The organism is Achromobacter sp. ISS7, assembly GCF_056523125.1.
In genome coordinates this window covers 2588259-2818237 of record NZ_JAWRZD010000001.1, presented here as the reverse complement: position 1 = coordinate 2818237, position 229979 = coordinate 2588259, and the positions used below count along the sequence as shown (strand labels likewise).

Genomic DNA, 229979 nt, shown 5'->3' with positions numbered 1-229979 from the left:
CGCTGGCCAGCAGCGTGTCGGGGAAGGCGTAATACAGGCAATCCTGCGCCCAGGCCGGCATGAAGGCCTCGATGTCGCGGGCGTTGTAGGCGTCCAGTTGCCGCTGCACCACGTCGGCGGGGCCGGCGGCGGGCGTGTCGCGCGCTGCGGCCTGCTGGCGGATGCGCGCTTCGGTGTCGGCATCGAGCAGCCGGCGGATCTCCCGGAACAGGGGCAGGGCGTCGGTGTGCTTGCGGCCGTAGTCCAGGTTGAACGCATAGTCGAAATCCGGGGCATTGGCGCCCTGGTTATGTTGCAGCAGCGTCTCCAGCTTGTCCATCGCCTTGACGGCGCGGGCCTCGGGCGAGCCGGCGTTTTCGTAGTCGTCCCACAGCGCCAGCAGCCGCGAGCGCGCCGCGGCGTCCAGCGGGGCGGCCAGTTGCAGCAGGTCGAGCCGTTCCTGGGCGCCCTTGTCGGTGCCGGTGGCCTGTTGCGTCGCCGGGATGTCGCCATGGATGGCCTCGCCCAGGTCGTGTACCACGCACAGCCGCAGGATGCGGGCGAAATCCAGGTCCGCCAGGCCTTCTTCGAGCATCATCGCCATCAGGCACAGGCGCCAGGTGTGTTCGGCCGTGCTTTCCTGGCGTCCGCCCGAGCTGCGGGCGCTGCGCAGGACGTCTTTCAGCTTTTCGGCTTGCCGCAGGAATTCGAGCCGGCCTTGCAGGGTGTCGGTGTCCATGAATCAGGTTGTCGTAAGTCTGTTCTCAATACGCTCGCGGGTATTGCTTCCTGCCAACGAGTGTATCTTGTGACTGTCACGATGACGCCGCCTGCTTGCGCCGGCACCCCGCACTATGACCGGGCGACGATCGCTTTCCACTGGCTGACGGTGATCCTGGTCGTCGGCCTGTTCGCCCTGGCCGAGATCTGGGGCTTCCTGCCGCGCGGCACGCCGACGCGGCGCCTGCTGCAATCGGTGCACATTTCCTTCGGGCTGCTGTTCGCGGCGGTCTTCGTGCTGCGCGTGGTCTGGCGCCTGAGCCGCGGCCGTCGCCTGCCGCCGGCCTCGAGCGGCTGGCTGCGGCTGGCGGGCTCGGGCATGCACGGGCTGCTGTACCTGCTGCTGGCGGCGCAGATCGTGCTGGGCTTCCTGTTCCGCTGGGCGCAAGGCGAGCCGTTCGCGTTCTTCGGCCTGTTCGACATCCCCACGCTGGTCAGCATCGACCACGAGCAACGGCGCTTTTTCGGCGGGCTGCACAACACGGTGGCCTGGAGCATCATCGTGCTGGCCTGTATCCACGCGGTGGCGGCGCTGGTCCACCACTACGTCCTGCGCGACGGCGTGCTGCGCCGCATGACTTCCAGCCGCTGAGGCGGCGCAAAAAAGCGGGTGGCGGGGGCCGGATCCGGGTTGGGCAGGTTGTACATTACGCACTATTACCCGCTTCACCTTTACAGGATCGCTCCCCCATGACCGCCCCGGAAGTCGTCATCTCGCCCTCGATCACCTGCGCCAACGACCAGCCCTTCGTGCTGTTCGGCGGGATCAACGTGCTGGAATCCAAGGATCTCGCGCTGCGCGCCTGCGAGGAATACCAGCGCGTGACCACCAAGCTGGGCATCCCCTACGTGTTCAAGGCGTCGTTCGACAAGGCCAACCGCTCGTCGATCCATTCCTACCGCGGTCCGGGCCTGGAAGAGGGCATGAAGATCTTCGAGGCGGTCAAGCAGAACTTCGGCGTGCCGGTGATCACCGACGTGCACGAACCCTGGCAGGCGGCCCCCGTGGCCGAAGTGGCCGACATCCTGCAACTGCCGGCGTTCCTGGCCCGCCAGACCGACCTGGTGGTGGCGCTGGCCAAGACCGGCCGGGTCGTCAACATCAAGAAACCGCAGTTCCTCAGCCCCACCCAGGTGCTCAACATCGTCGACAAGTTCACCGAGGCGGGCAACCAGCAGATCATCCTGTGCGACCGTGGCACCAGCTTCGGCTACGACAACCTGGTGGTGGACATGCTGGGCTTCGGCGTCATGAAAAAGGTTTCCGGCAACCGGCCGGTGATCTTCGACGTCACCCACGCGTTGCAGCAGCGCTCGGCCCTGGATGCGGCCTCGGGCGGCCGCCGCGAGCAGGTGGCGGAACTGGCGCGGGCCGGCATGGGCGTGGGGCTGGCGGGCCTGTTCCTGGAGGCCCACCCGGACCCCAGGAACGCCAAGTGCGACGGCCCCAGCGCCTTGCCGCTGGACAAGCTGGAGCCGTTCCTGACCCAGCTCAAGCAGCTGGACGATCTGGTGAAATCCTTTGCGCCCATCGACATCGAACCCTGATGCCGCCTGTCATCGCGGATCAGTGAAGTTGTTATACGATCCGGGCCACCAACTTTTGGGAGGCCTGGATGTCGTTTTACGCAATCGTCGCCGTTCGTAAAGAAGCCGTCAGCGGTCACGTGGCCTACGTGCGCTGGGGGCTGGCCGAGCGCGGCGTGCCCGGCTGGGTCAGCGACCCCGTGACGGCGGCGGCCTCCGAGGTGATCGAGGCCATCAAGGCCGGCGCCGAGGTCGAGACCATGATCAGCGTCGACGGCCTGTCCGTGGCCTCGCGGCCGGTGCGGGTGCTGACCGACGATGACGGGCGCGAGCACCTGGCCTCGGTGCCGATGCCCAGTTCCACCCTGCACACCGTCTTCGACCTGCCGGAATTCTAGGGACGGTAAGCCCGTACCACGCCGGCTGGTAATTTTTCCACCCCCCGGTCCCCCCGATCCCGCGCCCGGCCCGGCGGGCATGGCGCTTGCTGCCGTCAATGCCGTCATACCGCCGCGACCCGCGCGGCCGCGGCGAGGCTTCAGGGGGGAACCAGCATGATGGACCATAACGAAATGATGGCCCGCATGATCAGCAAGCCCGTGGCGCCCGGCAAGCCCGAAGGTTGGGATGGCATCCTGTCCGCCTACGCGGACTGCCTGATGCGGGTGCAGGGCCAGTTGACCGAGGACGACATGGGGCGCTTTCTGGAAGTGGGCGCGCGGGTGTTCCGCACCTGCTGCCAGGAGGAAGCCCGGCAACGCTGGACCGCCGAGCAACTGGCGGCCTATCACCGCAAGCCGCGGGTGGAGCTGTGAAGGGCCGCGGCCGGCCGCGCTAGAGGCACTGGCGCAGCGCGAACTTGCGGCCAAAGGCGCGTATTTCGTCGCCGTCGATCGAGGCGGCGACGTCCCAGTGGTCGCCGCGCGTGATCAGCACGGACTGCGACGACAGGGCGTGGCGCAACGCGAACATCCAGAACGCGGCCTCCGAGCCGACCGGCGCCAGGTCGTGCGGACCGATGCGCAGCCGGGCGGGCCTGGGCGTGGCGCCCAGGGTCCAACGCAGCGCGACGCCCAGGAAGGCGAAGCGAGCCATCACCGATGACGGTTGCACGCAAAGCACTCGGATCTTGGGTTGCATGGTCACTGGACCTCCACAAGGGTGACCCAGCGTAGCAAAGAAGATTTCATCCTTCCATACTGCATTTGGATTACCGGCGGATTGCGTCCGGGGCGGTAGGCGTCAGTCCGCGGGCAGGCGGGTGAAGAGATTGGTGACGATCATCTGGTCGGGACGCTTGGCGCCCGGCTTGGCCGGCGGCATCAGCCTGTCCATTTCCTTGCGATCCTGCACGCGGGTGAGCGTCAGGTGGTCGCCCTGGATCTTCACGTAGCGGATGGAGGCCTCGCCGATCTCGTATTCGCTGGTGGATTGCTCCAGCGTCTGCTCGATGCGCTTGGCGTCGAGCCAGCGGTAGGTGCCGCTGGAAAGCGCGCCCGGGCCCTGCATCGACCAGGTGCCGTCGCTGCGGAATTCGGCCACGCCGGCGCCGCCGGACGGCTGCGGTGGCAGCGCTTGGCCGTCGACGGTGCGCAGCATGGTCTGGTGCCGCCACTTGCCGACGAGGGCTTGCGCGGCGGCTTGCTGCGCCGGCGGTTGGGCGGGCGCCGCGGCGGGCAATAGCGCGGTGCCGCCGAGCAGGGCGGCCAGGGCGTAAAGGCGCAGGAGCTTCATTTTGGTGGGGCGAGGGATCCGGGTTGCGGGGGCAGGGGCCGGTCTCCACGGGCGGCCCATCAAACGCAGTGTCGCATTATGCGCGACGACGGCGTTTGCCGCGAGTGCCGATCCCGCTCGCCGGTGGTCGCGGTCAGCGCCGGCGCAGGCCCGCCAGCAGCAGGTCCAGCGCCTGCAGTGCCTGCGCCAGCCGCGCCTGGCTGTCGTCCGCGGCGATCCAGAGGGCGCTGTCGGCCAGTCCGCCGTGCAGCATCCGCGCCAGCGCGTCGGGTTGGGCCGGGCCGATGACGCCTTGCGCCATCAGGGCCTGCAGCAGCGCGCCCAGCGACGCGGTGCACTGTTCCTGCGCGGCGGCGCCCTGGCCCAGCACCGCGCGCGCGTCCTGCAGCACGATGCGGCGGATCTCGGGCTCGGCCGCCATCGCCAGATAGGCCCGGCAGCGTTCGCGCAGGGCGGTCCAGGCATCGGGGGCGTCGCGCGAAATGGCCTGCAGCCGCGCCTCCATCTAGCCGTCGATCTGCGCCGCGACCGCCGCCAGCAAGCCCTGCTTGTCACCGAAATGGTGATACAACGCTCCTCGGGTCAGCCCGGCGGCGGCGGTCAGGTCGTCCATCGACGTGCCCGCATAGCCGGCTCGGCGGAACGACTCGCGTGCCGTCGCCAGCAGTTTTCCGCGGGTTTCTTCAATCATCTCGGCGCGCGATCGCGACATGGCTGGCTCCAGTGGCATACGAGGCGTATGTTAATTGACATACTTGACATACGCTAGGTATGTGAATACCATCTTGCATACGCTACGTATGTCAATCTGTCCGGCGGCGCCCATCGCCGGCTACAACATCCCCAGAGGTTCCGGGTGTCGAATCCCTATCGCGAATTGTTCCAGGCGCCCGGCGGCGCCGGTTTTGTCGCCGCCTGCGCCGTGGCGCGGCTGGCCCTGCCCATGATCGGCATCGGCATCATCACCATGCTGTCCCAGGTGCGCGGCGCCTACACCCTGGCCGGCGCGGTAGCGGCCACCTTCGCGCTGGCCACCGCCTTGCTGGCGCCGCGCATTTCGCGCCTGGTGGACCGCCATGGCCAGGGGCGCATCCTGCCGCTGGCGGCCGGCGCCTGCGTGGCCGGGCTGGCGGGCCTGGCCGCCTGCGTGCGCTTGCAGGCGCCCGACTGGACGCTGTTCGTGTTCGCGGCGCTGGCGGGCAGCCTGCCGAGCATGCCGGCCATGGCGCGGGCCCGCTGGACCGAGATCTACCGCGACCGGCCGCAATTGCGCACCGCCTACGCCCTCGAGTCGGTGTTCGACGAACTAAGCTTCATCATTGGCCCGCCGCTGGCGGTGGGCCTGTGCGTGATCCTGTTCCCCGAGGCCGGCCCGCTCGGCGCGGCGCTGTTGCTGGGCCTGGGCGTGACCGCCTTCGTGCTGCAACGGGCCACCGCGCCGGCGGTGCAGCCGCGCGAGGCGGGCCGCGAGTCCTCGGTGCTGGGCGTGCCGCTGATGCGCCAGCTGACCGCCATGATGGCCGCCATGGGCGTCATCGTCGGCACCATCGACGTCATGAGCGTGGCCTTCGCCCGCCAGCAGGGCCTGCCCGCCGGCGCCAGCGTGGTGCTGTCGGCCTATGCCCTGGGATCGTGCGTGGCCGGCCTGGCGTTCGGCGTGCTGAAATTCCAGATGCCGCTGGCGCGCATGCTGGCCATCGCCGCCAGCGTGACCGCCTTCACCACCTTGCCGCTGCTGTGGGTCGGCGATCTGCTGACGCTGTCGCTGGGCGTGCTGCTGGCCGGCCTGTCGTTCGCGCCGACCATGATCATCGCCATGGCGATGGTGGAAGGCAGCGTGCCGGGCCGCCGTCTCACCGAAGGCCTGACCTGGCTGGTGACGGGCCTGGGGGCGGGCGTCGCGGCGGGCGCCGCGCTGGCGGGGTGGATCGTCGATCGCCATGGCGTGGGCGCGGGCTTCTGGACCGCGGCGGGCGCGGGAGCGGTGGTGCTGCTGGTCGCGGTCTACGCGGCGCGTGGCGCCCGGCCCGCCACCGCCGCCGCCTGAGCGCGGCCGGGGCGGACATCCAAGGCATCTAGAATGCCGGCAACGCCGCGCCGCGGGGCGGGGCGTCCACAAGGAGAACAAACATGTCCCGAACCGTCGTCAATCCCGATACCGTCTTCAACACCGTGCAATATGGCTTCAGCCAGGCCGTCATCGTCACGGGCCAGCGCCGCATGCTGCTGTCCGGCCAGGTCGGCGTCGACGCCCGCGAGCGCACCGTCGGCCCCGGCCTGCGCGAGCAGACCGACGCCGCGCTGGACAACATCGGGCGCGTGCTGGCCGCGGCGGGCGGCACACTGGCGCAGGTGATCATGCTGCGCATCTACATCTGCGAGACGGCGCGCGAGGATCAGGAAGCGATCGCGCAGGCGCTGCGCGACCGCTTCCCGGTCGATCCGCCGCCGTCGTCCTGGATCATCGTCAGCGGCTTGTCGCTGCCCGAATGGCTGGTCGAGATCGAGGCCGAGGCCATGCTGGACTGATCCGGCGGGGCCGCGGCCGGCGCGCGCCTCAGGCGGTCGCCTTGTCGCGCCACGGCGTGGCCGCGAACGCCTCGCGCAGGTGGGCGAGGAAGCCGGCGGTGCGCGCCGGCAGCTCCTGGCGCGATTTCACCAGCGCCACCACATTGGCCTCGGGCAGGGTCCAGCCCGGCAGCAGCGGCACCAGGGCGCGCGTTTTCACATGCTCGGCCACATCCCATTCCGACCGGGCCACGATGCCGTGGCCGGCCAGGGCCCAGGCCACCGCGGCGGCGCCGGCGTTGCTGGACAGCACCGGCGCGATGCGCACCCCCACCGCCGGTCCGCGCCCGCGCTTGAAGCGCCACAGGGTCACGTCCTCCTCGTTCTCACGCAGGGCGATGCAGTCGTGTTCGCGCAGATCCTCGGGCTTGGCGGGCGCGCCGTGGCGCGCCAGGTAGGCGGGCGAGGCGCACAGGATGCGCCGGTTCGGCGCCAGCGGATAGGCCACCAGGGTCGAATCGCGCAGCTCGCCGATGTGGATCATCACGTCCCAGTCGTCGCTGGCCAGGCGCGGCGGCCCGTCCGACAGGATCAGGCTGGCGGTCACGTTCTCGCTTTCCTTGCGAAAGCCGGCCACCAGCCCGGCGACGTAGCGCTGGCCGAAGCCCAGCGGCGCCACCACGCGCAGGTGGCCGGCCACCACGCCGCGCCGGCCGACCAGTTCATCGGCCAGGTCGTTCAATTCGCCGCAGATCTGGCTGGCCCGCAGCGCCAGCAGCCGGCCCTCGTCGGTCAGCGCGGTGCCGCGTCCCGAGCGGTTGACCAGCCGCACCCCCAGGCGCTTTTCCAGCGCATGCAGGCGTTGCGTCACGGCGGGCGGCGTCACGTCCAGCGCGCGCGCCGCCTGCGCCAGCGAGCTGGTGGCCGCCAGGCTCAGGAAGAAACGCAGGTCGTCCGTCGTGATCATTCAGAAACGCCTTAATGATTGATTAAGTCCTTATTAAACACGCAAGCCGCGTGGCGCGCCATACTGCGGGCATGCGGTCGCGTCCCGGGCGGCGCCCGCCTCCGTTTCCATTTTTCCGCCCCTCCTGTTCCGTCGATACCGCCATGACCACTGCCTCCGCCATCCTCGATACGCTGGAAACGCCCTGCCTGCTGCTGGACGAGACCCGCATGACGCGCAATATCGAGCGCCTGAACGGCCTGATGGCCGGCCACGGCGTGCAATTGCGTCCGCATCTGAAGACGCCCAAGTCGATCGAGGTGGCGCGCCGCGTCATGACGCGGCCCGAGGGGCCCGCGGCGGTGTCGACGCTGCAGGAAGCCGAGCAGTTCGCCGCCGCCGGCGTGACCGACCTGCTGTACGCCGTGGGCGTGGCGCCGGCCAAGCTCGGCCGCGTGCTGGCGCTGCGCCGCCAGGGCATCGACCTGACCGTGGTGGTCGACAGCATCGACGCCGCCGAAGCGCTGGCGGCGCGCGCCCGGGAAGAGGGCGCCGCCATTCCCGCCTTGATCGAGATCGATTGCGACGGCCATCGCGCCGGCGTGCAGCCGGGCCACACCGACCAGTTGCTGGCGATCGCGCGGGCCCTGCATGCCGTCGACAGCCTGCGCGGCGTCATGACCCACGCCGGTGAATCCTACGGCTGCCGCAGCGTGCAGGCCATCGCCGACATGGCGGAGCAGGAACGCGCGGCCGCGGTCGGTTGCGCCCAGGCCATCCGCGCGGCGGGCCTGCCGTGTCCGGTGGTGAGCGTGGGCTCGACGCCCACCGCGCATTTCGCCCGCAACCTGGAAGGCGTGACGGAAGTGCGCGCCGGCGTCTACGTGTTCTTCGACCTGGTCATGGCGGGACTCGGCGTCTGCGAGGTGGACGACATCGCCGCCACCGTGCTGACCACCGTGATCGGCCACCAGCCCGACAAGGGCTGGATCCTGGTGGACGCGGGCTGGATGGCCATGTCGCGCGACCGCGGCACGGCCAAGCAGCCGGTGGACCAGCTGTACGGGCTGGTGTGCGATGCCGACGGCAAGGTCTATCCCGACCTGCTGCTGGCCAAGACCAACCAGGAGCAGGGCATTATCAAGCTGCGCGCCGGCAGCGGCGCCGCCTTGCCGGAACTGCCGCTGGGCACCAAACTGCGGATCGTGCCGAACCACGCCTGCGCCACCTGCGCCCAGCACGACGCCTACGCGGTCGTGCGCGACGGCGACCGCCGTGTCGTGGCGCAATGGCAGCGCTTTCGCGGCTGGTAAGTCCGGCCGCCCCGCATAAGGAATCGAGATGGACCTGATCCACACCCCCCACGCCACGCCGCCGGCGGGCCATTATTCGCAGGCCGTGCGCGCCAACGGCTTCGTGTTCGTTTCCGGGCAACTGGGCTTTCTGCCCGCCGCCAGCCCGGGCGAACGGCCGCAACTGGCGCTGGGCGTCGCCGCGCAGACCGAGGCCGCGCTGCGCAGCATGGCCGCCATCCTGCAGGCCGCCGGCGCGTCGATGGCGTCGGTGGTCAACGTCACGGTCTACATTCCCGACGTCGGCCTCTGGAACGAGGTGAACAGCGTCTACGAGCGCAGCTTCGGCGACCACAAACCGGCCCGCGCGATCGTGCCGACGCGTGAATTGCACTATGGCGCGCTGGTGGAAATCAGCGCCGTCGCGGTGGTTCCCCAGGGCTGAGCCACGCACCGGAGGCAGCCCGGTCCGCCCGCCTGCCGCCATCCTCGGGGACGGATGGGGCGCCCGGCCACCTATAATGCGGGCGCCGCAACATCCCAGGGGAGTCCGTCCGCATGCAGTACGAATACCTGTTCTGGTCCATGGCCGCCATGGTGGCGGTGGCATTGGTGGGTGGGTCGCTCTGCGGCCGCCTGCGCTCACCCGGCCGGGTGCTGGCGGGCGTGGCCGTGCTGGCCGCGGCGGTCTGCGCCAGCGTGGTGGTGCTGTCGCGGTCGGCCGGTTTCGGCGACCAGGCGGCGATGCTGGCGATCGCCGCGTTCATGTTCAGTCTGGTGATCGGCGCCGCCGCCGCGCTGCTGACGCGGCGTATCCTGCGGCGCCATTGAGCGCCGCGGCAGCCGGATCGCCCAGGGGATCCGACCTGCGCGGCAGGCGAGGGCGGCGCGTGGCCGCCATCTCAGCGGTGGGCCCGGCTGGCGGGCCGCGAACCGCTCATTCCTCGTCGTCGAAGTCCTCGTCCTCTTCGTCTTCCTCGTCCTGTTCCAGGGCGTCGTAGCCCTTCCAGGTGATGCGCCAGCGCGTGTCGCCGGCCGTCGCCGTCGTTTCGCTGATCTGCTTGACCAGGCCGGCGTCGGCCAGCAGGTCCAGGTGGTGCGCAATCAGCTGCAGGCCTTGTTCCTGCGCGTGGGGCGCCAGGGCGGCCTCCTTGATGTCATGGGTGCTCAGGTTGGGGCCCGCCGCGTCGCGCAGGGCTCCCAGGATCGTGACGACCAGATCGAAATCGCGTTGCATGATGTCCGCCGTATGGGGTTGGGGTGGAACAGCCCACAATAGCAGAGTTCCGTGGCGACGACGCGACAGCCGGCCGGGTCGGGTTACAGTGCGGGATTACCGATTACAGATAGGCTGTATCAATGAAGAAACCCGCCGAGCGCGATTGCCTCGCCCTGATCCCTGGCTACACCGGCCAGGCCGCCAAGCTGTTCCTGACGCGCACCGAGGAAGGCGCCATTGCCGGCGTCACCGTGTTCGATCTGCTGGGGCACGTCAAGCAAGAGGGCGATGCCCAGGCCGCCGCCGACTGGGTGGCCAACTGGCTCGCGCAAGAAGCCGACAACCGCAAGGCGCGCCGCACGCAGCTGCTGGCCCAGATGTTCCTGTGCAAGCTGGTGGGCGACGAGAAGGCCGTGTTCCTGGACGCCCAGAAGCCGCTGCTGGCCGCGCTGGCCGCGGCCGGGGTGCGCAGCCGTAGCGTGGCCGCCACGTCCGGCGCCGCCCGTCGCTCGCTGGGACCGGCTGTCAGGAAGCCTTAGCATAAGGCTGTTATAGTCGCGCCTGGGCGTGTACGCATCCGTGCGAGCGCGCCCAGGCGGGCCTGGCCCGCAAGTCAAGGAAGAGTGATCATGGAAATACTGAGTCGGCATGTTGCCGACGTGGCGGGCGGCGTTGAGCTGCACACAACGCTGGATGGCGAGAGCATCAGCGTCTATGTCGTGACCGATGTGGACGATCTCAATGCGATTGCCGACATCGTCCCCCCCGAAAAAGTCGAAGCCGGCGCGGACATACACGCCGCCAGTGTCGACAATGTTGATAATGCGCAAGAACAAATCGACCAAGTCCTGGAAAATATGAATCCCGGCGACGTGGCGGTTTTCCTTTGCTCGGGCCCCGACGCTTTCGGCGCGGCGCTCGACCTGTTGGGTTTACCTATCGACGAGTAAGCCTGACGGCAAACCAAAGTGCCCGTCCAAACGGCGTATGCATCCAATACGCTCTTTGGCGGCATTTATATAAGCCTTGATTGTTTTTTTATGATGCGTGGGTGTTTACACCTATGCAGGACTTCTTTTTCCCTATGAAAACGTGCAAATTCTGTTCGCAGTTTCTCTTTGTTGCATTATTGGCACGTATTTTTTAGGATTATGTTGACTTGTGAGGGGAACATAACGATAGTGTCGGCACACGATCACAAGCGTTGCGATTTTCGTTCAGTGCCGTGCCTTTTCCGGCTCAGCGTTATTGTTCTACTGTCCCCTCCTTGATTGATTCGTGACCTCCGGGCATTTGCCCATTATCTCTAGGAAATACAGTATGGAAACCGGCGTCGTTAAGTGGTTCAACTCGGAAAAAGGCTATGGCTTCATCACCCCGGAAGCGGGTGGTAAGGACCTGTTCGCTCACTTCTCCGAAATTCAGGGCTCGGGCTTCAAGTCTCTGGAAGAGAACCAGCGCGTCAGCTTTGTGACGGCCAATGGCCCCAAGGGCCCGCAAGCCACGAAGATCCAGGTCCTGTAAGGTTCTGGCTTTTCGGAAAAGCCCCTTCGGGGGCTTTTTTGCATCTGGGCTCCCCGTGGGGAGCCCTTTTCGTTGGCGGCGCCCGCAAGGCCCCTGGCGCGCGCCACGAGGCCATCCCGCGCCCGTACCTGGCCGCACGCGGTATCCTTGCCCCTGTCTCCCGCCGCACCGCCTGGCCGGACCCGCCATCGATTGAGGACGATCTCCATGACCCACCCTGTCCAAGCCCCCGTATCCCTGACGCCGCAGGACGTCGTCGCGTTCTGGCGCGACGCCGGGCCGCAGCAATGGTTCAACAAGGACGCGGCCTTCGACGAGCGCTTCCGCCAGCATTGCGGCGCCGCCCACATGGCCGCCGCCGCGCGCCAGCTGGACGCCTGGCTGGACGAGCCGGACGGCGCGCTGGCATTGATGATCCTGCTGGACCAGTACCCCCGCAACGCCTACCGCGGCACCGCCCACATGTTCGCCACCGACCCGCTGGCGCTGCTGTTCGCCGAACGCGCCATCGCCGCCGGCCACGACCTGGCCGTCGACCCGGCGCTGCGCCAGTTCTTCTACATGCCCTTCGAGCACGCCGAGACCGTGGCCGCGCAGAACCGCGCGGTCGCGCTGATGGAGCCGCTGGGCGCCGACTCGGTGCGCTGGGCCGTCCTGCATCGCGACATCATCAAGCGCTTCGGCCGCTTTCCCCATCGCAACGCCGCGCTGGGCCGCCAGACCACCCAGCCCGAGCAGGAGTTCCTGGCCTCCGGCGGCTTCGCCGGCTGAGCCGCGGGGCATGGCCGTTCGACGTGAGCGTATCGGCTTGTATCGATGCATGGCGAGTTGAAAGATCCCGCTGCGCCGGCCAGGATGCGGGCGCGGCGCGGGCGCCGGGATCGCCGCATATTTGACGTTTTTCGGGGTTCGCCAATACACTGGGTTCAGCGAGATTTTCAAGAGACGCGGTCTGCGTTTAACTTGTCGCGGTCAGTGGTGCTGCGGTTGCTTTCCTCTCCCATCCTTGATCATCTGGCGCCCCGCGAGCAATCGCTTCTTTAGGTTCGAGGAAATTCCATGGCAACCGGCATCGTCAAGTGGTTCAACGCCGAAAAAGGGTATGGCTTCATCATGCCCGACGACGGCAGCAAGGATCTGTTCGCCCACTACTCGGAAATCCGCAGCGAAGGCTACAAGTCGCTGCAGGAAAACCAGCGCGTCACGTTCGAGGTCGGTACCGGCCCCAAGGGTCCCAGCGCCAAGAACATCAAGGTGGCGGCCTGAGTACAGGTCCACGGCGGGCCGTATCCGGCCAGCCGTAATGAAAAAGCCCCGACACGCCAGTGCCGGGGCTTTTCTTTTCCCGCGCGGCGCGGGGCGGTTCAGTGCTTGGGGTGCGACGGCGTGGACAGCTTGTCGACCAGGGCGATGCCCAGCGCCGACAGGATGAACAGCGCGTGGATGATGGTCTGCCACATCACGCCCGCTTCCGAGAAGCGCGCGTTGGGCGTGCCCAGCGTGCCGGCCTCGATGAACGTGCGCAGCAGGTGGATCGACGAGATGCCGATGATGGCCATGGCCAGCTTGACCTTGAGGACGCTGGCATTGACGTGGCTGAGCCATTCCGGCTGGTCCGGATGGCCTTGCAGGCGCAGGCGCGAGACGAAGGTCTCGTAGCCGCCGACGATCACCATCACCAGCAGGTTCGAGATCATCACCACGTCGATCAGGCCCAGCACCAGCAGCATGATCTCCATTTCGCCGAAGCTGTTGGCGTGCGTCAGCAGATGCCAGAGCTCCTTCAGGAACAGCATGACGTAGACGCCCTGGGCGACGATCAGTCCCAGATAGAGCGGCAGTTGCAGCCAGCGCGAGCTGAAAATCAGGCTGGGCAGCAGGCCAAGACGGGGAGGGGTGTTGGGGGTCATGATGGGTGCGAGCCGTTATAGGGATACGGAAAAAGTGCGGCGGCAATTCTAACAACGCCGCGCCATCCTGGGATTTGTTTTTGATGACGGATTTATGGCGGGGCAGGGGTACTTACCACGGTAAGAAGTCTTTCGCATGCCTTTTATGTAAGAGAAATGCGCATTTGCGAAACTCTGTGGCGAAACGGTTTGAGAGCTTTGGCCGTATATAGAATTGCCGCCTCACTCGCACAGAGTCAGTCAAGAGGAGTTTTTTCCATGAAGATCCGCTACACCGTTGCCGCGCTGGCCGTCGCACTTGCCCCTTATTCCGCGTCGCATGCCCTCGATATCGGGGGACTGGTGGGCGCCGGCAGCAAGGTGGTGCAGGCCGCCACCCTGAGCGATGCCGAAATCAAGACCTTGTCGGACAAGGCTTGCGCGCAAAGCGATTCCCAGGAAAAGATTGCCGCCCCGGGCAGCAAGTACGACGTGCGCCTGCAGAAGATCGCCAAGCAGCTGGGCGGCACCGTCAACGGCCAGAAGGCCAGCTACAAGGTCTACATCACCAAGGACGTCAACGCCTGGGCCATGGCCAACGGCTGCATCCGCGTCTACAGCGGCCTGATGGACATGATGACCGACGACGAAGTGCTGGGCGTGGTCGGCCATGAAATCGGCCACGTGGCGCTGGGCCACAGCAAGAAGGCCATGCAGACCGCCTACACGGTCTCGGCCGCGCGCGACGCCGCCGGCGCCGCCGGTGGCGCCACGATCGCCGCCCTGAACTCGTCGCAGCTCGGCGACCTGACCGAGAAGTTCGTCAACGCGCAGTTCTCGCAGTCGCAGGAAAGCGCCGCCGACGACTACTCGTTCGACCAGCTGCAGGCCAAGAAGCTGAACACCCGCGGCCTGGTGACGGCGTTCCAGAAGCTGGCCGAGCTGGACGGCGGCAAGAGCGATATGATGAGCTCGCACCCGTCCTCCGCCAAGCGCGCGCAGCACATCGAGGATCGCATCGCCAAGGCCAAGTAAAGCGCCCTGGCGCGCCATTTGACGCCCTTTCCGGGCGGAAAACGGGGCGCGAGCATCCGGGCTTATCCGGGTGCTCGCGCCCCTTTGCGTCAGGGGTCCGGAAGTTTCCGGTAAAATGCCGCGTTTATCCGCCCGTCATCTCATATCTTTCGGAAAATAGGTCTTTTAATGCAGCCTGTGGTTGAAACCCTCTCCGGCCTCGAGCGCCGTGTTGATCTGGCCGTCTCGGTGGCCGACGTCGAAAAGGAAGTCCAGGCGCAATTGAAGCGCGTGGCTCGTACCGCCAAGGTTCCCGGCTTCCGTCCCGGCAAGGCGCCGCTCGCCATGCTCGAGCGCAGCCATGGCCCCGGCATTCGCTACGACGTGATCAACAGCCAGGTCGGCCGTGCATTCGAACAAGCCGTCGACGGCGCCAAGCTGCGCGTCGCTGGCGCCCCGAACCTGGAACCCAAGACGGAAGGCGTCGGCGAAGACACGCTGGCCTTCACCGCCACCTTCGAGGTCTACCCCGAAGTCGCCGTGCCGGATCTGTCGGCCCTGGCCGTGACCCGCTATGAAACCGCCGTCACCGACGCCGAAGTGCAGCAGACCCTGGACGTCCTGCGCAAGCAGCGCGCCACGTTCGAAGCCCGCGAAGGCCGCGCCTCGCAAGACGGCGACCGCGTCACGCTGGACTTCGCCGGCACCATCGACGGCGTGCCGTTCGAAGGCGGCAAGGCCGAAGACTTCCCGTTCGTGCTCGGCCAAGGCCGCATGCTGCCGGAATTCGAAGAAGCCGCCCGCGGCCTGAAGGCTGGCGAAAGCAAGGTCTTCCCGCTCAAGTTCCCCGATGACTACCAAGGCAAGGAAGTCGCCGGCAAGACCGCCGAATTCACCATCACCGTCAAGGAAGTGGCTGAAGGCGTGCTGCCCGAACTGAACGCCGAATTCGCCAAGTCGCTCGGCCAGGCCGAAGGCGACGTCGAAAAGCTCAAGGCCGACATCCGCAGCAACATCGAACGCGAAGTCAAGGTGCGCTCGCAAGGCCGCACCAAGTCCAGCGTGATGGACGCCCTGGTCGAGGCCGGCAAGTTCGACGTGCCGAAGTCGCTGATCGACAACGACGTGCAAGGCCGCATCGCCGCCGCTCGCGAAGAGCTCAAGCAGCGTGGCGTGCCCAACGCCGAGTCGGTGCCGATCCCCGCCGAAGCCTTCTCCACCGAATCCGAGCGCCGCGTGCGCCTGGGCCTGCTGGTGTCCGAACTGGTCAAGCAAGCCCAGCTGCAAGCCAAGCCGGAACAGGTTCGTGCCCGCATCGAGGAATTCGCGGAAAACTACGAACAACCCGCCCAGGTTGTCAGCTATTACCTGGCCGACCGCCAGCGTCGTGCTGAAATCGAGGCTATCGTGCTCGAAGACAACGTCGTCGCGCACGTTCTGGACAAGGCCAAGGTCACCGACGAAAAGGTGCCTTTCGATCAGTTGATGGGGATGGCGTAACACTATGCAGAGATTCACCGATTTCTATGCGGCAATGAATGGCGGGTCTTCGGTGACCCCCACCGGCCTGGGCTACATTCCCATGGTGATCGAGCAGTCGGGGCGCGGCGAACGCGCCTACGACATCTATTCGCGTCTGCTCCGCGAGCGGCTCATTTTCCTGGTGGGTCCGGTCAACGACGCGACGGCCAACCTGGTCGTGGCGCAGTTGCTGTTCCTGGAATCGGAGAATCCTGACAAGGACATTTCCCTGTACATCAACTCGCCTGGCGGGTCGGTGTACGCGGGCATGGCCATCTACGACACCATGCAGTTCATCAAGCCGGACGTGTCGACCCTGTGCACCGGCCTGGCGGCCAGCATGGGCGCCTTCCTGCTGGCGGCTGGCAAGAAGGGCAAGCGCTTCACCTTGCCCAACTCGCGCATCATGATCCACCAGCCCTCGGGCGGCGCCCAGGGCCAGGCCTCCGACATCCAGATCCAGGCTCGCGAGATCCTGGACCTGCGCGAGCGTCTCAATCGCATCCTGGCCGACAACACCGGCCAGTCGATCGAGCGCATCGCCCTGGACACGGAACGTGACAACTTCATGTCCGCCGAAGATGCGGTATCGTATGGACTGGTCGACAAGGTGATGACCTCCCGTTCGGAAGGCTGACTTCCCGGTTGAGTCCCACCCGCTGTTGCCATGTTTGAGTAAGCGCCGGGCCCTTCACCCGGTCCGGCGCTTCTTTACCTGAGATACGAATACATATGCCAGAAAAAAAGGGATCGGCAGACGCTAAAGTGCTGCATTGCTCGTTTTGCAATAAAAGCCAGCACGAAGTCCGCAAGCTGATCGCGGGTCCGTCCGTATTCATCTGCGATGAATGCATCGACCTGTGCAACGACATCATCCGCGAGGAAGCGCAGGCGACCGCGCGCGCGGCGATTCGTTCCGAGCTGCCCACTCCGGCTGAAATCAAGACGTTCCTCGACCAGTACGTGATCGGGCAGAGCTCGCCCAAGCGCATGCTGGCGGTGGCCGTCTACAACCACTACAAGCGCATCCGCCACGGCGAGATCAAGGGCGACGAAGTCGAGCTGTCCAAGAGCAACATCATGCTGATCGGCCCCACCGGGTCGGGCAAGACGCTGCTGGCGCAGACCCTCGCGCGCATGCTGAATGTGCCGTTCGTCATGGCCGACGCCACCACGCTGACCGAAGCCGGTTACGTCGGTGAGGACGTCGAGAACATCATTCAGAAGTTGCTGCAGAACTGCAACTACGAAGTCGAGAAGGCGCAGCGCGCCATCATCTACATCGATGAAATCGACAAGATTTCCCGCAAGTCCGACAACCCGTCCATCACCCGCGACGTGTCGGGCGAGGGCGTGCAGCAGGCGCTGCTCAAGCTGATCGAAGGCACGGTGGCCTCGGTGCCGCCGCAGGGCGGGCGCAAGCACCCCAACCAGGACTTCGTCCAGGTCGACACGACCAACATCCTGTTCATCGTCGGCGGCGCCTTCGACGGGCTGGAAAAGGTCATTCGCGACCGCACCGAAAAGTCCGGCATCGGCTTCTCGGCGGCCGTGCGCGCCAAGTCCGAGCGCGGCGTGGGCGAGCTGTTCTCCGAGGTCGAACCCGAAGACCTGATCAAGTTCGGACTGATCCCCGAACTGGTCGGCCGTCTGCCGGTGGTCGCCACGCTGGACGAGCTCGACGAGGCCGCCCTGGTGCAGATCCTCACCGAGCCCAAGAACGCCCTGCTCAAGCAATTCCAGAAGCTGTTCGCCATGGAAGGCGCCGAGCTGGACGTGCGCCCCGCCGCACTCAAGGCCATCGCCCGCAAGGCGCTCAAGCGCAAGACCGGCGCCCGTGGCCTGCGTTCCATCATCGAGCAGGCCCTGCTCGACACCATGTATGACCTGCCGTCGCAAGGCAACGTCAAGCGCGTGGTGCTCGACGAAGGCGCGATCGAAGGCGAGGGCAAGCCCTTGCTGATCTACGCCGACGAAGAGGGGACGGCCGAAAAGCCGGAGCGCGGGGAAGTCCGCGACGCTGCGGCCTGACGGATATTTCAAAAAAACCCGTTTCCGTAACGGGTTTTTTTGTCTCCGGCGCCTGATTGAACGCACACTGCCAGGGTGTGTCCAATAAAACGGGATACCGGCCGCCGATTTTTTTGCCGTTTTGTTTATCCGGCCGCCGGGACCTTGAATTTTCGGCTATTGTTCCCATAACAGACGTAACCGACGGGGCTGTCCGGGTATACCCGGTCATCCTGTCCCCGATACGCCGAGTCATACCGAGGAACCTCCTATGTCTGCCAGCCAGACCCTGCCTTCCGACCCGATCGACCTTCCCCTGCTGCCACTGCGCGACGTCGTGGTGTTCCCGCACATGGTCATCCCGCTGTTCGTCGGCCGACCGCGCTCCATCCGCGCGCTCGAGGTTGCGATGGAAGCGGGCAAGAGCATCATGCTTGTGGCCCAAAAATCCGCCGGCAAGGATGATCCCACTCCCGAAGACGTCTACGAGATCGGCTGCGTTGCCGGCATCCTGCAGATGCTCAAGTTGCCCGACGGCACCGTCAAGGTGCTGGTCGAAGGCACCCAGCGCGCCCGCATCAACAGCATCGAGGACGCCGATTCGCACTTCACCTGCCAGGTCACCCCGATCGAGCCGGACGCCGTCCAGGGCTCCGAGACCGAGGCCCTGCGCCGCGCGATCGTCGCCCAGTTCGAGCAATACGTAAAACTCAACAAGAAGATCCCCCCGGAGATCCTGACCTCGCTCGCCGGCATCGATGACGCCGGTCGCCTGGCCGACACGATCGCCGCGCATCTTCCGCTGAAACTCGAGCAGAAGCAGAAGATGCTCGAGATCGTCGGCACCTCCGAGCGCCTCGAAGGCCTGCTCACGCAGCTGGAAACCGAAATCGACATCCTCCAGGTCGAGAAGCGGATCCGCGGCCGCGTGAAGAAGCAGATGGAAAAGAGCCAGCGCGACTACTACCTGAATGAGCAGGTCAAGGCCATTCAGAAGGAGTTGGGCGAGGGCGAAGAGGGCGCCGACATCGAGGAGCTCGAAAAGAAGATCATCGCCGCGCACATGCCCAAGGAGGCACGCAAGAAGGCCGATGCCGAGCTCAAGAAGCTCAAGCTCATGTCGCCCATGTCGGCCGAAGCCACCGTGGTGCGCAACTACATCGATACGCTCATCAACCTCCCCTGGAGGAAGAAGAGCAAGATCAACAACTCCATCTCCAACGCCGAGACCGTGCTCGACAACGACCACTACGGCCTGGAGAAGGTGAAGGAACGCATCCTCGAATATCTCGCGGTGCAGCAGCGCGTCGACAAGGTCAAGGCGCCGATCCTGTGCCTGGTCGGTCCTCCGGGGGTCGGCAAGACCTCGCTGGGCCAGTCCATCGCCAAGGCCACGAACCGCAAGTTCGTGCGCATGGCCCTGGGCGGCGTGCGCGACGAAGCCGAGATCCGCGGCCACCGTCGTACGTACATCGGCTCGATGCCCGGCAAGATCGTCCAGAACATGTCGAAGGTCGGCGTGCGCAATCCCCTGTTCCTGCTCGATGAAATCGACAAGCTGGGCATGGATTTCCGCGGCGATCCCTCGTCGGCGCTGCTCGAAGTGCTGGACCCGGAACAGAACCACACGTTCCAGGACCACTACATCGAAGTCGACTTCGACCTGTCGGACGTCATGTTCGTGGCCACCAGCAACACGCTGAACATTCCGCCGGCCCTACTGGACCGGATGGAAGTGATCCGCCTGTCGGGCTACACCGAGGAAGAAAAGATCCACATCGCCCGCGACCATCTGCTGCCCAAGCTGATGAAGAACAACGGCGTCAAGGATACCGAGCTGACCGTCGATGACAGCGCGCTGCGCGACATCGTGCGCTACTACACCCGCGAAGCCGGTGTGCGCGCGCTCGAACGCGAAGTGGGCAAGATCTGCCGCAAGGTGATCAAGCAGTTGCTGACCCAGAGTGATCGCGCCAAGGCCGAAGGCAAGACCTTCGAACTCAAGCCGGTCAATGTCACGGGCGACAACCTCAGCGATTACCTCGGCGTGCGCCGCTACACCTTCGGCATGGCCGAAAAGGAAAACCAGATCGGTCAGGTGACCGGCTTGGCCTGGACGGAAGTCGGCGGCGACTTGCTCACGATCGAAGTGGCGGACATGCCCGGCAAGGGCGTGATCCAACGCACCGGCTCGCTCGGCGACGTGATGAAGGAATCGGTCGAGGCGGCCCGCACGGTGGTGCGCTCGCGGGCGCGTCGCCTGGGCTTTGCCGACAGCGTGTTCGAGAAGCACGACATGCACGTGCACGTGCCGGAAGGCGCGACGCCCAAGGACGGTCCGTCCGCCGGTATCGCGATCACCACGGCCATGGTGTCGGCCCTGTCGCGCATCCCGGTGCGCGCCGACGTCGCCATGACCGGCGAGATCACGCTGCGTGGCGAAGTCCTGCCGATCGGCGGCCTGAAGGAAAAGCTGCTGGCCGCCCACCGCGGTGGCATCAAGACGGTCTTGATCCCGGAAGAAAACGTCAAGGATTTGGCGGAGATCCCGGACAACGTCAAGAACCATCTCGAGATCGTGCCGGTCCGCTGGATCGACAAGGTGCTGGAACTGGCCCTGGAACGCCTGCCGGAGCCGCTGGCTGAAGACGAAGCGGTCAAGGAACCGCTGGTCGCCAAGCCGGCGGAACCGGGCTCGACGGATCCGGTGCTCAAGCACTGATGCCTGGCCCGAGGCGCCCCGCAAGGGGCGGCCTTCAAAAAGAAACCCCGCTTGCGCGGGGTTTCTTTTTTTGGCGCGGCGATCGAACCGGCGCCGGAACAAGCGGGGAAATCAGTGCAGCGTGTGCGGCCGGATCAGCCCGACCGCGATGCCTTCCAGCGCGAATTCCTGGTCGGCTTCGACCACGATGACATTGAAATCGGGGTTCTCGGGCAGCAGTTCGATGCGGCCGTTCTGGCGCTGCAGGCGCTTGACGGTGACGTCGTCGCCCAGCCGCGCCACCACGATCTGGCCATTGCGGGCCTCGGACGCCTTCTTGACGGCCAGCAGGTCGCCTTCGAGGATGCCGGCGTCGCGCATGCTCATGCCGCGTACCTTGAGCAGGTAGTCGGGGGTCTGCGCGAACAGGCTGGTATCGACGCCGATCTCGCGTTCGACGTGCTCGGCCGCCAGGATCGGGCTGCCAGCGGCCACCCGGCCCACCAGCGGCAGCAGCAGCTGCGCCAGGCCGGGCAGGGGCAGCGGCGCCTGGGTCTGGGCGGGCGAGGCGTCCTTCAGGCGGATGCCGCGCGAGGCGCCGGCGGTGAGCTCGATGGCGCCCTTGCGGGCCAGCGCCTTCAGATGGTCTTCGGCCGCGTTGGGCGAGCGGAATCCGAGGGCCTGGGCGATCTCGGCGCGGGTGGGCGGAAAGCCGGTGCGCGCGACGGTTTGCCGGATGAGGTCCAGGATTTGCTGTTGACGATCAGTGAGTTTGCTGGCCATGGCGATGATCCGTTGGTGAGTCGGACTGTACATATATACAGCGGCATTCTGGGGGACATAACGCAAAAAAGCAAGCGCGGATCGGGCGCGGCCACCAAGCGGGCAATAAAAACGGGACCCGAAGGTCCCGTTTGGGGTTGGCGCAGGCCGGCGGGGCGCTTTACAGCACCGCGGCGATGCCCTTGGCCACCTGGTCGATGTTGCCGCTGTTGAGCGCGGCGACGCAGATGCGGCCGCTGGAGACGGCGTAGACGCCATGCTCTTCGCGCAGGCGGTCGACCTGGGCCGAGGTCAGGCCGGAGTACGAGAACATGCCGCGCTGCTCCAGCACGAAGCTGAAGTCCTGCTTGCCGCCGTGTTCCTTGATCTTCTCGACCAGCTGCTTGCGCATCAGGCGGATGCGGTCGCGCATGGCGCCGAGTTCTTCTTCCCACATGGCGAACAGCTCGGGCGAGTTCAGCACCGTGGAGACGATCGTGCCGCCGTGGGTGGGCGGGTTGGAATAGTTGGTGCGGATGACGCGCTTGAGCTGGCTCAGCACGCGGACGGCTTCGTCCTTGCTGCCGGAGACGACGGTCAGGGCGCCGACGCGCTCGCCGTACAGCGAGAACGACTTCGAGAACGACGAGCTGATGAACATGGTCAGGTCGAGGTCGGCGAACAGGCGCACGACGGCGGCGTCCTCACGCAGGCCTTCGCCGAAGCCCTGGTAGGCGATGTCCAGGAACGGCACCAGCTTGTTTTCCTTGACGACCGCGGCGATCTGCTTCCATTGGTCGAAGGTCGGGTCGACGCCGGTCGGGTTGTGGCAGCAGGCGTGCAGCACGACCACGGTGTTGGCCGGCGCGGCCTTCAAGGCGGCCAGCATGCCGTCGAAGTTCAGGCCGCGGGTGGCGGCGTCGTAGTAGGCGTAGGTGCCGACTTCGAAACCGGCGCGTTCGAACAGCGCGCGGTGGTTTTCCCAGCTGGGATCGCTGATCAGGACCTTGGAGGTCGGCAGCAGCTGGCGCAGGAAGTCGGCGCCGATCTTGAGCGCGCCGGTGCCGCCCAGGGCCTGGGTGGTCAGGACGCGGCCGGCGGCGACCAGCGGGGAATCCTTGCCGATCAGCAGGGCTTGCGCGCCCTGGTTGTAGCCGGCGATGCCTTCGATCGGCAGGTAGCCGCGGGCGGCGGCGGCCTCGATGCGGGCGATTTCCGCCTTGCGCACGGCGCCCAGCAGGGGAATGCGACCCTGGTCGTCGTAGTACACGCCCACGCCCAGATTGACTTTACCGGGGCGGGTATCCGCGTTGTATTGTTCGTTCAGACCAAGAATGGGGTCGCGCGGCGCGAGTTCGACGGAATCGAAAAGGGTGCTCATGGGACTCTGCTGAGGGTGAGTGGACGCAGTCGGAAGTGCTGTGGATAATGGGGGGTTTACCCTGGGAACAGTCTAGCATGCCTAAGAGCGCAATAGACCCGAGCGCGGCGGGTGCCGCAGCCGTTGGCTCCGTCACCGACGGGGCGGCCGATACGGCCGCTGGCGCTGCCGTGGCGGCCCCAGGCGCGGGGTTCGTCGATTACCCCGACAGCCCGTTCCACCTGTATCAACCGTATCCGCCCGCCGGCGACCAGCCGGGCGCCATCGACGGGCTGATCCAGGGCGTGCAGGACGGCCTGATGTACCAGACCCTGCTGGGCGTGACCGGCTCGGGCAAGACCTACACCATGGCCAACGTCATCGCCCAGTTGGGACGGCCGGCGCTGGTGCTGGCGCCCAACAAGACGCTGGCGGCGCAGCTGTACGCGGAAATGCGCGAGTTCTTCCCCAAGAACGCGGTGGAATACTTCGTCTCGTACTACGACTATTACCAGCCCGAGGCCTACGTGCCGACGCGCGACCTGTTCATCGAAAAGGACTCGTCGATCAACGAGCACATCGAGCAGATGCGCCTGTCGGCCACCAAGAGCCTGCTGGAACGCCGCGACACCATCATCGTCGGCACGGTGTCGTGTATCTACGGTATCGGCAATCCGGGCGATTACCACGCGATGGTGCTGATCCTGCGCGCCGGCGACCAGATCTCGCGGCGCGAGATCCTGGCGCGGCTGGTGGCCATGCAGTACACCCGCAACGACGCCGAATTCACGCGCGGCGTGTTCCGCGTGCGCGGCGAGACCATCGACATCTTCCCGGCGGAAAGCGCCGAGCTGGCGCTGCGCCTGACGCTGTTCGATGACGAAATCGAAAGCCTCGAGCTGTTCGATCCGCTGACCGGCCGCATCCGCCAGAAGCTGCCGCGCTTCACCGTCTACCCCGGCTCGCACTACGTGACGCCGCGCGACACGGTGCTGCGCGCCATCGAGACCATCAAGGAAGAACTGCGCGAGCGCACCAAGCGCTTCATCGATGACGGGCACCTGGTCGAGGCCCAGCGCCTGGAGCAGCGCACCCGCTTCGACCTGGAAATGCTGCAGGAACTGGGTTTCTGCAAGGGCATCGAGAACTACTCGCGCCATCTGTCGGGCGCCGCGCCCGGCGAGCCGCCGCCCACGCTGATCGACTACCTGCCGGGCGACGCGCTGATGTTCATCGACGAGAGCCACGTCACCATCGGCCAGCTCAGCGCCATGTATCGCGGCGACCGCTCGCGCAAGGAAACCCTGGTGCAGTACGGTTTTCGCCTGCCGTCGGCGTTGGACAACCGGCCGCTCAAGCTCGAGGAGTTCGAGGCCCGCATGCGCCAGTGCGTGTTCGTTTCGGCCACGCCCGCGGCCTATGAAAAGGAACATGCCGACAACGTGGTCGAGCAGGTGGTGCGGCCCACCGGCCTGGTCGACCCGATCGTCGAGGTGCTGCCGGCCCGCACGCAGGTCGACGACCTGCTGGGGCAGATCAAGGTGCGCACGGACCTGGGCGAGCGCGTGCTGGTCACCACCCTGACCAAGCGCATGGCCGAGGACCTGACCGACTTCCTGACCGAACATGGGGTGCGGGTGCGCTATCTGCACTCCGACATCGACACGGTCGAGCGCGTGGAAATCATCCGCGACCTGCGCCTGGGCACGTTCGATGTGCTGGTGGGCATCAACCTGCTGCGCGAGGGCCTGGACATTCCGGAAGTGTCGCTGGTGGCCATCCTGGACGCCGACAAGGAAGGTTTCCTGCGTTCCGAGCGCAGCCTGATCCAGACCATCGGGCGCGCCGCGCGCAACCTGAACGGCCATGCCATCCTGTACGCCGACCGCATCACTGATTCGATGCAGCGCGCCATGGAGGAAACCAGCCGCCGCCGCGCCAAACAACTGCAATTCAACGCCGACCACGGCATCACCGCCCGCGGCGTGCAGAAGGCCGTGCGAGAGCTGATCGACGGCATCGTCGCCCCGGTGCAGCACGATGCGCTGGAAGCCGCGGTCCCGGCCGAATTGCTCAAGGACGAAAAGGCCCTGGCGCGCGAGATCAAGCGCCTGGAAAAGCTGATGATGGACCATGCCCGCAACCTCGAGTTCGAGCAGGCCGCCGCCGCCCGCGATGCCCTGACGGCGCTCAAGCAGCGGGTGCTGCTGGATGGCGCGGTATGAGGTTGGCGGGTATCTAAATGTATCTATACGCTGACAACGTGCTGAATATCGGGAAAAGTCATCATGTTGTCAGCGGACGTCCGAAATTTGCGCAAATGATCCATCCGGGGCCCTCCGGGAAGCTTCAAATGTAGTTGTTAACTATTTGATTTATTGGCGTTATTTAAGGCAGTGGGCTGGCTTGTAACGGATGGCGAAAACACAAAAAAAGCTTGCCTTATCTCGGGTTTTCCCGCACACTTACTCCCATGATGACCAAGGTACTTTTCGTTTGCATGGGCAATATCTGTCGCTCGCCGAGCGCAGAGGGCGTGTTTCGCCATTTGGTGAACGACGCGGGTTTGGGCGATGTGGTTCGCATCGACTCCGCGGGCACGCACGCGTTTCACATCGGCGAGGCGCCTGATGCCCGGGCGCAGGCCGCAGCGCGCAAGCGCGGCTACGAGATCACGCACTGCGAGGCCCGCCAGGTCACCGCGGAGGACTTCCGCGACTTCGACCTCATCCTCGCCATGGATTGGGACAACCTGTCCGCCATGCAGCAGCAGTGCCCCAAGGCGTACCAGCACAAGTTGATGCTGCTGATGCGCTTCGCCAACGAGTTCGAAGAAGCCACCGTGCCCGATCCGTACTACGGCGGCGCCGACGGTTTCGGCAAGGTGCTGGACTACCTCGAAGACGCCTGTCAGGGCGTGCTCGAACTGGTCCGTAAGCGCGCTACCCAATACCAGGCGGCGTGATGCCCCCTGTGCGCCGGCGCGCCCCGTAGGGCGGCTGGGCGATTGGCAGTGAAAAGAACCGCGCGACAGCGCGGTTTTTTCTAGCCGGGAGCCATACCAAATTACTCGGGAATTTGCTATACTTGAGCCAATTACTCGGGTATTGACCGCCGGATTCGCCGACGGCCATTGCCGAATCACAGGGAATTCACCATGCGGCTAACTACCAAAGGGCGTTTCGCCGTGACTGCCATGATCGATCTGGCTATGCGGCAGCATAGCGGCCCGGTCACTCTTGCGGCCATCAGCCAGCGTCAGAATATTTCGCTTTCCTATCTGGAACAGCTGTTCGGGAAACTGCGTCGCCACGAACTCGTGGACAGTGTGCGCGGCCCCGGCGGCGGTTACTCGCTCGCCCGCCTGGCGCGCAACGTGACCGTTGCCGACATCATCTTCGCCGTCGACGAACCGCTGGACGCCACCAGCTGCGGCGGCAAGCGGGACTGTACGAGCGGCAACGATGGCAAGCCCGGCAAGTGCATGACGCATGAGCTTTGGGCCACGTTGAATCGCAAGATGGTCGATTACCTGGATTCGGTGTCGCTGCAAGATCTGGTTGATCAGCAGCGCGTGCGCCAATTGCAGGAAGCCAACAATCAAGCGCAGGCTTGCGCGGTTCGCGTGAATCGGGTTGGAGGCACCAATAACGCCGCCAACGCCCCGACCACCACCGTCGCGGCCAATGCCACCGTATAAGCAGTAGGAGTTGTAGATATGACCACCCGCCCGATTTACCTGGACTACTCAGCCACGACCCCCGTCGACCCGCGCGTCGTCGAAAAGATGGTGCCCTGGCTGTACGAAAGCTTCGGCAACCCCGCGTCGCGCAGCCACTCGTTCGGTTGGGAAGCCGAAGACGCCGTCGAGCGTGCCCGCGAGGAAGTCGCCAAGCTGGTGAACGCCGATCCGCGTGAAATCGTCTGGACCTCCGGCGCCACCGAGTCGGACAACCTGGCCATCAAGGGCGCCGCCAACTTCTACGCCGAGCGCGGCAAGCACATCATCACCATCAAGACCGAGCACAAGGCCGTGCTCGACACCTGTCGTGAACTCGAGCGCCAGGGCTTTGAAGTGACCTACCTGGACGTCAAGGACAACGGCCTGATCGACCTGGACGTCTTCAAGGCAGCGCTGCGTCCCGACACCGTGCTGGTGTCGGTGATGATGGTGAACAACGAAATCGGCGTCATCCAGGACATCGAAGCCCTGGGTGAGATCTGCCGCGAGAAGGGCATCATCTTCCACGTCGACGCCGCGCAAGCCACCGGCAAGGTCGAGATCGACCTGCAGAAGCTGAAGGTCGACCTGATGGCGTTCTCGGCTCACAAGACTTACGGCCCCAAGGGCATCGGCGCGCTGTACGTGCGTCGCAAGCCGCGTGTGCGCATCGAAGCGCAGATGCACGGCGGTGGCCACGAGCGCGGTTTCCGCTCTGGCACGCTGGCCACGCACCAGATCGTCGGCATGGGCGAGGCCTTCCGCCTGGCCCGTGAAGAAATGGGCACCGAGAACGAGCGCATCCGCATGCTGCGTGATCGCCTCTGGGCCGGCCTGTCGCAGATCGAAGAGGTCTACCTCAACGGTGACATGGACCATCGCGTGCCGCACAACCTGAACGTCAGCTTCAACTATGTCGAAGGCGAGTCCCTGATCATGGCGATCAAGGAACTGGCCGTTTCGAGTGGCTCGGCCTGCACCTCGGCCAGCCTGGAACCTTCCTACGTGCTGCGGGCCCTGGGCCGCAACGACGAGCTGGCGCACAGCTCGATCCGCTTCACGCTGGGCCGTTTCACCACCGAGCAGGAAGTGGACTACACCATCGAACTGCTCAAGAGCCGCGTCGGCAAGCTGCGCGACATGTCGCCGCTGTGGGAAATGGCCAAGGAAGGCATCGATCTGAATACCGTGCAGTGGGCCGCGCACTAAGCGCCCGCGCCAAAGAATACGTGGAGAACTAACATGTCTTACAGCACCAAAGTCCTGGATCACTACGAAAACCCGCGCAACGTCGGTTCGTTCGACAAGTCGGACGACTCGGTGGGCACCGGCATGGTCGGCGCGCCGGCCTGTGGCGACGTCATGAAGCTGCAGATCAAGGTGAACGAAGCCGGCGTCATCGAAGACGCGCGCTTCAAGACCTACGGCTGTGGCTCGGCCATCGCCTCCAGTTCGCTCGTGACCGAATGGGTCAAGGGCAAGACGCTGGACGAAGCGATGAACATCCGCAACACGCAGATCGCCGAAGAACTGGCCCTGCCGCCCGTGAAGGTGCACTGCTCGATCCTGGCCGAAGACGCGATCAAGGCCGCCGTGCAGAACTACAAGGAAAAGCATTCGGTTCCGGCCGAAGCTGTTGCGAGCTGAACATGTCCGTTACCCTGACCCAACAGGCCGCCACCCACATCGGCCGCTATCTGCAAAAGCGCGGCAAGGGGATCGGCTTGCGCCTCGGCGTTAGGACGACGGGTTGTTCCGGCATGGCCTACAAGCTGGAGTACGTGGACGATGTGGCGCCCGAGGACCAGGTGTTCGAGAGCTTCGGCGTGAAGGTGTTCGTCGATCCCAAGAGCCTGGCCTACCTGGACGGCACCGAGCTCGACTACGCCCGCGAAGGCCTGAACGAAGGCTTCAAGTTCCGCAACCCCAATGAGAAGGCGACCTGCGGCTGCGGCGAGTCGTTCACGGTGTAAGTCTTGGCTGGAGACGACCACTTCAGCCTGTTCGGCTTGCCGTCACGCTTCGACCTGGATGCCCAGGCGCTGGAATCGGCGTGGCGCACCGTCGCCGCGCAGGTGCATCCCGACCGCTTTGCCACCGCCAGCCCCGCGGAACGCCGCGTGGCCATGCAGTGGGCGGCGCGCGCCAACGAGGCCTACCGCCAGTTGCGCGATCCGCTGTTGCGGGCGCGCTATCTGTGCGAGCAGGCTGGCGTGGATCTGCAGACCGAGAGCAACACGTCGATGGACACGGCTTTCCTGATGCAGCAGATGACCTGGCGCGAAATGATGGACGACGCGCGCGACGACGCCGGTGTCCTGGCGACGCTGCGGACCGAGCTGGAGGACGCCCGCCAGCAGATGCGCGCCGCGTTGACGCGCCTGCTGGACGAACAGCGCGACTACGCCGCCGCGGGTCTGAAGGTGCGGGAATGGATGTTCGTGGAGAAGCTGGCGCAAGAGCTGGCCCACGCCCATCCCGATTCCTAGCCAACGGGCCGGGCAAGGCCCGGCCGCGGGGCGACCCGGACTTCGCCGCCTACTGAGTAGAAAAAACAATCATGGCCTTATTGCAGATATCCGAGCCCGGTGAATCGCCCGCGCCGCACCAGCGCAAGCTGGCGGTGGGGATCGACCTGGGCACCACCAATTCCCTGGTTGCCGCGGTGCGCAGCAGCGTTGCCGAAGTCCTGCCCGATGCGCAGGGCCACGTGTTGCTGCCTTCGGCGGTGCGCTATTTCCCCGGCGGCAAGGTCACGACGGGCCGCGAACCCCTGGCGCAACAGGCCGAGGACCCGCTGAACACGGTGGTGTCGGTCAAGCGTTTCATGGGCCGTTCGCTGGAAGAGGCGCGGGCCTCGCGCGCGCCCTACGAATTCGTGGATGCGCCCGGCATGGTGCGCATCCGTACCGCGCAGGGCGACCTGAGCCCGGTGGAAGTGTCGGCGCAGATCCTGGCGGTGCTGCGCCAGCGCGCCGAGGACGTGCTGGGCGACGACCTGGTGGGCGCCGTCATCACGGTCCCGGCCTATTTCGACGACGCCCAGCGCCAGGCGACCCGCGACGCGGCGCGCCTGGCCGGCCTGAATGTGCTGCGCCTGTTGAACGAGCCGACCGCCGCGGCGATCGCCTACGGCCTGGATAACGCCGCGGAAGGCGTGTACGCCGTCTATGACCTGGGTGGCGGCACTTTCGATATTTCCATTCTGCGGTTGACGCAGGGCGTGTTCGAAGTGATCTCGACCGGCGGCGATACCGCGCTGGGCGGCGATGATTTCGATTCGCTCATCGTCGACCACGTGGTGGCGGCCGCGGGCGCCACCGAACTGACGCATGCCGACCGGCGTGGCCTGCTGATGGCGGCCCGCGCGGCGCGCGAAGCGCTGTCGGATGCGCAGGACGCCCATCTGGCGCTGACGCTGGCCAATGGCCAGGTGATCGATCACACGCTGACCCGCGCGCAGTTCGAGGCGCTGGCGCAGCCGCTGGTGCAGCGCACGCTGGACAGCGCGCGCCTGGCGCTGCGCGACGCCGCCCTCAAGCCGGCCGACGTGCGCGGCGTGGTGATGGTGGGCGGCGCCACGCGCATGCCGGTGGTGCGCGCCGCGGTCGGCGAGATGTTCGGCACCGAGCCGCTGACCGATCTGGATCCGGATCAGGTGGTGGCGCTGGGCGCCGCGTTGCAGGCCAATCTGCTGGCCGGCAACCGCGCGCCGGGCGAGGACTGGCTGCTGCTGGATGTGACGCCGCTGTCGCTCGGCCTGGAAACCATGGGCGGGCTGGTCGAGCGCGTGATTCCGCGCAACAGCACCATTCCGGTGGCGCGCGCGCAGGAATTCACGACGTTCAAGGATGGCCAGACGGCCATGAGCATCCACGTGCTGCAGGGCGAGCGCGACCTGGTGACGGATTGCCGTTCGCTGGCGCGTTTCGAACTGCGCGGCATTCCGCCGATGGTGGCGGGCGCCGCGCGCATCCGCGTGACGTTCCAGGTGGACGCCGACGGCCTGTTGAGCGTGACCGCGCGCGAGCAGAGCACGGGCGTGGAAGCGGCGGTGTCGGTCAAGCCTTCGTATGGCCTGAGCGATGACGAAGTCGCGCGCATGCTGGCCGACAGCGTGGCGCAGGCAGACAACGATGCCCGCGCCCGCATGCTGCGCGAGCAGCAGGTGGAAGCGCGCCAGCTGGTCGAATCGGTGCAGGCCGCGCTGGCGGTCGACGGCGACCTGCTGAATGCCGAGGAACGCCAACGGGTCGATGAATGCCTGCAGGCGGCCAGCCGCGCCCAGGAGGCGCAGGACGTGGACGCGGTGAAGGCCACGGTCGAGGCGCTGTCGGCCGCGACCGATGAATTCGCCGCGCGCCGCATGGACCGCAGCATCCGCGCCGCGCTGGCCGGCCGCAAACTTGACGAAATCGCCTGATAAGAAGCTATGCCGAAACTGACCGTATTGCCTCATCCCGACTACTGCCCCGAAGGCGCCGTGATCGAGGACGCGCCCAAGGGCGTGTCGATCTGCCGCGTGCTGCTGGACAACCACATCGACATCGAGCACGCCTGCGAACTGTCGTGCGCGTGTACGACCTGTCACGTGGTGGTCAAGCAGGGCTATGCTTCACTGGAAGACGCGACCGACGACGAAGAGGATCTGCTGGACAAGGCCTGGGGCCTGACGCCGACCTCGCGCCTGTCATGCCAGGCATTGGTGACGGACGCCGACCTGACGGTGGAGATTCCCAAGTACACCATCAACCACGCGAAAGAGGGCCATTGATGAAGTGGACCGATACTTACCAGATCGCCGAGGCGCTGGCCGATACGCATCCGGACGTCGACCCCAAGACGCTGCGCTTCACGCAGCTGCGCGAATGGGTGCTGGCCTTGCCCGGTTTCAATGATGATCCGGAACGCAGCGGCGAGAAGATCCTGGAGGCCATCCAGATGGCCTGGATCGACGAGGCCGACTGATCCGACCGCGAAACGCTCCCCCAGGGGAGCGTTTTTTTCATTGGGGCCGCGGACGCGGGGTATCATCAAGACTCTCTTCGTTGTCCTTGCTATCAGAGTCTACCGATGCCCGCTGCCCCACTGCGCTTTGGCCTGGCCGCCAACCGACTGCACCACGAATCGCCCGATGCCGCCTTGTTCACGTGGCTGCGGGCCTGTTCGTCCACCATCCGCGAATTGGGCGTGCAGCTGCATACCGTGGGCCGCACCCACGATGCCATCGTGCGCGAAGGCATGCTGCAAGGCTATTCCGGCCTGATCCGCTATCCGTATGGCCGCGAAGGCGGCCTGATGAAGCTGGTGGCGCGCGTGACCGAGGGCCGGGACGGGCAGGAGCCGTTCGACGGCGCGATCTACCTGATCGATCCCGTCGATCCGTCGTCGATCTTTCCCGAGGCGCTGGCGCTCAAGCGCCAGTGCATCACGCATGGCCGGCCGTTCATCTCGACGCTGGCCGGCGCCATCGAGTGGATGGAAGTCGAGCGCGTGCATGCGGGCCTGGCGCCGGACATGGCGGCGTCGCGGCTGTTCAATTACACCGGCCAGACGCTGGCGTTGATCGCGCACGATGCGCTCAAGGACGAGATGGTGGCGTTCGCCGCCGAGCACTTCGACGTGCTGTCGCAATTCGCCCGGCGCGTGGCCACCGGCACGACCGGCGGCCGCCTGAACGAACTGGCGTGGTCGCGCGGCTGGCCCAAGGACACGCCGTGGGTGCATCGCTACCTGAGCGGGCCGCTGGGCGGCGACGCGCAGATCGCGGAACTGGTGCTGGAGCACCAGTGCCAGCGCGTCATCTTCTTCGAAGATCCGCACGTGGCGCGCCAGCATGAAGCCGATATCCAGTTGCTGGAGCGCGCCGTGCGCGTGGTGACGGAGTCGGCCACGTGCGCGACGTCGCCGTCGGTGGCGCGGCGCTGGGCCAAGGCGGTGGAGCTGCGGGCCGGCCGCGGCTGAGCCGATTGCGAACCGAGAGGGCGCCCTAGGGGCGCCTTTTTTATTGTCGTTTTCCCCAATAAGCCGGAGGGCTTGCCCGGGGCAGCCTGTTGTAAACAGGGGAAGTCTTTCCTTTTGTAGTGAAAAGGAATGGTTTCAATAACGAGAAACATTAACATCTGGCTTCCAAAAATTCATCATGGGAAGCCACGTCGATGTTTGATCCTGCCATGTCCCGCCGCGCCAGCCTGGCGGCGGCCCTGAGCCTGTTGCCGGCCGCGCTGGTCGCGCAGTCGGCGCCCGTCGAACCGACCACCACGCTGCCGTCGGTCAAGGTGGAAGGCAGCGCCGAGACGGCGACCAGCCCGGTGCTGGGCTACGCCGCCACGCGTTCGGCCACGGCCACCAAGACGGACACGCCGCTGAACGAGACCGCGCAGTCGATCACCGTGGTGCCGCGCGACCAGATCGTGGACCAGGGCGCCACCAGCCTGCAGGATGCGCTCGGTTATGCGGCCGGCGTGCGCTCGGATGCCTACGGCCTGGATTCGCGCAGCGACAGCGTGCGGGTGCGCGGCACGGATGTCGATGTCTACCTGGACGGCATGCGCCAGGCGTTCGACTACTACACCAGCACGACCCGGCCCGATCCTTACATGCTGGAGCGCATCGAGGTGCTGCGCGGGCCGGCGGCAATGACGTACGGCCAGGGCAGCACGGGCGGCCTCATCAACATGGTCAGCAAGCGGCCGCTGGCGGAGACACAGCGCGAAGTCGGGATACAGCTGGGCAACCATGGGCGCAAGCAGGCGCAGATCGACCTGACCGGGCCTGTCACCGAGGACGGCCAGTGGCTGTACCGGCTGGTGGCGTTGCAGCGCGATGCCGATACCCAGGTGCGTCACGTGCCGGACGACCGGACGCTGGTGGCGCCGTCGCTGACGTGGCGTCCCAGCGCGGCCACGTCATTGACGCTGCAGGCGCTGTACCAGAAGGACAAGTCGGGTTCGACCGCGCAGTTCATGCCGTGGTCGGGCATGCGCACGCCGAATCCGAACGGCATGATTCCGACCTATCGCTTCATCGGCGAGCCGGACCATGACCGCTACGATTCCGAGCGCAGCAGCTTCGGCTGGCTGTTCGAGCACCAGTTCAACGACAAGTGGTCGTTCAGCCAGGGCTTCCGCCACGCCAACAACAAGGTGACGTACTTCACGCACTATGCGGATTCGTTCACGGTGCCTGGCGGCTGGGCGGAGGATCCGATCAACCAGCGCATCATCGGCCGTTACGCCGATGACACCATCACCAAGGTGCGCATGGATACGCTGGACCAGCACCTGACGGGCGAGGTGAGCACCGGCGCCGTGACGCACAAGCTGCTGCTGGGGCTGGACTGGTCGCGCTACCGGCGCGACCGCCAGAGCGGAAGCGGCACGGATACGATCGACGCGTATGCGCCGGTGTATGGCAATGGCTATATCCCCGAACTGACCGGCGAGCCGCGCTTCACGCAGCGACAGACGGGCCTCTACCTGCAAGACCAGATGAAGATCGGCCAGCACTGGATCGTGACGGCAGGCCTGCGGTACGACCGCGCGCGCAGCCAGCTCGAAGGCGGCGAGGTGGACAAGGCGCAGGCCACCACCAAGCGGTTCGGGCTGATGTACGCGGCCAGCAACGGCTGGTCGCCGTACGTCAGCTACAGCGAGTCGTTCACGCCGGTGGCCAGCACCACGCGCAACACGCCCGATGGCGCGGTGCCCGAGCTGTACAAGCCGCTGCGCGGCAAGCAGTGGGAGGCGGGCGTCAAGTACCAGTCCGCCGATGGCGGCCATCTGGCGACCGCGTCGGTGTATGACCTGCGGGAGAAAAACCGCCTGGTGCCGGATCCGACGGCGGCGTTGAACAACATCCAGACCGGCAAGACTCGCACGCGCGGGCTGGAACTGGAATGGCGCGGCCAGCTGACGTCGTCGTTCGACGTGATCGCGCACTACAACTACATCGACCTGGATCCGAAGCTGGAAGGCATTCCGCGCCACCAGGCCGCGGCGTGGGGCCGCTACCGTTTCGCGCTCGACAACCTGGACGGGCGCTTCACGGTGGGCGCGGGCACGCGCTGGATGGCGGCGTTCCGCGATGGCGACGGGCCCAAGCTGTCGCCGGTGTGGCTGTTGGACGCCATGATGGCGTATGAAACCAACCACTGGCGCTATGCCTTGAACGTCAACAATCTGACCGACAAGACCTATCTGGCCACGTGCCTGTCGCGCGGCGATTGCTGGTACGGCGCGCGCCGCAGCGCGATCGCCAGCGTCACCTACAAGTTCTGACGCGGGCGCCGCGCACGCGCTTTAGCGGCCCTGGAAGCGCGGCGCGCGTTTTTCGCGGAAGGCGCGCACGCCTTCGGCGAAATCCTCGCGCTGCGCGGTCGCCAGGAAGCAGGCGGTTTCGTCGGCCAGTTGCGTTTCCAGCGTCGCATGGGCGGCGTTGCGCAGCAGGTGCTTGGCGCCGGCGATGCCGTGCGGCGCGTGGCTGGCCAGTTGTTGCGCGTAGGCCTGCGTTTGCGCCGCGAGCTGGCCGGCGTCGGCCACGCGGTTGATGAGTCCCCAGGCGTGCGCGTCGGCGGCGCCGAAGGCGTCGTGGCGCAGCAGCAGGTCGAGCGCGCGGCGCGGGCCGAGCAGGCGGTTCAGGCCATGCGTCATGCCGGCGTCGGGCGTGGCGCCGAGCTTCAGGTAGGCCGTCATGAAGCGCGTCTCGGCATCGGCGATGGCCAGGTCGCAGGCCAGCACCAGCGACAGGCCGGCGCCCGCGGCGACGCCGTGGATCTGCGCCAGCCAGAGCTTGTCCATGCGGGCGACGTGCGCGATGAAATCGTTGAGCGGCGTGAACAGGTCGAGCAGTTTTCCGCGCACGGCGTTGACGTCGCCTTCGAACAGCGTGATGTCGCCGCCGGCGCAGAAGGCCTTGCCGGCGCCGCGCAGCAGCACCACGCGCAGGTCCGCGCGGGTATCGAGCCATTGGGCGGCGCGTTGCAGGTCGCGCGCCATGGCGACGTCGATGGCGTTGAGCGTGGCGGGCTGGTTCAGCGTCAGCGTGGCGATGCCGTCGGCGGCTTCCAGCAAGAGGGTTGGAAAGACGGGCAGGGGTGGGTTCATGGCTTGTCTCCGTTATCGGGTAAATACCAACTTTCGATCCAAAAACCACGATGCTATGGTCGGAACCAAGCGCTTGCTCGGTTGCCGTCCGCCACGCAAGCGTAACGCATAGAACGATTTTCCGGCGCTGTACAGCGTAGGTAAAGACAGGTTCGCCGCATCGCCTGCCTCGGGGCTACGCTGATTCACCGCCAATAGAAAAACAGCTTCGCGACAACAGCGAGGAGACAAAGGTGGATCAATCCGACAGCCCTCCGTTGCTGGAGGTGGATGGGGTCACGTTGGCGTTCGGCGGGGTCAAGGCGCTCACGGGCGTGGGCTTTCGCGTGGCGCCCGGATCCATCACCACGGTCATCGGCCCCAATGGCGCGGGCAAGACCTCGCTGTTCAACACCATCTCGGGCTTCTATCGGCCGGCTACGGGCTCCGTCCGCTTCATGGGCCGCGACATCACGCGCATGGCGGCGCCCGAGCGCGCCCGGCTGGGGCTGGCGCGCAGCTTCCAGAACATCGCGCTGTTTCGCGGCATGACGGTGCTGGACAACATCAAGCTGGGGCGCCATGCGCACCTGCGCACCAACGTGCTGGACGCGCTGCTGTACCTGGGGCGGGCGCGGCGCGAGGAGATGGCGCTGCGCGCCGACATCGAAGAACGCATCATCGACTTCCTGGAGATCGACCACATCCGTCACGCCCCGGTGGCGGCGCTGTCGTACGGGCTGCGCAAGCGGGTGGAACTGGCGCGGGCGCTGGCGATGCAGCCCAAGGTGCTGATGCTGGACGAGCCGGTGGCGGGCATGAACCGCGAGGAGACCGACGACATGGCGCGCTTCATCCTCGACGCGCGCGCCGAGTGGGGCGTGACGGTGCTGATGGTGGAGCACGACATGGGCATGGTGATGGACCTGTCGGACCACGTGGTGGTGCTGAACTTCGGCCAGGTGATCGCCGATGGCACGCCGGCCGTGGTGCAGGCCGATCCCGAGGTCATCAAGGCCTACCTGGGCGCGGGCGACGTCGGCGACCTGCGCCGGCGGCTGCGCGAGGCGGCCTGATGGACGGCCTGTTCTTCCTGGAGGTGACGCTGGCCGGGCTGGGCAGCGGCGGCCTGTATGCGCTGGCGGCGCTGGCGTTCGTGATCGTCTACAAGGCGACGCGGGTGGTGAACATCGCCATCGGCGAATTCCTGATGATGGGCGCCTATGTGTTCTACGCGTTTGCCGCCGGCATGGCCTGGCCGGTCTGGGCGGCGATCGCCGGGGCGGTGGCGGTGTCGGCCGTGCTTGGCGCGGTGGTCGAGCGCGTGACGATCCGGCCGATGCTGGGCGAATCGCCGATCTCGGTGTTCATGATCACCGTGGGATTGGCGTCGATCCTGGTGGGCGTGGTGGAGCTGATCTGGACCGCGGATCAGCGCCGGCTGCCGGAATTCATGCCGCGCGCGCCGGTGATGGTGGGCGAGGCGTTCGTCGCGCCCAAGGTGTTCTACGGCTTCTGGGTGGCGCTGGCGCTGGTGCTGCTGGTGCTGGCGGTGTTCCGCTACTGGCGCGGCGGCGTCGCCTTGCGCGCCACCGCGTCGGACCAGGGGGCGGCGTATGCGATGGGCATCAACGTGCCGCGCGTGTTCTCGCTGTCGTGGGCGGCGGCGGGCGCGATCGCGGCGGTGTCGGGGGTGATCGTGGGAGCGATCGGCGGCATCTCGTCGTCGATGGGCGTGTTCGGCCTGTCGGTGCTGGTGGTGGTGATCGTGGGCGGGCTGGACAGCGTGGCGGGGGCGCTCGTGGGGGGCATCTTCATCGGGCTGCTGGAGGCCTGGGCCGGCGCCTACCTGGGCGGCGAATACAAACTGCTGGCGACCTTCGTGGTGCTGGTGGCGGTGCTGATGATGCGGCCCTACGGGCTGTTCGGCACGCGTGAAATCGAGAGGCTGTAGCCATGCGCATCGCGACCGCGAAAGAGACCTACCGGGCCGACGAGGCGCTGTTCGATACAGCAACTCAGCGGCTGTGGCTGGCGCTGCTGGCGGCGTCGCTGGCGCTGTTCCCGTTCGTGGCCGACGCCTACTGGCTGTACCTGGCGTGCCTGGTGGCGATCAACGTGGCCAGCGCCACCGGCCTGAACATCCTGACCGGCTACACCGGGCTGGTGAGCCTGGGGCAGGCTGCGTTCATGGGGCTGGGCGCCTATACGGTGGCGGTGATGGAATTGCGGCTGGGCACGCCAGTGCTGCTGAATCTGCTGGGGGCCGGCGTGGTGGCGATGCTGGGCGGGCTGCTGGTGGGCATTCCTTCACTGCGGGTCAAGGGGCTGTACCTGGCGATCTCGACCATCGCGGCTTCGTTCATCGCGCACTTCGTGTTCGCGAATTGGGCCTTCACGGGCGGGACCGGCGGGTTGCAGGTGCCGCCGGCGCGGCTGCTGGGGATCGACCTGGATACGTCGTTCAAGATCTACTGGCTGATCGTGCCGTTGACGGCGCTGATGGTGCTGGGCGCGGCCAACCTGTTCCGCACCCGCATCGGCCGCGCGTTCATCGCGATCCGCGACCGCGACATTTCCGCCGAGGTGCTGGGCATCCACCTGCTGCGCTACAAGCTGCTGTCGTTCGGCCTGTCTTCGTTCTACGCCGGCGTGGCGGGCGGGCTGTGGGCGTATTTCTTCCGCGTGGTCACGCCGGAGAGCTTTCCGCTGATCATGTCGATCTTCTTCCTGGCCGCCATCATCGTGGGCGGCATGGGCTCGATCCTGGGTTCCATCCTGGGCGCCGTGTTCATGACCATGGTGCCCGAGCTGCTCAAGCTGGTGGTGGGCTGGCTGCCGGTGGGCGGCGACGCGTTGCGCCTGATTTCGCCGGTGCGCACCATCGTGTTCGGCCTGCTGATCGTGGGCTTTCTGATCTTCGAGCCGCATGGGCTCGCGGAAATCTGGCGCCGCGTGCGCCGCTATTTTCACCTCTGGCCTTTCCGCACCTAGACGGCGGCCATTCCCAAGAGAACCAGGAGACGAAACCATGAAGCGCATCCGGATAGGCAGCGGTTTATCGAAGTTGCTGGCGCCCTTGGGCGTGGCATTGGCGCTGGCCGCGGCGCCGGCGGCCCAGGCCGAGGAGGATCTGGTGCTGGGCGGCTCGATCCCGTTGAGCGGGGTGTTCGCGTTCGCCGGGCAGGGCATCCATGCCGGCATCACCGACTACGTCAAGATCGTCAACGACCAGGGCGGCGTCAAGGGCCGCAAGCTGCGCTACGTGCCGGAGGACACCGCCTACAAGGTGGACGCGTCGGTGGCGGCCTTCAAGAAGATCACCAGCCAGAACAAGGTCAATTTCTACTACGGCGATTCGACCGGGTTCTCCAAGACCATCAATGCCGAGCTGAACCGCTCGGGCAACATCCTGATGACCGGGGCCTCGTTCGCGACCGAGCTGAATGACCCGGCCAAGTATCCGGCGCAGTTCATGCTGGGGCCGGACTACACGGAGATGTTCGGCATCCTGCTGCGCTACATCGCCAAGGAAAAGCCGGGCGCCAAGGTGGCGTTCGTGTATTCGGACACCGAGTTCGGCCGTGACCCGATCGCCAGTTCGCGCGCGGTGGCGCAGAAGCTGGGCCTGACGGTGGCCACCGAGATCATGACGCCGCCGGGCAGCGTGGACGTGTCGACCGAGGTCATCAAGCTGCGCCGCGCCGATCCGGACTTCACTATCTTCCACGGCTACGTGCTGGCGCCGATTCCCGAGTTCGTCGGGCAGGGCAAGCGCATGGGCCTGAAGACGCGCTACATGGGCACGTTCTGGACCATGGACAACTCCACCGTGATGCAGATGGGCGAGGACGCCGAGGGCTTCATGGGCGTGATGCCGTACCGCTACTACTACGACGAGACGGCCGACGCGCCGATGCTCAAGAAGATCCGCGAGATGCGGCCGCAGTACCAGAGCACCGGCTACATGCAGGGCTTCCTGGCGGCGATGCTGTTCACCGAGGTCGCCAAGCGCACGCTGGAGGCGGGCAAGGAGCTGACCAGCGCCAACATGAAGGCCGCGCTGGAGGGCATCAAGGACTTCGACACCGGCGGGCTGATCGGCGTGCCGATCAGCATCAAGGGCAATTCGATTCCGGTGGGGCGCATCTACCGCGCCGATACCAAGCAGAAGCAGATGGTGCCGGCTTCCGACTGGATCGTGCTGCAGTGAGGCGCCCGTGAATCCCGGACACGCTGCGTCGCCGCCGACGGTGCTGGACATCAACAACATCGAGGTGGTCTACAACAAGGCGGTGCAGGTGCTGCGCGGCCTGTCGCTGTCGGTGCCGGCCGGCGCCATCGTGGCGCTGCTGGGCAGCAACGGCGCCGGCAAATCGACCACGCTGAAGGCGGTGTCGCGCCTGCTCGACCTGGAGGACGGCGAGCTGGCGCGCGGGCGCATCCTGTTCGATGGCGGCGACACCGCCGGCGCGAAGCCGCAGAACCTGGTGCGGGCCGGGCTGGCGCACGTGATGGAAGGGCGTCGCGTGTTCGAGGACCTGACGGTCGAGGAAAACCTGGTGGCCGCGACCTACGCGCTCAGCGGCAGGGCCGGCGCCAAGGTCGACTTCGACCTGGTGTATGGCTATTTTCCGCGGTTGCACGAACGCCGCCGCGGCCTGGCGGGCTATCTGTCGGGCGGCGAGCAGCAGATGCTGGCGATCGGGCGGGCGTTGATCGCGCAGCCCAAGCTGATGCTGCTGGACGAGCCGTCGCTGGGATTGTCGCCGATGCTGGTGGAAACCATTTTTTCGATCATCGCGCGCATCAACCGCGAGCAGGGGGTGTCGATGCTGCTGGTCGAGCAGAACGCGTCGGTGGCGTTGGCGGTGGCGCATTACGGCTACATCATGGAGACCGGCAAGGTGGTGATCGACGGCACGGCTGAAAAACTGGCGGCCGACCCCGACGTGCGCGAGTTCTATCTGGGCGTGGGCGGGTCGGGCGAGGCGCGCGGCTTTCGCGATATCAAGCACTACAAGCGCCGCAAGCGCTGGCTGTCATGAACGGGCCGCTCGATCCTGGCCGCGCGCCGCACGCCTGGCCGGCGCTGACGCTGCCGCAGATGCTGCGCGAGCAGGCGCGCCGCCAGCCCGAGGGCATCGCCGTGCGGCAGAAGGACTTCGGCATCTGGCAGCCGGTGTCGTGGGCGCAGTACTGGCGCCGGGCCTGCCGCGTGGGGCTGGGCCTGCAGGCGGCCGGCCTGTCGCGCGGCGGACGCGTCGCGATCGTGGCGGAGAACCGGCTGGAGTGGCTGTTGACGCTGCTGGGCGCGGGCGCCGTCGGCGGCGTGGCGGTCGGCGTCTATGCGACCAGCCCGGCCGAGGAAATGGGCTATGTGCTGGAGCACGCCGACGTCGAACTGGTGGTGTGCGAGGACCAGGAGCAGACCGACAAGGTGCTGCAGGTGGCGCATCGCCTGCCGCTGTTGCGGCGCATCGTGGTGATGGAGACCAAGGGCCTGCGCTCATACGCGCCGGCCGAGCGCGACCGCATCGTCGCCTTCGCGGAGCTGGAGGCCGAGGGCCAGCGGATGGAGGCCCAGGCGCTGCCGGCCTTGAACAGCGTGCTGGACGGACAGCGGCTGGATGACCTGGGCCTGATGATCTATACCTCGGGGTCCACCGGCAAGCCCAAGGGGGCGATGCTCAGCTACCGCAACATGCGCGGCGTGGCGCCGGGCATTGCCGAGCGCCTGGGCATGGACGCGGCCAGCGTGCACCTGTCGTACTTGCCGCTGTGCCACGTGGCCGAACAGATGCTGTCGACGTTCGTGCCCATCTACCTGGGCGCGCAGGTCAATTTCGGCGAATCGATCCGCACCGTGCAGGAAGACCTGCGCGAGGTGGCGCCGACCGTGTTCCTGGGCGTGCCGCGCATCTGGGAGAAGCTGCACGCGTCGATCTCGATCAAGATGCAGGAAGCCGGACGCCTGCAACGCTGGCTCTACCGGCGGGCCATGGCGGCCTGCGCGCCATTCGCGGAAAAGTCGGCGCGCCAGCGCAATGCGGGCGAACGGCTGACCTATGCGTTGTGGTACTGGCTGGTGCTGCGCGCCCTGCAGAATTTCATCGGCCTGCGGCGCGTGCGGGTGGCGATGACGGGGGCGGCGCCGATCGCGCCGGAAGTGGTGCGCTACTTCCGCAATCTTGGCGTGCCGCTGGTGGAGGTGTACGGCCTGACCGAGTCGACCGGCATGATCTTCGGCCAGCATCCTGACCGCGTGAAGGCGGGCACGGTGGGCGAGCCGATCCTGGGCGTCGAGTGGCGCCTGGGCGAGGCGGATGAATTGCAGGTGCGTGGCGAGATGGTGTTCGCGGGCTACTACAAGAACGAGGCCGCGACCGCCGACGCGGTGCGCGACGGCTGGCTGCACACGGGCGACGTGGCCGCGGTGCGGGACGGCCAGCTGCGCATCGTCGATCGCCTGAAGGACATCATGATCACGGCGGGCGGCAAGAACCTGACGCCGTCCGAGATCGAGAACGCGGTCAAGAGCAGCCCGTACGTGAAGGAATGCGTGGTCGTCGCGGACGGCCGGCGCTACGTGGCCGCGCTGATCCAGCTGGAATTCGAGACGGTGGGCAAGTGGGCCGAATCGCAGCGCATCGCCTTCACCCATTTCCGTTCGCTGGCCGAGTGCGGGCAGGTGCGGGAGCTGGTGGCCGGCGAGGTGGCGCGCGCCAACGCGGGGCTGGCGCCCGTGGCGCAGATCAAGCGCTTCCATCTGCTGACCAAGGAACTGGACCATGACGATGGCGAGGTGACCGCGACCATGAAGGTGCGGCGCGCCAGCATCTACCGCAGCTACGCGGACGAGATCGAACGGCTGTACGCCGAGGAGACGCCGGCATGAACGAAGCGGTGATCGTGGAAGCGGTGCGCACCCCGTTCGGGCGGCGCGGCGGCTGGTGGGCCGATACCCGGCCCGATGACTTGCTGGCCTTGACCATCCAGGGCGTGCTGGCCCGCGCCGGCCTGCCGCTGGGGCAGGTGGACGACGTGGTGGCGGGCTGCGTCAGCCAGGCGGGCGAGCAGGGGGCCAACATCGGCCGCCTGGCCGCGCTGCTGGCGGACCTGCCGCAAACGGTGCCGGGCATGGCCTTGAACCGCATGTGCGGCTCGAGCCAGCAGGCCGTGCATGTCGGGGCGCAGGCGATAGCCGCGGGCGATATGCGCTATGTGGTGGCGGGCGGCGTCGAGAGCATGAGCCGCGTGCCCATGTTCCTGGACGTGACGCTGGGGCAGCGCGAGTTCCGCGGCTTCGAGTCGCTGAACCCCGGACTGCTGCAACGCCATCCGTTGATCCACCAGATCGAGAGCGCGGAGCGTATCGCCGAACAGTGGCAGTTGAGCCGCGAAGAACTGGACGCGTGGTCGATGCAAAGCCACGCGCGCGCCTGGCAGGCGGCCAGCGCGGGCCGCCACGCCGAACTGCTGCCGGGGCCGGCCGGCACGCCGGCGCGCGACGAAGGCATTCGCGAGCGCGCCGATCCGGCCAAGATGGCGGCGCTGGCGCCGGCCCTGCGCGCGCCCGGGCAGGGCAATGTGACGGCGGCGCAGGCCAGCCAGCTGGCCGACGGCGCCGCCGCGGTACTGCTGGCGGATCGCGCGGTGGCGCTGGCCGACGGGCTGCGGCCGCAGGCGCGGTTCCGCGCCCGCGTGGCGATCGGCTCGGATCCGGTGTTGCAGCTGACCGGCATCATCCCCGCGACCGAACGCGCCCTGGCGCGCGCCGGCCTGCAACTGGCGGACATCGACTGGATCGAGATCAACGAGGCCTTCGCCAGCGTGGTGCTGGCCTGGCTGAAGACGGTGGGCGCGGATCCGTCGAAGGTCAATCCGTGGGGCGGCGCCATCGCCCATGGCCATCCGCTGGGCGCGACCGGCGCGGCGTTGATGGCCAAGATGCTGGCGGGGCTGCGCGCCACCGGCGGCCAGTTCGGCCTGCAGGTCATGTGCATCGGCCATGGCATGGCGACCGCGACGATCATCGAACGCCTATGAACCGGATCGACAGGGCAGGGCCGGACGCGACGCCTGGCGGGCATGAGGATGGCGCGGAATCGCTGCGCCGCGCCGAAGTGATCCTGACGGCGGCCCGCCTGTTCCGCAAGCATGGCTACGAGCGCACCACGGTGCGCGAGCTGGCGCGCGCCGTGGGCCTGCAGTCCGGCAGCCTGTTCCATCACTTTCGCAGCAAGGAGGAAATCCTGGTGGCGGTGATGAACAACGGCATCCAGGAAGTGCTGGATGCCGGCCGCCAGGCCCTGGCGTTGTACCAGGCGCCTGCCGACCGGCTGGCGGCGCTGTTCCGTGTGCACATGTGGAGCATGCTGCACGGCGCCGGCGGCGATGCGATGAACGCGCTGGTCTACGAGTGGCGCAGCCTGTCGGCGCCGAGCCAGGCCAGCGTCAAGGTGCTGAGCGACCGTTACGAGGCGATGTGGCAGGACGCGGTGGCGGCGGCGGTGGCCGCCGGCCTGCTGCGCGGCGATGCGCGCGTGATCAAGCGTTGCGTGCTGGGCGCGATGAACCTGACGGTGCAGTGGTACAAGCCCGACGGCCGGCTGCGGCCGGCGGCGTTCATCGATGAGATGCTGCGGGCCAGCCTGCCGGCGTTGCCGGAGGGGGCGGGACGCTGGCCGGTGGGCTGAATAAGGGACGGATTTTCACGCGGGGGGAGCCTCGCAATAGATGTGAATATGTTTGTTCATTTGTTAAAGACTCATAATTAATGTTAAAAGCCTGTTTCTCTTAGAAACATAATCCGGATCAATCCGGGAGGGATAGAGGAACATGCTGCGAGTCTTAACGGCTTCGGGCCTGGCTTTGCTTTTGGCGGGCTGTGCTGCGACGCATCAAAGCAAGGTAGGCCAGAGTACGGCGGATGCCAGCCAGGGACGGCTGCAGGACGCCATCATCAAGGTGGATGGACAGTTGCAGGGCGGCAAAGCGGATGACGTGCTGCTCAACCTGGAAAAGGGCGAGTTGCTGCGCATCGCCTCGAACTACGGCGATAGCATGGCCGCCTTCGAGATTGCCGACAACGCGGTCAAGCAGTGGGAAGAGCAGGCGCGCGGCCTGGTGACCGAAGCGGCAAGCCAGGTCGGGGCGATGCTGTTGGGCGACGGCACCCGCGACTACGAGGTTCAGGACTACGAGAAAGTCATGCTGACCACGGTCATGGCGCTGAACCGCCTGTCGCAGGGAGACCTGGACACCGCCCGCATCGACATCAAGCGCACGCACGAGCGCGAAGCCATCATCGCCGAATTCCGCGCCAAGCAGACCGAGGAGGCCGAGGCCAAGGCCAAGGAGAAGGGTGCCCAGGTCAAGACAGCCGAACTCCAGGGCTACCCGACCGAAACCCTCAACGATCCCGAAGTGCTGGGGCTGAAGAACGGCTACCAGAACGCCCTGAGCCATTACCTGTCGGGTTTCGTCTACGAGGCGTTGAACGAACCCAGCCTGGCGGCGCCGGGCTATCGCCAGGCGATCCAGCTGCGGCCGGGTAGCACGGTGCTGGAGGCGGGCCTGGAGGGCCTGGACCAGCGTCGCGGCCAGCAGCGCAAGAATGGCGCGACCGATGTGCTGTTCGTGATCGAGTCGGGCAACGCCCCGGCGCGGGAATCGAAGAAGTTCATGCTGCCGGTGCCGACGCCGCAGGGGCTGATCACGGTGGGCATGTCGTATCCCGTGATCAACGCCGTGTCCGATGCGCCCAGCGTGGAGCGGATTGCCGTGGGCGACACGATGCTGGATACCGGCCTGGTCGCCGATTTCAACGTCATGGCCCGCCGCGCCTTGAAGGACGATCTGCCGGGCATGCAGGCGCGCGCGACGGTGCGCATGATCGTCAAGGCGGGCGCGCAAGTGGTCCTGTACAAGGAAGGCGGCATGCTGGCAGGCCTGCTCGGCAGCGTCGCGGCGGCCGTGACCGAACCGCCGGCCGATGACCGCATGTGGCGCACGTTGCCTGGCCGTGTCTATGTGGCGCGCACGTTCCTGCCGCCGGGCGACTACAACGTTTCGCTGCCTGGCGTGCCCGGCGCGGCGCAGAAGATCTCGGTCGGCGGGCGCCACATGATCGTGCCGCTGCGCACGTTCGCGTCCGTGACCTATTTTGGCGAGCCTGGCCGCTTCGGCGACTTGGCCGCGCCCCAACCCGAGGACAAGCGCGGACCCGGCAAACGCCGTCCGGCGCCCAAGTCCGCCTCCTTGAACTGAACGCGCCTGGCGCGTAGCGGAAATTCCTATGAAGCAGTTTGCCCAATGCACGGCCGCGCTGGCGCTGGGGCTGGCCCTGGCGGGTCAGGCCATGGCGCAGGCCAATCCCGCGCCGCCCTATGCGGCCTCGCCCGGCATCGCCGCCAAACTCATGGTGCGCGATTCGGTGCGCGACCTGCGCGTCGAAAGCCTGCGGTCGCAGCGTCGCAACGATGTAATGGTGGTGCAGGCCGAGATCGTCAACACCAGCGGCCTGAACTCGCGCCTGTACTACCGCTTCCGCTGGTTCGACGCCGACGGCATGCAGGTCGGCGATGACGAGGCCTGGAAGCCGCTGACGTTCCTGAACCGGCAGAGCCTCATGGTCAAGGGTGTGGCCTATGGCCCGCAGGCGACCGATTTCCGCATCGAGATGAGCGCCGAGTCGCCCTGATGGCCGCTCGTCGCGCCTGATTTCCAGAAAAGTATCCACGGAGTTTGTATGCGTTCCAATCTGTTCCCCCGCCTGATGACCGGCATGGCCGTGTCCTCGGCCCTCCTGCTGGCCGGTTGCCAGACGACGCAACCCAAGGTCGATTCGTCCTCCGGCGTCAGCTACGGCGATGCCAAGGCGGTCGAGACGGTGAGCAACGAATTCGGTTCGACCGATCTGCAGATGATCGCCGAGAAGATGACCGGCTCGCTGTTGGAAAGCCCGGTGTTCAGCGGCCGGCCGACGGTGACGCTGGCGCCGGTGCGCAACAAGACCAGCGAATACATCGACACCAAGTCGATCATGAACACGATCCAGACCCAGCTGGTCAAGAGCGGCAAGGTGCGTTTCACGCGCAGCATGGACGAGATGCAGTCCGGCGTGGAGGAACTGCAGCGCCAGAACCAGAGCGGACTGTACAAGAACCAGGGCAAGGCCAAGATGGGCAACATGGTCGGCGCCAAGTACGCGCTGGAAGGGGAAATCTCGTCCATCGTCAAGCAGGCCAGCGGCGTCAAGGACGTCTACTACAAGATGACGCTCAAGCTGTACGACGTGCAGGAAGGCACCATCGAATGGCAGGAAGAGAAGGAAATCCGCAAGACCACGCGCCGTTGATTCCATCACCCATTCGAGGCATTCCGATGCTGAAAACCTATCGTTTGATGGCCGCGCTGGCGCTGTGCGTGGCGGCGCTGCCCGCCGCCCGCGCCGCCGAGCCCAAGATCGCGGTCACCGACCTGGCCTATGAAGAGCGGGTCCGCGAGTATTTCCGCGTGGTCTCCGCGTCCAGCAGGAGCAGCGTCAACGCCAGCGCCAGCGTGCAGGATGGCCCGCGCTCGTATTCCGAGCGGGGACGCGTGAGCGCCCGCTCGGAAAGCAGTTACCACGAGGAAGAGGGCACGTACTCGTACATCGAGTACGGCGAGCTGCGCAAGTACACCGCGGACCTGAAAGGCGCCATGCTCAAGGGCGGCGGCGTCAGGCTGGTGCAGGGCAAAGCCTACCAGGGCAAGCCGACCGAAAAGCTCTTCGACATCGTGGCGCGGATCCGGCAAGGCCAGTTCGCCGGCGCCGACTACGTGTTGTTCGGCACGGTCAGCGATGTCCAGTTCAACCAGAACGCCATGTCGTTTGGCGGTTCGGCCACCTCGGCCACGCTGGGCCTGGATATTGCCGTGGACTTCAGCCTCATCAACACGCGGACCTACGAGGTCAAGGCGGCATTCACGGCGCTGGGCTCGGGACAGGACGTGAAAGTGGTATCGCGGCCGGGCGACCGGGCCACGTTCAGCCGGCCGAAGGTGATCGCCGAGGCCTCCAAGAGCCTGGCGGAAGCGGCCTATGGCGAGCTGATGAGCCAGTTCGGCCTGCCCGGCCGGCACCTGCAGGGGACGACCGGCGCCAACCCGCCGCCGCCGGCCTCGCGCAACGAGCCGGTGGTGAACTACTGATCGGCACGGGGCGCCGGCGGCGCCCCTGGCGACATCAGGCCGGATCCGGCCAGTAATGGCTGTCCGGCAGCGCGCGCGCGCCGAAGATCGCCTGGCCGACCCGCACCAGGGTGGCGCCTTCCTCGATGGCGATCTCGAAGTCGCCGGACATGCCCATCGACAGTTCGTCCAGGTTGATGCCCGCGGGCGCTTCCTGGCGCAGGCGGTCGCGCAGGCCGCGCAGCAACACGAAGCACTGGCGCACGCGTTCGACCTCGCTGGAGAACAGCGCCAGCGTCATGAAGCCGCGCACGCGCAGCGCGGAATAAGCCGGCAGCGCCTGGATGAAGGCCGCCACGTCATCGGGCGCCAGGCCATACTTGCTGGGCTCGCCGGACGTGTTGACCTGCACGAACACGTCCAGCGCGCGGCCCTCGGCCTGCAGGCGCCGGTCCAGCGCCTCGGCCAGCCGCAGGCTGTCCAGCGCCTGGAATTCGCTGGCGAACTGCGCCACCAGCTTGGCCTTGTTGGTCTGCAGGTGGCCGATGACCGACCAGCGCAGATCGGCCAGGTCGGTGGTGTTCTCCCATTTGCGGTGCGCTTCCTGCACCTTGTTCTCGCCCAGCAGGCGGCAGCCGGCGGCATGGGCCAGCCGGATGCGGGATTCGTCCATGGTCTTGCTGACCGGCAGCAACCGCACGCTGGCCGGATCGCGTCCGGCGCGATGGCAGGCGGCCGCCATGCGGGCGTGGATCGTGGCCAGGTTGTGCTGGAAATCCTCGACGCTGAGGGCCTGCGGGTAGCGGCCGTGCTGGTCGTGCCGGGTCTGGGTGTCGCCGTCGGCCGGCGTGGCCGCGGCGCTGTCGGGGGAAGTCGTCATCATTTCACCAGTTGCTTGTGCGCGGAGTCGGAACGCGTCGATGCAGTGTAACGGGCCGCGCGCCAGGGCAGGCGGCCATTGAGCAGGGCGTGGGCCAGCAGGCCGATCACCAGGCCCCAGAAGGCGCCGCCGATGCCGAACAACTTGATGTTGGCGGCGGCGGCCAGGAAGGTGATGAGCGAGGCCTCGCGTGACTTGGCGTCGGCCAGCGCGCTGGCCAGGCTGCCGCCGATGGTGCCCAGCAGGGCCAGGCCCGCCAATGTGGTGATGAAGGCGGCCGGCAGCGCCATGAACACGGCGGCCAGCGTCACGCCGAAGATGCCGACCAGGATGTAGAAGACACCGGCGGCGATGCCGGCGATCCAGCGTTTGGACGGGTCGTCGTGGGCCTCGCGGCCGGTGCAGATGGCGGCGGTGATGGCGGCCAGGTTGAAGGCATGCGAGCCGAACGGCGCCATCAGCAGCGAACCCAGGCCGGTGATGGTGACGATGGGGTTGGCGCTGGTCTTGAAGCCGTCGTTGCGCAGCACCAGCATGCCGGGCATGTACTGGCCCGTCAGCGTGATCAGGAACAGCGGCAGCGCCACGCTCAGCAGGCCATTGAGCGAGAACGCGGGCGCGGTGAAGACCGGGGCGGCGAATTCCAGCCGCAGCCCCGACAGGTCGACCCGGTCCTGCGCCAGCAGCAGCGCCAGGCCGGATACCAGGATGCCGACCACGGCGTAGCGCGCCGTGTAGCGCTTGAGCGCGACGTAGGCCAGGATCAGCCAGCCCACCAGCAGCGGGTCCAGGCTCATGCCGCCGAAGGCGCCGATGCCGAACGGCAGCAGGATGCCCGCCAGCAGGCCGGCGGCCACGCCCGGGGGAATCAGGCGGATGGCCTTGTCGAAATAGCCGGACAACCCCAGCAGGACGAAGGCCGCGGCCGAGATCAGGTAGGCGCCGATGGCCTCGGCGTACGGCGTGGTGGCCAGGGCCGTGACCAGGAAGGCGGCGGCGGGCGTGGACCAGGCGGTGATGACCGGCTCGCGGCTGATCCCGCTCAGCAGGATGCCGGTGACGCCCACGCCGATCGATACCGACCAGACCCAGGAGGCGGTCAGCGCCGGGCTGAGGCCGGCGACCTTGGCGGCCTGGAACACCAGGATGAAGGTGCCGCCGTAGTTGACGATGACCGAGATCAGGCCGGCGACGATGGGATGGATGAGATCGCGCGAAAGCAGGGAGGAGGCGCTGGGGGAGGACATGGAAGGGGCGGTGGAACGCGGCAAGGGTTGAGTGGCAGCCCACTTTGTAGCGCTGTATTGGCCTGTCATGACCGTACACTTCGGATGCCAAGACCAGACCACTTTTTTCGTCCCGGCGTATCCGGCCGCGACTAGAATGGTCGGCTTTCATCGACGCTTTCATCGCCTTCGGGCAGGCCACATGAGCAAGACCTTCGCGCTTGAGACCTTGAAGATCCGCATGGGCGACGCCGACCTGGCGCCGCTCGACCTGCATCTGCGCATCCAGCGCGCCCTGCGCGCGCTGGTGCTGGACGGCGACCTGGACCCCGGCGTGAAACTGCCCGCCACGCGCGCGCTGGCGCAGTCGCTGGGCGTGGCCCGCGACACGGTCGAGAACGCCTACGTGCAGTTGCAGCGCGACGGCTTCATCGCGCGGCGCAAGGGCTCGGGCAGCTACGTGTCCGAGACGATCGGCACCGAACTGCGCGGCTCGGCGCGGCGCCGTCCCTCGCTTCGGGAGCGGCGACCCGAGGCACCACAACCGGCCGCGCCGGCGGCGGGCCTGAGCCGGCGCGGGCGCGCGATCTTCGACAGCGGCGGCGTGGCCGACCAGCAGACGATCCAGGCGTTCGCCACCGGCCTGCCCGAGACCCGCACCTTCCCGACCGCCGTGTGGGAACGGCTGCAGCGGCAGGTGATGAAGGACCACCGCGGCAATGTGCTGCTGCATGGCGATCCGCAAGGCGCCGAGCCCTTGCGCCGCGCGATCGCGACCTACCTGAACCTGGAGCGCGGCGCCAAGGTCCGCCCCGAGCAGATCGTGGTGCTGAGCAGCACGCGCCAGGCGCTGTTCCTGTGTGCGCAGTTGCTGGTGGACGCGGGCAAACCGATCCTGCTGGAGAACCCCGGCTACTTCGGCGCCCGCAAGGCGTTCGAATTCGCCGAGGCCCGGGTGGTGCCGATCGACGTCGACGCGCAGGGCATCCGCACCGACCTGCTGCGGGCCGACCGCAGCGGCGCCAGCTGCGTCTACGTGACGCCGTCGCACCAGTATCCGACGGGAGCGACGCTGTCGCTGGAGCGGCGGCTCGACCTGACCCGCTGGGCCGCCGAGAGCGGCAAGTGGATCATCGAGGACGACTACGACAGCGAATTCCACTACGACGGCCTGCCGACCGCCTGCGTGCAGGGGCTGGACCGGCACGGCCGCACGATCTACCTGGGCACCTTCAGCAAGACGCTCTATCCGGGCCTGCGGATGGGCTACATGGCCCTGCCCGACGAGCTGGTCGGCGCCTTCAGCCGCGCGCGCAGCATCGTCGACGGCCACACGCCGCAGATCCTGCAACTGACGCTGGCGCGCTTCATGGCCGACGGCCACTACAACGCCCACGTGCGGGCCATGCGCAAGCTGTACGCGGCGCGGCGCGAGGCCATGCTGGAGGCGGTTGGCAAGCACCTGGCGGGGGTGGCGCGCGCGCTGCGTCCCGAAGGCGGGTTGCAGGTGCCCTGCCTGCTGGAAGGGGGATGGTCGGAGGCCGACACCGTCCGCCGCGCCGCGCAGGCGGGCCTGGCGCTGCCCGGCCTGGCGCGGCTGTATGCGGGCACGCCCGCGCTGCAAGGTTGGCTGCTGGGCTATGCCTCGCTCAGCGAGCACGAGATCGACCTGGCCATGCGGCGCCTGGCGGCCGTGTTGAAAAAGAAGGGGTAGGGGCAGGAGAGTCGCGGACGGCGGCCGCGCGGGCGGCCCGTGGCGCGGGGTCAGCCCTTGCGCTTGAGGAAAGCGCCGACGCCGCAGGCGACGGCGATCGCCAGCAGGGCGCCGGCGATGGTCAGCAGGAAATCGGCTTCGCCGTGGTAGCCGCCGCCCGTCACGCCGCCGGCGACGCTGCCCATCCAGATCACCGCGGTGACCAGCGTGCCGGTCAGCGCCAGCGCGGTCGCCAGGCACAGCGCGATGAACAGCGGCGTGCGGCGCACGGGCGCGGGGCCCGTGGCGTAGCCGCCGCGGCCGCGGCGGGGTTGCATCACCATGAAGAACAGGGCGGCAACCACCGCGGCCAGCATCAGGATCTTGACGATCATGACGCCGCCTGCGTCTTAGTCTTCACGGCGCAGGTGCGGGAAGAGGATGACGTCGCGGATGCTGGGGCTGTCGGTCAGCAGCATGACCAGGCGGTCGATGCCGATGCCGCAGCCGCCCGTCGGGGGCATGCCGTATTCCAGCGCGCGGATGTAGTCGGCGTCGTAGTACATCGCTTCCTCGTCGCCGGCGTCCTTGGCCTCGACCTGCGAGCGGAAACGCTCGGCCTGGTCTTCGGGATCGTTCAGCTCGGAGAAGCCGTTGGCGATCTCGCGGCCCGTCATGAACAGCTCGAAGCGCTCGGTGATGCCTTCGCGGCTGTCGGAGGCGCGCGCCAGCGGCGACACTTCGACCGGGTAGTCGATGATGTAGGTGGGGTTCCACAGCTTGGCTTCGGCCGTTTCCTCGAACAGCGCCAGTTGCAGCGCGCCCAGGCCGGCGCGCGACAGCACCGGGCCGTCGGCGTCGGCGCCCAGCTTCTTGAGCTCGGCGCGCACGAAGACCGGGTCGTCCAGTTGCGCCTGGGTGTAGCCCGGGGCGTACTTGAGGATGGCTTCGCAGATGGTCAGGCGGTCGAACGGCTTGGACAGGTCCAGCTCGCGTTCCTGGTAGGTCAGCACGGCGCTGCCGGTGGCCGAGATGGCGGCCTGGCGGATCAGTTCCTCGGTGAAGTCCATCAGCCAGCGGTAGTCCGCGAAGGCCGCGTAGAACTCCATCATCGTGAATTCCGGATTGTGGCGCGGGCTCACGCCTTCATTGCGGAAGTTGCGGTTGACTTCGAACACGCGCTCGAAGCCGCCGACGATGAGGCGCTTGAGGTAGAGCTCGGGCGCGATGCGCAGGAACATTTCCATGTCCAGCGCGTTGTGGTGCGTGACGAAGGGCTTGGCCGCCGCGCCGCCCGGGATCGGGTGCAGCATGGGCGTTTCGACTTCGAGGAAGCCGGCGTTCAGCATGAACTGGCGGATGCTGCCCACGGCCTTGCTGCGCGCCTCGAAGGTGCGGCGCGTGGCGTCGGTCATGATGAGGTCGACGTAGCGCTGGCGGTAACGCAGTTCCTGGTCGGCCACGCCGTGGAACTTGTCCGGCAGCGGACGCAGCGACTTGGACAGCAGGCGCGCCGTGGCGGCGTGCACCGACAGTTCGCCCTTGTTGGTCTTGAAGACCGACCCTTCGATCGCGATGATGTCGCCGATGTCCCATTGCTTGAACGCGGCGTAGCTGTCTTCGCCCAGCGTGCCGCGGTCCAGGTAGATCTGGATGCGGCCGGTGCTGTCCTGCAGCGTGGCGAAGCTGGCCTTGCCCATGACGCGCTTGAGCATCATGCGGCCGGCGACCTTGACGGTGACGGGCGCGGCGGCCAGGGCTTCCTGCTCCTGGTCGTCGTACTTGTCGTGCAGGGCCGCGGCGCGGGCGTCGGGGACGAAATCGTTGGGATACGCGACCCCGGTCTCGCGCAGTTTGGCCAGCTTGGCGCGCCGTTCGGCGATCAAGCGGTTTTCATCCTGGGCGGGGGCCGGAGCGGTCGTGTGGTCGGTCATGGTCGGGGGATCAGTCGTAATTGCGGATGTCGTCGATTTCGGTGGTGCCGAAGTCGTCGCGATCCAGGTAGGCGAGGATGCGGGAGGCCACGTTGGCGGGCGCGGACAGCTTGCCGCTGGCGTGGAAGTCCTGGAACTTGGCCAGTGCCGGGAAGCTCTTGGGGTCGCTGGAACGGATGGCGGCCTGCATGTCGGTGTCGACGATGCCGGGCGCCAGCGAGACGACGCGCGCGCCGCCTTCGCCTTGTTCTTCTTTGACCACGCGCGAGTACATGTCGAGCGCGGCCTTGGTGGCGCAGTAGACGTCCCAGCCGGCATTGGGGTTGCGGCCGGCGCCGGACGAGATGTTGAGCACGCGGCGGTCGGCCTTGAGGTCTTCGACCGCGGCCAGGAAGCGCGCGGTCAGCAGCATCACGGCCGTCACGTTCAGGTTGAAGGCGGCGGCGATGGCCGGGCCGTCGATCAGCGCGTCGGTGCCGGACACGGGGTGCACGGTGCCGGCGTTGTTGATCAGCAGGTAGCGGCTGGCGTCGCGCGGCAGCGCGTCGCAGATGCGGCGCGCAGCCGCCTCGGCCGCGGCCAGGTCCGAGAGGTCCACGGACAGCTGTTCGAGCTGCACGTCCTGCGAGCGGGCGTAGGCGGCCAGCTCGGGGTCTTCGCGGCGCGCCAGGGTGATCAGGCGGGTGCCCGGTTTGGCCAGGCCGCGCGCCATGGCGGCGCCGATGCCGCGCGAAGCGCCGGTGAGAATTGCGATGGTGTCAGACATGCGTGAACCCTCGGGGTACGGTGGACGGAAGTGTCGCGGAACTTACACGCCTTGCTTGAGGCTGGCCTGGATGAAGGGATCCAGGTCGCCGTCCAGCACTTTCTGCGTGTTGGAGATTTCGACGTTGGTGCGCAGGTCCTTGATGCGGCTCTGGTCCAGCACGTACGAGCGGATCTGATGGCCCCAACCCACGTCGGTCTTGGAGTCTTCCAGCTTCTGCTGCTCGGCCATACGGTTGCGCATTTCCAGTTCGTACAGCTTGGACTTCAGCATCTGCATCGCTTCGGCGCGGTTGCGGTGCTGCGAGCGGTCGTTCTGGCACTGCACCACGATCCCGGTCGGGATGTGCGTCAGGCGCACGGCCGAGTCGGTCTTGTTGATGTGCTGGCCGCCCGCGCCCGAGGCGCGGTAGGTATCCACGCGCAGGTCGGCCGGGTTCACTTCGACTTCGAAGGAATCGTCGACCTCGGGGTAGACGAACACGCTGGCGAACGAGGTGTGGCGGCCGCCCGACGAGTCGAACGGGCTCTTGCGCACCAGGCGGTGCACGCCGGTTTCCGTGCGCAGGTAGCCGAAGGCGTGATCGCCCTCGATCTTGATGGTGGCCGACTTCAGGCCGGCGACTTCGCCCTCGGATTCTTCCAGGATCTCGGCCTTGAAGCCCTTGCGCTCGGCGTACTTGAGGTACTGGCGCAGCAGCATCGAGGCCCAGTCCTGCGCTTCCGTGCCGCCCGCGCCCGCCTGGATGTCCAGGAAGCAGTTCAGGGGATCGGCCGGGTTGGAGAACATGCGGCGGAATTCCAGGCTTTCCAGCTTTTCCTGGAAGGCGTTGGCGTCCAGTTCGATGGATTCCAGGGTGGCGTCGTCGTTGTCGGCGGCGGCCAGTTCGAACAGCTCGTTCGAGTCGGCCAGGCCCATGCCCAGGCCGGTGAGCGTTTCCACCACGTCCTCGAGGGCTTTCTTTTCACGGCCCAGGTCCTGGGCGTGCTTGGGGTCGTTCCAGACGGCCGGGTCTTCGAGCTCGGCGTTTACGACTTGCAGGCGTTCAGCTTTGGCATCGTAGTCAAAGATACCTCCGTAGAGCCTGTTCGCGCTCCGCGTAGTCGGCGAGGCGGGCTGCGAGCTGGTTCTGACGTTCGGCTTCCATGATGATTCCTGATGACTTTTGTGCGAAACCGGGCATTTTACCGTGTAAGACGCCGGCCCGTGGGGCCCGCCCGTATACAGGGGGACGGATTGGGGTGAAACGCCGTTCCGGCGGGGAGCCGTCCGGATCCGCCGGCCGGTCCTAGGGGTTTGCGCGCAGAGCGCATAGTTGTTCAGTCTTTTGTCAACTATGGGGTTCTAGGCTTGATCTGCCGGCCCATATGTCCCCGCCGCGGGACGCGGGACCGGCAAGCCGCCGGTAAACCGCCGGCCTGTCCCGTTAGAGGAGGAGACGTTGATGGAACACACTATGGCCCCCGGGGTCTCGCCGGCGATCCCGGCGGCTGAGGAGGACCGGATCTACCGCAAGGTGGGGTGGCGGCTGGTGCCGCTGTTGGTCGTCTGCTATGTCGTGGCCTACCTGGACCGCGTCAACGTGGGCTTCGCCAAGCTGCAGATGCTGCAGGAACTCCAGTTCAGCGAGACGGTGTACGGGTTGGGCGCGGGGATCTTCTTCATCGGCTACTTCCTGTTCGAAATCCCCAGCAACATCATCCTCCACAAAGTCGGCGCGCGCATCTGGATCGCGCGGATCATGATCACCTGGGGCATCATCTCGGCCTGCATGATGTTCGTGTCCAGCGTGCACATGTTCTATTTCCTGCGCTTCCTGCTGGGCGCGGCCGAGGCCGGGTTCTTCCCGGGCATCATCCTCTACCTGACCTACTGGTATCCGGCCGCCCGCCGCGGACGCATCACCACCTTCTTCATGACCGCGGTGCCGATGTCCGGCCTGATTGGCGGCCCGATCTCGGGCTGGATCATGAGCACCTTCCACGGCGACCACGGCCTGTCGGGCTGGCAATGGCTGTTCCTGCTCGAAGGCATTCCGTCGGTGATCATCGGCGTGCTGGTGCTGATCTACCTGGACGACCGCATCAACAAGGCCAAGTGGCTGACCGCCAATGAAAAAGCGGTGCTGATCCGCAATATCGCGGCCGAGGAACAGCACAAGGAAGACCCGCCGATCCGCGCCGCGCTGACGCGTCCGCGCGTGTGGGCGATGGCGCTGATCTACTTCTCGTTCGTGATGGGGTTGTACGGCGTGGGGTTCTGGATGCCGACGCTGATCAAGAGCACGGGCGTGCAGAGCCCGCTGGCGATCGGCCTGCTGACCGCGGTGCCGAACCTGTTCGCGGTGATCGGCATGATCCTGATCGCGCGCAACTCCGACCGCAACCGCGAACGCCGCTGGCACGTGGCCATCCCGGCGCTGTGCGGCGCGGTGGGGCTGCTTTTCTCGGCGATCTGGAGCGGCAACACGGTGCTGGCCATCCTGGCGCTGACGGTGGCCAACATCGGCATCTGCACGGTGCTGCCGCTGTTCTGGAGCCTGCCGACCGCGCTGCTGGGCGGCACGGCCGCCGCCGCCGGGATCGCGCTGATCAACTCGGTGGGCAACCTGGCGGGCTTCGTCAGCCCCTACCTGGTGGGCTGGCTCAAGGACATGACCGGCACCACCAACACCGGCCTGTACATGCTGTCGGCATGCCTGGTGGTCGGCGCGCTGGTGGCGCTGGCGCAGCCGGCCAAGCTGGTCAACAAGTAGGCGCCAACCAGGCGCGACGGCCCCGCTTGCCGGGGCCTGCAAGAGATACGGGCGCATCCTCGCGGATGCGCCCGTTTTCTTTTACGGCGCCAAGCGTCATTTGGTCTTGCTTCGCGGCGACAGCGAAACTTTCCGCCTGTTTTGTGCCGAAAATGCTGGGGCGTAATGCGTGAATGAATCATTCTCATTCACGTATGTTTTTCCGGCAATTTGCGGCTCGGCCTTGGTCATTCTGACCGCAGCGGCCGCGGAGTTCAAAACCATCATGACCGTTGCTTCCTCGCGCTCTGCTTTCCGTCTACCGACCCGGCTCACCCGAAGCCACACCCACTCCAGGCGTTTCATCCCCCGCAAGACCACCACCGCCCTCTACGTCGCCCTGGCTCTCTCGGGGCAGGCGGCCAGTGTGCATGCGGTAGAGGCGGCTGGGGAAGGGCCCGCGACCCTTGCCGGCACCCAGAGCATCCTGCTGAGCAAGGACAACACGCCGTTTGTTGTGCAGACGCAGCCGGCCGGGCTGGATGGCGACAACGGCAAGGCTGCCGGGGTTGATGCGCCCTATGCGGCCGCGACCGATGGCAAGACGGCGTATGTCTTCACAACGCAAGACGGTTCACTGCGCGACAGCAACGTGGTGCAAATAAATACTCCCACGTCCCTTGTCGGCGGCAAGGCGGGGGCCCCCGTCATCCAGGTTGGCGAAAATGGCGCCAACGGCGCGGATGCCATTCATGGCAGCAATCTCCGAATTATTGTCGGCGGCGGTTCAATCAAGGGCGGCGCGGGCGGCAATGGCGTGAATGGCCGCGGCGCCAATACCGTCGATGCCGAAGGAAATGTTTTGCCGGCGTCGAAGGGCGGCAATGGCGGCAATGGCGGCGCCGCCATTGTGGGCAGCGACCTGGACATCGTGTTTACCGATGCCAAACCCGCAGGATCAATCAGTGCTGGAACGCCCGGTTTTGGGCGGCAGGGCATTGGCAAAGCAGGAGGCGATGCCCAGGAAAGCGGGGTCCATGGCCGCTATGGGCAGGCTCTCCACTTTACCGGTGGCAATAACCTGCTCACGCTTGAGTCGGGATCCATCATCAACGGCAGCGTGCTGCTGGATGCGCCTGCCGGCTCCTCCAGCAGTGCGCTGCATATCGTGAATAATGCAGCAGAGTGGATTGATTTGAATGGAAGGTACTTCACAGGTTACGCCAGCATCAACCAAGGGCCGATGCTTTTTAGGCCGTCGGCCAGCACGTTTCCCGCCGATTTTTCGACTGAAGTGCAGGGTCGCATGCGCATGCCGCAACTCACCGTTGGCGAAGGCGCCACGCTGATGGTGTCGGGAAGGGGCCAGACCCGGATCGGCGACCTGGTCTTGAAGGATGGCAGCACCCTTTCCGTCATTGCCCGCAGTGCGCTTAACGGCGACGGCACGAAATCCAGCAATCCGGAAAGTTTCCGGCTTACGCTCAATAACAGCAAAGCCACTATCAGCAGAACCGGCACGACGTTCAACCTGGCCGGCATCACCGATGGCAGCGCGGCCGATCAGTTCCTGTTCGTTACCGAGAATCAACTCAACTCGGAAGTCTTCGTCGAGGGCGATTTCGCCAAGACTGCCGTCGGCGGCATTGTCGTCACCGACAAATCGCCCGTCGACTACCTGACGTTCGCATCCGCCATCGCCATGGGCGGGGAACGGACCCAAGAAGAGGTCGATGCTGATAAATTCGGCCTCAACTTGTCTGTGATAGCGGCCCACCCCATCGGCTACCAGGCCACCTACAAGCTCAGTTGGCTCGAAGACCCCGCCAAGGCGCACGGCACCTTCACGATTGCCGAAGGCGGCGACTTTACCTTGGGCGCGGTGCTGGCCGATGTGAGCGCGAACACCGACACCACCGCGCCGTGGGATGGCAAGAGCCTGACCAAAGCGGGGCCCGGCGTGTTGCAGTTGACGGCGGCAAACCTGTATACCGGCCCCACCACGATCAACGCGGGGGGGCTGAAGGCCGGGGTGGCGGACGCGTTTGCAAAAAGCAGCGCGCTGACGATTGCCGCGGATGCCACCTTGAACCTCGGCGGATTTTCCCAGGCCGTGAGCGCAGGCGGGGCCATCACCAACAACGGCACCATCCTGTTCAACAGCATGAATGCCGGCAAGGCCGGCTCGAACGCGGTGAGCCTGACAGGCAACCTGACCAACGCCGGCACGCTCGATCTCGACAACGGCGACAATGCCGTTGGCAAGACGCTGAAGGTCATCGGCGATTGGGTCGGCGGCACCAACAGCCTGATCAAACTGGCCGCCGTCCTCGGCAACGGCGACGACAGTGTCACCGACAAAGTCGACATCACGGGCGCCGCCAGGGGGTCCACCAAAGTCCAGGTGCGCAACATCAACGGCGCAGGGACGACGGGCACCACGAACGGTATCACCCTGATCACCGCTGGCGACGGTAGCGAAAATGGCGCCTTCACCCTGAACACCGACACCATCACCGCCAACGGCCTGGTCTATTCGCTTCTCAACAAGGCCGATTCGGCCAACCATAAAGTCTGGTATCTGAGCAGCGCCAAGAAGAATGATGGTGATGTGGCTCAGCCCGTCCCGCCTGCTGCTGACCCGCCAGCCGTCAACCCTCCTGCCGTTAATCCTCCTGCCGGTGACCCTGTCATTCCTCCCACGATCGAGGCAGGCACCACGCTGCCTTTCGATTTCTCAAGGGCGCTGACCGCCGAAGAGAAGGCGAAGTATGTCGTCAATGCGGAGGGAGACATGGTCTTCGCCGAGGGCGTGACCCTCGACATGACGATGGCCGGCGTCAGCGAGGCGGAGAAGAGCGACGTCGGGATCACCAGCGTCACCGGCGCCATCAAGGGCGATCTCCCCAAGGTCACCGTCAACGGCGCGGCGCAACCCGATTATGTGACGGCCAACGTGTCAAAATCGCAGGACGACAAGACACTGCAAGCCGGCTACAAGCTCAGCTGGAATGAAACGGCCGATAAAGCGCACGGCACCTTCACCGTTGCCGGCGGCAGCTTCGAGCTCGGCGCGGCGCTGGCCGATGTGGGTGCGAACACCAGCACCACCCTGCCGTGGGATGGTAAGACCCTGACCAAGGATGGCCCGGGTACGCTGGTATTGACAGCGGACAACAACTACACCGGCGACACGATCATCAACCAGGGCGAACTGAAAGCCGGTGCCGAAAATACGTTCGCCACCAGCGCCAATCTGACGATCGCCAACGGCGCCACGCTCAACCTGGGCGGATATGCCCAATCCGTGGGCGGCAACCAATCCGGCGCCATCACCAATCGCGGCCGCATCGTGTTCAACGACATGGGCGAGGGCAAGAAGGGTGCCAGCCCGATGAGCTTGGCTGGCAACGTCAGCAACGTCGGCACGCTCGAACTCGACACCGGCGACGGCACCGTTGGCAAAACCCTCCAGGTCCAGGGCGACTGGCTCGGTGAGGTCGGCAGTTTGATTTCCCTGACCGCCGTACTGGCGGGCGATGACAGCAACACCGACAAAGTCGACATCACTGGCGCAGCGACCGGCACGACCCGCGTCAAGGTCCGCAATGTCGGCGGCGCGGGGGGCGAAACCACTGCGGACGGCGGCATCACCCTCATCACCACCGGCAGCAGCGTGGCCAATGCCTTCGTGCTGGACGGCCCGGTCACCGCGGGCGGGTACGTCTACAAGCTCAGGCAGGGCCGAAAAGACGCAACCGGCAAGATCAACGAGGGCATCTGGGTTCTGAGCAGCCTGGCGGACACCCTCGTCTCGACGATTCCGTCAACAAAGCCGCTGACCATCACGGCTGGCAAGCCGCTTGGCGCCGACACCCTGAAGGACTACATCAACGAAGATGGCAACCTGAATATCGCCGCTGACGATCCCATCCAGTTGACCGACGCGAATCCGCCTGCCACCAGCGACGCGCTGGACACGCCCAAGGCCATCCTGACCTTGCCCGCCACCGGGCCGGCCGGTAACGCTACCAACGGCATCCATCTCAACGGCTCGCCCAAGGTCACCGTCTTCGATACGGCCGCGACCGAGATCGATTACCTGACGCCCAGCCTCAAGGTCGCGACGGGCGACGCCAAGAAACTGGAACTCAGCTACAAGCTCCGCTGGAATGAGGCCGATAAAAAGAAATCGGGTGGCAACTTCACCATCGCTGAAAACGGCACGTTCAGACTGGCGACGGCCCTGGCTGATGTGACGGGCGTTGACGCGATCACCAATGATTTCAAGTGGGACGGCAAAACCCTGACCAAAAAAGGCGCGGGCACGCTGGAGCTGGCTGCCGTCAGCACCTATACCGGCGCCACCACCGTCGAGGCGGGCACGCTCAAGACCGCGGTGGCCAATGCGATCGCCAATACCAGCAATGTGACCATCCGGCCGGGCGCCACGCTCAACCTGGGCGCGACCAACCAGAACTTCGCCGGGATCGAGAACCAGGGGACCATCGTATTCAACGATGTGAAACCCAACGGGACGCCGGTGTCCACCCCGGTCGTCCTGAAACTCGGCGCCGGCGGCGGGAGGGGCAAGTTCCTCAACGGCGGCACGCTCAATCTCAAGAACTGCGACACTTGCGCCACTCAGACCTTCACCATCGACGGCGATTGGGAAGGCAAGGATGCCAGCGCCGTGATTCTGGGCGCGGTGCTGGGCGATGACAGCAGCCCCGCCGACAAGCTCATCATCCAGGGCGTAGCTAGCGGCAAGACCTTGGTGACCGTCGAAAACGAAGGCGGCAAGGGCGGTCAGACCGTGGAAGGCATTACCCTCATCACCGCCGTCGGCGGCAGCGCCGGCACCGATACCTTCGCGCTTGCCAACGACGTGACCGCAGGGGGGTATGTCTATTCGCTTCACAGCAAGGAAAATGCCGATAAGAAAGCAAACGGCATCTGGTATCTGACCAGCGCGAAGCAGGCGACGCCGAGCTCCGACGACATCAGGAATCACAACGTCAGTCCCTTGTTTGGGGCCTATGCCAGCAACCTGCTGGCGGCGAACACGCTGTTCAACACCAGCTTGAGCGACCGCGAAAGCGGTGAGTCCGTCGACCCGGTCACCGGCGCGCGCGGCCGGGTCTGGGCGCGGGTCGCAGGGGGAACCACGCACGGCATGATGTTCGACGGCGAAAACCGCTTCAGCGCCGATCGCAGCCTGCTGCAATTGGGTAGTTCGATCATCGCTGGCAGCGTGAACGGCCAGGATGCGTGGCGCGTCGGCGTCATGGCGGGCCATGGGCAACAGCGCAGCAAGACCCGCAACGCCGCCACCGGCAACGCCCGCGGTCAAGTCGACGGCTATAGCGTTGGCGTGTATGGCACCTGGTACCAGGACGGCCAAAGCCATCGCGGCGCGTACGTCGATGGTTGGCTGCTTTACAACGACTTCGACAACAGCGCTCAAGGCAGCGGCCTCAAGGAGAAGTACAAGGCCGACGGCATGACCGCCTCGATCGAAGCCGGTTATGCCATCGACGTGACGTCCTTCACCAGCCACGGCGGCCGCGAACACCGCTTCAGCGTGCGGCCGCAAGCGCAAGTCCTGTACGGCGGCGTCAAAGCCAAGACTTTCGTGCAGCAAGATGCGGGCCCGACCACGGTCAAGGGCGAAGGCGATGGCAACATCCAGACCCGCCTCGGGGCGCGCTTGGCCATGGTCAGCAAACCGGCCGGCGCCAGCCTTGCCGGCCAAGTCGAGACCGCGCTCGAATTGAACTGGTTGCACAACACCAACAAGTACGGGGTCACGATGGGCGCCAATCGCAACTGGATTCTCGGCGCGGATAACGTCGGCGAAGTCAAGGTCGCGGTCTCGGGCAACCTGAGCGACAACCTCGCGCTGTCAGCCAATGTCACCCATCAACAGGGCGACCACCGCTACCGCGACACCCAGGGCGGCCTGAGCCTGAAGTATCAGTTCTAAGCCACCGGGGGCGCCCAGCCTGGGCGCACGGGCCGTCCCGCCCCATGTCGAACGGGCGGGACGGCCCTTTGCCTCAGGGCCCACAGCCAGCCCGCGCGGGCTGGCTGCATCACCCCGCGTGTTCGATCACCAACTGCACCGACACCATCCCGTTCCACACGTTCTGTTCCAGCCGGTAGGCCGCCTGGATATGTTCCGGCAGCGACTGGTCGTGGCCGAACCAGATGGCGTCGAAGCGCTGCTGGCCGCGTTCGAGCGACAGCTTCAGGTGCTTTTCGCCGACCAGGCGCTGGTTGCGCACCACGAATTCGTCCAGGAACAGCGGCGCGGCGAAACCCGCGCCCCAGACCTGCTGCTGCAGCAGGCCGGCGACCTCGGCGTTGGCGTAGCCGGATTCCAGCGACCCGTCGGTCTCGATGACGGGCTCGAAGCTGTCGCGGCCCGTCAGCTCGCGCACGGCGGCGTCGAAGGCGGGGGCGAAGGCCGGGAAGTCGTTGCGGCCCAGCGTCAGGCCGGCCGCCATGGCGTGGCCGCCGAACTTGCGGATCAGGTTGGGGTGACGCTTGGACACCAGGTCCAGCACGTCGCGCAGGTGCACGTCGGGAATCGAGCGGCCCGAGCCGCGGATCTCGTCGTCGCCGGCCGGCGCGAAGGCCAGGGTGGGGCGCCAGAATTTTTCCTTCAGGCGCGAGGCCACCAGGCCGACCACGCCCTGGTGCCAGCCCGGGTCGAACACGCAGACGGTGGCGCCGGGGGCGGCATCGGGCGCCTCCATGGCGGCCATCGCCTGTTCGCGCATCTCGGCCTCGATGGTGCGCCGTTCGCGGTTGATGTTGTCCAGTTCGCGCGCCATCTCCAGCGCCTGGGCTTCGTCGTCGGTGGTCAGGCAGGCGATGCCCAGGCTCATGTCGGCCAGGCGGCCGGCGGCGTTGATGCGCGGGCCCAGCGCGAAGCCCAGGTCGAAGCCGTTGGCGGCGCGCGGCTCGCGGCCGGCCACGGCGAACAGGGCGCGCAGGCCGGGTTGCAGGCGGCCGCTGCGCATGCGCTGCAGCCCCTGCGTCACCAGCAGGCGGTTGTTGGCGTCCAGCTTGACCACGTCGGCCACCGTGCCCAGCGCCACCAGGTCGGACAGCGCGTCCAGGCGCGGCCCGCCATCGGGCGCGTAGACGCCGCGGCGGCGCAGCTCGGCGCGCAGCGCCAGCATCATGTAGAAGATGACGCCCACGCCCGCCAGGTTCTTGGACGGGAAGCCGCAGCCCGGCTGGTTCGGGTTGACGATGGCCAGGGCGTCCGGCAGCGTGTCGCCGGGCAGGTGGTGGTCGGTGATGACCACGCCGATGCCGGCGGCATTGGCCGCGGCCACGCCGTCGACGCTGGCGATGCCGTTGTCCACGGTGATGATGATGTCGGGCTTGCCGGCGCGGTGGCGGCAGGCCAGCTCGACCACGGCGGGCGACAGGCCGTAGCCGGTCTCGAAGCGGTTCGGCACCAGGAAGTCGACGTCGGCGCCCATGGCCGACAGGGCGCGCAGGCCGACCGCGCAGGCGGTGGCGCCGTCGCAGTCGTAGTCGGCCACGATCAGCAGCTTCCTGCCGGCCTGGATGGCGTCGGCCAGCACGCCGGCGGCGTGGGCCGAATGCGTCAGGCCGGCCGGCGGCAACAGCGCGGGCCAGGCCAGCTTGGTCTGGTCGGGATGGGTGACGCCGCGGGCCGCCCACAGGCGCGCCAGCAGCGGGTGGATGCCCGAGGCTTCCAGGGCATGGCAGGCGGCGAGGTCGGCGCGGCGGACGGTTAAGCGGGGTGAGACCACCAGGCGCTCCAGTTTTTCTTGGGCGCGGGCAGCAAGCCGAGCAGGCCCCCGCGCGGTTTCAGGGTGAGGGTGGCGCTGCGGTCGTCGCCCAGCAGCAGCAGTTCGGCGGGCGCTTCCGGCAGGCCCTTGGGACCGGCCAGCGGCCGCAGGCGCTGGTCGAGCGCGGCCAGGGCGTCGAGCCAGGCGGCCCAGTCGCCGGCGCGTTGCGGTCCGTCCAGGTCGGTCATGACCTGTTCCTGGCCGGCCGGCCGCATGGCCCATGGAGTGCCGCCGCCATAGAGCCAGAGGGCGTTGACCGGCGGCAGGCCGCGCGCGGCGCGGGATTCATTGGCGGGGTGCTCATGCCACGACATCTGGATTTCATTGAGCAAGCGGCGCCATGGCCGGGTTTCGGCGTCCTGGCGCCACCAGTCGTTCAGGCGCTGGCCGGCCACCGCCAGCGGGCTGGCGGTCTGGGGCCGCAGGCCGTCCGGCAGGCGCAGGCGCCAGCGGGTAGCCGACAGCGCGTCGACCGCGAAGCCGGTGCCCTCGAACAGGGGGCGGGCGGTGTCCAGCAGCGCGGCGGTTTCCTCGTCGCGCAGTTCCATCAGGGCGGGGTCGAGCAACGTGGCCTGGTCGGTGCCCAGGGCCAGGTGGACCAGTTCGGCCAGCCAGACGGGGCCGTCCGCGGCCTGGCCGGGGGCCAGCAGCGGGCCCAGGCCTGCGCCCGGCAGCAGGCCGGCCTCGGGCGTGTAGCCCGCCTGGCGCAATTGCCAGGCTTCGAACGCGGTACAGCCCTGGACACGAATATCGTGGGCCTGGACCCGGGCGCTGCCGGCCTGCAGCCAGCGGTGCAGCGTGGGCGCGCGCTCGGGCAGCAGCTTGGCCAGTTCTGCGGCGACGGGAAGGGCGGGCAAGGCGCCCGGAATGACGATCAGCATGGCCGCGATTGTAGACGCTGGCGGGATGCCGACCCAGCCCGGGAACTAAGCCCGGCCCCGCTTGCCATAGCTTGTCATGGCTTGTCTTCCATTCCCGCATTCCGGGGACGGTTTTACGGCCGGTTAATGCCATAATGCGCTCGTGCTGAAAATACCCTACGAACTCTGGATCGGCGCCCGCTATGCCGGGTTGGCCCGGATCCGCCAGCGACGCGGCCGCCGCGATCGCTTCATCTCTTTCATCGCGGCCAGTTCCATGGCAGGCATCGCGCTGGGCGTCGCCGCCCTGATCGTGGTGCTGTCGGTCATGAACGGTTTCCAGAAAGAGGTCCGTGACCGCATGCTGTCGGTGCTGCCGCACATCGAGCTCTACATCCCAGGCGCCGCGCCCGAGCGGGTGCTCGAGCAGTGGCAGCAGTTCGCCGACGCCGCCAAGCGCAACCCCGAGGTCAAGGCCGGCGCGCCCTTCGTGGCGGCGCAGGGCATGCTGGTGCGGGGCCAGGCTCTGCGCGGCGTGCAGGTGCGCGGCATCGACCCGGCCACCGAGGGCAATGTCTCGGACCTGCCGCGGCAGATGGTGGCGGGCAAGCTGACCGACCTTAAACCCGGCGGTTTCGGCGTGGTGCTGGGCAACGAGCTGGCCGACGGCATGGGCGTGAAGGTGGGCGACACGCTGCTGATGCTGGCGCCGCAGGGCTCCATCAGCCCGGCCGGCTTCGCGCCGCGCATGCGCCAGTTCACCGTGGTCGGCGTGTTCTCGTCGGGCCACTATGAATACGATTCCTCGCTGGCCTTCGTCGACAACGACGACGCCGCCAAGGTCTTCCGCGACAGCGGCACCGCCGGCGTGCGCCTGCGCATCGCCGACATGCAGAAGGCGCCGGAAGTCGCGGCCGAGCTGCGCAACGTGCTGCCGCCGTACGTCATGGCGAGCGACTGGTCGCGCAACAACCGCACCTGGTTCGCCGCCGTGCAGACCGAAAAGCGCATGATGTTCCTGATCCTGGCGCTGATCGTGGCGGTGGCCGCGTTCAACCTGCTGTCGTCGCTGGTGATGGCGGTCAAGGACAAGCAGTCGGACATCGCCATCCTGCGCACGCTGGGCGCCGGGCCGGGCGAAGTGGCCCGCATCTTCCTGGTGCAGGGCGCGCTGATCGGCGTCATCGGCACGCTGCTGGGCGTGGCCGGCGGCATTCTCATCGCCTACAACGTCGATGTGATCGTGCCGTTCATCGAGCGCCTGCTGGGCGTGCACTTCCTGCCGCGCGAGATCTATTTCATCAGCGCCTTGCCGTCCGATCCGCAGATGGGCGACATCGTGACCATCGGCGTGACCTCCCTGGTGCTGTCGTTGCTGGCGACCTTGTACCCCAGCTGGCGCGCCTCGCGCCTGCAACCCGCACAGGTGCTGCGCCATGACTGATACCCTGACTCCGGCGCTGCAGGCCGACAAGCTGGTCAAGATCTACGACGAGGGCCCGGCCCGCATCGAGGTGCTGAGCAACGTCAGCCTGACGGTGGCGCGCGGCGAGATGGTCGCCATCGTCGGCGCGTCCGGCTCCGGCAAGAGCACGCTGCTGCACATCCTGGGCCTGCTGGACGTGCCCAGCAGCGGTTCGGTCTCCGTCGACGGCCAGCTGGCCGTCGGGCTGACCGAAGCGAAGAAGAGCCAGGTGCGCAACCGCAGCCTGGGCTTCGTCTATCAATTCCACCACCTGCTGCCGGAATTCTCGGCGCTGGACAACGTGGCGATGCCGCTGATCGTGCGGCGCGAGAACCGCGACAAGGCCCGCGAGGCGGCGCGCGAGGTGCTGGGCCTGGTCGGCCTGGCGGCGCGCGAAGGCCATTATCCGGGCCAGTTGTCGGGCGGCGAACGCCAACGCGTGGCGCTGGCGCGCGCGCTGGTGACGCGCCCGGTCTGCGTGCTGGCCGACGAGCCCACCGGCAACCTCGACCGCCACACCGCGCACAACATGTTCGAGCTGCTGACGCGGGTCAACCGCGAGTCGGGCACGGCATTCGCGATCGTCACCCATGATCCCGAGCTGGCGGCGCGCGCCGACCGCCAGTTGCTGATGGAAAACGGCAAGCTGGTCTCGGGCTGACGCCGACCGCCGCGGGTGGGGCGATAATGAGGCAAGAGACCCGGGCAAGGAGACCGCGCCCATGCTGATCGACACCCATTGCCATCTGGACGCCGCCGAGTTCGACGCCGACCGCCGCGAGGTGGCCGAGCACGCGCTTGACGCCGGCGTGCAGGCCATCGTCATTCCCGCCGTCGAGCGCGCCAACTTCAGTGTGGTGCGCGAGCTGGCGGGGCAGGTGGCCGGCGGCGCCTACGCGCTCGGCATCCATCCCCTCTACGTGCAACGCGCGGCCGATGCCGACCTGGACGCCCTGCGCGAGGCCATCCGGCAAGCGCTGGGCGATCCGCGCTTTGTCGCCATCGGCGAGATCGGCCTGGATTTCTTCGTGCCCGAGATCGCCTCGGGCGAGCCGCGCGCGCGGCAGGAACATTTCTACGCGGCCCAGCTGGCCATGGCGGCGGAATTCAAGCTGCCGGTGCTGCTGCACGTGCGCAAATCGCAGGACATCCTGTTGAAGTACCTGCGGCGCCACGACCGCATTGGCGGCATCGCGCACGCCTTCAACGGCAGCGCGCAGCAGGCCCAGGCCTTTGTCGAGCAGGGCTTCGCCCTGGGGCTGGGCGGCGCCATGACCTACGAGCGGGCCTTGCAGATCCGCCGCCATGCCACCGACGTCGACCTGCAGCACCTGGTGCTGGAGACCGACGCGCCGGACATCCCGCCGGCCTGGCTGCATCCGCCGCGGCGGCGCAACCGTCCCGGCGAGCTGGCCCGCATCGCCCAGGTGCTGGCGGACCTGCGCGGCCTGTCCGTGGCGCAGGTGGCGCAGGCCACCACGGCCAACGCCCTGCGGGTGTTGCCGCGGCTCTGTTCCGCGATCCTGGCCGACGCGGACTGAGCCGTCCCTGTTTGGCGCGGCGCGATACGGGGCGTTGCGGCTGCCTCAGGTCTGGGCGCGCGGCAGTTCGATGCGCACGCTCAGGCCGTTCGGCGCGGCGTTGCGCGCCGAGATCCGGCCCTTGTGCGCCGTGACCGCGGCGCGCGCGATGCTCAGGCCCAGGCCGGCGCCGCCTGGGGTGACGCCGGCGGCCGCCGCGCTCTGGTAGAACGGTTCGAACAGGTACGCCAATTCCTTCTCCGGCACGCCGGGGCCGCCGTCCTCGATTTCCAGGCAGGCCTCGGCGGCATCCGCCAGCAGGCGCACGCGCACGAGGCCGCCCTCGGGCGCGAAACGCAGGGCGTTGCGCAGCACGTTCTCGATGGCGCTGGCCAGGCTGTCGCGATCGGCGGTCACGGGCAGCGGCGCCGGACGCCGCCAGTCGATCGAGACGCGGCGATCGCCCGCCTCGAAACGGGCATCCTGCACCACGTCATCGACCACGTCCGCCAGGTCCAGCGTTTCGGTCGGCGAGGGCAGGGCGCCCATGCGCGCCAGCCGCAGGGTGCTGCCGACCAGGGCGTCCAGGCGCTCGCATTCGCGCTCCATGCGGTCCAGTTGCAGGTCCTGGCGTTCGTCCTTGCGGCGCGCCAGTTCGACGCCCAGCCGCAGGCGCGCCAGCGGCGAGCGCAGTTCATGGGCGATGTTGCGCAGCAGTTGTTCGCGGGTATCGACCAGCGCCTGCAGGCGGCCGGCCATGGCGTCGAAGTCGCGCGCCAAGAGGCCCACTTCGTCCTTGCGCAGCGACAGGACGGCGGGGCTGCGGGTTTCCAGCTTGCCGGCGGCCAGCGCGCGGGCCGCCCGCCGCAACTGGTCCAGCGGCGCCGCCACGTGACGCGTCAGCGCCCAGCAGAACGGCGCGGTGATGGCCAGGGCGAACAGCAGCAATCCGAGCGCGACCGGGGTCAGGCCCAGCATCTCCCAGTGCGACGAATCGAACGGCAGGAACAGCATCAGCAGATGGCTGCGGTCCGGCAGGATGAGCAGCTGCGGGTGCCACCAGGACACGCGCAGCGCGTCGGGATCGGCGGCCACGTCGATGGCGGTCAGCATGCTGGCATCGGGCGAGGCGCGAAAGGCGGCCAGCCAGTCGTCCAGCCGGGTCGGCAGGCGGCGTCCCAGGATCTCGCGGTCCTGCGTGTCGACGATGTAGATCTTGAGCGCCGAATAGCGCGCATCCATGGCCTCGAGCCAACGGCGCAGGCCGTCGGCGCCGTCGGTGCGCGCGATCTGCGTCGCGTCGCGGGTCAGGTTGCCGGGGTTCAGGCCGTCCAGCGAATCGACGCGATACCAGGCCACGGCCGCGGTCAGCATCATGCCGCAGACCGTGATGACAGCCATCGCGCCCCAGAAGGTCAGGAAGGCGCGCCAGAACAGGGAGCGGATCGGCAGCCAGGCCATCAGGCCGTGCCCGCCAGCACGTAGCCCAGCCCCCGCAGGTTGCGGATGGCGGGGGCGTCGCCGGCCTGGTCCAGCTGCAGTTTCTTGCGCAGGCTGCTGATGTGGGTGTCGATGCTGCGGTCGTAGCGGTCGGCGCTGCGGCCCAGCGCGTACAGGCTGATCTGGTCGCGCGCCACCACCTGGCCGGGCGCGCGCATCAGGATTTCCAGGATGCGCTGTTCGGCGCCGGTCAGCAGCACTTCCTGCGCGCCGAGGCGGGCGCGGCCGCTGGCGGCGTCGAGCGACAGCGCGCCCACGCTCAATTCGAGCGGGGCGGGTTGCGGTGTTTCCTCGAAACGGCGCAGCACCGCGCCAATGCGGGCCTTGAGTTCGCGTGGACTGAACGGCTTGGCCAGGTAGTCGTCGGCGCCCAGTTCAAGCCCCAGCACCCGGTCGGTTTCGCCGCCATGGGCGGTGAACATGATGACCGGGCGGCGCGAATGCTGGCGCAGGCGCCGTAACAGGTCGAGGCCGTTGCCGTCGGGCAGCATCAGGTCGAGCAGGACAAGATCAAAGCAACCCTGCATTGCCAAAGGCAAACCTTGAGCGCTGTTGTGCGCCAGCGTCAGCTCGATCTGGCCGGGTTCGAGGTATTCGCGCAGCATCAATGCCAGGTCGACGTCGTCGTCGATCAACAGGATGCGGCGCAGTGTCAAAGGGGGTGAGATGGACATGCGCTTGGGTTCTGTTGCTGCGGCAGCATAGCGGGTCGCCGGCGGCCGAAGTGTCAAGAAGTGCGAAGAAAGTAAAAGTTGCGGAAAGCGTGTTGCAGCCCCCGGACGGCCTCCATTCTAATATGAGAATGGTTTTCATTAAAAATTGAAGCGGAGGGCGCGGCGCGCGGGGCGCGGCGGCCATCCGGGACGGGAGAAGTTCAAATCATGCTCAGTAACGATCTGACCGTGCGTCGCGCACTGGGTCCGCGTACCCGCCTGGCCGTCGCCTTGTGCGGCGCCGGCCTCGCCCTGGGCCAGCCGGCCTGGGGGCAGGCGGCCGACACCAAGACGCTGGACACCGTGGTGGTCACGGCCAGCGGCTACGAGCAGCAGATCCAGGACGCGCCGGCCTCGATCAGCGTCATCACGCGCCAGGATCTCGAAAAGAAGTTCTACCGCGACGTCACCGACGCCCTGGTCGAAGTGCCGGGCGTGATCGTCACCGGCGGCGGCGACCGCCAGGACATCAGCCTGCGCGGCATGGGGCCGAAGTACACGCTGATCCTGATCGACGGCAAGCGCCAGAACTCGCGCGAAACCCGCACCAACTCCGACTCCAGCGGCGTCGAAGGCGGCTGGACGCCGCCGATCTCGGCCATCGAGCGCATCGAGGTGGTGCGCGGGCCGATGTCGTCGCTGTATGGGTCCGACGCCATGGGCGGGGTGATCAACATCATCACCCGCAAGGTGCCCAGCGAGTGGGGCGGCGAGATCCGCATGGACACCACCATCCAGGAAAGCAGCAAGTCCGGCGACATCTACCAGGGCAACTTCTACCTGGCCGGCCCGATCAAGAACGACCTGCTGGGCCTGCAGATCTACGGCCAGGCGACCCAGCGCGACGAAGACAAGATCTTCGACGGCTACCGCAAGCGCAACGCCACCAACATCACCGCCAAGCTGGCGCTTACGCCCAACCGCGACCACGACATCGTGCTGGAAGCCACTTCCAGCCGCCAGAAATACGAGAACACCCTGGGCAAGACCGTGGCCCCGCTGGCGCCGGGCGTGGCGTGCCCGCGCACCGGCTGCCCGGCCTCGTCGGAAACCGACTACCGCAGCAACAAGTGGGCCTTGTCGCATACCGGCCGCTGGGGCTGGGGCGTGTCCGACAGCTACGTGCAGCAGGAAGAGTTCGATAACCGCTCGCGCCAGATGAAGATCAAGAACCTGGACCTGCAGACCAGCTGGTCGCTGCCGCTGGGTTCGCACATGCTGACGCTGGGCGGCAGCTACCTGACGCAGCGCCTGACCGACCAGACCGGCAACCAGCTGGCCGGCGGCCCCAGCAAGGTGGAGCGCTACCAATGGGCGCTGTTCGCCGAGGATGAATGGCGCCTGGCCGAGAGCTTTGCCGTCACCGGCGGCCTGCGCATGGACCAGGACGAGAACTTCGGCAGCCATTTCAGCCCGCGCCTGTACGGCGTGTGGCACATGGCCGAGCGCTGGACCCTGAAGGGCGGCGTGTCCACCGGCTTCCGCGCGCCCGACCTGCGCCAGACGGTCGCGGGCTGGGGCCAGGTCAGCCGCGGCGGCAACATGTATGGCAACCCCAACCTGACGCCCGAGAAGTCGGTGACCGAGGAAATCGGCCTGCTGTATGACGACGGCGAAGGCTTCAACGCCGGCCTGACGCTGTTCAACAACGACTTCAAGGACAAGATCACCCGCGTTGCGTGCCCGCTGTCGCAGTGCACCGAAGGCCCCAACCAGTTCGGCGCCAATCCCACCACCTACATGAACGTGGACAAGGCGGTGTCGCGCGGCGTCGAGGCCAACCTGAAGCTGCCGCTGGGTCGCGACTGGTCGCTGACCAGCAGCTACACCTTCACCAAGTCGGAACAGAAGACCGGCCAGTACCAGGGCCAGCCGCTGAACCAGCTGCCCAAGCACCTGTTCACCACCACGGTCAACTGGCAGGCGTCCGACGCGCTCGAGGCCTGGGCCCGCGTCAACTACCGCGGCAAGGAAAGCCAGCCGATCACCGGCCCGTCCTCGTCGTCGCTGGTGGCGCCGTCCTACACCTTCGTCGACCTGGGCGGCTCCTACGCCGTCAACAAGAAGGTGTCGGTGTACGCCGGCATCTACAACCTGTTCGACAAAAAGGTCGGCTACGACGACTACGGCTACGTCGAAGACGGCCGCCGCTATTGGCTGGGCGTGGGCGTGAAGTTCTGAGCCCGCGTGCAACACCCGGGACGCGCCGCCGCCAGGCGGCGTTCCCGCAACCTGGAGAGACGAGCATGACGATGAAACAAACCCAAGCGGGACGCGCCGGCCGTTGGCTGGCTTGTGCCGCCGCCGCCCTGGCCCTGGGCACGGCCAGCGCGCTGAGCGCGGCCCAGACCGTGCCGGTCAAGCATGCGCGCGGCGAGACCGCCGTGCCGCAGAACCCCGCCAAGACCGTGGTGCTGGACCTGGCGGTGCTCGACACGCTGCACGCGCTGGGCGTGGACGTTACCGGCGTGCCGACGGCCGCCAAGCTGCCGCCGCAGCTGGCCCAGTACGCCGACAAGCGCTACCTGAAGGTGGGCAGCATGTTCGAGCCCAACTACGAAGTGATCCACGCGGCGCAGCCGCAGGTGATCTTCGTGGCCGGCCGCTCGGCGCCCAAGTACGACGAGCTCGCCAAGCTGGCGCCCACGGTGGACCTGACCGTCGACGCCAAGGACCTGGTGGGCAGCGTGGCGCGCAACACCGAGACGCTGGCCGCCCTCTACGGCAAGCAGGCCCAGGCCAAGGAAAAGCTGGATGCCCTGCGCGCCGCGATCGCCGCGCTGCACGGCAAGGCCGCCGGCGCGGGCACCGGCCTGATCGTGCTGACCACGGGCGGCAAGATGAGCGCCTACGGCCCCGGTTCGCGCTTCGGCGTCATCCATGACGCGTTCGGCATCGCGCCGGCCGCCAAGGACCTGAACGTGTCGAACCACGGCCAGGCGATCTCGTTCGAGTTCATCGCCCAGACCGATCCGGACTGGCTGTTCGTGATCGACCGCGATGCCGCCATCGGCCGCGAGGGCACGTCGGCCCAGCGCATGCTGGACAACGAGCTGATCCGCCCGACCAAGGCCTGGAAGCAGCAGCGCGTGGTCTACCTGAACGGCTACAACTGGTATCTGCTGGGCAGCGCGGGCCTGACCGCCATGCAGCAGAACGTGGACGACCTGGCGCGCGCGCTGTCGGCGGCCAAGTAACCGCATGGCACAGCGGATGGAACCGGAGTCGGCCGGGTGAAGCAGGGCGGCATGATCACCGGCTGGGCCGGGTTGGCGGCGTTGCTGCTGTTGTTGCTGTTGCTGTGCGTGGCCAGCGTCAGCCTGGGCGCGGGGACGTTCTCGTTCAGCGCCCTGGCCGGCGGGCCGGACGCCGAGCGCGCCTGGCGCCTGCTGCTGGTCAGCCGCGTGCCGCGCACGCTGGCCTTGCTGCTGGCCGGCATGGCGCTGGCGGTGGCCGGGCTCATCATGCAGATGCTGGTGCGCAACCGCTACGTCGAACCGACCACGGCCGGCACCGTCGAGTCGGCCACCCTGGGCATCCTGGTGGTGACGCTGCTGGCGCCGGACACGCCGGTGATCGGCAAGATGCTGACGGCCACCGGTTTCGCGCTGGCGGGCACGCTGCTGTTCCTGGCGCTGCTGCGGCGCGTGCCGCTGCGCACGCCCTTCATCGTGCCCTTGATCGGCTTGATCCTGGGCGGCGTGATCCACGCGGTCACCACCTTCGTCGCCTATCGCTACGACCTGCTGCAGTCGCTGCACGCCTGGACCACGGGCGATTTTTCCGGGGTGCTGCGCGGGCGCTACGAACTGCTGTGGATCGGTTTCGCGCTGGCCGCCGCCGCCTACCTGGCGGCGGACCGCTACACCGTGGCCGGCATGGGGCGGGAATTCGCCGCCAATCTCGGCCTGAACCACGCGCGCCTGACGCTGACCGGATTGCTGATCGTGTCGGCGATCTCCGCGGTGGTGGTGGTGACGGCCGGCGGCATTCCGTTCCTGGGCCTGATCGTGCCGAACGCCGTCAGCCTGATGCTGGGCGACAACATGCGCCGTTCGATTCCCTGGGTGGCGGTGCTGGGGGGCGTCTTCGTGCTGGCCTGTGACATCATCGGCCGCCTGGTGATCCACCCGTACGAGGTGCCGCTGGGCACGGTGGTGGGCGTGGTGGGCAGCATCCTGTTCCTGTGCCTGCTGCACAGCCGGAGGAACCGCCGTGGCTGATTCCGTCGTGTCGCGCGCCGCCACGGCCCGTTCGCCGCAGGCCTGGCGCCTGGCCCTGCTGGCCGCGCTGGCGCTGCTGTGCGTGGCCGGCTTCATGATGCTGGGCGCCAATGGCCAGTGGGACTTCGTGCTGCCGTTCCGTGGCGGCAAGCTGGCGGCGATGCTGCTGGTGGCGTACGCGGTGGCGGTGTCATCGGTGCTGTTCCAGACCGTCACCCACAACCGCATCCTGACGCCGGCCATCATGGGGTTTGATGCGCTTTACCTGCTGATCCAGTCGGTGGTGGTGTTCGGCTTCGGCCAGGCGGCAGGGGTGGTCAGCCATCCCGTGGCGGCCTTCGTGCTGGAGGTGTGCGCGATGACGGCGTTCGCTTGCCTGCTGTTCCGCTGGCTGTTCACCGACGCGGTGCGCAGCCTGCACCTGATGATGCTGGTCGGCATCATCTTCGGCCTGTTGTTCCGCAGCCTGTCCAGCTTTGTCGTGCGCCTGATCGACCCGAACGAGTTCCTGGTGCTGCAGGACCGGATGTTCGCCAATTTCAATTCGGTGCGCACCGGCCTGCTGCCGATCGCGCTGGCGGCGGTGGCGGTGGCCACGCTGCTGATCTGGCGCATGCGGCGCCGCTACGACGTGCTGGCGCTGGGGCGCGAGATCGCGCTGAACCTGGGCGTGGACTATCGCCGCACCTTGCTGCTGACGCTGGCCGCCATCGCCGTGCTGGTGTCGGTGTCCACCGCGCTGGTGGGGCCGGTGACGTTTTTCGGCCTGCTGGTCAGCAACCTGGCCTACCACGCGATGGGCTCGGACCGGCATCGCCACACCGTGCCGGCCGCGGTGCTGCTCAGCGTGATCTTCCTGGTGGGCGGCCAGACGCTGCTTGAACGGGTATTGCAGCTGAGCACCACGGTCAGCGTGGTCATCGAATTCGTGGGCGGAGTGATGTTCCTGGCCCTGATCTTGCGCAGGGGACGCCAATGATCGATATCCAACAAGTCAGCAAGCAGTATGGCGACAGCGTGGTCGTGGACCAGGTGTCGCTGGCGCTGCCCGCGGGCGGCGTGACCGCCATCATCGGCCCCAACGGCGCCGGCAAGTCGACCCTGCTGTCGATGATCAGCCGCCTGTTGCCGACGTCGGCCGGCCACATTCAGGTCGACGGCCTGGACGTGACGCGCAGCGACAGCCGCGAACTGGCGCGCCGGCTGGCCATCCTGCGGCAGGACAATCACCTGCCGCTGCGCCTGACGGTGCGCGACCTGGTGGCGTTCGGCCGCTATCCGCACACCGGCGGACGGCTGACGCTGGACGACAAGGCCCATATCGACCGCGCCATCGCCTACCTGGAACTGGAGCCGCTGGCCGACCGCTACCTGGACGAGATGTCCGGCGGCCAGCGCCAGCGCGCCTTCGTGGCGATGGTGCTGTGCCAGGACACGCGCTACCTGCTGCTGGACGAGCCGCTCAACAGCCTCGACATGAAGCACGCGGTGGCCATGATGGGCACCCTGCGGCGCGCGGCCGACGAACTGGGCAAGACCGTGGTGCTGGTGCTGCACGACATCAACTTCGCCTCGGCCTATGCCGATCGCATCGTGGCGATGAAGGCGGGCAGGGTGGCGCACCATGGCACTCCCGCCGAGTTGATCCGTCCGGAAGTCCTGGGCGCGCTGTACGAACTGCCGATCGACGTGCACGAGATCGGCGGCAAGCGCATCTGCGTGTACTACCGCTGACCCGCGGTCGATAAAAACAGGGGCGCATGGCCGCGGCGCAGGCCTGCCGAGGGGCGCGCACGCGTGGCACAAGGCGGCTGAAAAACATCTGAATTGGACGCGTGTCTCATTTATCGTGGCCGCAAGGCAACGTAATGATAAAAGCATTGCGAGTGATTCTCGTTGTCAAGAGAATGGCGAACCATTCCATTTCAAACGACTTCGACAAGACCCGCTGGCCATGCACGTCCTTCGCCCCCTCACCGCCGCCCTGTTCGTCGTGGCTCCCCTGGCCGCGCACGGCCAGGCCGCCGCGCCCACCGCCACCTTGCCCGCCGTCAGCGTCGTCGGCACCGACGACACCGCCCAGAGCTACAACCCGCCCGCGTCCACCAGCGCCACCAAGATCGACGCGCCGCTGCGCGACATTCCGCAGACGGTGAACGTGGTGCCGGCGCAGGTGCTGCGCGACCAGCACGCCATGTCGGTGCAGGACGCGCTCAAGAACGTGCCGGGCGTCAGCTTCTCGACCGGCGACGGCCAGCGCGACCAGGTGTCGATCCGCGGCTTCACCGCCATCGCCGACCAGTTCGTCGACGGCTTCCGCGACGACGCGCTGTACTACCGCGACCTGTCCAACGTCGAGCGCATCGACGTCATCAAGGGCCCGGCCGCGGTGCTGTATGGCCGCGGCTCGTCGGGCGGCCTGATCAACCGCGTCACCAAGAAGCCGGGCGAGGACATCTCGCAGGTCGGCCTGAGCTACGGCTCGTGGAACGACCGCCGGCTCGACCTGGACCTGGGCCGCGCCAATGAAAGCGGCTCCATGTCGTGGCGCCTGACCGGCGCGGTGGAGAAGGGCGACAGCTACCGCGACAAGCAGTTCATCGACCGCAAGGCGATCGCGCCGTCGGCCCAGTTCCGCCTTGGGGAGGACACCACCTTCCTGCTGCAGACCGAGTTCCTGGAAGACCGCCGCCTGACCGACTTCGGCATCCCGGCCTATCACGGCCGGCCGGTGGACGTGGACCCGTCCACCTACTATGGCGCCGAGAACGCGCGCGACACCGACTACACCCAGACCCGCGTGCAGTCCTATGCTGGCACGCTGACGCACCGCTTCAACGAGAACTGGTCGCTGCGCAACGCCACGCGCTACTACCACTACACGCTGAACCGCAACAACACCTTGCCCGGCACGGTCAACGAAGCGGCCCAGACCGTGTCGCTGACGCACGGCAACGTGCTGCGCGACGAACACGGCTGGACCAACCAGACCGAACTGATGCAGCGCGTGCAGTGGGGCTCGGTGCGCCACGACATCCTGTACGGCGTCGAAGTGGGGCAGCAGAACAAGGACCTGGTGAGCTATTCCAACGCCAACGTGGCGGTGGTCAACCTGTTCGATCCGCGCCTGCCGACGCTGCAGCGCCAGGCCGTGGGCGCGCCGGGTTCGGACAGCCTGGGCCGCTTCAGCACGCTCGGCCTGTACGTGCAGGACATGGTGTCGCTGGGCGAGCACTGGAAGGTGCTGGGCGGCGTGCGCCACGACCGTTTCGAGCAGAAGACCGAGGACCGCCGCAGCGGCCAGAACCTGCAGCGCACCGACTCCAACCTGAGCCCGCGCCTGGGCCTGGTGTTCCAGCCGGACAGCGTGCAGTCGTACTACGTGTCGTGGAGCCGTTCCTACCAGCCCTCGGGCGAGGCCTTCGCGCTGGCCGCCAACAACGTCGACCTGGCGCCGGAAAAGACCACCAACTACGAAGTCGGCGCCAAGTACGACTTCCTGGATGGCAAGCTCTCGACCACCGTGTCCGTGTTCCGCCTGGAGCGCACCGACATCAAGGTCACCAACCCGGTGACCAACACGCTGGTGCCGGTGGGCACGCAGCGCACCGACGGCGCCGAATGGACGCTGTCGGGCGACCTGTCCAACGGTTGGCGCGCGATGCTGGGCTACGCCTACTTGGATGCGCGCGTGACGCAGTCCGTCGCGGTGGATGCCGGCAAGAGCGTGGAAGGCAAGCGCGCCACGCTGACGCCGCGCCATGCCGGCAACGTCTGGATCACCAAGGACCTGGGCGATGGCTTCGGCGCTGGCGCCGGCCTGAACCTGGTGGGCGCGCGCTTCGCCAACCCGGGCAACACCGTCACGCTGCCGGGCTACCTGACGGCGGACGCGGCGGCATGGTGGCGCCAGGGGCCGTACTCGGTGCAGTTGAACGTGTACAACCTGTTCAACGCCGGCTATATCGTCTCGGCCCATGGCACCAGCCCCAACCTGAACATGCCGGGCGCGCCGCGCAACGCGATGCTGAGCCTGCAGTACCGCATGTAAAACCAGCGGTCCGCGCGCGCCGGCCAGGCGCGCGCGGCGCGGATCAGCGCAGCGGCGATTCGGCCGCCAGGCTGTCCGTTTCCAGCGCCGCCAGCGCGTCCAGGAAGCGCCACGCAAACGAACCGGGGCCCTCCGCCAGGGCGCCGGCGCGACGGCCGGCGATGCCGAAGCACGACAGCGCCGCCACCGCGGCCGTGTAGGCGTCATCGCGCGCCACCGCCGCGAAGGCGCCCACCACCGCCGTCAGCGCGCAGCCGGTGGCGGTGACCTGCGGCATCAGCGGCGACCCGCCGGTCACGCGCACTTCGCGCTGGCCGTCCGTCACGAAATCCACTTCCCCGGTCACGGCCACCACGGTGGCGCGCGCCCGCGCCAGCTCGCGCGCCGCCTGCTCGGCCTGCTGCACGGGATCGCGCGCGTCCACGCCCTTGCTGGCGCTCTGGCCGCCGGCCAGCGCGATGATCTCCGATGCATTGCCGCGGATCACCGCGGGCCGCAGGTCCAGCAGGCGCCGTACCGCGTCGCGCCGGAACGCCGTGGCATGGTGCGCCACCGGGTCCAGCACCCATGGCGTGCCGGCCCGGGTCGCGGCGGCGGCGGTCTGCAGCATGCTATCCAGCCATGGCGCCGAGAGCGTGCCGATGTTGATCACCACCGCGCCGCTGATGGCGGCGAACTCCGGGGCTTCTTCCACGGCATGCACCATCGCGGGCGAGGCGCCGATGGCCAGCAGCGTGTTGGCCGCGGTATTCATCGACACGAAATTGGTCAGGCACTGCACCAGCGGCGCGTCGCGGCGCACCGCCGCGTACAGGTCGCGCGACGCCAGCGCCAGGGCGGAGAGGGTGGGGTCGGAAGAGGCCATGCCGGTCGGTCCTTGCAAGGGGACAACGGGCGGGGCGGAGCGTCATGGCGCGGCAGCGGGGGCCGGCGGAATGCGCACCTTCCCTACGCCAGCATTGTCTGGATCAGGTTCAACGGGTCTGCGCGCCGCGCGCCGCGTGTCGGACGCGGCCGCCATCGGAATCTCAGCTTCTTGCCGAAGCTCCCCGGGTGGATGAAGCTATGTTCGGAGGCGCAAGGGGGGCTTGTCAAGCCGGACGGGCCGGCGCATCTGTCATCATGGCGGGCAATCGGATCGAGACGAGGAGGCGCGCGGCATGCAGACCCACGATGAGGCGTTGACCGAGCAGGACCTGTCCTGGTTGCGCCGTCATACGCGCTTTCACGGCGCGGAAACGGCCCTGGGGGCGGTGTTCTTCGCGCTGTTCCTGGCCATCACGGCGTTCCTGGCCGGGATCTGGCTGTGGGGGCCTTCGACCACGGCGCGTGATCCGGTGCTGGGCGTGATGATCCTGGTGCTTGCGGGCTTCACGCTGCATTTCGGCCGCCGCCTGCTGCGCGGCCCGGCGGTGCGGCGGCGCTGGCGGCGGGTGTTGCGCGGCGGCGTGCCGAAGCAGGTGGTCTCGGGCGTGCTCACCGGCCTGGCGCCCACCGCCGGCGGCGGCGTGCGGTACGGCATCGATGGGCGCACGCTGGAGGTGGCGCTGCCGTTCATGAACGGCTTCACGATGCCCGGGGATGGCGGCACGAGTCCCGAACGCTGCGCCGCCAGGCTGGATGCGCCGGTACGGCTGCACCTGCTGGCGCTGTGGCCGGGGCAGGCGCCGGTGCTGTTGCGCGCGGAATACGACGGCCCGGGCGAAGTGCAGAAAGCCTACGAGACCCTTAGCGATGCCGATCGGGGGTGGCTGCGGCAGGATGCGACCTTGATGCGCAATGTGTTGCTGGGCGCGGCGCTGGTGTCTCTGGCCGCCGGTTGGTTCGCTTGGCCGCTGTATGGCGTCGGCGTGTTGTTCCTGGCGGCGGCATGGTGGGCGGGGCGGCCGAGCCGGGCCCTGCGGCGCGCGAGCGTCAAGTACGGCGTGCGCGGCCGGGTGGACGAGGTCTTGACCTACAAGGCGCAGATGCCGGACTCGGCCTCCTGGACCCCGCTGTATGCCTATCGGCTGGGCGGCGAACTGTACAACCTCAGCCATGGCGGCGGGCCGGCGCAGCCCGGGGAGCGGGTCGCGTTCGAGTACCTGGACCGGGGCAAGGGCGGCCTGGAGCCACTGTTCTTTCACCGCGAAGGGGAGGCGCCCTCCGCGTTCGCGGACAGGCTCGTCACGGACAATTCCAAGGCCTGAACCGGAAGCGTCGCCACGGGGGCGGGGCGTGCGCGCCGGGAGGGGCGCTTGCCGATGCCTGTGTCTCGTCATTACAATAGAGAATGGTTATCATTCATTTGCCCGCAAGGGCGCGCGGCCATGTCCCCCACGACGCAGGATCGAATCGAATCGCTTTATGTGGATCACCACGGCTGGCTGCACGGTTGGCTGCGCCGTCAGCTCGGCAATTCGTTCGAGGCCGCGGACCTGGCGCATGACGTGTTCGTGCGCCTGCTGCGCCGGCCGGCCGTGGCCGACACGCGCGAGCCGCGGGCTTTCCTAAGCACCATCGCGCGTGGCCTGCTGGTCGACCACTGGCGCCGCCGCGAACTGGAGCGCGCCTGGCTCGAGGTGCTGGCCCGCACGCCGGAAGCGCAAGCGCCTTCCCCCGAAAGCCGCCTGCTCATCCTCGAGGCGCTGATCAAGATCGACCAGATGCTCGACACCCTCAAGCCCAAGGTGCGCCAGGCCTTCCTGTGGGCCCAGCTCGAGGGCCTGAGCTGCCCGCAGATCGCCGCGCGGCTCGATGTGTCGCTGGCCACCGCCGAGCGCTACGTCGCCAGCGGGCTGCGCCAGTGCTATCAATTCCGCTTCGAGCCGGCATGAGAGAGCCGGGCGCGGCCGCGCCGATCGCCGCCACCATCGTCGACCAGGCCATCGACTGGTCGGTCAAGCTCAACTTCAGCCAGGCGGACGCGCGCACGCGCGCGGCGTTCGAGCGCTGGCGCCGGGCCGCGCCCGAGCACGAAATGGCCTGGGCCCGCGTGCAGTCGCTGAACGCCGATTTCACCTCGGTCCCGCAGGGGCTGGCGCTGGATGCGTTGACGGCCCTGAACGGCACGCGCCGGCGCCAGCGCCGTGTGGTGCTCAAGAGCCTGCTGGTCGCCGGCGGCGTATTGGGCACGGGCTGGGCGACGCGCGAGCAGGTGCCCTGGCAGCGCCTGGTCGCCGATGTCAGCACCGGCCTGGGCGAGCGCCGGGCCCTGACGCTGGCCGATGGCACCTATCTGGTGCTGAACACCGACAGCGCCGTGAGCCTGCTGCTGGAGGGCCCCGAGCGCGTGGTGGTGCTGCATCGCGGCGAGATCTCGCTGAGCACGGGCAGCGACAGCGGGGCGCCGGCGCGGCGGCCGTTCCGGGTGCGCACGCCGTATGGCATGGTCGAGGCGCTGGGCACCCGCTTCGTCGTGCGCCTGGACGACGATGGCGCCCGGGTCAGCGTGCAGGAACACGCGGTGGCCCTGACGCCGGCCGACGGCGGCGACCGTGTCATCGTGCAGGCGGGCCAGCAGGGCTGGCTTGACCGCCGGCACGCGCAACCCCTGCCGCCGCCCGCCATGGAAAGCGCGGCCTGGGTCGAAGGCGCGATCGTCGGCAAGAACATGCGGCTGACCGACCTGCTGGCGGAACTGTCGCGCTACCGCCGCGGGCGCATCAGCTGTGCCCCCGAGGTGGCGGACCTGCGGGTATCGGGCACGTACCACATCGGTGATACCGACCGGGCGCTGGCCTTCCTGGCCCAGACCTTGCCGGTCCGGGTGCGTTACTGGACCCGCTACTGGGTGACGGTCGGCCCGGCCTGATGCCGGCATGCCGCGCCGGGGCATGGCTCAAGAGACGGCCGCGCGCAGAGGCCGAAAAAAGTTGCGGAAAAAATGAGGGGATTCGCGTTCTTGTCCGGCCTACAGGGAAAGACACCTTTCAACCTGGCCTTCAAGACTACGCAATGACACTCGCTCGTACCCCGAAGACGGCGCGCCCGGCGCCCGTTCCCACCGTGCTGCGCACGGCCCTGTCCGGCATCCTGTGCGGCGCCGCCCTGGCGGCCTGGCCGGGCGCCGCCGTGTGGGCGCAAACCGCGCCCGCGGTGCAGGAGGCCGAGCGCGGCTTCGCCATCGCCGCCGGCCCGCTGGACCAGGCGCTGAACCAGTTCGCGCGCGCCGCCGGGGTGAATGTGTCGTTCGATGCGTCCCAGGCCGAGCGCGCGCAGACGCAGGGCCTGAACGGCCGCTGGACCACCGCGGGCGGCCTGGCGGCGTTGCTGGCCGGCACCGGCTTCGAAGGCGTGCGCCAGCCCAGCGGCGGCTACGCGGTGCGGCGCGCCGCGCGCGGCGGCGCCGTCACGCTGGACGCGGTGACGGTGACCGGGCAGGAATACCGCAGCATGTCCGAAGGCACCGGTTCCTATACCGTGCCCTCGGTCATGATCGGCAAGGGCGACCAGCGTCTGCGCGACATCCCGCAGTCCGTCAGCGTCGTGACGCGCCAACGGCTGGACGAACAGAACCTGACGTCGGTCTACGACGCGCTGGAAAACACCACCGGCGTGACCTTGCAGCAGAGTCCGCAGGGCGGCAAGTACATCTATTCGCGCGGCTTCGAGGGCAGCGTCATCCAGTACGACGGCGTGCCGCTGGAACGCGGCTTCTATGGCCGCGCCAGCAATTACTCGGGCGGCACCGCCATGTATGACCGGGTCGAGGTGCTGCGCGGCGCCGCCGGCCTGCTGCAAGGCTCGGGCTCGCCCGGCGGCGCGGTGAACCTGGTGCGCAAGCGTCCGCTGGCGGAAGACCGCTTCATGGTCGAGACCAAGGCCGGCAGCTGGGACCGTTATGGCCTGCAGGTCGACGGCAGCGGCGCGCTCAATGCCGATGGCAGCCTGCGCGGCCGGGCGTTGATCGAACGCCAGGACAACCATTCGTTCATCGACCGCGTCCACCTGAAGAACACCACCTTCTACGGCACGATCGAATACGACTTCACGCCCTATACGCAGCTGAACCTGGGCTACAGCTACGAAGACCTGCGCGGCCGGCCGTCGATCTCCGGCCTGCCGCGCTACAGCGATGGCGAGGATATCGACTTCAAACGCTCCACCAGCTACGGCGCCGACTGGAACCGGCAGCAGACTTCGAACCAGGGCTTCTACGCCGACTTCACGCACGCCTTCAACGACGACTGGCGCTTCAAGGTCACGGGCGCCTACGTGCAGGAAAAACAGTACCTGAAGTACACCGCCTCCAGCCGCGCCGTGAATCCGGCCACGCAGATGGCCATGGTCAGCGTGGCCCGCACGGTCGCCGACCTGGACGCGTCGGGCATGGACGCCAACCTGACCGGCAAATTCCGCGCCTTCGGCCGCACCCACGAGGTGGTGGTGGGCGCCAACTACGCCCACACCAAGATCGACACGTCCTACTCGTATCTGACGAACTACGCCACCTTCAATGCCTTCCAGTTCAATCCGGGCCTGCCCGAGCCGACCACGGCCGCGCTGCGGGCGTCCACGGATGAAGTCCGTCTCGGCACCAGCCGCGAACTGGGCTTCTACGGCGCGACCCGCCTGCAGCTGACCGATCCGCTGAAGCTGGTGCTGGGCGGCCGCTTCAGCCGTTCGAACCGTATCTGGACCACCGATACCACCACGGCCGGCGTCCTGGCGAACGGCCAGACGGTGCAGGCCAACACCCACTTCACGCCCTACGCGGGGCTGATCCTCGACCTGTCGCCGCAGTGGACCACCTATGTGAGCTACACGGACATCTTCAAGCCGCAGAGCGAAGTCAACGCCGCGGGCCAGTCGCTCAAGCCCATCGTCGGCGAGAACTACGAGCTGGGCCTGAAGGGCGAGCTGCTGGACGGCCGCATCAATACGGCGTTCGCGATCTTCCGCATCGACCAGAGCAATCGCGCCCAGGTGGACTTCAGCTCCAGCCCGACCTGCGCCGACAACTACTACTGCTACACCGACGCGGGCAAGGTGCGTAGCCAGGGCTTCGACGCCGAGATCAACGGCGAAGTCACCCGCGGCTGGAACGTGTACGCCGGCTATACCTTCAACACCACCCGCTACCTGAAGGACGTCAGCAGCGAAGGGCAGGCGTTCGCCTGGCACACGCCCAAACACATCTTCCGGCTCTGGTCCACGTACCAGCTGCCGGGCGACCTGAGCGCCTTCACGGTGGGCGGCGGCGTCAACGTGCAGAGCGGCCAGTCGCGCCAGATCGGCGCGCTGACGGCCAAGGCCAGCGGCCGCGCGGTGTGGAACGCCTACGCCAAGTACCAGATCAACCGCAACTGGGCCGCCACGCTCAACCTCAACAACATCTTCGACAAGACCTACTACAGCGCCATCGGCAACATGGTGAACGGCGTGCACTACGGCGATCCCCGCAACGCCATGCTGACGCTGCGCGGCACGTTCTGATGCGCCAGGGCGGGTTGCGCCAGCGCATGGCCTGGCTGCACACCTGGTGCGGCCTGGTCTGCGCCTGGTTGCTGTGCCTGATCTTCCTGGCCGGCACGCTCAGCGTGTTCCGCGCGCCGATCTCGCACTGGATGGGCGCCGAGCCGGCCCTGCCAGAGGACGTGCGCGACATTGGCAGGCCCGCCGTGCTCGCGGCGGCCGGCCAATGGCTGGACGGGGAGGGCGCGGCCGCGCGCTTCTGGCGCATCGAACTGCCATCGGCCGACAATCGGGCAATGCGCGTGTTCTGGCGCGACGCGGCGGGCGTCACGCGCGAAGCGGCACTGGATCCGCGCAACGGCGCCATGCTGCCCCAGCCGTGGGGCCGCAAGACCGAAGGCGGCCGCCATTTCATGGTGCTGCACTACACGCTGTATGGCGGCAACTTCGGCTTCTGGCTGGTGGGCTGGCTGTCGGTGGGCATGCTGGTCGCCTTGCTGAGCGGCGTCATCGTGCACAAACGCATCTTCAAGGACTTCTTCACCTTCCGGCCGGGCCGGGGCGCGCGCGCCTGGCTGGACGGGCACAACGCCAGCGCGGTGCTGACGCTGCCGTTCCAGCTGATGATCGTCTATACGGGCCTGGCGATCTTCTACACCAGCTACATGCCCGGGCCGTTGCGCGTCCTGTACGGCGAGCAGGGCATGGCGCGGTGGCACGAGGAACTGGCGGCGGCCGGGCCGGGCGCCGCCGGCCGCCACGCCATGACGGACGCGCGGTTGGCGCCCGAGGTGCCGGGGCGCCTGCAACTGGGCGCGTTCCTGGCGGCCGCGGAAGTCGCGATGGACAGCCCCGCGCGCATGCTGATGGTCGAGCGCCCCGGACAGGCGACGGAAACGATCCGCGTGTTCGGCCGCGTCGACGAGGCCGCGTCGGTGCGGCGCTTCACGGGCCAGGCCGGTCGCGCCGCCTTTCGCGCGGCCAGCGGCGAGATGACCGAGCTGCGCCGGGCCGACGCCGCGCCTGGCGCCGACGTGGCGCATGGCGTGATGGAGCGGCTGCACCTGGCGACCTATGGCGGCTGGCCGCTGCGCTGGATGTACTTCCTGTTCGGCCTGGCGGGCACGGTGATGATCGCCACCGGGGCGGTGCTGTATGCCGTCAAGCGGCGCGCCCGGCACGACGGCGCGTTCGGCGCGGCCACGCCGGTCTTCCAGCGCGTGGTCGAGTCGCTCAACGTGGCGGCCATCGCCGGCGGCGCCGTGGCCTGTATCGCCTATTTCCATGGCAATCGCCTGATCCCGGCGGACTGGCCGGCGCGTGGGCAGTGGGAGATCCGGGTGTTCTTCCTGGCCTGGCTGGCGACCTTGCTGCATGCCCTGGTCCGGCCGCCGTCGCGCGCGTGGCGCGAACAGTTTGGCATGGCGGCGCTGCTGTGCCTGTCGCTGCCGCTCGTCAATGGCTTGACCACGGGGCAGTCGATCGCCACCTATGTGGCGGCGGGCGACGCGATCGCCGCGTCGGTGGAAGGGGTGATCCTGCTTGCCGGCCTGCTGTGCCTGTGGCTGGCCGGCAAGGTGGGGCAAGCCCGCTGGACGACGCCGCTGGCGGGCCGGACGCCGCCCGCGCCGCCCGGGTACCGCTGGTGCGTCCTGGCGCGCGTCGCGCTGGCCGTGCTGGGCGGCTACGCGCTGGCGACCCTGGCCGCGACGGCCATGGCGCAATGGCTGTCATCGCCGGGGCTGGCCGGCCGTCCGGTGGCCGTCGTGGCGGGCACGCTGTGCGCTTTCCTGTTCTACGCGCTGGCGGCGATGTGGGTGTTCGCCGCGCGGCGGGCGTGGCTGCATCTGTTGGCGGCGGTGATGCTGCTGGCGCCGTTGGCCTGGGCGGTTGGGGCATGAGCTTGCCCGGGTGAAAGGGTACGCAGCCGTTTCTGTCATCATGTCGAACACTCAAAAAAAAGAGACATGCATGACCGAATTGCGCCGTGCGCGTATGGTCCCGGAATTGCTGGTGACCGACCTGTCGAGAAGCCTGGCCTTCTGGATGGACCTGTGTGGATTCCAGATCGCCTACCAGCGCGAGGCCGAGGGCTTCGCCTACCTGGACCTGGACGGCGCGCAGTTCATGCTGGAGGAAGTGCGCGGCGACGGCTACTGGATAACGGGCTCGCTGGAGGCGCCCCGCGGGCGCGGCATAAATTTCGAGATCAAGGTGCCCTCTATCGACCCCTTGCTGGAGCGGCTGGCGGCTGCCCGCTGGCCTTTGTACCGGGACCCCGAAGCGCGTTGGTACCGCAGCGACGCTGTCGAAGTGGGCGTGCGCCAGTTCCTGGTGCAGGACCCCGACGGATACCTGTTGCGCTTCTCGGCCTGGGTGGGCGACCGGCCGGTCGGGGGCTGACGCGATTCCGACAGCGGGAAAAAGTCGTACATCAGGAAGTGACGGCCAGCCGTCACGCGGGTGCGCGCTTCAAATGCTTCCAGACCTTCGCCAGGATGCCCTGCAAGGCCGTGCGGTCCGCTTCGTCCAGGCAATCCACCAGCGACGCGCACATCGTCCAGAACGCCGGTAGCGCCCGGGCGAGCAGGTCGCGGCCGGCGTCGGTCAGGGTCAGTGAGATGCTGCGCCGGTCGTCCTGGTTGAGCGCCCGCGTCAGCAGCTCGCGTTTCTCCAGCCAGTCCAGCAGGCCCGTGACCGTCGAGCGCGTGACGCCGAAGTAGTCGGCGATGTACGACGGCGTCACGGCGCGGCTGTCGATCAGGCCGCGTTCGGCCAGGCCGAAGATCATCAGCACGTCCAGCTTGCTTTCCGATACGCCGAACGGCGCCAGCGACGCGTTGGCCCGGTGTTCCACGTCGTCGGCCAGCCACAACATCAACAGTCCCAGTCCGGCGGCGCCGGTATCCGTGCCGCGCGCGGCGGTTTGGGCCATCAACGTCAGGTGGGGCCGGGCGGCGGCGGCGGCGCCGTCGCGCATGGCCTGCGCCTGGCGTGTGGCGGCGTTGTCGGGGGCGGCAGGGGCGGTGGACAGGCCGCCGGCCGCGGTCTTGGCCGTCTTGGCGGCTTTCCCGGGTTGGGCGGTCGGAGCGGCGGACTTGCGTGCGGGCATGGGGAATCGGCGGGCTGGGGTGTCGGAAACGTTGCGGTGCGGGCAGGCCGGATTATACGTTCATCAAATAATACGATTTGCATATAGTACGTTTAACGTACTATATTTGCCGCGTCGGCGTTCACGCCATTTCCGCGGTCGGGGGCCTTGCCCGGCAGGCCGCGTTGACCTTTCAACAGGAGACTCCCATGCCCGTCAAAGTGCTCGAACTTCATCACGTCGGATTCGGCGTGAATCATGCCCAGGCCGACGCCATGCTCGATTTCTATCGCGACGTGCTGAGCCTGCCGCAGGACCCGGCGCGGTGGAAGATTCCGGGCATCTACGGTTCGTGGATCAACCTGCCCAATGGCACGCAATTGCACATCCTCGGCAGCGAAGGCCCGTCGCGCTACGCCAAGGGGCCGGGGCAGGATCCGGTGTCGAACCACATCGCGCTCGCGGTCGAGGACGTGCTGGCCGCCGAGCAGGAACTCATTGCCCGCGGCATCGCGTACTTCACGCTCGACAATGTCGCCTCGCCCAGCCTCAAGCAGCTGTTCCTGCGCGACCCGGCCGGCAACCTGGTGGAGCTGCATCAATCCAGCGCCCGGCGTCCTGGCGTGGACCAGCCGGCGCAGGATCCGGCCCGCGCCGGCAACGAGTAGGCCGTTTCCCGGAGAGCTTTCCCATGTATTTCGACATGCAGGCGCTCAGCGGCGAGCAGCGCAGCAAACTCATGCATTCCACCGTCCTGCCCCGGCCCATTGCCTGGGTCGGTTCGCGCGATGCGCGGGGCGCCCTGAACGTGGCGCCGTTTTCCTTTTTCAACGTGATGTCCGGCGATCCACCGATCCTGTGCTTCTGCGTCGGTTCGCGCGACGGCCGGCTCAAGGACACCGCGCGCAATATCGCCGCGCGCGGCGAGTTCGTGGTCAACCTGGTGTCGGCGGCGCAGGCGCGCCGCATGAACGTGACGGCCATCGACTTCGACGCCAGCATCGACGAGGCGATGGAGGCCGGCCTGCTGCTGGCGCCCGGCCGCAACGTCGACGTGCCGCGAATCCAGGACAGCCCGGCATCGATGGAATGCCGCGTGCGCCAGCTGGTCGACATCGATGCGCGCCGCACGCTGGTCATCGGCGACATCGTCGGCATGCACCTGATCGATGCGGCGGTGACCGATGCCGAACGCATGTTCATCGACCCGCTGCCGATGCAGTTGATCGGCCGGCTGCACAACCCGGGGTGGTATTGCGAGGTGACCCGCGCGTTCCAGATGGCGACGCCGTCGGTGGCGCAGTGGCGCCAGATGCAGCAGGACGGGTTGGCGCAGCAGTACCTGGAGGAACCGCTGCCGCCGGTCGCCGAGCGCTGAGGCGCGGCGGACATGGCGCGGGACCGCGCCGGGCGTTGCGGCAGGCGCCGCGCGGTCCTGGCCGCGCGCGGCGTTCCTGCGTACACTGGCGCCATGCTACGTATCGACCATCTCACCAAACGCTACGGCGATCATTCCGTATTCGAGGGACTGACGCACACGTTCGCGCCCGGCTGCGTGGCGCTGTGCGAAGAGGAAAGCACCGGCAAATCCAGCCTGCTCGGCATCATCGCGGGCGTGATCGCGCCGGATGGCGGCGAGGTCTGGATCGACGGCCATTCGCTGGCCGCGTCGCCGCTGCAGGCCCAGGCTCGCCTGGCCTACGTGCCCGACAACTGCCTGGCGCTGCCGCAGCAGACCGGGCGCGGGCTGCTCGAACAGGTCGCGGCGGAAAAGGGCGTGGCGCTGGATGACGCGGTGCTCGACCTGGCCGCCCGGCTGGGGCTGGAGCCGCACCTGGACAAGCGCTTCGAGCAGATGTCCACGGGCACGCGCCGCAAGGTCTACCTGACCGCGGCCGCCCTGGGCGATCCGGCCGTCGTCATCGCCGACGGCCCCAGCAACGGGCTCGATACGCCCGCGCGGCGCGCGCTGGCCGAGCTGTTCATGGCCTGGGGCAGGGACCGGGTGGTGCTGTTCGCCAGCCACGATCCCGAGCTGGTGCAGGCCTGCGGGGCGACCGTCGTCGACGTCGCCGCGCTGCGCTGATCTGTCGCGCGGGCCTACTTGCCGCCCGTGACGTCGATGAACGTGCCGGTGACGTACGAGGCCTCGGCGCCGGCCAGCCACAGGATGGCGCGCGCCACTTCCTCGGGCTGGCCGCCGCGGCCCATGGGCACGGTGTCCTTGATGCGGTCCACCCGTCCCGGCTCGCCGCCGCTGGCGTGCATCTCGGTGTAGATGTGGCCCGGGCGCACCACGTTCACGCGGATGCCCTCGCGCGCCACTTCCTTGGAAAAGCCGATCGTGAACGTTTCGAGCGCGCCCTTCGAGGCGGCGTAGTCCACGTATTCGTTGGGGCTGCCCAGCCGCGCCGCGCCCGATGACACGTTGATGATGGCGCCGCCCCGGCCATTGTGGCGCTGGGACATGCGCCGGGCCGCCTGCTGCGCGCACAGCATCGGGCCGATGGCATTGACCGCGAAGATCCGCTGCATCCGCTCGAACGTCAGGTCCTCGACCCGCGATTGCCGCGCGATGATGGCGGCGTTGTTGACCAGTACGTCCAGCCGGCCGAATTCCTCGTCGATGGCGCTGAACAGGCGCACGACCTGCTCCGGGTCCGCGCTGTCGGCGCGCACGGCCAGGCCGCGGCGTCCCTGAGCCTGCACGTCCGCGACCACCGCCTGGGCCGCCGCTTCGTTGGAGACATAGCTGATCGCCACGTCGTAGCCCTGCGCCGCGGCCAGCCGCGCGGTCGCGGCGCCGACGCCGCGGCTGCCGCCGGTGATCAGGATGACGGGGGCTTGGGATTCGGTGGCCATGAAGGGGGCTCCTGCTGTGAAGTTCGGGATCGGGAAAGTCGGGCGCGCCCGCGCCGCGTCGGTCACTATACTGCGCGTGAATCACCGCTTCCAATGCGTGGGTCCAGGCGGCGGCCGCAATTCCCGGATTCGCCGGCGGGGCAAGACGGCGCCGGGCGCGCGATGCCGATACACTGCAATCGCCTCGGTATGGCGCGGTGCCGATGGCGGTTGCGCAAGGCTTGCGCCGCCCGCGCCCGGTTTTCAAGGAGTGGATTCATGGCACGCATTTTCATCACCGGTTCGGTCGACGGCCTGGGCCTGGCGGCCGCGCGCGCGTTGCTGGCGGACGGACACATGGTGGTCGTGCACGGCCGCAACCGCGAGCGCCTGGGCGCCGCGCGGGAATTGTTGTCGCAGGGCGCGCTGGCGGTGGTGGGCGACCTGGCCGACCTGGCGCAGACGCGCGATCTGGCGGACCAGCTCAACGCCCTGGGACGGATGGACGCGGTCATCCACAACGCCGGCGTCTTCACCGGCCCCGCCATCCTGCCGGTCAATGTCATCGCGCCGTATGTGCTGACCGCGTTGATGGCACGGCCGCGTCGGCTGGTCTACCTGAGCAGTGAAATGCACGAGGACGGCCGGCCGGACCTGGGCGGCATGGCCTGGGACGGCAGCCGCGAGAGCGGCTCGTATTCCGACAGCAAGCTGTTCGTGACCGCGCTGATGGCGGCGGTGGCGCGACGCTGGCCCGACGTGATCAGCCATGCGGTCGATCCCGGTTGGGTGCCCACCAAGATGGGCGGGCCGGACGCGCCGGGCGATCTCAGCCTGGGACATGTGACCCAGGCCTGGCTGGCGACGACCGATGACCCGGCGGCGTCGCGCAGCGGCGGTTACTGGCATCACCAGGCGCGGCGCCAACCGCACCCCGCCACGCACGACGAGGCCTTCCAGGCGCGCCTGCTGCAGGCCTTGCACGACGCCACGGGCATCGCGCTGCCGTCGGGCCACGTCCACCCGCGATCGCGTAGGCCGTCTTAGCGCGCGTCGGCCGTGTCCGTGCCGCTCATGAACCAGCGCAGATAGGCGTTGTCGCGGCCGGCGCGGGCCAGTACGGGGGCGTCGCGCGACCAGCTTTCGCGGTCGCCGCGATACGCGGCCAGCGCGCTGCGATAGAACAGGTCCAGCACGGCGCGCTCGCCGGCGATGTCGGAGGCCCAGTCGGGAGGCGGCCCCGCCAGTGGCGGCGCGGTGCGCTGCGCCATCAGGGCGGGCAGCGTGCGGACGATCTCGCGCGGCCGGACCCAGGGGGCGTATTCGATGGCGGGCCTGTCGTCGGTCACCGGCGCGGCGCCGTCGGCGAAGCGCGCCAGTCCCTCGCGGTCGGTCACCCAGGTCGCCAGCAGCGCCGCGACCGAGGGCACGCCGACTTCCGCCAGGGCGTCGTGCAATGCCGGCGCCGCAAAGCGCCGCGCCATGCGCTCGGGTACCAGCGGCAGCGGATCGGGCGACCCCACCAGCAGCATTTCATGCAGCTCCGTGGTCCAGAGCGATGCATGCGGGAAAACCGCGATGAAGCTGGCCACCAGGGCGCGGGTGTCGTCCAGGTTCTGCGTCGGCAGGGGCAGCCACTGCGCCACGATGCCGTGCGGATTGAGCCGGCGCGCCGCCAGTTCGTAGAAGTCGCGGGAATACAGGTTGACCACGCCCGCGGCCGACGGCGGCGGCGGTTCCAGCGTGATCAGGTCGTAGGTGTCGGCGCTGGCCAGCAGCTCGCGCCGGCCGTCGCGCAACCGCACCTGCAGGCCGCTGTCGCGATAGGCGTCATAGGTGCCCTGGAAGTAGGGCGCGGCCTGCAGCACGCCGGGCAGCAGCTCGGCCACCACCCGGCGCTTCAGGCCGGGATAGCGTGACAGCGCGCCCGCCGTGATGCCGGTGCCGTAGCCGATGACGAGGGCGGATTCCGGCTCGCCGGCATGCACGATCAGCGGCAGCAGCGCCTGCAGCCGCATGTAGCGCAGCGATGGCATGGCGTCGCCCGAGTTCGACACGCCCTGGATGTAGAGACGGTGAAAGCGCTGCGCGCCCCGGCCATTCTCGACCACCGCCACGGTGCCGCCATGGCTTTCATGGTGGAACACCAGCGGTTTGCCGCGCGCGCCCGGCATGAGCCGAGCCAGGTGATCCTGCGGCAAGGCCCAGCCGACGATCAGCACGGCGACGCCGAGCGCGCCGGCCAGCGCCGGGGCCATGGGCGCGGCCGCGCGGCCGCGCCAGGTGGCGGCCACGCCCACGGCGCAGGCGGTCGCGGCCAGCAGCGTCAGGCTGCGGATCGTGCCCAGCCACGGCAGCAGCACGAAGGCGACCAGCGCGCTGCCGGCGATACCGCCCAGGGTGTTCGCCGCCAGGGCGAGCCCCGCGCCGCGGCTGCGGCGCTCGCCCGGCGCGACGATCTGCAGCACCGCCGGAAAGGCCGCGCCCAGCAGCAGCGTGGGCAACAGCACCACCGCGCCCGCGGCGACGGCGAAGCGCGCGCTCATGCCGGCCAGGCCGCTGTCGACGAGCCGGCGCATGCCGGCCTCGGCCAGGTCCTGGACCGGCGCCAGCCAGGCGCCCAGCAAGGCGGCCTGCGCCAGGGCGATCAGGCCCGCGCCGGCGATCAGCGCCGCGAACACGCGCCACGGGTCGCCGAAACGGTGGCCCCAGCGCGCATAGAGCGCCGCGCCCAGCGCCAGCCCGGCCAGGTAGACCGCCAGCACCACCGAAAACGCGAAGGCCCGCGTGCTCATGAACGGGATGATCATCTGCGACCACAGCACCTCGTAGCCCAGCGCCACGGCGCCGGCCACCGCATACAGGGCCACGGCCAGCCGGGCGCCGGACGACAGGCGCGGCGCGTCACGGACGGCGGGGGCGTCGGCGGCCCGGGCCGGCCGCCGGCCGCGCAGCGACCACGCGCCCCAGGCGGCGACCAGGTTCAGCGCCGCGGCGGCCAGGGCGGTGCCTTGCACGCCGAGCGCGGGAATCAGCAGGAAGGCGGGCAACAGCGCGCCGGCGATGGCGCCCGTGGTGTTGGCCGCGTACAGGGCGCCGCCGTCATGGCCGGCGCGGCCGGCGCCGACGGCGCGCAACAGGATGGGCAGGGTGCCGCCCATGAAGAAGGGCGCCAGCGCGACCACCGCGAACAGGGCGGCCCAGGCCAGCAGCGGCTGCTGCAGCTGCCAGCGGGCGAACAGGCCGGCGCTGTGCGCCAGCGCAACGGTGACCGCCAGCGCGGCCAGGCCGATCGCCAGTTCGACGAGGGCGTACAGGCGCCAGGGGTTGGCGTGCCGCTCGGCCAGGCTGCCCAGTCGCCAGCTGCCCGCCGCCAACCCCAGGAAGAAGGCGCTGACGGCCGTGGCGATGGCGTGGACCTCGACCCCGACGATCAGGGACAGCTGCTTGATCCACAGGATCTGGAATATCAACGAGGCCGCGCCCGACAGGCCGAGTAGCGCGCAGGCCGGCGCCAGGCTCGCGCCCGTGCCCGCCAGGGTGACGGCTTCCTTCGGTGACGCGCTTGCCACGCCTGCTTGTGCCATGCGGGACGCTCCATGGATTGAAAGGGCTGCCATGACATCATGCAGGTGGCGCCCGCCGCGGCGGGCGCCACCCGGCGCGTCACGAGCCGGACTTGCCTTGCTTCTTGGCGGCCTCTTCGAAGTGCTTCTCGATGGCCTTGTCCACCGCTTCCTGCACCTGGTCGACGCTGAAGCTCGCCGGCCGCTGGCTGGGCGGATACTCGATGAAGGTCTGCAGGAACTCCGACGCCTTGGCCGAGCCGATGAACGCCAGATAGGCATTCTTGGACAGCCAGTCGTTGTACTGGTCGGAGACGATGTCGGCGCGTTCGTACGGGTCCATGCGCAGGTTGAACACCTTCGGCACGCGCAGGCACACGAACGGGTCGCTCCAGACCGCGAAGCCGCCCGGCGCGCGCTGTTCGCAGAACACGACTTTCCAGTTCTCGAACCGCATGGCCACCAGCAGGCCATCGTCGTTGAAGTAATAGAAGTCGTCGCGCGCGCTCTTGTCCGACTTGCCGGTCAGGTAGTCGAGCTGGTTGTAGCCGTCCAGGTGGACCTTGTAGTTCTTCTGCGCGCCGCCGGGCGTCCAGCCCTTGAGCAGACGGTCCTTGACGTCGGCGTCACCCACCGCGGCCAGCAGGGTCGGGAACCAGTCCAGGCCCGACACGATGCCGGTCTTGGTGGTGCCCGGCTCGATCTTGCCCGGCCAGCGCACCATGGCCGGCACCCGGAACGCGCCCTCCCAGTTCGAGTCCTTTTCGTTGCGGAAGGGCGTGGTGGCGGCGTCGGGCCAGCTGAACTGGTTGGGCCCGTTGTCGGTGGTGTAGACCACGATGGTGTTGTCGGCGATGCCCAGGTCGTCGAGCTTCTTGAGCAGCTTGCCGACGTCCTGGTCATGCTCCCACATGCCATCGGCGTAGTCGTTGCCCGGCATGCCGCTCTTGCCCTTGTACTCGGGCCGGATGTGGGTGTAGATGTGCATGCGCGTGGTGTTCATCCAGACGAAGAACGGCTTGTCGTCCTTGGCGTGCTTGTCGATGTAGTCCAGCGCCGCGCCCACGGTCTCGTCGTCGATCGTTTCCATGCGCTTGGTGGTGAGGGCGCCGGTGTCCTGGATCTTGCCGTCGGCCGAGGCCTGGATCACGCCGCGCGGCTTGTAGGCCGCGATGATGGGATCCTTGGGATTCTGCGGCCAGTAGGGGCGTTCCGGCTCCTCTTCGGCGTTCAGGTGATAGAGGTTGCCGAAGAACACATCGAAGCCGTGCTTGGTCGGCAGGTACTCGTCGCGGTCGCCGAGGTGGTTCTTGCCGAATTGCGCGGTGTTGTAGCCATGCGACTTGAGCGCCTGCGCGATGGTGATGTCGCGATCCTGCAGGCCCACCGTGGCGCCCGGCACGCCGACCTTGGACAGGCCGGTGCGGCGTGGCGACTGGCCCGTGATGAAGCTCGACCGTCCGGCCGTGCAGCTGTTCTCCGCGTAGTAGTCCGTGAATATCGCGCCTTCCTTGGCGATGCGGTCGATGTTCGGCGTGGTGTAGCCGACCACGCCGCGGGTGTAGGCGCTGATGTTCGCCTGCCCGATGTCATCGCCGAAGATCACCAGGATGTTTGGCTTCTTCGCGGATGCGTCGCCCTGGGGCTTGGCCTGCCCCGCCGGAGTCTGCGCCGCTGTCTGTGACTGCGCGCCGCCCATGGCCACCAGGCTGCTGGCGGCCAACAGCGCGGCTCCCCACCATCGTCTTGCCTTCATGACTGTTCTCCTTGCCCGCTCGGGGCGCGTTGGTTCACCACAATCACTACTGGTCGAACGAATACACCTGCTTCCACTCCTGCTGCATGTCCACCACGGTCCACCCCTGGCGGCGAGCCTCGTCCAGCGCCTTGTCCAGGCGGCCGATCTTGGAATCCCGGTCATAGGCCCATTCGCGCCGGGCATCGGTGTGATGCACCAGCGCCGCCAGCCGCGGTCCGGGTCCGGCGGCGGTCCACTGCAGCATCTGCAGGTCGCCGTCCGAATTGCCGAAGGCCAGGATCGGCCGCTTGCCGATATGGCGCTGGATGGCCACGGGCTTGCCCGGGCCGTCATCGTTGAATTCAAGCTTGGCGGTGCGCCACAGGGTGGGCTTGCCGTCGCGCACGTCGTAGGTCGTCACGAAGGTCGTGCCGATCACCTGCTCGGGCGGGATGCCATAGGCCTTCTGCGCCCAGGCGCGCATGAATTCGACCTCGCCGCCCGACACGATGTAGGTCTTGAAGCCATTCGCCCGCAGGTAGTCGAGCAATTCGCGCATCGGCTTGTAGATCATGGCGGTGTAGGGCTGCTGGAAGCGCGGATGACGCGCCGTGCCGACCCAGTGCCTGACGCTGTCGCTGAAGGCTTCGGGCGTCATGTCGGCATGGGTGACGCCCACGATCTTGATCAGGCCTTCCATGCCGCTGGCGGCCAGGGCCGCGTGGTCGCCCGCGAGGGCCGCCTGGTAGGGCTGCTCGCGCCGCCATTGTGGGTGGCTGGGCGCCATCTCCTTGACCCGGTCGAGTGAGAACAGCAGTTCGAAGTACGCCGGCTGCTCGCTCCAGAGCGTGCCGTCGTTGTCGAAGACGGCGACGCGGTCGGCCTCGGCCACATAGCCCGTTGCGCCCGGTGTGGTCACGGTCCGCACGAATTCCACGATGGCGCGGCGCGAGGGGCCGTCGTTCCATGAAGGCAGCGCGGCGGCCTGGTTGGGGCGTTGGCCCGCGCAGGCCGACAGCAGGCCGATCGCCAGCACCCCGCACAACAGGCGCCAGCGGCGCCAGACCTGTATTCCCCAGTCGCTCATGCGTTGCTCCTCGCGGGCCCGCGGCCCGTTGCCGATGCGCCCTCCGGGCGCGGATTCAGGTGACGCGGCAGGGCGTGTGGCGCCGGCCGTATGGCGGCGGCGCGCCACGCGCGGCGCCAGGCGCGTGAAGCGGCCAGCCACTGCATGCGCGGCGCCGCGTCCTGGCGGGTCGGGCCGTAGGTGGCTTCGAGGAGGGTGGCGGCCGCGTCCCGTTGCGGCGTCGGCGCTGCGCGCAGCGCGCCCCGCAGGTCGGGCGCGCGGGCGGCAAGGCGCAGCCAGCGGTAGAACGCCGTCAGGCCGGTGGCGGGGGATCCGGACGCGCGCCGCCATTGCCGCCACGCATGGCGTTCGCCGGCGCGGTAGCGCGCCCGCGCCGCCCGGCAATGCGCGCGCGCCGCCGTCGCCATGCGTTGAATCGGCGTGCGGGCCAGCCAGGCGAGCAGCGCCAGCGCGAGCACGGCGGCCGCGGCATGGACCCAGGCCAGGGGAATCACCCAGCGCAGGCCCTGGCGCAGGTGCGCCAGGTCGTCGGCCAGCGAGAACGGCGGCGCGGCGGCGGGCCCGGCGCCGACCTGGAAGCCGCGGCCGGGCAATCGGACCTGCGTGGACCCGGCGCCCGGCGCATCCCACGACAGGGCGGGCAGGGTGGATTCGCCGGTCGCCAGGGGTTCGTAGTCGGCGCGGTCGATGCGCTGCCCGCCCAGGAAGCCGCCGCGGCCGTCGGTCAGCGTGGTCACTTCCGGTTCGTGCGGATAGCGCTTGAAGCCGGGCACGTCCCGCAGCGGGGCGGGCGCCAGCAGCATGGGCTGCATCCCCATGGCGCGCTGCGTGACCGAACGCGTGATGCGTCCGCCCACGACGACCGGATCGGGCGCGAGGCCGAATGCCTGGGACACCTCGGGCGGGGGCGCGGCCGTTGGCGCGCCCGTCGCGGCCGCCACCGCGAACGAGAGCGCCTGGCTGGCGCCGGCCGCGTCGCGCTGGCCCGGGCCGACCTTGGCGCTGACCCGCAGCGGCGGCACCGTGACGGCGCCGGCCGTGGTGGGACTGAGCAGGTAGGTATAGCGCAGGCCGCTGTAGGCCACGCCATCGATGGTCTGGTGCAGGATCGCGCCTTCGCCGGACGCAGGCGTCACCATCACGCCCGGCAGGGTCAGCGCGGGCAGCTGCGGCGGCTGGGTGAACCAGGTCGGCGTGAGCACGTCCAGCTGCAACGCCACCGTGGCGCCCGGCGTGATCGGGTCCGCCTCCTGGATGCTGGCGCGCACGCGCAGCTCCGGCGGCGCTTCCTGCGCCGCGGCGGGGCCGCCGGCCAGGGCCAGCGCGCACAGCAGGCAGGCGAGCCGGCCGGGCTTCATGGGGCGGCCTCGCGCAGGCTGTCTTCCACCGCGAATTTGCCGCGCAGGAACTGGGCCGGCGACAGCGTCAGGTTGCGCAGCCAAACGTCTTCGGAGACGGCCTGGGGCGCCGCGGCCGTCTTCATCGTGGCGTCCTTGGCGGCGCGGTCCTGGCGGCTCTGGTCGGGCGGCTCGGCCTGGTCGCCCTGGTCCTCCTGCGTCATGGCGGCCAGCAGCCGGCGCAGGATGTCGCGATTGAAGAGGGCCTCGGGCCAGCCCGGCCGTTGGGCCAGCGCCTGGTCGTAGGCCGCCAGGGCGGCGTCGTATTGATGCAGGCGGGTCTGGCAGTTGCCGACGTAGAAGTGCGCCTCGGGCGTGTCCAGGGCGGAGAAGGCCGTCAGCGCCGCGGCGTAGTCGCCGGCCGCATAGGCGGCCTGGCCCTTCCAGTAGGGGTCGACGAAATGCGTCGCCGCCGCCGCGTAGTCGCGGTGCTCGAAGGCGCGCCGGCCCTGCTGGTCCGGGGTGAGGAAGGCGTCGGCCCAGGCGCCGGCCTGGACCGTCGGCGGCGCGGTCCAGAGGGCGGCCGCCAGCAGGCAGGCCGACCACGTCACGCGCCAGTTCCGCCGCAGCGCCAGCAGCGCCAGCAAGGCGAGCGGCCAGCACAGCCAGTAGCCGGCGTCGCGCCAGTGCGGCTGCGCGGTGGCGGCGTCCTGCACCGCGCGGAAATGCTGCTGCGCATGCAGGCGGACCCAGTCCAGGTCGTCGGCCGTGCGCGTCAGGCTGCCCAGCGGCGCGTGCGCGGCCTGCGCCAGATCGCGCAGCGCGCCGGTGTCGAGTCCGTTGACGCCCACGGCCATGACCAGCACCTGCAGGTCCGGCGCGGCGCGGGCGGCCTTGCCCACCGCGTCCAGGGTGGCGGGGTCGGCGCCATCGGTCAGCAGCAGCACCGAGCCGCCGGCGCGCTCGGCGCGCAGCGCCTGCGCGGCCAGGGCGATCGCGCCGGCGGCGTCGCGGCCGCGCGCGGCCAGCAGGTCGGTGGCCAGCGCCTGCGCGAACAGGTCGAGCAGGGCGGCGTCGTCGGTGGGCGGCAGCACCAGGTGGCTGGTGCCGGCGTACGCCACCAGCCCGGTCTTGGCGCCCTTGCGCTGGGCGGCGATGTCGCGCATGGTGCGCTTGACCGCTTCCAGCCGGCTGGGCGGCACGTCCGCCGTGTCCATCGAGGCGGACAGGTCCACCGCCAGCACCAGCGGCGCCACGTTATCCAGGTAGGCGGGTTCGTCGCGCTGCCAGGTGGGCCCGGCCGCGGCAACCGAGCCCAGGGCCAGCAGCGCCGCCAGCACGTCGATGGGCCGGGGTCCGCGGCTGGCCGCCGATCGCAGCAGCAGGTAGGGCAGCAGCTGCGGCGCGATGCCGCTGTGCTGCGGCCGGGCGTGCAGGGCGCGCCAGCCGATCCACAACAGCGCCGCGGGCGCCAGGCCCAGCAGCCACAGCGGCCGCAGGAAATGGAAGGCGCTCAGGTCGAGGTCCATGCGCCGTCCTCTTTCGCCCGCGCGGCCGGCGCCGGCCGGCCATCCCGTCGCCACGCCAGCAGCGCCGCGACCCCATGCCCAAGCGCCAGCAGCAGCACCGCCAGGCCCACCGGCACCCAGAAGAAATCGCGCTTGGGCTGATGGCTCAGCGTCTCGACCTGGCGCGGCGTGATCTGGTCCAGGGTCGCGTAGACCTGTTGCAGGCTTTCGCGGTCATTGGCCTGGAAGAAACGCCCGCCGGTGGACTGCGCGATGTGTTCGAGCAGCGCGAAGTCGACCTTGTCGTCGCCGCGCGCTTGCGGGTCGCCCATGCCGATGGCGTGGACGCGGATGTGGTGGCGCGCGGCCAGGGCGGCGGCCCGCTGCGGCGGCACGGCGCTGCCGGTGTCGTTGCCGTCGGTCAGCAGGATCAGCACCTTGTCCGGCTCGTCCACCGCGTCGAGCATGCGGATGCCCAGGCCGATGGCATCGCCGATGGCGGTGTTGGGCCCGGCCATGCCGACCGCCGTGTGCCGCAGCAGCAGTTGCAGCGCGGCGTGGTCCAGCGTCAGCGGCGCCTGCGGATAGGCGGCCGTGCCGAACACGATCAGGCCCAGCCGGTCGTCGCCGCGCTTGGCGATGAAGTCCGCCACCACCGCCTGCACGGCGCTCCAGCGGCTGATCGGCTGGCCCCGCGCGTCGCGGAAGTCGGCGGTTTCCATGGACTGCGAAATATCGAGCGCCAGCAGCACGTCGCGCACGGGACGGCTGTGCGTGAGCGGCGGCTCGACCCATTGCGGCCGCGCCAGGGCCAGCGCCAGCAGCAGCCAGACCCCGACGCCGAGCCACAGCTGGCCGTTGCCGCCGGCCGCGTCGGGGCGCTGCGGCGAGCGGCCGGTGAGGGTGGCGATCTGCTCGAAGAACGGCATGCGCAGCGCGGCGCGGGCGGGCCGATAGGGCGGCAGCAGGCGCCAGGCGATCCAGGCCAGGGGCGCCAGCGCCAGCAGCCACGGATAGTCAAGCCGCCACATGGTGCCGCTCCATCCAGGTACGCGTTTCGCTCAGCAGCTGCCGCGTCTGCGCCGGCGCTAGGCCGCGCAGGCGGTCGTCGGGCGCATAGGCGATCAGCGCCAGCAGCCGCGCGCTGTCCGGCGCCAGGGCGACGCTGCCGGCCGCCAGCGCCCGCACCCAGGCGTCGCCGCTGAGCGCGCCCACGCCGCCGCGCTTGCCGCCCAACTGCGCCGCGATCGCGGTGCGCTTGATCAGCCCGGGCAGGGCGCGCAGGGCGGCGGGGGCGGCCTGCACGGCCAGGTCGAGCCGGCCCAGTTCAGCCAGCGCCTCGCGCCGGTAGCGATTGCGGCGCCGGTGGCGCAGCGCGGCAACGAGACCGCCGCCCAGCGCGGCCAGCACGATGAGGGCCAGCACCAGCCAGCCCCAGGTCTGCGGCCAATAGGGGACCGGCGCGGGCAGTGGCAGCTCGCGCAACTGGTCGAGGCCGGGGGCGCCATCGTTCATGTGCCCCCTCCCGGCGCCGGCACGCGCCCGAGTTCGCGGCGCAATTGCGTCAGTTCATCCGCGGCCGTGTCGATCGACAGCAGCGGCACCTGGCTGCGGCGCAACAGGTCCGCCACGTCGCGCAGGCGGCCGCTGAAGAAGTCAGCCAGCGGCCGGCGCTCGCGCTCGCGGCCGATGGCGACCTCGATCTGCAGTTCGCCTTGCGACACCACCAGCCGGCCGCGGCGCGGCAGGTCCTGCGCCATCGGGTCGTACACCAGCATCGCCAGCACGTCGTTGTGCGCGGCCAGTTGCCGCAGCAGGCGCAGCGTCTGCGCATCGGCGCCGACGAAGTCGCTGATGACGCACACCAGGCCATCGTGCGGCATCAGCGCCTGCGCGGCCCGCAGCGCCTGGTTGAGCGCGCCGTCGGCCGCGCGGGCGGCGCTGTCGGCCGACAACGCGCCGTTGGCGCGCGCCACGGCGGCCAGCATCGCGCGCACCCGGTCGCGGCTGCGCAGCGGCGCGATGGCGTCGCTGCCGTCGTCGCCGAAGACGATGCCGCCGACCCGGTCGCCGGCCCGGTAGACCGTCCACGCCGCCAGCGCCGCCAGCCGCGCGGCGACGGCGCACTTGAAGGCGCGCACCGAGCCGAAATACATGCTCATGCGCTGGTCCACCACGATCAGCGCGGGGCGGTCCCGCTCCTCGGTGTAGGAACGCACATAGGGCTTGCCATAGCGCAGCGAGGCGCGCGCATCCAGTTGCCGCAGGTCGTCGCCCGCCACATAGCGGCGCAGCTCCGAGAAATCCAGGCCGCGTCCGCGCAGCCGCGACGCATGCATGCCCGCCAGCACGCTGTGGGGTTTCTGGCGCGCGCCGAGCGACAGCCCGCGCACGGCCAGCTCCAGCCCGACCAGTTCGGACAGCGGCGGATGCACGGGATGCGGGGGCGCGCTCATGGACGGCTCTCTAAGCGGGCACGGCGACGGTGTCGAGCAGCCGGTCGATGGCGGCCTCGGGCGTCACCCCGTCGGCCACGGCGTCGTACGACAGGTGCAGGCGATGACGCAGCACGGGCCGGGCCACGGCGCGCACGTCGTCGGGCGTGCTGAAAGTGGCGCCGCAAAGCCAGGCGTGGGCGCGCGCGGCCCGGTCCAGGGCGATGGCCCCGCGCGGACTGGCGCCGATCTGGAGCCAGCGCCCCAGGTCCGCGTCGCAGTCGGCCGGATGGCGCGTGGCGTTGACCAGGTCGACGATGTATTCATCGACGGCGGGCGCGACCTGCACCGCCGCCACTTCCTCGCGACAGGAGAACAGCGTTTCCTGCGACAGGGGCGCCACCGCGCGCGGCGCGCTGCCGGAAGCGGCGGGCTGGCGCAGCAGCGCCAGCATCGCCACCTCGTCAGCGGCGGCGGGATAGTCGAGCCGGATCTTCATCAGGAAGCGGTCCATCTGCGCTTCGGGCAGGGGGTAGGTGCCTTCCTGCTCGATCGGATTCTGCGTGGCCACCACCATGAACAGCGCCGGCATCGGCCGGGTGGCGCCGCCCACCGTGACCTGCCTTTCCTCCATCGCCTCCAGCAGCGCCGACTGCACCTTGGCCGGCGCGCGGTTGATCTCGTCGGCCAGGATGATGTTGCCGAACAGCGGCCCCTGCTGGAACTGGATGCGATGGCCGCCCGCGCCATCGGCCTGCAGCACGTCCGCGCCGGTGATGTCCGAGGGCAGCAGGTCCGGCGTGAACTGGATGCGGCTCATGCGCGCATCCAGGTTGGACGCCAGCGCCCGCACCGTGCGGGTCTTGGCCAGGCCGGGCAGGCTTTCCAGCAGCAGGTGGCCGTCGGCCAGCAGCCCGACCACGATCATCCGGACAACCGCGTCCTGGCCCAGCACCTGTTGGTTGATGGCGCTTTCGAGCGCGAGAATGGCATCGCGTTGGCTCATGAAGACTAGCCCCTCCCCGAGTGGTGGCTTCGTTCATGCAGGCGCACGCCACGGACGGCGCGGCGGCGCGGCAGTTCGACTGCGTGTTATTTCAACGTTGCGCCAGCGTGCCCTGGCGGGCGCGCGCAACCTGCCATTGCTCCGGTGTCATCACCGTGCGAAAGCCCAGGTGCGACATGCCGTTCATGGGGTCGTTGCCGCGCCTGGCGCTGGCGCGATAGCTGATGCAATAGGTGTCGCTGCACAGGAACGATCCGCCGCGCACCACCCGCTTGGGCGCGCCCTGCGGCACGTTGCCGTCGTTGGGGTCGAAGCTGTCCTTCGGTCCGGCCGGATCGAGCGGCGGCTGGCGGTATTGCGACTGCGCCAGGAAGGCGTCGGCGCGATACCAGTCGGCGGTCCACTGCCACACATTGCCCGCCATGTCGTACAGGCCATAGCCATTGGCCGGGAAGCTCGCCACCGGGGTGGTGCCGACCTGCACCTTCTCGTCGGTCACGACCGGAAAGGGCTGGCGCTGCTGGGTATCCCAGATGTTCGCCATGGCCTGGCCGCGCGGATTGAGTTCGTCGCCCCAGATATACGTGGCCTGTTCCAGCCCGCCGCGGGCCGCGAATTCCCACTCCGCTTCGGTGGGAAGCCGCTTGCCGGCCCAGGCGGCGTAGGCCTGCGCGTCTTCGTAGGAAACCTGTACTACAGGATGGTCGTCCTTGCCGTCGATGGAGCTGGCGGGGCCCTGCGGATGGCGCCAGTTGGCGCCCGCCACGAAGCGCCACCAGCGGCTGTAGTCGCGCAGCGAGACTTCCTGTTCGGTGCCGGTGAAGACCATGGCGCCGGGGACCAGGGCGGCGTCGATGGGGCGAGGCGTGCCCGGCGGCAATTGCACCGCGAGGTCTTCCCAGCGGGGCTTGCGTTCGGCGGTGGTGACATAACCGGTGGCGTCGACGAAGCGGCGGAACTCCGCATTGGTGACGTCGTGGGCGTCCATCCAGAAACCCGTGAGGCGCACCCGGTGCGCCGGCCGCTCATTGGGCTGCGACATGCGATGGTCGTTGCCCATCAGGAATTCGCCGGCGGGGACCCAGGCCATGCCTTGGGGGCCGTTCTTGCCGTCGCCCATCCTGGCGCTGCCCTGCTGCGGGGAGGCGGGCGTGGAGGTGCTGGCGACGTAGCCGCCCAGCGCGGTGGCCGCGACGATGATGGACGCGACCGTCAAACCGATCTTCATTTGCTGTTTCACGTGACCTCTCCGAATTGCTGCCAAAACGGAACGCCAAGCCCGGGGTGGCGAGGCGGGACACTACAAAACTGCCTGATCGCACTGATTGGTGATTATTGAATAAATGCGAATATCGCATTTATGAGAATACAAAGCTAATACGATTAATCGCCGCCAACCTAGCGCATTATCGAAACAACATGTAATTAATCGCCTGCTGCAGCACGGAAAATTCAAACAAGGAAAAACCGGGCGTCCTTGTCGTGCGCGGAAGTTAATGCCCTGGCACGTGCGCCCGATATTCGCAAAAATGTTGATATCGACAAGCGGATCGGTTAATAAATCATTCACGCCAAACCATGGCGCGGCGGCCAGAAAATCCGGATTTTCTCCGACGCGCACGTCCTGGACGGCATTTGCAGCTTGTCATTGGCCACGGCCGCGTCATCTGCTGGTCACCGTGGGCCTGGCATCGAGTTGGGTTCAAGGCGCATGACTTCGCGGAAGGTGATGACATGGACTATTCCCTGATTCTGTCTGGCCTGGCGCTGGCGTTTTTCCTGCTGCTGTTGCTGGCGATGAATATCGGCAGGCGCCTTGGCCAGGGCGGTGACGAACGCAGCCGCTCCGGGTCGGCGGCCGTCGAGGCCTCGGTGTTCGCGCTGCTGGGCCTGCTGATCGCCTTCACGTTCTCGGGCGCGGCGCAGCGCATGGCCGAGCGGCGCAACATCCTGGTCCAGGAAGTCAACGCCATCGGCACGGCGTGGCTGCGGATCGACATGCTTGCCGCCCCGGCCCAACCCGCGCTGCGCGAGGCGTTCCGCCGTTATGTCGATGAGCGCATCAGCTACTACCAGCATGTGACGGACCTGGACGCGCGCGACGCCATCGCCGCCAGGGTATCGGTGTTGCAAAAGCAGATCTGGCAGGGCTCGATACGGGCCGCCAACGACAGCGTGCCGCCTTTCGCCGCGTCGTACATCAATGCGGTCAACGAGATGTTCGACGTGGCCACCACCCAGTCGGTCGCGCAGAAGGTGCATCCGCCCGTCATGGCCTACCTGTTCCTGGGCCTGCTGGCGCTGGTGAGTGCCGGGCTGGTGGGAATGAACCTGGCGGCCGCCAACCGTTCGGGGTGGATGCACCAGGTCGTCTACGCGCTGGTGATGACCTCGGCCCTGTACATCATCATCGACTTCGAATTCCCGCGGATCGGCACCATCCGCATCGACCAGAGCGACGCGCTGCTGCTGTCGCAGCGGCAGGCCATGGTGGACCCGTAGCGGACATCGGCGGTTTTGCGCGAGGAATCGGATCATGGCGACATCGACAGCGCGGTGGCGGCGATCGCAGTGGTGGCTGGCGGGGCTGCTGGCCTGCGGCGGGCCCGAGGTGGCGTCGGCGCAGGGCCTGCGCCTGGTGCATGACGACCTGCAGAAGCGCGCCAACGGCGTGCTGGCGCTGATGTCGTTTTCGATCGTGCCCGACATCACCACCAGCTCATTGAACATCGGCGGCGGCGGGGGCTCGACCGCGGGGTCGAACGAATTCTTCATGACCCAGCTGGGCGGGGGCGACACGATTTCCAAATCGGTGCCGATCTACCTGGAAGGCGTGCTGGCGGCCAGCCGCTACGACCCGACCTTCGTCGCCACGCAGGGCGCGCAGACGCGCCGCATTCCGACGCGCTGGAACAGCATCTCGGCCACCGGCGGCGTTGGCTGGGATTTCAAGCTGACCGAGGAACTCAAGTTGCGTCCGATTTTCAACTTCGCGCTGGGCAATGTCTCGAGCGACCTGCGCGCGGCCAGCTGGTACGTGGGCCGCCAGACCGGCCGCGACATCGATTTTCTCGACAAGGGCTCGCTCAACGCCTATGGCCTGGGCGGATCGCTGATGCTCGACTACGAGCACTACCGGCCGGGCTACGAAGTCGATGTGGAGCTGCGCTACTCCGATATCCGGTTGCAGAGCTTCGACAGCTCGGCCGCGGTCAAGGGCCGCGCCACCGCCCAGTCGGCCAATCTATGGGCCCGCTACCGCGCGCCCACCGGCCTCATGGCATTGCAGCGGCCGCTGCGCTATGTGCTGGAGCTGACCCACTCGGAGTTCCTGGGCGACCAGCGCGGCATTCTCGGCTTCGACCGCCTGACTTCGGTGGGCGCGGGCCTGGAACTGGATTCCAGCGCCTACAACGTCTTCATCACGCGCACCCGGCTGGTGGGCCGCTATGTGTTCGGCACTAATGTACGCGGCTTTTCCGTGGGGCTGGCGGTCAGCTTCTGACGCGGTACGCCACCGAGACCATGGCGCCCGCCACGAAGGTCAGCACGATGAACAGCGCCAGGTAGACCGCGACCCAGGCCAGCCCTTCGCGGGTGGCGTAGCCCAGGTACTCGAACAGTGTGTTGTGGGCCAGGCCGCCCGCGCTCACCAGCATGCCCAGTGCCAGCATCAGCGGCCAGCGCGGATAAACGGCCTCGCCGTGGATGCCGCGAAAGCCCGCAGCGCCCGTCACCGCGGCGCGCGGCAGGGCCGGCGCCAGCGTCGCCAGCGCGTACAGCACCGGCAGCCAGATCGCCAGCACCACGAGGATCAGCGCCGCGAAGAACAGGGCTGTCGGCGGCGCGTTCAGCACCATGTAGAGCACATAGGGCAGGTCGCCGGTGGCGCGCGCCAGCGCGGCGACGACGATCACCAGTCCGCCCAGCATCACCAGGTGCCAGGCTTGCGGCGTGCCGCCTTGCACCGGCGCGGCGCGGGCGCCTTCGCCTGCGATGACGCGGTGCCACGCGAACGTCATGCGCGAGAAGGCGATCAGGTTGACCAGCGCCAGCAGCAGGAACACGCCGCCCTGGATCCAGTACAGCGACGCTGCCAGGATGGCGAACGGCAGCGACAGCACGAACACGGCCAGCGACCATGGCGCGGCGGCCAGCATGGCGCGGCCATGGCGCCGCAAGGCGCTAGCCGTGGCGGCAATGAACGGAAGCGCCCCAAGCGTGTGCGACAAGTCATTCCTCGGTTCAGAAAGTAGGGGCCTCGTTTATACCGCGCGGGGTCGCCGCATACGTAAACGATTGAAAGCACAGCTCACAGATTGGGGAGCCGATGGACGTGATCTTGAACTCATCCTTGGCGGCGTTCGTGGCCGGATGACTACGCCGAGGTGTCCTTGCGGCACAGGCAGTAGATGAATTCCTGGGTCGTGCCGAACGGCGTGTGGTGCGCCTCGCGTTCCTGCCTGAGCAGCGTGAACGGCGCGCCGAATTCCGCGTGCAGGTCGGTCGGGCTGTAGCGCATGACCGGCAGGCCGCTGCATTTTTCCGGGCCATCCTCCGCGAAAGTGGCGACGATGACGTGGCCGCCCGGCTTGACGGCATGCAGCACGGCGCGCACGTAGGCGTCGCGTTCCTGGGGCGTGGTCAGGAAGTGAAAGACCGCCCGGTCGTGCCACACGTCATAGGCGTGGCGCTCGAAACGGGCCCGCGTGATGTCGTCCACCCGCCAGGCGACGCGGTTCGCGGCCTCGCCCAGCCGGGCCTGCGACGCGGCGAGCGCCGCGGCCGACAGGTCCAGCACCGTCAGGTTCGAGTAGCCGTCCGCCATCAGGTCGTCGACCAAGGTGGAGGCGCCGCCGCCCACATCGATGATGGCGGCATCTTGCGCGACGGCGGTGCTGCGGATCAGCGCCACCGACTGGGTGGCATGATCCTGGAACCAGCTCACGTCCGTCGATGTCTTGGTCGTGTAGACCTGTTCCCAATGTTTCCTGGATTGCATAGGCGCCTCGCTGCCGGGACGCATGCATCGGTCCCGTGATGAATGCCCAATATAGCCGGGATTGCCGCCGGCGGCCGACCGGCGTCCTGCGGTGCGGCCGTGCGCGGGCAAGGCAAGGGACTCGGGTATAGTCGGCTCACCTCGATTTCCGGGATCGCCTACCTCATGTCATCGTTCATCGTTCGTCCCCGCGTTCATTCCCTTGGCGCCCTGGCGCTGGCCTTGCTGTCGCTGATGGCTGCGCAGGCAAGTGCCAATCAGCGCACCGTCTACAAAGGCACGCTGCAAGGGGCCGGCGAGGTGGTGCTGGAACTGGACGACGCGGCCGGCGCCGATGGGGTCGTGAGCGGACGCTATTTCTATCCCAAGAGCGGCGTCGACATTCCCCTGCGCGGCACGGGCGACGTCCTGTATGAACCCAAGCCGCATCCGGCGCAGCCGCCCGCTTCGGACAAGGCCACCATCGACGCGGCCGACCGCGCGGCCAGCTGGCAGGGCACGCGCGACGCCAAGGGCTATCACGGGCAATGGACCGACACGCGCACGGGCAAGCAACGCCGTTTCGACCTGCAGCGGGTGGCCGGCTACGACACCGAGCAGCTCGAGCGCGATCGCAGCAAGGCGCGGGCCGAGCAGGTCGACCTGGGCGATATCGACCAGAAGGCCGCCATCGATGCCGCCCGCGCGCCCTACGAGACCTTGAAGCTGGCCGGCCATGCCCAACCCGTGGGCAAGGACATCGGCACGGGCGGGGTGGCCTATCGCATGTGGGTCGATCCGCGCACCCGGTTCGCCTATCCGCGCCTCACCCGCCATCCCGATCCGCAGGTCATGCAGCGCGTCAACCACTTGCTGGAACAGCGTCATTGGCGCAAGAGCCTGGGCGCGCTGGAATGCATGGCGTTCGCGTACACCAGCAAGAGCGAGGGCGGCGGCACGCTCGGCGGGTTTGACGATGAGGACATCCAGGTCACCTGGCTGTCGCGCGCGCTGATGACGGTGACCGAATCGGGCAGCCTGGATTGCGGCGGCGCGCACCCGGCCAATCACTTCGAGCCCTACACCTTCGATCTGCTGCGCGGCGAGTACCTGGACTGGAACCGGGTGTTCGACGCCTACGCGCCGGGCAAGCGCAGCTTCGGCAGAGAGCCGAGCGCGGCGCTGCAGGGGCTGGTGGACCAGGTGGTCAAGGCCGGCCCGCCCGAGAGCGATGTCGACAAGCGTCCCAATCTGGAAGACTGCGCCGACCTGTGGCCGCAGTACCTGGCGCTTGGGGCGCAGGCGCCGGGCGCGCTGAGCCTGTCGGTGTCCGGCGTGGGCCACGCCTCGGGCGCCTGCCTCGGCACCCACGCCAGCGTTCCGTTCCAGGCGCTGCGGCCGTATTTGAAACCGGGTGGCCAGGCGTATCTGGTGACTGACTGATCGGGGGCGGCACCGCCACAGTGGGCAGTTTGCACGCGCGGGCCGTTCAGCTTCCCGCTGCCATCCCGTGTTACCGGGAGGAGGGGGCCGCCCGCCTTTTTGCAAGCGTTGGGACTCAAACTGATAAATGGCGTGTCGCTGTTGACGGTCCAACGTTCGGCGTAAAGGATGTGTCCTCGCAGACGCGATGCCGATTTCGCGAACCAAAATGGTCGGTCTGGGTTAATGGCAATTGGCGCGTGACATTCCGCTTTACCGAGGCGGGTGCCGAGTTGGTCGATTATCGCGACTACCACTAGGAATCATCATGATGCATAACCCTCCGCATCCGGGCGAAGTGTTGCGGGAAGACGTTATTGCCCCGTTGGGGCTGTCGGTGACGGACGCCGCTGATCGGCTGGCCATGTCGCGAGTGGCCCTTTCCCGGGTACTCAACGGCAAGGCGGGTATCAGCCCGGACCTCGCTGTCCGATTGGAGCAGGCGGGAGCGGGCACCGCGCAGGCGTGGGTCGCGATGCAGGCGAACTACGATCTGTGGCAGGCATTGCAGCATGAGCAACCGCCAGTCAGGCCCTTGGCTTCCGCGCCGATATGAAGGCTCAGGGCATGGCAGCGTAAAAAAGGCGCGCGCCGTGCCAGGCGCCCATCAGGCACAGCAACAGGGCCGCGCAGGTGGCCACCATGACGACGCCCGGGTCCGGCGCGCTGGCGCACACGCCAAGCGAGGTGGACAGGCGAGCGCGGACTCGGGCATATAGCCAGCCGGCCAGCGCCACGACGAGCAGGCCCGCGCCGATCGCGGCGGGCTCCCCGTGCACGGCGCCGCCGCGCATCAACAGGAAGCTGTTTACCACCAGGCCCAGGCAGGTGCGCCGCCAGGCCAGCAGGGTCCGCTCGGGCTGCAGGCCCGGATCGCAGGGATAGCTCATCGGCTCGCGGCGCCAGGTCGGCAGGGCCTGAGGGTCACGCCCGTTCCAACACCAGCCAGCACACCCCCGCGCCGATGGCGAGCATGGCCAGGCACAGCAGCGCCAGCGCCGGGCTGTGCGGCAGGGCGGTGGCGTGGCGCATGGCGATTTCGTTGCCGCGCCAGCGCAGATAGGCGCTGGCGCAGGCCAGCACCGCCAGCAGGCACAGGCCCAGCGCGAGTCCCGTGCGCACGATCGGGCTGCCCGCCATGCCGGGTTGGTCGAGCAGCAGGCCGGCCGCCAGCAACGCCAGCGCCGAGCGGATCCACGCCAGGAAAGTGCGTTCGTTGGCCAGGGAATAACGGTAGTCGGGGTCGCTGCCGTGGTCGCGCCAGTGGGGACGTTGCATGGGATTGGGGACTCGAAAAGAGGAGTGATCGGTCGGCCTAGGGTTAGTCCTAGTGAGTCCGAGGATTGAATTTAAGAACTATATAGGACTATAGTTTTGACACGGCGCGGCGTCAATGCGGCGGATCTCGAAAAACAAGGGGCGAGACATGGCAACAGCAGCACCAGCGCAGAGGAATGTACGGGGGTGGGTCGTGACAGTGCTTCTGGCCCTGTTCATGGTCATCAATTTCATGGACAAGGCGATTCTCGGCATCGTGGCCGTGCCGCTGATGCAGGAGCTGAGCATCGAGCCGGCGCAGTTCGGCATGATCGCCAGCAGCTTCTTCCTGTTCTTTTCGGTGTCGGCGATCGGCTTCGGCTTTCTCGCCAACCGGGTGTCGTCCAAGGTCGTGCTGGTGGTGCTGGCCGGCATCTGGGGCGTGTCGCAAATGCCGCTGGCCTTCTTCGCCTCGGTGCCGCTGCTGTACTTCTCGCGCATCCTGCTGGGCATCGGCGAGGGGCCGGCGTATCCGCTGGCGCTGCACTCCTGTTACTCCTGGTTCGCCGACGACCAGCGCAACGTGCCGTCGTCGGTGATCTTCCAGGGCGTGACGGTCGGCCTGCTGATCTCCGGGCCGGTGCTCACCTACATCATGCTCAACCACAGCTGGCACGCGGCGTTCCTGCTGCTGGGCATCCTCAGCATCGTCTGGATGGTGCTGTGGCTGCTGTTCGGCGGCGACGGGCAGGTCCGCGACGCCGGCGCCAGCGCCGACGCATCCCAGGCGCGCGTGCCGTACTGGGTGCTGCTGACGGATCGCACCTTCCTGGCCAACATGCTGCTGTACTGGACCACGTACTGGATCTTTTCGGTGATGTTTACCTGGATCCCGGCCTACATGAGCAAGGCGCTGGGCTACTCCACGCAGGAAACCGGCTGGATGTTCATGATCTTCACCGGCATCAACATCCCGCTGGTGCTGGTCGGCTCGTGGCTGTCGCAGCGCATGCTCAAGCGTGGCATCGCCTCGATCTACGCCCGCGGCTGGCTCAGTTGCGCGTTCGTGCTGCTGGGCGGGGCCTGCATCCTGCTGTCCCTGTATGTGGCCGAACACCCCACGCTGCGCGTGCTGCTGCTGGCGCTGGGCTGCAACCTGCCGCAACTGACCTTCGTGCTGAGTTCGGCGATAGTCGCCGAGATTTCCTTCGATTCGCAGCGCTCGGCCGCGATGTCGATCAGCAGCGCGCTGGCGACCACCGGCGGCCTGGTGGCGCCGGCCTTGATGGGCCGTTTCATCGGCAGCGGCAACACCGTCGCGGCGGGCTATGAACAGGGCTTCCTGGTGTCCGCGGTGCTGGCGATCGGCGTGAGCCTCATCGGCGTGCTGTTCATCAACCCGCAGGCCAGCCGCCGGCGCATGCAGGCACGCATGATCGCCGCGCCCGGCGCCGTCGCCGGCGCCGCGCCGGGCAGCGCGCAGCGGCTGTCATGACGGATCTTCTTTCCTTTACCAGAACCATGATGAGTCACAAGCCATGAAGCAAACGAAACACGAGCGGGCCGCGGCGACCGCGAGCCTGCACGCGGCGGCCTATCCCCAAGCACTCGCCCTGTACGTGGGCGGACAGTGGCGCGATGCGCAGGGGCGCGAAACGCTGGCGGTGCGCAATCCCGCCAACGGCGCCGAGCTGGGCAGGTTGCCGGTGGCCACGGACGAGGACATCGACGACGCGCTGCGCCACGCCGACGGCGCGTTTGCCGCCTGGTCGCGTACCAGCGCCTGGGAGCGGGCGGCGATCCTGATGCGCGCCGCGCAACTGATCGACGAGCGCCGTGGCGAGCTGGCGCGGGTTTTGACGCTGGAGAACGGCAAGCCGCTGGCCGATGCGGACGGCGAGCTGGGCCGGGTGATCGAGGGCATCGTCTACTGCGCGGAAGAATGCAAGCGCGCCTACGGCCGGCAACTGCCGCCCCGCTCGGCGCTGCTGACGCAGACCACCGTCAAGCGCCCGATCGGGCCGGTGGCGGCCTTCGTGCCGTGGAATTTCCCGGCGTTCCTGGCTGCCCGCAAGGTGGCGGCGGCGCTGGCGGCGGGCTGCACCGTGGTGCTCAAGGCGCCCGAGGAAACCCCGGCCATCGGCATGCTGCTGGTGCGGGCGTTCCTGGACGCGGGCGTGCCGCCGGGCGCGATCGGCCTGCTGTATGGCAAGCCGGCGCAGATTTCCGAGCGCCTGATCGCCTCGCCCGTGATCCGCAAGGTCTCGTTCACCGGCTCGGTGCCGGTGGGGCGCTTGCTGGCCATGCTGGCCTCGCGCCATCTCAAGCCGTGCACCATGGAACTGGGCGGCCATGCGCCGGTGATCGTCTGCGACGACGTCGACGTGGCCCGCACCGCGCAGGCGTGCGTTGCCTTCAAGTACCGCAACAGCGGCCAGGTGTGCCTGTCGCCCAGCCGCTTCTTCGTGCAGGACAGTCTCTACGGGGCCTTCGTCGCGCACTTCGTCGAGTACGCCAGCCAGCTCCAGGTGGGCGACGGCCTGGCGGACGGGGTGCGCATGGGGCCGCTGAACAACGAGCGGCGCCTGGCCGCGGCGGCCGAACTGGTCGACGACGCGCGGCGGCGCGGCGCCCAGGTCAGGCTGGGCGGCGCGCGCCAGGCGGGCGCGGGCTATTTCTTCCCGCCGACGGTGCTGACCGACGTGCCCGCCAACGCCCGCATCCTGCGCGAGGAACCGTTCTGCCCGGTGGCGCCGATCCTGTCCTTCGGCGACCTGGACGCCGCCATCGCGCGCGCCAATGCCGTCGAGTACGGGCTGGCGGCCTACCTGTTCACCAATGACCTGCAACGCGCCGCCACCTTTGCCGAGGACATCGACGCGGCGTGGATCGGCATCAACAACTTCACGCCCTCGCTGGCCGACGCGCCGGTCGGCGGCGTCAAGGACAGCGGGCTGGGCTACGAAGGCGGGCCGGAAGGCCTGGATGCCTACCAGCAGATCCGCTTCATCAGCCAATCGAATCTGCGTGTTTGACCCATTCCAATCATCAGGAGACAAGACATGACGCAAGCCACGAGTTCCGTGCCCGCGACCCGCAGCGAACATCCGTTGCGGTTCTCCGGCTACCAGCAACGCAACCGGCCCGGCCCGGACCTGGAACTGACCAGCACCAACCCCGGCACGCCGATGGGCGAATACATGCGCCGCCACTGGCAGCCGGTGTGCCTGTCGCAGGAGCTGACGGACGTGCCCAAGGCCATCCGCATCATGGGCGAGGACCTGGTGGCGTTCCGCGACAAGAGCGGCGACGTCGGCGTCATGCATCGCCAGTGCGCGCACCGTGGCGCCTCGCTGGAGTTCGGCATCATCGCCGAGCACGGCATCCGTTGCTGTTACCACGGGTGGCACTACGGCGTGGATGGCACTTTGCTGGACGCGCCCTGCGAACCGGACGCCACGCGCCTGAAGGAGACCGTGTGCCAGGGCGCGTATCCCGCGTTCGAGCGCGATGGACTGGTCTTCGCCTACATGGGGCCGGGCCAGGCGCCGCCATTTCCGCAGTTCGATACCTACAGCCTGCCCGCCGACACCCGGCTGGTGGCGTTCTCGAACATCTACCCGTGCAACTGGCTGCAGGTCTACGAGAACATCATGGACCACATGCATACCGCCGTGCTGCACAACCACATGGTGGTCGAAGGCGTGGACGCGGCGACCTCGGCGGGCGTGTCGCTGGAAGGCTTCGGCGACATGCCGGTCATGCAATGGGAAGCGACGCGCGACGGCAATGGTTGCGTGTTCATCGCCTCGCGCCGCCTGCCCGGCGACAAGATCTGGGTGCGCATCACCGAAATGGTGTTCCCCAACTACCTGCAGATCGGCTCGTTGCTGCCGACCGCCGCGCGCGAACGCCACGGCACCGCCGGCTGCACCCGCTGGAACGTGCCGGTCGACGACGAGAACATGATCATCTTCGGCTATCGCCACTTCAACAGCGCCGTCGATCCGGATGGCCTGGGCAACGAAGCGGACTGCGGCGTCGACAAGATCGACTTCCTGGAAGGGCAGACCGGCAACCGCAGCTACGACGAGGGGCAGCGCGCGCCGGGCGACTGGGAGGCCATCGTCAGCCAGGGCCGGATCGCCGCGCACGGCGCCGAGCATCCGGGCGTCTCGGACGTGGGCGTGTACATGTGCCGCAAGCTGCTGCGCAACGCCGTGCAGGACAAGACCGCGCCCTACGCGCTCTACCAGCAGTTGCAGGAGCAGGGCCGGACGCTGCCGATCTATGCCCAGGATTCGGTGCTGGACATTGCCGAACTGGCCGACAAGCAGGCGGACCGCAAGCAGTTGGCCGCCGCCGGCAAGCAGGTGCTGGAGATCATGCGGTCGGCCGACGCGCTGCCGGCGGACCAGCGCGATGCGCACGTGCGCGTCCGGCTCGACGCCATCGACCGCGCGCGCCAGGCGGCCAGCGCCGGCTGAGGGAGGCGGAGAGAGCCATGCTGAAGCTGCGAGTCAGTGCGATCCGGTATGAGGCGCAAGGCATCTACGCCTTCGACCTGGTCGATCCGGGCGGCGCGCCGCTGCCCGCGTTCGAGGCCGGCGCGCACCTGGATATCCGTACCCCGGGTGGCGTCAACCGCCGCTATTCCCTGTGCAACGTGCCGGGCAGCACTGACCGCTATTGCATCGCCGTGCTGCGCGTGCCGGACAGCCGCGGCGGCTCGCGCGCCATGCACGAACAGGTGCGGCCCGGCGACCTGCTGGAGGTGGCGGGCGTGCACAACTACTTCCCGTTGCGGGAGGACGCCGGCCATTCGCTGCTGCTGGCCGGCGGCATTGGCATCACGCCGTTGCTGGCGATGGCCGAACGGCTGCACGCGCTGGGCCGGCCGTACACGCTGCACTACTGCACGCAGTCGCCCGAGCGCACCGCCTTCGCCAGCTATCTGGCCGGCGACAAGTGGCGCGGCCGCGTCTTCCTGCACCACGATGGCGGCAACCCCGCCAACGGCCTGGATCTCGGCCAGCTGCTGGCGCAGCGGGCGGAGGATGGCCAGCTGTATTTCTGCGGCCCGCCCGGCTTCATGCGGGCGGTGCAGGCCGCCTGCGCCCATTGGCCGACGCAGGCGGTGCATTCGGAGCATTTCGGCGCCGACCTGGCGCCGGCGCCGGCGTCCGCGGCGGACAGCGAGCCGGCCAGCCTGACGCTGCGCCGCAGCGACCGCTCGGTGCCGGTGGCGCCGGGGCAGACCATCCTGCAGGCCCTGCGCGGCGCCGGCGTGGCCTGCAATTCATCCTGCGAGGCCGGGCTGTGCGGCGAATGCCGGCTGCACTACCTGTCGGGCCTGATCGAACACAACGACTACCTGTTGAGCGACGAAGAACGCGCCGACAGCGTACTGATCTGCTGCGCGCGTGTCCGCGAGGGCGCCGTGGTACTGGACATCTGAGGGGAAGGGAACGTGGAGACCAGGGAGTTTGACTACATCGTCGTGGGCGCGGGCTCGGCCGGATGCGCCGTGGCCGCCAGGCTGGCGCAGGACCGCAAGACCACGGTACTGCTGCTGGAGGCCGGCCCGCGGGACCGCAACATGTGGATCCACATCCCCATCGGCTATGGCAAGACGATGTTCAACCCGCAACTGAACTGGCAATTCGAATCCGAGCCCGAACCCCATCTCGACAACCGCAGGATCTACATTCCGCGCGGCCGCACCCTGGGCGGGTCCAGCTCGATCAACGGCCTGGTCTACATCCGTGGCCAGAAAGAGGATTTCGAGCGCTGGCGCGCGCAAGGCAACGTCGGCTGGGGCTGGGACGATGTCCTGCCGTATTTCAAGCGCTCCGAGGCCAACGAGCGCGGCGCCGACGCCTGCCATGGCGGCGACGGGCCGCTGGCGGTATCCGATATCCGCGGCCGCCACCCGCTGATCGAGGCCATCATCGGCGGCGCCAACGAACTGGGCGTGCCGCGCACCGACGATTTCAACGGTCCGCGTCAGGAAGGCGCCGGCTATTTCCAGCTGACCACCCGCAATGGCCTGCGCTGCTCGGCCGCCAAGGCCTACCTGCGCTCGGGCATCGCCGGCGCCAATCTGTGCGTGCAATCCGATGCGCACGCCACCGGCCTGATCCTGGAAGGCCGCCGCGCCGCGGGGGTGTCGTACCTGCGCGCCGGCCAGGCCTGCCAGGCCCGCGCCCGGCGCGAGGTGGTGCTGAGCGCCGGCGCGATCCAGTCGCCGCAGTTGCTGATGCTGTCGGGCATCGGCGACGCCGACGCGCTGCGGGCGCTGGGCATCGCGCCGGTGCACCATCTGCCCGAAGTCGGCCGCAACCTGCAGGATCACCTGCAATCGCGGCTGATGTACCGCTGCACCCGGCCGATCACCACCAATGACGCCCTGCGGACCTGGTGGGGCACGGCCCGCATCGGCCTGCAATGGATCCTGCGCCGCGCCGGGCCGGTGGCGGCCGGCATCCAGCTGGGCGGCATGTTCGCGCGCACCAACGACGCCGAGCAGACCCCCAACGTGCAATTCCACTTCGGCACCATCAGCGCCGACATGACGGCCGGCCGGCCGCATGATTTCTCCGGTTTCACCCTGTCGGTCTGCCAGTTGCGGCCGACCAGCCGCGGCCGGCTCGACCTGGCCTCGCCCGATCCGCTGGCCGCGCCGCGCGCGCGCTTCAACTACCTGGACACCGAGTTCGACCGGCGCACCATGGTCGAAGGGGTGCGGATGGCGCGCCAGCTGGTGCGGACCCGTGCGCTGTCACCGTACGTTGCCGATGAATACCGGCCCGGTTTCAACGTCGAGTCGGACGACGAGGTCCTGCGTTTCATCCGCGGGTACGCCACCACCATCTTCCACCCCGTGGGCACCTGCCGCATGGGGGCCGACGCCGATTCCGTGGTCGATACCCGGCTGCGGGTCCGCGGGGTGGACCGGCTGCGCGTGGTCGACGCCTCGATCATGCCCCTGCTGCTTTCCGGCAATACCAACGCTGGTAGCATCGTGATCGGCGAGAAAGGCGCCGACATGATCATGCAAGACAGGGAGAAAATCTCATGAGTACCTTGGAACGTCGTCTGGAAATCTTCGAGACGTTGCATGCCCCCGATCCGACCCGCCGGCCCAAGTACCAGCGGCTGGTCGAGGTGCTGGTCGACGCGGTCCGGCGCGGGATCTGGCAGCCGGGCGACCAGCTGCCGGCCGAGGAGGAACTGGCGCAGCTGACGCCGTTCAGCCTCGGCACCGTGCAGCGGGCGTTGCGCGACCTGGTGGAGCAGGGCCTGGTGGTGCGCATGCACGGCCTGGGCAGCTTCATCGCCGAGGCGCCTCGCCAGATCGAGGATCCGTGGCATTGCCGCTTCCTGGACGACGATGGCTCGGTGCTGCCGACCTTCTCGCAAGTCATCCTGCGCACCCCCGTGACCGGCGCGGGTCCCTGGAACCAGTACCTGGGAACCGACGCCAACGTCATGCGGCTCGACCGCCTCATCATCATCAACGACGAGTTCCGTATCTCCAGCCGGTTCTATGCCGACCGGCAATTGCTCAAGCGCCTGTGGGACATGCCCATGGACAAGCTCAATGGCGCCAACTTCAAGAAAGTCATCATCCAGCAGTTCAAGCTGCCTATCACCAACATCACCCATCGGGTGAAGCTGGCCGATTTCGACACCGAGTCCTGCGAGCGCATCGGCGTGCCGCATCCCTACCGCGGCATCTACATGCAGGCCGTGGCGCGGTCCGGGCGCGGGCAATGCGTGTACTACCAGGAATTCTTCCTGGGCCCGACCTCGCGCGATCTCGCGTTCCCCGACGCCAATTTATCAAGCGGCTGACATCAGCCATTCAACCTAGTAGAGCCATGACCGTGAAACCGAAGAACCTGTTGATCATCATGTCCGACGAACACTCGCCCAAGGCCTTGGGCTGCTACGGCAGCGAGATCGTCAAGACCCCCCATCTCGATGCCCTGGCCGCGCGCGGCACGCTGTTCAGCTCGGCCTATTGCGCCAGCCCGGTGTGCATTCCCGCCCGGGCCTCGTTCGCGGTGGGCAAGTACATTCATCAGATCGGCTACTGGGACAATGCCGACGCCTACGATGGCGCGGTGCCCAGCTGGCATCATCGGTTGCGCGAACGCGATCACGACGTGGTTTCGATTGGCAAGCTCCATTTCCGCCAGCCCGGCGAGGACCACGGGTTCTCGGAAGAGATCATCCCCATGCACATCATCGAGGGCAAGGGCGATCTGATGGGCCTGGTCCGCAGCGAACTGCCGGTGCGCAAGGGCGCCTACAAGATGGCCCATTTCGCGGGGCCTGGCGAAAGTTCGTACACCTTCTACGACCGTGAGATCACGGCCCGCGCCCAGGTCTGGCTGCGCGAGGCGGCGCGGCGCGAATCGGACAAGCCGTGGGTGCTGTTCGTATCGCTGGTGGCGCCGCACTTCCCCCTGACCGCGCCGCCGGAACATTACTACCGCTATTTCAACCAGAACCTGCCGCTGCCCAAGCTGTACGACAGGCGCGAGCGGCCGGACCACCCCTATCTGGTCGACTACCGCAACAGCTTCAACTACGACGACTATTTCGAGGGCGACGCGGTCAAGCGCGCCGTCGCCGGCTACTACGGCCTGTGCTCGTTCCTGGACGAGAACATCGGCAAGATCCTCAACGCGCTGGAGGACGCCGGCCTGGCCGATGACACCCGCGTGATGTACACCTCCGACCATGGCGACAACCTGGGCGCGCGCGGCCTGTGGGGCAAGTCGACCATGTTCGAGGAAACCGCGGGCGTGCCGCTGATCATGGCGGGCGATGACATTCCGCAAGGGCGGGTGGTCGACGTGCCCGTCACGCATATCGACGCCTATCCCACGGTGCTGGACGCCGTCGGCAACACCGAACCGGCCTTGCGCGAAGGCTATCCCGGCCATTCGCTGTTCGAGATCGCGCGTGGCGAGACGCCGCGGCGCAACGTGCTGGTGGAATACCACGGCATGGGTTCGACCACGGGCGCCTTCATGATCCGCCATGGCAAGTACAAGTACATCGAGTACGCCGGCTATCCCGCGCAGTTGTTCGACCTGGAAGCCGACCCCGAAGAACTCCAGGACCTGGCCGCCGATCCGCGCCACGCCGATACGTTGCAGGCCTGCCGCCAGCAGCTGTATCTGATCTGTGATCCGCAGGCGGTCGACCGCCAGGCCAAGGCGCGCCAGCAGACGCTGCTGCGCGAGAACGGCGGCCGCGAAGCGGTGATCGCCCGCGGCGATCTCGGTTTCACGCCGGTGCCGGGTTCGGCCTTGGCGTTCGACTGACGCGGCGCGCCGGCCGCGCCCGCGCGGCCATCGAGGCCATCGCGGCGGGCGCGGCTGGCCTGGCGGCCGAGCGCCGGCCCGTGCCAGGCGCCTTCCCGTGCGCGCAGGCCCTGGCTTTCTCTTCCTTCGATTCGATTTGGGACGGCATATGCTCTTCGGGCCGATGTTGTGGTTCACCCTGGGCGGCGCGGCCGTCGCGGGCTTCGTGCAGGGGCTGTCGGGTTTCGCTTTCAGCATGGTGTCGATGGCGATCTGGGCCTGGGTGCTGGAGCCTCGCCTGGCCGCTGTGTTGACGGTGTTTGGCGCGCTCGTCGGCCAGGTGACCGGGGCTTTATCGGTGCGCCAGGCGTTCCCGTGGAAACGGTTGCTGCCGTTCCTGGCGGGCGGGGCGTTGGGCGTGCCGCTTGGCCTTGCCCTGTTGCCCTTGCTGGATCCCGCCATTTTCAAGCTCCTGCTGGGAATCGTGCTGGTCGCCTGGTGTTCTTTCATGTTGTTGTCGCGCCGGAAGATCGAGCAGGCCAATCGTGGCCGCGGATATGACCGCGTATGCGATGGCATCGCGGGCCTGTGTGGCGGAATATTGGGCAGCCTGGCGGGCCTCACGGGCATTGCGCCGGCCTTGTGGTGCACCCTGCGGCAGTATCCGCGCGACATGCAGCGCAATCTGGTCCAGGGATTCAACCTGTTGATCCTGTCGTTCACGATGACGTGCTACGTCGTCTCGTCCACCGTGTCGGTGGCCATGCTGCCCTGGTTCGGGGCGTTGCTGCCCGTCATCATGGTGTCGACCTGGCTGGGGGCGCGCCTGTATGCCCGCCTGTGCGACGAAACCTTCCGCCGCATTATCCTGATGCTGCTGACGCTATCGGGCGCGGCCTTGCTGGTTTCGGCCGCGCGCGGTTTCCTGTAGCACCGGCGCGTGGCGCCGGCCGACCTCGCCGTTCTGTTATCGTCGCCAGCGCAAGTGCGGGTGACGCCTGTCGCCGGCGGACGGTTTCGTCCGCAAGTCGTTCCCACAGTTTCTTTCCAAGGACCTGCATGAATCCTGATAACCAGCGCCTGCTCGACGAATTGCGCGGCATTGTCGGCACGGCCCATGTCTTGACCGATCCGCAGCATACCCAGCGGTTCCGTACGGGATTCCGTTTCGGCTTCGGATCGGCGATCGCGGTTGTGCGGCCGGGCAGCTTGCTGGAGCAATGGCGATTGGTCCAGGCCTGCGTGGCGCACGACAAGATCGTGATCATGCAGGCGGCCAATACCGGCTTGACCGGTGGGTCGACGCCGGACGGCAATGACTACGATCGGGAGATCGTGATCATCAGCACGTTGCGCATGAAGAAAATACAGCTGATCCGCGACGGGCAACAGGTGATCTGCTTTCCCGGCGCCACCCTGGACCAGCTGGAGAAAGCGCTCAAGCCGCTGGGACGCGAACCGCACTCGGTCATCGGGTCTTCGTGCATTGGCGCTTCGGTGTTCGGAGGGATCTGCAATAACTCCGGTGGATCGCTGGTTCAGCGCGGCCCCGCCTTTACCGAGATGGCCGTGTTCGCGCAATTGGGGCAGGATGGCAAACTATCCCTGGTCAACCACCTGGGCATCTCGCTGGGAGAGTCCCCCGAGGAGATCCTGCGGCGTCTGGATGACGGCACCTACCGGCCTGGCGACATCCACGATGGCGGGCGCGGCTCGGACGAGGATTATGCGCGGCACGTCCGCGACGTCGACGCCGATTCGCCCGCGCGCTTCAACGCGGACCCGAAACGGCTGTACGAGGCTTCGGGCAGTGCCGGCAAGCTGATTCTCTTTGCCGTGCGCCTGGACACGTTTGCGGCGGAGACGCAGACCGACGTTTTCTATATCGGGACCAATGATCCCGCGGAGCTGACGGATATTCGGCGCTATCTTCTGACGGCCCTGCCTGCATTGCCCATCGCGGGGGAATACATGCACCGGGATGCGTTCGATATCGCCGACGTCTACGGCAAGGACACTTTCCTGGCCATCCGCAAGCTGGGCACCGCAAGGCTTCCTTCCTTTTTCGCGTTGAAAGCACGGGTGGACGGTTTCTGCGCGAGATTCTCGTTCCTCCCCAGGAACATGAGCGACCGGCTGTTGCAGTTCTTCAGCGCACGCTGTGGCGATCACCTGCCGGCCCGCCTTCGCGACTTTCGCGCGCGGTATGAGCACTATCTGATGATCAAGGTGTCGAGAAAGCTGAAGGAGCCGCTTCAGGCTTTCCTGGACTCCTATTTCAACAAGGCCACCGGCGCCTATTTCCTGTGCTCCCCGGAAGAAGGCGCGGCCGCCTTCCTGCTGCGATTCGCGGCGGCCGGCGCCGCCGTGCGCTACCGCGCCATGCATCCGGACGCGGTGGAGGATATCGTCGCGCTGGATATTGCCCTGAAGCGCAATGACCGCGACTGGCTGGAAGTGCTACCCGAGGAGATGGAGACCGCCATGGTGGCCAAGCTCTATTACGGGCACTTTCTTTGCCATGTCTTCCACCAGGACTACATCGTGAGAAAGGGCGTGGACTGCCTGGACCTGGAGCACCGCATGTGGAAACTGCTGGACGCCCGTGGCGCGCAGTATCCGGCCGAACACAACGTCGGGCATCTGTACCAGGCCGGCCCAGAGCTGCGGAATTTCTATCGCGCCCTGGATCCCTGCAACCAGTTCAATCCCGGGGTCGGGCAACTCTCGAAGCGCAAGAACTGGGAGTGAGAAGCCGAAGCTTCTCGGTGGATCGCCGCGCGTGGTCAGGCCATCGCCGATGACGCCGCTGCCGCCTACGCTTCGCGGGACCTGAAGGTCAGGAAACGTCAGGCTGCGCCTGGGCCTTCAACCAGCGCTTGAAATCGTCCACGACGTCCCGGGCATCGGTGCGGGCATAGAGGCTGAAGCGGCCGCCCGTGTCCTGGAACCCGAGCGGCGCGGCCAGCCGGCCGGCCCGGATGTCGGCCTGCGCCAGCTCGCGCGGCGCGATGCCGATGCCCAGGCCCGCCACCGCGGCCTCGAGCATGTGGCCGAGCTGGTCGAACTGGCGCCGGGGCTGCTGCGCGCCGAGCGTCACGCCGCAGGCCTGGGCCCAATGTTCCCACGCGGCGGGGCGCGAGGCGGCGTGCAGCAAGGGCGAACCGAGCACGTCGGCCGCCCGCCGGATCCGGCCAGCCAGCGCTGGCGTGCAGACCGGCCCGATGCTCTCCTGGAACAGCGGCAGCGCCTCGATATCCGGCGACCGGTGTTCGTCGGCCACGATCAGCACGTCGACCACCCGCCGTTCCAGCAACGCGATGTCGGCCGCCGTCTGCAGCCGCACCTGGACGCCGGGATGGGCGCGTTCGAAATGCTCCAGCCGGGGAATGATCCAGTTGGACAGCAGGCTGGCCGGGGCGCCGATCACCACTTCGGTCGACGTCGAGCGGCCGAGCAATTCCGACAGGCGCTGCTCGAGCATGTCGAACGCCGGCAGGCAGACGCGTTGCAGCTCCTGGCCCGCCGCGGTCAGCCGCACGCCGTCCGAGTGGCGCTCGAACAGTTTGCCGCCAAGCCAGGTCTCGAGCTGCCGCACCTGCTGGCTGACCGCGCTGTGCGACACGCCCAGTTCCTGGGCCGCGAGCGAGAGGTTCAGGTGCCGGGCGGCGCTGTCGAAGACGCGCAACGAATTCATGGGGGGCAGGTTTCTCATGGCTTTGATATTAGAAAATCTGATACCGATGGGCAAGAAATCTATGATTTATCGGGATGATTTCACTGGATACCATGGGTGGCATCTTCTCCAGGGCCTGAAACCATGTCTTTTATCTCCCATCCTGAATACCCCGATGCCGCCGGGCAGTTCGGCCGCTATGGCGGCCGCTACATGCCCGAGACGCTGGCCCCGGCGCTCGACGCGCTGGAACACACCTATCGCGCCGTCCGCGAGGACGCCGGATTCTGGGCCGAGTACCGCGCCATGCTGGCCGACTATGTCGGACGTCCGAGTCCGTTGCTGTACGCCCGGGCCATCAGCGAGGAACTGGGCGGCGCTCGCCTCTTTCTCAAGCGCGAGGACCTGAACCACACCGGCGCCCACAAGATCAACAACTGCCTGGGCCAGGTGTTGCTGGCCCGGCGCATGGGCAAGCGCCGCATCATCGCCGAGACCGGCGCGGGCCAGCACGGGGTCGCCACCGCCACGGTGTGCGCCTTGTATGGCCTGGAATGCGTGGTCTACATGGGCGCCGTCGACGTGGCGCGCCAGGCCAGCAACGTGGCGCGCATGGAGATGCTGGGCGCCGAGGTCCGGCCGGTGCCGGAAGGCAGCGCCACCCTGAAAGACGCGATGAACGCCGCCATCCGCGACTGGATCGCGCATCCGGACGACACCTATTACCTGCTGGGGACCGGCGCCGGGCCCCATCCCTATCCCTGGCTGGTGCGTGAACTGCAGAAGGTCATCGGCGAGGAAACGCGCGCGCAGATCCTCGACAAGACCGGGCGGCTGCCCGACGCGATGATCGCCTGCGTGGGGGGCGGCTCCAATGCCATCGGCTTCTTCTATCCGTTCCTGAACGACGCCGGCGTGCGGCTGTTCGGCATCGAGGCGGGCGGCCGCGGCACCGACACCGCCGAGCACGCGGCCAGCATCGGCGAGGGCTCTCCCGGCGTCCTGCATGGCTGCCGCAGCTATTTCCTGCAGGACGCGGACGGCCAGATCCAGAACGCGCACTCGATCTCGGCCGGGCTGGACTATCCGGGCGTCGGGCCGGAACACGCGCTGCTGCACGACACCGGACGGGTGGTCTATGAATCGGTCACCGATGCCGAGGCGGTCGACGCGTTCCTGTGGCTGACGCGGCGCCAGGGCATCATCCCCGCGCTGGAGAGCTCGCATGCGCTGGCCTACGCCAGGAAACTCGCCCCGCTCATGGACCGCGAGCAGACACTGGTGGTCTGCCTGAGCGGACGCGGAGACAAGGACCTGCATTCGGTCCGGCAATTCACGGGAGAGGCCGCATGAGCCGTATCGAACAGACCCTGGCGGCGTTGCGCGCCGCCGGGCGGCCGGGACTGGCCGCCTATTTCACGGCGGGCGATCCGTCATACGACGCGTGCCTGGCCTTGCTCCGCGGCCTGCCCGCGGCGGGGTCGGACGTGATCGAACTGGGCATGCCGTTCAGCGATCCGATCGCCGACGGGCCGGTGCTGCAACTGGCCAACGCACGGGCGCTGAAGGCGGGGCAGACCCTGCGCCGCACGCTCGACCTGGTCGCCGCCTTCCGCGAGGAAGACGAGAAGACGCCGGTCGTGCTGATGGGCTATCTGAACCCATTGCTGCGCTACGAAGCGGCCAGCTTCATGGCCGACGCGGCCTGGGCCGGCGTCGACGGGCTGATCGTGGTGGACCTGTCGCCCGAGCACGCCGCCAGCCTCGAACGGCTGGCGCGGCGGCACGGCATCGCCCTCATCAAGATGACCGCGCCGACGACCACGCAAGAACGCCTGGACAGGGTGCTGGAAGGCGCCAGCGGGTTTGTGTACCACGTGATGCTGGCGGGGACGACCGGGGCGGCGCTGCCTTCGGACGCGATGATCGCCGCGGCGTTGGAACGGATCCGCGCCAGGACGCGGCTGCCGATCGCCGCGGGGTTCGGGGTGCGGACCGCCGCGCAGTTGAAGGCGGTGGGGCGTCATGCGGATCTGGTGGCGGTGGGGACCCGGCTGGTCGAGGTGCTGGCGGCGGGCGGGGTGGGGGCGGCGCTGGACGAGGTGCGGGTGTTGGGGGCGGCGGCTCGGGCGACGGCCTGATGGATTGACGGTTTGCCGAGGTAGGCAAATCCATTCACAGGCTGTTCTGCCGGCGATGCCGACCTCCTACGCTTATCCGTTTCTCGGGAGACGGATATCAAGGGGCGCATATTCTGCCTGGCGCTGGTGGCAGGCGCGGGCGCGGTGCAGGGATTGGCGGCGCTGCCGGGAGCGGGGTTCTACCTGTCCGCCGGCGTGGCGTGCGCGCTGTTGCCGCTGGCCGCCCGGCGTTGGCGCGGGCGAGTCGCGGGCCTGTTGGTCTGGCTGATCGCGGGGTTGTTGATCGGCGCGGCCAACGCCGCGATGCAGGCGCAATGGCGCCTGAACGACGCGTTGGCCGACGTACATCAGAACGCCGTGGCGCGGCTGGCGCTGCGCGTGGTGGAATTGCCTGACGATGACGGCGGCGGCGTGCGTTTCGTGGGCGAGCAGGTCGGACCGGTACGCCCCGGCATTCCCCGGCGCATCCTGGTGTCGTGGCTCGCCGCGCCCGGCGGACAGCCGGGGCTGCCGTCGGTGGTGCCCGGGCAGGTATGGCGCATGGCAATGGTGCTGCGCCGTCCCCATGCGCCGCTCAATCCTGATTTGCCAGACGGCGAGGCGCGCCTGTTCGCGCGCGGCTTGCGCGCCACGGGCACGGTGCGCGGCCAGCCGCGCCTGCTGGATGACCAGCCCTGGGCGTCGGCCGGCGTGGCCATCGAGCGGGCCCGGCACCGCGTGCGCGAAGGCATGCGGCGCGCGCTTGGCGGCCACCGCTACGCGCCGGTGCTGATCGCGCTGGCGATTGGCGACCAGGCCGGCGTGGCGCGGGACGACTGGCGCCTCTTCAATCGCAGCGGCATCACCCATTTGGTGTCCATCAGCGGCATGCACGTGACGTCGATCGCGGGCCTGGCCGCCTGGCTGCTGGCGGCGGCGTGGCGGCGCGCGCGCTGGCGCGGCACGGGCCTGGCCGAGCGGGTGCCGGCGCGCATCGCGGGCGGCGCGGCGGCGATGGTCGTGGGGCTGGCGTATTGCCTGCTGGCGGGGTGGGGCGTGCCATCACGGCGCACGTTCTTCATGTTGCTGGTGGTGCTGGCGGCGGGATGGTCGCGCCTGCGGATATCGGCGGGGCGGGTGCTGGCGTTCGCGGCGGCGGCGGTGGTGATGCTGGATCCCTGGGCGCCGATGGCGGCCGGCTTCTGGTTGTCGTTCGGCGCGGTGGCGATCCTGCTGCGCGTGGCGCAGGCGCCGCGCGACGCGGAGGCCGGGTGGCGCCAGCGCTGGGCCGCGGCGCTGGCGCAGGCCACGCGGTTGCAGCTGACGGTGACGCTGGGGTTGACGCCGCTGCTGGCGTTCCTGGTGCACCAGGTGTCGCTGGGGTCGCCGCTGGCCAATGCGGTGGCGATTCCGGCGGTGACGTTCCTGGTCACGCCGCTGGCATTGCTGTGTGCGATGCTGTCGGTGGCGTCCGCCACGGCCGGCCTGGCTGCCGTGGCGGGGCAGGCGGGAGCGTGGGTCTTCGACCTGGCGATGACGGTGGTGGCGTGGGTGGGCAATGCGGACTGGGCCAGCTTCACGGTGGCGGCGGCGCCCTGGCCGTGGTTGCTGTGGGCGCTGGCGGGCATGGTGTGGGCGCTGCAGGCGCCGGGCTGGCCGGCGCGGCGCCTGGGGTGGCTGTGCATGTTGCCGCTGCTGTGCTGGCGGCCGGAGCGGCCCGAGCCGGGCGACTGGCGCATGAGCGCGATGGATATCGGCCAGGGCAGCGCGATCCTGGTCGAGACCGCGACCCAGGCCTTGCTGTTCGATGCGGGGCCGCGTCATTTCGGTGGCGGGGATGCGGGCGAGCGGGTGATCGCGCCGCAGTTGCAGGCGCGCGGCATCGGCAAGCTGGACGTGCTGGTGCTGTCGCACGCGGACCTGGACCACGTGGGCGGCACGCGCTCGGTGCTGGCGGCGGTGCCGGTGGCGCGCAGTTATGCGTCGTTCGACGTGGCGGCCTGGTTGCGGCGTGACGCCAGGCTGTGGCCGGGGCAGCACGGGGCTGCGATGACGCAGGCCGCGTCGCGGGCGAGTCCGGCAGCCGGTGCACCGCCGAATGGCGCGTCCGGGGGCGGCGCCAGCGATGCCGCGCCCTCGCGGATGCTGCGCTGCGAGCGCGGTGACAGCTGGCGTGTCGATGGCGTGACCTTCACCTTTCTACACCCCGCGCCGGGCGCCGTCGTGCGCGGGGGCGATCGCAATGCCAACAGCTGCGTGCTGCGGGTCGAGGGCCGCGCCCATTCATTGCTGCTGACGGGCGACATCGGAGTGGCGCAGGAGCGCGAGCTGGCCGCGCTGGGCTTGCCGCCGACCGATATCGTCCTGGCGCCGCATCACGGGTCGGCGTGGTCATCCGGGCGTGAACTGGTGGCGGCGTCGCGGGCCGGGCACGCGATCGCGCAGTGCGGCTACCTGAACCGCTTCGGCCACCCCGCGCCGGCGGTCGAGCGGCGCTGGCTGCGCGCCGGCGCGGCCTTCTGGCGCAGCGACCGCGACGGGGCGGTGATGGCGCGGTCGCGTCCCGGCGGGCTGGACGTCTGGGCCCAGCGCGACCGGCAGCGGCGCTATTGGCATGGCCGCTGAGCCGGCGCGCCGCCGGGTTCAGGCGGCCTTGGCTGGCGCTTCGTGGACGCCGCACCACTGGGCGATGAAAAGCGCGATGGTCTTGGTGATCAGCCGCAGCGATTCGAGGTGGACGCGTTCGTCAAAGCCATGGATGTCGAGCGACTTCGGGCCATAGACCAGCGTGGGCATGTCGCCATAGATCACGAAGACGCGGGCGTCGAGATAGCCCGGGGTCGTGAAGCTTTCGAGGTCGCTCTTGAAGGCCTGCTGGTGGCATTGGCGCAGCGTGTTCTCGGCGTCGCTGCCTTCTTCCAGCACGTAGCCCTCGGCGTAGAAGCCGGTGTAGGTGACCTGGGGCGGAGTGCCGCCGAGCCGTGGATCGGCGACGGCGTCGCGCAGGCAGGCGTCGATCTGCGCGCGGGCCTCGTCCGCGGTGGTGCCGGGATAGATCGCCGCGCGCACGTCGAACTCGCACCAGGGCGGCACCGTCGAGGGCCAGTCGCCGCCCTCGATCTTGCCGATGTTGAAATTGATCGGATGGTCGAGGTGTTCGAAGTGGCGGTGGCAGTGGTGCTCCGCGTTCCACTTGGCTTCGATGCCGCGCAGCGCCTCGATGGCGGCGTAGGCGGCGTCGATGGCGTTGAAGCCGTTGGCCATCTCGCGGGTATGCGTGGGATGGCCCTGCACGCGGACCTTGAACCACAGCACGCCGACGTTGGCGCGCACCAGCATGTTCTCTTCCGGCTCCGGAATGATCACGGCGTCGGCCCGGTAGCCGCGCAGCAGCGCCGCCAGGGCGCCGTTGCCGGTGCATTCCTCTTCGACCACCGACTGGAAGTAGATCGGGGCGGCGGGTTCATAGCCGGCGGCGCGCACGGCGTCGTAGGCATACAGGTTGGCGGCCAGGCCGGCCTTCATGTCGGCGGCGCCGCGGCCATACATCCAGCCGTCGATGATCGCCGGATCCCATGGCGAGCGGGTCCACATGTCCACGGGGCCGGTGGGCACCACGTCGATATGCCCGTTCAGGATGAGCGAACGGCCCTGCTGCTGCGCGGGACGATAGGTGCCGACCACGTTGAAGGCATTCTCATACGAGACGGTCACCGGGCCGAAGCCGGGGTGGGATTCGATGTCCTTGACGTCGATCTTCCAGCGGTCCATCGCGAAGCCGCGCGCGCGCATCGCATCGTAGAGGAAGTCTTGCGCCGTATGCTCCTGTTCCCGCAACGAGGGGAAGCGCACGAGATCCTGGGTGAAGGCCAGCTGGGCATCGAAATGCGCGTCGACGGCCTGCAGGATCCGGCGGGTCTGTTCCTCGGAGAGCGCGGGCGGGGTGGTGGTCTGTGTCATCGGGTTTCCTGAAAGAAAGGGAAGCAGGGCGGGTTCAGGCCGCGGCGGCGGGCGCGACGTCCAGCGCGAGGCGGCGCTTGTGGCCGGCCAGCGCCCAGATCGACACCAGCGTGATCGCCGACAGCGTTGAATAGAAGATCGCCAGGGGCAGCCATTGGCCGGGGTAGTGGTAGGTCAGCCAGGTGCCGATCAGCGGCGTCATGCCGCCGGCGACCGCGCCGCACAACTGGTACGACAGCGAGATGCCGGAATAGCGCACGTGGGTGGGGAACGCCGAGCTGATGTAGCCGGCCATGGCGGAATAGATCGCGGCCATGAAGACCAGCACGATGGCGATGCCGCCGACGATGCTGTAGGGCGTGCCCTGCGACACGAGCATGAACATGGGATAGGGCGCCAACACCGAGCAGAAGGCGGCCGTGATGAGGACGCGGGTGGGGCCGACGGCGTCCGCCAGCCAGGCGGCCAGCGGCTGCACGAAGAACTGGATGATGGCGACCACGAACAGGCAATCCAGGATCAGCGTGCGGCTCAGGCCCATCGTCTGGGTGGTGTACGACAGCATGAAGGTGTTGGTGAAATAGATGCCGCCGATCGCCACGGTGCACACGCCCATGCACAGCAGCACGGTGCGCCAGGCGGTGCGCAGCACTTCCTTGGCCGGGATCTCGGCGCGCTCCTGGCGCTCGAGCACCTTGGCGAAATCGGGCGATTCGTTGACGCCGATCCGGATGAAGTAGCCGACCAGCAGCAGCACCGCGCTGATCAGGAAGGGCACGCGCCAGCCCCAGCTGACGAAATCGGCCTCGTCCAGCGTCGTCAGCAGCCGGAACGCAAGCAGCGACAGGATCAGGCCGGCCGGGCTGCCCAATTGCGCGAACGAGGCGGCGAAGGTGCGGCGGCGTTGCGAGGCGTGTTCGCCGGCCATCAAGACCGCGCCGCCCCACTCGCCGCCCACCGCCAGGCCCTGGGCCAGGCGCAGCAGCAGCAACAGCGCGGGCGCCCACAGGCCGGCCGTGGCGTAGCTGGGCAGCAGGCCGATGCCGACCGTGGCCAGGCCCATGATGACCAGGGTCGCCATCAGCGCGTTCTTGCGGCCGACGCGGTCGCCGAGATGGCCGAAGATGACGCCGCCGAGCGGCCGTGCCAGGAAACCGGCGGCGAACGTGCCAAACGACGCCATGGTGCTGACGAACGGATCGGCGGTGGGGAAGAACACCTTGCCGAACACCAGCGCGGCGGCCGTGGCGTAGATGTAGAAGTCGTACCACTCGATGGTGGTGCCGACGAATGCGGCGGTCGCGGCCCGGACGGGTTGGCGCGCCGCCGGCGCATGGGCGGGAGCGGTCATGGGTTTCCTCTTGGGGTGTTGTCGTTGTTCGAAGGCGTGTTTATCGCTCCCGCCTCGATATAACGTCAATTTATGGTTTTTAATTTTTGACTTAAGTAAAATTGATGTTTTGCCGATTCCTCGGACAGGCCCGCAATGAAGAACACCCACCCCGCCGACGTCCGCAGCAGCGACCGCCTCGACTGGAACCTGCTGCGAACCTTCCTGGTCATCGTGCAGGAGCGCAGCATCAGCGGCGCGGCCGCCAAGCTGCACCTGACGCAATCGGCGGTCAGCCAGGCGCTCAAGCGGCTGGAGGAACAGCTGGACCGGCGCCTGATCGAGCGGCACAACCAGGCCTTCACCGTCACCAATGCCGGCGAAGAGGTGTGCCGCGCCGCGGAGGCCATCTATGGCAACGTGGCGCAACTGCTGACCGACGTGTCGCAGACGGAGGTCGAGGCGACCGGCCGCATCCACCTGCTGGTGGCCAGCCGCATTCATTCCCAGGTCTATGACGATTTCTGGGCGGCGTTCCACGCGGCCTGTCCGCGCATCGACGTGCAGATGGATGTGCTGCCCAGCAGCGAGATCGTGACGCTGATGCAGCAGCGCGTGGGCACGGCGGGCATCGCGCTATGCCGGCAGATGCCCAAGCGGCTCGAGAACAAGGTGTTCCTGCACCAGCGCTACGCGCTGTTCTGCGGGCGCAACCATGCGCTGTTCGGCCGGCAGGATCTGCGCATCGAAGACCTGATGGGTGAGAACTTCGTCTCTTTCGCCAGCGATGCCCTGGGCGACAGCCTGTCGCCGTTGACGATCTTTCGCGACCAGCGCGGGTTTTCAGGGCGGGTGGTGGCGACGTCCACGCAGCATGACGAGGTCAAGCGCCTGCTCATCGCCGGCTTCGGCATCGGCTGCCTGCCCGAGCACAGCGTGCGGCGCGACCTTGCCGAGGGCCGGTTGTGGCGGCTGCCGCCCGGCGAGGGCGTGTGTTCGGTCGACCTGCACCTGTTGTGGCATCGGGACGTGCAACGCAGTCCGGCCGAAGCGGCCTTCCTGAAGCACTTTCGCGACTACATCGACGGGTTCACCATGGCCGAACGGCTGGTGCCCGGCAATCTGCCGCCGTCTTGACGCGCGCGGTCCGGCCCGCGCGTCAGCGGGGCTTGGCGGCGATGCCGTCGCGCACCTGGCGAAACATCGTCATGGCGGCGGGCATGGCATCGCGCAGGGTGGCGCAGGCCATGTGGACGCGGCCTTGCGGCAATACGATGTCGGCGTAGTAGTACAGCGTGTCCGGGCGGCCGGGGCCCGGCGCCGCGAGGTAGTCCAGGCCCTGCGCGCCGTCCAGGGTGAAGCGATCGTACAGCTCGATGGAACCACGCAACCGGCGTTGCCGGCGTTCGGCCGCGGCGACCTGGGTGCGCAGCGTCTGCGCGGCGGGCGGCTTGGCGCCGGCCGGCGTGGCCTGGAAGCCGATCCGGCACAGGTACTTGGCGTCCTGAGCCTTGGGCGGGAAGCCGTCGGGGCTGGAGATCTCGATCTGGGCGTCGTACCTGCCGCGGGTGGGCGCGGGGCCGACCCGCAGCGGCGAGGGCACGGTGACGCCGAAGCCGGTGGCGGCGTCGACATAGCGGCGCGGCGGGACGTTGGCGGGCGGCGCCATGTCGCTGGGGGCGGCCGTGTCGTCTTCCTGCTGGAAGCGCAGCGGCAGCATCAGCTCGGTCCGGTCCTTGGCCATGGTGGCGGGGAAGGCCGGCAGGGGGCCGGCGCGCCGCACCATCGCGATGGCGGCCTTGTCGACCGCGGCGTCGCCGGAGGACCGGTTCACCGCGATGTCATAGATGGCGCCGTTGCGCAGCACCGTGATCTTCAGCGACAGGCTGACGGAGCCGCCGAGGCGGTGCGCTTCGCGTGGGTAGTCCAGGCGGCTGATCATGCGGCGTTGCACGGCCTGGGTCCATTCGGCCTCGTTGGCGGGCACGGCGGCGACGGCGGGGGCTGCCGCACAGGCGAGGGCGAGGGTCAGGCCGCAAGCGATGGACCGCCAATGCATGGGGGGAGTCTCCGGATGAGGATGGGTCCGGCGCGGGCCGGATGACACGAGCGACGCGGCCGACGCGGACGCCGTCAGGGCGAGCATACCCGAGCGGCTGCCGCGCCGCGGGCGTGGCGCCCAGCCCGGGCGGCGTTCATCCGAACGCCGCGCGCACCGCGTCGAAGGCCGCCGCGACCATCGGTTCCTCGCGCCGCGCGGCCAGCGTGATGAAGGCCAGCTCCGCCTCGATCGACAACCCCGGCGCCAGCGCCAGCCCGTGCGCCTGCGATTCGCGCAGGGCGATGGAGTCGCGCGCCAGGGTCAGGCCGACGCCGGAGCGCACCAGGTCCAGCATCGAGGCTTCCTGGTCGACTTCGGCGACCGCGTTGGGGGTGACGCCCAGTTCGCTGAATTTCGCCGCGAGCAGGCGGTGGTGCACCGAGTCGGGCGGGGTCCAGATCCAGGGCAGGGCGGCGATCTCGTGCCAGCCGCGGCCGGCCAGTTGCGGGCCCCAGCCCTTGGGCGCCACCACGTAGTAGGAGAACGCCGCCAGCGGCAGGGCATGCAGCGCGGGCTGGCCGCTGGCCTGGTCGCGCGGGCCGAGGGAGAAACCGACGTCCAGCTCGCCGTTGCGCACCTGGCGGGCGACCGAGCCGGACATGCCGTGGCGCAGGGTGGGGCGGATCTTGGGGTAGTGCTGCACCAGGTAGCGCAGGGTGGCGCCCAGGCGCAGGAATTCGGGGTCGAGGATGGTGCCCAGGCGCAGTTCGCCCTGCACCGTGACGCGCAGGGCGCCGATGGCGCGCTCGAAGTCTTCCAGCGCGTCCAGCACCCGCTGCGCCGAGGGCAGCAGCGCGCGGCCATCGGCGTTGGGCGCCAGGCCCTGGGCGGTGCGGGTGAACAGCGGCAGGTCCAGCGCCTCCTGGAAGCTCTTGAGCTGCAGGCTGAGCGCCGGCTGCGTCAGGTGCAGATGCTCGGCCGCGCGCGTCAGGTTGCCGACGCGCGCCACGGCGGCGAAGGTGCGGATGTGCTTGAGGTCCATGACTCGTTTCCCGCGTAATGGGCGATACCCATTATTAAAGAGACTTATAAAGCGCTTTTCAACAATTCATTGGACAGGGCCGCCCGGCTGCGCGACAGTGGCACCGCCACTTGAGACTTAAAAGAAGAAGCGCGAATGGAGACATACGACTACATCATCGTGGGCGCGGGGTCGGCTGGCTGCGTGCTGGCCAACCGCCTGAGCCGCGACCCGGCGGTGCGCGTGCTGCTGCTGGAGGCGGGCGGACGCGACAACTACCACTGGATCCACATTCCGGTCGGCTACCTGTACTGCATCGGCAACCCCCGCACCGACTGGATGTACCGCACCGGCGCCGAACCGGGGCTGGGCGGACGGTCGCTGATCTATCCGCGCGGCCGGGTGCTGGGCGGGTGCTCGTCGATCAACGGCATGATCTACATGCGCGGCCAGCGCCAGGACTATGACGAATGGGCCGAGATCGCCGGCGACCCGTCGTGGCGCTGGGACCAGGTGCTGCCGGTGTTCAAGCGCAGCGAGGACCATTACCGCGGGGGCGACGAATGCCACGGCGCCGGGGGCGAATGGCGGGTGGAGGCGCAGCGGCTGCGCTGGGACATCCTCGACGCCTTTGCCGACGCGGCGGGGCAGGAAGGCATTCCGCGGGTGCAGGATTTCAACCGCGGCGACAACTTCGGCGTTGGTTACTTCGACGTGAACCAGCGCCGCGGCTGGCGCTGGAATACCGCCAAGGCCTTTTTGCGGCCGGTGCGCGAGCGGGCCAATCTGCGAGTGATGACGGGCGCGCATGCCGAGCGACTGCTGTTCGAGGGCACGCGCTGCGTCGGCGTGCAGGTGCGGCGCGAGGGCCAGTCCGTCAGCGTCCGCGCGGCGCGCGAGGTGGTGCTGGCGGCGGGCGCCGTCAATACGCCGCAGCTGCTGGAGCTGTCGGGGATCGGCGAGCCGGCGCGCCTGCGCGAAAGCGGCATCGCGCTGCATCACGCCTTGCCGGGCGTGGGCGAGAACCTGCAGGACCACCTGCAACTGCGCGTCATCCTGAAGGTGCGCGGCGTGAAGACGCTGAACCGCATCGCCTCGACCTGGTGGGGCAAGGCCGGCATCGGGCTGGAATACCTGCTCAACCGCAGCGGGCCGATGAGCATGGCGCCGTCGCAACTGGGGGCGTTCGCCAAGTCCGATCCGGGGCAGGAACGGGCCAACCTGGAATTCCATGTGCAGCCCTTGTCGCTGGGCGCGTTCGGCGAGCCGCTGCATGGTTTCGACGCGTTCACGGCCAGCGTCTGCAACCTGCGGCCGGTGTCGCGCGGCAGCGTGCACGCGCAGGGGGCGGACGGTGCGCTGCCGCCCGTGATCACGCCGAATTACCTGAAGGAAGATCAGGACCTGAAGGTGGCGGCCGACGCTATTCGCCTGGTGCGGCGCATCAGCGCGGCGCCGGCGCTGCAGCGCTACCAGCCCGAGGAGTGGCTGCCGGGGCCGGCCTACCAGAGCGAGGCCGAGCTGCGCGAGGCGGCTGGCAAGATCGGCACCACCATCTTCCATCCGGTCGGCACCTGCGCCATGGGCCGCCGCGCCGACGACGGCGCGGTGGTGGATGCGCGCCTGCGCGTGCATGGCCTGCAAGGCCTGCGCGTGGCCGACGCGTCGATCATGCCGACGATCACGTCGGGCAACACCAATTCGCCGACCATCATGATCGCCGAGCGGGCGGCGCAGATGATCCTGGAGGACGCGGCGCGCGTCGGCGCCGAGGCGCAGGCGGCCGAACTGGTGGCGTGATGGGGGCGCCCGCGCTGGGGCGGGCAAGCCTGCGCGCGCTTCACTCACCCTGCTGACCCGCATATCGGCCGCTGCTCCCGGGGACGGGGGCAGCGGCCGATATCCTCGTCAGCGCAGCGAGCGGTACATCTCCTGGCGCTGCGGATGCGTCAGGATCACCTGCCACAGCTGCCCTTCGCGCGAACGGAAGAAGCCGGCGCAACACATCAGGTAGTACTGCCACATGCGGTAGAAGCGCGTGCCGTAGCGTTCCTGCAGTTGCGGCCAGGCGCGTTGGAAGTTTTCCCACCAGGCCATCAGCGTGCGGTCGTAGTCGGCGCCGAAGTTGTGCCAGTCCTCGATGATGAAGCGGCCTTCCACCGAGGTGCTGATCTCGCGCGCCGAGGGCAGCTTGCCATTGGGGAAGACGTAGCGGTCGATCCAGGGGTCGGTGCTCTGGCTGGTCGAGGCGATGCCGATGGTGTGCAGCAGGAAGATGCCGCCGGGCGCCATCAGCCGCTGCACATTGGTGAAGTAGGTGTCGTAGTTCTTGGGGCCGACGTGCTCGAACATGCCGACCGACACCACCTTGTCGAAGCTGCCCTGCAGGTCGCGGTAGTCCTGCAGCAGCAGTTCCACCGGCAGGCCGCGCACGCGTTCCTGCGCCAGCGCCAGCTGCTCCTTGGAGACGGTGACGCCGGTGACCTTGACGCCGTAGCGCTCGGCCGCGAACTTGGCCAGCCCGCCCCAGCCGCAGCCGATGTCCAGCAGCGTCTCGCCGGGCTTGAGCTGCAGCTTGCGGCAGATCATGTCGAGCTTGGCCTCCTGCGCGGCTTCCAGCGTGTCGGCCTGTTCCCAGAAGGCGCAGGAATAGATCATGCGGCTGTCGAGCATGGCCTCGAACACGTCGTTGCCGGCGTCGTAGTGCTGTTCGCCGACCTCGAAGGCGCGGCTTTTGGATTGCAGGTTGAACAGCTTGTGACGCAGGTGCTCGGCGATCAGCTTGACGCGCGCCAGGCCGAGGGCGGCCGAGCCCATGTCGGCGCGCAGCAGGCGGGTGAAGAGTTCGTCGAGCTGCTCGCAATCCCATTCGCCGTCCATGTAGGACTCGCCCAACCCCAGCGACCAGCTGGCGAAGACGCGCTCGTACATGTGCTTGTCATGAACCTGGATGTCCCAGGGGCGCGAGCCGTTGATCTGGACGTCGGCGCGCGCCAGCACGTCCTGCAGGACCTTGGGCGGTTCGGGCGGCGCGGCGTCGGCGCGGGGGGGAGTTAGCTGAGTAGTCGGACTGCTTTGGTGCATAGTGACTCCATATCAATTCTGGACTGACTGATCTGGCAATGCTCGAAGCGCATAACTCTCGCCCGGACCGGCGGGTGAAATCCAATTTAATGATTGAATCAGGCCGATAGGCAATCTAATTTCAGCGGACCGTCAGGGCCGGGATACCTCGGCCGCTGACCCGGGACCCGCCAATCTTAACCAACGTATGCTGCTGCGCAAGGCCCAGGTGCATCCTGCCACCAACAGGCCCGTGGCGATGATAAAGACCATGGAAGTAATGGTGTCGTTGATGTCGAACGAATAATCGTAACGATGACCTGACCAATAACCCAGGAGGCTGTACAGCAGCACCGCGGCCAGCAGCATCAGCCAGGGTGTGCGCGGCAGCCGTTCCAGCCCCGGCCGCTGGCCGGTGAAGGCGTGGATGCTGCGCCGCAGCCACCATAGCGCGGCGAGCGCCGGCAGGGCCAGCGCGTAGCGGGAAATCAGGACCACTCCGAAGATGTCACCGCTGGCGGTCAGCGCCAGCAGCCAGGGCGGCACCAGCACCACCACCAGCAGCCAGGCCAGCACCAGTTGCGGGCGGCTGCCGCGGCCGGCGCGCCAGCCGACGACCAGGCCGATGAGCAGCACGCCGAACAGGGCGGCGATGAAGAGCAGGGCGGCGGCGACGTAGCCGCCGTTGAGCATGTATCCACCTGGCATGGTGCGTGGGGTTCCGGAAGCCGCGAGGCGACGCGCCATTCTAGGGCCAGTCAGCCGCCGCCGAAAGGCGTTGCGGGCGCGTCGCGCGGGGCGGGAACGCCGCTACACTGGTTGCCTGTTGTCGGCGGGCCGCGATCCGCCGTGTCGCGTCCGTTTCAAGGGGAGTCCCATGGCCACGCGCATTCATCTTTTCGGCGCATCCGGCTGCGGCGCCACCACGCTGGGCGCGGTGCTGGGCGAGCGCCTGGACGTGCCCCACCTGGAAGCCGACGACTACTACTGGGTGCCGACCGATCCGCCCTTCACCGACAAGTATCCCAAGGAGGAACGCTGGCGCCGCATCCGCGAACGGCTGCGGGGGCATGACGACTGGGTGCTCAGCGGCGGCTCGGTCTACAACTGGGGCGAAGGGCTGGTTCCCGAATTCACGCTGGTGGTGTTCCTGCGGCTGCCGGCGGCCGAACGCATGGCCCGGCTGCGGCGACGCGAGGCCGAGCGCTATGGGGCGGCGTTGGCGAGCGATGCCGCGGCGCAGGAGAAAAGCCGGCGCTTCCTGGAATGGGCGGCCGGCTACGACAGCGGCGTCGAGGGCACCCGCACGCCCGAGCGGCACCGGCAATGGATCCGCGAGCTGCACTGTCCGGTGCTGACGCTGGATACCCGCGCCAGCGTGGCGGACCTGGCCGACCAGGTGCTGGCCGCGTTGCCGGCGGACATGCCGGTATCCAGAAGCCAGGCCTGACCTTCAGCGGGCATCGAACGCTGGCCGGATCGTGGACGCGTCCGGCGGCGTCCTGGCGCCGGCGCGCGCTTCCGATAAGATACCGGCCATGCACGGCGCCGCCATCGCGGCCGCGCGCCGGTTTTTCGGAGCACAACGATGCTGGATGCGAGCCTGGAACCCCGTTTGGAATTCGTCACCTGCGCCAGCCCGGCGGGCTTGCACCGCATGGCTTACTGGGAATGGGGCGATCCGGCCAATGACCGGGTGCTGGTCTGCGTCCACGGCCTGACCCGCAGCGGGCGCGATTTCGATACGCTGGCCCGGCGCCTCGCGGGGCAGTTCCGCGTGGTCTGCCCGGACGTGGTCGGGCGCGGCCGCTCGGACTGGCTGGTCAACCCGGCGTTCTACACCGTGCCGCAGTACGTGTCCGACATGGCGACCCTGGTGGCGCGGCTGCGTCCGGCCACGCTGGCGTGGGTCGGCACCTCCATGGGCGGGCTGATCGGCCTGGGGCTGGCCGGCGCCGCCGCGTTCGCGCGGGCCATGCTGCCGCTGCGCTCGCATGCCGGCATGTTGCCGCCGCAGGACGGCCTGCGGCTGTCGAAGCTGGTGCTCAATGACGTCGGCCCGCGCCTGGAGACTGGCGCGCTGGCCCGCATCGGGCAGTACGTGGGCGAGCCCGGTGCGTTCGGTTCGTTCGCCGACGCGGTGGCGGCCATGCGCGCCAATTCCGAGACCTTCGGTCCGCACACGGATGCGCAGTGGGATCACCTGGCGCGCTTCGTCTATCCCGAGCAGGGCGGACAGTGGGTCAAGCACTACGACCTGGCGCTGGCGCAGCCGATGGCGCTGCAGACCGGCGACGAGCTGGCCGCCGGCGAGCAGATCCTGTGGCGCTCGTATGACGCGGTGGACTGCCCGATCCTGATCGTGCGCGGCGAGCAGTCGGACCTGCTGACGCGCACGACCGTCGATGAAATGCGCCAGCGCAATCCGCGCGCCCAGGTGTATGAAGTGGCCGGCGTCGGCCATGCGCCGACGCTGATGGCCGACGACCAGGTCAAGACGGTGGCGGACTTCCTGCTGGCGTGATGGGCGCCCGCGGCGTTTGCGGCGCCGCTCGTGGTGCCTGCCGGGTAGCCGCGCGCGGCGGCCCCTTCGCCACTGCATCCGCCATATTGGGGACGCCGCCGGCCGGCGGCGCTACCCAGGGGGACGGGGCTTCTCTACAATAGGCCTCATGAAACCGTCCGCTCTCAACATCGATCTGCATTGCCATTCCACCGTCTCGGACGGCGCCCTGGCGCCGCGCGACGTGGCGCAGCGCGCGCACGCCAACGGCGTCGATGTCTGGGCGCTGACTGACCATGACGAGGTTGGCGGCCTGGCCGAGGCCGCGGCCATGGCCGATGAGTTGGGCATGCGCTTTGCCACCGGCGTCGAGATCTCGGTGACCTGGGCGGGCCTGACGGTGCACATCGTCGGCCTGCGTTTCGATCCGTCCAACACGGCGCTGGTCGAAGGCCTGCGCAAGACGCGCTCGGGCCGCGCCGACCGCGCCCGCCGCATCGGCGAGCGCCTGGCCGAGATGGGCATGCCCGGCGCCTACGAAGGCGCGCTGCCGTTCGCCGGCAATCCGGAGTTGATCAGCCGCACGCACTTCGCGCGCTATCTTGTCGAGGCCGGTTACTGCCCCGACGTGCAGACTGTCTTCACCAAGCACCTGGGCGACGACCGGCCCGGCCACGTGCCGATGCAATGGGCCACGCTGGCCGAGGCGGTGGGCTGGATCCGCGGCGCCGGCGGCATCGCCGTCATCGCGCACCCGGGGCGCTACAAATACACGCCGCTGCAGTTCGCCGCGCTGTTCGACGAATTCCTGCAGCTGGGGGGTGTGGGCATCGAGGTCAATACCGGCAGCCACACCGTGGAAGAGGCGCGGCAATATGCCGACGTCGCGCGCCGCTATGGCTTCCTGGCCTCGCGTGGCTCCGACTTCCACAGCCCCAAGGAAAGCCGGATGGACCTGGGCCGCCTGCCGCCGCTGCCGTCCGATCTGAAGCCGGTCTGGCACGACTGGTTCTAGGCGCCGCGCCGCCTGGCTTGTGGCACGGCGCGTCCGTGCCGTCCCTTGAACTGACTGATTGCGCGCCCGAGGCGCCGCCGCCATGAACAAAGCATTTGTCAAAGAATCCGACAACGAGGACGACGACGACCTGCCGCAGGCGCAGGCGTTGCCGGCCGGCACCAAGAACTACATGACGCCGGAAGGCTATGAGCGCCTGCGCGGCGAGCTGACGCACCTGATGAACGTGGAACGGCCGTCGGTGGTGCAGGTGGTGTCGTGGGCGGCGTCCAATGGCGACCGTTCCGAGAATGGCGACTATCTCTACGGCAAGAAGCGCCTGCGCGAGATCGACCGCCGCATGCGCTTCCTGACCAAGCGGCTGGACATCGCCGAGGTGGTCGACCCAGCCGCCCAGCCCAACCGCGACCAGGTCTTCTTCGGCGCCACGGTGCTGTATTCCGACAAGGCGGGCGAGGACCACACCGTCACCATCGTCGGCGTGGACGAGGCCGAGCCGCTGGCCGGCAAGATCAGCTGGATCTCGCCGGTGGCGCGGGCGCTGATCAAGGCGCGGGAAGGCGACACGGTGGTGCTGCGCACGCCGGGCGGGGTCGAGGAACTGGATATCCTGGAAGTGCGCTACCCGGCGTAGCGCCGGGCGCGGCGCGGCGGGATTGCGTCGTTGCCGTTGCAGCCGCGCGCGGGTTACGCGACGCGGCTGTCGCGCGCCTGTCATGGCCGGGTCATGTCGACCGGGTAGCCTGCGGCCGGCGTTGCCCAAGGGGGCGGCGTGATGCTTTTGGCTCCCGATCCCTATGCCCGATTTCGCGCGATGAGATGCATCCCGGCACCGTTCAGTGTGCTGGCACTGGCAGGCGTGTGTCTGATGTGCCCGGAAGCGCCCGCCCTGGCGGCGGACGCGGCGCAGGCGCGGCCGGCCAGCGCGTCGGCCGACCGCCTGGCAGGCGAGCGGCATGATTACGCGCTGCCGGCGCAATCGCTGGGCGACAGCCTGGAGGCGATCGGGCATGCGGCCGGCGTCGCGGTGCTGACCGAGGAGCGCCACGCCCGCCGCCGCGCGCCGGCGCTGACCGGCCGCTACTCCGCGCTCGAAGCGTTGCAGGTGCTGCTGGCGGGCTCCGGCCTGCGCATCCGCCAGACCGATGGCGCCGCCATCGTGGTGTATGAGCCCGCCGCGTCCGCCGCCTCCGCCACGCCGGCCGCGCCCGTGGTCGCGGCCGGCGACATTCCCGGCGCCCGCAGCCGCGGCACGGATTTCAGCGCCTACGTCGGACGGGTGCAGAAGGCCTTGCTGCGCACCTTGTGCGGCAATGCCAGCGCGCGGCCCGGCGCCTATCGGCTGGCCCTGCAATTGCGCCTGGACGATGGCGGCCAGGTGACCCGCCTGCGGCTGCTCGACACCACCGGCAGCGCGCGGGTCGACGCCGCGGTGACGCGCGCGCTGCAGGGCATGGAAGTCGGCGCGGCGCCGCCCGCGGGCATGCCGCAGCCAGTGTCGGTGCTGTTGCTGCCCGGCGGCGCCAATTGTCCGGCCGCGGGCCGGCAGGCGGGGTGAGCGGCATGTCGATCCTGTCCTCGGCCTTGCTGCGCCTGCGCCTGATCGCCCGCTATGCGGAGCTGCGCCGCAGCCTGGAGCGCATCGTTGGCTCGCGCGACCAGGCCTCGGCCGCGTTGCACGAGACCTGGCTGCGGCTGGACACGGCCAAGCCGGCCGGCCCGGTGCTCAATCCCGACGCCTACCTGTTGCGCATGGCCGCGCGCATCGCCACCGACGACTGGCGCCGTAACCGCGAGCCATTGGGCGACGACGAGCGCGAGGCGCTGCTGCACGTGGCCGACGAGACCGCCGATCCGCAGCGCGTGGTGGCCGCGCGCCTGGACGTGCAGGCGCTGGAGGCGGCCATGCAGGAACTGCCGCCGCGCCAGCGCGCGATCCTGGCGGCGGCGCGGGTCGATGGCCTGCTCAATGCGGAGATCGCCGAGCGGTTCCAGATTTCGGTGGCGATGGTGAAGAAGGAACTGAGCGCCGCCATGCGCCATTGCCGCGCTCGCATGGCCGATAGCGACGCCGTGGCCAATGGCGAGCTTGTTGGCCGCCGCAAATTCTGACACGATGATCGGCGCCATGAATTCCCCCGACACTCCCGACCGCCTGCGGCGCGAAGCCGAGCAATGGTGGTTGCGCCTGCGCGACCGGGACGCCACGCGCGGCGATGCCGAGGCGTTCCGGCTATGGCGCGCCAGCAGCCCGGCGCATGCGCGCGCCTGGGACGAGGTGGCGCGCCTGTGGCGGGAGATGGGGCCGGTCCTGGAGCGGGCGGCCGCGCGTGATCCTGGCCTGGCGCATCCGCCGGCGCGGCGGGCCGCGCACCATCCCGGCCGTCGCGCCTTCTTCGGCACGGCGCTGGCCGCCGGCGGCGCGGCGCTGGCGGTCTGGCCGCCGCTGTCGCTGTGGCCGTCGCTGCTGGAGTTTTCGGCCGATTTCCGCACCGGCACCGCCGAGCAGCGCGAGCTGGCGCTGGCCGATGGCCTGCATGTGCAGATGAATACCCAGACGCGCATCAACCGGCGCGCGGCCGAGGGCGGCGGCGCGGTCATCGAGCTGGTGGCTGGCGAAGCGCAGGTGCAGGCGGGCGCGGGCGAGGCGGTGGCGGTCTACGCCGGCGCCGGCGTCACGCATGCGCGCCAGGCGCGCTTCAATCTGCGCTACACCGGGCCGCAGGTCTGCGTCACCTGCCTGGAAGGGCGGGTCGATGTCGAGCAGGATGGCCGCCGGCGCACCCTGGCGCAGGGGCAGCAGCTCAATTACGACCAGGCCGGCCTGCGCGACGTAGCGACCGCCGATCTCGGCGAGGTCGAGGGCTGGCGCAGCGGCTCGCTCAGCTTCTCGGGCCAGACGCTGGCCGAGGTGGTGGACGAGATCAACCGCTACCGTCCGGGCCGGGTGCTGCTGCGCAATGCCGAACTGGCGTCACGCCGCGTGCGCATGCGCTTCGCCATCAACGAGACCGACCTGGCGCTGCGCATGCTGCGCGACCTGTACGGCGCGCAACTGACCCGCCTGCCGGGCGGCATCGTGCTGCTGAGCTGACCCGCCGCGGCCGGCCCATGCCGCTGTTACAAAAAACCTTCCTGATTCCGGTAGCCATTCCCGATCCGATCCGCGTCATTGGGATATGGGCCGCCGTCACGCATCGCAGGGCGTGGACGGCAGGCCGCTTCCCAATTGGCTACTCGGATCAGGATTGCCCGTCATGACATCGCCTTCCCGCAAGTTCCCCTCGGCCCGTTCCGTCGCGGCCAACCCCTGGCGCGCACGGCTCAAGCCGGTGCCGGCGGCGCTGCTGCTGATGCTGGCTGCGGGAGGCGCCCAGGCCGCGCCCGCCGCGTTCAGCAGCGGCTGGTTCGCGGCCAAGGGAGCGGCGAGCCAGCAGACGCAGGCCACCGGCCGCGCGCCCGACGGCAGCATCGCGGGGGTGCCGACGGCGGCGCGACAACAGGCGCAGGCGCGCCAGCAATTGCAGCATTCGCTCAGCAACCTGAGCCGCACGGCGGCCGCCATCGCGGCCCAGCAGGCGGCACAGGCGGCCGCGCGCCAGGCCGCTGGCGGCGCGGCGCCGGATGGACTGGCCGAGGGCGGGCTGAAGGTCGATACGCAGGCGCTGACGCGCGGCTGGATCAACGCGCAGGCGCCGGTCGCCAGCGTGGCCGACGGACGCGCCACGGTGACCGTGACGCAAACCGCGGATCGCGCCATCCTCAACTGGGAAACGTTCAACGTCGGCCGCAACACCACGGTGGATTTCCGCCAGCAGGCCGATTGGGCGGTATTGAACCGCGTCAATGACCCGGCCGGGCGTCCCAGCCAGATCCAGGGGCAGATCAAGGCGGCGGGCACGGTGCTGCTGGTCAACCGCAACGGCGTGGTGTTCGACGGCGGCAGCCAGGTCAACGTGCGCAACCTGGTCGCGGCGGCGGGCAGGATCAGCGACGAGCAATTCCGCGAGCGCGGCCTGTATGGCGCGCAGGGCACGACGGCCAGTTTCACCGACGCGCTGGGCCAGGTCGAGGTGCGGCCGGGCGCGCGCATCGAGACGCACGCGCCCGGCAGCGTGACGCAGGGCGGCGGCTATGTGCTGCTGATGGGCAACGAGGTCCACAACGCCGGCGCCATCACCACGCCGCGCGGCCAGGCTCAACTGGCGGCGGGCGACAGCTTTGTCATCCGGCGCGGCGTCGGTACCCAGGACAACACCATCTCCACCACGCGCGGCAACGAAATCGCGCCGCGCCAGGGCGCGACCGGCGGCCTGGTGCGCAACACCGGGCTGATCACCGCGGCCGAGGGCGACGTGACGCTGGCCGGCCGCGACGTGCGCCAGGAAGGCGTGGCGCTGGCGACCACCACCACGCGAACGCGCGGCACTATCCACCTGCTCAATGGGGCGTCCGACAACCTGGGCAGTATCGTGCTGGGGGCGCAATCGGTGACCGCCGTGCTGATCGATGACGATGGCTCGACCGTGCTGGACAGCCAGCGCAGCGCCTTGATCAAGGAGTCGGCCGAACAGGACCTGCTGCGCCAGCGCGCCGCTTTTGGCGCATTCGACAACCTGTCGCGCCTGTCGGACCGGCGCGACCAGTCGCGCATCGAGATCGTCAGCGGTGGCGACATCCAGTTCCAGGGTGGCGCCCTGGCGCTGGCCACCGGCGGCCAGATCGCCGCCAGCGCGACGCGCCGCAGCTTCGTCGCCGACGGCGCCGAGCTGGACGTGGCGGGCCTGGTGGGCGCGCGCATTTCGATGGAATCGAACAGCATCAAGGTCAACGTTCAGGGCAACGAACTGCGCGACGCGCCCGGCAACCGCGACGCCGGCAAGCTGTTCAACGGCGACGTCTGGGTCGACCGCCGCATGTTGATCAAGGTGGCGGCCGGCGCCGGCGGCTACGAGGGCGAGCGCTGGTACACCGCCGGCGGCCTGCTGGAAGTGGGCGGCTACCTGGGCAACGTCGGCCACGGCATCGGCGAGTGGGCGGCGCAGGGCGGCACGGTCACGCTGGGCGGCAAGGAAGTGGTGGCGCAGGCGGGGTCGCGCGTGAACCTGGCGGGCGGCACGCTCGACGTGGCCGACGGCACGGTCAACCTGAGCTGGCTGCGCGGCGCCGACGGCCGCCTGTACGAGGCCTCCACGGCGCCGCTGGACGTGCTCTACACCGGCGTCTACAAGGGTTACGAGGACCGCCACCAGCGCTGGGGCGAGAACGCCACGCGTTATTTCGACAATCCGTTGCTGGCGCCGCGCACGCGCCGCGAGGCGGGCTACACGGTGGGCCGCGACGCCGGCCAACTGGTGCTGTCGGCGCCCACCGCGGTGCTGGAAAGCGAGATCGTGGCCACGGTGTACGACGGCGCGCGCCAGACCCGGGCGCGCGAGGCGGCGGCCGATGGCTATCAACAGAGCCATCTGTCGGTGGCGCGCGCGGGCACGCTGGCCTCGGGGCGTTATGGCGCATTGGGTCGCATCGAGGTCTACGCCACCGATGTGCGGCTGGGCCGTCATGGCGACATCACCCAAGGCATGGCGGCGGGCGATGCGCTCGATGCCGCGCGCATCGGCACGCTGTGGCTGGATGCGGCCACGCTGTCGGCGCGCGGCCTGGGCGGGTTGGACCTGGCCACGGCCGGCACGGTGACGGTGGCCGACGCGGTGACTCTGGCCGATGGCGGGCGGGTGGCATTGACCGGGGGCCGGATCGACGTGGGCGCCGCCCTTGCCGCGCGCGGCGGCGACATCGGCCTGAGCAATATTTTCGTGTCGGCGGATACAAGCGCCAAGCCGCGCGCCCTGTCCTCGGCGGGCGAGGCGGCGATCCTGCTGCGCGATGGCGCGGTGCTGGACGCCAGCGGCCGCTGGGTCGACCTGCGGCGCCAGGAGGGCGCGACGCCGCAACTGGGACGCCTGGACGGCGGCAGCGTGACGTTGGCGTCGCCCCACGCCATCACGTTGGCAAGCGGCGCGCTGATCGACGTGTCGTCCGGCGGCGCGCTGCTGCAGAAGGGCGCGACGCGCGGCGGCAAGGGCGGCGACGTGAGCCTGCGGGCGGGCACGCCGGACGTCGAGGGCGCCGCCAATGGCGTGCTGGTGATGGACGCGCAACTGCGCGGCTATGGCATGACGGGCGGCGGCACGCTGACGATCGAGCGCGATGGCGTGGTGCGGATCGGCGGCGCGCGCGAAGCGGCCATCGACGGCGCGCTGTGGCTGGATCCGTCGTTGTTGCGGACCGGCTTCGCCAGTTACGACATCAACGGTCGCGGCGGCGTGCGGGTCGCGCCGGGCGCGGTGCTGGACGTGGTGGCGCCCGTCTACCGCTACACGGCGCCCGGCGCCGACGCGGGCGCGACGCCCGAACTGTGGCTGCCGCCCGAGTACCAGGACGATCCGGTCAAGGCGCGCCTGACGCCGCGCGCCGGCGCGGACCTGACGCTGCGTTCGCAGCGCATCGAGGATGGCGCCGACATCGTCATCGGCGCCGGCGCGCGGGTGACGGTCGATCCGGGCCGCACGATCCGACTGCTGGGCGGCGGCAACAGCCGCATCACGGTGGACGGCACGCTGCGGGCGCGTGGCGGCCGCATCGAGGCCGACATCGTGGCGCCGGCGACCGACCGGCGCGACAGCCCCGCGTCCAAGACCCACAACCGCGCCATCTGGATCGGCGGCGGCGCGTTGCTGGACGTGTCCGGCCAGGCGGTGGGCGGGCTCGACGCACAGGGCCTGCGCTACGGCAATGCGCCGGCCGGCGGCAGCATCCTGCTGGGCGGCGCGCTGGATTGGGACGCCAGCGGCGCCGCCGCCAATGCGCAAGACATCGCCATCGTGATCCGGCCCGGCGCGTTGCTGGACGCCTCCGGTTCGCGCATCGCCATCGATGCCGTGCGCGGCAATGGCCTGGGCGCGCGCGAACTGGCCGGCGACGGCGGCCAGATCGTGATGAAGACCACCTACGGGCTGTTCCTGGACGGCGAGATGCGCGCCTTCGCGGGCGGCGCCGGCGCCGCTGGCGGGACGCTGGCGTTGGCGCTGGAGACGCCGACGTTCCCGCTCTCGGTCAGCGTCGACGACGCCGTGCGCGGCGCGCGCGAGTTGATCCTGTCGCAGGCGGCGCAGCCCAGCGGGCTGGCGGCGAACCTGTTGCCGGGCCAGGTCGATCCGGCGCTGCGCCATGGCGCGGCCCGCCTGTCCGTGCAGCAATTCGAGGCGGGCGGCTTCGGCAACCTGTCGTTGCTGGTCAATGGCATCCTGGGTTTCGACGGCGACGTGTCGCTGTCCGCGTCTCAGAGCCTGCGCTTCTATGCGGGCAGCTATGCGGTGACCGACCGCGCGCCGGCAGATGCCGCGGTGAACCTGGCGGCGCCGTACCTGCGGCTGGCGGGCGCGTCGCGCGCCCGGGGCGATGGCGTCACGCCCACGGTGACATGGCGCGACGGCGCGTCCGCGCGGCCGGGGATCGGCACCTTCACAGCGAGCGCCGACCTGATCGACGTGCGCGACCGCGTCGGCTTCGGCGCGCAGGGCGCGATACGCATGGCCGATGGTTCCGCGGTGCAGGTGGACCGGCGCGGCTTCGACCAGGTGCGGCTGGACAGCCGCGGCGACGTGCGGCTGCTGGGCGGCCAGGCGGGCCGCGGCCTGTCTGGCGATGCCACGACGGAACTGGGCACGTTGGGGGACCTGCGCATCACCAGCGCGCAGCTGTATCCGGCCACGGGCGCCAGCGCGACGATCTGGGGCGGTTACGCGCCGGGCCGGCGCCTGGAAATCCTGCGGCAAGCCGGCACGGATGCCGCGCCGCCGCTGTCGGTATTCGGCAAGCTCAGCCTGGGCGCGGACACCGTGATCCAGGCGGGCACCATCCGCGCGCCGATGGGTGGAATCGTGGTGGGCGAGGACGCGCGCAATGGTGACGCGTCCCGGGCTCGCTCGGTCGAACTGATGCCGGGCAGCCTGACGTCGGTCAGCGGCGCGGGCGTGATGGTGCCCTATGGCGGCACCGCGGACGGCCTGGCCTACACCTACGCGGGCAAGGCGCTGGAACTGCGCCAGCAGAACGCCGGCGGCATCGAGTTCGTCGGGCATACGCTCACGGGCTACCAGGGCGCGGTGCTGGACCTGAGCGGGGGCGGCGACCTGCGCGGCGCGGCCTTCGTCACCGGCCGCGGCGGTTCGGTGGACATCCTGCGCACGCCGCTGGTCAACGCCAACCCGCTATTGCGCAACAGTGCCGCCGGCAACCGCGTCTACGCCATCGTGCCGGGCTATGCCGGCCAGTATGCGCCGGTGGCGCCGGATAGCGCCGGCAACGAGCCGGAGGTGGGCCAGACGCTGACGCTGGCGCAGGATGCGGGCGGCCTGAAAGCCGGCGTCTACACCCTGATGCCGGCGGCCTACGCGCTGATGCCGGGCGCCTATCGCGTCGAACTGGGGCCCGAGACCCTGTTGCCCGGCGCGGCGCCGACGCCGCAGGGTTCGCTGGTGGCGTCCGGTTACCTGGGCGTGGCCAACACTGGCCTGCGCGCGGCGCTGCCGCGCCAGTTGCTGCTGACGCCGGGCGACCAGGTGCGCAAGCACTCCGGCTACAACGAGATGAGCCACGATGCCTTCGTCGCCGCCGATGCGCAGCGCCGCGGCGGCCTGCGCGGGCAGATCGCGGCGGACGCGCGCACACTGCGGCTGAGCTACCGGCGCAGCGTGGCGCAGGACGGCAAGCCGATGCTCGCCTTTGACGGCACGGCGAATTTCGCCGCCGCCCAGGGCGGCACGGACGGCACCCTGGAGGTCACTGGCAACTGGATCGAGTTGCTGGCCGATGGCGCCGGTCCGACGGCGGGCTACAGCGGAGCGTCGGTGTCGGCGTCCGCGTTGAACCGCTTCAATCCCGTCCGCATGCTGATCGGCGGCACGGTATCCGTTCGGCCGGGCGACAATTTCGCGACCTTCCAGTCCGCCACCAATGCCGTCGACCTGCGCGCCGGCGCCACGCTGAGCGCGGCCGAAGTGTTCCTGGTCAGCGGCGCCACCTGGGGCGGCATCACGGTGGAAGAGGGCGCCAGCATCTCCACCCTCGGCCGCGGCAAGCCGACCTACGATTCGAGTTCCGGCCTGGTGTACTCGGCCGGCACCACGAGCGTGCTGGGCGTGTCCAACGGCTGGGTCAACCTGTTGCCGGCCACCCCGAACGGCACCATGGGGCCGGGCTACATCAACGTCGGCGCTTGCGCCGGCGCGTGCACCGGCGCCACCACCACGCTGGCCGGCGAGGGCACGCTGCTGATCGCCACCGACAAGCCCTTCACCCTGGCCGACAACGCGCGCTATGGCGCCCGCAACCTGCTGCTGGCGATGTCGGCGCTGAACCTGGGCGACGAAGCGGCGCTGGCGCTGGCGGCGGCGCAGGGCGTCCTGCCCACCGGCCTGGCCATGAACCAGGGCGTGCTCGACCGGCTGTTGAAGGGTAATGCCGGCCCGGGGATTCCCGCGGTCGAGGCCCTGGTGCTGAATGCGCGCGAGTCGGTCAACGTGTTCGGTTCCGTCACGCTCGACACCACCGGTGGCAAGGGCGTGGGCCGGCTGGTGCTGGGCGCGCCCGCCATCTACGGCTACGGCGGCGCGGGCGATACGGCGGTGATCCGTTCGCGCGACCTGGTCTGGACCGGCATTTCGGCCCGGCCTTCCGACCTGACCGGCCAGTACGACCCCAGCACGCCGGGCGCGGCGATCGCGGATCGGCTGGGCGACGGCCGCCTGCAGCTGGCCGCCGAGCGCATCGTGTTCGGCTTCGGCCCGGAAAGCCAGCCGCTGAACTGGCTGTCGGCCGAACGCCTGGCGCTGGGCTTCGCCGGTGTCGACCTGCTGGCCAGCGACAGCGTCGGCGCCAACGGCCTTGGCACGCTCAAGGCCTATCACCGCCAGGGTGCGTATGAGGCAGGCAAGGGCTACCGCTACAGCGGCGGCGGCCTGAACATCGTGACGCCGCTGCTAACGGGCGACGCCGCCAGCACGCTCACGCTGACGACCGGCGGCGCGCTGACGCTGCGCCGTCCGGAGGGCGCGCCGGCCACGCCCGCCAGTCCGGGCGCGCTGGGCGCCAGGCTGGTGCTGGAGGGCGGTTCGGTGGACCTGGACGGCACCATCGCGCTGGCCTCGGGCAAGCTTACGGTCAAGGCGCGCGACGACATCCGCCTGGGCGCGCAATCGCGCCTGGACCTGTCGGGCCGCGAGGTCGGTTTCTACGACCAGCTGGGCTACACCTGGGGCGGCGACCTGGTGCTGGAGAGCGCCGCGGGCAACATCGAGCAGGCGGCCGGCTCGGTCATCGACCTGTCGGCGCGCAACCAGCGTGGCGGCACGCTGGCGGTGACGGCGCTGGGCGCCGCGGCCGGCGGGGTGGACCTGGCCGGTTCGATCCTGGGCGGCGCGTCGGGCCTGTACGACGCGGGCGGCACGTGGGTGCCGTACGACGGCGCCGAGATCACAGTGCGAGCGCAGACGCTGGCGGACTTCGCCGGCCTGAACACGCGCCTGACCCAGGGCCAGGTGTTCGGCGCGCGCCGCTTTCAGACCAAGCAGGGCGACCTGGTCGTGGGCGACGAGGTGCGCGCGCGACAGGTCAGCATCACCGTAGACGGCGGCAACCTGACCGTGGCCGGCCGCATCGACGCCAGCGGCTTGCAGCCGGGCGCGATCCGGCTGGCCGCCAACGGCGACCTGACCGTGCTCGGCGCGCTGGACACGCACGCCACCGGCCTGCGCCGCGACAGCTACGGCAAGATCATCGACAGCCCCAACCGCGCGCTGGTCTCGCTGACCTCGCGCAACGGCACGCTGACCCTGGGGCCGGCGGCCGCCATCGACCTGCGCGCCGGCACCGAGGCCGACGGCCATGACGGCGTCGCCCGCGGCACCCTCGACCTGAATGCGCGCCGGGTCGGCGGCGCCGGTCCGCGCGGCGATGGCGCGGGCGCCAATGACGTGGCCATCCTGGTGCAAGGCACGCCCCAAGTGCGCGGCGCCAGGATGGTCGCGGTCAATGCCTTCCGCGAATACGCCGACGCGCCGCTGGCGGACCTGCCCGACGTCTCCGGCAACAAGCCGCAGCTCATCACGCAGGACATGCTGATCCGCATCGACGGCGACAACCAGATGTTCATCAATGCCGCGCTGGGCAACGGCGCGCTGCGCGCGCGGCTGGCCGGCCTGGACGGCTACCGCCTGAGGCCGGGCGTGGACATCGTCAGCGATCCGCTGATCAACCCCGCCGGCAACCTGACGGTGGTGGGCGACCTGGACCTGTCGGGCTTTCGCTACGGGCCGGGCGCCGACCGCTTAGATGCCGCGCGCCGCGGCTTCGGTGAGCCGGGCGTGCTGAACATCCGGGCCGCCGGCGACCTGACCCTGCATGGCAGCATCAACGACGGTTTCGCGCCGCCGCCGACCACGCCGGACGATCAGGGCTGGTACCTGGTCGAATGGCGCACCAAGGCGGGCGACGGCAGCACGCCGTTCGGCAGCGACGTGGTGATTCCCATCGATGGCGTGTCGCTGGACAAGGGCACCCTCTTTCCCAAGCACGCCGTGCTGAACTACGACCTGCCCGCCGACGGCGTCGCCCTGCCCAAGGGCGTGACGCTGCCGGTCATGGTGGAACTGGCCGGCTCCTACGTGCTGCCCGCCGGCATGGTGCTGGCGGCGGACGTGTATTACCGGGACGGCTCGGTGGCCTGGCGCGCGGGCACGGTGCCCGGCGCCGACATTACGCTCGATCCGGGCATGAAACTGGGCGCGGGCACCGTGCTGCGCGGCGAGACGCAGGTGGCGGCGCTGACCTGGCCCAAGGGCGTGGCCCTGCCGGTGGCGATGACGGCCAGCGGCGTGCTGCCGCTGGCGCGCGGCGCCGTGATCCCGGCCTTGACCAAGGTCGAGCTGCCGGACGACAAGCCGATCGACCTGCGTCCCAGGACGGGCGAATTCCAGGGCGCCAACTGGGCCCTGGCGCCGATGCTGCCGCAGGGCACGACCAGCTGGAGCCTGCAATTGACCGCGGGCGCCGACCTGGGTTCGGCCGATCCGCGCGCCGTCGATCCGGCCTCGCGCGGGTCGCTGATGCTGGCCGATTCGCACGCCTCGGCGCGGCTGAAGGTCACGCCGGGCGGCGTCGGCATGGTGTACGCGCCCAATGACTACGGCTATCCGGAAGGCGAGCCGGTGGACCCGGAGTGGGTCAGCGATTGCGACGTCCTGCCGGGACTGTGCGTGATCGACCCGAAGCGGGTTTCGCTGGTGTGGGGGCCTGCCGCCTATGACATCATCGGCGAGGTGGAAGGCACGCCCGTCATGGAGGGCATGGAAGGCGTCTGCGATCTTGCCCCCGGCATGTGCAAGACCGAAATCGCGCCCATCAAGGACATCATCGCCTCGCAGTTGCTGGCGCCGATGTTCAGCGTGGTGCGCACCGGCGCGGCCGACCTGGGCGCGGCCGCGGCCGGCGACCTGCGCATGCAATCGCCGTACGGCTTCTACACGGCGGGCACGCCGTCCGCCGCGCTGCTGCGCGCCGACGGCACCGATCCGTACAACCAGCCGCGCGGCAAGCACGTCCAGGATCCCGCGGGCGGCATCGAAAGCGTATCGCTGCTGGGGCCGCAGCAGGGCGACTACGGCGCGGCCAACAGTGTCTATCGCGCCTGGTACCCGGAGCACGGCGGCAACCTGGATATCGCGGTGGGCGGCGGCATCAGCGGCGACCTGTGGACCGAATTCCGCGTGCCCGAGCGCGCCCAGACCGCCAGCGCCAGCGTCGGCAACTGGCTCTGGCGCCAGGGCTCGGACGCGCTGCCAGCGTCGTGGTGGATCAACTTCGGCGCCTACGCGGTGCCGCTCGGCGGCATCTCGGCCGACAATAAGGAACCGTACCTGGTGGGCTTCACCGGCTTCGGCACCCTGGGCGGCGGCAACCTCAGCATCCAGGCGGGCGGCGACGCCGGCGTCATCGCGACGCGGCCGGCCGACATCTACGGCGGCCGGCCGCCGCGCAGCCAGGGCCTGGTGGCCGCGGTGGGCAGCACCGGGCGCGTCGGCGCCGATGGCAGCCTGACGCTGACCGGCGGCGGCGACCTGAAGGTGCGCCTGGGCGGCGCCTGGAACCCCGATTTCGACGCCACCCAGCACGCCACGCAATACACCACCAATGCCCAGAAGCCGGACCTGGACGGCATGGTGACCAACCTGCGCGGCACGATCCAGATCGCGGCCAGCGCCATCGGCGGCGCCCGCCAGCTGTATCGCAAGAGCGCCCTTCAGCAGCCCGGCTTTGACGGCGACGCCATGGATGCGCGCCCGATCGACCCGTTCACGTCGACCCTGGCCGCGGCGAGCGGCGGCATCACTGTGGTGCCGGGCGACACCGGCGTCTACCTGGAGACGTTGGGCGACCTGGTCTTGTCGGGCGTGTCCGATGGCGGCCGCGTGCGCACGCTCAATACCTCGGTGCAGTCGCCGGGCAGCGCGCTGACCTCGGGCGGCGGGCAGAGCTGGTTCTCGCTGTGGACGCCAGCGACCGCCATCAACCTGGTGAGCGCGGGCGGCAATGCCACGCCTTCCACCGCGCTGACTTATATGACGGAAGGCTCGGCGTCCGTCATCAAGGGCGACGACGTGACCGTCTACCCGTCGATCCTGCGGGTGATGGCGGCCTCGGGCAGCATCTATTACGGACGTTCCATCAAGACCGGCGCTCCTGATACGGCTCCACGCGGCGGCCTGCTGTTGGCGCCGTCGGCCAGCGGCGAGCTGACCTTTCTGGCGCAGCAGTCGATCTATGGCGGGGGCTCGCCGGTGAGCATGTCGGGGGCGGACACGGCCCTGCCGACGCCGTTCCAACCCGCCTACGCCGGCTTCGACGCCAACGGCGGCTGGCAGCGCGGCAACCACAATATCGGCATCGACGCGTCGGCGCCGTTCGGCCCGGACGTGCCGGTCAGTCCCACGCCGAACTGGCATCCGCTGTTCGCGTTCGGTCCCGATACGCCGGGCGTCCGGCCGCTGCACGCGGAGGGCGCCGCGCCGGCGCGCTTCTACGCGGTGCGGGGCGACCTGGTCGGCCTGACCGCCGGCATGACGGCGGACTATGGCGCGCAATCGAACCGCACGATCCTGAATTGGCTGCGCGCGGCCACGCCGGTGCGGGCGCTGGCCGGACGCGACATCGTCGCCCTGGGCGGCACCTTCGTGCACAACGGCGCGTCCGACGTGTCGCTGCTGCGTGCCGGCCGCGACATCTGGTATGCCGACGTCAAGGTGGCGGGCCCCGGCCTGCTCGACGTGGTGGCGGGCCGCAACCTGCTGCAGGAAGACCGCGCCAGCATCGTCAGCGTCGGGCCGGCGCTGCGCGGCGACAGGCGGCCAGGCGCCAGCATTGCCATCACCGTGGGCGTCGGCGAGGCCGGGCCCGACTATGACGCCCTCGCCAGGCTGTACCTGGATCCGGCCAACCGCGCGCTGTCCGGCCAGCCCCTGTCAGGCCAGCCCGGCAAGGTGGTCCATACCTACGAGCGCGAGCTGGCGGACTGGCTGCGGTCGCAGGATGGCTTCAGCGGCAGCGACGAGGAGGTGCTGGCGCGCTTCGCGGCGATGCCGCTGGCGCTGCGCCTTGGCTTCCTGCGCTCGGTCTATTTCGCCGAATTGCGCGCCGGCGGCCGCGAGTACAACGACGCCCAGGGTCCGCGCCCGGGGTCCTATCTGCGGGGCCGCCAGGCCATCGCCGCGCTGTTCCCCGAGGGCGTGGCGCGCGAAGGCGGCATCGCCATGTCGGGCGCCTCGGGCGTGCGCACCGTGGCCGGCGGCTCGATCCAGCTGCTGGCGCCGGGCGGCCAGATCGTGGTCGGCGTGCCGGGCATCACGCCGCCGGGCAGCGCGGGCCTGATCACGCAGGGGCAGGGCGACATCCAGGTGTATTCACAGGGCAGCCTGCTGCTGGGCCTGTCGCGGGTGATGACCACCTTCGGCGGCGACATCCTGGCGTGGTCGGCCGAGGGCGACATCAACGCCGGCCGCGGCGCCAAGACCACGGTGGTCTATACGCCGCCGCGGCGCGAGTACGACCCGATGGGCAACGTCGTCATGGCGCCGCAGGTGCCGTCGTCAGGGGCCGGCATCGCCACGCTCAATCCGATTCCGGAAGTGCCGCGCGGCGATATCGACCTGATCGCGCCGCTGGGCACCATCGATCCGGGCGAGGCCGGCGTGCGCAGTTCGGGCAACGTCAACGTGGCCGCGCTGCACGTGGTCAACGCGGCCAACATCCAGGCGCAGGGTTCCAGCGCCGGGGTGCCGGTGACGGCCGCGGTCAACACGGGCGCGCTCAGTTCGGCCAGCGCGGCCTCCAGCGCCGCGGCGGCTTCGGCCGAGAGCGACGCGGCCCGCACACGGGCGGCGTCGCGGCAGTCGCAGCCGTCCATCATTTCGGTGCAGATCCTGGGCTACGGCAATGAGCCGGCGCCGGGCGAGGGCGCGGCGCAAGCCGCCCCGGCGGGCGCTGCGGCGGCCTACGATCCGGCCAGCGCGGTGCGGGTGCTGGGGCTGGGCGAGCTGCCGGCGCAGGCGCGCCAGCAGCTGACCGAGCGCGAGCGCGACAACCTGGGTCCGTTGTAGCCATGATGAACCCGATTCCCGGCGCGAGCCGGCGGGCCGGGCTCGCGCCGCCGCGGGCCTGGCGCGACACGCCGGACTGGGGGGCGGCGCGGGCCACGCCCTGGCCGGCCACGGACCCCGGCCTGGCGCCGGACAGCCTGGTGGGCGGCTATATGCGGCTGGCGGGCGCGCGGACCGCGCCGGCGGCGAACGCGGCCAATGCGGCGGGCGGCGATGCGCCGCCGTCCGCGGCCGGGACCGCCGCGCGCCTGCGCGACCATCTGGTGCAGCGCTACACGGCTCTGCATGGCCGCCTGGCGCGGCGCCTGGGTTGCGCGGACCTGGCCAGCGAAGGCCTGCACGGCGCCTGGCTGCGGCTGGCGCGTCCGGTGGCGGGCGAGGTCGCGAACGCCGACGCCTATGTGTTCCGCATGGCCTGCCACCTGGCGATCGACGCCTTGCGGGCGCAGCCGTCCAGCGTATCGCTCGATGATCCCGAGGCCGGCTGCCCTGATCTGTGCGACGCCGCGCCGGGTCCGCTGGCCAGCGCCGAGGCGCGCTCGACGCTGGCGGCGCTGGCGCGCGCCATGGAAGGCCTGTCGCGCCAGCAGCACGCGGTGCTGGTGGCGCTGCGGGTGGAAGGGCGCAGCCGTGAGGAGGTGGCGCGCTGGCTGGGCCTGTCGACACGCTCGATCGACACGGCGCTGCGGCAGGCGCTGCGGCACTGCGCCGAACGACTGGAGCGGTCCGTCGCCTGCGCGTGACGGCCGCCGAAAAGGTGACGGGCGCCGGCTTGTGGCCGGCGCCCGTCTTTGGTGGGCGGGATCTGACGTCCCTGCCTCGGTGGGCGGCTTGCGCCGCCCGTTCCCCTGGGGCTTGCTGCTTGTTCGGTTGGCTTCCTGTCGTTGTCTCGGCGGGATTATTTCTTGCGGGCGGCGATGGACTTCTCGGCCAGGTTGACCAGGTCTTCGCCGATCTGCTTCTTCCACTTGTCGTAGACGGGCTGGGTGACCTTGGCGAAGGCGTCATGCTCGGCCGGGCTCAGCGAGGTCACGGTGACGCCGTGGCCCTCGATTTCCTTGAGCAGCGACGGATCTTCCGGCGTGACGCCCTTGCGCGCGATCACGATCTGCTGCTTGCCGGCGTCCAGCGCGGCCTGGCGCACGATGTCGCGGTCCTTTTCCGACCACGAATTCCAGACTTCGCGGTTGACCACGAAAATCAGCGGGTCGGCCACGTAGTTCCACAGCGTCAGGTATTTCTGGCCGACGGTGTAGAGCTTGGAGCCGGTGTAGATCGACAGCGGGTTTTCCTGTCCGTCGACCGCGCCGCTGGCCAGCGCCGGCTGGGCGTCGGCCCAGCTCATCTGCGTCGGGTTGGCGCCGAGCGCGGTGAACGTGTCGATGTACAGCGGCGAGCCGACCACGCGCAGCTTCATGCCCTTCATGTCCTCGGGCCGCTTGATCTCGCGCTTGGAGTTGCTGAGCTGGCGGTAGCCGTTCTCGCCCCAGGCCAGCGGCACCACGCCGGCCTTCTCGATCAGCTTGAACATTTCCTTGCCCACGTCGCCCTGCACCAGCGCGTCGATGGCGGCGTAGTCGGGCATCAGGAAGGGCAGCGAGAACAGGTTGAGCTGCTTGATCTGCGGCGACCAGTTGATGGTCGAGCCCACGGCCATGTCGATTACGCCCTGGCGGATGGCGGTGAATTCGCGGGTCTGGTCGCCCTGCACCAGCGAGGTGCCGGGGTAGACCTTGATGTTGATGCGGCCCTGGGTGCGCTCGCGCACCAGGTTCGACCAGATCTCGGCGCCCTGGCCCCACGGGAAGGTGGTGCCGACGACGATGGAGAGCTTGTATTCGGACTTGTAGTTCTGCGCCTGCGCGGCCGCGGGAATGGCGGCGACGGTGGCGGCGCACAGGGCGGCGCCGATCAGCTTGCGGAAATTCATGTTGCGTCTCCTCTCTTTGCGGGTCTGTCTGTTGTTGTCATGAATGCATGCCGGCGGGTTGCGTTCCGTTCCCTCGTCCGGTTCCCTCAATAACCCAGCTTGTGCGGCAGCCACAGCGCCAGCTGCGGGAACACCAGCACCGCCACCAGCACCAGGAACATCGCGCCCAGCAGCCACACCACCCAGCGCACCGTCGATTCCATCGGCACGCGCGCGATGCGGCACGACACCATCAGGTTGACGGCCAGCGGCGGGGTGAACTGGCCCAGCGCGACCTTCAGCGTCAGGATCACGCCGAACCACACCGGATCCCAGTTGTAGGCCTTGGCGATCGGCATCAGCAGCGGCACGAAGATCAGGAAGATGGAGATGCCGTCCAGGAACATGCCGACGGTCATCAGCAGCAGGATCAGCAGCGCCAGCACGCCCCATTCGCCCAGCCCGGAATTGACGATGGCGTGGGTGATCGGGTCGATCACGCTGAGCGTGGACAGGGCCCAGGCGAAGATGCCGGCCAGCGTCACCACCAGCATGATCACGGCCGACAGCTCGGCGGCCTCGCGCAGGATGACGTACAGGTCGCGCAGCTTGATGGTGCGGTGGATGAACATGCCCACGAACAGGCCGTAGAACACCGCCACCACGGCCGCTTCGGTGGGCGTGAACCAGCCCATGCGCATGCCGCCCAGGATCAGCACCGGCGCGGCCAGGCCCCACGAGGCCTCGCGCAGGCTCTTCCAGAACGGCGGGCGCGGCAGGTGCGCTTCCAGCATGCCCATCTTGTGCTTGCGCGACAGCCACACGGCCGGCACGATCAGCGCCAGGCCGGCCAGGATGCCGGGCACCATGCCGGCGGCGAACAGCGCCGGCACCGAGGCCTCGGGCACCAGCACCGAATAGATGATGAAGGCCACCGACGGCGGGATCAGGATGTCGGTGGCCGCGCCCGCCGCCACGATCGAGGCCGAGAACGGCCCCGGGTAGCCGGCGCGCGACATGGCCGTGATCATCACCGCGCCAACGGCGGCGGCGCAGGCCGGGCCGGAGCCCGAGATGCCGCCCAGGAACATGGCCACGGCGATCGACACCAGCGGCAGCATGCCCGGGCCGCGGCCGACGATGGCGATGGCGAAATCCACCAGCCGCTTGGCCACGCCGGAGCGGTCGAAGATGGAGCCGACCAGCACGAACATGGGGATCGCCAGCAGCGGGTACTTGGCCAGCCCGGCGTAGAAGTTCTGCGGCACGGTCAGCAGGCCATACCAGGGCGTGTCCAGGTTGGACAGCACGATGGCCACGGTGCCGCCGATGCCCAGCGCCACGCCGACCGGTACGCCGATCAGCATCAGCGCGATGAAGACCGCGAACAGGATGCCTGCGATCATGCCTGGCCTCCGTCGGCCTTGGCGAGCGGCGCCTTGATCAGGCGGCGCAGCGTGCCCAGCGTGCGCAGCGAAATGGCCGCGGCCATCACCGGCAGCCAGATCGAATACCACCAGGTCGGCACGCCGATGGCGGGGGAGGTCTCTTCGTAGATGTATTCGTCGGCCACCAGCTTGACCGACAGCACCGTCAGCAGCACGAAGAACCCCAGCACGCAGGCGTTGGAGATCAGCGCCATGATGCGCTGGCGCCGCGGCGAGCCGTTGTCGGCCAGGATCTCGATGCGGATGTGGTGGTTGCGCACGAAGGCCACGGAGCCGCCGGCCATGGTCAGCACGATCAGCAGGAACACCGAGATTTCCTCGGTCCAGGCGAACGACTGGTCGGTGAAGTAGCGCACCAGCACGTTCAGGAAGGTAATCAGCGCCAATGCCGCCAGCAGGATCACGGCCAGCCAGTCTTCGATGGCCAGCGGCACTTTCACGGCGGGGTCTGCTTCGGCGGGGATGATCGGTTCGACAGGCTCGGCGGGGGCTTCGGGGCGTGACATGTGAGGCAACGGCCAGCGCGGCGGGCGCTTTCCAGGTATGAGGTCGCTGCATCCTACCGTCGGGGCGAGAGGGTGGGTGTTCGTGTTTTCCCGCGCTGCGGTATGGGTGCAACATGGTGCGTCGCAATACGCCAGCCGCGCGGGCCCGGTCGCCACGGCTCATAACCCGCGACGGCGGCAGGGATTTGGGCGCCATATTGCTGTGCAGCAGGCCGGGCGTTGTGTCGCGGAATTCTTTTGTAACAATGGCCGAAGCAGGACGAATTCGGGCCAGATCGGGACACGGGTGTGCTTCCGTCCGGGAAAACCCGCCAAGCGGGGTAAAATCCTCGTTTTGCTTCCTTCCTTATACGGCGCCCGCATCGTGTCCCTTGTTCAGCATCTGCCTGGTTCCTCCGTCCTGTCCTCCTTTCGTCGTGACCGCCTGCTGGCGCAATTGAAGGAAGCCGGCCTGCCGGTGGCCGACATTTCCGCCCGCTACGAGCACTTCGTCAGCACCGACGCCGCCCTGACGGCCGAGCAGCAGCAGCACCTGACCCAACTGCTGGACTACGGCACGCCCGCCACCGGCGAAGCGCCGGCCAAGAGCCTGGCGCTGCTGGTGATCCCGCGCCTGGGCACGATCTCGCCGTGGGCCAGCAAGGCCACCGACATCGCCCACAACTGTGGCCTGTCGGCCGTGCACCGCATCGAACGCGGCGTGCGCTACGTCATCACCCCCGAACGCGGCCTGCTGGGCGCCAAGTCGTTCGACGCCGACATGCTGGCGCGCGCGGCCGACTGCCTGCACGACCGCATGACCGAAACCGTGGTCGACGCCGGCTTCGACGGCCAGGCGCTGTTCCAGCCGCTGGCCGGCAAGCCGATGCGCACCGTCGACGTGCAGGCGCGTGGCGCCGCCGCGCTGGTCGAGGCCAACGTCAGCCTGGGCCTGGCCCTGTCGGACGACGAGATCGAATACCTGGCCCAGTCGTTCACCGACCTGGGCCGCGATCCCACCGACGTCGAACTGATGATGTTCGCGCAGGCCAACAGCGAACACTGCCGCCACAAGATCTTCAACGCCCAGTGGGTGATCGACGGCCAGGAACAGCCCAACACGCTGTTCGGCATGATCCGCGCCACCCACAAGGCCCAGCCCGAAGGCACCGTGGTCGCGTACTCGGACAACGCCGCCATCATGGCCGGCGGCCCGGCGCAGCGCTTCCAGGCCGGCGTGCCTGGCGTGACCGGCGAGGGCGTCGACGGCGCCAAGTACATCCGCCGCGACACCACCGTGCACACCCTGATGAAGGTCGAGACGCACAACCACCCGACCGCGATCGCGCCGTTCCCCGGCGCCTCGACCGGCGCCGGCGGTGAAATCCGCGACGAAGGCGCCACCGGCCGCGGCTCCAAGCCCAAGGCCGGTCTGACCGGCTTCACCGTCTCGCACCTGCGCTTCGACGACGCCACGCAGCCCTGGGAAGCCGACCACCACGGCCTGCCGGACCGCATCGCCTCGCCGCTGTCCATCATGATCGACGGCCCCATCGGCGGCGCCGCCTTCAACAACGAATTCGGCCGTCCCAACCTGCTGGGCTATTTCCGTTCGTTCGAGCAGACCGCCGGCGGCACGCGCTGGGGCTACCACAAGCCCATCATGATCGCGGGCGGCCTGGGCAGCATCGACGCCGGCCTGACCCACAAGGACGTGATTCCCCCCGGCGCGCTGCTGATCCAGCTGGGCGGCCCGGGTTTCCGCATCGGCATGGGCGGCGGCGCCGCCTCCAGCATCAGCATGGGCAGCAACTCGGCTGAACTGGACTTCGATTCGGTCCAGCGCGGCAACCCCGAACTGGAACGCCGCGCCCAGGAAGTCATCGACCGCTGCTGGCAGCAGGCCGAGAACAACCCGATCATCGCCATCCACGACGTCGGCGCGGGCGGCCTGTCCAACGCCTTCCCGGAACTGGTGAACGACGCCGGCCGCGGCGCCATCTTCGACCTCAAGCGCGTGCCGCTGGAAGAATCCGGCCTGTCGCCCGCCGAGATCTGGAGCAATGAATCGCAGGAACGCTACGTCCTGTCGATCCTGCCGCAGGACCTGGAACGCTTCGACGCCATCGCCCGCCGCGAACGCTGCCCCTACGCGGTGGTGGGCGTGGCCACCGAAGAGCGCCAGTTGCGCGTGGTCGATGGCGAGGGCCTGCCCGGCCTGGACACGATCCGTGCGCAAGGCGAGGCCGAAGTGCGCCCGGTCGACGTGCCGATCGACGTCATCCTGGGCAAGCCGCCGCGCATGACGCGCGACGTGCGCCGCCTGCCCGGCGTGTCCGAGCCGCTCGACCTGGCCGGCATCGACCTGACCGAAGCCGCCTACCGCGTGCTGCGCCACCCCACCGTGGCCAACAAGTCGTTCCTCATCACCATCGGCGACCGCACCGTCGGCGGCCTCTCCAGCCGCGACCAGATGGTCGGCCCGTGGCAGGTGCCGGTGGCCGACTGCGCCGTCACCCTGGCTGACTACCAGGGCTTCCGCGGCGAAGCCATGGCCATGGGCGAACGCACCCCGATCGCCATGCTGAACGCGCCGGCCTCCGGCCGCATGGCCGTGGCCGAGGCCCTGACCAACCTGGCCGCCGCCGACGTGGCGCGCCTGGAAGACATCAAGCTGTCCGCCAACTGGATGGCCGCCTGCGGCGTCGACGGCCAGGATGCCGCGCTGTACGACACCGTGTCGGCCGTCAGCGAGCTGTGCCAGGCCGCCGGCCTGTCGATCCCGGTGGGCAAGGATTCCCTGTCCATGAAGACTTCCTGGGAACAGGACGGCGAGCAGCGCCAGGTGGTGGCGCCGGTGTCGCTGATCGTCACGGCCTTCGCGCCGGTGGGCGACGTGCGCGCCAGCCTCACGCCGCAATTGCGCACCGACGCCGGCGACAGCGTGCTGATCCTGGTCGACCTGGGCCGCGGCCTGCACCGCATGGGCGGCTCGATCCTGGCGCAGACCTACAACCAGGTCGGCGAGACCGTGCCGGACATCGATTCGCCGGAAGCCCTGCGCGCCTTCTTCATCACCATCCGCACCCTGGCCGAGGCCGGCACGATCCTGGCCTACCACGACCGTTCGGACGGCGGCCTGTTCGCCACCCTGGTCGAAATGGCCTTCGCCGGCCGCACCGGCATCTCGGTCAACCTGGACATGCTGACCTTCGACCCGCAATCGGCCGATTGGGGCGACTACAAGATCCGTCCGGAACAGGTGGCGGTGCAGCGCGACGAGCTGACGCTCAAGGCGCTGTTCGCGGAAGAAGCCGGCGCCGTCATCCAGGTGCCGGCCGCCCAGCGCGATGCCGTCATGCAGGTGCTGCGCGGCGCCGGCCTGTCGGCCCACTCGCACGTCATCGGCGGCCTGAACGGCGGCGACGAGGTCGAGTTCTACCGCGACGGCAAGAAGGTCTGGGGCCAGCCGCGCGCCGACCTCGGCCGCGCCTGGAGCGAAGTGTCCTACCGCATCATGGCGCGCCGCGACAACCCCGCGTGCGCCCAGGCCGAGCTGGATGTCTGGAACGACACGCAGGACCCGGGCATGAGCCCCAACGTGGCCTTCGACCCGCAGGAAGACGTGGCCGCGCCGTTCATCAACAGCGGCAAGCGTCCGCGCGTGGCGATCCTGCGCGAGCAGGGCTGCAACAGCCAGGTGGAAATGGGCTGGGCCTTCGACACCGCCGGCTTCGACGCGGTCGACGTGCACATGACCGACCTGCTGTCGGGCCGCGTCGACCTGGCGCAGGTGCAGGGTCTGGTGGCCGTGGGCGGCTTCAGCTACGGCGACGTGCTGGGCGCCGGCGAGGGCTGGGCCCGCACCATCCGCTTCAATAGCAAGCTGTCGGATCAGTTCGCGGCGTACTTCGCTCGTCCCGACACCTTCGCGCTGGGCGTGTGCAACGGCTGCCAGATGATGGCCGCGCTGGCTCCGATGATCCCGGGCGCCGAGCACTGGCCGCGCTTCACCCGCAACCTGTCGGAGAAGTACGAGGCGCGCCTGTCGCTGGTCGAGCTGGCCAAGTCGCCGTCGATCTTCTTTGCCGGCATGGAAGGCGCCCGCATCCCGGTCGCCGTGGCGCACGGCGAAGGCTATGCCGACTTCTCGCAGCAGGGCGACGCCGGCCGCGTGCTGACGGCGGCGCGCTACATCGACAACCGCGGCAACGCCACCGAGGCCTATCCGTTCAACCCGAACGGCAGCCCCGGCGGCCTGACGTCCGTCACCACCGCCGACGGCCGCTTCACCGTGATGATGCCGCACCCGGAACGCGTGACCCGCAACGTCATGATGTCGTGGGCGCCCGAGAAGTGGGGCAACGCCGACAGCGGCGGCCAGTTCAGCCCGTGGATGCGCATTTTCCGCAATGCGCGTGCCTGGCTGAAATAGAAGGGCCCCCACGCTGCGCGCTTCGCGAGGCGGCCATTCTTGCCGGCTTGATGCAAAAAAGCCCCACCGATTCCGGTGGGGTTTTTTTTGCACGCCGGCAGGGCGCGGCGGCCACGACCCGCTAACGAGGGTAATCGTCGATTGTAACCCAATGAGATATTTAACTTTTCATTGCAATAAGCCGTAAACAGAGGGACAGCCGCCCAAGGCTGCCCTCCGCAAACCCCGAGTGGCCCCCTCCCCATGTTCAAGAACCTGAGTATCCGCGCCGTCCTGACGACCGCGCTCTGTATTTTTTTCGCCCTTTTCCTGGTGACCGGCATCGCCGTCTATCAGCAGCTGACCTCCAACCGCACCTCCATCGAGGTCATGCTGGATACCAACCTGGTGCGCGCCAACGCCGTGGACGACGCCGGCTCCGAACTGCTGCGCGCCCGCCTGGTGCTGCTGGCGGCCCAGACCACCTTGCTGGAAGGCAAGAGCATCGACAACCTGGCCAGCATGCAACGGCTGGACGGCTACACCAAGAAGGCCGCCGACCTGATCCAGAGCGCGCGCCAGAATCCCGAGACCTCGCCCGCGGGCAAGCCGCTGTTCGACGAGGCGCTGGCCGCCTATGAGGTCTACCAGCGCGACGCGATCGCGCCGATGGTCGCCGCGATCCGCGCCGGCAAGGCGCAGGACGCCAGCCGCCTGAACCTGGAGAAGGTCACGCCGCTGGGCATCGCCTTCACCCAGGCGATCCAGAAGTATGTCGATTACGCCGACGAGGTCGGCCAGCGCGTGGCGCGCGAGGCCAACACCCGCATCAATGGCGCCATCGCCTTCCTGATCGGCCTGCTGGTGGTGGTGGCGGTGCTGGTGGTGGGCCTGTACGCGGTGTTCGCGCGTTCGGTGTTCCGGCCGCTGCACGAGGCCGGCCGCCTGTTCGACCGCATCGCCGGCGGCGACCTGACCAACCGCATCGAGCAGCGCGGCAACAACGAGATCGGCGTGCTCTACGCCGCCGTCAAGCGCATGCAGGATAGCCTGGCGCGCACCGTGGCCGCCGTGCGCCAGGGCGTGGAAGAGATCCACACCGGTTCGCGCGAGATCGCGGCGGGCAACATCGACCTGTCCTCGCGCACCGAGCAGCAGGCCGCCTCGCTGGAGGAAACCGCCGCCAGCATGGACGAACTGTCGTCCACCGTGAAGAACAATGCCGACAGCTCGCGCAGCGCCTCGCAACTGGCGACGGCGGCGTCCGATGTGGCCACCCGTGGCGGCCAGGCGGTGGGTGACGTGGTGGGCACCATGCGCGCCATCGCCGACAGCTCCAACCGCATCGCCGACATCGTCGGCGTGATCGACGGCATCGCCTTCCAGACCAACATCCTGGCGTTGAACGCGGCGGTGGAAGCGGCCCGCGCCGGCGAGCAGGGCAAGGGCTTCGCGGTGGTGGCGAGCGAAGTGCGCGCGCTGGCGCAGCGCAGCGGCCAGGCCGCCAAGGAGATCAAGGGCCTGATCGACGACTCGGTGCAGAAGGTCTCGATCGGTTCCGACCAGGTCGAAGCGGCCGGCGCCACCATGCAGGAGATCGTGACCTCGGTGCGCCGCGTGACGGACATCATCAACGAAATCTCCAGCGCTTCCGAAGAGCAGTCGCAGGGCATCGAGCAGGTCAACCAGGCGGTGTCGCAGATGGACAGCGTGACGCAGCAGAACGCCGCGCTGGTCGAACAGGCCGCCGCGTCGGCCGCTTCGCTGGAAGCCCAGGCGCAAAGCCTGCGCGAAGCGGTGGCGGTGTTCAAGCTGCAGACGGGCCGCGTGATCGACGTCGAGGCGCCGGCCCTGGGCCGCGGCGGCGAGCCGGCGCTGATCGGCGCCTGATCGCTGCCTGATCCCGGCTTCGCCGGCCGAGGCGGACGGGCGCCTTCGCGTCCCGCGCCGCGCGCCGTCATGGCGGGCGAGGCCCGCCGCCGTCGCGATCAGGCCGCCAGCGCCCGGGTCAGGTGTTCTATCAAGGCGCGGATGCGCGCCGGCAGCCGGGGCGTTTCCGTCAAGGCATACAGCGTCACCGGCTCCAGTTCCCAATCCGGCAGCACCGCGACCAGTCCGGGCGCGGCGTCGCGCAGCGGCGCGATGCCGGCGCCGCGCGCGGCCAGCTGCCACGCCATCTCGGGATCATCCACGCAATAGCGTTCGCGCGTCATGACGACGGCGCGATCCTGGCCGCGCCGCAGTTGCCAGCGCGCGGGGGCGCCGTTGTCATCGGCATGCACGCCGATGCAGTCGTGCGCCGCCAGGTCGCTCGGGCGTTCGGGCGCCGGCCGCCGCGCCAGATACTCGGGGGCGGCATACAGGCGGGCCCGCAGGGCGCCCAGGCGGTGCGCCACCCAGGAAGGATCGGTGGGCGGTTCCAGCCGGATCGTCAGGTCGCGGCGGTACCGCGCCAGGTCCCCCGGGTCGGCCCGTTTCGTGCTCAATTGGAAGCGCACGCCGGGATGGCGCGCCGCGAAGGCCGCCAGCGCCGGGGCCAGGACCCGCTGCACCCGGGTGTCGGGCAGGGTCACGCGCAGCAGCCCGGCGCTGCCGGCCGCCGATCGTTGCGGACGCGGCGGCGCGGACAGGGGAATGCCCAGCGCCGCCGCGGCGCGGCCGAGACGGTGGGCGCTGGCGACGTCGGCGAACCCTTCCTGGCCGTGTGGCGGTTTCATCGAGCCGATTCCCGGGAAGAGGCGCGGCCTGGGCCGCTCAGAAGGCGTAGACCACGCCGACGCTGCCGAACATGTTGGTGCGGCGCTCGGTCAGCGGGCTGTCGCGCGCGTCGCCCAGCAGCGTGTTCACGCCGACCGTGGTGATGGTGCTCCAGCTGGGGTTGATGCGGTACGACCAGCTGGCGAACAGCGCCGCCGACTTGAAGCCCGACCCCGGCGAGTAGGTCGACAGACCGGCGCGGCTGCTGGCGGCCTGCGAGGACGTGACGCCGTACCAGGTCTGCATGGAATCATGGCTGGCCCATTGCGTGCTGGCGCCGACGTTGACGCGGTTGGCGCCGTCCTGCCAGGCGGCGTAGGTGGCGCGCAGTTCGAGCGTGCCGCCGTAGCCGCTGCGCGCGGCCTGGCGGTAGGCGGCGCCCAGCGACAGGGGGCCGGGCGCCCATTCGACGAAGGCGCCGTAGGTGCCGTGGAAGTCGATGTCGTCCAGGCCCTTGGTGCGGTCGGCGTCGCTGGAGTCGCGGCCCAGCCCCATGCCCAGGAACACGCCCGCCTTCCAGTCGGGCGCCAGCGTGGTCTGCAGGCCCAGCGCCGGCAGGCCGGCGCGCGGCGAGATGAAGAAGTTGCCGGAATGGTAGTTGATCAGCGGCACGGGCAGGGCGCGGTACTCGCGCGAGCCTTCGTACACCGGCACGTAGCCGACGCCCAGGCCGATGAAATTGGTGCCGGATTGTTGGGCCTGCGCCGTGCCTGCGAGACAGGCCAGGGCGGCGGCGCCAGTTGCTAACATAGCCAGCTTCATTGCGGGGATTTCCTTTGTCGTGAAGCCCGCGCGCGGCGAATGCCGGTACGCGGTAAGGCGCCCATTGTCGGAGCGGGCTTTTAAAAATTCTTTAAATCCAGGCCGGCACAATGCCGCCCCATGGATAGTCCGGGAGCGTTCTTGCAAGTTCTGCTGGTGGAAGATGACGCCATGCTGGGGGATGCCTTGCGCGCCAGCCTGGCGCGCGCGGGCATGCGCGTCGATTGGGTGCGCGACGTGGCCGAGGCCCGCCTGGCGCTGGTCGAGCACGGCTACGGCGCCGTGCTGCTGGACCTGGGGCTGCCGGGCGGCAGCGGACTGACGGTGCTCAAGCACCTGCGTTCGCGCTATGACGCGACGCCGGTGCTCATCATCACCGCGCGCGACCGCCTCAGCGAACGGATCCAGGGGCTGGACGCGGGCGCCGACGACTACATCGTCAAGCCCTTCCAGCTGGACGAGCTGCAGGCGCGGCTGCGGGCGGTCGTGCGCCGCAGCCGCAATTCGGTGGTGTCCGTCCTGCGCTGCCGCGACGTGCAGCTGGATCCGGCGCGGCGCGTGGTGACGCGGGCCGGCGCCGAAGTGGTGCTCAGCGCCAGCGAATACCGCACCTTGCTGGCGCTGATGGAGCGCGCCGGCCAGACCGTCAGCCGCGAGCAACTGGAGGCCGCCGTCTATGGCGGCAGCGGCACCATCGAGAGCAACACCGTGGCGGTGTACGTGCATCAATTGCGGCGCAAGCTCGGCGACGACCTGGTGGCCACCGTGCATGGCCTGGGTTATCGCATCGCGGCGGCGGAAGCGGCATGAAGACCCTGCGCAAGCGCCTGACCGTCACCTTGCTGCTGACGCTGCTGTTGACCTGGGCGGCGGTGTTCATGTGCCAGCAGCACGCCATGACCGAGGCGCGCACCGGCATCCGCGACCAGGCGCTGGTGGACTCGGCCAACCAGACCATCCTGTCGCTGCGGCGCAGCCTGCTCGAAGAGCGCCCGGACGAGCGCTTCGAACTGCCGCCTTCCAGCCATTTCCGCGGCGAGCGCACCACCGTGCAGATCTGGTCCAGACCCGACCGCCGCCTGGCGCTGCGTTCGCCCGAGGCGCCGCGCCAGCCGCTCAATCCGGAGTTCGAGGACGGCTTTCGCGACAGCGTGATCGGCGGCGACACCTGGCGCGTGTATTCGCTCAGCGACGCCTCCGGCCAGGTGCAGGTGCAGCTGGCGCGGGCCGACAGCGACCTGCGGGCCGAGGCGCTGGCGGCCTTCAAGCGCGGCCTGCTCATCGTGTCGGCGCTGTTCCTGCTGCTGGCGGCGGCGACCTGGATCGTGGTGCGGCTGGCGTTCCGCCCCGTCGACCAGGCCGGCGACGCGATCCAGCACCGCGCGCCGTTCGACCTGGCGCCCTTGCCATTGGACGGCCTGCCCGGCGAGTTGCATCCGTTCGTGCGCTCCATCAACACCTTGCTGGTGCGGCTGCAGGCCGCCATGGACCACGAGCGGCGTTTCCTGGCCGACGCGGCGCACGAACTGCGCACGCCGCTGGCCGCGCTCAGCGCCCAGACCGAGCTGCTGTCGCAACGCATCGCCGACACGCCGGCCGCCGACGCCGCGGCCCAGCTGCGCGCGGTGGCGCAGCGTACCGCGCGCCTGGCTGAACAATTGCTGGACCAGGCCCGCATGGACGCCGTCAGCGAAACCCGCGCCGATCTCGACACCGTGTCGCTGGACGCGCTGGTGGTGCTGCTGGTGCGAGACGGCGAGGCGGCCGCGGCGCGCAAGCGCCAGCGCATCCAGCTGGAGGTGCGGGCCTGCGACGTGCGCGGCGGCATGGATACGCTGGGCGTGCTGGTGCGCAACCTGCTCGACAACGCCTTGCGCTACACCCCCGAGGGCGGGCAGATCGCCGTGGCCTGCGGGCCGGGCGAGCAGGGCGGGGCCTGGCTGCGCGTGGCCGACGACGGCCCCGGCATCGCGCCTGGCGAACGCGCGCGGGTGTTCGACCGCTTCTATCGCGCCCCGGGCGCCAGTGGCGGCGGCAGCGGCATCGGGCTGTCGCTGGTGGCGCAGATCGCCGCGCGCCATGGCGCGGTGGTGGCCTTCTCGCCGGGCCTGAACGGCCGCGGCGTCGGCCTGGTGGTCACCTTTCCCGCGGCTGCCGCGGCATGAAAAAGGGCCGGCCTGAATGGCCGGCCCGCGAACCCCGCGCCGTGGCGCGCGTGGCTTACTGATCCAGCTGGATCTTGGCGTCGGCCGCCACGTTCTTCCACTTCTTCACGTCGCTGGCGATCACGTTCTTGAACGCTTCCGAGGTGCCGGCCACCACCGTGCCGCCCAGGCTGGCCATCTTGGCCTTGACCTCGGGGTTGTTGAGCGCCTTGACCGAGGCGTCGTGCAGCTTCTGCGTCACGTCGGCCGGCAGGCCCTTGGGCGCCAGCAGGCCGTTCCAGGCGTTGGCTTCGTAGCGCGGCAGGCCGGCTTCCTTGAAGGTCGGCGTGTCCGGCAGCTCCGGCGAACGCGTGTCGGCGGCGATGGCGATGGGACGGATCTGGCCGCCCTTGATGTACGGCAGCGAGGCCGGCACCGGTTCCCAGATCATCGAGACCTGGCCGCTGATGACGTCGGTGAAGGCCGGGCCCGCGCCGCGGTAGGCGATGTGCATGAGCTTGGCGCCGGTCATCGACTTCATCAGCTCCATCGCCAGGTTGCCCAGGCCGCCCGCGCCCGACGAGGCGTAGGTGTACTTGTCCGGGTTGGCCTTGGCGGCGGCGATCAGGCCGTTCAGGTCGGTGGCGGGGAAGTCCTTGGTCACGCTCAGCACGCCAGGCACGGTCACCAGCTGCGTGATGGCGGTGAAATCCTGCACCGCGTCGTAGGTCAGGTTCTTGTAGACCGCCGGGTTGGTGCCGTGGGTGCTGGACGAGGCCAGCAGCAGGATGTAGCCGTCCGGCGCGGCGTCGGCCACGTAGCGCGTGCCGATCGAGCCGCCCGCGCCGGCCTTGTTCTCGACCACCACGGTGGCGCCCAGTTCGGTGCCCAGCTGCGCGGCGAACACTCGGCCGATGATGTCGGCGGTGCCGCCGGGTGCGAACGGCACGATCAGGCGCACGGGCTTGTTGGGGTAGTCGGCCTGCTGCGCCGAGGCCGCGCCCGCGATCAGCGAGGCGCCGCTCAGCAACGCCACGGCGATTGCGGTTTTGGTCAGTTTCATGGTGTCTCCAGGCGAAGGTTAGTCGAGGCCATTGAGCCAGTCGACGATCAGTTCGGCGATGCGGTCGCTGTTGCGGTCCAGCATGCAGAAATGGGAATTGCCGGCGATGCCGGCGGCGGGCAGGTCCAGCAGGTCGGCGCGCCGGCCGGCCCGCCGCAGGGCGTCCCAGTAGGCGTCCGTCTGCGCGCGGTAGCGCCGCCAGGTGTCGTTGTGGTCGAAGTGGTCGCCCCAGACCAGCAGTTGCGGGGGCAGGGGGCCGTCGACGCGCTCGGGCGTGCCGGTGGGTTCCACCGCCACCACCGCGCGGATCGGGCCGGGGTACTCGCGCGCCAGCTGGGTGGCGTAGCCGCCGCCCTGGCTGTGGCCGATGACGATGCAGGGGCCGGCCAGGTCGAGCAGCTGGCGGTAGGCGTCCAGCGCCATGGCGTCGTGCGCCAGCCAGCGCGGCACGAACTGCTTGGCGAAGGTGTCGAACGCCTGGTCGGGAAATTGCTGCGCCGGATAGGCGCGGCGCGGCTGGCCGGCGGGCGCGTAGCCGTCGGCCGGACCAATGCGGAACAGGTGCCAGGCCTCTTCCTTGGAGCGGAAGATGGGCGCCGCGTCATAGATCTGCGGATACATCGCCCATGACGCGCGGCCGCGCTCGGGCGCGTCGGCCACGAACACGTCGTAGCCCGACTGCAGCAGCCGCCAGAGCCAGCCCTGGCGGCCGTCGGGCGTGCTTTCCCATTGCGCGCCGGTCATGCCGCCGCCATGCCACAGCAGCACCGGAAGGGCGTGGCGCGGTTCGGCCAGGCGGTATTCCTGCACGTACAGCTGGCCGGCGCAGTAGCTGCCGTTCATATCGACGGCGCGCGCGGCGCCGTTGCCCACCACCTGCTTGCGCAGCACCGGCAATCCGCCGGCCGCGACCTCGCGGCCGCCCAGGAAGTGGCTGCGCAGGGATTTCAACAGGACGGGGGCGTCGGGCATCGGCATCTCCAGGGGACGCCGTAATACTAGTTGTAACAGCCGCCGGGTTTGTGCAAAATGTGCAGGGCTTGTGCCGATACGGCACAGCCATACAAGAAGACGGTGGAGATGGCATGGATATCAAGTGGCTCGAGGACTTCGTGGCCCTGTCGAAGGCGCGCAACCTGTTCCAGGCGGCCGAGGCGCGCAACGTCACGCACCCGGCCTTCGGGCGCCGCATCAAGGCGCTGGAGGACTGGGCCGGCGTGCCGCTGGTCGAGCGCGGCCACCAGGTCTCGACGCTGAACGCGGCCGGGCGCAGCGTGCTGGCGGCCGCCATCGACGTGCTCGACATCCTGCGCGAGACGCGCCAGGGCCTGCAGAAGCCCGAGCTGGAACGCACCCGCCGCATCGCCATCGCCTCGGGCAAGACGCTGGCGCACTCGGTGTTGCCGGGACTGATGGCCAACGTGCAGCAGGGCATGCAGCCGTTCCAGCTGAAGGTGGTCACCACCACGCTCAACTACGGCATCGACATGCTGGCCGACGGCGAGGTCGATTTCCTGCTGTGCCATGCGCACGAGCCGCTGTACGCGCAGATCGACAATCCCAACTACCGCTTTCGCCGGGTCGGCGCTGACAAGCTGGTGGCGGTGAGCGTGCCGCTGGCGCCGGGCAGCCGCCATCCGCGCCACGCCGTGCCCAAGCTGGCCTCGGATCCGGCGGTGCCGTTCCTGGCCTATGCCGACAGCATGTCGCTGGGCCGCATCCTGCGCGACCGCCTGCGCGGCTTGTGCGTGCCGGCGCAGCTGCAGACCATGTACGAGTCGGACCTGGCCGACGCGCTGCACGCCATGGCCCGGCAGGGCTTCGGCCTGGCGTGGCTGCCGCACACGCTGGTCGAATCCGACCTGCGCGCCGGCGCCCTGGTGCGGGCCGACAGCGCGCGCAACGACATCCACATGGAGATCCGGCTGTACCAGTCGGTCGACAACGCCAAGTCGCTGGCGCGCCAGGTGTGGAGCCGGATCGAGGCGTACGCGGCGCGCTAGGCATAAAATAGAGGATTATTCCGCTTCCCGACCACAGGATCCCGCGCCATGAACGCACGCATCCCCGACGACGCACTTCCTCCTACCCTCGATCCGAAGGCTCTGCAGGCTTTTGTGGACGACAAGTGGGACAACGAGATCATTCCCGCGCTGACCGACTACATCGCCATCCCGGCCAAGAGCCCGGCGTTCGACGCCGACTGGGAAAAGAACGCGTTCATCGAGCGCGTGGTGCGCGATGCGGCGCAGTGGGTCGAGGCCCAGAAGGTCTCGGGCCTGAAGCTGGAAGTGGTGCGCCTGCCGGGCCGCACCCCGGTGATCTTCTTCGACGCGCCCGCCACCCGCAGCGACAACGGCGACACCGTGCTGCTATACGGCCACCTGGACAAGCAGCCGGAATTCTCGGGCTGGCGCGCCGGCCTGGGCCCCTGGACCCCCAAGTACGAAGACGGCAAGCTCTACGGCCGTGGCGGCGCCGACGACGGCTACGCCGTGTACGCCTCGCTCACCGCCATCATGGCGCTGGACAAGCAGGGCATTCCGCGCCCGCGCTGCGTCGGCATCGTCGAGACCTGTGAAGAATCCGGCAGCTACGACCTGCTGCCCTACGTCGACGCGTTGCGCGACCGCCTCGGCAACGTGGCCCTGGTGGTGTGCCTGGATTCGGGCGCCGGCAACTACGACCAGCTGTGGATGACCACCTCGCTGCGCGGCATGGTCTCGGGCACGCTGGAAGTGCAGGTGCTGGACGAAGGCGTGCACTCGGGCGATTCCAGCGGCGTGGTGCCGTCGTCGTTCCGCATCCTGCGCCACCTGCTGGACCGCCTGGAAGACAGCGGCACCGGCCGCCTGCTGCCGCAAAGCCTGCACTGCGAGATTCCCGCCGACCGCATCGAGCAGGTGCACGCCACCGCCCGCATCCTGGGCGACGAAGTCTGGCGCCGTTTCCCCTGGAGCTGCGGCGCCGAGGGCGGCTTCGTGCTGCCCATGACCACGGATCCGGAACAGGCCCTGCTGAACCGCACCTGGCGCCCGACCCTGTCGGTGACCGGCGCCGAAGGCCTGCCGCCGCTGTCCAGCGCCGGCAACGTGCTGCGTCCGCGCACCGCCTTCAAGCTGTCGCTGCGCTTGCCGCCGCTGATCGATGCCGTCGCCGCCTCCGAGGAAATCAAGGCCCTGCTGGAAGCCGACGCGCCCTACAACGCCAAGGTCATCTTCAAGGCCAACGAAGGCGCCGCCACCGGCTGGAACGCGCCGGCTTCGGTGCCGTGGCTGACCCAGGCCCTGGACGCCGCCTCGCAGCAATACTATGGCGCGCCCTGCGGCTACATCGGCCAGGGCGGCACCATTCCGCTGATGAGCATGCTGCAGAAGGGCTTCCCCAAGGCGCAGTTCATGGTCTGCGGCGTGCTGGGCCCCAAGTCCAACGCCCACGGCCCCAACGAGTTCCTGCACGTGCCCTACGGCAAGAAGCTCACTGCCGCGGTGGCGCAGACCATGGCGGCGATGCCGACGGCGTGATCGGCGCGGCCAGATGAAAAAAGCCCGGCCTGGCCGGGCTTTTTTCATGACGTCGAACGACTTGCCGACGATCGGGCCGAGGAGGGCACGCCACGCGCATCGCTGGATCGAACTTCACGCACAACCATCACAGTGCCCGCACCAGCGCCATCGCCCCGAACAGCGCCGCTAGCCCCAGCCCGAGCGACAGTCCCGCATACAGCACCGCCGTGCCCATGCGGCCTTGCTCCACGTGCAGCGCGGTTTCCAGCGCGAAGGTCGAGAACGTGGTGAAGCCGCCGACGATGCCGGTGGTCAGGAACAGCCGGGTCGGTTGCGAGACCGAGAACTTGAGCGCCAGCAATTCGGTGATCAGCCCCATGACGAAGCAGCCGATGACGTTGGTGGCCAGCGTCGCGTAGGGGAAGGCGATCCAGCCCAGCCGCAGCGCGGCCACGCTCATGCCGTAGCGCGCGGCCGAACCCAGGCCGCCGCCGACGAATACCAGCAATAGATTCAAGATGTCTCTCCAGAGGACAATAGCGGAGAGCAACTGCAAGGGTGTTGTCCACGGCCGGCCGACGCAAGCGACGCGGCCCGAAAACAAGAAACCCGCCGCGGCGGGTTTTGTCCGGACGACTCCCGCTGCGGGCATGTTGCCCGGATCAGCAGGAGCCATCAGCCGACGGATCGGCGGTTTTGGGAAGCTCCATTCCCATTTGCGTTCCATTCTAGCGCGAAGCGGTCGCCTATACTCGCGTTTTGCCAGGATTACCCGCCATGATTTCCACTTCAGACGCTTACGCCAACGTGGTTGCCGAAACCCGCCATTGGCTCACCCAGGCCGTGATCGGCCTGAACCTCTGTCCGTTCGCCAAAGCGGTCCAGGTCAAGGACCAGATCCGCTTTGCCGTCAGCGATGCCACCGACGCCGAAGGCGTGTTGACCGACCTTCAGGACGAGCTGGCGCTGCTGGCCGAGGCCGATCCCGAAAAGATCGACACCACCCTGCTGATCATTCCCGACGCGCTCGACGACTTCCTGGAGTTCAACGACTTCGAGGACCTGTCGGACCGCCTGCTCAAGCGCATGCGGCTGGTGGGCGAGCTGCAGGTGGCCACGTTCCACCCGCAGTTCCAGTTCGCCGACACGCAACCGGACGACATCGAGAACTACACCAACCGCTCGCCGTACCCCATCCTGCACCTGCTGCGCGAAGACAGCATCGACCGCGCGGTCGAGTCGTTCCCGGATGCCGCCGAGATCTACGAGAAGAACATCGACACGCTGACGCGCCTGGGCCTGGAAGGCTGGAAGCGGTTGATGAGCAAGCCCGCCTGACACCGGGCGCGGCCGGCCGCCCGCGGACAGGGGATCAACGCGGCAAAGACGCCCCGCCGCAGATGGCGATGTCCTGGCCGGTGATGGCGGCCGCTTCGGCCGATAGCAGGAACGCCACCAGGGCCGCGATCTCGCCGGGCTGTATCAGCCGGCCGATCGGCGGCATGCGGGCCGGACTGGCGGCCCGCGCGGGGTCTTCCAGCATGCTCGTCTGCGTGGCGGCCGGGGACACCACGTTCACCGTGACGCCCTGGCCGGCCAGTTCCGCGCCCCAACTGCGCGCCAGCGCCACCAGTGCCGCCTTGGACGCGGCGTATTGGCCGCGCCCCGGCATGCCCTGCGCGACGCGGCTGCCGACCAGCACCACGCGGCCACCGCCTTGCGCGACCATCGCCGGCGCCAGGTCCCGGGTCAACCGGACCGCGGCATCGACGTGCAGTTTCCACATGAGTTCACCGTCGGCGGATTCCGACTGCGCCAGGGGCGCCACCCGCAGCAGCCCGGCCGCATGCACCAGCGCGCGGACGTCGTCCAGGGCGCGCAGGGCCTGGCGGGTGGCGGCGTCGTCGCAAAGGTCGACCGTGACATGCCGGTAGGCGGCATGGCGCGTGACCGCGGCGCCGAGGTCCAGGCCGGTCACGCGCCAGCCCGTGTCCAGCAACCGTTGCACGATCGCCTGGCCGATGCCGCCGGTGGCGCCGGTGACCACCGCGTGGCCCGGCATGGGATCAGTCGACATGGATGTGGCCCTCTTCGATGATCTTGCGCGAGCGCGCCATGTCGTCCTTCTGGAAACGCGCGAATTCGGCGGTGGTGATCGGCGTGATCGTCACGCCCAGTTGTTCGTACTTGGCCGCCATGCCCGAGGACAGGGCCTTGTTGACCTCGGCGTTGAGCTTCTCGACGATCGGCGCCGGGGTGCCGGCCGGCGCCCACAGGCCGTACCAGCTGTAGTACTGATAGCCCGGCAGCACTTCGCCCACCGTGGGCACGTCGGGCAGGTTGGGCAGGCGCGTTTCCGACGTGACGGCCAGGATCTTGAGCATGCCGCCCTTGTAGTACGACAGGGCGCCCAGCACCGGATCGATGAAGCCGTCGATGCGCCCGCCCACCAGGTCCTGCAGCGCGGGCGAAGTGCCGCGGTAGGGGATGACCATGTAGTCCAGGCCGCCCTGGCGCTTGAGCAGTTCGGTGGCCAGGTGCCCGGCCGATCCGATCGAGCCGACCGCAAAGGTCAGCCGGCCCGGGTTCTGCTTGGCGTAGGCCAGCAGGCCGGCCAGGTCGGAGACGGGCAGGTCCTTCTTGACCGAGACCGACAGCGGCGCCTTGCCGGCCATGGCGACCGGCACGAAATTCTTCTCCACGTCGAAGGGCACGGACTTCATCGTCATGGGTGCCGTGGTGAAGGTCGAGGCATTGAAAAGCAAGGTATAGCCATCGGCCGGGGACCGGGCCACGACGTCGGCGCCGATGATGCCGTTGCCGCCCGAACGGTTTTCCACCACGAAGCTCTGGCCGGTCTGTTCGCTCAGCTTCTGCGCCACGTCGCGGCCCAGCATGTCCAGCGTGCCGCCGGGTGGAAAGGGAATCACGAACCGCACCTGGCGCGCGGGATAGACCGCCTCGGCCTGGGCCGCGCCGCCGCCAAGCGCCGTGCACAGGGCCAGCACGGCGCGCAACAGAATGGATTTCCGCATGATGTGTCTCCTCTCGTTTTGATGTCGTCGCGGCAAGGCCGGGGGCTGTCCCGCCCCTCGGCCGCCGCGCGATGGGGCGTCAGCGCGCCAGCAGTTCCGCCTTGGCCAGGGCCTTGCGCAGGGCGTCCATGTCGGCCGCGCCGGGGGCTTCGGTGGGCGGACGCACGGTGGCGTTTTCCAATACGCCGGCCAGGTACATGCCGGCCTTCATGCGGGCGTGCGCTTCGCCGGTGGGTTCGCCAGCGCCGTAGACCGCGTCCTTGAGCGGGGTGATCAGCGCCTGCACCGCCTGCGCGCGCTTGAGGTCGCCGGCTTTGACGGCGTTCCACAGGTCGATGATGAGCTGCGGGATGAAGGTGGCGAAGCCCACTAGCGCGCCGTCCACGTCCTGCACCATCGAGGCCAGCAGGTACTCGTCGTGGCAGGTGAGGATGGCCTTGGAGGCGTCGGCCTCGCGCAGCGCCTGGATGTCGCGCGCATATTTGTTCATGTCGCGCTGGCCGACCTTGAAGGCCTGCACGTACGGCAGCCGCGCCAGGTCGGCCAGCAGGCTCGACGAGTAGGACGCGCGCGTCCAGGCCGGGTAGACGTGGCACACCAGGTCGAGGTCGGGCGCGGCCTCGTGGATCGCCTGGAAATACGCCAGCGTGTGGCCGGGCGTGAAGCCGAAGCGCAGCCAGTGGTGCGGCGGCATGACGTCCAGCGCGGCGGCGCCGGCGGCGCGCGCGGCGCGCGCATGTTCGGCGGCGTCGGCGATGCCTTCGCACACGATCGACGAAATCACCGGCAGCCTGCCGCGCAGTTCGTCGGCCACGATGCGGGTGACCTCGGCGCGCTCGGCCGGCGTCAGCGAAAACACTTCGCCGGTGTGGCCGTTGGTCATCACGGCGACCACGCCGTCGTGGCCCGCCAGCCAGCTGGCCAGGCGGCGCAGGGCGGGCTCGTCGATGCGGTGGTCGGCGGTGAACGGGCAGGAGATCGCGGGGATGATGCCGCGGTAATTCGAGATCGAAGGCATGGGTGTTTTCCTGGTCCTGTCGGTGGGGGAATGGCCGCTATGATTGCGGCATCCCCTTTGGGCCGTCCAATACTCGAATTGCATAGAATTATCTATGCTGCGCTGCAACCATCATGGGACCTGGAAACCGACCTCTGGACATGAACTGGCTGGAGGACTTTCTGTCGCTGGCCGAGACCGGCGGCTTCTCGCGCGCCGCGGAAGCGCGCGCCATCGCGCAGCCCGCGTTCAGCCGCCACATCCGCGCGCTGGAGGAATGGGTGGGCGCCGACCTGTGCGACCGCAGCTCGCATCCCACCGAACTGACCGCCGCCGGCCGCCGCTTCCTGCCGCTGCTCAAGCAGGTGCTGGCCGACCTGGAGGCCGCGCGCATCAAGGCGGTGGCGGCCCATGCGCAGGATGCCGCCAGCCTGCGCTTCGCGGCGACCCATCTGCTGTCGCTGACCTTCTTCCCGAAATGGCTGGCGGGCCTGGAAGCGGACATGGAAGTCGGCGCGATCCAGATGATGTCCGACAGCTTCCAGGCCTGCGAAGACCTGATGGCGCAGCGCCGCGTGCAGTTCCTGCTGTGCCACCGGCATCCGCGGGTGGCCAGCCGCCTGGATGAAACCGCCTATCCGATGGTGCGGCTGGGCGCGGACACGCTGGTGCCGGTCAGCGCGCCGGACGGATCGGGCCAGCCGATGCACCGCCTGGCGGGCGAGGGCGCCGTGGATTTCCTGGCCTACGGGCCGGCCTCGGGCCTGGGGCGCATCGTGGCCAGCCAATTGCGCAAGAAGGACATCGGCGAGGAACGCATACGCGCCACTTTCGTCGGCCCGCACGCCACCTTGCTGCGGACCATGGCGGTGCAGGGCCGCGGCGTCGCGTGGCTGCCCGACATGCTGGTGCACGACGACCTGGCGCAGGGCAGGCTGGTGCGGGCGGGCGGCCAGGAATGGGACATCCCGCTGGAGATCTGCCTGTTCCGGCAGCCGACCGACATGGCCGCCGTGGCCGAGCAGCTGTGGCGGCTGGCCGAGGCGCGCGCGGCGGGGTAGGGCGCCGACCCGGGATATCCCTAGATAGCCCCCACGCCATATTGCATACAAGATACCGTCATTGAGACCCCCCGCCGTTCGGCGGGCGGCCTGTGCTTCCTTCCCCCTTGTTCATCGCATGGCTCGCGCGGCCGCCTGTCGCGCGGCCGTCGTGCGCGCCTGTCTGGAGAGAGCCTTATGCCGTTCACCCGTCGCCACGCCCTGGGCGCGCTTGCCGCGCTGCCGCTGCTGCCTCGCCTGGGCCATGCCCAGGCCCAGGCCAATTTCCCCACGCGCCCCGTGCGCCTTCTGGTCGGCTTCGCGCCCGGCGGCCTGACCGACATCGCCGCCCGCGCGCTGGCCGAGCGCATGGGCAAGATCCTCAAGGGCAACGTGGTGGTCGAGAACCGTCCGGGCGGCCAGGCCATCATCGCCACCGTGGCGGTGGCGCGGGCCGAGCCCGATGGCTACACGCTGGGCTTTGCCGGCACCAACGGCATGATCCTCAACCCCTTGCTCTACAACAACCTGCCGTACCAGGCCTCGGACTTCAAGCAGCTGGGCTCGATGGGCAAGTCGCCGATGCTGCTGATCGTGCATCCGGCGCTGGGCGTCAAGAACGTGCAGGAGTTCATCGCGCTGGCCAGGAAGAAGCCGGGCGACATCACCTGCGCCCATGCCGGGCGCGGCGTCATCAACCACCTGGCGCTGCTGCACTTCCAGTCCAAGACCGGCACCCAGTTCCAGGACGTGCCATACAAGGGCAGCGGCCCGGCGCTGCTCGACCTGATGGCGGGCACGGTGCAGAGCACCTTCGATTTCCCGACCTCGGCGCTGGCCAACATCCAGTCCGGCAAGCTGCAGGTGCTGGCGGTGACGGCCGACCAGCGCCTGTCCAGCCTGCCCGACGTGCCGACCATGAAGGAGGCCGGCGTCGACGGCTTCGAGCTGTATACCCGCATGATGATCTCGGGCCCGGCGGCGATGCCGGCGGCGGTCGCCACCACGCTGGAGAACGCGGTGCGCGAGGGCACGCGCGATCCCAGCCTGGTGCGGCAGTTCGCCGAGCAGGGGGTGACCGTAGAGTTCACGTCCTCGACCGACCTGGACCGCGTCATCGCCGAGGAGTCCGCCATGTGGGCCGGCGTGATCCGCGCCAACAACGTGCCCAAGACCGACCTGAAAGGCTGAGGAAGCGCCATGACCGAACAAGCCTGCATCACCGTCAGCCCCGAGACGGCGCTGATCGACGTGCCGCGCGAGATCCGCATCGACGGCTTCCCCGCCTACGCCTTCGTCACCGTCACGGCGCGCATGCGCATGTGCGGCGTGCCGTGGCGCTCGCAGGCGGTGTTCATGGCCGGCCACGACGGCAGCCTGGACCTGGCGCGCGACTGCCCGGTGTCCGGCAGCTATGCCGAGCCGTCGGCCATGGGCCTGGTGTGGTCGATGACCTGCGAAGAGATGGAGCGCGTGGTGTTTCCGCCGGATCGCGCCGAGCCGCTGGTGATCGACCTGCACGCCACCGACGGCCGCCATGAGGCCACCGCGCGGCTGACGCAGACCTTCGTGGCTGACGGCGTGACGCACAGCGCCGTGCGCGAGCAGGTCGGCGGTATGACGCTGTCGGGCGAGCTCTACACGCCCGCCGGCCCCGGCCCGCATCCGTTGGTGATCTACATGAATGGCTCGTCCGGCGGCGTCAACGCGCCGCGCGCCGCGCTGTTCGCCGCCCGCGGCTACCAGTGCCTGGCGCTGGCCATCTTCAACTACGACGGCCGGCCCAAGTATCTGAACGACCTGCCGCTGGAGTATTTCGAGCACGCGTTGCGCTGGGCCCGCGCCGAACTCAAGCCGCGCGACGGTTTCGTGGCGCTGTCGGGCATCAGCCGCGGCGGCGAGACGTCGTTGCTGGTGGCGTCGCACTATCCCGACCTGGTGAGCGCGGTGGTGGCCTACGTGCCGTCGCCGGTGACGCACGGCGTGGTCAGCGCGGGCGAGCCGGGCACTGGGCGCAACGCGCAGGTCTGGCGCAAGGCCGGCGAGCCGCTGCCGCACCTGTGGCAGGACAACGCCAGCGCCGACTGGGAGGCCGCCTACGCCTCGGATCCGCCGTACCGGCAGACCCACGCCTTCCTCAGCGCCAGCCGGGATGCCGCCGCGTTCGAACGCGCCCGCATCCCGGTGGAGCGCTATCCCGGGCCGGTCCTGCTGGTCAGCGCGTCGGACGACGGCTTCTGGCCCAGCACCGCGTATTCCGAGATCGTCATGCGCCAACGCGAGGCACACGGGCTGCCGACCTCGCACTATGTGTGCAAGGGGGCGGGGCACCACGTGCACTATCCCTGCCTGCCGGCCACCCTGATCAGCAAGCCGCACGCCATGTCCGGGCTGTTGCTGGACGCGGGCGGCACGCCGGCGGCCAATGCCGCCGGCAATGAAGGATCCTACCGCGCGGTGCTGGACTTCCTGGCGCGGGCGGCCGGGCAAGGGCGGTAACGCGCACGGCCCCGACCGGCGAGGCCGGCGGGGCCGTGTTTGGGGTGGGCCGGCGCGCGGGGGGCGGCCCGCCGGCTTATCGGAAAATCACGCCTCGGCGGCTTCCTCGGCCGCGACCGCCGGCTGCACCTGATCGATCAGGGCGGGCCAGGTGTTGATCGACAGCAGGTGGCAATAGACCAGCGGCAGCCAGCCGTTGGCGCGCCAGCGCAGGAATTCCGCTTCCGGCAGTTTGTTGAACTTGGCTTCGTCGATCACCTTGAAGCCGGACATGGCCAGGCGCTGGCCGTCGGCCAGGGTGATGTCGGCGCGGTTCTCGATCAGCAGGTCGGCATCGGCCAGGGCGCGCGCGAACTCCAGCGTGTAGGCGTGCTGGTTCTGGTAGTCGCGGCAGAATTCCAGCGCGCTGCGGGCCAGCGCGGTCGGTTCGCCGGCTTCGTCGAAGAACGGATTGTCGCGGCCTTCGACCACCGAGGCGGCCTTCTCGTCGACGCACAGCGTGAACTGGCTGCGGTCCTCGTTTTCCATGAAGATGAAGGGATAGCGGCGCACGTAGGCCGGGATGTAGGTGCCGGCGCGCCATTGGCCCTGCGCGTCGACGAACAGGTTTTCCTCGCCCCGCACGCCCAGCACCGCGACCGGCGTGGGCTGCTCGCCATCGGTGAAGACGATGGGGAAGTGGCGGCACGCGGTCGGCAGCTCGGTGGCCACCAGCGGCACGGCGTTGGTCTTGGCGGCGTAGCCGAAGCCCGTATTGCTGGCCAGCGACAGGTTGTCATGCACGCCGGCGGCGAGCGGACGGGGTTGTTCGTAGAACAGGGGAAGCGAAGTCTGCGTAGTCATGATGTCGGATCAGAGAGTGCGGGATTGAATGTCGAGTTCGCGGCGCGCGTCGTCGGCGGGGGGGATGCCTTCGACGGCGGGGCGCTGCGGGTTGCCGGCGGGCGTGTGCAGCACCGGGCCATTGCCGTTCGGCACGGTCAGTACGGCATTGTCGCCGGAAGGCAGCTGCCAGGAAAAGGCCGAGGCCACCGTCAGCACCTGCGGATCGGCGAAGGCGCCCAGCACGTCGGGGCCGAAGCCCTTGGACGGCACGGTGCCCTGGAACAGCGGGTTGGCGGTGGGCGTGCTGGGGATCACCGAGCGCGGGGCCGTCACCGATGCCAGGCGGTCGATCACGTCCGTCGGGCCCCAGGTGGCGCCGTTCATGTAGTACGGCGCGCCGACCAGCGAGCTGCGGACCATGGTCGCGGCCATCGAGCCGGTGCGGCCGCCGATCGAGCCCCACATGTCGGCCGAGCCGGCGTTCGGCACGGTGAGCCCGGCCACGTCGAGCTTGTGGCTCGGGTCGGCGTCGTTCAGGCCGATGCGCAGCGCGCCCGTGCCGGAGGCCAGCGTCAGCGAGGTCTGCGGGCCGGTCAGGCCAATGGCGGTGATGTCGCCGTTGGTCTGGATGACCGCGTTCGAACCCTGCAGCTTGGCCGGCGCGCCCAGGTTGATGGGACCCTGCGTCACCAGCAATTGCGCCGGCAGCGTCAGGCCGGCGCCGCCGGTCTGGGTGAAGCCGGTGGCGGCCTTGACGGTGCTGCCGCCGCCAAACGACGTGGTGCCGGTGGGGCTGGTGTTGGCGATGCGGATCGCGCCGGTATCGGCGGTGACGTCCTTGCCGAACGACACGCTGCCGCCGGAGATGTCGATGCCGTCCGGGCCCGAGGCGCGCACCGCGCCGTTGTAGCTGGCGGTCTTGGCTTCCAGCTGCTGCACGCGGTAGGCGCTGACGTCGCCGTTGAAGACGATGGTGTCGACGGCGCGCAGGGTCAGCGAACCCAGGCCGGTGGCGTCGCCCGCGACCTGGATGTTCTTGGCCGCGTTGACGTTCAGGTTGTTGCGGTTGCCGCCGTCCAGCTTGCTGCCCAGGATCACCGAGCCGGTGTCGCTGGTCAGGTCGCGGTCGCCCTTCAGCGTCACCGCGCCGTTGTAGACCTGGTCGCCCGTGGTGTGCGTCTTGCCGCCGCCCAGGGTGGTGGCGCCGGTGACCGACAGGCCGCGCAGCGGCGTGGTGGCGCCGACGTCGCCCTGGATGTCGGCGTTGCCGACGATGACCAGGCCCTGCTTGCCCGACTGGGTGCCGTCCACGCCGGCCTTGAGCTGCACGTTGGTGCCGGTCAGGGTGGTGTCCACGCCGCTCAGGATGACGTGCTGGCCGTACTGCTGCGCGCCGGTGGTGTCGATCGAACCGCCGTTGATCAGCAGGTCGCCGTTGCCGCCGGTCTGCACCGAGGCGGCGCGCACCGGGCCGTCCAGCACGATGTCGCCGGCCGCGCTGACCTTCAGGTCGCCCAGGCGCGAGGTCTGGCCGACCGGGCCGGAGAACGTCACTTCGCCCTGGCTGGCGACGACATTCAGGCCGTGGCCGCCGTCGACCGCGCCGTTGAAGCCGATATCGCCCGTGCGGCTGGTCACCGTGACGTCGCCGCCCACGGTGACGTTGCGCTGGTACGACTGCTCGCCCACGGTGTTGATGCTGCCGGCGCCGAGCGTGGCGTTGCCCTTGACCGTCAGGTTGGCCAACGGATCGTTGGCGCCGAACGGGCCCTTCAGCACGGCGTCGCCGTCGATGGTCAGGCCGTGGCCGCCATCGCCGCCGCCCAGCAGGCTGACGGTGCTGCCCTTGAGCACGGTATCGGCGCCGAACACGGCGCGCTCGCCATACGACTGCGTGCCGGTGGTGTCGACCAGGCCGCCATTGATCGCCACGGTGCCACCGGCATTGGTGGCGACCGAGGCGGCATACACGGCCTTCTCGAAGGTGGTGGCGCCGCTGCTGTTGACGACCACGTCGCCCAGGCGGCCCGTGGCGCTGCCGACCGTGTCGGCGAAGCGCACGTCGCCGCTGCCGCTGCTGACCGCCAGGCCGCTGCCGTTGAGGCTGACGACCATGTCATTGAAGGTCACCTTGGCGTTGGCGGTGCTGAGCTGCGCATCGTTGTCCAACAGGACCTTGCCCTGATACGACTGCTCGCCCACGGTCTTGATCGGACCGCCGCCGAGCGTCGCGTCGTTGTTGACGGTCAGGTAGGCCAGGCGGCCGTTGGCGCCGGCGCCCACCGGGCCGCCGATCACGGCCGGACCTTCGATGGTCAGGCCCTGCTGTTCGTCGGTCGAGTTCACGCCGCCGCCCAGGGTGACGTTGGCGCCCTTGAGCGTGACATTGGCGCCCAGCGTGACCAGCTCGCCGAACTTCATGACGCCGGTGGTGTCGATGCGCTCGCCCTTGATGCTCACGGCGCCCGGGTCGTCGGTCTGCACCGATGCCGCGTAGACCGTGCCGTTGAAGGCGGTCGTGCCCGCCGTGTCGACCGTCAGGCTGCCCAGGCGTTGCGTGGCGTTGCCCACCGTATCGAAGCTGACGTCGCCGCCCGCCGTCGACACGACGTGCAGGTCGCGCGAGCCGTCCAGCGCGCCGTCGAACGCGACGCCGCCGGTGGTGGTGCTGAGGGTGTGGTCACGGCCCAGCGTGACGGCGCCCTTGTAGTGCTGGCCGCCGGTGGTGGCGATGGTGCCCGCGTTGAGCGTGGCGGCGCCATCCAGGGTCAGGCTGGCCAGCTTGGTGACCGCGCCGATGGCGCCGGTCAGCGAAGCCGCGCCGTCGATCTCCAGGGCATACGCGCCATCGGCGCCGTTGGACAGGGTGACGCTGGTGCCGGTCAGCAGCGCGTCGTTGCCCAGCAGCACCTTGCCGGCGTAGGCCTGCGCGCCGCTGGTGGTGACGCCGCCGCCGTTGATGGCCGTGGCGCCGCTGCCCGCCTGGTTCAGCGAGGCGATGTTGACGGCGCCGCCGTAGGTGGTGGCGCCGCTGCTGGTGACGGTCAGCGCCTTGGCGCCCGACACCGCGCCGGCGAAGGTGACCGCGCCGCTGCCGGTGGACACGTTGACGGCGTCGGCCAGGGTGGTGGCGCCGTCGACGCCGAAGGCGCCGTTGGTGGTCGTGTACGTGCCGCGCAGCGTGGTGGCGCCGTTGTACTGCTGGGCGCCGGTGGTGGTGACCTGTTGCAGGTCGATGGCGCTGCCGGTGACGGTCAGGCTGGCCAGGTTGGTGGCATTGCCGCCCAGCGTGACATTGCCGTGGTCGGCCACGATCACCGCCTGCTGGCCGCCGCCGTTCAGCGCGCCCGAGATGCCGACGCCGCCGTCGGCCGTCAGCGTGCGCGTGGCGCCCGCCAGCGTGGCGTTGCCGGTGATGTCGATGGCCGAAGCGGTCAGGTCGCCGTTGAGCGTGACGTTGCCGGCGTAGGTCTGGCTGCCGGTGGTGGTGGCGTCGGCCATGGAGATGGCCGCGCCGCTCACGCTCAGGTCTTTCGCGTCGCCGCTGGCGATGGCGTGGCTGACGCTGACGTTGCCGGCGCTGGAGGCCAGCGTGACATTGCCGCCGTTGCCGGCCGTCAGGCCGACCGTGCTGGCCAGGTTGCCCGCGGCGCCGATGCCGATGTTGCCGTCGGCGGTGGCGACGCGGCCCAGGGTCAGGGGACCGGTGGCGTCGACATAGATGTCGCCGGCGCCGGTGACGTTGGCCTTGAGGTTGCGGGCCCCCGTGATGAAGTGCGCGCCCGCGGCGCCGATGCCGTTCTTGCTGGTCAGGTCCAGGCTGTTAGCGGTCATCGCGCCCAGGCCGAGCAACGAGCCTTCGGCGGCGTTCAGGATGATGGTGCCGCTGGCGGCGCCGGCATTGACGCCGCCGACCGTCACGTCGCCATGCTGCGAGGTGAGGGCGATGGTGCGGTTGGCGCCGCTGGCCGAGGCCGACGCGTTCAGCGCGCCGCTGGCGGTGGCGGTGATGTCGCCGGTGGTGGTGCTCAGCGTGGCATCGAGGTCGCCGGTGTTGGTCAGCGTCAGGTTGGCCGGGATAGAGACGCCGGTGAGGCTGGCGTTGGCGCTGGCCACTTCGGTCACCAGGGCGGTGTCACCACCCACCGACCCGCTGCTGAAGGTGAGCGAGCCGCCCTTGACGGCGATGCTGCGCGGCGTGGCGCCGGCCGCGACCACGTCCTGCGTGCCTCGCAGGGTGACGGCGTTGTTGGCCTGGACGCCGGTGGCGGCCACCGTCAGCTTGCCGCCCGAGGACAGCAGCAGGTTGTCGGCCGTGGCCGACATGCCGCCGCTGGCGTCCAGGTCGCCGGCGGTGGTCAGGTATACGGAGCTGTTCGCGCCGGTCTGCTTGACGTTGCCGCCGTTGGCGTTCAGGGCCAGCGTGCCGACGTTGTTGACGACGATGACGGCGCCGTCGGCGGCGGTCGACAGCGTGCCCAGTGCCGCCACGTTGGTGCGCAGGGCGATGCCGCCCGTGCCATTGTTCAGGTTGGTGGCCGAGCCGATGCTGCCGCCGGCGATGGCCGTCAGCGTATTGCCGAAGACCAGGTTGCCCGCCAGGGCGCCCTTGATCGAGCCGGCCGCCGTCAGGGTGACGTTGCCGCCGCGGCTGGCGTCGATGCTGTTGATCGACAGGTCGCCGTTGGTGGTGGTGATGGAGATGTCGTTGCCGGCGGCGTTGGTCCTGCCGATCGCGCTGGTGACCAGCGTCGGACCGGCCGTGGTGATGCCGATGGCGCCGTTCTGCGTGATGAGCGACGCCAGCGTGGTGCCGGCCGCGCGATTGTCGTTCAGGTAGATCGAACCCGCGCCGGTGACTTCCGCCGTGATGTTGGCGGCGGTGGTCTGCAGGTTGTCGGGCGAGCCGGCCGCGCCGCCGATGCCGGCGCCGGCCTTGAGCGTGACGTTGCCGCCGATGATGCGGGTGGATTCCTCGCGGTCGTCGACGATGGTGCTGCCGGCCTTGCTGAAGTCGATGTTGACGCTGCCGGTGCCGGCGTCGATGTTGCCCGCCACCAGCTGGCTGTTGGTGCCGTTGCCGGTGATCTTGATGGTGCCGTTGCCGTTGGCGGCGATGGCGTTGGCGATCTGCAGGTTGCCGGCGGCCGCGATGTCGATGATGTTGCCCGACAGGTACGAGTAGACGGCGTTGTTGTCCGCCGCCAGGTACATGGCGCCGTTGGTGGTGGCTTCGACGCGCTGGCCCGTCGCGTTGATGCGGCCGTTGGCGGCGCCGATGCCGTTGGCGCTGCTCAGGGCGACGCCATAGGCCCGGACCGTGGCGCCGGTGCTGTCGGCCAGGATCGCGCCGTTGTCGGCGCCGATCGTGACCTGGCCGTGGTTGGCGCCGGCCTGCACGTTCTTGACCGTGACGTTGCCGCTGGTGGTCTTGACCGAGATGTCGTTGCCGGCCGCATCGGTGACCGAGGTCATGCTGGTCAGCACCAGGTTGCCGTTGCCGGTGACGCGCGTTTCGCCGTTGAAGACGGTGGTCGTCAGGCCGCCCAGCAGGTTGCCGCTGCTGTCCAGGAAGAGCGAGCCGTTGCCGGTGACCGTGGCCGACACCGGGCTGTTCGGCGCGGCGATCTTGATGGCCGCGTCGCGGGTGCCGATGCCGTTCTGGGCCGTCAGCGTGATGGCGCCGGTGCCCGCGCCCGAGAGCGTGCCGCCGCCATACAGGATGCTGCCGGTCTGGGCGTTCAGGGTCAGGGCGTTGCCGGTGCCGTAGCTGACCGTGCCGACCAGGATGTCGCCCGTGGTGGTGGTGACGGACAGGTCGCCGCCGGCCCGCAGGTTGCCCAGGTTGATCGAGCCGTTCTGCTTGAGCCAGATGCCGCCCGAGGCGGTGGCGGCGATGTTCTTGACCTGCGTGCTCAGCGCCAGGCCGGCCGAGCCGATGGTGTTGGGCGTGTCGCCCGTGCCGGTGGACAGCGTCAGGTCGCCCGCCACGATCTTGGACGAGCCGTTCATGCCCTGGATCGAACCGCCCGTGTAGTAGTACGGGTTGGTCGACAGCGTCACCGAGCCGTTCTGCGTGACGTCGATGTCGTGCAGGTTGATCGCGCCCACGGCCTGGTAGGTGAAGTTCAGGCCGGTGGTGTCGCGCACCACGGTCAGCGCGGTGGCGTTGTTGGAGTCGCCGCCGCTGAACGTCAGGTTCTTGGCGTCGATGGTCAACATGCCCGCGCTGCCCAGGTTCGAGCCCTGCGCGTTGTTGCGGATGATGGTCAGGTCGGACAGGTCGGCCAGGTTGTCGACGTAGATGCTGCCCGGCGTGGCCAGGGTCAGCTTCTCGGTGTTCAGGTGCAGGCGGGCCGAGTTCGACGCGCCGATCGAGGCGCCCGTGCCGTAGTTGGCCGTCAGGTTGACGCTCTTGCCGGTGACCAGGTTGCTGTTGTTGGCGCCGACGATGCTGCCGCGCGCGGTCGACAGGGTGACCGCGCCGTCCGTGGACGTGATGGTGCCCACGGTCAGGTTGCGGCCGTTGTTGGCGGTGTCGGCGCTCAGGGTGATATCACCGGCGCCGGAGGCCGAGGCCACCTGCAGGCCATAGGCTTCCGTCAGCGCGATGCTGCCATCGGCGCGGTCGGTCTTGGTGGCGCTGAGGTTGACCGTGGTGGTGCCGTTGGCCAGCGCGGTGGTGCGAATGGCGCTCTTGTTGCCGATCGAGCCATTGGCCGTCAGATTGACGGTGGTGGCGTTGTTGATCGTGCCGCTCAGGATCGAGCCGCCGGTGTTGTTGACCGTGAAGGCGTTGCCGTTGGTGTTGACCGTGCCCAGCTCGATGTCGCCGGTGGTGTTGCTGACCGAGCTGGCGCCCGTCGAGACCAGGCTCGGCAGGCTGGTGTTGCCTTCCACCGTGATGTACGCGCCGCCGCCATTGGCGCGGCCGTTCAGCGTGCTGACGCGGGTGTCGATGGCGTTGCCGGCGCCGGCCGCGCCGATGGCGTTGTTGGCCGTCAGGGTCAGGGCCGCCGCGTCGATCTTGGTGGTGCTGTCGCCGTCGCCCAGCAGCGAGCCGCCGCGCGAGGTCAGCGTGACGTTGTCGTTGCCGACATTGATCTTGCCGACCGTGATGGTGCGGTCGCTGGTGACGCTGAGGTTCAGGCCGCCCTGGTCGATCACTTGGCTCAGCACCAGGCCGGCGCTGCTGCCGCTGCCGCCGTCGGTGGCCTGGAAGCCGATGTTGCCGCCGTCGCGGGTGGGCGAATTGATGCCGTAGCTGCGCGCGGCATTGCCGGTGGAGTACAGCGTCAGCGAATCGATGTGCGTGTCGGAATCGACGTAGACGTCGCCGGCGTTCTGGATGCTGACGATCGGCGCCGACAGGTTGATTTCGCGGCCGACCGCGCCGATGGCGCCCGAGCCCTGGGTGGTGATGTTGACCTGCGCGGCGGTGATGCGCTGGCTGTCGTCGGCGCTGCCCAGGATGCTGTTGTTGCTGGACAGGCGCACCGTGCCGGTCGGCTGCGTGTCGATGATGCCGATGTCCTGGCCGACGTTGCTCGACAGCATCAGGTTCAGGCCGGTGTTGTCGCGCACCTGGTTGACCTGCAGGCGGCTGCCGTTGTGGGCCACGTCGAACAGCAGTTCGTTCGACTGGATCTGGTAGGTCGCGGGCGCGCTGCCGGTGGCGTACAGCGACAGGCTGGCCAGGTCGCGGTCATTGTCCACGTAGACGTGGCTGCCCGCGGTGAGGTAGAGCTCGCTGGTGGTGACGTGGATCGAGCCCGAGTTGTCGCCCGAGGCCACGCCGATCTGGCCGCTGGCGGCCAACGTCACGGAATCGCCGGTGATGTGCGAGGTCGGCGTCAGGTTCATGATGTGGGCGTCGGTGCCGAAGGCGCCCAGGCTGACGGTATTGGCCGGGCCGACGTCGACGTTGCCGACATACAGCGCGCGGTCGCCGTTGAACGAGAAGTTCAGGCCGGTGAGGTCGCTGACCTGCGCCATGGTGTAGACGGTGGCGTCGGTGACGTTGAACGTCAGGCCCTTGGCCGCGACCTGCAGCACGTTGTCCACCGCGCTGTTGGCGTGGTTGGCGGTGATGTTCAGCGAGAACAGGTCGCTGGCGTTGTCGATGTACAGGTTGCCGCCCGACTGCGTGGTCAGCTGGCGCGTGTCGGTCCGCATGGCGTTGCCGGCGGCGCCGATCGACTGCGTGGCGGTCAGCGTCAGCACCGGGCTGACGAAACGGCCGGCGCCCTGCATGATCGAACCGTTGGTGACGTTCACCTGGGCCGAGCTGGTGGCGCTGTTGTCCAGCAGCGTCAGGCTCTTGTTGTTCGAGATCCACAGGCTGCCGCGGATGTTCGACGACAGCGAATCGACGCTGACGTACAGCGGCTGATTGGTGGCGTAGACGCCCGTCACCGAGCCGGCGTTGAGCGTCAGCGCGCCGGTGGTGATGTTGGGCGTGCCGGCGCTGGAACTGGTGCCGTAGATGGTGCCGTTGCTGGCCAGCGTGACCGAGCCGCCGGCGGCGGTGGTGACGTTGTTGACCGTCAGCGAGCGGTCCGACGAGATCGACAGCGCCAGGTTGCCGGTGTTGCGGATGTCGTTGAGCGTCAGGCCGGCGACGCCGGTCGAATCGCTCAGCGAGAAGGCCGACATGCCGGTGGCGGTGATGCTGTAGCTGTTGTTGAGCGCGCCGCTGGTGCTGGCGTGATTGGCCGTCAACGACAGCGAATCGAGCTGCTTGTTGTTGGCCACCGCCACGTTGCCGGCTGAGGCGACCGCCAGGTTGGAGGTGCTGGTCTGCGCCGACACGCTGCCGTTGGTGCCCAGGGCGCTCAGGCTGACGCTGTTGCCAGTGATCAGGCCCGAGCCGCCGATGCTGGGGGCCAGGTCGCTGTTGACGTAGCGCGTGGTCAGCGACACCGAGCCGCTGCCGGCGTTGATGGTGTTCGAGGTGATCGCGGTGTCGGTGTTGATGGTCAGCGCCGCGCCCTGCATGTTGGCGCCGATCGTCATGTTGGTGCCGCTACCCAGCGACAGCGACTGCCCGCCCATGCCGGCGAAGGCATAGCTGTTGGTGTCGTAGTTGACGCTGCTGCCGGCGTCGCGGCGCGACAGGTACAGGTTCAGGCTGCTGAGCGCCTGGCCGCCGTTGTGCAGGTTGATGTCGCCGTTGTTGGTGACCGCCAGGTTGCTGGTGGTCACACGCAGCGCCCGGGCGCTGGCGCCGATGGCGCCGGTATTGGCGTCGCGGGCGGTATAGCTGTCCGAGCCGGTGGCCGACAGCGTGACGCTGTTGGCCGTGATGCGGCCGGCGCCGCCATCGCTGGTGATGCTGGAGTTGACGCCGCCGCCGGTCGTGGCCAGGTTGACCGAATTGGTGGCGGTGATCGTGCCGGCCTGGATGTTCTTGCGGCCGCTGAAGCTGAAGTCGGTCAGGCCGCCGGTGACCTGTTCGAGGTACTGGGTGGTGCCGTCGTCGCTGATGCGGATGGTCTGGCCGGCGCCGCCGCCGATCTCGAAAGTGCTGGCGCTGCCGGCGGCCTTCAGGCTGTTGATGGCGAGGCTGCGCAGCACGGTGTCGCTGCTGACGTAGAAGTGGTTGCCGGCGGTCAGGCTGAGCGCCGACGTGCCGTTCAGGACCAGCCCGCCGCCCGTGACCGACGAGCCGATGGAGCCGCCGGTGCCCGCCGTCAGCGCCACGGTCGAGGCGCGGATGGCGCCGCGGTTGGCCGGATCGTCGTTGCTGATGTTCTGGTTCGAGGTCAGGCTGACCTTGCCGTTGGCGCCCGCGTCGATGCTGCCGACCAGCAGGTTCTTGCTGGTGGCGGTGAAGCCGAAGTCCAGGTTGGTGGCGCTGGCGATGTTCTTCAGGTGGATGCCGCTGGCGTCATCCGTCACGGTGAACGCCGTCAGGTTCGGCGCGGTGATCGCATAGGTGGCGTTGGCCGTGCCGTTGCGGGTGATGTTCAGGCGCGTCAGGCCGACCAGGTTGTCGACGGCGATGCCGCCGCCGCTGGCGAGGCTGACGTCAGGCGCCTGCAAGGTCAGCGCGGCGCCCGTCGCGCCAATGCTGCCGCCGACCGCCAGCGCGATGCTGCTGGCGCGGATCTGCGTGGCGGCGTCGCCGTCGTCCAGCAGCGAACCGCCGGTGTTGGCCAGGGTGGCCGCGCCGGCGGCGCTCAGGCTGCCGATCGTGGTGTTGCCCGACGCCTGGGTGTAGCCGATCTGGCCGCTGCCGGCCTCCAGCCGCGTCAGCTTGATGTTGCCGGTGGTGCCGTTCAGGTAGACGTCGGTGCCGGCGGTGGCCTGCACGCTGGCCTGGCCGCTGCCGCCCACGCCGATGTAGCGCAGGCTGCCGTTGTACACGCCGCCGATGGCGCCGGCGGCGGTCAGCAGGATGTCATTGCCGCCCGCGTACACGTTGCCGGTGCCGTTGCCGAACAGCGAGCCGTTGGCCACGTTCAGGGCGACCGCGCCGTTCCAGCTGCGCACGGTGCCGGACAGCAGCGCGTCGCCCTGGCGCGTGTCGATGCGCACGTCGTCGGTGGCGGTGATGTTGTTCAGCGTGACGGTGCCGGTGGTGTTGGACGAACCGGTGGGGTTGGGCAGCTGGACGTAGAAGCCGCCATTGCCCGCCGAGCCGCTCAGGCTGCCGGCGATGATGTCCAGGTAGCCCGCGCCGCTGGCGCCGACCGCCTTGCCGGCGATCAGGTTGACCGCGTTGGCCAGCAGGCGGGTCTGCTTGTTGCCGTCGTCGCGGATGTCGCCGGCGGCGTTCAGGGTGATGCTGCCGCTGTAGCCGGCGTCGATGCTGCCAGCCGTGATGTCGCGGTCGCTGGTGAAACTGAAGTTCACCGAGTTGGCGTCGCGCACTTCGCGGAGGGTGTGGCCGCTGGCGTCGTCGGTGATGTTGAACAGCAGCGACGGCGCGCGCACGTCCAGCACGTAGTGGTCGTCCGCGCCCTTGTGGCGGGCGGTCACCGACAGCGAGTTGAGGTCGGCGATGTTGGTGGCATACAGGTTGCCGCGCGTGTCCAGCGACAGGCTGGGCGCGTTGACCGCCACGTAGTTGGCGGCGGTGCCGATGTCCTGGTTGGCCGTCAGGCTGACGCTGTTGGCAGTGACGCGCGTATCGGCGATGCCGTCGTCCAGGATGCTGCCCAGGGTCGAGGTCAGCGTGATGACGCTGCCGGCGCGCAGGTTGCCCAGCTTCAGGCTCTGGTCGCCGGTGAAAGAGAACTGGTTCAGCAGCGAGCTGTAGACCTGGCGCAGTTCGTAGGCGTTGCCCAGGTTGTCATTGATGTCGAAGGTCAGGAACGGCGCGGCCACCTGCAGCGTGTTGCGGCGGGCCGGGTCGGCGTGGGAATTGCTGATCGCCAGGTAGGTCAGCGTCTTGCCCGGGTTGTCGATGAAGATGTCGCCGCCGCTGCCCAGCGTCAGGCTGGTGGTGGCGGTGGTGAGGTGTTCGCTGGCCGTGCCCAGGTGTTGCAGGGCCTGCAGGTTGACGCTGCTGCCCGCCAGCACGCTGTTGGCATTGGCGCGCAGGACGCTGCCGCCCTGGGCGTTGAGCGAGAGCGTGCCGTTGCCGGCGTCCAGCTGGTTGGCCGTCAGGTTGGCGACGCCGGTCACATAGATGCCGTTGTTGGCCTTCAGGTCGTCCAGCAGCACCGAGCCCTGGGCCTGGTTCAGGAAGATGCTGCCGCCGGTGGCGTGCAGTTCGCCCGCGGCGGTGCGCAGGTAGGTGCCCGACGTGCCGACGGTGTACGAGGTGTTGGAGGCCGGGGCCAGCAGGGTGACGACGTTGCCGGTGATCAGCGAGGCCGAGGTGCCGGTGATGCTGCCGGCGCGCGCGGTCAGGGTGACGTTGCCGCTGCCCGCGTTGACCTGGCCGGCGTTGATGCTGTTGCCGGTCAGGTTGACGGCGCCGCCGCCCGAGCTGACGTTGTTGGCCGAGACGCTGCCGGCGCCAGTGATGGTGATGGCGGCGTTGGCGGCCTGCGCCTGGGTGATGTTCAGGTTGCTGCTGGTGCTGTCCAGGTACACGCCGCCGCTCGAGACGGCGGACAGGCTGCTGGCGCTGGTCTTCAGGCTGCGCGCGCCGGTGCCGATGGTGCCGTTCGCCGCCGCCAGCGTCAGCGAGGACGTGGCGATCGTGGTGGCGTCGACGCCGTCGTCCACGATGTTGCCCAGGGCCGACGTCAGGACGGCGGACGCGCCGGTCTTGATATCGCCCAGGGTCAGGTTGCCCGTGGTCGTGGCGACCAGGCTGCCGGTGGTGTCGATGGCCTTCAGGATCGCCGAACCGGTGTTGTTCAGGTAGACGCCGCCGGTGCCGCTGGTGGCGGTCAGCGAGGCGGTCTGGGTGTTCAGCGACTGGGCCGACGAGCCGATCGCGCCCGTCTTGCCGTCGCTGCCGGCGGCGCTCAACGTGATGAAACCGGCCTTCAGCAACGAGGTGGGCGTGCCCAGGATGTGGCCGGCCGTCGAGGTCAGCGCCAGCGCGCCGCTGCCCAGGTCGATGTTGCCCGCGGTGATGGTGCGGTCGCCGGTGAACGAGAAGTTCAGGCCCGGCTGCGTGACCGTGCTCAGCTGGTAGCTGCCGTTGTCCTGCAGCGCGAAAGTCAGGTCGGGCGAGGTCAGCTGGAAGCTGTTGTTGACGCCCGGTTGCGCGTGGCGGCTGGTGATGTCCAGCGACGTCAGCGTCTGGCGGTTGGCCACGGCCAGGTTGCCGCCGGTCGCAAGCGACAACTGGGCCGTGCGGGTGTTGACCGCCGCGCCCGCATCGCCGATGTTGCCGCCGCTGGCGTCCAGCTTGACGCTGCCGCCGGCCACGACCTGGTTGGCGCCGCCGGTGTTGCGGATCGAGCCGGCGCTGGTGCGGACCAGCGCCGCGCCGCTGCCGGCGTCGATGACGTTGGCCAGGTTGATGTCGCCGGTGGCGTTCAGCGTGATCGCGCCGCCGCGGCTGGTCAGTTTGCCGATGTTGTCCAGCGTGCTGCCCACGCCCAGCGCTTCCAGCGTGATGGAGCCGCCCTGGGTGCTGATCTCGGTGTTCGCGTTCTCGAAGCGGATGCCGCCCGTCTGGGTCGAGCGCATCGTGAAGCTGTGGCCGCTGGTGGTCTTCAGGTTGATCGCGGCCATGTCCGCGACCGTGATCTGGCCGGTGGCTTCCAGCTTGATGTTGGTGGTGCCGGCCAGGCTTTCCAGCAGGCCGCGCGACACGGTGTTGTTGGCGGTGTTGGCGTCGCCGCCATTGATGGTGCCGTCGCCGGCCGCGCCGTCCTGCGAGCCGGTGCCGTTGCCGGAGTCGACGATGCGCAGGTCGGTCGGGTCGATCAGCAGCATGCCCGTCTTGCCCTTGGGCGCGCGCAGGTCGGCCGAACCGGTCAGGCCGATGTTCTTGTTGCTGGAGACTTCGGCGAAGCCGCCGTCGCCGCCGTCCTTGCCGCCACGCGCCGACAGGCTGCCGGCGAACGCGGTGGCGTCGTTGGACCACATCGTGATGCTGCCGCCGTTGCCCTTGACCAGCGCGTCGGCCTTGAGCGTGGCGCCGGCCGCCACCTTGACGGTGGACGACTTGCCGCTGAACGCGGCCGAGCCGTCGTCGGGCGCGACGCCCTGGCTGCCCAGCGCGATCTCGCCGCCGCCGGCGGCGCCGGACACGTCGATCGCGGCGCCGCGCGCCACGTTGACGTGTTCGCCGGTCACCACGACCTTGCCGCCGCGCTCGCCAGCGCCGGTGCCGGTGGCCTCGACCGTGCCGGCCACATTGACCGTGCCGGCGTCGCCGCCGGACAGCACGATCTTGCCGTTCTGCGTGCCCACCGCCTTGGCGCTGATGATGCCGTCGGTGTTGACCACGTTGTCGATCACGCCCTTGACGGCGCGCGCCGTCAGCAGCACGGTGCCGCCGTCGGCGCGGATCACGCCGGCGTTGGTCACCAGGGCCGAGACCGGCTTGCCGTCGGCGTCCTTGGGCAGTTCGCTGACGGTGGACGTGGCGTCGAAGCTCAGCAGTCCGTCGCCATGGAAGTCGACCGTGACGGTCTTGGCGCCGGCCAGGGCCACGCGGCCCAGCTTGGCCTCGATGACGCCCGAGTTGCGCACCGCGGGCGCCACCAGCACGGCCAGGCCGCTGTCCTTGATGCTGATCGTGCCTTCGTTGACGATCATGGCGTTCGCCTTGGACGAGGCCTGATCGAACTTGTACTTGCCCGCCAGGAAGTCCCTGTCGTTGATGTTGGCGGTGGTGGCGATCAGGCCGCCCACGTCGACGCGCGCGCCCTTGCCGAACAGCACGCCGTTCGGGTTGACCAGCACCACGGTGCCGTTGGCGTTGAGCCGGCCGAAGATGGCCGACGGGTCATTGCCGACCACGCGGTTCAGCGTGACGCTGTTGCTGCCCGGCTGACGGAAATTGACCGTCTCGTTGGCGCCGATGCTGAAGCCCTTCCAGTTGATGATCGCCTTGCCGGTCGACTGGTTGATGTCCAGCGTGCCGTTGCCGCGGTCATTGATGGTCGCTCCGCCGGCCACGACGTTGCCGCCGGTGGGGTTGGCGTGCGCGCCGCCGGAGACCAGCGAGCCGATCACCATGGCCATGGTGGTGAGCGCGGGCAGGGGCGGGGCCTTCAGGGACTGGCGGCGGGCGGATTGGGCGAGGATGCGGGATTGACGAGTCATGGTCGGTCGCTTTTCTGTCGCGGATTAGTACTGGGCCGAGAGGCTGAAGAACACGCGGGGATCCTTGTTGCCCTGGGTCAGGACATCGGAGCTCATGGGCTTGGCCACTTCGATCGTGGCGTACAGGTTCTTGGTCAGGTTGGCGCGCATGCCGGCGCCGTAGGAGGACAGCTTGGCGCGCGTCAGCGGCGCGCTTTCGCTGCGCGACCAGATGTGGCCGCCGTCCACGAACGTGTAGACGTGGGCGCCGTTCGGCAGGAAGCGGTCGGTGGACACGGCATAGCGCAGTTCCAGCGACGCGGCCACGCCCGAGTCCGCGGACATCTCGCCGTCGTCGTAGCCGCGGCCGAAGTTGGGGCCGCCCAGCGCGAATTCCTCGCTGGCCAGCAGCGGGTTGGCGCTGTACTGGCCAGCGAAGGTGGCCACCAGGCTGAAGCGGTCGGACAGCTGTTGCAGGCGGGTCAGTTCGGCGGTGAGCTTCAGGAAGTCCGGGCGGCCCTTGGCGCGCGAGGCCAGCTCGTTGCCTTCCTTCGAGGCGCCCATGGTGTCCAGGCCCTGGTGCACGGTGCCGCGCACGGCGGTGATGCCGTTCCAGCTGTCGGTGCGGTCATAGCTCAGGCCGGCGCGCAGCACGCGCAGGCGATCGCGCGTGAAGGGGGTTTCGACGATGTCGGTGGCGACGTTGCGCACGTCCAGCATGCCGAAGGCGCGCAGGTTCTCCTGGCGCGACCGGATCACCGGGTAGGTGACGGTGGCCGAATAGGCCTGCACGTCGCTGGCGACGTTCAGCGGGGCCAGTTCGCGGCCCGGCTCGCTCTTGGCGTAGCTGGCGGCCACGTCGACGGTCATGCCGTTGTCGGACACCAGCATGTTGTAGTTGGCGCCCACCGCCTTGCTGCGGTAGGCGGGGAAACCCACGCGGCCGGTCAGGGTCAGGCTGTCGGCGCGCCCGCCGAACGAGTTCAGCGTGACCTGGCCGGTCATTTCGCTCCAGCCCAGGTAGGGCGAGGCGCGGTTGTCGATGCCCAGGCGCGCATCGACCGCCTTGCGTTCGCTGTGCACCACCAGCACCGAGCCGCCCACTTCCTTGGGCGAGGCTTCCAGCGAGGCGCGCACGGTCAGGCCGTTCAGGTCGTTGGCCAGCAGCAGCTGGCGCTCGACTTCCGCCACGTTGATGGGACGCACGCCACGCAGGCGCTGCACCAGCTTCTCGACCGCCGCCTGGGCCGGGCCGATGTCGCCGTCGTACTTCACGTCGGCGATGTAGCCCTCGACCACCAGGATGCGGAAATGGCCGTCGTCGATGGTCTGCGCCGGCACGATCACGCGCGTGGTGACGTAGCCGTCATTGCGGTAGCGCAGCTCGATCTCGTTGGCCACCTTGAAGGCGTCCGCCACGGTGATGGTCTTGCCGACCAGCCCCTGGTAGAGCGGGCGCAGCGAATCGGCCGAATAGCGGGTCACGCCTTCCACGCGCATGTCGGTCAGCGTGAAGGTCAGCTTGTCGGCGCCGGCGGGCGCTTCCGTGGCCCCGCCTTGCTCCACGGTCACCGACGGCGCGGTGGGGGTGCTTTCCGGCAGGGCCGGTTGCGGCAGCTGGCGGCCGGGTTCGGCGCCCGACGGCAGGCGCAACTGCACGTTCTGCGCGGCCACCGGTCCGGCGGCGAGCGCCAGCACCACGGCGGCAAAGCCGGCGCGCAAGGAGAAGGGAGGCTGGCGGAAAACGGCGGGGCGGCGGGAGTGGGCTAGGCGGCGCATGGATACGTAAGTGATAATTCGTTACAATCAGAATTAAACGAAGCTATTAGATATATTTCGCAAACATCAATAAACAAAGTTTCTAAAGTTCTTTACAACTATCCGGCACTGCGGGATTCTTGCCTGGGCAATGGCATCTTTTCGGATGCTTCACAGAGAGGGCTTGCCGGCGTGCCGTCCCGGTATCCGCGGGATGTTGTTATCGGGAGACGCTGCGGCGGTTTGGTCGACGACGCGCTCCCTTTTCCGGCAAGTTGCCTATGTAACAAACACTATCATGTGTGAACAATGATTGCGCTTGCGAGGTTTGCCGGAATGCACGGCACGTTTGCCACAAGGAAAAATATTCATAAACCCGCGACGGTTTCGTCGCGTGTTACCAACGCGTCCCCCCGCCGGCATGAAAGAATGCGCGGCATGAACGACGCCGCCTCCCATCCGCTCCTTCCTGGCCAGCTTGCGGGCCTGCGCGTGCTGGTTGTCGAGGACCGGCCCGAGGACCGCATGCTGCTGGTCGATTTCCTGACCAGCCAGGACTGCCGGGTCTATGTGGCCGAGGATGGCAACGACGGCTACCGCAAGGCGCAGCTGGTGCAGCCGGACATCATCCTGATGGACGTGAACATGCCGGTCTGCGACGGCCTGGCGGCCTGCCGCCTGCTGAAGGCCGACCAGGCCACGCGCGGCATTCCCATCATCTTCCTGACCGCCGCCGCCCTGCCGACCGAGCGGGTGGCGGGGCTGTCGGCGGGCGCGGTCGACTACGTCGCCAAGCCGTTCGATTTCGAGGAAGTGCGCCTGCGCCTGCTGATCCACCTGCGGGTGGCGCCGATCCCGGCGCCCGCGCCGGCGCCGGTCGCGGCGTCGCCGGAGGACGGCACGTCGGCCGTCGCCGCGGGGACCTCGCTCGACGGCGTGCTGTTTCGCGCCGCGCGCAAGCTGCTGCGCGAACGGCTCGACCACACGCCCGAGCTGGTGGCCCTGGCCCAGGCGCTGGGCACCAACGCGCGGCGCTTGAACCAGGCCTTCCGGCGCTGCGCCGGCACCACCGTGTTCGAGTTCCTGCGCGAAGAGCGCATGCGCGAGGCGCGCCGCCTGCTGTGCGAGACCGGCCTGGACATCCAGGCGATTTCGCAGGCGGTGGGCTTTGGCAACCGCGGCAATTTTTCCACCGCATTCCGCGAGCGGTTCGGCATGGCGCCGACCGCCTTGCGCCAGGAACGGGATCCGCATGCGTAGTGTTCGTCCGGGCCTGGTGGCCTGGTTGCTGTGGCTGGCGTTGTCCTGCCTGATCCTGCCCGTGCGCGCGCAGGCCGTCCAACCCGTCATCGACCTGAGCGCGGTGAGCGGCAGCCTGCCGCTGACCGGCGAACTGCGGGGCATCGAAGACAAGAGCGCCAGCCGCGACGCCAGCCAGATCCTCGATGACGCCTGGCAACCCGTGAGCGCCGGCTGGTTGAACCGCGGCTATTCGGCCTCGGCGTTCTGGCTGCGCCTGGAGGTCAGCAACAGCTCCGGCAGCACCCAGGAGCGCTGGCTGTCGTTCGGCGTGCCGCGCCTGGAAGACGTGCGCTTCTACCTGTTCCCGCCGGGGCAGGCGACGCCGGCCAAGGTCCTGCTGCAAGGCAATCGCGAACCGCTGGCCGGGCGCGAGGTGCTGGCCAGCGTGTCGGTGGCGCCGCTGCGGCTCGAGCCGGGCGAGCACATGACGGTGCTGGTGCGGGTGCAGAGCCGCTCGGCCATCAACATGGAGCCCACCCTGCGCACGCCGGCGGCGTTCGTCAGCCAGACGCAGCGCAACACCATGCTGGTGGCGCTGCTGGTCGGCGCCCTGGCGATGGTCGGGATCTACGCCGGCCTGCTTGGCGTGGTCCAGCGCGACCCGGTGTTCCTGCTGCTGTCCGCCGCCGTCTTCATCGAGATTCTCTACAGCCTGTCGTTCCAGGGGCTGCTGTATCGCTACGTGCTGACCGGCGGCGGCGACATGGCGCTGCGCGCGCCCAGCGTCCTGGCGACGCTGGCGGCGTCGCTGTTCGCGTTCATGGCGATGCTGTTCGCCGACCTGCACCGGGTGCGCCTGTGGCGCGGGGTGTACCTGTCGCTGATCGCCGCGGGCGTCGCCGGCACGGTCTGGGCGGCGCTGGGCGACTACCGCGAGGCCGCGCAGGCGCTGATCGGCCTGATCTTCCTGTGGGCGCTGGTCTGGCTCGTCTCCATGGCCGATGGCTGGCGCCGCGGCCACGCCAACGCGCGCATCTTCCTGCTGTCCTTCGCCGTCTATTGCGCCTGCCTGTTCCTGCGCGTGGCCTACATCCACGGCCTGCTGCCGGGCCGCTGGGAGGGCGGGCCGGAAGTCGCCTGGGACCTGCTGTCGGTCTCGCTGATGCTGGCCGTGCTGCTGTATGGCCGGTCGCGCCAGCACCGCCAGGAACGGCTGGCCGCCCAGCGCGAACTGGCGCAGGCGCGCGAACGCGAACACCAGCGCCTGGACCAGGCCGTCACCGAGCGCACCCAGGCGTTGCAGGCGGCGCTGATCCTGGCCGACGAGGCCGGCCGGGTGCGCCAGGACTTCCTGGCGCGCATCAGCCATGACCTGCGCACCCCGCTGACCTCGATCATCGGTTTCGCCGACCTGATCCAGGCCGGCGGCCGCGACGACGCGCCGCGCGGCGCCGTCATCCGCCGCAGCGCCGACCACATGCTGGGCATGGTGAACGACCTGATCGACTACGCCGCGGGCGCCGGCGGCCAGGCGCTGCGCCTGGCGCCCGAGTACGTGCACGCCTTGCTCGACACCGTGGCCAAGGAATCCGCGCCGATCGCCGCCCGCCAGGACAACCGCTTCGAACTGCGGGTGGCGGACGCGCTGCCGGCCGTGCTGGAAATGGACGGCAAGCGGGTGCGGCAGGTGCTGTCCAATCTCATCGACAATGCCGCCAAGTTCACCCGCGGCGGCGTGCTGACGCTGACGGCGGACTACGCCGCGCCCGGCGCGGGCGAGCCCTGCGGCTGGCTGACGCTGTCGGTGGGCGATACCGGCTGCGGCATCGCGCCGCAGGACCGGCAGCACATCTTCGAACCCTTCCAGCGGCTGTCGTCGGCCGAAAACCAGCCCGGCGTCGGGCTCGGCCTGGCCATCGTGCAGCAATGGGTGCAGCGCATGCACGGCCGCATCCAGGTCGAGAGCGAGCTGGGGCAGGGCACCACGATCCGGGTGGTGTTGCCGGTCAGGCAGGTGGACGAATCGCGCGTGTCGCATCACTACATCGCCGCCGCGGCCCATGTGCTGCCGCTGCTGGACGGAACCGGGCGGCGCATCTGGCTGGCCGAGGACACGCCGGAAATCCGCGAATTCCTGGTCGAGGAACTGGCCAGCCTGGGCTTCCAGGTGGAAAGCGAGGCCGACGGCCTGCGCATGGTGGCGCGCATCCAGGCCGATGACGCGCAGCGGCCCGACCTGATCCTGACCGACCATCGCATGGAAGGCGCCGACGGCTCGGCCGTGCTCGCGGCCGCCCGCGCGCGCTGGCCGGACCTGCCGGTGGTGGCCGTGTCGGCCACGCCGCAGGAGGCGCCCACGCCGGACGGCGCCGGCTACGACGCCAGCCTGCTCAAGCCCATCAACCTGGTCGAGCTGCGGCACGTGCTGGGCAGGTTGCTGCAGTTGCCGACGCAGCAGATTGCCCGCGAAGCATCGCTCGTGTCGGCGCCGATGCCGTGCCTGTCGCGCGCCGAGCTGGAGCAGGTGCAGCGGCTGCTGGACATCGGCGGCATCTCGGACCTGATGGATTGGGCGCGCGCGATCCAGGCGCGCGATCCGGCCTTCACGGACTTCAGCCAGCAGGTGCAGCGCCTGGCGCGCCTGGGCGACCTGGCCGCGATCGGCAAGCTGTGCGAGCGGATGCCGGTGGCGTGATCCGCGCGCGGCGGCGCCAGGGCCTGCGCCAGGCGCCTTTGAGGGTGAACAGGCGCTAGGCTGGCCCGGGGCCGTCGCGGAACAGCCGTTCGCCCAGGAAATCCACGAACACCCTGACCTTGGGCGACAGGTTGCGGTTCGACGGCCACAGCGCCTGGAAGCGGCCCGCGCCGTTTACCTGGTCATCCAGCACCGTGCGCAGCGTGCCGGCGGCGAGCGCGTCGCGCGCCAGGAAGTCGGGCATGCAGCTGATGCCGAACCCCTGGATGGTGGCGCCCAGCAGGGCTTCCATGTTGTTGCAGGTGAACGCGGCCGTCAGCCGCGGCTCGGCCTCGCCGGGGGCCAGCGCCAGCGGCCATGCCTGCAACGTGCCGGCGTTGGGATAGCGGAACCGCACAGCGCGGTGCCGTTCCAGGTCGCGCGGCCGCTGCGGCGCGCCGTGGCGCGCCAGGTAGTCCGGCGCGGCGCACAGCCGCAGCCGGAAGGTGCCCAGGGGCCGCGCCGCCAGGCGTGAATCGGGCAGGTCGCCGCTGCGGATCGCCACATCGACGCGTTCGCCGATCAGGTCGACGATGCGGTCGTTGAAATCCATGTCCAGCTCGATGCCCGGATAGCGCGCGGCAAAGGCCGGCAGCACCGGCAGCAGGAAGTGGTAGCTCACCAGCGGCGCGCTCACGCGCAGGTGGCCGCGCGGCTCGCGCAGCGTCTGCGACAGCATGTCGTGCGCGTCGTCCAGCTCTTCCAGGATGCGCTTGCAGCGCTCGAAGAACAGCCGGCCTTCCTCGGTCAATTGCATGCGGCGCGTGCTGCGCTGGAACAGGCGCACGTGCAGGTCCTGCTCCAGCCGCGCCACGGCCTTGCCCACCGCCGAGGGCGACAGATCCAGGTCGCGGCCGGCGGCGGCAAAGCCGCCCAGCTCGGCGCTGCGGACAAAGGGCAATAAGCCGCTCAAGCGGTCCATGGTGATTCCATTGAAGAAATTAATTCCTTGATGTGTGGATTTTTAACCTATTTATCCATCAGGAGAGCCTCTGTATCTTCAATGCCGTTCCCGTTTCGTTGTGATGCCGTCCATGCCATCGACCGTTTCCCCGCCGCCCGCCGCGGCCCGCAAGATCCTGATCCTGATCGCCGTGTGCCTGGCGTGCGCGGCCATGCCGTTCACCTTCACCGGCCCCGCCATCGCGTTGCCGTCGATCGCGCGCGACCTGGGCGGCAGCCCGGTGGCGCTGAACTGGATCACCAATGCCTTCATGCTGGTGTTCGGCAGCACGCTGCTGGTGGCCGGCGCGCTGGCCGACCGCTATGGCCGCCGCCGCGTGTTCCTGGCGGGGGCCGCGATCTTCATCGCCGCTTCCGTCGGCCTGGTCTACGCGCCCGGCATCGTCGCCTTCGACCTGCTGCGCGCGGCGCAGGGCCTGGGCGGGGCGGCGATCTTCTCGGGCGGCGCCGCCGCGCTGGCGCAGGAGTTCGACGGACCCGACCGCATGCGCGCCTTCAGCCTGCTGGGCGCCAGCTTCGGCGCCGGCCTGTCGTTCGGGCCGATCGCCTCGGCGGTGCTGATCGAGCGCTTCGGCTGGCGCAGCATCTTCCTGCTGGTGATTGCGCTGGCCGCCGTCGCGTTCGCGCTGGGCGCGCGCGGCCTGCGCGAATCGCGCGACCCCGCGGCCGGGCGCCTGGACTGGCCCGGCGCGGCCACTTTCAGCGCCGCCCTGGCGCTGCTGACGTGGGGCATCATGCGGGCGCCGCAAAGCGGTTGGGGCGATCCGTCGACGCTGGCGATGCTGGCGGCGGCGGTGGCGCTGTTCGCCGTGTTCGGCCTGATCGAACTGCGCGCGGCGCGGCCGATGCTCGACCTGACGCTGTTCCGCTATCCGCGCTTCCTGGGCGTGCAACTGCTGGCGGCCGCGCCGGCCTACGCCTTCGTGGTGCTGCTGATCCTGTTGCCGGTGCGCTTCATCGCCGTCGACGGCCTGGGTGAAATCGCGGCCGGCCGGATGATGATCGCGCTGTCCGCGCCCCTGCTGCTGTTGCCGGTGGTGGCGGGCCAGCTGACGCGCTGGCTGGCGCCGGCGCTGATCTGCGGCGCGGGGCTGCTGCTGGCGGCCGCCGGCCTGGCCTGGCTCGGGCTGGCGATGACGGCCGGGCAGGTGGCGGCCCTGGTCGGCCCGATGCTGCTGATCGGCATCGGCATCAGCCTGCCGTGGGGGCTGATGGACGGCCTGGCCGTCAGCGTGGTGCCGACCGAACGGGCCGGCATGGCCACCGGCATCTTCAGCACCACGCGGGTGGCCGGCGAGGGCGTGGCGCTGGCCGTGGTCAGCGCGCTGCTGAGCGCGTTGACCGCCAGCCATCTGGCCGCGGCGTTGCCCGGCGCCGCGTCGCAGGCGGCGCAGGCCGCGCAACAACTGGTCGCGGGCGACTTCGACGCGGTGGCCGGGCTCCTGCCGGGCGTCGGGCGCGCCGCCCTGGCGCGGGCCTCGGCCGATGCCTTCGCCACGTTGGCGTGGGTCCTGGCGGCGATCACGGTGCTGACGGCGCTGGTGGTGTTCCTGTTCCTCGGCCGGCCGGAGACCCGCGCGGCCGCGCCGTCGGCGGCGGCGCGGGCCTGAGCCGCGCCGCGGCTCATCCCAGCCGCATCGACAGTTCCACGTCGCCGCCGAACGGCGTCGACAGGTAGCCCGAGGCCGGCGAGCGCACCCGCGCCAGGTATTCGGGGCAATGATCGGCGTTGTCCGCCACGATCAGCGCGCCGGGGCGCAGGCGGCTTTCCAGCAGGGCCAGCACGTCCGAATAGAGCGCCTTGGCGCCATCGAGCAGCACCAGGTCGATGCGGTCCGGCAGATCGGTTGCCAGCGTCTGCAGCGCGTCGCCCTGGCGCAGCTCCACCAGGTCGGCCAGCCCGGCCTCGGCCAGGTGTTCGCAGGCGCGCGCCACCTTGGACGGCTCGAACTCGGTGGTGATCAGCCGGCCGCCGCCGTTGTCGCGCAACGCCGCCGCCAGGTGCAGCGTCGAGATGCCGAACGAGGTGCCGAACTCGACGATGGAATGGGCCTGCGTGCTGCGCGCCAGCATGTAGAGCAGCGTGCCGGTCTCGGGCGAGACGGCCAGCGGCAGGTCCTTCATGCGGCCGTAGAACTCGCGGTAGTCGGTCTTGCTGCGCATCAGCCGCGCCTGTTCGGCGTCGGACATGTTGGCCAGCGCGGGGGCGGCCTGGGACCACGAGGCGTCGGCCTGCGTGAAAAGACGGTCGAGCAGCGCGGCCAGGGAAGGGGAAGTCAGGGTATTGGTCATGAGGCGGTTTTCCAGTAGCGATTGCGGGTTTAGAATACGACGAATTCGTCGCATTTCTCTATTCGCATTTCCCGAGCCGCCATGACCACACGCCGCAGCACCCGGCTTTCCGAGAGAAAACAGCCGCAGCAGACCCGTTCGGCCGAGCTGGTCGCGGCCATCCTGCAAGCCGGGGCTCAGGTTTTGGCCCAGGAAGGCGCCACGCGTTTCACCACCGCCCGGGTCGCCGAGAAGGCCGGCGTCAGCATCGGATCGCTCTACCAGTACTTCCCCAACAAGGCCGCCATCCTGTACCGGCTGCAGACGCAGGAATGGCAGCAGACCTCGGACCTGCTGCGCCGCCTGCTCGAAGACACCGCCCACGCGCCGCCCCAGCGGCTGCGCAACCTGGTGCACGCCTTCGTGCGCTCGGAATGCGAAGAGGCGGTGATGCGCGTGGCTCTCAACGACGCCGCGCCGCTCTACCGCGATGCGCCCGAGGCGCGCGCCACCAAGGAAGAGGGCAGCCGCATCGTGCTCGCCTTCCTGGGCGAGGCCCTGCCCAATGCCGCCGACGCGACCCGCGCGCTGGCCGGCGATCTCATCACCCACACGCTCAGCGCCGTCGGCAAGCAGTTCTCGGAAAGCCCGCGCGCCGACGCCGAGATCGAGGCCTATGCGGACGCGCTGGCGGACATGCTGTGCGCTTATCTCGACAGCCTGGCGCGCCAGGCCGGTCCGGCGCGCGGGCTGGCCCGCAAGTCCTCCCCGGCGCCTTCGCGCTGATCCATTTCCCTTTCTGATCCTGACGACATGCCTGATTCCCTTCCCGTTGCGCTGGTGACCGGTTCCACCTCCGGCATCGGCGCCGCCATCGCCCGGCGCCTGGCGCGCGAGGGCTATGCCGTGGTCCTGCATTCGCGCCAGTCGGCCGAGGCGGGCCGGGCGCTGGCCGCCGAGCTGGGCTCGGCGGTGTACGTGCAGGCCGACCTGGCCGTCGATGCCGATCGCGTCCGCCTGGTGCGCGAAGCGGTGGCGGCGTGGGGGCGGCTGGATGTGCTGGTCAACAACGCCGGCATCAGCCGCGTGATTCCCCATGGCGACCTGGCGGCGGCCACGCCCGAGGTCTGGCATGAGATGCACGAGGTCAACGTGGTCGCGCCGTTCCGCCTGGTGGCCGAGGCGCAGGCGGCGCTGTCGGCGTCGGCGGCGCGTGGCCGGCCGGGATGCGTGGTGAACGTCAGCTCGCACGCCGGCGTGCGGCCCAAGGGCGCGTCGATTCCGTACGCGGCGGCCAAGGCGGCGCTGAACCATGTGACGCGCCTGCTGGCGGTGACGCTGGCGCCGGACATCCGCGTCAACGCGGTGGCGCCCGGGCTGGTGGACACGCCGCTCACGCAGGACTGGACCCAGGCGCAGCAGCTGTGGCGCGAACGCGCGCCGATGCGCCGCGCCGCCAGTCCGGACGACATCGCCCAGGCGGTGGCGTGGCTGGCGCAGTCCGACTACCTGACGGGCGAGATCCTGCTGTCCGACGGCGGCCTGAACCTGACCTGAGGCGCGATGGCCGTCACGCGCCCGTTGCGGACGGCGGCACGCCCGGCACGCCGCGCCGGATGTTGCGCGAGTACTGCGCCGCGTCCTGGGTAGCGCGGGCCCGCTCGGTGTAGCGGCCGGCATCCCGATAGGCCTGCACGCTGGCGGCGCCTTCCAGGGCCCCGAGCCGGTACAGGTACTCCGGCAGATAGCCCGACAACAACAGGCGGTAATCCAGCGGCAGACCGGGCACGATCTTGTCGGCCAGCCGGTACACGATGGTGATGCAGTTGGCGGTCAGCGTGTTGTAGAAGCGCGGCTGGCGCCGCAGGCGCGTGGCGGTGTCCACGTACGACAGCAGCAGCTTGCGCGGCGCGCCGGCCGGCATGTGCACGCGGTACAGGTAGCCGTCCTCGCCGCGCACGTTGGTGCGCACCCGCAGGCTGTCTTCCTCGGCCGAGGCCAGCACCGACAGCTCGTATTGGCGGAAGAAGCCGCCGATCTCCGAGAACGTGTCGTTGCGCTTGCGGCGGATCTCCACCGAGAACACCACGTATTGGCCGTCGGTGAAGCCGAACGACACCAGCGCGTGCGCGATCGCCGGCCGGCCCCAATACGACAGCGCCAGGTCCACCGAGGCCAGTTGCGACAGATCGTAGTGGCGGGTTTCCCAGCGCGCGTCGAAGTCGGTGCGCGAGCGCCAGTCGAAGTTGCGAACGTTGTGCAGTGTCAGGCGGTCGCCGTCCACTTCGCCGTAAGTGGTGCGGGCCACTTCGGGCATCCAGTCGCGGTCGTTGGATGGCCGCATGCCCCACACCCACCAGATCAGCAGGATCAGCAGCATCGCGCCGAACACCACGGCCGGCAGCCGGTGGCCCCAGGCCAGTCCGGCCAGCGCGGCGGCGGCCACTGCCAGCCAGGCCAGCGGCGCCAGCACGCGGGCATGGCCCCGCCCGGGCGACTGGAACCACAGCGCCAGCGCCCCCCACAGGGCGCCGGCGACGATCATGGCCGCCCCGAGCACCGTCAGCGCCGTCATGACTGGGTCTGGGCGTTGCGGGCGACGGCCTCGCGGTCCTGGCGGCGCCAGCCGGCGCGCAGCGCCGCGATCTGGCGGATCGCCGCCTGCGACATCTTCCACCAGCCGAAGGGCCGCGGATCGGCCAGCATGCTGAGCGCGCGCGTGTAGTCCAGCGTCAGGCCCGGGGTCCAGGCCATGGTCAGCGCGCGCTTGCGGATCTGCGCCGCCACCCACAGTTCCGGCGTGAACAGCAGCCGCCACAGCACCGCCCAGCCCGCGCCCGGGCCGTGCAGGCGGCCGACCACGCCGTCCAGCGCCGCTTCCAGCGCGGCCGACACCGAACTGGAACAGTTGCGGTGGGTCAGGTTGTAGATCTCGGTCTGGCGGTAGTCGTCCCAGAACGCCTGCAGCTTGGCCGGGTCGTAGTTGCGGATGCGCACCTGCGTGGTCGACGGGCACCAGGCCTTCGACTCGGTGGCGTAGTCGGGCTGATAGACGCCCGGCACGTTGTTCTCGGCGGTGGCGCGCAGCAGCGTGCCGAATTGTTCGGGCGAGCGGTCGATTTCCTGGGCCGGGTACAGGCTGATGTAGACGCCCTCGGGGGATTCGAGCGCGGCATGGCCGGTGGAGATGACGCCGTTGCTGTCCACGGCGGCGATGTAGCGGTCGACCACCGGATAGTTGCGCGTCTCGGTCCTGGCCGAGCCCGACGGCGTCCACACATGCACGGTCAGGGCGCGTTCGCCAGCCTGTGGCGGGCCGTCGAACACCTTCTGCGCCGGGCCTTCGACGCGCGTCGGCATGAAGGCCGGATCGGGATTGACGGCCAGCGCCGGGTTGGCGTCCAGGTTGCGCACGCGGCGCGCCAGCCACAGCAGCTTCAGGCCCGAGATCGCCAGGAACAGGCCGATGCAGTAAGGCACCGTGCCGACGTAATGGGTGGGGTAGGGCTGGAAGAAGAAGACCGCCAGCAGCACCTCGGCCACGCCCGAGGCGAACACCACGCGCCAGCGCGGGTAGCGCACCACGTAGGCGGCGATGCACTGGATCAGCCCGTCCACCAGGAACAGCAGCCCGAAAATCATCGACAGCATGAAATGCCCGTGATGATGGCCCGCCAGCACCAGGGTGCCGGCCAGCAGCACGAACACGCCCTTGGTGTAGCGCAGCACCCGCTGGCCGCCCACGCCCGACTTGGCGATGGCCAGCGTGGCGATGCCTTCGATCACCAGCAGCGCGGCGAAGAAATTCAGGGGGAAGTAGAGCGCGTTATCGAGGGCGTCGATGAAGACGAACGCCCCGGCGGCCAGCATCAGCCAGCCGCCGATCATCAGGGCGCGGGCCCGCTTGTGCAGATAGTCGACGCCAAGCAGCAGCAAGACCAGATGGCTCATGGGGGCAGGCTCTCCATGCAAAGGCGCGATGCCACGAATGGCGGGTATCGCATGCAGGGTACCGCGAGCGCGGCCCGGACGTCGAGCCTGCGCCCGCGTCGGCGCCTGGCGCGCCGGCGCGGGCCGGGGCCGCTTCAGGCCATGGCCGGAATCACCCGCGGGCGCAGCGTGGCCAGCACCCAGTAGACGCCGCCGCCGATCATCACGCCGAAGAACCAGCCGTAGGTGGCCCACCAGGCCGGCAACACGTCCGTGAAGTTGGGCAGGATGGTCGAGAACACGCTGCCGATGCCGGTGGCGATCAGCGCGTTGACGTTCCAGCCGCCCTGGTAGCGGTATTCGCCATGCTCGTCATACAGCGCCGCGACATTGATGCGGCCCTTGGCCACCAGGTAATAGTCCACCAGGATGATGCCCAGCAGCGGCCCCATGGTGGCGCCGATGGCGTTGACGAAGTGCGCCGCGCCGCCTTCCCACGGCGCGAAGGGATACAGCACCAGGGCGATCAGCGCGGCGATGTAGCCGCCGCGCTTGAAGTCGATGCGCTTGGGGAACACGTTCGAGATGTCGAACGCGGCCGACACGAAGTTCGCCACCACGTTGATGCCCAGCGTGGCCACCGCGAAGGTCAGGGCGGCCAGCAGCGCCAGCACCCAGCTGTCGAACTTGGTGGAGATCTGCTCGGGGTGCAGCAGCACCTCGCCGTAGACCTTGTAGGCGGCGATGGTGGTGACGCCGGCCACCAGCGAGAAGGCCACCAGGTTCACCGGCAGGCCCCACAGGTTGCCGCGCTTCACCGCCTGCTTGTCGCGGGCATAGCGCGAGAAATCGCAGAAGTTCAGGTACAGCGCCGCGAAGTACGTGATCCAGGTCGCGCCCACCGCCATCAGGGCCCAGAAACTGCCCGGCGCGCCGTTCACGCCCGCGTCGCGGGTCTTGTCGAGCAGCACCTCCATCGGAATGCCGTGGTCGAGGCTGAAGCCGCCGGCCTTCACGCACAGCCCCACCGCCAGCACCAGCATGGCGATCCACACGGCCGGGCCGGCCCAGTCCTGGAACCGGCGCACGGTCTCCATGCCTTTCTGGATGATGAGCAATTGCAGCGCCCAGATGCCGACGTAGCAGATCAGTTCCAGCCCCGAGTGCCCCAGCCAGTGCGTGTTCTGGTGGAAGGCCAGCAGGCTGTCGTTGCGCACCAGCAGCGCGACGATGGCGCCGGAGGCGGCCGCCGTCTGCGCGCCGTACCAGAAGCAGGCCACCACCGCGCGCACCAGCGCCGCCAGGTTGGCGCCCCAGATGCCGAACGAGGCGCGCGCCAGGACGGGGTAGGGCACGCCGGTCTTTTCGCCGGCATAGCCCATCAGGTTCATGAGGAAGAAGATCACCAGCGAACTCAGGCCGATGGCGATCAGGAAGTTGACGAAGCTGCCGCACAGCAGGAACAGGCTGGCGGCCAGGTAATAGCCCCACAGGCTGTGCACGTCCGAGGTCCAGACGTTGAAGATGCTGAAGGCGCCCCAGCGGCGGTCTTTCGTGGGGGCCAGGTCCTCGTTGTAGAGACCGGGCGACGGATTTCGGATATCGATGGCGAGCTCCCTGACCCAGGTGTGGGCATGGCCGTAAAGGAAGCCGGGCGGACCAATACAGCAGCATCACTTGGACGGAGCCTGGCGCGTACTATGGTGTGCAAAGAGTGTATACAACCTTTGCGCCAATACGCCCCTGGGGTTTTCCCTTCCGGGAAGGGGGCCTGCCTGTACAGGCCCCGGCAGCCGTCAGGCCGGCACCGCGCCCCGCAGCCACTGGCTGGCCAGGTCAAGCACGATGTGCTCCTGCTCGCGGTGCGGCACGTGGCCGCAGTTCTCCAGCAGCGCCTGCCTGCCGCCGGTCAGGCGAGCGATGATCTCGGGATGCGCGGCCGAGCCGTACTCGTCCACCTCGCCATGCAGCGCCAGCACCGGGCAGGCGATCTGGCGCAGCGTGTCGTTGAGGTTCCAGTCGGCGAAGGCGGGCGACAGCCAGGTGTCGACCCAGGCGCTCAGCACCCAGGCGGCCTTGTCGCCGTGGTACTTCTTCAGGCGGTCCAGCTGGCCGGGCTCGGCGAAGTTGCGCTGCGCCGCGCGGATGCCGTCGAGCGTGCGGTCTTCGGCGAAGGTCTGGGCGGACTCGGTGATCAGCGCCCGGCAATCGTCGCGATGCACCGCCGCGCAGCAGATGCCCATGCCGCCGCCGACGCTGTGGCCGAAGGCGATGAAGGGGCCGATGTCGAGCGTCCGGCGCAGCGCCTGGAAGCCATCGGTGGCCTCGGCCTCGACGAAGCCCGTGACGAGCGTGGCGGGGTTGGGATCGGAGCGGCCAAAGCCGAGCCGGTCGTAGGCGATGACGGCGCGGCCGGTCGCCGCGGCCAGGTGCTCGGGGAAGTCGCGCCACAGGTCGACGCAGCCCAGCGAATCATGCAGCAGCACGATCGGCGCCGCGCCCGCGCCCTGGCCAGCGGGGTCCCAGCGCCGCGCGAAGAGGCGGCCTTGCTGGGTGGGCACATAGACATCCTGGCTGGCGATCGACGACATGGTGGGGTCCTGGAAAGCAAAAAGGCGCCGCGGCGCCGTTCGGGGGAATCCCGGGATTATAGGAAACCGTCCGCGCTATTCCTCGGCGGTCCACTCGACCTGCACGCCCAGGCTGCGCAGGTTCTCGACGAAGCGCGGGTGGGCGCGGCGGATCGGGGTGGCGTTGCGGATCTCGGAGCGCCCCTCGATGCTACTGGCGATCATGAACAGCGCGATCGCCACGCGGATGATGTAGGGGCTTTCGACCACCGCCGGCGTCAGCGGATTGCCGCCGAAGGTGATGACGCGGTGTGGGTCCGACGAGAACACGTGCGCGCCGAACTTGGACAGCTCGCCGGTCCAGCCCAGCGCGCCGTCGTAGACCTTGTTCCAGAACATCGCGTTGCCCTCGGCGCACACGCCCAGCGCGATGAAGATGGGCAGCAGGTCCACCGGGAAATACGGCCAGGGCGCGGCCTCGACCTTGGTCAGCACGTTGCTGGTGAAGGGCGTCTGCACCTTCAGCGGGCCGTCGCGCAGCGCGCGCGACCAGCCGTTCTCGTGCACGATCTTCACGCCGAACTTGGCGAAGGTGCGGTCGATCAGCGGGAAGTTCGACGGCGTGCTGTTGCGCACCACCACGTCGCCGCCGGTGATCGCGCCCAGCGCCAGGAACGTGGTGATCTCGTGGAAATCTTCCTCGAAGGTGAACTCGCCGCCGCGCAGCGTGGCGCCGCCGCGCACCGTCAGGCGCGAGGTGCCGATGCCGTCGATGTCGGCGCCCATCATCGTCATGAAGCGGCAGAATTCCTGCACGTGCGGCTCGGACGCGGCGTTGGTCAGCGTCGATTCGCCGGCGGCGGCGGCCGCGCACAGCACGAAGTTCTCGGTGGTGGTGACCGAGGCGTAGTCCAGCCAGTGGTGGGTCGGCTTGAGCGGGCCGGCGCTGCGCACCAGCAGCGAGCCGCTGGCGCGTTCGACCTCGCCGCCGAACGAGCGGAAGATGTCGACGTGCGGATCGATCTCGCGCACGCCCAGCGTGCAGCCCTTGACGTTGTCTTCCAGCCGCGCCACGCCGAAGCGCGCCAGCAGCGGCGACACCAGCATGATGGACGAGCGCATCTCTTCCGGCAGGCGGTGGCGCGCGGCGTCGAAGGTCGTGTCGCGGTGATGCAGCTCAAGCGTGCGGGTGGTCTCGTCCAGCCGCACCTCGCTGCCCAGCGTGCGGAAGATGTCGAGGATCTTGCGCACGTCGGTGATGTCGGGCACGCCGTGCAGGCGCAGCGGCTGGTCGGTCAGCAGCGTGGCGCACAGGATCGGCAGCACCGCGTTCTTGTTGGCCGACGGGATGACGCGGCCGCGCAGGGGCGTGCCGCCGTGGACGATGAGATTGGACATGGGTGAGGAGCTTGGACGACAGGTAGGGGAAAACGCGAGGGAAATTGTACCGGTCCGGCCTGGGCGGCGCCCGGGCGGCAAGCGGCAAATGGTGTCAGACTGCAAGCGGGCCGCCGCGCGACCGTCCGCGCGGAAATTTCAGGCTGAATTAAGCGATTCCCATTATGATTCCGCTGCTGCCATGGCATTCCCGCCGTGGCACCGTAAGCGTTCACGTCATCCAACGCGCCTTCGGACCGCCTTGCCGCGGCCGGGCGCGCCTGCGTGAACGCGGGGTCGGGCCCCGTCGGCGCAGGCGCTCCCTCCTTCGGGACCGCTCACATCATGACCCCCACTGCTTCCTCCACTTCCACTGCCCAGGCCACGCCGCCGCCGGATGCGCGCCGCCTGTATTTCACCGCCTTGCTGGTGGCCGCCGCGTTCTTCATGGAGAACCTGGACGGCACCGTCATCACCACCGCCGTGCCCGCCATGGCGCAGGACTTCGGCGTGCTGCCGGTGGACCTGAACCTGGGCGTCAGCGCCTATCTGCTGACCCTCGGCATCTTCATCCCCATCAGCGGCTGGATGGCCGACCGCCACGGCGCGCGCCGCGTGTTCTGCAGCGCCCTGGTGATCTTCACGCTGGCCTCGCTCGGCTGCGGCATGGTCAACGACCTCTGGTCCTTCATCGCGCTGCGGGTGCTGCAGGGCGTGGGCGGCGCGATGATGGTGCCGGTCGGCCGCCTCGTCGTGCTGCGCAACACGCCCAAGCACGAACTGATCCGCGCCATGTCGATCCTGACGTGGCCGGCGCTGGTGGCTCCGGTGCTGGGCCCGCCCGTCGGCGGCTTCATCACCACCTACGCCTCGTGGCGCTGGATTTTCTACCTCAACCTGCCGCTCGGCCTGGCCGCGCTGGCCGCCGCCTGGGTGCTGATCCCGAGCGACCGCGCCACCGAACGGCGGCCGTTCGACTGGGCCGGCTTCCTGTGGGTCGGCGGCGGCCTGTCGAGCCTGCTGTGGGCGCTGGAACTGTTCGGCGCCGCCACCCCGGCCTGGGACCGCATCGGTCTGTGGCTCGCGGCCAGCCTGGCGCTGCTGGCGTTGGGCGTGCGCCACCTGCGGCGCCACGCGCATCCCATGCTGACCCTCACGCCCCTGAAGATCCGCGCCTACGCGGCGAATTTCTGGGGCGGTTCGCTGTTCCGCATGTCGGTCGGCGCGGTGCCGTTCCTGCTGCCGCTGATGTTCCAGGTCGGCTACGGCATGGATGCGTTTCGCGCCGGCATGCTGGTGATCGCGGTGTTCGCCGGCAACCTGACGATGAAGCTGTTCACCACGCCGGTGCTGCGCCGCTTCGGCTTCCGTCCCACGCTGCTGGGCAACGGCATCCTCAACACCGCGGCGCTGACCGCGTGCGCGCTGATCGGCCCCGACATGCCGGTGGCGGTCACCGCATTGCTGCTGTTCATCGGCGGCATGTCGCGCTCGATGCAGTTCACCGCGCTCAACACGCTGGCGTTCTCGGAGATGCCGCAGGCGCAGATGAGCGCGGCCAACACGCTGTTTTCCACCATGTCGCAACTGGCGCTGGGGATGGGCGTGGCGCTGGGCGCCATCGCCATCCGCATCGGTGAATGGGGCGTGCCGCTGCTGGGCCTGGAGAGCGCGCCGGGCGCGGCCTACCGCCTGGCGTTCCTGGTGGTGGGGCTGGTGTCGCTGATCGGCATGCTGGACACGTTCCTGCTGCCGCGCGGCGTCGGCGAAGACGTGGCGCGCAGCCGGCCGGCTTGAGTCAGCCGGCGCGCGGCAACAGGCCGTCGGGGCCGAACGCCAGGCGGGCGAAACGCTCGCCGATGCGGCGATGCGCCGCGCCGTCCGGATGCAACTGGTCCGGCAGCGGCAGGTCGGCGAAATCGGCCTCGCCGTACAGTTCCAGGCCATCCAGGTAGCGCAGGTTCGGATCGCTGGCCGCGCGCTGCGCCGCGATGCGCCGCAGTTCGTCGCGGATCAGCGTCAGGGTCAGCTTGCCGGCGCGGCGCTCGGCCGGATCGCCGGTGGCGACAAACGACACCTTGCCCGCCGCCAGCGCGTCCATGTCGAACGCGCCCGGGCCGGGCGTGTTCTCGTGGATCGGGCAGAACAGCGGCGACACCAGCAGCAGCGGCGTGTCGGGATGGCCGTCGCGGATCGTGTCCAGGAAGCCGTGCACCGCCGGCCCGAAGGCGCGCAGCCGCATCAGGTCGGCATTGACCACGTTGATGCCCAGCTTCAGGCTGATCAGGTCCGCGGGCGTGTCGCGGATCGTGCGCGCCATGAACGGATCGAGCAGGGCGCTGCCGCCAAAGCCGAGGTTGAGCAGCTCGACGCCGCCCAGGCTCGCCGCCAGCGCCGGCCAGATCGCCGTCGGGCTGTCGCCGTTGGAGCCGTGGCTGATCGAACTGCCGTGATGCAGCCACAGCGGCCGGCCGCCGTCATCCGCCGCTTCGATGGGGGCGTTGGCGCGTAGCGCGGCCAGTACCGTGGTCTCGTTGTGCGGCAGCCAGATCTCGATCCGCTTGGCATGGCCAGGCAGGCCGTCGAACCGCAGCGTGGCGACGGGGCCGCGCTGGTGCGCACGGGCGCCGGTCGCCATATCGATCGTCACCACGTCGCCGCCATCGGCGCTGGCCTGGCCGGCCAGCCGGCCGTCGATGCGCAGGTCGTAGAGACCGAGCGCACGCGGCGGCACGCCGGTGTAGGCGTAGCGCGTCGGCACGGTGTCCAGCTCGATCGCGGTGGCGCGGGTCTGGAACACCAGCCGCACGCCCGAGGGTTGCGCTTCGACCATGGCCAGCTGCGGGTCCGCGCATTGCGCCCGGGCCCAGGCGGGCAGGCGATGCGGCAAGAGGCCGCGCGCGGTGGCTTCGAGTTCGAGGGCGCCGCGCACCAGCGCGGGCACGATGGCGGTGGCCGTCCAATCGGACGTCGGGGTGGTCATGCGGTACGGGTCCAGCGGTACGGGTCCAACAAAGGAGGGGTCAGGCGCGCGGCGCGGCGAGCCGGAACTTGCGCAGCATGACCGCGCCGCCGATCGTCAGCGCCAGGCCGCCGCCCAGGTAGGGCAGGCCGAAGATCAGCAGCCAGAAGAAGAGTGCCGTCTTGGCGTCGCGCGCCTCGGCCGATCCGGCTGGATGCCCGCCCAGGTCCATTCCCGGCAGGGCGGCCAGCAGCGTCAGCAGCAGCGTCACGCCCAGCACCAGGCAGCCCCACGCGATGCGGCGCCGGTTGTCGGCCACGCGCAGCAGCGCCGCCGCCACCACCACCGCCACCACGAGACACAGCACACTGCCTGTGATCAACATGCGGTCCAGCGCCACCGGGTCGAGCGGCGCGCCGGGCTGGTCCAGCCCAAAGGCCATCTGCAGCAGTGAGTTGATGACGCCGTAGGAGGCGCGGCCGATGACCAGGCCAAAGCCGACGCTGGTCAGCCACTTGATTACGGTTGGGTTCATTCAAGATATCCTTGCGGTTGCCTGAACGTCAGAGAATACGCTATTACGAGGTGCGATCCGGATGTCCGAACATCACCAGTTCATCTTTCCCCGCTACCCCCATCTGCCGCCGCCCGACTGGCCGGCGCTGCAAGCGCGCCTGCTGGCCGAGGGCTACCTGCTGGAGCCGCGCGGCGATCGCGTGCCGCGCGAAGCCCTGGACAACCTGAGTCATCGGCTGGCGCGATTGAAGGCAGGCTCGTTCCAGTATCGCGACGGCCTGCGCACCACCGGCGACGTGATCGCGCTCTATCAGTCCGCCGGCCATCTGCCGCCCCATATCCCGGTGCGTCATCACGACACGATGGAAGAGACGCTGGCATTGCTGGCGGCGCACGGCGTCGTGCCTGATGCGTCGCTCGACGATGAGCGCAGCAGCTGGCGCGGCCCGTATTCCTGCCTGGGGCCCGCGGCCCGCGCGCTGCTCAACCCCGCGCAGCGCGCGCATTATGACGCCGACCCGGCCGGGTTCAGCGTGGTGATGCTGGCCTACGAGGGGCCCGAGCCGTATGTCGCGGCCGGAGAGAACCTGGCCGTGCCGAGCCTGCCGGGTGCCGACGAACCGCTGGAGGAACTGCCGCCGTTCGGCTCGCACGTCGATTTCATTGGCGTGGCTTACGAGGACCCGGCGGCGTGCTGGCGCGATCCGGCGGACGGACGCGAATACCGCCTGTTCGACCTGGACTGGCATTACAGCCTGGCGCTGGGGTTCCGCATGATCCGCGCCAACTGCCTGGAAGAAGGCAGCGCCGAGGCGCTTGCGCGGGCGATCGGCCAGATGGTCGACCAGCCGATGGCGTGCAGCCACCGGCATCTGTGATCCGGCCGGGCCGGAACGCGGGCGGCGCGCGGCGTGGCCGCCCGCCGGTGGTCGATCAATAGTAGATGTCAACGTAGTCGGTCAGGCCGCCGCACGCTTCCATCTGCTGCAGGCGCCAGTACTTGCGCTTGCCGGTGGCGCGGAACTCGTAGTCGCCGGTGCGTTCGCAACGGCGGCCCTTGTCCGGCGCATCCAGGATCAGGATGGTGCCGCGGAAGGTGAAGCGGTCGGCCGAGATCGACAGCACCTGGCCGTTGATCGACACCGAGCCCTTGTCGGTGGCATGGCCGCCTTCCAGGCGCACCACGTCGTTCTCGTCCACCGCCTTCAGCTTGCCGCGCGCGTCGGTCCACAGCCATTGCACGCTGACGCCGCTGTTGTGCAGCAGGCGCTCGTACGCGGCCTGGTCCTTGATTTCCGTTTTCTGTCCGCCCTGGGCCTGGGGTTGCGCCTGTGCCGGCGCCGGGTTCTGCGTCTGCGCCGAACCGCGCGGCGGCAGACGGCCGTCGTTCTGCGCGGGCTGCTGCTGGGTCTGCATCTGCGTCTGGCCTTGCGGTTGGGCCGCGGGGCCGCCGCGCGGGGGCAGGTCGCCCGCCAGCGTGGCGGAGGTCGCGGTGGCCAGGGCCAGGCCCAGGGCCAGCAGGCCGGCTATCCGTTTCTTGCCGGCCAGGGCCGGGGCGCGATCTTGGTTCTTGTGCATGATTGTCGTGAAGAAAGGAAAGGGGGAAGCGCACTGCCGCCGGCGCGCGCAAGGCGGCGCCGTCAACTGGGGACGTAACTTAGCACGCGCGCCGCGACGGGATAATTGCCGATTTCCGTCTTATGTATCCAATGGTTAACAGGGCAACCATGGATGGCGCCACGGGCCGTCGCGCACGGCCGGGGGCAGGGTGAATCGCCCTTGTGCCTTCACGGCTTGGCGGGCTTGGCGTAGTGGTTCTTTTCGTACTTCGGACGGGCCTGGAAATTCTTCAGGGCATAGGCGAGGAATTCGGCCTTGCTGATGCGGCCATCGCCATCGGTGTCCATCGCCGTGATCTGCTCGGGCGTGGCTTCCTGCAGCAGCGGGCTGCGGGTCAGGTAGCCGTCGGCATTGACGTCCTGCTTGTTGAACGCGGCTTCCATCCGGGTCAGGTATTCCTGCTCGGTCATGGGGCCGAGGTTGCCGGGTTCGATGGCGGCGTCGGGCGTGGCGGGTGGCGTGGCCGGTTTGGCGGGCGCGGTTTTCGCGGGCGTGGCCGAGCTTGCGGCGGCATCGGCCGCCGCCATGGCGTTGCCGGCAATGCCGGCCAGCAGCAGGGCCGCGATCAGGCTGCCCATCCGGGTGGCGTGTTTCATGATTCTCCTTGTTATTCGAAATGCCGCGCGGCCGGTCCGGCGGGGCGCCCCGGGCGTTGCCGTGGCCGCGCGCGGCTCATTTTGCCTGAATCGGCGACGCGGGTGCCGGATACAATCTTTCGGTTACCAATCGCGCCATTCGTACAAAAAGAGGAGCGGCGATGACGACACTCGTGGTCGGCGCCAGCGGGGCGACCGGACGGCTGCTGGTCGCGCAATTGCTCGCCCGCGGCCAGCCGGTGAGGGCGATCCTGCGGTCGCCCGGCGCGTTGCGGAGCCACCAGGACGAGGCCGGCCTGACCGTGATCCAGGCCAGCGTGCTGGACCTGGACGACGCCGACCTGGCGCGCCATGCCGCCGGCTGCACGGCGGTGGCATCGTGCCTGGGGCACACCCCCACGCTCAAAGGTATCTACGGCGCGCCGCGCCGCCTGGTGACCGACGCCGTGCGTCGCCTGTGCGGCGCCATCGCGGCCAACCGGCCATCGCGGCCGGTCCGCTTCGTGCTGATGAACACGGCCGGCAACAGCAATCGCGACCTGCGCGAGCCGCTGTCGCTGGCCCAGCGCGGCGTGGTCGGCCTGGTGCGCGCGCTGGTGCCGCCGCATGCCGACAACGAACAGGCCGCGGACTATCTGCGCACCGCCATCGGCCAGGACCATCCCGCCGCGCAATGGGCGGTGGTGCGCCCCGACAGTCTGCGCGACCACGACGCCGTCAGCGACTACGAGGCGCACCCGTCGCCCATCCGCAGCGCCATCTTCGATGCGGGTCACACCAGCCGCATCAACGTCGCCCACTTCATGGCCGAACTGGCCACGGGCGGCGAGGCTTGGGCGCGCTGGCGCGGGCAGATGCCGGTGCTGTACGACACCGCGCCGCGTCCGGCCGCCTGAACGCCGCGATCATTGCGGCAGCAAGCGTAGCCCGGTCCGCTTGACGAACTCGTCGTAGCCGATCGGCGGGCCGGCCTTGGTGCTGGCGCTGTTGGCCTGCCAATGGACCCACGAGCGTCCGGTGGTCGCGTCGTACACCACCTTGTAGATGTAGGTCGGCACCGCGACGCCGGCGCCGATGGTCTTGGGCCGCTCGGTGTACACCGGGCCGGTGAAGACATACACGTCGCCCGTGGCCCGCATCACGTACTGGCGCGTGTCCTGTTCGATGCGGCTCCAGGGGCCGGCGTTGTGCTTCTGGTCCTGCGGCACCATGTTGGCCAGCGAAAAGCTCTGCGCCATCGCATCCGGCGTGGCCATGTCGCCGGCCGGCGCCATGTGGCCGCGCGAGAACCCTGAGCCGCGGTAGTCGTCGAGCTCGGCGCGTTCGGCGCGCGGCACGCGCGCCTCGGCGTAGAACTTGTCGGTGCGGTGCAGCCCCTTGGCCTGGGCCAGGTTCTGGCGGTTCAGGCGTTCGGCCACGAACACCGGCGTCTTGGTCTGGCCGTTGTGCAGGATCGCGAACGAGGAAAAACAGACCTCGCGCAGCTGCTGGCCGGCGGGCACCGCCGGCGGCCGCGCGTTGGGAAAGAACTGCGGGCATTCCGTGAACGCGGTCTGCACCAGCGACGCGTTGGGCGCGGGCAGCGCCACCGGCGCGGTGCGTTCCTGCCCCGGCCAGCCCAGGTGCGACAGGGCATCGCCCACCGACGCGGGCAGCTTCCACTGCGGGTGGAGCACGTAGGTGGCGGCGCCGAAGCTCGCCAGCGACGTGACGATCAGGGCCCGCAGGAAACGCGGGATCCGTCCGGCGGACCGGGCGGTGCTTCGGGAGGGAGTGCTTCTCTTTCTGGGAGCGGGTTTCTTCGCGCGGGTCATACTACCTGGGGGCTGCGGACCGGCCGCCCAGAGCGGCCGATCAATGTGACCCCGGATTGTAGATGAGTGACGGATTTGTCACGCCGCGGCGCGAACGCGCGGCGGGCGGGCCGGTGTCGCACTCAGGCGGCGGCCGCGGCTCGCGCCCTCAGGCCGGCAGGGCTTCCCACATGATCGCGAGGGTCCAGTCCACGAAGGTCCTGACCGCCGCCGTCGCCCGCGCCTGCGGATAGACGATCGAGATCGGCACCGGCGCGCAACGCGCCTGCGCCAGCACCTCGCGCAGGCGGCCGCTGCGCAGGTAGATCGACGCCGCCACTTCCGACAGCTGGATCAGGCCCAGCCCCTCCAGGCCGCAGTGCAGGTAGGCCTCGGTCTCGTTGACCGAATAGCGGCCGGGCAACGCCAGCGCGATGTCCTCGCCGTCGACCCGGAAGCGCCAGTCCAGCGGCCGGCCGCTGGCGTTGGACAGGTAGTTGACGATGCGGTGGCTTTGCAGCGCCGCCACCGAGTCCGGTTCCCCAAACTGCTTCAGGTAGGCCGGCGACGCGCAGGTCAGCCACGCCAGCCGCCCGAGCGGGCGCGCCACCAGCGTCGAATCGGCCAGCGGACCGCTGCGGATGGCGCAGTCGATGCCTTCGTACACCAGGTCCGCGGGCCGGTCGCTCAGCCCCAGCGCCACCTCGATGTCCGGATAGCGCGCCTCGAATTCGCGCAGCCGCGGCACCACCAGCGCGCGGCCGATGACGCCCGGCATGTCCACCCGCACCCGGCCGCGCGGCGCCTGCGTCGTCGCGGCCACGTCCTGCTCGGCCTCGGCGATCTCGCCCAGGATGGCCTGGCACGACGCGAAGTAGCGCGCGCCCGCCTCGGTCAGGCTCAGGCTGCGGGTGCTGCGCCGCAGGAGCGGCGTGCCCAGGTGCGCCTCCAGGTTCTTGATCGTGGTGGTCACCGACGAGCGCGGCATCGCCAGCGTTGCGGCGGCCTTGCTGAAACTCTGCGCCTGGACCACGCGCACGAACGTCGCCATTGCTTGAAGTTTGTCCATGAACGGAGCCTTGGGGTATGCGCTGGGGAAGGGGAATGTTAAGCGGTTCGGCCCAGGCGCGGGCCGGCCGGAATCCGGGGCGGCCCGGTCAAGGATCGACCCGTTCGCGGCGCGCGCGTTGTGTATTCAGGCGCCGCGAACAATGGCCGAGGGACGCGCTCCTACACTGCCCGCATGCCGCAAGCGCGGGCCTTGACGCGTCTTTCGCCGCCGCCCGCGGCTTGCTTCCTGAATCGTTTTTTCCGGAGTTTCCATGTTGAATCACAACGCCATCCTGGTCCTGGGCGCGGGCCAGCTCGGCATGGCCATGCTGCGCGGCCTGGCGCGACGCGCGGCCGGCGATGCCGGCATTTCCCTGGCGGTGCTGTTGCGCCCGGCGGCGCCGCGCTCCGACGATCCGCGCAAACAGCGCGACCTGGCCGAGTTGCAGGCCCTGGGGGTGCGGATCGTCGAAGGCGACCTGGTCGCGCAATCGACCCACGAGCTGGCCACGATCTTCAGCCGCTTCGGCACGGTGGTTTCCTGCACCGGCTTCGTGGGCGGCCCGGGCGTGCAGCGCAAGATCGCGCAGGCCGCGCTGGCCGGCGGCGTCGGGCGCTTCGTGCCGTGGCAGTTCGGCGTCGACTACGACGTCATCGGCCGTGGCAGTCCGCAAGACCTGTTCGACGAACAGCTCGACGTGCGCGACCTGCTGCGGGCGCAGCGCGCCACCGAATGGGTCATCGTCTCCACCGGCATGTTCACCAGCTTCCTGTTCGAGCCTGCCTTCGGCGTGGTCGACCTGGCCCGCCGCCGCGTCAACGCGCTGGGCGGCTGGGACACCGCCGTCACCGTGACCACCGCCGATGACATCGGCGCCCTGACCGCCGAGATACTGTGGGCCGAGCCGCGCATCGCCAACCAGGCGGTGTACGTCGCCGGCGACACGCTGACCTATGGGGAGCTGGCCGACACCGTGGCGCGTGAACTCGGCATCGAGCTGCGCCGCCACGCCTGGAGCGTGCCGGAACTGGCGCGGCAACTGGCGGCCGAGCCCGGCGACGCCATGCGCAAGTACCGCGCCGTGTTCGCGCAGGGGCGCGGCGTGGCCTGGCCGCTGGCGGACACCTTCAACGCGCGCCGCGGCATCGCCGTGAGCGGGCTGACGCAGTGGGTGCGCGAGAACCTGCCGGCGTTGCGGCAGGCCGCCGGGTGACCGTTTCCGGAGCGGATGGCCACCGTGCCGCCGGTTGCTCGCGCCGGCGGCGGCGTGGCCGTCATTGGTCGTCGGCCTCGGCCTTGTGGGCCTCGAATTCCGCGCGGTTGTAGAGCGCGAAGTACAGCACGTCGCTCCACACCAGCCCCAGCACATAGTCGGTATTGCCGTTGCGGCTGCCGTCGAAGCCGTCGTCCAGCCGCAGGCCGTGAAACGCGTCCAGCGGCGGCGCGCCGCGCTGCCGAGTGGCCGCCAGCAACTGGCGGCCGGCCTCGGCCGGATCGGCCGGCAGCGCATCGAGCGCCGCGCCGGCCTGGACGCAGCGCGCGATCTCCTTTTCCGCGTTGGCCTTGAGCGCCGCTTCCTCCGATTCCATCATCAGCTCCAGCTCGACGGTTTCCAGCAGCAGATACTCGTCGCGGTGGGTCTCCAGGAAAGCCAGGGTCTCGTCCAGCGCTTCCAGCAGCTGGGTCACGGACGTCGGGCCGCCGCGCGCGGCGGACTTGGCCGCGCCGGGCGGCGCCGCGTCGGCCGGCGAGAACATGCGCTTGAGCTTGCCCAGCAGCGAGGCCGGCTCGGCCGCCGGCATCTCGGGCGCGGCCGCCGGCGCGGGCGTCGCCACCGCGGCCCGCACGATCTCGGCAAAGCGCCTGACCCGCGCCAGGCCCGGCGCGAACGTGCTGCTGATGGCGGGCAGCCGGGTGCGGTGTTCCGGCTCGTCGTCTTCCAGTCCGTCCGAGATCAGCGAGGCGCACAGCTGCGGATCGCCCGACATCAGCAGCCGGTACATGAACGGCACGGCGTAGGGCCATTCGGACAGGCCGCAGATCGTCTCGGGACGGTCGGTGTAGTGGGTGGGGCGGTTGCTCAGGCTGTAGAGGTAGGAACGATTTGCCATGGCGAACGGAGTCTCGCAAAAAGGGAGGGGAGGCCGGCGCGGCAGTCCCGCAGGCTCGCGCGGCAAGGCAGGCAAAGCGACAACGTGGCGGTATTGAACCGCAGGCCCGGGGCGCAGGCCATTGCAGGCTGACACCGTTTACCACCAAGTATTTCCGGGCGGCATCGGCGGCGGCATCGGTGGCGGCATCGGGGCAGCGGCATCGGTTCCTTCGCAGCCATAGATCGGCCTATCCGTAGCGTCCCGGCGGCGACGGCGACGAGATGGCGCTCACCATAATAGTGCGATCAATTTCTATTCGCATTGTCGCCCGTCAACGGAGACCCGATGTCCCACCGCCTTGTCTTTCCCCTTCCGCGATCCACCGTCCGCGTCCCGCTCTTGCTGGCGCTGGGCCTGCCCGGCGTCGTCCTCGCCCAGCAGGCCGCGCCGGTGACGCAACTGCCCGGCGTAACCGTCCGTGGCGCCGCTATCGAGGAGAGCGCCACCGGCCCGGTCCACGGTTTCGTCGCCAGGCGCGCCGCCACCGCCACCAAGACCGATACGGCCGTGCTCGATACGCCGCAGTCGATCACCGTCATCACCCAGGATCGCATCACGCTGCAGGGCGCGCAGTCGGTCGAGCAGGCCGCCGGCTACACCGCGGGCGTGAGCACCGCCGATTCGTTCGGCGCGGACAATCGCAGCGACTGGATCAAGATCCGGGGCGCCGAGTCCACGCAATACCTGGATGGCCTGCTCAATGCGGTGGGGTTCTACAACAACACGCGGCCCGATCCTTACGCGCTCGAACGCATCGAGATCCTGCGCGGGCCCTCGGGCATGCTGTATGGCCAGGGATCCAGCAGCGGCATCGTCAACCTGGTCAGCAAGCGGCCGCAGCCCGACGCGGCGCGCGAGATCGGCGTCAGCTTCGGCAGCCACGACCGCAAGCAGATCCAGGCGGATCTCACCGGCCCGCTCGATGCCGAGGGCAAGTGGCTGTACCGCCTGGTGGCGCTGGGACGCGACAGCGGCAGCGCGGTCCGCCACGTGCCCGACGACCGCTATTTCGTGGCGCCGTCGCTCACCTGGCGGCCCAGCGGCGCCACCGAGCTGACGCTGCTGGCCAACTTCCAGCGGGACAACACCGGCACCATGGTCGGCTTCTTCCCCTGGCGCGGCACGCGCACCGACTCGCCCGCCGGACGCATCCCGCAGGACTTCTTCGTCAGCGAGCCGGACTTCGACAGATTCCGCACCCGCCAGAGCGCGGCCGGCTACCAGTTCGAGCATGCGTTCAACGACCGCGTGACGATCCACCAGAGCCTGCGCTATTCACACAGCGATGCCGATTACCGCAGCATCTACACCACCGGCTTCAACGGCGCCGGCCATGGGTGGGTGCCGGGCAGCGACACGCTGTTGCGCAGGGTGGTCTACATGAACCAGCCAACCTTGAAGCAGCTCGCGGTCGATACCCATGCCCGCTTCACGTTCGACACCGCAGCCGTGCGCCACACGCTGCTGGCGGGCATCGACTACCAGCGCTCGACGCTCGAGGCGCAGAAAGGCGTGGGCGGCGTGGCGGCGCCGATCGACGTGTACAACCCGGTCTATGGCAACTTCACGCCGCCCACGTCCCTGCGCCACATGCCGACCTCGCACGAGAACCAGATCGGCTTCTACGCCCAGGACCAGCTCGAATGGCAACGATGGCTGCTGATGCTGGGGCTGCGCTACGACCGCTCGCGCGCCGCGGTGGACGACACGCCCTCCGGCAGCCGTGACGACAGCGAGCTGACCCGGCGCTTCGGCCTGATGTACCGTGCGGCCGCCGGTTTCAATCCCTATGTCAGCTATTCCGAGTCGTTCCAGGGCCAGGCCGGCTTCAACCACGCCAACCAGGCCTTCAAGCCGCTGCGCGGCAAGCAGTGGGAGGCCGGCGTCAAATACCAGCCGCCCGGCCACAACATGACCGTCACCGCCAGCCTGTTCGACATGACGGAAGCCAACCGCAAGGTGGCGGGCGTGGTCAATGGCGTGGCCGACACGGTCCAGGTGGGCGAGGCGCGCACCCGCGGCGCCGAGCTGGAGGCGTTGGCTTCGCTGGGCGGCGTCGACGTGGTCGCCACCTGGACGCTGCTGAACGCCAAGGTCGCCCGCGGCATTCCCGCCGAGCAGGGGCGGCAGTTGGCCAGGATGCCGCGCCACATGGCGTCGCTGTGGGTCAACCATCGCTTCCGCCTTCTGGGCGCGCCCGGGTTCCTGGCGGGGGCGGGCGTGCGCTACACCGGCGCCAGCGACGACGGCACCGGCCACAATGGCGTGCCCGCCGTCACGGTCTACGACGCGGTGCTGGCCTATGACGCGGGGCCGATGCGCCTGGCGCTGAACGTCACCAACTTGTTCGACAAACAGTACGTCGGCAGCTGCATCGCGCGCGGCGACTGCTTTTTCGGCACGCGCCGCAACGTGGTCGGCAGCGTGACGTACCGCTTCTGACACTGGCCGCCGCGTCAGGGCGGCAGGCCGGCCCGCCGCAGGCCTTCGGCCAGCGTCGCCAGGTCTGGCGGGTGGCGGATCGGCAGCCACGTGGCCAGGTTCGACAGCCGCAAGCCGGGATCGAGCCCGCGCACGTCGGCCAGGGCGCGCCGCGCGGATTCGGGGCGGTCGGCCAACGCGTGGCTGGCGGCCAGAATGGCCGTGGCCATGAGGAAGCTGGGCAGTTCATGCAGCGCCTTTTCGGCCCACGATTGCGCGCTGTCGTGGCGTCCCAGGAACAGGTGCGCCATCGCCATGCCGGCCTGCATGCGGTAAAGCTCCGGGTCCAGCGGGCTCAGGCGCATGCCGTGCGCGAAGTGCTCGCAGGCGGCCTCGGTCTCGCCATGCCACAGCCGCAGGAAGCCGCCCAGCATCCAGGCCGCCGCCAGATTCGGATTCAGCACCAGCGCCCGGTCCAGCAACGCGATGCCGCCGGGCAGGTCGTCCGCCAGATGGCCCAGCGCATGGCCGGCGCGGGTCAGGGCGACCGCGTCGCCCTTGTCCAGTTCGACCGCGCGGCGGGCCAGCCGCGCGCCCTCGGCCATCTCGGCCGGGCGGTCGGCCATCCAGCCGTTGACCTTGCGCCAGCAATGGCACCACGCCGCCATCGCGTGCGCCGACGCGAATCCGGCATCGGCCGCGATGGCCTGGTGAAACAGCGGCAAGGCCTGGTCGATGGTGGCGCGAGTGCCCTGATGCAGCAGCGCCATGCCGCGCAGGTAGTAGTCGTAGGCATCCAGGCTGCCGGTCGGCTTGCGCCGGGCGCGGTCGATTTCCGCG

At 68.9% G+C, this 229979-nt stretch carries 184 protein-coding genes, 2 pseudogenes and 2 riboswitches (2 of these 188 cut by a window edge); of the genes and pseudogenes, 112 read left to right on the top strand and 74 right to left on the bottom strand.

The features are described from left to right. Nucleotides 1-109, bottom strand: partial view of a nuclear transport factor 2 family protein gene (locus tag AC1HFW_RS12635; RefSeq protein ID WP_343074475.1) — the 5' end (the start) only. The gene continues 239 nt to the left of window position 1, outside the view; only the first 109 of its 348 coding nucleotides appear in the window; its start codon is at nt 107-109; the stop codon falls past the left edge of the window. 51 nt (nt 110-160) lie between these two features. Further along, nucleotides 161-718 (bottom strand): annotated as a pseudogene (locus AC1HFW_RS12630) (HD domain-containing protein); the annotation flags it as partial. Between the two features lie 69 nt (nt 719-787). Here AC1HFW_RS12630 and AC1HFW_RS12625 point away from each other — a divergent pair. The 4 genes from AC1HFW_RS12625 (at nt 788) to AC1HFW_RS12610 (ending at nt 3101) form a co-directional block, all read left to right on the top strand. After that, nucleotides 788-1351, top strand: coding sequence for a cytochrome b (locus AC1HFW_RS12625; protein WP_479283672.1), 564 nt, complete (start codon nt 788-790; stop codon nt 1349-1351). Between the two features lie 98 nt (nt 1352-1449). Continuing rightward, nucleotides 1450-2307: a 3-deoxy-8-phosphooctulonate synthase gene (gene kdsA / locus AC1HFW_RS12620; RefSeq protein ID WP_006395892.1), complete on the top strand. Its 858-nt coding sequence runs from the start codon at nt 1450-1452 to the stop codon at nt 2305-2307. A gap of 68 nt (nt 2308-2375) precedes the next feature. Then, entirely contained in the window at nt 2376-2684 is a 309-nt protein-coding gene (locus AC1HFW_RS12615) for a hypothetical protein (RefSeq protein ID WP_061074242.1), read from the top strand. A 156-nt stretch (nt 2685-2840) separates the two neighbouring features. Continuing rightward, a complete protein-coding gene (locus AC1HFW_RS12610; RefSeq protein ID WP_232625662.1) occupies nt 2841-3101 on the top strand; it encodes a hypothetical protein in 261 nt (86 codons plus the stop codon). 19 nt (nt 3102-3120) lie between these two features. On the opposite strand, the gene AC1HFW_RS12605 is transcribed toward AC1HFW_RS12610, so the two are convergent. The 3 genes and pseudogenes from AC1HFW_RS12605 to AC1HFW_RS12595 form a co-directional block, all read right to left on the bottom strand. Beyond that, nucleotides 3121-3426, bottom strand: coding sequence for a hypothetical protein (locus AC1HFW_RS12605; RefSeq protein ID WP_035361705.1), 306 nt, complete (start codon nt 3424-3426; stop codon nt 3121-3123). A gap of 102 nt (nt 3427-3528) precedes the next feature. After that, a complete protein-coding gene (locus tag AC1HFW_RS12600) occupies nt 3529-4020 on the bottom strand; it encodes a hypothetical protein (RefSeq protein WP_006395888.1) in 492 nt (163 codons plus the stop codon). Between the two features lie 133 nt (nt 4021-4153). After that, nucleotides 4154-4732 (bottom strand): annotated as a pseudogene (locus AC1HFW_RS12595) (TetR/AcrR family transcriptional regulator). A gap of 144 nt (nt 4733-4876) precedes the next feature. On the opposite strand from AC1HFW_RS12595, the gene AC1HFW_RS12590 reads away from it, so the two are divergent. Together AC1HFW_RS12590 and AC1HFW_RS12585 are read left to right on the top strand one after the other, a co-directional pair. Continuing rightward, nucleotides 4877-6067, top strand: a complete 1191-nt coding sequence (locus AC1HFW_RS12590; RefSeq protein WP_479283669.1) for an MFS transporter — start codon at nt 4877-4879, stop codon at nt 6065-6067. An 83-nt stretch (nt 6068-6150) separates the two neighbouring features. Then, nucleotides 6151-6549 (top strand): RidA family protein, encoded by a 399-nt coding sequence (locus AC1HFW_RS12585; protein ID WP_479283668.1) that lies wholly within the window; start codon nt 6151-6153, stop codon nt 6547-6549. Nucleotides 6550-6577: 28 nt separating this feature from the next. On the opposite strand, the gene AC1HFW_RS12580 is transcribed toward AC1HFW_RS12585, so the two are convergent. Then, on the bottom strand, nt 6578-7495 hold the full coding sequence (locus AC1HFW_RS12580) for a LysR family transcriptional regulator (RefSeq protein WP_479283667.1): 918 nt from the start codon (nt 7493-7495) through the stop codon (nt 6578-6580). 143 nt (nt 7496-7638) lie between these two features. Here AC1HFW_RS12580 and AC1HFW_RS12575 point away from each other — a divergent pair, with 143 nt between their 5' ends. The 3 genes from AC1HFW_RS12575 (at nt 7639) to AC1HFW_RS12565 (ending at nt 9597) form a co-directional block, all read left to right on the top strand. Next, a complete protein-coding gene (locus AC1HFW_RS12575; RefSeq protein ID WP_479283666.1) occupies nt 7639-8787 on the top strand; it encodes a DSD1 family PLP-dependent enzyme in 1149 nt (382 codons plus the stop codon). 28 nt (nt 8788-8815) lie between these two features. Continuing rightward, nucleotides 8816-9211: a RidA family protein gene (locus AC1HFW_RS12570; RefSeq protein ID WP_479283664.1), complete on the top strand. Its 396-nt coding sequence runs from the start codon at nt 8816-8818 to the stop codon at nt 9209-9211. A gap of 113 nt (nt 9212-9324) precedes the next feature. Continuing rightward, nucleotides 9325-9597 carry a hypothetical protein gene (locus AC1HFW_RS12565; protein ID WP_006395880.1) on the top strand — a complete coding sequence of 91 codons (273 nt, stop codon included), beginning with the start codon at nt 9325-9327 and terminating at the stop codon, nt 9595-9597. Between the two features lie 106 nt (nt 9598-9703). On the opposite strand, the gene AC1HFW_RS12560 is transcribed toward AC1HFW_RS12565, so the two are convergent. After that, on the bottom strand, nt 9704-10003 hold the full coding sequence (locus AC1HFW_RS12560; RefSeq protein WP_006395879.1) for a DUF2513 domain-containing protein: 300 nt from the start codon (nt 10001-10003) through the stop codon (nt 9704-9706). A 122-nt stretch (nt 10004-10125) separates the two neighbouring features. On the opposite strand from AC1HFW_RS12560, the gene AC1HFW_RS12555 reads away from it, so the two are divergent. The 5 genes from AC1HFW_RS12555 (at nt 10126) to AC1HFW_RS12535 (ending at nt 12775) form a co-directional block, all read left to right on the top strand. Further along, on the top strand, nt 10126-10524 hold the full coding sequence (locus AC1HFW_RS12555) for a hypothetical protein (protein ID WP_006395878.1): 399 nt from the start codon (nt 10126-10128) through the stop codon (nt 10522-10524). Nucleotides 10525-10614: 90 nt separating this feature from the next. Next, entirely contained in the window at nt 10615-10935 is a 321-nt protein-coding gene (locus AC1HFW_RS12550; protein WP_006395877.1) for a hypothetical protein, read from the top strand. Between the two features lie 370 nt (nt 10936-11305). Continuing rightward, complete coding sequence (locus AC1HFW_RS12545) at nt 11306-11509, top strand: cold-shock protein (protein ID WP_006220190.1); 204 nt, start codon at nt 11306-11308, stop codon at nt 11507-11509. Nucleotides 11510-11716: 207 nt separating this feature from the next. After that, nucleotides 11717-12280 (top strand): DUF924 family protein, encoded by a 564-nt coding sequence (locus AC1HFW_RS12540; RefSeq protein WP_479283662.1) that lies wholly within the window; start codon nt 11717-11719, stop codon nt 12278-12280. A 288-nt stretch (nt 12281-12568) separates the two neighbouring features. Then, nucleotides 12569-12775: a cold-shock protein gene (locus AC1HFW_RS12535; RefSeq protein WP_006225311.1), complete on the top strand. Its 207-nt coding sequence runs from the start codon at nt 12569-12571 to the stop codon at nt 12773-12775. A 98-nt stretch (nt 12776-12873) separates the two neighbouring features. Here AC1HFW_RS12535 and AC1HFW_RS12530 read toward each other — a convergent pair whose 3' ends face one another. After that, complete coding sequence (locus AC1HFW_RS12530; RefSeq protein ID WP_006395875.1) at nt 12874-13419, bottom strand: TIGR00645 family protein; 546 nt, start codon at nt 13417-13419, stop codon at nt 12874-12876. A 258-nt stretch (nt 13420-13677) separates the two neighbouring features. On the opposite strand from AC1HFW_RS12530, the gene loiP reads away from it, so the two are divergent. The 5 genes from loiP (at nt 13678) to lon (ending at nt 20665) form a co-directional block, all read left to right on the top strand. Then, nucleotides 13678-14433: a metalloprotease LoiP gene (gene loiP, locus AC1HFW_RS12525; protein WP_006395874.1), complete on the top strand. Its 756-nt coding sequence runs from the start codon at nt 13678-13680 to the stop codon at nt 14431-14433. Nucleotides 14434-14601: 168 nt separating this feature from the next. Continuing rightward, entirely contained in the window at nt 14602-15912 is a 1311-nt protein-coding gene (gene tig, locus AC1HFW_RS12520; protein ID WP_006395873.1) for a trigger factor, read from the top strand. Between the two features lie 4 nt (nt 15913-15916). Further along, nucleotides 15917-16570 (top strand): ATP-dependent Clp endopeptidase proteolytic subunit ClpP, encoded by a 654-nt coding sequence (clpP, locus tag AC1HFW_RS12515; RefSeq protein ID WP_006395872.1) that lies wholly within the window; start codon nt 15917-15919, stop codon nt 16568-16570. A gap of 95 nt (nt 16571-16665) precedes the next feature. Then, entirely contained in the window at nt 16666-17964 is a 1299-nt protein-coding gene (clpX, locus tag AC1HFW_RS12510) for an ATP-dependent Clp protease ATP-binding subunit ClpX (RefSeq protein ID WP_006395871.1), read from the top strand. Between the two features lie 250 nt (nt 17965-18214). After that, complete coding sequence (gene lon, locus AC1HFW_RS12505) at nt 18215-20665, top strand: endopeptidase La (protein ID WP_006395870.1); 2451 nt, start codon at nt 18215-18217, stop codon at nt 20663-20665. A 111-nt stretch (nt 20666-20776) separates the two neighbouring features. Here the strand turns inward: lon and lexA are convergent, their stop codons facing one another. Together lexA and AC1HFW_RS12495 are read right to left on the bottom strand one after the other, a co-directional pair. Then, a complete protein-coding gene (gene lexA / locus AC1HFW_RS12500; protein ID WP_162876245.1) occupies nt 20777-21427 on the bottom strand; it encodes a transcriptional repressor LexA in 651 nt (216 codons plus the stop codon). Between the two features lie 160 nt (nt 21428-21587). Further along, nucleotides 21588-22787, bottom strand: a complete 1200-nt coding sequence (locus tag AC1HFW_RS12495; protein WP_006395868.1) for an amino acid aminotransferase — start codon at nt 22785-22787, stop codon at nt 21588-21590. Between the two features lie 170 nt (nt 22788-22957). On the opposite strand from AC1HFW_RS12495, the gene uvrB reads away from it, so the two are divergent. The 12 genes from uvrB (at nt 22958) to AC1HFW_RS12435 (ending at nt 34766) form a co-directional block, all read left to right on the top strand. Beyond that, nucleotides 22958-24991, top strand: coding sequence for an excinuclease ABC subunit UvrB (uvrB, locus tag AC1HFW_RS12490; RefSeq protein WP_061074253.1), 2034 nt, complete (start codon nt 22958-22960; stop codon nt 24989-24991). Between the two features lie 248 nt (nt 24992-25239). Continuing rightward, nucleotides 25240-25731, top strand: coding sequence for a low molecular weight protein-tyrosine-phosphatase (locus AC1HFW_RS12485; protein WP_006386176.1), 492 nt, complete (start codon nt 25240-25242; stop codon nt 25729-25731). A gap of 192 nt (nt 25732-25923) precedes the next feature. Continuing rightward, nucleotides 25924-26466: a Fe-S cluster assembly transcriptional regulator IscR gene (iscR, locus tag AC1HFW_RS12480; RefSeq protein ID WP_035360559.1), complete on the top strand. Its 543-nt coding sequence runs from the start codon at nt 25924-25926 to the stop codon at nt 26464-26466. 18 nt (nt 26467-26484) lie between these two features. Beyond that, a complete protein-coding gene (locus AC1HFW_RS12475) occupies nt 26485-27696 on the top strand; it encodes an IscS subfamily cysteine desulfurase (RefSeq protein WP_006395865.1) in 1212 nt (403 codons plus the stop codon). A 33-nt stretch (nt 27697-27729) separates the two neighbouring features. Beyond that, a complete protein-coding gene (iscU, locus tag AC1HFW_RS12470; RefSeq protein ID WP_006386173.1) occupies nt 27730-28134 on the top strand; it encodes a Fe-S cluster assembly scaffold IscU in 405 nt (134 codons plus the stop codon). A gap of 2 nt (nt 28135-28136) precedes the next feature. After that, nucleotides 28137-28460 carry an iron-sulfur cluster assembly protein IscA gene (gene iscA, locus AC1HFW_RS12465; RefSeq protein WP_006395864.1) on the top strand — a complete coding sequence of 108 codons (324 nt, stop codon included), beginning with the start codon at nt 28137-28139 and terminating at the stop codon, nt 28458-28460. Nucleotides 28461-28463: 3 nt separating this feature from the next. Beyond that, nucleotides 28464-28976: a Fe-S protein assembly co-chaperone HscB gene (gene hscB, locus AC1HFW_RS12460; RefSeq protein ID WP_061074254.1), complete on the top strand. Its 513-nt coding sequence runs from the start codon at nt 28464-28466 to the stop codon at nt 28974-28976. A gap of 71 nt (nt 28977-29047) precedes the next feature. Next, a complete protein-coding gene (hscA, locus tag AC1HFW_RS12455; protein WP_006395862.1) occupies nt 29048-30910 on the top strand; it encodes a Fe-S protein assembly chaperone HscA in 1863 nt (620 codons plus the stop codon). Between the two features lie 9 nt (nt 30911-30919). Next, on the top strand, nt 30920-31261 hold the full coding sequence (gene fdx, locus AC1HFW_RS12450; protein ID WP_006395860.1) for an ISC system 2Fe-2S type ferredoxin: 342 nt from the start codon (nt 30920-30922) through the stop codon (nt 31259-31261). Beyond that, nucleotides 31261-31455 carry a Fe-S cluster assembly protein IscX gene (gene iscX, locus AC1HFW_RS12445; RefSeq protein ID WP_006395859.1) on the top strand — a complete coding sequence of 65 codons (195 nt, stop codon included), beginning with the start codon at nt 31261-31263 and terminating at the stop codon, nt 31453-31455. Before fdx ends, iscX begins: the two co-directional genes overlap by 1 nt. Nucleotides 31456-31560: 105 nt before the next feature. Continuing rightward, on the top strand, nt 31561-32451 hold the full coding sequence (locus tag AC1HFW_RS12440) for a methylglyoxal synthase (RefSeq protein WP_006395858.1): 891 nt from the start codon (nt 31561-31563) through the stop codon (nt 32449-32451). A 209-nt stretch (nt 32452-32660) separates the two neighbouring features. Next, nucleotides 32661-34766, top strand: coding sequence for a TonB-dependent siderophore receptor (locus AC1HFW_RS12435; protein ID WP_479283651.1), 2106 nt, complete (start codon nt 32661-32663; stop codon nt 34764-34766). A 21-nt stretch (nt 34767-34787) separates the two neighbouring features. On the opposite strand, the gene AC1HFW_RS12430 is transcribed toward AC1HFW_RS12435, so the two are convergent. Beyond that, nucleotides 34788-35591, bottom strand: coding sequence for an enoyl-CoA hydratase/isomerase family protein (locus AC1HFW_RS12430; RefSeq protein ID WP_479283649.1), 804 nt, complete (start codon nt 35589-35591; stop codon nt 34788-34790). Between the two features lie 257 nt (nt 35592-35848). Here AC1HFW_RS12430 and AC1HFW_RS12425 point away from each other — a divergent pair, with 257 nt between their 5' ends. The 12 genes from AC1HFW_RS12425 to AC1HFW_RS12370 all read left to right on the top strand — a co-directional run bounded on the left by AC1HFW_RS12425 (nt 35849) and on the right by AC1HFW_RS12370 (nt 47768). After that, on the top strand, nt 35849-36646 hold the full coding sequence (locus AC1HFW_RS12425; protein WP_479286496.1) for an ABC transporter ATP-binding protein: 798 nt from the start codon (nt 35849-35851) through the stop codon (nt 36644-36646). After that, complete coding sequence (locus AC1HFW_RS12420; RefSeq protein ID WP_006395854.1) at nt 36646-37524, top strand: branched-chain amino acid ABC transporter permease; 879 nt, start codon at nt 36646-36648, stop codon at nt 37522-37524. Before AC1HFW_RS12425 ends, AC1HFW_RS12420 begins: the two co-directional genes overlap by 1 nt. Nucleotides 37525-37526: 2 nt before the next feature. Continuing rightward, nucleotides 37527-38564: a branched-chain amino acid ABC transporter permease gene (locus tag AC1HFW_RS12415; RefSeq protein WP_006386156.1), complete on the top strand. Its 1038-nt coding sequence runs from the start codon at nt 37527-37529 to the stop codon at nt 38562-38564. Nucleotides 38565-38601: 37 nt separating this feature from the next. Then, the gene (locus AC1HFW_RS12410) at nt 38602-39783 is read left to right on the top strand and encodes an ABC transporter substrate-binding protein (protein WP_006386155.1); all 1182 of its coding nucleotides are present in this window, start codon (nt 38602-38604) and stop codon (nt 39781-39783) included. Nucleotides 39784-39823: 40 nt separating this feature from the next. After that, entirely contained in the window at nt 39824-40618 is a 795-nt protein-coding gene (locus AC1HFW_RS12405) for an ABC transporter ATP-binding protein (protein WP_061074260.1), read from the top strand. Next, nucleotides 40615-42468: an AMP-dependent synthetase/ligase gene (locus AC1HFW_RS12400; RefSeq protein WP_479283646.1), complete on the top strand. Its 1854-nt coding sequence runs from the start codon at nt 40615-40617 to the stop codon at nt 42466-42468. The genes AC1HFW_RS12405 and AC1HFW_RS12400 overlap by 4 nt, the downstream gene beginning before the upstream one ends. Beyond that, a complete protein-coding gene (locus AC1HFW_RS12395; RefSeq protein ID WP_479283644.1) occupies nt 42465-43619 on the top strand; it encodes a thiolase family protein in 1155 nt (384 codons plus the stop codon). Before AC1HFW_RS12400 ends, AC1HFW_RS12395 begins: the two co-directional genes overlap by 4 nt. Then, complete coding sequence (locus tag AC1HFW_RS12390; RefSeq protein WP_241074248.1) at nt 43616-44269, top strand: TetR/AcrR family transcriptional regulator; 654 nt, start codon at nt 43616-43618, stop codon at nt 44267-44269. Before AC1HFW_RS12395 ends, AC1HFW_RS12390 begins: the two co-directional genes overlap by 4 nt. Before the next feature lie 142 nt (nt 44270-44411). Beyond that, nucleotides 44412-45842 (top strand): COG3014 family protein, encoded by a 1431-nt coding sequence (locus AC1HFW_RS12385; protein ID WP_479283642.1) that lies wholly within the window; start codon nt 44412-44414, stop codon nt 45840-45842. Nucleotides 45843-45870: 28 nt separating this feature from the next. Beyond that, nucleotides 45871-46275 carry a YcfL family putative periplasmic lipoprotein gene (locus AC1HFW_RS12380; RefSeq protein ID WP_061074264.1) on the top strand — a complete coding sequence of 135 codons (405 nt, stop codon included), beginning with the start codon at nt 45871-45873 and terminating at the stop codon, nt 46273-46275. Between the two features lie 48 nt (nt 46276-46323). Further along, nucleotides 46324-46932, top strand: coding sequence for a penicillin-binding protein activator LpoB (gene lpoB / locus AC1HFW_RS12375; protein WP_061074265.1), 609 nt, complete (start codon nt 46324-46326; stop codon nt 46930-46932). A 26-nt stretch (nt 46933-46958) separates the two neighbouring features. Further along, nucleotides 46959-47768, top strand: coding sequence for a hypothetical protein (locus tag AC1HFW_RS12370; RefSeq protein WP_061074266.1), 810 nt, complete (start codon nt 46959-46961; stop codon nt 47766-47768). A gap of 34 nt (nt 47769-47802) precedes the next feature. Here AC1HFW_RS12370 and AC1HFW_RS12365 read toward each other — a convergent pair whose 3' ends face one another. Both AC1HFW_RS12365 and AC1HFW_RS12360 read right to left on the bottom strand, forming a co-directional pair. Further along, complete coding sequence (locus tag AC1HFW_RS12365) at nt 47803-48630, bottom strand: YggS family pyridoxal phosphate-dependent enzyme (RefSeq protein ID WP_479283639.1); 828 nt, start codon at nt 48628-48630, stop codon at nt 47803-47805. Next, entirely contained in the window at nt 48627-49874 is a 1248-nt protein-coding gene (locus AC1HFW_RS12360; protein WP_479283636.1) for a benzoate/H(+) symporter BenE family transporter, read from the bottom strand. Before AC1HFW_RS12360 ends, AC1HFW_RS12365 begins: the two co-directional genes overlap by 4 nt. Nucleotides 49875-50055: 181 nt before the next feature. Between AC1HFW_RS12360 and pdxR the strand changes: the two genes are divergently transcribed. Continuing rightward, nucleotides 50056-51567 carry a MocR-like pyridoxine biosynthesis transcription factor PdxR gene (pdxR, locus tag AC1HFW_RS12355; RefSeq protein ID WP_479283634.1) on the top strand — a complete coding sequence of 504 codons (1512 nt, stop codon included), beginning with the start codon at nt 50056-50058 and terminating at the stop codon, nt 51565-51567. A 50-nt stretch (nt 51568-51617) separates the two neighbouring features. Here pdxR and AC1HFW_RS12350 read toward each other — a convergent pair whose 3' ends face one another. The 4 genes from AC1HFW_RS12350 to prfB all read right to left on the bottom strand — a co-directional run bounded on the left by AC1HFW_RS12350 (nt 51618) and on the right by prfB (nt 55393). Beyond that, nucleotides 51618-51941, bottom strand: a complete 324-nt coding sequence (locus AC1HFW_RS12350) for a hypothetical protein (protein ID WP_006395846.1) — start codon at nt 51939-51941, stop codon at nt 51618-51620. A 15-nt stretch (nt 51942-51956) separates the two neighbouring features. Next, nucleotides 51957-53480, bottom strand: a complete 1524-nt coding sequence (gene lysS / locus AC1HFW_RS12345; RefSeq protein WP_006395845.1) for a lysine--tRNA ligase — start codon at nt 53478-53480, stop codon at nt 51957-51959. A gap of 10 nt (nt 53481-53490) precedes the next feature. Then, nucleotides 53491-54246 carry an SDR family oxidoreductase gene (locus AC1HFW_RS12340; protein ID WP_479283630.1) on the bottom strand — a complete coding sequence of 252 codons (756 nt, stop codon included), beginning with the start codon at nt 54244-54246 and terminating at the stop codon, nt 53491-53493. Between the two features lie 42 nt (nt 54247-54288). Next, nucleotides 54289-55393, bottom strand: a protein-coding gene (gene prfB / locus AC1HFW_RS12335) for a peptide chain release factor 2 (RefSeq protein WP_104021788.1) whose coding sequence is annotated in 2 segments (ribosomal slippage) — nt 54289-55311 and nt 55313-55393 — 1104 coding nt in all. Because the reading frame shifts where the segments join, the coding sequence is not laid out codon by codon here. A 297-nt stretch (nt 55394-55690) separates the two neighbouring features. On the opposite strand from prfB, the gene AC1HFW_RS12330 reads away from it, so the two are divergent. Then, on the top strand, nt 55691-57001 hold the full coding sequence (locus AC1HFW_RS12330) for an MFS transporter (protein WP_479283628.1): 1311 nt from the start codon (nt 55691-55693) through the stop codon (nt 56999-57001). Nucleotides 57002-57170: 169 nt separating this feature from the next. Further along, complete coding sequence (locus AC1HFW_RS12325) at nt 57171-62966, top strand: autotransporter family protein (protein ID WP_479283626.1); 5796 nt, start codon at nt 57171-57173, stop codon at nt 62964-62966. Between the two features lie 109 nt (nt 62967-63075). Here AC1HFW_RS12325 and recJ read toward each other — a convergent pair whose 3' ends face one another. Together recJ and AC1HFW_RS12315 are read right to left on the bottom strand one after the other, a co-directional pair. Continuing rightward, the gene (gene recJ / locus AC1HFW_RS12320; RefSeq protein WP_238891032.1) at nt 63076-64776 is read right to left on the bottom strand and encodes a single-stranded-DNA-specific exonuclease RecJ; all 1701 of its coding nucleotides are present in this window, start codon (nt 64774-64776) and stop codon (nt 63076-63078) included. Then, entirely contained in the window at nt 64758-65696 is a 939-nt protein-coding gene (locus AC1HFW_RS12315; RefSeq protein ID WP_479283624.1) for a hypothetical protein, read from the bottom strand. Before AC1HFW_RS12315 ends, recJ begins: the two co-directional genes overlap by 19 nt. Before the next feature lie 190 nt (nt 65697-65886). Between AC1HFW_RS12315 and AC1HFW_RS12310 the strand changes: the two genes are divergently transcribed. The 3 genes from AC1HFW_RS12310 to AC1HFW_RS12300 all read left to right on the top strand — a co-directional run bounded on the left by AC1HFW_RS12310 (nt 65887) and on the right by AC1HFW_RS12300 (nt 68681). Beyond that, on the top strand, nt 65887-67119 hold the full coding sequence (locus tag AC1HFW_RS12310) for a lipoprotein-releasing ABC transporter permease subunit (RefSeq protein ID WP_006395835.1): 1233 nt from the start codon (nt 65887-65889) through the stop codon (nt 67117-67119). Continuing rightward, nucleotides 67112-67801, top strand: coding sequence for an ABC transporter ATP-binding protein (locus AC1HFW_RS12305; protein ID WP_006395833.1), 690 nt, complete (start codon nt 67112-67114; stop codon nt 67799-67801). The genes AC1HFW_RS12310 and AC1HFW_RS12305 overlap by 8 nt, the downstream gene beginning before the upstream one ends. Before the next feature lie 61 nt (nt 67802-67862). Next, complete coding sequence (locus tag AC1HFW_RS12300) at nt 67863-68681, top strand: TatD family hydrolase (RefSeq protein WP_479283621.1); 819 nt, start codon at nt 67863-67865, stop codon at nt 68679-68681. 45 nt (nt 68682-68726) lie between these two features. Here the strand turns inward: AC1HFW_RS12300 and AC1HFW_RS12295 are convergent, their stop codons facing one another. After that, nucleotides 68727-70121, bottom strand: coding sequence for a sensor histidine kinase (locus tag AC1HFW_RS12295; RefSeq protein WP_479283619.1), 1395 nt, complete (start codon nt 70119-70121; stop codon nt 68727-68729). Continuing rightward, nucleotides 70121-70834, bottom strand: coding sequence for a response regulator transcription factor (locus tag AC1HFW_RS12290; protein WP_479283617.1), 714 nt, complete (start codon nt 70832-70834; stop codon nt 70121-70123). The genes AC1HFW_RS12295 and AC1HFW_RS12290 overlap by 1 nt, the downstream gene beginning before the upstream one ends. A 207-nt stretch (nt 70835-71041) precedes the next feature. Between AC1HFW_RS12290 and AC1HFW_RS12285 the strand changes: the two genes are divergently transcribed. From AC1HFW_RS12285 to AC1HFW_RS12260, 6 genes are all read left to right on the top strand, one after another. Further along, entirely contained in the window at nt 71042-73054 is a 2013-nt protein-coding gene (locus AC1HFW_RS12285; protein WP_241074239.1) for a ligand-gated channel protein, read from the top strand. Between the two features lie 65 nt (nt 73055-73119). After that, nucleotides 73120-74070 (top strand): siderophore ABC transporter substrate-binding protein, encoded by a 951-nt coding sequence (locus AC1HFW_RS12280; protein WP_006395823.1) that lies wholly within the window; start codon nt 73120-73122, stop codon nt 74068-74070. Between the two features lie 51 nt (nt 74071-74121). Further along, nucleotides 74122-75096, top strand: a complete 975-nt coding sequence (locus tag AC1HFW_RS12275; protein WP_035361701.1) for an ABC transporter permease — start codon at nt 74122-74124, stop codon at nt 75094-75096. Then, complete coding sequence (locus AC1HFW_RS12270; RefSeq protein ID WP_192579563.1) at nt 75089-76075, top strand: iron chelate uptake ABC transporter family permease subunit; 987 nt, start codon at nt 75089-75091, stop codon at nt 76073-76075. The genes AC1HFW_RS12275 and AC1HFW_RS12270 overlap by 8 nt, the downstream gene beginning before the upstream one ends. Beyond that, the gene (locus AC1HFW_RS12265) at nt 76072-76830 is read left to right on the top strand and encodes an iron ABC transporter ATP-binding protein (protein ID WP_061070734.1); all 759 of its coding nucleotides are present in this window, start codon (nt 76072-76074) and stop codon (nt 76828-76830) included. The genes AC1HFW_RS12270 and AC1HFW_RS12265 overlap by 4 nt, the downstream gene beginning before the upstream one ends. A gap of 220 nt (nt 76831-77050) precedes the next feature. Beyond that, nucleotides 77051-79147 (top strand): TonB-dependent receptor, encoded by a 2097-nt coding sequence (locus AC1HFW_RS12260; protein WP_116520852.1) that lies wholly within the window; start codon nt 77051-77053, stop codon nt 79145-79147. A gap of 43 nt (nt 79148-79190) precedes the next feature. On the opposite strand, the gene thiM is transcribed toward AC1HFW_RS12260, so the two are convergent. Next, complete coding sequence (thiM, locus tag AC1HFW_RS12255; protein ID WP_006395816.1) at nt 79191-80012, bottom strand: hydroxyethylthiazole kinase; 822 nt, start codon at nt 80010-80012, stop codon at nt 79191-79193. Between the two features lie 62 nt (nt 80013-80074). After that, nucleotides 80075-80209, bottom strand: a riboswitch (TPP riboswitch). Nucleotides 80210-80307: 98 nt separating this feature from the next. Here thiM and AC1HFW_RS12250 point away from each other — a divergent pair. The 6 genes from AC1HFW_RS12250 (at nt 80308) to AC1HFW_RS12225 (ending at nt 87946) form a co-directional block, all read left to right on the top strand. Further along, nucleotides 80308-81336, top strand: coding sequence for a hypothetical protein (locus AC1HFW_RS12250; protein WP_479283612.1), 1029 nt, complete (start codon nt 80308-80310; stop codon nt 81334-81336). Nucleotides 81337-81456: 120 nt separating this feature from the next. Further along, nucleotides 81457-81963 (top strand): sigma-70 family RNA polymerase sigma factor, encoded by a 507-nt coding sequence (locus AC1HFW_RS12245; protein ID WP_116520849.1) that lies wholly within the window; start codon nt 81457-81459, stop codon nt 81961-81963. After that, nucleotides 81960-82940: a FecR domain-containing protein gene (locus AC1HFW_RS12240; protein WP_479283609.1), complete on the top strand. Its 981-nt coding sequence runs from the start codon at nt 81960-81962 to the stop codon at nt 82938-82940. Before AC1HFW_RS12245 ends, AC1HFW_RS12240 begins: the two co-directional genes overlap by 4 nt. A gap of 143 nt (nt 82941-83083) precedes the next feature. After that, nucleotides 83084-85564 carry a TonB-dependent siderophore receptor gene (locus AC1HFW_RS12235; RefSeq protein WP_479283607.1) on the top strand — a complete coding sequence of 827 codons (2481 nt, stop codon included), beginning with the start codon at nt 83084-83086 and terminating at the stop codon, nt 85562-85564. Then, entirely contained in the window at nt 85564-87444 is a 1881-nt protein-coding gene (locus AC1HFW_RS12230) for a PepSY-associated TM helix domain-containing protein (RefSeq protein ID WP_479283605.1), read from the top strand. The genes AC1HFW_RS12235 and AC1HFW_RS12230 overlap by 1 nt, the downstream gene beginning before the upstream one ends. A gap of 94 nt (nt 87445-87538) precedes the next feature. After that, nucleotides 87539-87946 (top strand): bleomycin resistance protein, encoded by a 408-nt coding sequence (locus AC1HFW_RS12225; RefSeq protein WP_479283603.1) that lies wholly within the window; start codon nt 87539-87541, stop codon nt 87944-87946. 52 nt (nt 87947-87998) lie between these two features. Here the strand turns inward: AC1HFW_RS12225 and AC1HFW_RS12220 are convergent, their stop codons facing one another. Then, a complete protein-coding gene (locus tag AC1HFW_RS12220; protein ID WP_116520845.1) occupies nt 87999-88655 on the bottom strand; it encodes a MarR family winged helix-turn-helix transcriptional regulator in 657 nt (218 codons plus the stop codon). A 188-nt stretch (nt 88656-88843) separates the two neighbouring features. Between AC1HFW_RS12220 and AC1HFW_RS12215 the strand changes: the two genes are divergently transcribed. From AC1HFW_RS12215 to AC1HFW_RS12205, 3 genes are all read left to right on the top strand, one after another. Continuing rightward, the gene (locus AC1HFW_RS12215; protein ID WP_006395805.1) at nt 88844-89302 is read left to right on the top strand and encodes a VOC family protein; all 459 of its coding nucleotides are present in this window, start codon (nt 88844-88846) and stop codon (nt 89300-89302) included. Nucleotides 89303-89325: 23 nt separating this feature from the next. Then, the gene (locus AC1HFW_RS12210) at nt 89326-90012 is read left to right on the top strand and encodes a flavin reductase family protein (RefSeq protein WP_479283600.1); all 687 of its coding nucleotides are present in this window, start codon (nt 89326-89328) and stop codon (nt 90010-90012) included. 93 nt (nt 90013-90105) lie between these two features. Beyond that, on the top strand, nt 90106-90720 hold the full coding sequence (locus tag AC1HFW_RS12205; protein ID WP_479283598.1) for an ABC transporter ATP-binding protein: 615 nt from the start codon (nt 90106-90108) through the stop codon (nt 90718-90720). A gap of 14 nt (nt 90721-90734) precedes the next feature. Here the strand turns inward: AC1HFW_RS12205 and AC1HFW_RS12200 are convergent, their stop codons facing one another. Next, complete coding sequence (locus AC1HFW_RS12200; protein ID WP_479283596.1) at nt 90735-91496, bottom strand: SDR family oxidoreductase; 762 nt, start codon at nt 91494-91496, stop codon at nt 90735-90737. Nucleotides 91497-91754: 258 nt separating this feature from the next. Between AC1HFW_RS12200 and AC1HFW_RS12195 the strand changes: the two genes are divergently transcribed. Then, the gene (locus AC1HFW_RS12195) at nt 91755-92522 is read left to right on the top strand and encodes an SDR family NAD(P)-dependent oxidoreductase (RefSeq protein ID WP_479283594.1); all 768 of its coding nucleotides are present in this window, start codon (nt 91755-91757) and stop codon (nt 92520-92522) included. Here AC1HFW_RS12195 and AC1HFW_RS12190 read toward each other — a convergent pair. The 10 genes from AC1HFW_RS12190 to AC1HFW_RS12145 all read right to left on the bottom strand — a co-directional run bounded on the left by AC1HFW_RS12190 (nt 92519) and on the right by AC1HFW_RS12145 (nt 105392). After that, nucleotides 92519-95062, bottom strand: coding sequence for a spermidine synthase (locus AC1HFW_RS12190; protein WP_479283592.1), 2544 nt, complete (start codon nt 95060-95062; stop codon nt 92519-92521). The two genes, AC1HFW_RS12195 and AC1HFW_RS12190, sit on opposite strands and share 4 nt — an antisense overlap. Before the next feature lie 79 nt (nt 95063-95141). Then, nucleotides 95142-96797: an arylsulfatase gene (locus AC1HFW_RS12185; RefSeq protein WP_479283590.1), complete on the bottom strand. Its 1656-nt coding sequence runs from the start codon at nt 96795-96797 to the stop codon at nt 95142-95144. 46 nt (nt 96798-96843) lie between these two features. Then, the gene (locus AC1HFW_RS12180) at nt 96844-97866 is read right to left on the bottom strand and encodes an HAD family hydrolase (protein WP_479283589.1); all 1023 of its coding nucleotides are present in this window, start codon (nt 97864-97866) and stop codon (nt 96844-96846) included. Further along, nucleotides 97863-99224 carry a BatD family protein gene (locus AC1HFW_RS12175; protein WP_479283587.1) on the bottom strand — a complete coding sequence of 454 codons (1362 nt, stop codon included), beginning with the start codon at nt 99222-99224 and terminating at the stop codon, nt 97863-97865. Before AC1HFW_RS12175 ends, AC1HFW_RS12180 begins: the two co-directional genes overlap by 4 nt. Continuing rightward, nucleotides 99221-100732, bottom strand: a complete 1512-nt coding sequence (locus tag AC1HFW_RS12170; RefSeq protein WP_479283585.1) for a VWA domain-containing protein — start codon at nt 100730-100732, stop codon at nt 99221-99223. The genes AC1HFW_RS12175 and AC1HFW_RS12170 overlap by 4 nt, the downstream gene beginning before the upstream one ends. Then, nucleotides 100717-101742: a VWA domain-containing protein gene (locus AC1HFW_RS12165; RefSeq protein WP_479283584.1), complete on the bottom strand. Its 1026-nt coding sequence runs from the start codon at nt 101740-101742 to the stop codon at nt 100717-100719. The genes AC1HFW_RS12170 and AC1HFW_RS12165 overlap by 16 nt, the downstream gene beginning before the upstream one ends. Beyond that, nucleotides 101729-102226 (bottom strand): DUF4381 domain-containing protein, encoded by a 498-nt coding sequence (locus AC1HFW_RS12160; RefSeq protein ID WP_479283582.1) that lies wholly within the window; start codon nt 102224-102226, stop codon nt 101729-101731. The genes AC1HFW_RS12165 and AC1HFW_RS12160 overlap by 14 nt, the downstream gene beginning before the upstream one ends. Beyond that, the gene (locus AC1HFW_RS12155; RefSeq protein ID WP_479283580.1) at nt 102223-103167 is read right to left on the bottom strand and encodes a DUF58 domain-containing protein; all 945 of its coding nucleotides are present in this window, start codon (nt 103165-103167) and stop codon (nt 102223-102225) included. The genes AC1HFW_RS12160 and AC1HFW_RS12155 overlap by 4 nt, the downstream gene beginning before the upstream one ends. 10 nt (nt 103168-103177) lie before the next feature. After that, nucleotides 103178-104152 (bottom strand): AAA family ATPase, encoded by a 975-nt coding sequence (locus AC1HFW_RS12150; RefSeq protein WP_479283578.1) that lies wholly within the window; start codon nt 104150-104152, stop codon nt 103178-103180. A gap of 91 nt (nt 104153-104243) precedes the next feature. After that, on the bottom strand, nt 104244-105392 hold the full coding sequence (locus AC1HFW_RS12145) for a formylglycine-generating enzyme family protein (RefSeq protein ID WP_241069886.1): 1149 nt from the start codon (nt 105390-105392) through the stop codon (nt 104244-104246). A gap of 494 nt (nt 105393-105886) precedes the next feature. Between AC1HFW_RS12145 and AC1HFW_RS12140 the strand changes: the two genes are divergently transcribed. Both AC1HFW_RS12140 and AC1HFW_RS12135 read left to right on the top strand, forming a co-directional pair. Then, complete coding sequence (locus AC1HFW_RS12140) at nt 105887-106654, top strand: bestrophin-like domain (RefSeq protein WP_479283577.1); 768 nt, start codon at nt 105887-105889, stop codon at nt 106652-106654. A 34-nt stretch (nt 106655-106688) separates the two neighbouring features. Next, the gene (locus AC1HFW_RS12135) at nt 106689-107657 is read left to right on the top strand and encodes a hypothetical protein (protein WP_479283575.1); all 969 of its coding nucleotides are present in this window, start codon (nt 106689-106691) and stop codon (nt 107655-107657) included. Here the strand turns inward: AC1HFW_RS12135 and AC1HFW_RS12130 are convergent. Both AC1HFW_RS12130 and AC1HFW_RS12125 read right to left on the bottom strand, forming a co-directional pair. Next, nucleotides 107647-108384: a hypothetical protein gene (locus tag AC1HFW_RS12130; RefSeq protein ID WP_479283573.1), complete on the bottom strand. Its 738-nt coding sequence runs from the start codon at nt 108382-108384 to the stop codon at nt 107647-107649. The genes AC1HFW_RS12135 and AC1HFW_RS12130 overlap by 11 nt on opposite strands. A gap of 146 nt (nt 108385-108530) precedes the next feature. Then, entirely contained in the window at nt 108531-109154 is a 624-nt protein-coding gene (locus AC1HFW_RS12125; RefSeq protein WP_479283571.1) for a class I SAM-dependent methyltransferase, read from the bottom strand. A 165-nt stretch (nt 109155-109319) separates the two neighbouring features. On the opposite strand from AC1HFW_RS12125, the gene AC1HFW_RS12120 reads away from it, so the two are divergent. Together AC1HFW_RS12120 and AC1HFW_RS12115 are read left to right on the top strand one after the other, a co-directional pair. Then, on the top strand, nt 109320-110576 hold the full coding sequence (locus AC1HFW_RS12120) for a hypothetical protein (protein WP_479283569.1): 1257 nt from the start codon (nt 109320-109322) through the stop codon (nt 110574-110576). Between the two features lie 310 nt (nt 110577-110886). Further along, on the top strand, nt 110887-111171 hold the full coding sequence (locus AC1HFW_RS12115; protein WP_225856719.1) for a HigA family addiction module antitoxin: 285 nt from the start codon (nt 110887-110889) through the stop codon (nt 111169-111171). Nucleotides 111172-111175: 4 nt separating this feature from the next. On the opposite strand, the gene AC1HFW_RS12110 is transcribed toward AC1HFW_RS12115, so the two are convergent. Both AC1HFW_RS12110 and AC1HFW_RS12105 read right to left on the bottom strand, forming a co-directional pair. Then, nucleotides 111176-111505, bottom strand: coding sequence for a DUF202 domain-containing protein (locus AC1HFW_RS12110; RefSeq protein ID WP_479283566.1), 330 nt, complete (start codon nt 111503-111505; stop codon nt 111176-111178). A gap of 34 nt (nt 111506-111539) precedes the next feature. After that, a complete protein-coding gene (locus AC1HFW_RS12105) occupies nt 111540-111893 on the bottom strand; it encodes a DUF202 domain-containing protein (RefSeq protein WP_479283565.1) in 354 nt (117 codons plus the stop codon). A gap of 193 nt (nt 111894-112086) precedes the next feature. Between AC1HFW_RS12105 and AC1HFW_RS12100 the strand changes: the two genes are divergently transcribed. The 9 genes from AC1HFW_RS12100 to dld all read left to right on the top strand — a co-directional run bounded on the left by AC1HFW_RS12100 (nt 112087) and on the right by dld (nt 123943). Continuing rightward, nucleotides 112087-113367: an MFS transporter gene (locus AC1HFW_RS12100; RefSeq protein ID WP_479283564.1), complete on the top strand. Its 1281-nt coding sequence runs from the start codon at nt 112087-112089 to the stop codon at nt 113365-113367. Between the two features lie 43 nt (nt 113368-113410). Then, entirely contained in the window at nt 113411-114907 is a 1497-nt protein-coding gene (locus tag AC1HFW_RS12095) for an NAD-dependent succinate-semialdehyde dehydrogenase (RefSeq protein ID WP_479283563.1), read from the top strand. Nucleotides 114908-114934: 27 nt separating this feature from the next. Beyond that, entirely contained in the window at nt 114935-116359 is a 1425-nt protein-coding gene (locus AC1HFW_RS12090; RefSeq protein ID WP_479283561.1) for a Rieske 2Fe-2S domain-containing protein, read from the top strand. Nucleotides 116360-116376: 17 nt separating this feature from the next. Continuing rightward, on the top strand, nt 116377-117330 hold the full coding sequence (locus AC1HFW_RS12085) for a PDR/VanB family oxidoreductase (RefSeq protein WP_479283559.1): 954 nt from the start codon (nt 116377-116379) through the stop codon (nt 117328-117330). Between the two features lie 12 nt (nt 117331-117342). Then, nucleotides 117343-118953, top strand: a complete 1611-nt coding sequence (locus AC1HFW_RS12080; RefSeq protein ID WP_006395781.1) for a GMC family oxidoreductase — start codon at nt 117343-117345, stop codon at nt 118951-118953. Then, on the top strand, nt 118950-119729 hold the full coding sequence (locus AC1HFW_RS12075; RefSeq protein ID WP_006395780.1) for a GntR family transcriptional regulator: 780 nt from the start codon (nt 118950-118952) through the stop codon (nt 119727-119729). The genes AC1HFW_RS12080 and AC1HFW_RS12075 overlap by 4 nt, the downstream gene beginning before the upstream one ends. Before the next feature lie 26 nt (nt 119730-119755). Next, on the top strand, nt 119756-121213 hold the full coding sequence (locus AC1HFW_RS12070) for a sulfatase family protein (RefSeq protein ID WP_241069904.1): 1458 nt from the start codon (nt 119756-119758) through the stop codon (nt 121211-121213). Between the two features lie 148 nt (nt 121214-121361). Further along, on the top strand, nt 121362-122123 hold the full coding sequence (locus AC1HFW_RS12065) for a sulfite exporter TauE/SafE family protein (protein ID WP_479286494.1): 762 nt from the start codon (nt 121362-121364) through the stop codon (nt 122121-122123). Nucleotides 122124-122251: 128 nt separating this feature from the next. After that, nucleotides 122252-123943, top strand: a complete 1692-nt coding sequence (gene dld, locus AC1HFW_RS12060) for a D-lactate dehydrogenase (protein WP_479283556.1) — start codon at nt 122252-122254, stop codon at nt 123941-123943. 88 nt (nt 123944-124031) lie between these two features. Here dld and AC1HFW_RS12055 read toward each other — a convergent pair whose 3' ends face one another. Next, nucleotides 124032-124889 carry a LysR substrate-binding domain-containing protein gene (locus tag AC1HFW_RS12055; protein WP_479283555.1) on the bottom strand — a complete coding sequence of 286 codons (858 nt, stop codon included), beginning with the start codon at nt 124887-124889 and terminating at the stop codon, nt 124032-124034. Nucleotides 124890-125012: 123 nt separating this feature from the next. Between AC1HFW_RS12055 and trpB the strand changes: the two genes are divergently transcribed. The 3 genes from trpB (at nt 125013) to AC1HFW_RS12040 (ending at nt 129613) form a co-directional block, all read left to right on the top strand. Further along, on the top strand, nt 125013-126221 hold the full coding sequence (gene trpB, locus AC1HFW_RS12050) for a tryptophan synthase subunit beta (protein ID WP_479283554.1): 1209 nt from the start codon (nt 125013-125015) through the stop codon (nt 126219-126221). Further along, nucleotides 126218-127009: a tryptophan synthase subunit alpha gene (gene trpA, locus AC1HFW_RS12045; protein WP_479283553.1), complete on the top strand. Its 792-nt coding sequence runs from the start codon at nt 126218-126220 to the stop codon at nt 127007-127009. Before trpB ends, trpA begins: the two co-directional genes overlap by 4 nt. 126 nt (nt 127010-127135) lie before the next feature. Then, nucleotides 127136-129613: a DNA internalization-related competence protein ComEC/Rec2 gene (locus AC1HFW_RS12040; RefSeq protein WP_479283550.1), complete on the top strand. Its 2478-nt coding sequence runs from the start codon at nt 127136-127138 to the stop codon at nt 129611-129613. Between the two features lie 18 nt (nt 129614-129631). Here the strand turns inward: AC1HFW_RS12040 and AC1HFW_RS12035 are convergent, their stop codons facing one another. Both AC1HFW_RS12035 and AC1HFW_RS12030 read right to left on the bottom strand, forming a co-directional pair. After that, complete coding sequence (locus AC1HFW_RS12035) at nt 129632-130948, bottom strand: ArgE/DapE family deacylase (RefSeq protein ID WP_479283548.1); 1317 nt, start codon at nt 130946-130948, stop codon at nt 129632-129634. Nucleotides 130949-130982: 34 nt separating this feature from the next. Then, the gene (locus AC1HFW_RS12030) at nt 130983-132299 is read right to left on the bottom strand and encodes an MFS transporter (RefSeq protein ID WP_479283546.1); all 1317 of its coding nucleotides are present in this window, start codon (nt 132297-132299) and stop codon (nt 130983-130985) included. Nucleotides 132300-132434: 135 nt separating this feature from the next. Here AC1HFW_RS12030 and AC1HFW_RS12025 point away from each other — a divergent pair, with 135 nt between their 5' ends. Further along, nucleotides 132435-133415 carry a LysR family transcriptional regulator gene (locus tag AC1HFW_RS12025; RefSeq protein WP_479283545.1) on the top strand — a complete coding sequence of 327 codons (981 nt, stop codon included), beginning with the start codon at nt 132435-132437 and terminating at the stop codon, nt 133413-133415. Nucleotides 133416-133437: 22 nt separating this feature from the next. Here the strand turns inward: AC1HFW_RS12025 and AC1HFW_RS12020 are convergent, their stop codons facing one another. Beyond that, nucleotides 133438-134337: a TonB family protein gene (locus AC1HFW_RS12020; protein WP_479283542.1), complete on the bottom strand. Its 900-nt coding sequence runs from the start codon at nt 134335-134337 to the stop codon at nt 133438-133440. A 136-nt stretch (nt 134338-134473) separates the two neighbouring features. After that, nucleotides 134474-135361 (bottom strand): LysR family transcriptional regulator, encoded by an 888-nt coding sequence (locus tag AC1HFW_RS12015; protein ID WP_479283540.1) that lies wholly within the window; start codon nt 135359-135361, stop codon nt 134474-134476. Nucleotides 135362-135496: 135 nt separating this feature from the next. On the opposite strand from AC1HFW_RS12015, the gene AC1HFW_RS12010 reads away from it, so the two are divergent. Continuing rightward, nucleotides 135497-137140 carry a GMC family oxidoreductase gene (locus AC1HFW_RS12010; protein ID WP_479283538.1) on the top strand — a complete coding sequence of 548 codons (1644 nt, stop codon included), beginning with the start codon at nt 135497-135499 and terminating at the stop codon, nt 137138-137140. Between the two features lie 108 nt (nt 137141-137248). Here AC1HFW_RS12010 and cfa read toward each other — a convergent pair whose 3' ends face one another. Both cfa and AC1HFW_RS12000 read right to left on the bottom strand, forming a co-directional pair. Next, nucleotides 137249-138424, bottom strand: coding sequence for a cyclopropane fatty acyl phospholipid synthase (gene cfa, locus AC1HFW_RS12005; RefSeq protein ID WP_061070776.1), 1176 nt, complete (start codon nt 138422-138424; stop codon nt 137249-137251). A 132-nt stretch (nt 138425-138556) separates the two neighbouring features. Then, the gene (locus AC1HFW_RS12000; protein WP_479283536.1) at nt 138557-139111 is read right to left on the bottom strand and encodes a hypothetical protein; all 555 of its coding nucleotides are present in this window, start codon (nt 139109-139111) and stop codon (nt 138557-138559) included. 169 nt (nt 139112-139280) lie between these two features. Here AC1HFW_RS12000 and AC1HFW_RS11995 point away from each other — a divergent pair, with 169 nt between their 5' ends. The 9 genes from AC1HFW_RS11995 to AC1HFW_RS11955 all read left to right on the top strand — a co-directional run bounded on the left by AC1HFW_RS11995 (nt 139281) and on the right by AC1HFW_RS11955 (nt 158377). Beyond that, on the top strand, nt 139281-139853 hold the full coding sequence (locus AC1HFW_RS11995) for a P-loop NTPase family protein (RefSeq protein ID WP_479283533.1): 573 nt from the start codon (nt 139281-139283) through the stop codon (nt 139851-139853). A gap of 138 nt (nt 139854-139991) precedes the next feature. Next, nucleotides 139992-140927 (top strand): alpha/beta fold hydrolase, encoded by a 936-nt coding sequence (locus tag AC1HFW_RS11990; RefSeq protein ID WP_238891008.1) that lies wholly within the window; start codon nt 139992-139994, stop codon nt 140925-140927. 148 nt (nt 140928-141075) lie between these two features. Beyond that, nucleotides 141076-141921, top strand: a complete 846-nt coding sequence (locus tag AC1HFW_RS11985) for a 3',5'-nucleoside bisphosphate phosphatase (RefSeq protein ID WP_006395761.1) — start codon at nt 141076-141078, stop codon at nt 141919-141921. 82 nt (nt 141922-142003) lie between these two features. Next, a complete protein-coding gene (greB, locus tag AC1HFW_RS11980; RefSeq protein ID WP_241074076.1) occupies nt 142004-142555 on the top strand; it encodes a transcription elongation factor GreB in 552 nt (183 codons plus the stop codon). A 234-nt stretch (nt 142556-142789) separates the two neighbouring features. Next, nucleotides 142790-143479, top strand: a complete 690-nt coding sequence (locus tag AC1HFW_RS11975; protein WP_479283529.1) for a hypothetical protein — start codon at nt 142790-142792, stop codon at nt 143477-143479. Nucleotides 143480-143484: 5 nt separating this feature from the next. Continuing rightward, the gene (locus tag AC1HFW_RS11970; protein ID WP_061074275.1) at nt 143485-144033 is read left to right on the top strand and encodes an RNA polymerase sigma factor; all 549 of its coding nucleotides are present in this window, start codon (nt 143485-143487) and stop codon (nt 144031-144033) included. A gap of 16 nt (nt 144034-144049) precedes the next feature. Continuing rightward, on the top strand, nt 144050-145015 hold the full coding sequence (locus AC1HFW_RS11965) for a FecR family protein (protein ID WP_479283526.1): 966 nt from the start codon (nt 144050-144052) through the stop codon (nt 145013-145015). Between the two features lie 163 nt (nt 145016-145178). Further along, a complete protein-coding gene (locus AC1HFW_RS11960; protein WP_479283524.1) occupies nt 145179-157634 on the top strand; it encodes a filamentous haemagglutinin family protein in 12456 nt (4151 codons plus the stop codon). 2 nt (nt 157635-157636) lie between these two features. After that, nucleotides 157637-158377: an RNA polymerase sigma factor gene (locus AC1HFW_RS11955; protein WP_479283521.1), complete on the top strand. Its 741-nt coding sequence runs from the start codon at nt 157637-157639 to the stop codon at nt 158375-158377. 155 nt (nt 158378-158532) lie between these two features. On the opposite strand, the gene AC1HFW_RS11950 is transcribed toward AC1HFW_RS11955, so the two are convergent. From AC1HFW_RS11950 to AC1HFW_RS11940, 3 genes are all read right to left on the bottom strand, one after another. Then, nucleotides 158533-159564, bottom strand: coding sequence for a DctP family TRAP transporter solute-binding subunit (locus AC1HFW_RS11950; protein WP_006395759.1), 1032 nt, complete (start codon nt 159562-159564; stop codon nt 158533-158535). Between the two features lie 86 nt (nt 159565-159650). Next, complete coding sequence (locus tag AC1HFW_RS11945) at nt 159651-160949, bottom strand: TRAP transporter large permease (protein ID WP_006395758.1); 1299 nt, start codon at nt 160947-160949, stop codon at nt 159651-159653. After that, entirely contained in the window at nt 160946-161497 is a 552-nt protein-coding gene (locus tag AC1HFW_RS11940; RefSeq protein ID WP_241074901.1) for a TRAP transporter small permease, read from the bottom strand. Before AC1HFW_RS11940 ends, AC1HFW_RS11945 begins: the two co-directional genes overlap by 4 nt. Nucleotides 161498-161861: 364 nt before the next feature. Here AC1HFW_RS11940 and purL point away from each other — a divergent pair, with 364 nt between their 5' ends. Beyond that, nucleotides 161862-165911 carry a phosphoribosylformylglycinamidine synthase gene (gene purL / locus AC1HFW_RS11935; RefSeq protein ID WP_479283517.1) on the top strand — a complete coding sequence of 1350 codons (4050 nt, stop codon included), beginning with the start codon at nt 161862-161864 and terminating at the stop codon, nt 165909-165911. Nucleotides 165912-166154: 243 nt separating this feature from the next. Beyond that, nucleotides 166155-167780 (top strand): methyl-accepting chemotaxis protein, encoded by a 1626-nt coding sequence (locus AC1HFW_RS11930; protein ID WP_241069372.1) that lies wholly within the window; start codon nt 166155-166157, stop codon nt 167778-167780. A gap of 98 nt (nt 167781-167878) precedes the next feature. Here the strand turns inward: AC1HFW_RS11930 and AC1HFW_RS11925 are convergent, their stop codons facing one another. Further along, entirely contained in the window at nt 167879-168607 is a 729-nt protein-coding gene (locus AC1HFW_RS11925) for a substrate binding domain-containing protein (protein ID WP_479283514.1), read from the bottom strand. Between the two features lie 37 nt (nt 168608-168644). Further along, nucleotides 168645-169409, bottom strand: coding sequence for a MipA/OmpV family protein (locus tag AC1HFW_RS11920; RefSeq protein WP_006395752.1), 765 nt, complete (start codon nt 169407-169409; stop codon nt 168645-168647). Between the two features lie 141 nt (nt 169410-169550). Here AC1HFW_RS11920 and AC1HFW_RS11915 point away from each other — a divergent pair, with 141 nt between their 5' ends. Together AC1HFW_RS11915 and AC1HFW_RS11910 are read left to right on the top strand one after the other, a co-directional pair. Next, nucleotides 169551-170219, top strand: coding sequence for a response regulator transcription factor (locus AC1HFW_RS11915; protein ID WP_116521165.1), 669 nt, complete (start codon nt 169551-169553; stop codon nt 170217-170219). After that, entirely contained in the window at nt 170216-171574 is a 1359-nt protein-coding gene (locus AC1HFW_RS11910; RefSeq protein ID WP_479283509.1) for an ATP-binding protein, read from the top strand. The genes AC1HFW_RS11915 and AC1HFW_RS11910 overlap by 4 nt, the downstream gene beginning before the upstream one ends. A gap of 55 nt (nt 171575-171629) precedes the next feature. Here the strand turns inward: AC1HFW_RS11910 and AC1HFW_RS11905 are convergent, their stop codons facing one another. Both AC1HFW_RS11905 and AC1HFW_RS11900 read right to left on the bottom strand, forming a co-directional pair. Then, nucleotides 171630-172616, bottom strand: coding sequence for a Bug family tripartite tricarboxylate transporter substrate binding protein (locus AC1HFW_RS11905; protein ID WP_198483437.1), 987 nt, complete (start codon nt 172614-172616; stop codon nt 171630-171632). Nucleotides 172617-172634: 18 nt separating this feature from the next. After that, nucleotides 172635-173588 carry an alpha/beta hydrolase gene (locus AC1HFW_RS11900; RefSeq protein WP_479283507.1) on the bottom strand — a complete coding sequence of 318 codons (954 nt, stop codon included), beginning with the start codon at nt 173586-173588 and terminating at the stop codon, nt 172635-172637. A gap of 113 nt (nt 173589-173701) precedes the next feature. Here AC1HFW_RS11900 and AC1HFW_RS11895 point away from each other — a divergent pair, with 113 nt between their 5' ends. Together AC1HFW_RS11895 and AC1HFW_RS11890 are read left to right on the top strand one after the other, a co-directional pair. Next, the gene (locus AC1HFW_RS11895) at nt 173702-174619 is read left to right on the top strand and encodes a LysR family transcriptional regulator (RefSeq protein ID WP_116521161.1); all 918 of its coding nucleotides are present in this window, start codon (nt 173702-173704) and stop codon (nt 174617-174619) included. A 48-nt stretch (nt 174620-174667) separates the two neighbouring features. Beyond that, nucleotides 174668-176140 (top strand): M20 family metallopeptidase, encoded by a 1473-nt coding sequence (locus tag AC1HFW_RS11890; RefSeq protein ID WP_006395746.1) that lies wholly within the window; start codon nt 174668-174670, stop codon nt 176138-176140. A gap of 127 nt (nt 176141-176267) precedes the next feature. Here AC1HFW_RS11890 and crcB read toward each other — a convergent pair whose 3' ends face one another. Then, entirely contained in the window at nt 176268-176639 is a 372-nt protein-coding gene (gene crcB / locus AC1HFW_RS11885; protein ID WP_050813170.1) for a fluoride efflux transporter CrcB, read from the bottom strand. A gap of 142 nt (nt 176640-176781) precedes the next feature. Next, nucleotides 176782-176845: riboswitch (Fluoride riboswitch) on the bottom strand. 54 nt (nt 176846-176899) lie between these two features. Here crcB and AC1HFW_RS11880 point away from each other — a divergent pair. Next, a complete protein-coding gene (locus AC1HFW_RS11880; RefSeq protein ID WP_061070796.1) occupies nt 176900-177460 on the top strand; it encodes a DUF1415 domain-containing protein in 561 nt (186 codons plus the stop codon). 34 nt (nt 177461-177494) lie between these two features. On the opposite strand, the gene AC1HFW_RS11875 is transcribed toward AC1HFW_RS11880, so the two are convergent. The 3 genes from AC1HFW_RS11875 to AC1HFW_RS11865 form a co-directional block, all read right to left on the bottom strand. Further along, nucleotides 177495-178199 (bottom strand): SDR family NAD(P)-dependent oxidoreductase, encoded by a 705-nt coding sequence (locus AC1HFW_RS11875; protein WP_479283505.1) that lies wholly within the window; start codon nt 178197-178199, stop codon nt 177495-177497. Further along, nucleotides 178189-179157, bottom strand: a complete 969-nt coding sequence (locus AC1HFW_RS11870; RefSeq protein ID WP_479283503.1) for a Bug family tripartite tricarboxylate transporter substrate binding protein — start codon at nt 179155-179157, stop codon at nt 178189-178191. Before AC1HFW_RS11870 ends, AC1HFW_RS11875 begins: the two co-directional genes overlap by 11 nt. Nucleotides 179158-179236: 79 nt before the next feature. Beyond that, the gene (locus AC1HFW_RS11865; RefSeq protein WP_479283502.1) at nt 179237-180175 is read right to left on the bottom strand and encodes a dihydrodipicolinate synthase family protein; all 939 of its coding nucleotides are present in this window, start codon (nt 180173-180175) and stop codon (nt 179237-179239) included. A gap of 140 nt (nt 180176-180315) precedes the next feature. Here AC1HFW_RS11865 and AC1HFW_RS11860 point away from each other — a divergent pair, with 140 nt between their 5' ends. The 3 genes from AC1HFW_RS11860 to AC1HFW_RS11850 all read left to right on the top strand — a co-directional run bounded on the left by AC1HFW_RS11860 (nt 180316) and on the right by AC1HFW_RS11850 (nt 183693). Then, complete coding sequence (locus AC1HFW_RS11860; RefSeq protein WP_479283501.1) at nt 180316-181215, top strand: LysR substrate-binding domain-containing protein; 900 nt, start codon at nt 180316-180318, stop codon at nt 181213-181215. Nucleotides 181216-181392: 177 nt separating this feature from the next. Continuing rightward, a complete protein-coding gene (locus AC1HFW_RS11855) occupies nt 181393-182385 on the top strand; it encodes a Bug family tripartite tricarboxylate transporter substrate binding protein (RefSeq protein ID WP_061070801.1) in 993 nt (330 codons plus the stop codon). Between the two features lie 9 nt (nt 182386-182394). Next, entirely contained in the window at nt 182395-183693 is a 1299-nt protein-coding gene (locus AC1HFW_RS11850; RefSeq protein ID WP_479283499.1) for an acyl-CoA thioester hydrolase/BAAT C-terminal domain-containing protein, read from the top strand. Nucleotides 183694-183780: 87 nt separating this feature from the next. Here the strand turns inward: AC1HFW_RS11850 and AC1HFW_RS11845 are convergent, their stop codons facing one another. Genes AC1HFW_RS11845 through AC1HFW_RS11835 form a run of 3 tightly spaced genes read right to left on the bottom strand, consistent with a single transcriptional unit; the run spans nt 183781 to nt 200904 of the window. Continuing rightward, on the bottom strand, nt 183781-184536 hold the full coding sequence (locus tag AC1HFW_RS11845) for a SapC family protein (RefSeq protein WP_061070803.1): 756 nt from the start codon (nt 184534-184536) through the stop codon (nt 183781-183783). Nucleotides 184537-184545: 9 nt separating this feature from the next. Beyond that, entirely contained in the window at nt 184546-199203 is a 14658-nt protein-coding gene (locus tag AC1HFW_RS11840) for a filamentous hemagglutinin N-terminal domain-containing protein (protein WP_479283498.1), read from the bottom strand. 24 nt (nt 199204-199227) lie between these two features. Next, nucleotides 199228-200904 carry a ShlB/FhaC/HecB family hemolysin secretion/activation protein gene (locus tag AC1HFW_RS11835; RefSeq protein WP_006395734.1) on the bottom strand — a complete coding sequence of 559 codons (1677 nt, stop codon included), beginning with the start codon at nt 200902-200904 and terminating at the stop codon, nt 199228-199230. 465 nt (nt 200905-201369) lie between these two features. Between AC1HFW_RS11835 and AC1HFW_RS11830 the strand changes: the two genes are divergently transcribed. Together AC1HFW_RS11830 and AC1HFW_RS11825 are read left to right on the top strand one after the other, a co-directional pair. Then, on the top strand, nt 201370-202200 hold the full coding sequence (locus tag AC1HFW_RS11830; RefSeq protein WP_479283496.1) for a response regulator transcription factor: 831 nt from the start codon (nt 201370-201372) through the stop codon (nt 202198-202200). Continuing rightward, nucleotides 202193-204877: a hybrid sensor histidine kinase/response regulator gene (locus AC1HFW_RS11825; protein ID WP_479283495.1), complete on the top strand. Its 2685-nt coding sequence runs from the start codon at nt 202193-202195 to the stop codon at nt 204875-204877. Before AC1HFW_RS11830 ends, AC1HFW_RS11825 begins: the two co-directional genes overlap by 8 nt. 55 nt (nt 204878-204932) lie before the next feature. Here AC1HFW_RS11825 and AC1HFW_RS11820 read toward each other — a convergent pair whose 3' ends face one another. Further along, nucleotides 204933-205838, bottom strand: coding sequence for a LysR family transcriptional regulator (locus AC1HFW_RS11820; protein WP_479283493.1), 906 nt, complete (start codon nt 205836-205838; stop codon nt 204933-204935). A gap of 112 nt (nt 205839-205950) precedes the next feature. Here AC1HFW_RS11820 and AC1HFW_RS11815 point away from each other — a divergent pair, with 112 nt between their 5' ends. Then, the gene (locus AC1HFW_RS11815) at nt 205951-207489 is read left to right on the top strand and encodes an MFS transporter (protein ID WP_479283492.1); all 1539 of its coding nucleotides are present in this window, start codon (nt 205951-205953) and stop codon (nt 207487-207489) included. A gap of 13 nt (nt 207490-207502) precedes the next feature. Here the strand turns inward: AC1HFW_RS11815 and AC1HFW_RS11810 are convergent, their stop codons facing one another. Further along, the gene (locus AC1HFW_RS11810; RefSeq protein ID WP_479283490.1) at nt 207503-208171 is read right to left on the bottom strand and encodes an O-methyltransferase; all 669 of its coding nucleotides are present in this window, start codon (nt 208169-208171) and stop codon (nt 207503-207505) included. 81 nt (nt 208172-208252) lie between these two features. Between AC1HFW_RS11810 and AC1HFW_RS11805 the strand changes: the two genes are divergently transcribed. Then, nucleotides 208253-208936, top strand: a complete 684-nt coding sequence (locus AC1HFW_RS11805) for a TetR/AcrR family transcriptional regulator (protein ID WP_479283488.1) — start codon at nt 208253-208255, stop codon at nt 208934-208936. A 27-nt stretch (nt 208937-208963) separates the two neighbouring features. Next, entirely contained in the window at nt 208964-209707 is a 744-nt protein-coding gene (locus AC1HFW_RS11800) for an SDR family NAD(P)-dependent oxidoreductase (protein ID WP_479283487.1), read from the top strand. Nucleotides 209708-209720: 13 nt separating this feature from the next. Here the strand turns inward: AC1HFW_RS11800 and AC1HFW_RS11795 are convergent, their stop codons facing one another. The 5 genes from AC1HFW_RS11795 to AC1HFW_RS11775 form a co-directional block, all read right to left on the bottom strand. Continuing rightward, nucleotides 209721-210725 carry an Lnb N-terminal periplasmic domain-containing protein gene (locus tag AC1HFW_RS11795; RefSeq protein ID WP_479283486.1) on the bottom strand — a complete coding sequence of 335 codons (1005 nt, stop codon included), beginning with the start codon at nt 210723-210725 and terminating at the stop codon, nt 209721-209723. Continuing rightward, nucleotides 210722-212101, bottom strand: a complete 1380-nt coding sequence (locus tag AC1HFW_RS11790; protein WP_241073712.1) for an HdeD family acid-resistance protein — start codon at nt 212099-212101, stop codon at nt 210722-210724. Before AC1HFW_RS11790 ends, AC1HFW_RS11795 begins: the two co-directional genes overlap by 4 nt. A gap of 134 nt (nt 212102-212235) precedes the next feature. After that, nucleotides 212236-213687, bottom strand: a complete 1452-nt coding sequence (locus tag AC1HFW_RS11785; protein WP_116521180.1) for an NCS1 family nucleobase:cation symporter-1 — start codon at nt 213685-213687, stop codon at nt 212236-212238. Between the two features lie 189 nt (nt 213688-213876). Continuing rightward, nucleotides 213877-214671: an alpha/beta fold hydrolase gene (locus AC1HFW_RS11780; RefSeq protein ID WP_479283483.1), complete on the bottom strand. Its 795-nt coding sequence runs from the start codon at nt 214669-214671 to the stop codon at nt 213877-213879. Between the two features lie 75 nt (nt 214672-214746). Next, entirely contained in the window at nt 214747-216048 is a 1302-nt protein-coding gene (locus tag AC1HFW_RS11775; RefSeq protein ID WP_198483461.1) for a UDP-N-acetylglucosamine 1-carboxyvinyltransferase, read from the bottom strand. Nucleotides 216049-216372: 324 nt separating this feature from the next. Here AC1HFW_RS11775 and AC1HFW_RS11770 point away from each other — a divergent pair, with 324 nt between their 5' ends. Next, nucleotides 216373-217824, top strand: coding sequence for an MFS transporter (locus tag AC1HFW_RS11770; RefSeq protein ID WP_479283481.1), 1452 nt, complete (start codon nt 216373-216375; stop codon nt 217822-217824). A 1-nt stretch (nt 217825) separates the two neighbouring features. Here the strand turns inward: AC1HFW_RS11770 and AC1HFW_RS11765 are convergent, their stop codons facing one another. Continuing rightward, nucleotides 217826-219010 (bottom strand): GDSL-type esterase/lipase family protein, encoded by a 1185-nt coding sequence (locus AC1HFW_RS11765; RefSeq protein ID WP_479283479.1) that lies wholly within the window; start codon nt 219008-219010, stop codon nt 217826-217828. Nucleotides 219011-219050: 40 nt separating this feature from the next. Beyond that, nucleotides 219051-219524 carry a hypothetical protein gene (locus tag AC1HFW_RS11760; RefSeq protein ID WP_006395720.1) on the bottom strand — a complete coding sequence of 158 codons (474 nt, stop codon included), beginning with the start codon at nt 219522-219524 and terminating at the stop codon, nt 219051-219053. A gap of 61 nt (nt 219525-219585) precedes the next feature. Here AC1HFW_RS11760 and AC1HFW_RS11755 point away from each other — a divergent pair, with 61 nt between their 5' ends. Then, complete coding sequence (locus tag AC1HFW_RS11755; protein ID WP_479283477.1) at nt 219586-220383, top strand: hypothetical protein; 798 nt, start codon at nt 219586-219588, stop codon at nt 220381-220383. A 55-nt stretch (nt 220384-220438) separates the two neighbouring features. On the opposite strand, the gene AC1HFW_RS11750 is transcribed toward AC1HFW_RS11755, so the two are convergent. Then, nucleotides 220439-221083, bottom strand: a complete 645-nt coding sequence (locus AC1HFW_RS11750; protein WP_116521137.1) for a hypothetical protein — start codon at nt 221081-221083, stop codon at nt 220439-220441. Nucleotides 221084-221292: 209 nt separating this feature from the next. Beyond that, nucleotides 221293-221721, bottom strand: a complete 429-nt coding sequence (locus tag AC1HFW_RS11745) for an EF-hand domain-containing protein (protein WP_104021457.1) — start codon at nt 221719-221721, stop codon at nt 221293-221295. 161 nt (nt 221722-221882) lie between these two features. Here AC1HFW_RS11745 and AC1HFW_RS11740 point away from each other — a divergent pair, with 161 nt between their 5' ends. Then, complete coding sequence (locus tag AC1HFW_RS11740; RefSeq protein ID WP_479283475.1) at nt 221883-222617, top strand: NAD(P)-dependent oxidoreductase; 735 nt, start codon at nt 221883-221885, stop codon at nt 222615-222617. Between the two features lie 9 nt (nt 222618-222626). On the opposite strand, the gene AC1HFW_RS11735 is transcribed toward AC1HFW_RS11740, so the two are convergent. Together AC1HFW_RS11735 and AC1HFW_RS11730 are read right to left on the bottom strand one after the other, a co-directional pair. Further along, nucleotides 222627-223535: a DNA/RNA non-specific endonuclease gene (locus AC1HFW_RS11735; RefSeq protein ID WP_081104944.1), complete on the bottom strand. Its 909-nt coding sequence runs from the start codon at nt 223533-223535 to the stop codon at nt 222627-222629. A 148-nt stretch (nt 223536-223683) separates the two neighbouring features. Next, on the bottom strand, nt 223684-224583 hold the full coding sequence (locus AC1HFW_RS11730) for a LysR substrate-binding domain-containing protein (RefSeq protein WP_479283472.1): 900 nt from the start codon (nt 224581-224583) through the stop codon (nt 223684-223686). 253 nt (nt 224584-224836) lie between these two features. Between AC1HFW_RS11730 and AC1HFW_RS11725 the strand changes: the two genes are divergently transcribed. Then, nucleotides 224837-225778 (top strand): aromatic alcohol reductase, encoded by a 942-nt coding sequence (locus tag AC1HFW_RS11725; protein ID WP_061070817.1) that lies wholly within the window; start codon nt 224837-224839, stop codon nt 225776-225778. A 61-nt stretch (nt 225779-225839) separates the two neighbouring features. Here AC1HFW_RS11725 and AC1HFW_RS11720 read toward each other — a convergent pair whose 3' ends face one another. Beyond that, the gene (locus tag AC1HFW_RS11720; RefSeq protein ID WP_479283470.1) at nt 225840-226676 is read right to left on the bottom strand and encodes a DUF7822 domain-containing protein; all 837 of its coding nucleotides are present in this window, start codon (nt 226674-226676) and stop codon (nt 225840-225842) included. A 327-nt stretch (nt 226677-227003) separates the two neighbouring features. Between AC1HFW_RS11720 and AC1HFW_RS11715 the strand changes: the two genes are divergently transcribed. Beyond that, the gene (locus AC1HFW_RS11715; protein ID WP_479283468.1) at nt 227004-229160 is read left to right on the top strand and encodes a TonB-dependent siderophore receptor; all 2157 of its coding nucleotides are present in this window, start codon (nt 227004-227006) and stop codon (nt 229158-229160) included. 14 nt (nt 229161-229174) lie between these two features. Here the strand turns inward: AC1HFW_RS11715 and AC1HFW_RS11710 are convergent, their stop codons facing one another. Then, nucleotides 229175-229979, bottom strand: the 3' portion of a protein-coding gene (locus AC1HFW_RS11710) for a winged helix-turn-helix domain-containing tetratricopeptide repeat protein (protein ID WP_479283467.1). It continues 749 nt past the right edge of the window; 805 of the gene's 1554 nt are visible here — the last part of the coding sequence; the start codon falls outside the window, past its right edge — the gene reads right to left on this strand; it ends in the stop codon at nt 229175-229177.

Excerpts from the sequence above, each read along its gene's own strand:
- AC1HFW_RS12535 (WP_006225311.1), top strand. The coding sequence starts at position 12,569 with ATGGCAACCGGCATCGTCAAGTGGTTCAACGCCGAAAAAGGGTATGGC.
- AC1HFW_RS12495 (WP_006395868.1), bottom strand. The coding sequence starts at position 22,787 with ATGAGCACCCTTTTCGATTCCGTCGAACTCGCGCCGCGCGACCCCATT.
- AC1HFW_RS12115 (WP_225856719.1), top strand. The coding sequence starts at position 110,887 with ATGCATAACCCTCCGCATCCGGGCGAAGTGTTGCGGGAAGACGTTATT.
- AC1HFW_RS12205 (WP_479283598.1), top strand. The coding sequence starts at position 90,106 with ATGCTACGTATCGACCATCTCACCAAACGCTACGGCGATCATTCCGTA.
- AC1HFW_RS12105 (WP_479283565.1), bottom strand. The coding sequence starts at position 111,893 with ATGCAACGTCCCCACTGGCGCGACCACGGCAGCGACCCCGACTACCGT.
- AC1HFW_RS12580 (WP_479283667.1), bottom strand. The coding sequence starts at position 7,495 with ATGATCACGACGGACGACCTGCGTTTCTTCCTGAGCCTGGCGGCCACC.
- AC1HFW_RS12360 (WP_479283636.1), bottom strand. The coding sequence starts at position 49,874 with ATGTCCTCCCCCAGCGCCTCCTCCCTGCTTTCGCGCGATCTCATCCAT.
- AC1HFW_RS11990 (WP_238891008.1), top strand. The coding sequence starts at position 139,992 with ATGCTGGATGCGAGCCTGGAACCCCGTTTGGAATTCGTCACCTGCGCC.
- AC1HFW_RS12475 (WP_006395865.1), top strand. The coding sequence starts at position 26,485 with ATGACCACCCGCCCGATTTACCTGGACTACTCAGCCACGACCCCCGTC.
- trpA (WP_479283553.1), top strand. The coding sequence starts at position 126,218 with ATGAGCCGTATCGAACAGACCCTGGCGGCGTTGCGCGCCGCCGGGCGG.
- AC1HFW_RS11715 (WP_479283468.1), top strand. The coding sequence starts at position 227,004 with ATGTCCCACCGCCTTGTCTTTCCCCTTCCGCGATCCACCGTCCGCGTC.
- AC1HFW_RS12155 (WP_479283580.1), bottom strand. The coding sequence starts at position 103,167 with ATGAGCGCGCCCCCGCATCCCGTGCATCCGCCGCTGTCCGAACTGGTC.
- AC1HFW_RS12245 (WP_116520849.1), top strand. The coding sequence starts at position 81,457 with ATGTCCCCCACGACGCAGGATCGAATCGAATCGCTTTATGTGGATCAC.
- AC1HFW_RS11945 (WP_006395758.1), bottom strand. The coding sequence starts at position 160,949 with ATGATCGCAGGCATCCTGTTCGCGGTCTTCATCGCGCTGATGCTGATC.
- lysS (WP_006395845.1), bottom strand. The coding sequence starts at position 53,480 with ATGACCGACCACACGACCGCTCCGGCCCCCGCCCAGGATGAAAACCGC.
- AC1HFW_RS12225 (WP_479283603.1), top strand. The coding sequence starts at position 87,539 with ATGGTCCCGGAATTGCTGGTGACCGACCTGTCGAGAAGCCTGGCCTTC.
- AC1HFW_RS11770 (WP_479283481.1), top strand. The coding sequence starts at position 216,373 with ATGACCCCCACTGCTTCCTCCACTTCCACTGCCCAGGCCACGCCGCCG.
- AC1HFW_RS11800 (WP_479283487.1), top strand. The coding sequence starts at position 208,964 with ATGCCTGATTCCCTTCCCGTTGCGCTGGTGACCGGTTCCACCTCCGGC.
- AC1HFW_RS11810 (WP_479283490.1), bottom strand. The coding sequence starts at position 208,171 with ATGACCAATACCCTGACTTCCCCTTCCCTGGCCGCGCTGCTCGACCGT.
- AC1HFW_RS12295 (WP_479283619.1), bottom strand. The coding sequence starts at position 70,121 with ATGGCCTGGCTGCCGATCCGCTCCCTGTTCTGGCGCGCCTTCCTGACC.
- AC1HFW_RS12015 (WP_479283540.1), bottom strand. The coding sequence starts at position 135,361 with ATGGACCTCAAGCACATCCGCACCTTCGCCGCCGTGGCGCGCGTCGGC.
- dld (WP_479283556.1), top strand. The coding sequence starts at position 122,252 with ATGAATCCTGATAACCAGCGCCTGCTCGACGAATTGCGCGGCATTGTC.
- AC1HFW_RS12370 (WP_061074266.1), top strand. The coding sequence starts at position 46,959 with ATGCTGAAAACCTATCGTTTGATGGCCGCGCTGGCGCTGTGCGTGGCG.
- AC1HFW_RS12330 (WP_479283628.1), top strand. The coding sequence starts at position 55,691 with ATGGAACACACTATGGCCCCCGGGGTCTCGCCGGCGATCCCGGCGGCT.
- AC1HFW_RS12430 (WP_479283649.1), bottom strand. The coding sequence starts at position 35,591 with ATGAACCCACCCCTGCCCGTCTTTCCAACCCTCTTGCTGGAAGCCGCC.
- AC1HFW_RS12565 (WP_006395880.1), top strand. The coding sequence starts at position 9,325 with ATGCAGTACGAATACCTGTTCTGGTCCATGGCCGCCATGGTGGCGGTG.
- AC1HFW_RS12540 (WP_479283662.1), top strand. The coding sequence starts at position 11,717 with ATGACCCACCCTGTCCAAGCCCCCGTATCCCTGACGCCGCAGGACGTC.
- clpP (WP_006395872.1), top strand. The coding sequence starts at position 15,917 with ATGCAGAGATTCACCGATTTCTATGCGGCAATGAATGGCGGGTCTTCG.
- AC1HFW_RS11985 (WP_006395761.1), top strand. The coding sequence starts at position 141,076 with ATGAAACCGTCCGCTCTCAACATCGATCTGCATTGCCATTCCACCGTC.
- AC1HFW_RS11735 (WP_081104944.1), bottom strand. The coding sequence starts at position 223,535 with ATGACCCGCGCGAAGAAACCCGCTCCCAGAAAGAGAAGCACTCCCTCC.
- AC1HFW_RS12380 (WP_061074264.1), top strand. The coding sequence starts at position 45,871 with ATGAAGCAGTTTGCCCAATGCACGGCCGCGCTGGCGCTGGGGCTGGCC.
- AC1HFW_RS11940 (WP_241074901.1), bottom strand. The coding sequence starts at position 161,497 with ATGTCACGCCCCGAAGCCCCCGCCGAGCCTGTCGAACCGATCATCCCC.
- AC1HFW_RS11760 (WP_006395720.1), bottom strand. The coding sequence starts at position 219,524 with ATGAACCCAACCGTAATCAAGTGGCTGACCAGCGTCGGCTTTGGCCTG.
- AC1HFW_RS12570 (WP_479283664.1), top strand. The coding sequence starts at position 8,816 with ATGGACCTGATCCACACCCCCCACGCCACGCCGCCGGCGGGCCATTAT.
- AC1HFW_RS11730 (WP_479283472.1), bottom strand. The coding sequence starts at position 224,583 with ATGGACAAACTTCAAGCAATGGCGACGTTCGTGCGCGTGGTCCAGGCG.
- AC1HFW_RS12125 (WP_479283571.1), bottom strand. The coding sequence starts at position 109,154 with ATGCAATCCAGGAAACATTGGGAACAGGTCTACACGACCAAGACATCG.
- AC1HFW_RS12240 (WP_479283609.1), top strand. The coding sequence starts at position 81,960 with ATGAGAGAGCCGGGCGCGGCCGCGCCGATCGCCGCCACCATCGTCGAC.
- AC1HFW_RS12095 (WP_479283563.1), top strand. The coding sequence starts at position 113,411 with ATGAAGCAAACGAAACACGAGCGGGCCGCGGCGACCGCGAGCCTGCAC.
- AC1HFW_RS11905 (WP_198483437.1), bottom strand. The coding sequence starts at position 172,616 with ATGAAACTGACCAAAACCGCAATCGCCGTGGCGTTGCTGAGCGGCGCC.
- AC1HFW_RS12415 (WP_006386156.1), top strand. The coding sequence starts at position 37,527 with ATGCGCATCGCGACCGCGAAAGAGACCTACCGGGCCGACGAGGCGCTG.
- AC1HFW_RS12350 (WP_006395846.1), bottom strand. The coding sequence starts at position 51,941 with ATGATCGTCAAGATCCTGATGCTGGCCGCGGTGGTTGCCGCCCTGTTC.
- AC1HFW_RS11720 (WP_479283470.1), bottom strand. The coding sequence starts at position 226,676 with ATGGCAAATCGTTCCTACCTCTACAGCCTGAGCAACCGCCCCACCCAC.
- AC1HFW_RS12435 (WP_479283651.1), top strand. The coding sequence starts at position 32,661 with ATGTCCCGCCGCGCCAGCCTGGCGGCGGCCCTGAGCCTGTTGCCGGCC.
- AC1HFW_RS11860 (WP_479283501.1), top strand. The coding sequence starts at position 180,316 with ATGAACTGGCTGGAGGACTTTCTGTCGCTGGCCGAGACCGGCGGCTTC.
- AC1HFW_RS12230 (WP_479283605.1), top strand. The coding sequence starts at position 85,564 with ATGCGCCAGGGCGGGTTGCGCCAGCGCATGGCCTGGCTGCACACCTGG.
- AC1HFW_RS11815 (WP_479283492.1), top strand. The coding sequence starts at position 205,951 with ATGCCATCGACCGTTTCCCCGCCGCCCGCCGCGGCCCGCAAGATCCTG.
- AC1HFW_RS11780 (WP_479283483.1), bottom strand. The coding sequence starts at position 214,671 with ATGTCGTCGATCGCCAGCCAGGATGTCTATGTGCCCACCCAGCAAGGC.
- AC1HFW_RS11740 (WP_479283475.1), top strand. The coding sequence starts at position 221,883 with ATGACGACACTCGTGGTCGGCGCCAGCGGGGCGACCGGACGGCTGCTG.
- AC1HFW_RS12160 (WP_479283582.1), bottom strand. The coding sequence starts at position 102,226 with ATGAACGATGGCGCCCCCGGCCTCGACCAGTTGCGCGAGCTGCCACTG.
- AC1HFW_RS12135 (WP_479283575.1), top strand. The coding sequence starts at position 106,689 with ATGGCGACATCGACAGCGCGGTGGCGGCGATCGCAGTGGTGGCTGGCG.
- AC1HFW_RS11790 (WP_241073712.1), bottom strand. The coding sequence starts at position 212,101 with ATGAGCCATCTGGTCTTGCTGCTGCTTGGCGTCGACTATCTGCACAAG.
- AC1HFW_RS12150 (WP_479283578.1), bottom strand. The coding sequence starts at position 104,152 with ATGAGCCAACGCGATGCCATTCTCGCGCTCGAAAGCGCCATCAACCAA.
- AC1HFW_RS12055 (WP_479283555.1), bottom strand. The coding sequence starts at position 124,889 with ATGAATTCGTTGCGCGTCTTCGACAGCGCCGCCCGGCACCTGAACCTC.
- AC1HFW_RS12010 (WP_479283538.1), top strand. The coding sequence starts at position 135,497 with ATGGAGACATACGACTACATCATCGTGGGCGCGGGGTCGGCTGGCTGC.
- AC1HFW_RS11850 (WP_479283499.1), top strand. The coding sequence starts at position 182,395 with ATGACCGAACAAGCCTGCATCACCGTCAGCCCCGAGACGGCGCTGATC.
- AC1HFW_RS12440 (WP_006395858.1), top strand. The coding sequence starts at position 31,561 with ATGCCCGCTGCCCCACTGCGCTTTGGCCTGGCCGCCAACCGACTGCAC.
- AC1HFW_RS12190 (WP_479283592.1), bottom strand. The coding sequence starts at position 95,062 with ATGGCACAAGCAGGCGTGGCAAGCGCGTCACCGAAGGAAGCCGTCACC.
- fdx (WP_006395860.1), top strand. The coding sequence starts at position 30,920 with ATGCCGAAACTGACCGTATTGCCTCATCCCGACTACTGCCCCGAAGGC.
- AC1HFW_RS11910 (WP_479283509.1), top strand. The coding sequence starts at position 170,216 with ATGAAGACCCTGCGCAAGCGCCTGACCGTCACCTTGCTGCTGACGCTG.
- AC1HFW_RS12275 (WP_035361701.1), top strand. The coding sequence starts at position 74,122 with ATGATCACCGGCTGGGCCGGGTTGGCGGCGTTGCTGCTGTTGTTGCTG.
- AC1HFW_RS12280 (WP_006395823.1), top strand. The coding sequence starts at position 73,120 with ATGACGATGAAACAAACCCAAGCGGGACGCGCCGGCCGTTGGCTGGCT.
- AC1HFW_RS11855 (WP_061070801.1), top strand. The coding sequence starts at position 181,393 with ATGCCGTTCACCCGTCGCCACGCCCTGGGCGCGCTTGCCGCGCTGCCG.
- AC1HFW_RS11900 (WP_479283507.1), bottom strand. The coding sequence starts at position 173,588 with ATGCCCGACGCCCCCGTCCTGTTGAAATCCCTGCGCAGCCACTTCCTG.
- lpoB (WP_061074265.1), top strand. The coding sequence starts at position 46,324 with ATGCGTTCCAATCTGTTCCCCCGCCTGATGACCGGCATGGCCGTGTCC.
- AC1HFW_RS12340 (WP_479283630.1), bottom strand. The coding sequence starts at position 54,246 with ATGTCTGACACCATCGCAATTCTCACCGGCGCTTCGCGCGGCATCGGC.
- AC1HFW_RS11750 (WP_116521137.1), bottom strand. The coding sequence starts at position 221,083 with ATGCACAAGAACCAAGATCGCGCCCCGGCCCTGGCCGGCAAGAAACGG.
- kdsA (WP_006395892.1), top strand. The coding sequence starts at position 1,450 with ATGACCGCCCCGGAAGTCGTCATCTCGCCCTCGATCACCTGCGCCAAC.
- AC1HFW_RS12180 (WP_479283589.1), bottom strand. The coding sequence starts at position 97,866 with ATGAGCGACTGGGGAATACAGGTCTGGCGCCGCTGGCGCCTGTTGTGC.
- iscX (WP_006395859.1), top strand. The coding sequence starts at position 31,261 with ATGAAGTGGACCGATACTTACCAGATCGCCGAGGCGCTGGCCGATACG.
- AC1HFW_RS11970 (WP_061074275.1), top strand. The coding sequence starts at position 143,485 with ATGTCGATCCTGTCCTCGGCCTTGCTGCGCCTGCGCCTGATCGCCCGC.
- iscA (WP_006395864.1), top strand. The coding sequence starts at position 28,137 with ATGTCCGTTACCCTGACCCAACAGGCCGCCACCCACATCGGCCGCTAT.
- AC1HFW_RS12550 (WP_006395877.1), top strand. The coding sequence starts at position 10,615 with ATGGAAATACTGAGTCGGCATGTTGCCGACGTGGCGGGCGGCGTTGAG.
- lexA (WP_162876245.1), bottom strand. The coding sequence starts at position 21,427 with ATGGCCAGCAAACTCACTGATCGTCAACAGCAAATCCTGGACCTCATC.
- AC1HFW_RS11745 (WP_104021457.1), bottom strand. The coding sequence starts at position 221,721 with ATGAAACACGCCACCCGGATGGGCAGCCTGATCGCGGCCCTGCTGCTG.
- AC1HFW_RS12070 (WP_241069904.1), top strand. The coding sequence starts at position 119,756 with ATGACCGTGAAACCGAAGAACCTGTTGATCATCATGTCCGACGAACAC.
- AC1HFW_RS12545 (WP_006220190.1), top strand. The coding sequence starts at position 11,306 with ATGGAAACCGGCGTCGTTAAGTGGTTCAACTCGGAAAAAGGCTATGGC.
- AC1HFW_RS12110 (WP_479283566.1), bottom strand. The coding sequence starts at position 111,505 with ATGAGCTATCCCTGCGATCCGGGCCTGCAGCCCGAGCGGACCCTGCTG.
- AC1HFW_RS11920 (WP_006395752.1), bottom strand. The coding sequence starts at position 169,409 with ATGAAGCTGGCTATGTTAGCAACTGGCGCCGCCGCCCTGGCCTGTCTC.
- AC1HFW_RS12020 (WP_479283542.1), bottom strand. The coding sequence starts at position 134,337 with ATGCATTGGCGGTCCATCGCTTGCGGCCTGACCCTCGCCCTCGCCTGT.
- AC1HFW_RS12555 (WP_006395878.1), top strand. The coding sequence starts at position 10,126 with ATGAAGAAACCCGCCGAGCGCGATTGCCTCGCCCTGATCCCTGGCTAC.
- AC1HFW_RS12365 (WP_479283639.1), bottom strand. The coding sequence starts at position 48,630 with ATGATGACGACTTCCCCCGACAGCGCCGCGGCCACGCCGGCCGACGGC.
- AC1HFW_RS11895 (WP_116521161.1), top strand. The coding sequence starts at position 173,702 with ATGGATATCAAGTGGCTCGAGGACTTCGTGGCCCTGTCGAAGGCGCGC.
- AC1HFW_RS11965 (WP_479283526.1), top strand. The coding sequence starts at position 144,050 with ATGAATTCCCCCGACACTCCCGACCGCCTGCGGCGCGAAGCCGAGCAA.
- AC1HFW_RS11925 (WP_479283514.1), bottom strand. The coding sequence starts at position 168,607 with ATGAAACCGCCACACGGCCAGGAAGGGTTCGCCGACGTCGCCAGCGCC.
- AC1HFW_RS12610 (WP_232625662.1), top strand. The coding sequence starts at position 2,841 with ATGATGGACCATAACGAAATGATGGCCCGCATGATCAGCAAGCCCGTG.
- AC1HFW_RS11880 (WP_061070796.1), top strand. The coding sequence starts at position 176,900 with ATGATTTCCACTTCAGACGCTTACGCCAACGTGGTTGCCGAAACCCGC.
- AC1HFW_RS12305 (WP_006395833.1), top strand. The coding sequence starts at position 67,112 with ATGACTGATACCCTGACTCCGGCGCTGCAGGCCGACAAGCTGGTCAAG.
- AC1HFW_RS12285 (WP_241074239.1), top strand. The coding sequence starts at position 71,042 with ATGCTCAGTAACGATCTGACCGTGCGTCGCGCACTGGGTCCGCGTACC.
- clpX (WP_006395871.1), top strand. The coding sequence starts at position 16,666 with ATGCCAGAAAAAAAGGGATCGGCAGACGCTAAAGTGCTGCATTGCTCG.
- AC1HFW_RS12065 (WP_479286494.1), top strand. The coding sequence starts at position 121,362 with ATGCTCTTCGGGCCGATGTTGTGGTTCACCCTGGGCGGCGCGGCCGTC.
- AC1HFW_RS12235 (WP_479283607.1), top strand. The coding sequence starts at position 83,084 with ATGACACTCGCTCGTACCCCGAAGACGGCGCGCCCGGCGCCCGTTCCC.
- lon (WP_006395870.1), top strand. The coding sequence starts at position 18,215 with ATGTCTGCCAGCCAGACCCTGCCTTCCGACCCGATCGACCTTCCCCTG.
- AC1HFW_RS11725 (WP_061070817.1), top strand. The coding sequence starts at position 224,837 with ATGTTGAATCACAACGCCATCCTGGTCCTGGGCGCGGGCCAGCTCGGC.
- AC1HFW_RS11995 (WP_479283533.1), top strand. The coding sequence starts at position 139,281 with ATGGCCACGCGCATTCATCTTTTCGGCGCATCCGGCTGCGGCGCCACC.
- AC1HFW_RS12290 (WP_479283617.1), bottom strand. The coding sequence starts at position 70,834 with ATGTCCATCTCACCCCCTTTGACACTGCGCCGCATCCTGTTGATCGAC.
- AC1HFW_RS12410 (WP_006386155.1), top strand. The coding sequence starts at position 38,602 with ATGAAGCGCATCCGGATAGGCAGCGGTTTATCGAAGTTGCTGGCGCCC.
- AC1HFW_RS11765 (WP_479283479.1), bottom strand. The coding sequence starts at position 219,010 with ATGACCACCCCGACGTCCGATTGGACGGCCACCGCCATCGTGCCCGCG.
- AC1HFW_RS12585 (WP_479283668.1), top strand. The coding sequence starts at position 6,151 with ATGTCCCGAACCGTCGTCAATCCCGATACCGTCTTCAACACCGTGCAA.
- iscR (WP_035360559.1), top strand. The coding sequence starts at position 25,924 with ATGCGGCTAACTACCAAAGGGCGTTTCGCCGTGACTGCCATGATCGAT.
- AC1HFW_RS11975 (WP_479283529.1), top strand. The coding sequence starts at position 142,790 with ATGTGCCCGGAAGCGCCCGCCCTGGCGGCGGACGCGGCGCAGGCGCGG.
- AC1HFW_RS12530 (WP_006395875.1), bottom strand. The coding sequence starts at position 13,419 with ATGACCCCCAACACCCCTCCCCGTCTTGGCCTGCTGCCCAGCCTGATT.
- AC1HFW_RS11805 (WP_479283488.1), top strand. The coding sequence starts at position 208,253 with ATGACCACACGCCGCAGCACCCGGCTTTCCGAGAGAAAACAGCCGCAG.
- AC1HFW_RS12075 (WP_006395780.1), top strand. The coding sequence starts at position 118,950 with ATGAGTACCTTGGAACGTCGTCTGGAAATCTTCGAGACGTTGCATGCC.
- AC1HFW_RS12210 (WP_479283600.1), top strand. The coding sequence starts at position 89,326 with ATGTATTTCGACATGCAGGCGCTCAGCGGCGAGCAGCGCAGCAAACTC.
- AC1HFW_RS12265 (WP_061070734.1), top strand. The coding sequence starts at position 76,072 with ATGATCGATATCCAACAAGTCAGCAAGCAGTATGGCGACAGCGTGGTC.
- hscA (WP_006395862.1), top strand. The coding sequence starts at position 29,048 with ATGGCCTTATTGCAGATATCCGAGCCCGGTGAATCGCCCGCGCCGCAC.
- AC1HFW_RS11845 (WP_061070803.1), bottom strand. The coding sequence starts at position 184,536 with ATGACTACGCAGACTTCGCTTCCCCTGTTCTACGAACAACCCCGTCCG.
- AC1HFW_RS12200 (WP_479283596.1), bottom strand. The coding sequence starts at position 91,496 with ATGGCCACCGAATCCCAAGCCCCCGTCATCCTGATCACCGGCGGCAGC.
- AC1HFW_RS11755 (WP_479283477.1), top strand. The coding sequence starts at position 219,586 with ATGTCCGAACATCACCAGTTCATCTTTCCCCGCTACCCCCATCTGCCG.
- AC1HFW_RS11960 (WP_479283524.1), top strand. The coding sequence starts at position 145,179 with ATGACATCGCCTTCCCGCAAGTTCCCCTCGGCCCGTTCCGTCGCGGCC.
- pdxR (WP_479283634.1), top strand. The coding sequence starts at position 50,056 with ATGAGCAAGACCTTCGCGCTTGAGACCTTGAAGATCCGCATGGGCGAC.
- AC1HFW_RS12170 (WP_479283585.1), bottom strand. The coding sequence starts at position 100,732 with ATGGACCTCGACCTGAGCGCCTTCCATTTCCTGCGGCCGCTGTGGCTG.
- AC1HFW_RS12220 (WP_116520845.1), bottom strand. The coding sequence starts at position 88,655 with ATGCCCGCACGCAAGTCCGCCGCTCCGACCGCCCAACCCGGGAAAGCC.
- iscU (WP_006386173.1), top strand. The coding sequence starts at position 27,730 with ATGTCTTACAGCACCAAAGTCCTGGATCACTACGAAAACCCGCGCAAC.
- tig (WP_006395873.1), top strand. The coding sequence starts at position 14,602 with ATGCAGCCTGTGGTTGAAACCCTCTCCGGCCTCGAGCGCCGTGTTGAT.
- AC1HFW_RS11865 (WP_479283502.1), bottom strand. The coding sequence starts at position 180,175 with ATGCCTTCGATCTCGAATTACCGCGGCATCATCCCCGCGATCTCCTGC.
- AC1HFW_RS12025 (WP_479283545.1), top strand. The coding sequence starts at position 132,435 with ATGAAGAACACCCACCCCGCCGACGTCCGCAGCAGCGACCGCCTCGAC.
- greB (WP_241074076.1), top strand. The coding sequence starts at position 142,004 with ATGAACAAAGCATTTGTCAAAGAATCCGACAACGAGGACGACGACGAC.
- AC1HFW_RS12300 (WP_479283621.1), top strand. The coding sequence starts at position 67,863 with ATGCTGATCGACACCCATTGCCATCTGGACGCCGCCGAGTTCGACGCC.
- AC1HFW_RS12385 (WP_479283642.1), top strand. The coding sequence starts at position 44,412 with ATGCTGCGAGTCTTAACGGCTTCGGGCCTGGCTTTGCTTTTGGCGGGC.
- thiM (WP_006395816.1), bottom strand. The coding sequence starts at position 80,012 with ATGGCCTCTTCCGACCCCACCCTCTCCGCCCTGGCGCTGGCGTCGCGC.
- AC1HFW_RS11870 (WP_479283503.1), bottom strand. The coding sequence starts at position 179,157 with ATGCGGAAATCCATTCTGTTGCGCGCCGTGCTGGCCCTGTGCACGGCG.
- AC1HFW_RS11890 (WP_006395746.1), top strand. The coding sequence starts at position 174,668 with ATGAACGCACGCATCCCCGACGACGCACTTCCTCCTACCCTCGATCCG.
- AC1HFW_RS12315 (WP_479283624.1), bottom strand. The coding sequence starts at position 65,696 with ATGCTGATCGTCATTCCGGGCGCCTTGCCCGCCCTTCCCGTCGCCGCA.
- AC1HFW_RS12030 (WP_479283546.1), bottom strand. The coding sequence starts at position 132,299 with ATGACCGCTCCCGCCCATGCGCCGGCGGCGCGCCAACCCGTCCGGGCC.
- AC1HFW_RS12140 (WP_479283577.1), top strand. The coding sequence starts at position 105,887 with ATGGACTATTCCCTGATTCTGTCTGGCCTGGCGCTGGCGTTTTTCCTG.
- AC1HFW_RS12485 (WP_006386176.1), top strand. The coding sequence starts at position 25,240 with ATGATGACCAAGGTACTTTTCGTTTGCATGGGCAATATCTGTCGCTCG.
- AC1HFW_RS12215 (WP_006395805.1), top strand. The coding sequence starts at position 88,844 with ATGCCCGTCAAAGTGCTCGAACTTCATCACGTCGGATTCGGCGTGAAT.
- AC1HFW_RS11795 (WP_479283486.1), bottom strand. The coding sequence starts at position 210,725 with ATGACGGCGCTGACGGTGCTCGGGGCGGCCATGATCGTCGCCGGCGCC.
- trpB (WP_479283554.1), top strand. The coding sequence starts at position 125,013 with ATGTCTTTTATCTCCCATCCTGAATACCCCGATGCCGCCGGGCAGTTC.
- AC1HFW_RS11930 (WP_241069372.1), top strand. The coding sequence starts at position 166,155 with ATGTTCAAGAACCTGAGTATCCGCGCCGTCCTGACGACCGCGCTCTGT.
- AC1HFW_RS11830 (WP_479283496.1), top strand. The coding sequence starts at position 201,370 with ATGCGCGGCATGAACGACGCCGCCTCCCATCCGCTCCTTCCTGGCCAG.
- AC1HFW_RS12605 (WP_035361705.1), bottom strand. The coding sequence starts at position 3,426 with ATGCAACCCAAGATCCGAGTGCTTTGCGTGCAACCGTCATCGGTGATG.
- AC1HFW_RS12090 (WP_479283561.1), top strand. The coding sequence starts at position 114,935 with ATGACGCAAGCCACGAGTTCCGTGCCCGCGACCCGCAGCGAACATCCG.
- AC1HFW_RS12195 (WP_479283594.1), top strand. The coding sequence starts at position 91,755 with ATGGCACGCATTTTCATCACCGGTTCGGTCGACGGCCTGGGCCTGGCG.
- AC1HFW_RS12420 (WP_006395854.1), top strand. The coding sequence starts at position 36,646 with ATGGACGGCCTGTTCTTCCTGGAGGTGACGCTGGCCGGGCTGGGCAGC.
- AC1HFW_RS11950 (WP_006395759.1), bottom strand. The coding sequence starts at position 159,564 with ATGAATTTCCGCAAGCTGATCGGCGCCGCCCTGTGCGCCGCCACCGTC.
- AC1HFW_RS11955 (WP_479283521.1), top strand. The coding sequence starts at position 157,637 with ATGATGAACCCGATTCCCGGCGCGAGCCGGCGGGCCGGGCTCGCGCCG.
- AC1HFW_RS12575 (WP_479283666.1), top strand. The coding sequence starts at position 7,639 with ATGACCACTGCCTCCGCCATCCTCGATACGCTGGAAACGCCCTGCCTG.
- AC1HFW_RS12395 (WP_479283644.1), top strand. The coding sequence starts at position 42,465 with ATGAACGAAGCGGTGATCGTGGAAGCGGTGCGCACCCCGTTCGGGCGG.
- AC1HFW_RS11875 (WP_479283505.1), bottom strand. The coding sequence starts at position 178,199 with ATGTCGACTGATCCCATGCCGGGCCACGCGGTGGTCACCGGCGCCACC.
- AC1HFW_RS12250 (WP_479283612.1), top strand. The coding sequence starts at position 80,308 with ATGCAGACCCACGATGAGGCGTTGACCGAGCAGGACCTGTCCTGGTTG.
- AC1HFW_RS12600 (WP_006395888.1), bottom strand. The coding sequence starts at position 4,020 with ATGAAGCTCCTGCGCCTTTACGCCCTGGCCGCCCTGCTCGGCGGCACC.
- AC1HFW_RS12165 (WP_479283584.1), bottom strand. The coding sequence starts at position 101,742 with ATGTGGCGGCTTGACTATCCGTGGCTGCTGGCGCTGGCGCCCCTGGCC.
- AC1HFW_RS11825 (WP_479283495.1), top strand. The coding sequence starts at position 202,193 with ATGCGTAGTGTTCGTCCGGGCCTGGTGGCCTGGTTGCTGTGGCTGGCG.
- AC1HFW_RS12615 (WP_061074242.1), top strand. The coding sequence starts at position 2,376 with ATGTCGTTTTACGCAATCGTCGCCGTTCGTAAAGAAGCCGTCAGCGGT.
- AC1HFW_RS12120 (WP_479283569.1), top strand. The coding sequence starts at position 109,320 with ATGTCATCGTTCATCGTTCGTCCCCGCGTTCATTCCCTTGGCGCCCTG.
- AC1HFW_RS12175 (WP_479283587.1), bottom strand. The coding sequence starts at position 99,224 with ATGAAGCCCGGCCGGCTCGCCTGCCTGCTGTGCGCGCTGGCCCTGGCC.
- AC1HFW_RS12035 (WP_479283548.1), bottom strand. The coding sequence starts at position 130,948 with ATGACACAGACCACCACCCCGCCCGCGCTCTCCGAGGAACAGACCCGC.
- AC1HFW_RS11840 (WP_479283498.1), bottom strand. The coding sequence starts at position 199,203 with ATGACTCGTCAATCCCGCATCCTCGCCCAATCCGCCCGCCGCCAGTCC.
- AC1HFW_RS11820 (WP_479283493.1), bottom strand. The coding sequence starts at position 205,838 with ATGGACCGCTTGAGCGGCTTATTGCCCTTTGTCCGCAGCGCCGAGCTG.
- AC1HFW_RS12185 (WP_479283590.1), bottom strand. The coding sequence starts at position 96,797 with ATGAAGGCAAGACGATGGTGGGGAGCCGCGCTGTTGGCCGCCAGCAGC.
- AC1HFW_RS11775 (WP_198483461.1), bottom strand. The coding sequence starts at position 216,048 with ATGTCCAATCTCATCGTCCACGGCGGCACGCCCCTGCGCGGCCGCGTC.
- AC1HFW_RS12085 (WP_479283559.1), top strand. The coding sequence starts at position 116,377 with ATGCTGAAGCTGCGAGTCAGTGCGATCCGGTATGAGGCGCAAGGCATC.
- AC1HFW_RS12560 (WP_006395879.1), bottom strand. The coding sequence starts at position 10,003 with ATGCAACGCGATTTCGATCTGGTCGTCACGATCCTGGGAGCCCTGCGC.
- AC1HFW_RS12000 (WP_479283536.1), bottom strand. The coding sequence starts at position 139,111 with ATGCCAGGTGGATACATGCTCAACGGCGGCTACGTCGCCGCCGCCCTG.
- AC1HFW_RS12260 (WP_116520852.1), top strand. The coding sequence starts at position 77,051 with ATGCACGTCCTTCGCCCCCTCACCGCCGCCCTGTTCGTCGTGGCTCCC.
- cfa (WP_061070776.1), bottom strand. The coding sequence starts at position 138,424 with ATGCACCAAAGCAGTCCGACTACTCAGCTAACTCCCCCCCGCGCCGAC.
- AC1HFW_RS12400 (WP_479283646.1), top strand. The coding sequence starts at position 40,615 with ATGAACGGGCCGCTCGATCCTGGCCGCGCGCCGCACGCCTGGCCGGCG.
- loiP (WP_006395874.1), top strand. The coding sequence starts at position 13,678 with ATGAAGATCCGCTACACCGTTGCCGCGCTGGCCGTCGCACTTGCCCCT.
- AC1HFW_RS12390 (WP_241074248.1), top strand. The coding sequence starts at position 43,616 with ATGAACCGGATCGACAGGGCAGGGCCGGACGCGACGCCTGGCGGGCAT.